215 protein-coding genes, 3 rRNA genes, 8 pseudogenes, 2 riboswitches and 1 other annotated feature (2 of these 229 cut by a window edge) are annotated in these 230686 nt (G+C 38.9%); of the genes and pseudogenes, 63 read left to right on the top strand and 163 right to left on the bottom strand.

All coding sequences use genetic code 11. From position 1 onward, the window contains the following. Positions 1 to 995: the 5' portion of a glycosyl hydrolase family 18 protein gene (locus AC4E8C_RS13100; protein ID WP_490207128.1), read on the bottom strand. It extends 745 nt beyond the left edge of the window; only the first 995 of its 1740 coding nucleotides appear in the window; the start codon lies at positions 993 to 995; its stop codon lies off the left edge, out of view. Positions 996 to 1268: 273 nt separating this feature from the next. On the opposite strand from AC4E8C_RS13100, the gene plsY reads away from it, so the two are divergent. Next, positions 1269 to 1856, top strand: a complete 588-nt coding sequence (plsY, locus tag AC4E8C_RS13095; protein ID WP_490207127.1) for a glycerol-3-phosphate 1-O-acyltransferase PlsY — start codon at positions 1269 to 1271, stop codon at positions 1854 to 1856. A gap of 452 nt (positions 1857 to 2308) precedes the next feature. Beyond that, the gene (locus AC4E8C_RS13090) at positions 2309 to 3466 is read left to right on the top strand and encodes a CapA family protein (protein ID WP_490207126.1); all 1158 of its coding nucleotides are present in this window, start codon (positions 2309 to 2311) and stop codon (positions 3464 to 3466) included. A 59-nt stretch (positions 3467 to 3525) separates the two neighbouring features. On the opposite strand, the gene AC4E8C_RS13085 is transcribed toward AC4E8C_RS13090, so the two are convergent. From AC4E8C_RS13085 to acnA, 9 genes are all read right to left on the bottom strand, one after another. After that, on the bottom strand, positions 3526 to 3843 hold the full coding sequence (locus AC4E8C_RS13085; protein ID WP_490212552.1) for a hypothetical protein: 318 nt from the start codon (positions 3841 to 3843) through the stop codon (positions 3526 to 3528). Positions 3844 to 3891: 48 nt separating this feature from the next. Then, positions 3892 to 4320: an acyl-CoA thioesterase gene (locus tag AC4E8C_RS13080; protein WP_490207125.1), complete on the bottom strand. Its 429-nt coding sequence runs from the start codon at positions 4318 to 4320 to the stop codon at positions 3892 to 3894. A 28-nt stretch (positions 4321 to 4348) separates the two neighbouring features. Next, positions 4349 to 6676, bottom strand: coding sequence for an AAA family ATPase (locus tag AC4E8C_RS13075; RefSeq protein WP_490207124.1), 2328 nt, complete (start codon positions 6674 to 6676; stop codon positions 4349 to 4351). A 199-nt stretch (positions 6677 to 6875) separates the two neighbouring features. After that, on the bottom strand, positions 6876 to 7100 hold the full coding sequence (gene tlp / locus AC4E8C_RS13070; RefSeq protein WP_490207123.1) for a small acid-soluble spore protein Tlp: 225 nt from the start codon (positions 7098 to 7100) through the stop codon (positions 6876 to 6878). Between the two features lie 169 nt (positions 7101 to 7269). Next, a complete protein-coding gene (locus AC4E8C_RS13065) occupies positions 7270 to 7413 on the bottom strand; it encodes an acid-soluble spore protein N (protein ID WP_490207122.1) in 144 nt (47 codons plus the stop codon). Positions 7414 to 7479: 66 nt separating this feature from the next. Beyond that, positions 7480 to 7611 (bottom strand): FbpB family small basic protein, encoded by a 132-nt coding sequence (locus AC4E8C_RS13060; protein WP_490207121.1) that lies wholly within the window; start codon positions 7609 to 7611, stop codon positions 7480 to 7482. A gap of 150 nt (positions 7612 to 7761) precedes the next feature. After that, on the bottom strand, positions 7762 to 8301 hold the full coding sequence (locus tag AC4E8C_RS13055; RefSeq protein WP_490207120.1) for a TlpA disulfide reductase family protein: 540 nt from the start codon (positions 8299 to 8301) through the stop codon (positions 7762 to 7764). A gap of 148 nt (positions 8302 to 8449) precedes the next feature. Beyond that, the gene (gene abc-f, locus AC4E8C_RS13050; RefSeq protein WP_490207119.1) at positions 8450 to 10177 is read right to left on the bottom strand and encodes a ribosomal protection-like ABC-F family protein; all 1728 of its coding nucleotides are present in this window, start codon (positions 10175 to 10177) and stop codon (positions 8450 to 8452) included. Positions 10178 to 10519: 342 nt separating this feature from the next. After that, on the bottom strand, positions 10520 to 13228 hold the full coding sequence (acnA, locus tag AC4E8C_RS13045) for an aconitate hydratase AcnA (RefSeq protein ID WP_490207118.1): 2709 nt from the start codon (positions 13226 to 13228) through the stop codon (positions 10520 to 10522). Between the two features lie 330 nt (positions 13229 to 13558). On the opposite strand from acnA, the gene sspO reads away from it, so the two are divergent. Continuing rightward, positions 13559 to 13711 (top strand): small acid-soluble spore protein SspO, encoded by a 153-nt coding sequence (gene sspO, locus AC4E8C_RS13040; RefSeq protein ID WP_490207117.1) that lies wholly within the window; start codon positions 13559 to 13561, stop codon positions 13709 to 13711. Positions 13712 to 14054: 343 nt separating this feature from the next. Here sspO and AC4E8C_RS13035 read toward each other — a convergent pair whose 3' ends face one another. Then, complete coding sequence (locus tag AC4E8C_RS13035) at positions 14055 to 14324, bottom strand: hypothetical protein (RefSeq protein WP_490207116.1); 270 nt, start codon at positions 14322 to 14324, stop codon at positions 14055 to 14057. Positions 14325 to 14435: 111 nt separating this feature from the next. Here AC4E8C_RS13035 and AC4E8C_RS13030 point away from each other — a divergent pair, with 111 nt between their 5' ends. Next, on the top strand, positions 14436 to 14576 hold the full coding sequence (locus tag AC4E8C_RS13030) for a small acid-soluble spore protein P (RefSeq protein ID WP_490207115.1): 141 nt from the start codon (positions 14436 to 14438) through the stop codon (positions 14574 to 14576). Between the two features lie 15 nt (positions 14577 to 14591). On the opposite strand, the gene selA is transcribed toward AC4E8C_RS13030, so the two are convergent. Then, complete coding sequence (selA, locus tag AC4E8C_RS13025) at positions 14592 to 16007, bottom strand: L-seryl-tRNA(Sec) selenium transferase (RefSeq protein WP_490207114.1); 1416 nt, start codon at positions 16005 to 16007, stop codon at positions 14592 to 14594. A gap of 176 nt (positions 16008 to 16183) precedes the next feature. Here selA and AC4E8C_RS13020 point away from each other — a divergent pair, with 176 nt between their 5' ends. Continuing rightward, positions 16184 to 16579 (top strand): Hsp20/alpha crystallin family protein, encoded by a 396-nt coding sequence (locus AC4E8C_RS13020; RefSeq protein ID WP_490207113.1) that lies wholly within the window; start codon positions 16184 to 16186, stop codon positions 16577 to 16579. A gap of 97 nt (positions 16580 to 16676) precedes the next feature. Here the strand turns inward: AC4E8C_RS13020 and AC4E8C_RS13015 are convergent, their stop codons facing one another. Next, a complete protein-coding gene (locus tag AC4E8C_RS13015) occupies positions 16677 to 16916 on the bottom strand; it encodes an Rdx family protein (protein WP_490207112.1) in 240 nt (79 codons plus the stop codon). 134 nt (positions 16917 to 17050) lie between these two features. Here AC4E8C_RS13015 and selD point away from each other — a divergent pair, with 134 nt between their 5' ends. After that, entirely contained in the window at positions 17051 to 18106 is a 1056-nt protein-coding gene (gene selD, locus AC4E8C_RS13010; RefSeq protein ID WP_490207111.1) for a selenide, water dikinase SelD, read from the top strand. 50 nt (positions 18107 to 18156) lie between these two features. On the opposite strand, the gene AC4E8C_RS13005 is transcribed toward selD, so the two are convergent. Continuing rightward, positions 18157 to 19101, bottom strand: a complete 945-nt coding sequence (locus AC4E8C_RS13005) for an L-threonine 3-dehydrogenase (RefSeq protein ID WP_490207110.1) — start codon at positions 19099 to 19101, stop codon at positions 18157 to 18159. A gap of 92 nt (positions 19102 to 19193) precedes the next feature. Continuing rightward, on the bottom strand, positions 19194 to 20384 hold the full coding sequence (locus AC4E8C_RS13000; protein WP_490207109.1) for a glycine C-acetyltransferase: 1191 nt from the start codon (positions 20382 to 20384) through the stop codon (positions 19194 to 19196). 320 nt (positions 20385 to 20704) lie between these two features. Continuing rightward, a riboswitch (purine riboswitch) is annotated at positions 20705 to 20806 on the top strand. Positions 20807 to 20926: 120 nt separating this feature from the next. On the opposite strand from AC4E8C_RS13000, the gene AC4E8C_RS12995 reads away from it, so the two are divergent. Next, the gene (locus AC4E8C_RS12995) at positions 20927 to 21520 is read left to right on the top strand and encodes a xanthine phosphoribosyltransferase (RefSeq protein ID WP_490207108.1); all 594 of its coding nucleotides are present in this window, start codon (positions 20927 to 20929) and stop codon (positions 21518 to 21520) included. Continuing rightward, positions 21517 to 22827 (top strand): nucleobase:cation symporter-2 family protein, encoded by a 1311-nt coding sequence (locus AC4E8C_RS12990; protein ID WP_490207107.1) that lies wholly within the window; start codon positions 21517 to 21519, stop codon positions 22825 to 22827. Before AC4E8C_RS12995 ends, AC4E8C_RS12990 begins: the two co-directional genes overlap by 4 nt. A gap of 49 nt (positions 22828 to 22876) precedes the next feature. On the opposite strand, the gene AC4E8C_RS12985 is transcribed toward AC4E8C_RS12990, so the two are convergent. Further along, positions 22877 to 23098 (bottom strand): spore germination protein, encoded by a 222-nt coding sequence (locus AC4E8C_RS12985; RefSeq protein WP_490207106.1) that lies wholly within the window; start codon positions 23096 to 23098, stop codon positions 22877 to 22879. Between the two features lie 101 nt (positions 23099 to 23199). Beyond that, on the bottom strand, positions 23200 to 23685 hold the full coding sequence (locus AC4E8C_RS12980) for a hypothetical protein (protein WP_490207105.1): 486 nt from the start codon (positions 23683 to 23685) through the stop codon (positions 23200 to 23202). A 464-nt stretch (positions 23686 to 24149) separates the two neighbouring features. Between AC4E8C_RS12980 and AC4E8C_RS12975 the strand changes: the two genes are divergently transcribed. From AC4E8C_RS12975 to AC4E8C_RS12955, 5 genes are all read left to right on the top strand, one after another. Beyond that, positions 24150 to 25052 (top strand): putative selenate ABC transporter substrate-binding protein, encoded by a 903-nt coding sequence (locus AC4E8C_RS12975; protein ID WP_490207104.1) that lies wholly within the window; start codon positions 24150 to 24152, stop codon positions 25050 to 25052. 14 nt (positions 25053 to 25066) lie between these two features. Next, positions 25067 to 25825 carry a phosphonate ABC transporter ATP-binding protein gene (locus AC4E8C_RS12970; RefSeq protein ID WP_490207103.1) on the top strand — a complete coding sequence of 253 codons (759 nt, stop codon included), beginning with the start codon at positions 25067 to 25069 and terminating at the stop codon, positions 25823 to 25825. Further along, the gene (locus AC4E8C_RS12965) at positions 25822 to 27456 is read left to right on the top strand and encodes a PhnE/PtxC family ABC transporter permease (protein WP_490207102.1); all 1635 of its coding nucleotides are present in this window, start codon (positions 25822 to 25824) and stop codon (positions 27454 to 27456) included. The genes AC4E8C_RS12970 and AC4E8C_RS12965 overlap by 4 nt, the downstream gene beginning before the upstream one ends. 427 nt (positions 27457 to 27883) lie before the next feature. Next, complete coding sequence (locus AC4E8C_RS12960; protein ID WP_490207101.1) at positions 27884 to 29047, top strand: MFS transporter; 1164 nt, start codon at positions 27884 to 27886, stop codon at positions 29045 to 29047. Between the two features lie 68 nt (positions 29048 to 29115). Beyond that, the gene (locus tag AC4E8C_RS12955) at positions 29116 to 29448 is read left to right on the top strand and encodes a hypothetical protein (protein WP_490207100.1); all 333 of its coding nucleotides are present in this window, start codon (positions 29116 to 29118) and stop codon (positions 29446 to 29448) included. Between the two features lie 5 nt (positions 29449 to 29453). On the opposite strand, the gene AC4E8C_RS12950 is transcribed toward AC4E8C_RS12955, so the two are convergent. Then, positions 29454 to 31517 (bottom strand): thioredoxin domain-containing protein, encoded by a 2064-nt coding sequence (locus AC4E8C_RS12950; protein ID WP_490207099.1) that lies wholly within the window; start codon positions 31515 to 31517, stop codon positions 29454 to 29456. A 115-nt stretch (positions 31518 to 31632) separates the two neighbouring features. Between AC4E8C_RS12950 and AC4E8C_RS12945 the strand changes: the two are divergent. Further along, positions 31633 to 31827: pseudogene (locus AC4E8C_RS12945) on the top strand (fructose bisphosphate aldolase); the annotation flags it as partial. A gap of 86 nt (positions 31828 to 31913) precedes the next feature. Here the strand turns inward: AC4E8C_RS12945 and AC4E8C_RS12940 are convergent. From AC4E8C_RS12940 to map, 7 genes and pseudogenes are all read right to left on the bottom strand, one after another. Then, a pseudogene (locus AC4E8C_RS12940) lies at positions 31914 to 32027 on the bottom strand (SDR family oxidoreductase); the annotation flags it as partial. 39 nt (positions 32028 to 32066) lie between these two features. Continuing rightward, positions 32067 to 33155, bottom strand: coding sequence for a PrsW family glutamic-type intramembrane protease (locus AC4E8C_RS12935; protein ID WP_490207098.1), 1089 nt, complete (start codon positions 33153 to 33155; stop codon positions 32067 to 32069). Between the two features lie 202 nt (positions 33156 to 33357). Next, positions 33358 to 34455 (bottom strand): DUF1646 family protein, encoded by a 1098-nt coding sequence (locus AC4E8C_RS12930; protein ID WP_490207097.1) that lies wholly within the window; start codon positions 34453 to 34455, stop codon positions 33358 to 33360. Between the two features lie 311 nt (positions 34456 to 34766). Next, positions 34767 to 35168 (bottom strand): transcriptional regulator SpxA, encoded by a 402-nt coding sequence (gene spxA, locus AC4E8C_RS12925; protein ID WP_490207096.1) that lies wholly within the window; start codon positions 35166 to 35168, stop codon positions 34767 to 34769. Positions 35169 to 35568: 400 nt separating this feature from the next. After that, complete coding sequence (locus AC4E8C_RS12920; protein ID WP_490207095.1) at positions 35569 to 36177, bottom strand: alpha/beta hydrolase; 609 nt, start codon at positions 36175 to 36177, stop codon at positions 35569 to 35571. Positions 36178 to 36214: 37 nt separating this feature from the next. Further along, the gene (locus tag AC4E8C_RS12915) at positions 36215 to 36823 is read right to left on the bottom strand and encodes a flavin reductase family protein (RefSeq protein WP_490207094.1); all 609 of its coding nucleotides are present in this window, start codon (positions 36821 to 36823) and stop codon (positions 36215 to 36217) included. A gap of 398 nt (positions 36824 to 37221) precedes the next feature. Then, positions 37222 to 37962 (bottom strand): type I methionyl aminopeptidase, encoded by a 741-nt coding sequence (gene map / locus AC4E8C_RS12910; RefSeq protein ID WP_490207093.1) that lies wholly within the window; start codon positions 37960 to 37962, stop codon positions 37222 to 37224. Positions 37963 to 38200: 238 nt separating this feature from the next. Between map and dsdA the strand changes: the two genes are divergently transcribed. Beyond that, positions 38201 to 39517, top strand: coding sequence for a D-serine ammonia-lyase (dsdA, locus tag AC4E8C_RS12905; RefSeq protein ID WP_490212551.1), 1317 nt, complete (start codon positions 38201 to 38203; stop codon positions 39515 to 39517). A gap of 70 nt (positions 39518 to 39587) precedes the next feature. On the opposite strand, the gene AC4E8C_RS12900 is transcribed toward dsdA, so the two are convergent. The 3 genes from AC4E8C_RS12900 to AC4E8C_RS12890 form a co-directional block, all read right to left on the bottom strand. Next, positions 39588 to 41090, bottom strand: a complete 1503-nt coding sequence (locus tag AC4E8C_RS12900; RefSeq protein ID WP_490207092.1) for a pyruvate kinase — start codon at positions 41088 to 41090, stop codon at positions 39588 to 39590. A gap of 178 nt (positions 41091 to 41268) precedes the next feature. Beyond that, entirely contained in the window at positions 41269 to 42627 is a 1359-nt protein-coding gene (locus tag AC4E8C_RS12895; protein ID WP_490207091.1) for an arsenic transporter, read from the bottom strand. 309 nt (positions 42628 to 42936) lie between these two features. Continuing rightward, positions 42937 to 43686: a hypothetical protein gene (locus tag AC4E8C_RS12890; RefSeq protein WP_490207090.1), complete on the bottom strand. Its 750-nt coding sequence runs from the start codon at positions 43684 to 43686 to the stop codon at positions 42937 to 42939. A 319-nt stretch (positions 43687 to 44005) separates the two neighbouring features. On the opposite strand from AC4E8C_RS12890, the gene AC4E8C_RS12885 reads away from it, so the two are divergent. From AC4E8C_RS12885 to AC4E8C_RS12870, 4 genes are all read left to right on the top strand, one after another. Beyond that, positions 44006 to 45076: a CotH kinase family protein gene (locus AC4E8C_RS12885; protein WP_490207089.1), complete on the top strand. Its 1071-nt coding sequence runs from the start codon at positions 44006 to 44008 to the stop codon at positions 45074 to 45076. Between the two features lie 155 nt (positions 45077 to 45231). Next, positions 45232 to 45774: a hypothetical protein gene (locus AC4E8C_RS12880; protein WP_490207088.1), complete on the top strand. Its 543-nt coding sequence runs from the start codon at positions 45232 to 45234 to the stop codon at positions 45772 to 45774. A gap of 57 nt (positions 45775 to 45831) precedes the next feature. Then, entirely contained in the window at positions 45832 to 47127 is a 1296-nt protein-coding gene (locus AC4E8C_RS12875) for a hypothetical protein (protein ID WP_490207087.1), read from the top strand. A 187-nt stretch (positions 47128 to 47314) separates the two neighbouring features. Beyond that, positions 47315 to 47983, top strand: coding sequence for a DUF2642 domain-containing protein (locus AC4E8C_RS12870; RefSeq protein ID WP_490207086.1), 669 nt, complete (start codon positions 47315 to 47317; stop codon positions 47981 to 47983). Positions 47984 to 48253: 270 nt separating this feature from the next. Here AC4E8C_RS12870 and AC4E8C_RS12865 read toward each other — a convergent pair whose 3' ends face one another. After that, positions 48254 to 48904 carry a phosphatase PAP2 family protein gene (locus AC4E8C_RS12865; RefSeq protein ID WP_490207085.1) on the bottom strand — a complete coding sequence of 217 codons (651 nt, stop codon included), beginning with the start codon at positions 48902 to 48904 and terminating at the stop codon, positions 48254 to 48256. Positions 48905 to 49173: 269 nt separating this feature from the next. Here AC4E8C_RS12865 and AC4E8C_RS12860 point away from each other — a divergent pair, with 269 nt between their 5' ends. Beyond that, positions 49174 to 49566 (top strand): thiol-disulfide oxidoreductase DCC family protein, encoded by a 393-nt coding sequence (locus AC4E8C_RS12860; protein ID WP_490207084.1) that lies wholly within the window; start codon positions 49174 to 49176, stop codon positions 49564 to 49566. Positions 49567 to 49672: 106 nt separating this feature from the next. Continuing rightward, complete coding sequence (locus AC4E8C_RS12855) at positions 49673 to 50863, top strand: M14 family metallopeptidase (protein WP_490207083.1); 1191 nt, start codon at positions 49673 to 49675, stop codon at positions 50861 to 50863. A gap of 51 nt (positions 50864 to 50914) precedes the next feature. Here AC4E8C_RS12855 and AC4E8C_RS12850 read toward each other — a convergent pair whose 3' ends face one another. Next, the gene (locus AC4E8C_RS12850; RefSeq protein ID WP_490207082.1) at positions 50915 to 51433 is read right to left on the bottom strand and encodes a VOC family protein; all 519 of its coding nucleotides are present in this window, start codon (positions 51431 to 51433) and stop codon (positions 50915 to 50917) included. 526 nt (positions 51434 to 51959) lie between these two features. Between AC4E8C_RS12850 and treP the strand changes: the two genes are divergently transcribed. From treP to AC4E8C_RS12830, 4 genes are all read left to right on the top strand, one after another. Further along, positions 51960 to 53384 carry a PTS system trehalose-specific EIIBC component gene (gene treP / locus AC4E8C_RS12845; RefSeq protein WP_490207081.1) on the top strand — a complete coding sequence of 475 codons (1425 nt, stop codon included), beginning with the start codon at positions 51960 to 51962 and terminating at the stop codon, positions 53382 to 53384. A gap of 81 nt (positions 53385 to 53465) precedes the next feature. Beyond that, a complete protein-coding gene (gene treC, locus AC4E8C_RS12840; protein ID WP_490207080.1) occupies positions 53466 to 55136 on the top strand; it encodes an alpha,alpha-phosphotrehalase in 1671 nt (556 codons plus the stop codon). 14 nt (positions 55137 to 55150) lie between these two features. Beyond that, positions 55151 to 55864 (top strand): trehalose operon repressor, encoded by a 714-nt coding sequence (treR, locus tag AC4E8C_RS12835; protein ID WP_490212550.1) that lies wholly within the window; start codon positions 55151 to 55153, stop codon positions 55862 to 55864. A gap of 131 nt (positions 55865 to 55995) precedes the next feature. Further along, entirely contained in the window at positions 55996 to 56673 is a 678-nt protein-coding gene (locus AC4E8C_RS12830; protein WP_490207079.1) for an SOS response-associated peptidase, read from the top strand. A 154-nt stretch (positions 56674 to 56827) separates the two neighbouring features. On the opposite strand, the gene AC4E8C_RS12825 is transcribed toward AC4E8C_RS12830, so the two are convergent. The 6 genes from AC4E8C_RS12825 to AC4E8C_RS12800 form a co-directional block, all read right to left on the bottom strand. Further along, the gene (locus tag AC4E8C_RS12825; RefSeq protein WP_490207078.1) at positions 56828 to 57073 is read right to left on the bottom strand and encodes a hypothetical protein; all 246 of its coding nucleotides are present in this window, start codon (positions 57071 to 57073) and stop codon (positions 56828 to 56830) included. Between the two features lie 288 nt (positions 57074 to 57361). Beyond that, positions 57362 to 57739, bottom strand: a complete 378-nt coding sequence (locus tag AC4E8C_RS12820; protein WP_490207077.1) for a hypothetical protein — start codon at positions 57737 to 57739, stop codon at positions 57362 to 57364. A 174-nt stretch (positions 57740 to 57913) separates the two neighbouring features. Further along, positions 57914 to 59188 (bottom strand): FtsW/RodA/SpoVE family cell cycle protein, encoded by a 1275-nt coding sequence (locus tag AC4E8C_RS12815; protein WP_490207076.1) that lies wholly within the window; start codon positions 59186 to 59188, stop codon positions 57914 to 57916. 5 nt (positions 59189 to 59193) lie between these two features. Beyond that, the gene (locus tag AC4E8C_RS12810; protein WP_490207075.1) at positions 59194 to 59601 is read right to left on the bottom strand and encodes a PadR family transcriptional regulator; all 408 of its coding nucleotides are present in this window, start codon (positions 59599 to 59601) and stop codon (positions 59194 to 59196) included. A gap of 3 nt (positions 59602 to 59604) precedes the next feature. After that, positions 59605 to 60138, bottom strand: coding sequence for a sigma-70 family RNA polymerase sigma factor (locus AC4E8C_RS12805; protein ID WP_490207074.1), 534 nt, complete (start codon positions 60136 to 60138; stop codon positions 59605 to 59607). Positions 60139 to 60260: 122 nt separating this feature from the next. Beyond that, positions 60261 to 60662 carry an SET domain-containing protein gene (locus AC4E8C_RS12800; RefSeq protein WP_490207073.1) on the bottom strand — a complete coding sequence of 134 codons (402 nt, stop codon included), beginning with the start codon at positions 60660 to 60662 and terminating at the stop codon, positions 60261 to 60263. A 200-nt stretch (positions 60663 to 60862) separates the two neighbouring features. On the opposite strand from AC4E8C_RS12800, the gene AC4E8C_RS12795 reads away from it, so the two are divergent. Together AC4E8C_RS12795 and AC4E8C_RS12790 are read left to right on the top strand one after the other, a co-directional pair. Next, positions 60863 to 61264 carry a hypothetical protein gene (locus tag AC4E8C_RS12795; RefSeq protein ID WP_490207072.1) on the top strand — a complete coding sequence of 134 codons (402 nt, stop codon included), beginning with the start codon at positions 60863 to 60865 and terminating at the stop codon, positions 61262 to 61264. 133 nt (positions 61265 to 61397) lie between these two features. Beyond that, positions 61398 to 62288, top strand: a complete 891-nt coding sequence (locus tag AC4E8C_RS12790; protein ID WP_490207071.1) for an alpha/beta hydrolase — start codon at positions 61398 to 61400, stop codon at positions 62286 to 62288. Between the two features lie 2 nt (positions 62289 to 62290). On the opposite strand, the gene AC4E8C_RS12785 is transcribed toward AC4E8C_RS12790, so the two are convergent. From AC4E8C_RS12785 to ilvA, 4 genes are all read right to left on the bottom strand, one after another. Continuing rightward, positions 62291 to 62689 carry a hypothetical protein gene (locus tag AC4E8C_RS12785; RefSeq protein WP_490207070.1) on the bottom strand — a complete coding sequence of 133 codons (399 nt, stop codon included), beginning with the start codon at positions 62687 to 62689 and terminating at the stop codon, positions 62291 to 62293. Positions 62690 to 62887: 198 nt separating this feature from the next. Continuing rightward, positions 62888 to 63403 carry a YbaK/EbsC family protein gene (locus AC4E8C_RS12780; protein ID WP_490207069.1) on the bottom strand — a complete coding sequence of 172 codons (516 nt, stop codon included), beginning with the start codon at positions 63401 to 63403 and terminating at the stop codon, positions 62888 to 62890. 393 nt (positions 63404 to 63796) lie between these two features. Continuing rightward, the gene (locus tag AC4E8C_RS12775) at positions 63797 to 64522 is read right to left on the bottom strand and encodes a YebC/PmpR family DNA-binding transcriptional regulator (RefSeq protein ID WP_490207068.1); all 726 of its coding nucleotides are present in this window, start codon (positions 64520 to 64522) and stop codon (positions 63797 to 63799) included. A 278-nt stretch (positions 64523 to 64800) separates the two neighbouring features. Continuing rightward, on the bottom strand, positions 64801 to 66066 hold the full coding sequence (ilvA, locus tag AC4E8C_RS12770; RefSeq protein ID WP_490207067.1) for a threonine ammonia-lyase IlvA: 1266 nt from the start codon (positions 66064 to 66066) through the stop codon (positions 64801 to 64803). A gap of 85 nt (positions 66067 to 66151) precedes the next feature. Then, positions 66152 to 66396, bottom strand: a binding site (T-box leader). 266 nt (positions 66397 to 66662) lie between these two features. On the opposite strand from ilvA, the gene AC4E8C_RS12765 reads away from it, so the two are divergent. After that, the gene (locus AC4E8C_RS12765; protein WP_490207066.1) at positions 66663 to 67181 is read left to right on the top strand and encodes a gamma carbonic anhydrase family protein; all 519 of its coding nucleotides are present in this window, start codon (positions 66663 to 66665) and stop codon (positions 67179 to 67181) included. A gap of 94 nt (positions 67182 to 67275) precedes the next feature. On the opposite strand, the gene AC4E8C_RS12760 is transcribed toward AC4E8C_RS12765, so the two are convergent. The 5 genes from AC4E8C_RS12760 to AC4E8C_RS12740 form a co-directional block, all read right to left on the bottom strand. Then, on the bottom strand, positions 67276 to 68604 hold the full coding sequence (locus AC4E8C_RS12760) for an MDR family MFS transporter (protein ID WP_490207065.1): 1329 nt from the start codon (positions 68602 to 68604) through the stop codon (positions 67276 to 67278). Between the two features lie 150 nt (positions 68605 to 68754). After that, a complete protein-coding gene (locus AC4E8C_RS12755; RefSeq protein ID WP_490207064.1) occupies positions 68755 to 70494 on the bottom strand; it encodes a SpoIID/LytB domain-containing protein in 1740 nt (579 codons plus the stop codon). A gap of 104 nt (positions 70495 to 70598) precedes the next feature. Continuing rightward, entirely contained in the window at positions 70599 to 71843 is a 1245-nt protein-coding gene (locus AC4E8C_RS12750) for an ATP-binding protein (protein WP_490207063.1), read from the bottom strand. A 149-nt stretch (positions 71844 to 71992) separates the two neighbouring features. Then, positions 71993 to 72871 (bottom strand): proline iminopeptidase-family hydrolase, encoded by an 879-nt coding sequence (locus AC4E8C_RS12745; RefSeq protein WP_490207062.1) that lies wholly within the window; start codon positions 72869 to 72871, stop codon positions 71993 to 71995. Between the two features lie 168 nt (positions 72872 to 73039). Further along, positions 73040 to 73327 (bottom strand): hypothetical protein, encoded by a 288-nt coding sequence (locus AC4E8C_RS12740; protein ID WP_490207061.1) that lies wholly within the window; start codon positions 73325 to 73327, stop codon positions 73040 to 73042. Positions 73328 to 73507: 180 nt separating this feature from the next. Between AC4E8C_RS12740 and AC4E8C_RS12735 the strand changes: the two genes are divergently transcribed. Then, positions 73508 to 73651 carry a hypothetical protein gene (locus AC4E8C_RS12735; protein WP_490207060.1) on the top strand — a complete coding sequence of 48 codons (144 nt, stop codon included), beginning with the start codon at positions 73508 to 73510 and terminating at the stop codon, positions 73649 to 73651. A gap of 115 nt (positions 73652 to 73766) precedes the next feature. Here AC4E8C_RS12735 and AC4E8C_RS12730 read toward each other — a convergent pair whose 3' ends face one another. The 7 genes from AC4E8C_RS12730 to AC4E8C_RS12700 all read right to left on the bottom strand — a co-directional run bounded on the left by AC4E8C_RS12730 (position 73767) and on the right by AC4E8C_RS12700 (position 83135). Beyond that, positions 73767 to 74888 (bottom strand): NADH-dependent flavin oxidoreductase, encoded by a 1122-nt coding sequence (locus tag AC4E8C_RS12730; protein ID WP_490207059.1) that lies wholly within the window; start codon positions 74886 to 74888, stop codon positions 73767 to 73769. 268 nt (positions 74889 to 75156) lie between these two features. Then, positions 75157 to 75297, bottom strand: coding sequence for a hypothetical protein (locus AC4E8C_RS12725; RefSeq protein ID WP_490207058.1), 141 nt, complete (start codon positions 75295 to 75297; stop codon positions 75157 to 75159). 510 nt (positions 75298 to 75807) lie between these two features. Further along, a 5S ribosomal RNA gene (gene rrf, locus AC4E8C_RS12720) occupies positions 75808 to 75924 on the bottom strand. 216 nt (positions 75925 to 76140) lie between these two features. Continuing rightward, a 23S ribosomal RNA gene (locus AC4E8C_RS12715) occupies positions 76141 to 79078 on the bottom strand. 294 nt (positions 79079 to 79372) lie between these two features. Next, a 16S ribosomal RNA gene (locus tag AC4E8C_RS12710) occupies positions 79373 to 80922 on the bottom strand. Together the 16S, 23S and 5S rRNA genes form the textbook arrangement of a ribosomal RNA operon. 356 nt (positions 80923 to 81278) lie before the next feature. After that, on the bottom strand, positions 81279 to 81911 hold the full coding sequence (locus tag AC4E8C_RS12705) for a LysE family transporter (RefSeq protein WP_490207057.1): 633 nt from the start codon (positions 81909 to 81911) through the stop codon (positions 81279 to 81281). Positions 81912 to 82184: 273 nt separating this feature from the next. Next, positions 82185 to 83135: a transglutaminase domain-containing protein gene (locus tag AC4E8C_RS12700; RefSeq protein WP_490207056.1), complete on the bottom strand. Its 951-nt coding sequence runs from the start codon at positions 83133 to 83135 to the stop codon at positions 82185 to 82187. Positions 83136 to 83302: 167 nt separating this feature from the next. On the opposite strand from AC4E8C_RS12700, the gene AC4E8C_RS12695 reads away from it, so the two are divergent. Next, entirely contained in the window at positions 83303 to 85255 is a 1953-nt protein-coding gene (locus tag AC4E8C_RS12695; RefSeq protein ID WP_490207055.1) for a GTP-binding protein, read from the top strand. Positions 85256 to 85318: 63 nt separating this feature from the next. Here AC4E8C_RS12695 and AC4E8C_RS12690 read toward each other — a convergent pair whose 3' ends face one another. The 3 genes from AC4E8C_RS12690 to AC4E8C_RS12680 all read right to left on the bottom strand — a co-directional run bounded on the left by AC4E8C_RS12690 (position 85319) and on the right by AC4E8C_RS12680 (position 87923). Then, on the bottom strand, positions 85319 to 85492 hold the full coding sequence (locus tag AC4E8C_RS12690; protein ID WP_490207054.1) for an asparagine synthase: 174 nt from the start codon (positions 85490 to 85492) through the stop codon (positions 85319 to 85321). Between the two features lie 100 nt (positions 85493 to 85592). Next, complete coding sequence (locus AC4E8C_RS12685; RefSeq protein WP_490207053.1) at positions 85593 to 86573, bottom strand: aldo/keto reductase; 981 nt, start codon at positions 86571 to 86573, stop codon at positions 85593 to 85595. A 141-nt stretch (positions 86574 to 86714) separates the two neighbouring features. Further along, entirely contained in the window at positions 86715 to 87923 is a 1209-nt protein-coding gene (locus tag AC4E8C_RS12680) for an MFS transporter (protein ID WP_490207052.1), read from the bottom strand. A 274-nt stretch (positions 87924 to 88197) separates the two neighbouring features. Here AC4E8C_RS12680 and AC4E8C_RS12675 point away from each other — a divergent pair, with 274 nt between their 5' ends. Further along, on the top strand, positions 88198 to 88962 hold the full coding sequence (locus tag AC4E8C_RS12675; protein ID WP_490207051.1) for a DUF3891 family protein: 765 nt from the start codon (positions 88198 to 88200) through the stop codon (positions 88960 to 88962). A gap of 41 nt (positions 88963 to 89003) precedes the next feature. Here AC4E8C_RS12675 and AC4E8C_RS12670 read toward each other — a convergent pair whose 3' ends face one another. Beyond that, the gene (locus tag AC4E8C_RS12670; RefSeq protein ID WP_490212549.1) at positions 89004 to 89492 is read right to left on the bottom strand and encodes a GNAT family N-acetyltransferase; all 489 of its coding nucleotides are present in this window, start codon (positions 89490 to 89492) and stop codon (positions 89004 to 89006) included. A 493-nt stretch (positions 89493 to 89985) separates the two neighbouring features. On the opposite strand from AC4E8C_RS12670, the gene AC4E8C_RS12665 reads away from it, so the two are divergent. Next, a complete protein-coding gene (locus AC4E8C_RS12665; protein ID WP_490207050.1) occupies positions 89986 to 90870 on the top strand; it encodes a sulfite exporter TauE/SafE family protein in 885 nt (294 codons plus the stop codon). A 73-nt stretch (positions 90871 to 90943) separates the two neighbouring features. Here the strand turns inward: AC4E8C_RS12665 and AC4E8C_RS12660 are convergent, their stop codons facing one another. The 8 genes from AC4E8C_RS12660 to AC4E8C_RS12625 form a co-directional block, all read right to left on the bottom strand. Next, positions 90944 to 91855, bottom strand: coding sequence for a CPBP family intramembrane glutamic endopeptidase (locus AC4E8C_RS12660; RefSeq protein WP_490207049.1), 912 nt, complete (start codon positions 91853 to 91855; stop codon positions 90944 to 90946). Between the two features lie 192 nt (positions 91856 to 92047). Further along, on the bottom strand, positions 92048 to 92596 hold the full coding sequence (locus AC4E8C_RS12655) for a GNAT family N-acetyltransferase (RefSeq protein WP_490207048.1): 549 nt from the start codon (positions 92594 to 92596) through the stop codon (positions 92048 to 92050). Positions 92597 to 92788: 192 nt separating this feature from the next. Continuing rightward, entirely contained in the window at positions 92789 to 93214 is a 426-nt protein-coding gene (locus AC4E8C_RS12650) for a DUF1801 domain-containing protein (RefSeq protein ID WP_490207047.1), read from the bottom strand. A 188-nt stretch (positions 93215 to 93402) separates the two neighbouring features. Next, complete coding sequence (gene chbG / locus AC4E8C_RS12645; RefSeq protein ID WP_490207046.1) at positions 93403 to 94110, bottom strand: chitin disaccharide deacetylase; 708 nt, start codon at positions 94108 to 94110, stop codon at positions 93403 to 93405. A 27-nt stretch (positions 94111 to 94137) separates the two neighbouring features. Then, positions 94138 to 95451 carry a 6-phospho-beta-glucosidase gene (locus AC4E8C_RS12640; protein WP_490207045.1) on the bottom strand — a complete coding sequence of 438 codons (1314 nt, stop codon included), beginning with the start codon at positions 95449 to 95451 and terminating at the stop codon, positions 94138 to 94140. Positions 95452 to 95472: 21 nt separating this feature from the next. After that, complete coding sequence (locus AC4E8C_RS12635; protein WP_490207044.1) at positions 95473 to 95790, bottom strand: PTS sugar transporter subunit IIA; 318 nt, start codon at positions 95788 to 95790, stop codon at positions 95473 to 95475. A 64-nt stretch (positions 95791 to 95854) separates the two neighbouring features. After that, positions 95855 to 97171, bottom strand: coding sequence for a PTS cellobiose transporter subunit IIC (gene celB / locus AC4E8C_RS12630; RefSeq protein WP_490207043.1), 1317 nt, complete (start codon positions 97169 to 97171; stop codon positions 95855 to 95857). A 22-nt stretch (positions 97172 to 97193) separates the two neighbouring features. Then, entirely contained in the window at positions 97194 to 97499 is a 306-nt protein-coding gene (locus tag AC4E8C_RS12625; protein ID WP_490207042.1) for a PTS sugar transporter subunit IIB, read from the bottom strand. Positions 97500 to 97855: 356 nt separating this feature from the next. Here AC4E8C_RS12625 and AC4E8C_RS12620 point away from each other — a divergent pair, with 356 nt between their 5' ends. Beyond that, the gene (locus AC4E8C_RS12620) at positions 97856 to 98374 is read left to right on the top strand and encodes a DoxX family membrane protein (RefSeq protein WP_490207041.1); all 519 of its coding nucleotides are present in this window, start codon (positions 97856 to 97858) and stop codon (positions 98372 to 98374) included. A gap of 132 nt (positions 98375 to 98506) precedes the next feature. Beyond that, positions 98507 to 99022: a type 1 glutamine amidotransferase domain-containing protein gene (locus AC4E8C_RS12615; RefSeq protein WP_490207040.1), complete on the top strand. Its 516-nt coding sequence runs from the start codon at positions 98507 to 98509 to the stop codon at positions 99020 to 99022. A gap of 47 nt (positions 99023 to 99069) precedes the next feature. Here the strand turns inward: AC4E8C_RS12615 and AC4E8C_RS12610 are convergent, their stop codons facing one another. The 5 genes from AC4E8C_RS12610 to AC4E8C_RS12590 form a co-directional block, all read right to left on the bottom strand. Next, complete coding sequence (locus AC4E8C_RS12610; protein WP_490207039.1) at positions 99070 to 100086, bottom strand: tripartite tricarboxylate transporter substrate binding protein; 1017 nt, start codon at positions 100084 to 100086, stop codon at positions 99070 to 99072. 20 nt (positions 100087 to 100106) lie between these two features. Then, complete coding sequence (locus tag AC4E8C_RS12605) at positions 100107 to 101621, bottom strand: tripartite tricarboxylate transporter permease (RefSeq protein ID WP_490207038.1); 1515 nt, start codon at positions 101619 to 101621, stop codon at positions 100107 to 100109. Between the two features lie 18 nt (positions 101622 to 101639). Continuing rightward, on the bottom strand, positions 101640 to 102101 hold the full coding sequence (locus tag AC4E8C_RS12600; RefSeq protein WP_490207037.1) for a tripartite tricarboxylate transporter TctB family protein: 462 nt from the start codon (positions 102099 to 102101) through the stop codon (positions 101640 to 101642). Between the two features lie 879 nt (positions 102102 to 102980). Beyond that, on the bottom strand, positions 102981 to 103973 hold the full coding sequence (locus AC4E8C_RS12595) for a LysM peptidoglycan-binding domain-containing protein (protein WP_490207036.1): 993 nt from the start codon (positions 103971 to 103973) through the stop codon (positions 102981 to 102983). 48 nt (positions 103974 to 104021) lie between these two features. Then, positions 104022 to 104207: a hypothetical protein gene (locus AC4E8C_RS12590; RefSeq protein WP_490207035.1), complete on the bottom strand. Its 186-nt coding sequence runs from the start codon at positions 104205 to 104207 to the stop codon at positions 104022 to 104024. 145 nt (positions 104208 to 104352) lie between these two features. On the opposite strand from AC4E8C_RS12590, the gene AC4E8C_RS12585 reads away from it, so the two are divergent. Then, entirely contained in the window at positions 104353 to 105057 is a 705-nt protein-coding gene (locus AC4E8C_RS12585) for a hypothetical protein (RefSeq protein WP_490207034.1), read from the top strand. Between the two features lie 83 nt (positions 105058 to 105140). Here the strand turns inward: AC4E8C_RS12585 and AC4E8C_RS12580 are convergent, their stop codons facing one another. The 3 genes from AC4E8C_RS12580 to AC4E8C_RS12570 form a co-directional block, all read right to left on the bottom strand. Continuing rightward, positions 105141 to 106139, bottom strand: coding sequence for an LLM class flavin-dependent oxidoreductase (locus AC4E8C_RS12580; RefSeq protein WP_490207033.1), 999 nt, complete (start codon positions 106137 to 106139; stop codon positions 105141 to 105143). Between the two features lie 150 nt (positions 106140 to 106289). Next, positions 106290 to 107408 carry an alpha/beta hydrolase gene (locus AC4E8C_RS12575; protein WP_490207032.1) on the bottom strand — a complete coding sequence of 373 codons (1119 nt, stop codon included), beginning with the start codon at positions 107406 to 107408 and terminating at the stop codon, positions 106290 to 106292. 483 nt (positions 107409 to 107891) lie between these two features. Continuing rightward, the gene (locus AC4E8C_RS12570; RefSeq protein ID WP_490207031.1) at positions 107892 to 109676 is read right to left on the bottom strand and encodes a DUF4153 domain-containing protein; all 1785 of its coding nucleotides are present in this window, start codon (positions 109674 to 109676) and stop codon (positions 107892 to 107894) included. 343 nt (positions 109677 to 110019) lie between these two features. Between AC4E8C_RS12570 and AC4E8C_RS12565 the strand changes: the two genes are divergently transcribed. From AC4E8C_RS12565 to hpaB, 3 genes are all read left to right on the top strand, one after another. Continuing rightward, entirely contained in the window at positions 110020 to 110247 is a 228-nt protein-coding gene (locus AC4E8C_RS12565) for a DUF1858 domain-containing protein (RefSeq protein WP_490212548.1), read from the top strand. A 12-nt stretch (positions 110248 to 110259) separates the two neighbouring features. Beyond that, the gene (locus tag AC4E8C_RS12560; protein ID WP_490207030.1) at positions 110260 to 111489 is read left to right on the top strand and encodes a DUF438 domain-containing protein; all 1230 of its coding nucleotides are present in this window, start codon (positions 110260 to 110262) and stop codon (positions 111487 to 111489) included. A gap of 1001 nt (positions 111490 to 112490) precedes the next feature. After that, positions 112491 to 113933, top strand: a complete 1443-nt coding sequence (hpaB, locus tag AC4E8C_RS12555) for a 4-hydroxyphenylacetate 3-monooxygenase, oxygenase component (protein ID WP_490212547.1) — start codon at positions 112491 to 112493, stop codon at positions 113931 to 113933. 151 nt (positions 113934 to 114084) lie between these two features. Here the strand turns inward: hpaB and AC4E8C_RS12550 are convergent, their stop codons facing one another. Continuing rightward, positions 114085 to 114558 carry a DUF2975 domain-containing protein gene (locus AC4E8C_RS12550; protein WP_490207029.1) on the bottom strand — a complete coding sequence of 158 codons (474 nt, stop codon included), beginning with the start codon at positions 114556 to 114558 and terminating at the stop codon, positions 114085 to 114087. A gap of 136 nt (positions 114559 to 114694) precedes the next feature. Here AC4E8C_RS12550 and AC4E8C_RS12545 point away from each other — a divergent pair, with 136 nt between their 5' ends. After that, complete coding sequence (locus AC4E8C_RS12545) at positions 114695 to 115285, top strand: CBO0543 family protein (protein WP_490207028.1); 591 nt, start codon at positions 114695 to 114697, stop codon at positions 115283 to 115285. Positions 115286 to 115346: 61 nt separating this feature from the next. Here AC4E8C_RS12545 and AC4E8C_RS12540 read toward each other — a convergent pair whose 3' ends face one another. Beyond that, positions 115347 to 116309, bottom strand: a complete 963-nt coding sequence (locus AC4E8C_RS12540; protein WP_490207027.1) for a S8 family peptidase — start codon at positions 116307 to 116309, stop codon at positions 115347 to 115349. Positions 116310 to 116717: 408 nt separating this feature from the next. On the opposite strand from AC4E8C_RS12540, the gene AC4E8C_RS12535 reads away from it, so the two are divergent. Continuing rightward, positions 116718 to 116900: a hypothetical protein gene (locus tag AC4E8C_RS12535; RefSeq protein ID WP_490207026.1), complete on the top strand. Its 183-nt coding sequence runs from the start codon at positions 116718 to 116720 to the stop codon at positions 116898 to 116900. Positions 116901 to 117027: 127 nt separating this feature from the next. Here the strand turns inward: AC4E8C_RS12535 and AC4E8C_RS12530 are convergent, their stop codons facing one another. Then, the gene (locus AC4E8C_RS12530; protein ID WP_490207025.1) at positions 117028 to 117843 is read right to left on the bottom strand and encodes a hypothetical protein; all 816 of its coding nucleotides are present in this window, start codon (positions 117841 to 117843) and stop codon (positions 117028 to 117030) included. 178 nt (positions 117844 to 118021) lie between these two features. Between AC4E8C_RS12530 and AC4E8C_RS12525 the strand changes: the two genes are divergently transcribed. The 3 genes from AC4E8C_RS12525 to AC4E8C_RS12515 all read left to right on the top strand — a co-directional run bounded on the left by AC4E8C_RS12525 (position 118022) and on the right by AC4E8C_RS12515 (position 120506). Continuing rightward, positions 118022 to 118270 carry a hypothetical protein gene (locus AC4E8C_RS12525; RefSeq protein WP_490207024.1) on the top strand — a complete coding sequence of 83 codons (249 nt, stop codon included), beginning with the start codon at positions 118022 to 118024 and terminating at the stop codon, positions 118268 to 118270. A gap of 152 nt (positions 118271 to 118422) precedes the next feature. Further along, positions 118423 to 118629 carry a hypothetical protein gene (locus AC4E8C_RS12520; RefSeq protein ID WP_490207023.1) on the top strand — a complete coding sequence of 69 codons (207 nt, stop codon included), beginning with the start codon at positions 118423 to 118425 and terminating at the stop codon, positions 118627 to 118629. A 434-nt stretch (positions 118630 to 119063) separates the two neighbouring features. Then, on the top strand, positions 119064 to 120506 hold the full coding sequence (locus AC4E8C_RS12515) for a L,D-transpeptidase (protein WP_490207022.1): 1443 nt from the start codon (positions 119064 to 119066) through the stop codon (positions 120504 to 120506). A gap of 200 nt (positions 120507 to 120706) precedes the next feature. Here the strand turns inward: AC4E8C_RS12515 and AC4E8C_RS12510 are convergent. Next, positions 120707 to 120846 (bottom strand): annotated as a pseudogene (locus tag AC4E8C_RS12510) (sulfite exporter TauE/SafE family protein); the annotation flags it as partial. A 172-nt stretch (positions 120847 to 121018) separates the two neighbouring features. Here AC4E8C_RS12510 and AC4E8C_RS12505 point away from each other — a divergent pair. Beyond that, entirely contained in the window at positions 121019 to 122494 is a 1476-nt protein-coding gene (locus AC4E8C_RS12505; protein WP_490207021.1) for a flavin monoamine oxidase family protein, read from the top strand. A gap of 250 nt (positions 122495 to 122744) precedes the next feature. After that, the gene (locus AC4E8C_RS12500; protein ID WP_490207020.1) at positions 122745 to 123677 is read left to right on the top strand and encodes an LCP family protein; all 933 of its coding nucleotides are present in this window, start codon (positions 122745 to 122747) and stop codon (positions 123675 to 123677) included. A 70-nt stretch (positions 123678 to 123747) separates the two neighbouring features. On the opposite strand, the gene AC4E8C_RS12495 is transcribed toward AC4E8C_RS12500, so the two are convergent. Next, complete coding sequence (locus AC4E8C_RS12495) at positions 123748 to 124284, bottom strand: DUF6241 domain-containing protein (RefSeq protein WP_490207019.1); 537 nt, start codon at positions 124282 to 124284, stop codon at positions 123748 to 123750. Between the two features lie 313 nt (positions 124285 to 124597). Then, positions 124598 to 125587 (bottom strand): NAD(P)H-dependent flavin oxidoreductase, encoded by a 990-nt coding sequence (locus AC4E8C_RS12490; protein WP_490207018.1) that lies wholly within the window; start codon positions 125585 to 125587, stop codon positions 124598 to 124600. A gap of 298 nt (positions 125588 to 125885) precedes the next feature. On the opposite strand from AC4E8C_RS12490, the gene AC4E8C_RS12485 reads away from it, so the two are divergent. After that, entirely contained in the window at positions 125886 to 126890 is a 1005-nt protein-coding gene (locus tag AC4E8C_RS12485) for a DUF3231 family protein (protein ID WP_490207017.1), read from the top strand. Between the two features lie 127 nt (positions 126891 to 127017). Here AC4E8C_RS12485 and AC4E8C_RS12480 read toward each other — a convergent pair whose 3' ends face one another. From AC4E8C_RS12480 to gdhA, 10 genes are all read right to left on the bottom strand, one after another. Continuing rightward, complete coding sequence (locus tag AC4E8C_RS12480) at positions 127018 to 127668, bottom strand: vWA domain-containing protein (RefSeq protein ID WP_490212418.1); 651 nt, start codon at positions 127666 to 127668, stop codon at positions 127018 to 127020. Positions 127669 to 127746: 78 nt separating this feature from the next. Further along, positions 127747 to 128745 carry a macro domain-containing protein gene (locus tag AC4E8C_RS12475; RefSeq protein ID WP_490212417.1) on the bottom strand — a complete coding sequence of 333 codons (999 nt, stop codon included), beginning with the start codon at positions 128743 to 128745 and terminating at the stop codon, positions 127747 to 127749. A 235-nt stretch (positions 128746 to 128980) separates the two neighbouring features. After that, complete coding sequence (locus tag AC4E8C_RS12470) at positions 128981 to 130684, bottom strand: acyl-CoA dehydrogenase FadE (protein WP_490212416.1); 1704 nt, start codon at positions 130682 to 130684, stop codon at positions 128981 to 128983. Positions 130685 to 130747: 63 nt separating this feature from the next. After that, positions 130748 to 131527, bottom strand: coding sequence for an enoyl-CoA hydratase/isomerase family protein (locus AC4E8C_RS12465; RefSeq protein ID WP_490212415.1), 780 nt, complete (start codon positions 131525 to 131527; stop codon positions 130748 to 130750). A gap of 21 nt (positions 131528 to 131548) precedes the next feature. Continuing rightward, positions 131549 to 132403, bottom strand: coding sequence for a 3-hydroxyacyl-CoA dehydrogenase family protein (locus tag AC4E8C_RS12460; protein ID WP_490212414.1), 855 nt, complete (start codon positions 132401 to 132403; stop codon positions 131549 to 131551). 188 nt (positions 132404 to 132591) lie between these two features. After that, entirely contained in the window at positions 132592 to 134799 is a 2208-nt protein-coding gene (locus tag AC4E8C_RS12455; protein WP_490212546.1) for a helix-turn-helix domain-containing protein, read from the bottom strand. Positions 134800 to 134932: 133 nt separating this feature from the next. Beyond that, positions 134933 to 136516, bottom strand: coding sequence for a class I adenylate-forming enzyme family protein (locus tag AC4E8C_RS12450; RefSeq protein ID WP_490212413.1), 1584 nt, complete (start codon positions 136514 to 136516; stop codon positions 134933 to 134935). 28 nt (positions 136517 to 136544) lie between these two features. Next, on the bottom strand, positions 136545 to 137726 hold the full coding sequence (locus tag AC4E8C_RS12445) for an acetyl-CoA C-acetyltransferase (RefSeq protein ID WP_490212412.1): 1182 nt from the start codon (positions 137724 to 137726) through the stop codon (positions 136545 to 136547). Positions 137727 to 137962: 236 nt separating this feature from the next. Next, the gene (locus AC4E8C_RS12440; RefSeq protein ID WP_490212411.1) at positions 137963 to 138559 is read right to left on the bottom strand and encodes a hypothetical protein; all 597 of its coding nucleotides are present in this window, start codon (positions 138557 to 138559) and stop codon (positions 137963 to 137965) included. A gap of 199 nt (positions 138560 to 138758) precedes the next feature. Then, on the bottom strand, positions 138759 to 140135 hold the full coding sequence (gene gdhA, locus AC4E8C_RS12435) for an NADP-specific glutamate dehydrogenase (RefSeq protein WP_490212545.1): 1377 nt from the start codon (positions 140133 to 140135) through the stop codon (positions 138759 to 138761). Positions 140136 to 140285: 150 nt separating this feature from the next. Between gdhA and gltC the strand changes: the two genes are divergently transcribed. Both gltC and AC4E8C_RS12425 read left to right on the top strand, forming a co-directional pair. After that, positions 140286 to 141197, top strand: a complete 912-nt coding sequence (gltC, locus tag AC4E8C_RS12430; RefSeq protein ID WP_490212410.1) for a glutamate biosynthesis transcriptional regulator GltC — start codon at positions 140286 to 140288, stop codon at positions 141195 to 141197. Positions 141198 to 141335: 138 nt separating this feature from the next. Next, positions 141336 to 142568, top strand: a complete 1233-nt coding sequence (locus tag AC4E8C_RS12425; RefSeq protein WP_490212409.1) for a multidrug effflux MFS transporter — start codon at positions 141336 to 141338, stop codon at positions 142566 to 142568. 943 nt (positions 142569 to 143511) lie between these two features. Here the strand turns inward: AC4E8C_RS12425 and AC4E8C_RS12420 are convergent. The 3 genes from AC4E8C_RS12420 to AC4E8C_RS12410 form a co-directional block, all read right to left on the bottom strand. Continuing rightward, on the bottom strand, positions 143512 to 144372 hold the full coding sequence (locus AC4E8C_RS12420) for a GNAT family N-acetyltransferase (RefSeq protein ID WP_490212408.1): 861 nt from the start codon (positions 144370 to 144372) through the stop codon (positions 143512 to 143514). 138 nt (positions 144373 to 144510) lie between these two features. Beyond that, positions 144511 to 145293: an NAD-dependent protein deacylase gene (locus tag AC4E8C_RS12415; RefSeq protein WP_490212407.1), complete on the bottom strand. Its 783-nt coding sequence runs from the start codon at positions 145291 to 145293 to the stop codon at positions 144511 to 144513. Between the two features lie 143 nt (positions 145294 to 145436). Further along, complete coding sequence (locus tag AC4E8C_RS12410; RefSeq protein ID WP_490212406.1) at positions 145437 to 145652, bottom strand: YdbC family protein; 216 nt, start codon at positions 145650 to 145652, stop codon at positions 145437 to 145439. Between the two features lie 469 nt (positions 145653 to 146121). Then, a riboswitch (guanidine-I (ykkC/yxkD leader) is annotated at positions 146122 to 146218 on the top strand. A gap of 59 nt (positions 146219 to 146277) precedes the next feature. Between AC4E8C_RS12410 and AC4E8C_RS12405 the strand changes: the two genes are divergently transcribed. Both AC4E8C_RS12405 and AC4E8C_RS12400 read left to right on the top strand, forming a co-directional pair. After that, a complete protein-coding gene (locus tag AC4E8C_RS12405) occupies positions 146278 to 146619 on the top strand; it encodes a DMT family transporter (protein ID WP_490212405.1) in 342 nt (113 codons plus the stop codon). Beyond that, complete coding sequence (locus AC4E8C_RS12400) at positions 146619 to 146933, top strand: DMT family transporter (RefSeq protein WP_490212404.1); 315 nt, start codon at positions 146619 to 146621, stop codon at positions 146931 to 146933. Before AC4E8C_RS12405 ends, AC4E8C_RS12400 begins: the two co-directional genes overlap by 1 nt. A gap of 146 nt (positions 146934 to 147079) precedes the next feature. On the opposite strand, the gene AC4E8C_RS12395 is transcribed toward AC4E8C_RS12400, so the two are convergent. The 25 genes from AC4E8C_RS12395 to AC4E8C_RS12275 all read right to left on the bottom strand — a co-directional run bounded on the left by AC4E8C_RS12395 (position 147080) and on the right by AC4E8C_RS12275 (position 173824). Further along, positions 147080 to 147691, bottom strand: a complete 612-nt coding sequence (locus tag AC4E8C_RS12395; RefSeq protein ID WP_490212403.1) for an FMN-binding negative transcriptional regulator — start codon at positions 147689 to 147691, stop codon at positions 147080 to 147082. 25 nt (positions 147692 to 147716) lie between these two features. Continuing rightward, positions 147717 to 148232, bottom strand: a complete 516-nt coding sequence (gene paiA / locus AC4E8C_RS12390; RefSeq protein WP_490212402.1) for a spermidine/spermine N(1)-acetyltransferase — start codon at positions 148230 to 148232, stop codon at positions 147717 to 147719. Between the two features lie 23 nt (positions 148233 to 148255). Further along, on the bottom strand, positions 148256 to 148708 hold the full coding sequence (locus tag AC4E8C_RS12385; RefSeq protein ID WP_490212401.1) for a MarR family winged helix-turn-helix transcriptional regulator: 453 nt from the start codon (positions 148706 to 148708) through the stop codon (positions 148256 to 148258). A 557-nt stretch (positions 148709 to 149265) separates the two neighbouring features. Continuing rightward, positions 149266 to 150009 (bottom strand): SDR family NAD(P)-dependent oxidoreductase, encoded by a 744-nt coding sequence (locus AC4E8C_RS12380; RefSeq protein WP_490212400.1) that lies wholly within the window; start codon positions 150007 to 150009, stop codon positions 149266 to 149268. A 47-nt stretch (positions 150010 to 150056) separates the two neighbouring features. Continuing rightward, positions 150057 to 151289: an acyl-CoA dehydrogenase gene (locus AC4E8C_RS12375; RefSeq protein ID WP_490212399.1), complete on the bottom strand. Its 1233-nt coding sequence runs from the start codon at positions 151287 to 151289 to the stop codon at positions 150057 to 150059. Positions 151290 to 151316: 27 nt separating this feature from the next. After that, on the bottom strand, positions 151317 to 152297 hold the full coding sequence (locus tag AC4E8C_RS12370) for an NADPH:quinone oxidoreductase family protein (protein WP_490212398.1): 981 nt from the start codon (positions 152295 to 152297) through the stop codon (positions 151317 to 151319). 39 nt (positions 152298 to 152336) lie between these two features. Then, the gene (locus tag AC4E8C_RS12365; protein WP_490212397.1) at positions 152337 to 153686 is read right to left on the bottom strand and encodes an acetyl-CoA carboxylase biotin carboxylase subunit; all 1350 of its coding nucleotides are present in this window, start codon (positions 153684 to 153686) and stop codon (positions 152337 to 152339) included. Positions 153687 to 153707: 21 nt separating this feature from the next. Then, complete coding sequence (locus tag AC4E8C_RS12360; protein WP_490212396.1) at positions 153708 to 154490, bottom strand: enoyl-CoA hydratase; 783 nt, start codon at positions 154488 to 154490, stop codon at positions 153708 to 153710. Between the two features lie 37 nt (positions 154491 to 154527). Beyond that, positions 154528 to 155703, bottom strand: a complete 1176-nt coding sequence (locus AC4E8C_RS12355) for a thiolase family protein (RefSeq protein WP_490212395.1) — start codon at positions 155701 to 155703, stop codon at positions 154528 to 154530. Positions 155704 to 155749: 46 nt separating this feature from the next. Next, on the bottom strand, positions 155750 to 157312 hold the full coding sequence (locus AC4E8C_RS12350) for an acyl-CoA carboxylase subunit beta (RefSeq protein WP_490212394.1): 1563 nt from the start codon (positions 157310 to 157312) through the stop codon (positions 155750 to 155752). Further along, entirely contained in the window at positions 157309 to 158985 is a 1677-nt protein-coding gene (locus tag AC4E8C_RS12345; RefSeq protein WP_490212393.1) for an AMP-binding protein, read from the bottom strand. Before AC4E8C_RS12345 ends, AC4E8C_RS12350 begins: the two co-directional genes overlap by 4 nt. 76 nt (positions 158986 to 159061) lie before the next feature. Beyond that, positions 159062 to 160786: an AMP-binding protein gene (locus AC4E8C_RS12340; protein WP_490212392.1), complete on the bottom strand. Its 1725-nt coding sequence runs from the start codon at positions 160784 to 160786 to the stop codon at positions 159062 to 159064. Between the two features lie 22 nt (positions 160787 to 160808). Beyond that, positions 160809 to 162365, bottom strand: coding sequence for an acyl-CoA carboxylase subunit beta (locus tag AC4E8C_RS12335; RefSeq protein ID WP_490212391.1), 1557 nt, complete (start codon positions 162363 to 162365; stop codon positions 160809 to 160811). A 33-nt stretch (positions 162366 to 162398) separates the two neighbouring features. After that, a complete protein-coding gene (locus tag AC4E8C_RS12330) occupies positions 162399 to 163367 on the bottom strand; it encodes an ABC transporter ATP-binding protein (protein ID WP_490212390.1) in 969 nt (322 codons plus the stop codon). Next, on the bottom strand, positions 163360 to 164379 hold the full coding sequence (locus AC4E8C_RS12325) for an ABC transporter ATP-binding protein (RefSeq protein ID WP_490212389.1): 1020 nt from the start codon (positions 164377 to 164379) through the stop codon (positions 163360 to 163362). Before AC4E8C_RS12325 ends, AC4E8C_RS12330 begins: the two co-directional genes overlap by 8 nt. A gap of 5 nt (positions 164380 to 164384) precedes the next feature. Further along, positions 164385 to 165227 carry an ABC transporter permease gene (locus tag AC4E8C_RS12320; protein ID WP_490212388.1) on the bottom strand — a complete coding sequence of 281 codons (843 nt, stop codon included), beginning with the start codon at positions 165225 to 165227 and terminating at the stop codon, positions 164385 to 164387. Positions 165228 to 165240: 13 nt separating this feature from the next. Beyond that, entirely contained in the window at positions 165241 to 166188 is a 948-nt protein-coding gene (locus AC4E8C_RS12315) for an ABC transporter permease (protein ID WP_490212387.1), read from the bottom strand. Positions 166189 to 166212: 24 nt separating this feature from the next. Beyond that, positions 166213 to 167778: an ABC transporter substrate-binding protein gene (locus tag AC4E8C_RS12310; RefSeq protein ID WP_490212386.1), complete on the bottom strand. Its 1566-nt coding sequence runs from the start codon at positions 167776 to 167778 to the stop codon at positions 166213 to 166215. 65 nt (positions 167779 to 167843) lie between these two features. Next, complete coding sequence (locus AC4E8C_RS12305) at positions 167844 to 168056, bottom strand: acetyl-CoA carboxylase biotin carboxyl carrier protein subunit (protein WP_490212385.1); 213 nt, start codon at positions 168054 to 168056, stop codon at positions 167844 to 167846. A gap of 131 nt (positions 168057 to 168187) precedes the next feature. Further along, positions 168188 to 169324: an acyl-CoA dehydrogenase family protein gene (locus tag AC4E8C_RS12300; RefSeq protein ID WP_490212383.1), complete on the bottom strand. Its 1137-nt coding sequence runs from the start codon at positions 169322 to 169324 to the stop codon at positions 168188 to 168190. Between the two features lie 148 nt (positions 169325 to 169472). Beyond that, positions 169473 to 170936 (bottom strand): sigma-54 interaction domain-containing protein, encoded by a 1464-nt coding sequence (locus AC4E8C_RS12295; RefSeq protein ID WP_490212382.1) that lies wholly within the window; start codon positions 170934 to 170936, stop codon positions 169473 to 169475. A 390-nt stretch (positions 170937 to 171326) separates the two neighbouring features. Further along, positions 171327 to 171962 (bottom strand): YecA family protein, encoded by a 636-nt coding sequence (locus tag AC4E8C_RS12290; RefSeq protein ID WP_490212381.1) that lies wholly within the window; start codon positions 171960 to 171962, stop codon positions 171327 to 171329. 282 nt (positions 171963 to 172244) lie between these two features. After that, positions 172245 to 173006 (bottom strand): GNAT family N-acetyltransferase, encoded by a 762-nt coding sequence (locus AC4E8C_RS12285; protein ID WP_490212380.1) that lies wholly within the window; start codon positions 173004 to 173006, stop codon positions 172245 to 172247. A gap of 17 nt (positions 173007 to 173023) precedes the next feature. Further along, complete coding sequence (locus AC4E8C_RS12280) at positions 173024 to 173599, bottom strand: RQC-minor-1 family DNA-binding protein (protein ID WP_490212544.1); 576 nt, start codon at positions 173597 to 173599, stop codon at positions 173024 to 173026. 15 nt (positions 173600 to 173614) lie between these two features. Beyond that, positions 173615 to 173824, bottom strand: coding sequence for a hypothetical protein (locus AC4E8C_RS12275; protein WP_490212378.1), 210 nt, complete (start codon positions 173822 to 173824; stop codon positions 173615 to 173617). Positions 173825 to 174031: 207 nt separating this feature from the next. Between AC4E8C_RS12275 and AC4E8C_RS12270 the strand changes: the two genes are divergently transcribed. Further along, positions 174032 to 174415, top strand: a complete 384-nt coding sequence (locus AC4E8C_RS12270) for a DUF1398 family protein (protein ID WP_490212377.1) — start codon at positions 174032 to 174034, stop codon at positions 174413 to 174415. A gap of 95 nt (positions 174416 to 174510) precedes the next feature. Here the strand turns inward: AC4E8C_RS12270 and AC4E8C_RS12265 are convergent, their stop codons facing one another. From AC4E8C_RS12265 to AC4E8C_RS12225, 9 genes are all read right to left on the bottom strand, one after another. Beyond that, complete coding sequence (locus tag AC4E8C_RS12265; RefSeq protein WP_490212375.1) at positions 174511 to 175524, bottom strand: pirin family protein; 1014 nt, start codon at positions 175522 to 175524, stop codon at positions 174511 to 174513. 79 nt (positions 175525 to 175603) lie between these two features. After that, the gene (locus AC4E8C_RS12260) at positions 175604 to 176581 is read right to left on the bottom strand and encodes a ring-cleaving dioxygenase (RefSeq protein ID WP_490212374.1); all 978 of its coding nucleotides are present in this window, start codon (positions 176579 to 176581) and stop codon (positions 175604 to 175606) included. 42 nt (positions 176582 to 176623) lie between these two features. Then, positions 176624 to 177568 carry a ring-cleaving dioxygenase gene (locus tag AC4E8C_RS12255; protein ID WP_490212373.1) on the bottom strand — a complete coding sequence of 315 codons (945 nt, stop codon included), beginning with the start codon at positions 177566 to 177568 and terminating at the stop codon, positions 176624 to 176626. Positions 177569 to 177622: 54 nt separating this feature from the next. Further along, positions 177623 to 178063, bottom strand: a complete 441-nt coding sequence (locus tag AC4E8C_RS12250; RefSeq protein ID WP_490212372.1) for a MarR family winged helix-turn-helix transcriptional regulator — start codon at positions 178061 to 178063, stop codon at positions 177623 to 177625. 292 nt (positions 178064 to 178355) lie between these two features. Continuing rightward, positions 178356 to 178781: a DoxX family protein gene (locus AC4E8C_RS12245; protein ID WP_490212371.1), complete on the bottom strand. Its 426-nt coding sequence runs from the start codon at positions 178779 to 178781 to the stop codon at positions 178356 to 178358. A gap of 95 nt (positions 178782 to 178876) precedes the next feature. Continuing rightward, positions 178877 to 179056, bottom strand: coding sequence for a 2-hydroxymuconate tautomerase (thmT, locus tag AC4E8C_RS12240; protein WP_490212369.1), 180 nt, complete (start codon positions 179054 to 179056; stop codon positions 178877 to 178879). Positions 179057 to 179073: 17 nt separating this feature from the next. Further along, a complete protein-coding gene (locus tag AC4E8C_RS12235) occupies positions 179074 to 179844 on the bottom strand; it encodes a 2-keto-4-pentenoate hydratase (RefSeq protein ID WP_490212367.1) in 771 nt (256 codons plus the stop codon). 25 nt (positions 179845 to 179869) lie between these two features. Beyond that, positions 179870 to 180649, bottom strand: a complete 780-nt coding sequence (locus AC4E8C_RS12230; RefSeq protein WP_490212365.1) for a DODA-type extradiol aromatic ring-opening family dioxygenase — start codon at positions 180647 to 180649, stop codon at positions 179870 to 179872. Positions 180650 to 180683: 34 nt separating this feature from the next. Further along, positions 180684 to 181325 (bottom strand): alpha/beta hydrolase, encoded by a 642-nt coding sequence (locus AC4E8C_RS12225; protein WP_490212363.1) that lies wholly within the window; start codon positions 181323 to 181325, stop codon positions 180684 to 180686. A gap of 178 nt (positions 181326 to 181503) precedes the next feature. Here AC4E8C_RS12225 and AC4E8C_RS12220 point away from each other — a divergent pair, with 178 nt between their 5' ends. Beyond that, entirely contained in the window at positions 181504 to 182040 is a 537-nt protein-coding gene (locus AC4E8C_RS12220) for a helix-turn-helix domain-containing protein (RefSeq protein ID WP_490212362.1), read from the top strand. A gap of 92 nt (positions 182041 to 182132) precedes the next feature. Here the strand turns inward: AC4E8C_RS12220 and AC4E8C_RS12215 are convergent, their stop codons facing one another. Next, positions 182133 to 182888 carry a GTP cyclohydrolase II gene (locus AC4E8C_RS12215; protein ID WP_490212360.1) on the bottom strand — a complete coding sequence of 252 codons (756 nt, stop codon included), beginning with the start codon at positions 182886 to 182888 and terminating at the stop codon, positions 182133 to 182135. A 227-nt stretch (positions 182889 to 183115) separates the two neighbouring features. After that, entirely contained in the window at positions 183116 to 183727 is a 612-nt protein-coding gene (gene wrbA, locus AC4E8C_RS12210; RefSeq protein ID WP_490212359.1) for an NAD(P)H:quinone oxidoreductase, read from the bottom strand. Positions 183728 to 184001: 274 nt separating this feature from the next. Here wrbA and AC4E8C_RS12205 point away from each other — a divergent pair, with 274 nt between their 5' ends. The 3 genes from AC4E8C_RS12205 to AC4E8C_RS12195 all read left to right on the top strand — a co-directional run bounded on the left by AC4E8C_RS12205 (position 184002) and on the right by AC4E8C_RS12195 (position 185409). Beyond that, positions 184002 to 184316, top strand: coding sequence for an ArsR/SmtB family transcription factor (locus AC4E8C_RS12205; protein WP_490212357.1), 315 nt, complete (start codon positions 184002 to 184004; stop codon positions 184314 to 184316). Positions 184317 to 184495: 179 nt separating this feature from the next. Continuing rightward, positions 184496 to 184924 carry a DMT family transporter gene (locus AC4E8C_RS12200; RefSeq protein ID WP_490212356.1) on the top strand — a complete coding sequence of 143 codons (429 nt, stop codon included), beginning with the start codon at positions 184496 to 184498 and terminating at the stop codon, positions 184922 to 184924. 11 nt (positions 184925 to 184935) lie between these two features. Beyond that, the gene (locus AC4E8C_RS12195) at positions 184936 to 185409 is read left to right on the top strand and encodes a DMT family transporter (RefSeq protein ID WP_490212354.1); all 474 of its coding nucleotides are present in this window, start codon (positions 184936 to 184938) and stop codon (positions 185407 to 185409) included. 75 nt (positions 185410 to 185484) lie between these two features. Here the strand turns inward: AC4E8C_RS12195 and AC4E8C_RS12190 are convergent, their stop codons facing one another. Further along, positions 185485 to 186156, bottom strand: a complete 672-nt coding sequence (locus AC4E8C_RS12190; RefSeq protein WP_490212543.1) for a hypothetical protein — start codon at positions 186154 to 186156, stop codon at positions 185485 to 185487. Between the two features lie 22 nt (positions 186157 to 186178). Further along, on the bottom strand, positions 186179 to 186739 hold the full coding sequence (locus AC4E8C_RS12185; RefSeq protein ID WP_490212353.1) for a GNAT family N-acetyltransferase: 561 nt from the start codon (positions 186737 to 186739) through the stop codon (positions 186179 to 186181). Positions 186740 to 187087: 348 nt separating this feature from the next. Between AC4E8C_RS12185 and AC4E8C_RS12180 the strand changes: the two genes are divergently transcribed. After that, complete coding sequence (locus AC4E8C_RS12180; RefSeq protein ID WP_490212351.1) at positions 187088 to 187696, top strand: cell wall hydrolase; 609 nt, start codon at positions 187088 to 187090, stop codon at positions 187694 to 187696. An 87-nt stretch (positions 187697 to 187783) separates the two neighbouring features. Here the strand turns inward: AC4E8C_RS12180 and nadR are convergent, their stop codons facing one another. The 5 genes and pseudogenes from nadR to AC4E8C_RS12155 form a co-directional block, all read right to left on the bottom strand. Further along, the gene (nadR, locus tag AC4E8C_RS12175) at positions 187784 to 188797 is read right to left on the bottom strand and encodes a multifunctional transcriptional regulator/nicotinamide-nucleotide adenylyltransferase/ribosylnicotinamide kinase NadR (protein WP_490212350.1); all 1014 of its coding nucleotides are present in this window, start codon (positions 188795 to 188797) and stop codon (positions 187784 to 187786) included. Further along, positions 188798 to 189493: a nicotinamide riboside transporter PnuC gene (gene pnuC / locus AC4E8C_RS12170; protein WP_490212349.1), complete on the bottom strand. Its 696-nt coding sequence runs from the start codon at positions 189491 to 189493 to the stop codon at positions 188798 to 188800. Positions 189494 to 189514: 21 nt separating this feature from the next. Beyond that, on the bottom strand, positions 189515 to 190279 hold the full coding sequence (locus AC4E8C_RS12165; RefSeq protein WP_490212542.1) for an NUDIX domain-containing protein: 765 nt from the start codon (positions 190277 to 190279) through the stop codon (positions 189515 to 189517). Between the two features lie 216 nt (positions 190280 to 190495). Continuing rightward, a complete protein-coding gene (locus AC4E8C_RS12160) occupies positions 190496 to 190984 on the bottom strand; it encodes a CBO0543 family protein (RefSeq protein ID WP_490212348.1) in 489 nt (162 codons plus the stop codon). Positions 190985 to 191229: 245 nt separating this feature from the next. Then, positions 191230 to 192111: pseudogene (locus AC4E8C_RS12155) on the bottom strand (catalase); the annotation flags it as partial. A gap of 86 nt (positions 192112 to 192197) precedes the next feature. Here AC4E8C_RS12155 and tnpB point away from each other — a divergent pair. Together tnpB and AC4E8C_RS12145 are read left to right on the top strand one after the other, a co-directional pair. Beyond that, positions 192198 to 193373: an IS200/IS605 family element RNA-guided endonuclease TnpB gene (gene tnpB, locus AC4E8C_RS12150; RefSeq protein ID WP_490212347.1), complete on the top strand. Its 1176-nt coding sequence runs from the start codon at positions 192198 to 192200 to the stop codon at positions 193371 to 193373. A 168-nt stretch (positions 193374 to 193541) separates the two neighbouring features. Beyond that, positions 193542 to 194246 carry an SGNH/GDSL hydrolase family protein gene (locus tag AC4E8C_RS12145; RefSeq protein ID WP_490212346.1) on the top strand — a complete coding sequence of 235 codons (705 nt, stop codon included), beginning with the start codon at positions 193542 to 193544 and terminating at the stop codon, positions 194244 to 194246. A gap of 116 nt (positions 194247 to 194362) precedes the next feature. On the opposite strand, the gene AC4E8C_RS12140 is transcribed toward AC4E8C_RS12145, so the two are convergent. The 8 genes from AC4E8C_RS12140 to AC4E8C_RS12105 form a co-directional block, all read right to left on the bottom strand. Further along, positions 194363 to 195334: a sugar phosphate isomerase/epimerase family protein gene (locus AC4E8C_RS12140; RefSeq protein WP_490212345.1), complete on the bottom strand. Its 972-nt coding sequence runs from the start codon at positions 195332 to 195334 to the stop codon at positions 194363 to 194365. Positions 195335 to 195405: 71 nt separating this feature from the next. Continuing rightward, positions 195406 to 196452: an ABC transporter permease gene (locus tag AC4E8C_RS12135; RefSeq protein WP_490212344.1), complete on the bottom strand. Its 1047-nt coding sequence runs from the start codon at positions 196450 to 196452 to the stop codon at positions 195406 to 195408. Continuing rightward, complete coding sequence (locus AC4E8C_RS12130) at positions 196424 to 197962, bottom strand: sugar ABC transporter ATP-binding protein (RefSeq protein WP_490212343.1); 1539 nt, start codon at positions 197960 to 197962, stop codon at positions 196424 to 196426. Before AC4E8C_RS12130 ends, AC4E8C_RS12135 begins: the two co-directional genes overlap by 29 nt. A gap of 503 nt (positions 197963 to 198465) precedes the next feature. Then, a complete protein-coding gene (locus AC4E8C_RS12125) occupies positions 198466 to 199449 on the bottom strand; it encodes an ABC transporter substrate-binding protein (RefSeq protein WP_490212342.1) in 984 nt (327 codons plus the stop codon). A 102-nt stretch (positions 199450 to 199551) separates the two neighbouring features. Next, the gene (locus AC4E8C_RS12120; protein WP_490212341.1) at positions 199552 to 200562 is read right to left on the bottom strand and encodes a Gfo/Idh/MocA family protein; all 1011 of its coding nucleotides are present in this window, start codon (positions 200560 to 200562) and stop codon (positions 199552 to 199554) included. A gap of 21 nt (positions 200563 to 200583) precedes the next feature. Then, positions 200584 to 201390, bottom strand: coding sequence for a sugar phosphate isomerase/epimerase family protein (locus tag AC4E8C_RS12115; protein WP_490212340.1), 807 nt, complete (start codon positions 201388 to 201390; stop codon positions 200584 to 200586). 166 nt (positions 201391 to 201556) lie between these two features. Then, complete coding sequence (locus tag AC4E8C_RS12110; protein ID WP_490212339.1) at positions 201557 to 202567, bottom strand: Gfo/Idh/MocA family protein; 1011 nt, start codon at positions 202565 to 202567, stop codon at positions 201557 to 201559. 37 nt (positions 202568 to 202604) lie between these two features. Beyond that, positions 202605 to 203594, bottom strand: a complete 990-nt coding sequence (locus AC4E8C_RS12105; RefSeq protein ID WP_490212338.1) for a LacI family DNA-binding transcriptional regulator — start codon at positions 203592 to 203594, stop codon at positions 202605 to 202607. A gap of 265 nt (positions 203595 to 203859) precedes the next feature. Between AC4E8C_RS12105 and AC4E8C_RS12100 the strand changes: the two genes are divergently transcribed. From AC4E8C_RS12100 to AC4E8C_RS12090, 3 genes are all read left to right on the top strand, one after another. Beyond that, positions 203860 to 204252 (top strand): GntR family transcriptional regulator, encoded by a 393-nt coding sequence (locus tag AC4E8C_RS12100; RefSeq protein WP_490212337.1) that lies wholly within the window; start codon positions 203860 to 203862, stop codon positions 204250 to 204252. A gap of 15 nt (positions 204253 to 204267) precedes the next feature. Then, positions 204268 to 205359 (top strand): DUF1648 domain-containing protein, encoded by a 1092-nt coding sequence (locus AC4E8C_RS12095; RefSeq protein ID WP_490212336.1) that lies wholly within the window; start codon positions 204268 to 204270, stop codon positions 205357 to 205359. 76 nt (positions 205360 to 205435) lie between these two features. Continuing rightward, entirely contained in the window at positions 205436 to 205807 is a 372-nt protein-coding gene (locus AC4E8C_RS12090) for a MazG nucleotide pyrophosphohydrolase domain-containing protein (RefSeq protein WP_490212541.1), read from the top strand. 621 nt (positions 205808 to 206428) lie between these two features. Here the strand turns inward: AC4E8C_RS12090 and AC4E8C_RS12085 are convergent. The 6 genes and pseudogenes from AC4E8C_RS12085 to AC4E8C_RS12060 all read right to left on the bottom strand — a co-directional run. Continuing rightward, the gene (locus AC4E8C_RS12085) at positions 206429 to 206653 is read right to left on the bottom strand and encodes an SHOCT domain-containing protein (protein WP_490212334.1); all 225 of its coding nucleotides are present in this window, start codon (positions 206651 to 206653) and stop codon (positions 206429 to 206431) included. Positions 206654 to 206845: 192 nt separating this feature from the next. Beyond that, positions 206846 to 208081: a hypothetical protein gene (locus tag AC4E8C_RS12080; RefSeq protein ID WP_490212333.1), complete on the bottom strand. Its 1236-nt coding sequence runs from the start codon at positions 208079 to 208081 to the stop codon at positions 206846 to 206848. 383 nt (positions 208082 to 208464) lie between these two features. Continuing rightward, a complete protein-coding gene (locus tag AC4E8C_RS12075; protein WP_490212332.1) occupies positions 208465 to 209214 on the bottom strand; it encodes a class I SAM-dependent methyltransferase in 750 nt (249 codons plus the stop codon). Next, on the bottom strand, positions 209201 to 209830 hold the full coding sequence (locus AC4E8C_RS12070) for a hypothetical protein (RefSeq protein ID WP_490212331.1): 630 nt from the start codon (positions 209828 to 209830) through the stop codon (positions 209201 to 209203). Before AC4E8C_RS12070 ends, AC4E8C_RS12075 begins: the two co-directional genes overlap by 14 nt. Positions 209831 to 210287: 457 nt before the next feature. After that, positions 210288 to 210482 carry a hypothetical protein gene (locus AC4E8C_RS12065; RefSeq protein WP_490212330.1) on the bottom strand — a complete coding sequence of 65 codons (195 nt, stop codon included), beginning with the start codon at positions 210480 to 210482 and terminating at the stop codon, positions 210288 to 210290. A gap of 852 nt (positions 210483 to 211334) precedes the next feature. Then, positions 211335 to 211442 (bottom strand): annotated as a pseudogene (locus AC4E8C_RS12060) (alpha/beta fold hydrolase); the annotation flags it as partial. 686 nt (positions 211443 to 212128) lie between these two features. Between AC4E8C_RS12060 and AC4E8C_RS12055 the strand changes: the two are divergent. Further along, positions 212129 to 213403 carry an IS110 family RNA-guided transposase gene (locus AC4E8C_RS12055; RefSeq protein WP_490212329.1) on the top strand — a complete coding sequence of 425 codons (1275 nt, stop codon included), beginning with the start codon at positions 212129 to 212131 and terminating at the stop codon, positions 213401 to 213403. A gap of 414 nt (positions 213404 to 213817) precedes the next feature. Here AC4E8C_RS12055 and AC4E8C_RS12050 read toward each other — a convergent pair. The 3 genes and pseudogenes from AC4E8C_RS12050 to AC4E8C_RS12040 all read right to left on the bottom strand — a co-directional run. Continuing rightward, positions 213818 to 214024: pseudogene (locus AC4E8C_RS12050) on the bottom strand (PLP-dependent transferase); the annotation flags it as partial. A 208-nt stretch (positions 214025 to 214232) separates the two neighbouring features. Beyond that, positions 214233 to 214541 (bottom strand): hypothetical protein, encoded by a 309-nt coding sequence (locus AC4E8C_RS12045; protein WP_490212649.1) that lies wholly within the window; start codon positions 214539 to 214541, stop codon positions 214233 to 214235. A gap of 34 nt (positions 214542 to 214575) precedes the next feature. Then, a pseudogene (locus AC4E8C_RS12040) lies at positions 214576 to 214671 on the bottom strand (hypothetical protein); the annotation flags it as partial. A 148-nt stretch (positions 214672 to 214819) separates the two neighbouring features. On the opposite strand from AC4E8C_RS12040, the gene AC4E8C_RS12035 reads away from it, so the two are divergent. Then, entirely contained in the window at positions 214820 to 215758 is a 939-nt protein-coding gene (locus AC4E8C_RS12035) for an RCC1 domain-containing protein (RefSeq protein WP_490212540.1), read from the top strand. Between the two features lie 265 nt (positions 215759 to 216023). Here AC4E8C_RS12035 and AC4E8C_RS12030 read toward each other — a convergent pair. The 12 genes and pseudogenes from AC4E8C_RS12030 to AC4E8C_RS11975 form a co-directional block, all read right to left on the bottom strand. Continuing rightward, a pseudogene (locus tag AC4E8C_RS12030) lies at positions 216024 to 216320 on the bottom strand (polysaccharide deacetylase family protein); the annotation flags it as partial. 102 nt (positions 216321 to 216422) lie between these two features. Beyond that, a complete protein-coding gene (locus AC4E8C_RS12025; protein WP_490212328.1) occupies positions 216423 to 217130 on the bottom strand; it encodes a nucleotidyltransferase domain-containing protein in 708 nt (235 codons plus the stop codon). Positions 217131 to 217272: 142 nt separating this feature from the next. Next, complete coding sequence (locus AC4E8C_RS12020; protein ID WP_490212539.1) at positions 217273 to 218067, bottom strand: alpha/beta fold hydrolase; 795 nt, start codon at positions 218065 to 218067, stop codon at positions 217273 to 217275. A gap of 79 nt (positions 218068 to 218146) precedes the next feature. Next, on the bottom strand, positions 218147 to 221908 hold the full coding sequence (locus AC4E8C_RS12015; protein WP_490212327.1) for an AAA domain-containing protein: 3762 nt from the start codon (positions 221906 to 221908) through the stop codon (positions 218147 to 218149). A 523-nt stretch (positions 221909 to 222431) separates the two neighbouring features. Then, positions 222432 to 223235, bottom strand: a complete 804-nt coding sequence (locus AC4E8C_RS12010; protein ID WP_490212326.1) for an isochorismatase family protein — start codon at positions 223233 to 223235, stop codon at positions 222432 to 222434. 286 nt (positions 223236 to 223521) lie between these two features. Further along, on the bottom strand, positions 223522 to 224217 hold the full coding sequence (locus AC4E8C_RS12005) for an ABC transporter ATP-binding protein (protein ID WP_490212325.1): 696 nt from the start codon (positions 224215 to 224217) through the stop codon (positions 223522 to 223524). Further along, positions 224210 to 225997, bottom strand: coding sequence for a branched-chain amino acid ABC transporter ATP-binding protein/permease (locus AC4E8C_RS12000; protein ID WP_490212324.1), 1788 nt, complete (start codon positions 225995 to 225997; stop codon positions 224210 to 224212). Before AC4E8C_RS12000 ends, AC4E8C_RS12005 begins: the two co-directional genes overlap by 8 nt. Beyond that, positions 225994 to 226869, bottom strand: a complete 876-nt coding sequence (locus tag AC4E8C_RS11995) for a branched-chain amino acid ABC transporter permease (protein WP_490212323.1) — start codon at positions 226867 to 226869, stop codon at positions 225994 to 225996. The genes AC4E8C_RS12000 and AC4E8C_RS11995 overlap by 4 nt, the downstream gene beginning before the upstream one ends. Before the next feature lie 11 nt (positions 226870 to 226880). Continuing rightward, on the bottom strand, positions 226881 to 228035 hold the full coding sequence (locus AC4E8C_RS11990; RefSeq protein WP_490212322.1) for an ABC transporter substrate-binding protein: 1155 nt from the start codon (positions 228033 to 228035) through the stop codon (positions 226881 to 226883). A gap of 159 nt (positions 228036 to 228194) precedes the next feature. Continuing rightward, positions 228195 to 229424 carry an FAD-dependent monooxygenase gene (locus AC4E8C_RS11985; RefSeq protein WP_490212321.1) on the bottom strand — a complete coding sequence of 410 codons (1230 nt, stop codon included), beginning with the start codon at positions 229422 to 229424 and terminating at the stop codon, positions 228195 to 228197. 166 nt (positions 229425 to 229590) lie between these two features. Next, positions 229591 to 230637, bottom strand: coding sequence for a 2,5-dihydroxypyridine 5,6-dioxygenase NicX family protein (locus AC4E8C_RS11980; RefSeq protein WP_490212320.1), 1047 nt, complete (start codon positions 230635 to 230637; stop codon positions 229591 to 229593). Continuing rightward, a protein-coding gene (locus AC4E8C_RS11975; protein ID WP_490212319.1) for an alpha/beta fold hydrolase crosses the window boundary here: on the bottom strand, positions 230634 to 230686 show its final stretch. 790 nt of this gene lie beyond the right edge of the window; 53 of the gene's 843 nt are visible here — the last part of the coding sequence; its start codon lies off the right edge, out of view — the gene reads right to left on this strand; the stop codon is at positions 230634 to 230636. Before AC4E8C_RS11975 ends, AC4E8C_RS11980 begins: the two co-directional genes overlap by 4 nt.

Raw genomic sequence — 230686 nt, 5'->3', positions numbered from 1 at the left:
GCTTCATGTGTTAGGATCGGATCAAAAGCATTGGAAAATACACCCCATACTTGGTAACCCTTAGACTGTGCCCATTTACTGTATTCAAGTGAAGCCAAGTTTTTTATTGAACCATCGTTTGCAGCAAGTGAAAACCAAGTAGGCGACACGACATTCACTCCGGGCATTTCTTGGATTTTAGTAAAATCAGGATTTTTGGTATAAACGGGTTCCCATGTTAGCTGAATAGGGCCGTTGAACTTAGATATCGAGAAGGATTTCCTTTGGAGCGGTACATGTGTGATTACACTATCTTTCTTTTCAACATAATCTTTTTTTATGTATCCACTTATCCCGTTCGTTTTCCTTACAAGATAAAATTCCCCTTTTTCACCTTCAATGGTAACAGCCTCCTTTTTGTTCATTTCAGCTGTATAAGGTGATTTCCAACTAGGCTCTGTCCGTAATCTAATTTTTTCTTTGTTTAGTTCTTTATCTATTAATCTCCCATTCTCATATTTGTCCCCATCTTCCTGCACCCAAATGGCTTCACTCTGTGGTAATTTTTTATATTGAATGGGATATAATGTGAGGATTGGCTCAAGGGCTACAAATATTTCCCCATTCTGTGAGATAATGGGAGACAGTTGCAATTTGATCACCTTTTGATTAACAAAATAAGTTAAAGAATCTGTTGGCATTTGAACAACTTTATCTTTTGTGGTAATAATGATCGACTTTGATTTTTCATCATAAAGGATATCTTTATCAATATTTTCTTTTAAAAATGTAAGTGGAACAAACAGTGTGTTTTGTTTAAATAAGGCATTTCCCCGCTGTTTTCCATTAAATAAAATAGGATTTTCACCATGAAAAAACTCTTCTTGATCAGTCGACGCAAATGGATAGAATAATAGCAAAATGGAAGTAATAATGAGTAGACATGCACCAATCATTCCTCCGATAATCACCCATTTTGGTGCCTTTTTATGATGCTGATATGAAACTCTTACCATTAAACATTTCCTCCTTAGTTCTATCCTAAGGGATTCTTTAGGAATTGAGAAGGTAAATTTCACTCATGTTGAAATTTTCTGCCCCTCTTAATGTAACTTATCTATGAAAGGGATAGTGTTTTTTCACAAATACATGGTAAAATAGAAGAACTGAAACCAGATTGAAAAGTAGTTAGAGGATCTGTTTTATCTGTTGGGATACTCTCAAAGCTTTACATTATAGGATTGCGTGTTATTACGGTAGAAAAGTTAATATTGAAGGAGAAATCGTTAATGATTCAAATTATTTTAGTCTTGGTTCTTGCCTATTTGCTAGGTTCCATACCTTCGGGATTAATTGTTGGAAAGGTATTTTATAAAACGGATATTCGCGAACATGGGAGTGGCAATTTAGGTGGTACGAATACATTTCGAACACTTGGTGTAAAAGCGGGTTTAGCCGTTACATTAGCTGATATACTTAAAGGGACATTAGCAGCAGCACTACCCATTCTCTTCTCTGTTGAAGGAATAAGTCCTTTACTCGCCGGTGTATTTGCGGTAATGGGACATACCTACCCTATTTTTGCAGGATTTCGAGGTGGGAAAGCTGTTGCCACTTCTGGCGGTGTCTTGTTGTTTTGCGCACCATTCATGTTTATCACGGTCTTAGTCATCTTTTTTATCAGCTTATCCATATCAAAATATGTGTCCTTGTCGTCGATGCTTGCCGGTATCTGTGGTGTTATTTATGCCATTATTATTTGGGACATCCCCCTCTTAATTGTGGTAACCTTAATGGCATCGTTTGTTATATACCGTCATCGGGCTAATATTAAGAGAATTATTAATAAAACAGAACCAAAAATAAAATGGCTATAAAGGAACCAGGTGGTTCTTTTATAGCCATTTTTTATATATTTAGCAATTTAAATGAGTAGTTCCCCATTACATCTTGGACATAATCTAATTTGGTATTATTAAAATAAACGCTATCCTTTTCATGGATGAGGATGATCAAATCGTCAAATTCAAAGGTGTGATCTCCAGTAATTTTCTGCTCTTCCAGAGACAGATTCAGCTTTGGGCCCCCTCAGCCAATTCCCATATTAAGTCGTAAGAAAAGCTGCTCTTCAGGTGTTTTCTGTTCAGTCCTTATTATTTCCAGCAATTTTTTGTATGCACTTTCTGTTATCTTAAACATTTTTTTCACTATCCTTACAGTTTTAAATAATATCAACAAAGATTCAATGTTAATTTATCTATTAATATAATATAGTATAACCAAGGAGCATTAAAATATTTTGCTTGGAGACTTTTGACAAGGAGATTCTATGAAAAAAAGACCCATACTCCCCTCTGTTTTCATTATTCTTGCTTCCGGTATAATAGCTAGTGTTCTTTTATTCCAGCAAATGAAAGCGTTTGACAAGAAATCCACTATTAATAGTTTCAAAATACATACTCCACGACAATACCTTCCTGTCAATAATCGAGGACTGACTGAAAAAGTTACCATTGGGGCCATCGGTGATATTCTCATCCATAGTCCTATTTATCTTGATGCCTTTAACGGTGCGGAATATAACTTTGATCCCATCTTTGAAGAGGTGAAACCCTTGTTAGAAAAGCCAGATGTGCTTACAGCCAATCAAGAGAGTATGTTAGGTGGTCTTAAGCTAGGGCTTTCCGGATATCCGATGTTTAACAGTCCGTATGAAGTCGGTGATGCACTGGTCCATACGGGTGTTGATATTGTATCCACTGCCAATAACCATGTCCTCGACCGGGGAGAAAAAGGAATTCAGTCCGAAGCCGAGTATCTAAATCAAATTGGTTTACCTCACGTGGGGAGTTTCCTAAATGAGGAGGATCAACAACAATTGAGAATTATCCATAAGAAGGGCATAGCGATTGCATTTCTTTCTTACACCTATGGAACTAATGGACTTCCTATTCCAAAAGGTAAAAACTTTCTCGTGAACCTAATTAATCGAACTAAAATGAAGGATGAAATTCATCGTGCCAAAAAAGAAGCGGATGTCGTCGTGATGAGTATCCATTGGGGAAATGAGTATAAACGAATTCCATCGAAGGACCAAAGAGAATTAGCCACCTATTTGGCAAACGAAGGTGTGGACATAATTTTTGGATCCCACCCCCATGTTTTACAGCCGATGGAATGGATTAAAACGATGAATGGCAGGAAATCGTTTGTTGTTTATTCCTTAGGGAACTTTATCTCTTCTCAATCTGGTGATTTTAAGGATATTGGTGGTGTCGTGACCATAGATATCCTTAAGAATATTTCAGAAAAAGGTGTCACCATTGAGGTGTCTAATCCCGTTTTTTCTCCAACATTTGTCACTAGCCAAAATTTTCAAAATTACCGTGTTGTACCATTAGAAAAGGCAGATGCGTTAGGTTTATCCAATGCAGCAGCAAAATACCAGGAAATTCAAGAACATATGAACCAGTGGATCCGCCCATAAAAAAGAAAAGAGGAAGCGCCCTGCTCATATATAATATTTAAAAGACCCACATAGAAGAATTATTCTACTAGTAGGTCTTTTCCATTCTCCCATATTTGTTCATGGAGTCCTTCTTTATGTAAAATCTCTTTCTGTTTATCGCCAAGCAAGTCAAAATGAGAATATCCATCTTTGCGGTGATCAATCCATTCTCTTTGTAAACCGTACTTCTTACCCCATGCCGCTAATCTATCAAGATCATGGCAGCCCACCTTGGTTACTGTCTTACAGCCTGGAAAGCGATCATCTAGCCAGTAATGTGTTAAAAAGGCAATTTCTCCGCTATCAATTTTTCTTTTCCATTCGTTAAGTTCATGCCTTTTAATACCAAACGCCATCATGATCACCTCTGTCTGTTTATTGATGGTAGTTATAACGTTTACTACCTATTTTTTCTTAACTTCTTCGTATTTAACATACCATTCTGGAAAGGCCTTTTTAAATGAAGTCGGTCTAAAGTTGTCCTTTTTTACAATAATATGCGTTGATTTACCTTCTGCACATATTTCGTCATGCCCATTTAAGACCGTGTAACCGTAAATAGTCTTAATGCCGTCATTTAACTCCACCCATGTTTTGACAAAGGCCTGATCCCCATATCTTAAAGGCTTTTTATAAGTAATCGAAATATCATAGACAGGTGCAAAATAACCTGATTCCTCCATGCCAAGATAATTGAAACCAAGATCTTCTATAAATCCAGTCCGGCCTAGTTCGAAGTATTTTAAATAATTAGCGTGATAAATGACTCCCATCATATCTGTATCCGCATAGTAAAGCTGAATTTCTCTGGTGGATATAAAGTATTCTTCCACAATTAAACGCCCCTTTCCATATAAAAGATTATGTTAGTTTACTTAAAGCTTTTTTTACATCTTCAACCTCAAGAACCATCGATTTTTCCAAGAGACTATCGTCTTCTTCATCTAGATCCATTAGTCTTAAAGCCTGTGCTTGGATCATCTCATCTACCAAGTTCGTAGCAAAACGTCCATTTCCATTGTAATTTTCCGCATCCATTGTTTCAATTAATAACTTTTTGGACTCCACGGTTAATTGGTATTGAAATTCTTCCGCGTAGGAACACATGATTGCGAGCATTTCTTCAGAATTATAATCAGGGAACAGGAAGAATTTTTTAAATCTTGATCGAAGTCCTGGATTACTTTCAAGTAATTGATTCATCTCGTTAGGATATCCGGCTAACACGACCACCAGATTCTCATTTTGTTTTGTCATTTCATCAACAAGTGTATCGATGACTTCTTTACCAAAGTCACCGGCGGTTTGACTGAGCAATGAATAGGCTTCATCAATGAATAAGACTCCGCCCAAGGCTTCTTTAATTTTTTGTTTTGTTTTCCCCGTTGTTTGGCCCACATATCCAGCCACAAAATCAGCCCTGCTCGCCACAATTAAGTGCCCTCTTTTTAAAATTCCGCATTCTTTTAAAAACTCTGCATAGATTTTGGCTACTGTGGTTTTCCCTGTCCCTGGATTACCCGTGAAGACCGCATGAAGTTGAATGGGTACAGTGGGAAGCCCTCTTTTTCTCCTAAACTGTTGCATTTTTACAAAGGAAATCAAGGTATTTAATTCTTCCTTTAAAGATGTCAGGCCAATTAAACGAGTAAGCTTCTCTTGTGGAGATACAGCCGTTTTCTCTTTTTCTGTTTGAAAATCCTCTTTATTTAGCAGCATAAAGTTAAATAAGTCTTGTTCTGTTGCTTGATTTTCAGCACCTTTTTTGAAAATCGCATCTAAGACAATATTACGAACAGTTCTAGCATTACCGAATGTATCATCCACCCGTTCCATGTCAAGGCGATTGTCTATTTCCACCCTCGATTCTTCTGTTAAAATATAATCGTTTTCAGCAGCAACCAGCTCTGCAATCTTGATTAACTCTTCATTTGTGTAATTAGGTAAATGAATAAAGTTTGACTGTGGAAACCTGCTGCGCAGACCAGGATTTGCATTTAAAAAGGAACGCATCTCATCTGGATAGCCTGCCATAATTACCGCGAATTTTCCTCCGTATTCCTTACTAGTCATAAGTGAAACAAGGGTATCTATTGCTGCTTGTCCATAATCATTCCCGTTTTGCCCCTCGCGTTTTAAACTATAGGCTTCGTCAATAAATAGTACACCGCCAATGGAACGTTCAACAATAGCTCTAACGTTTTCTTCCGTTTGTCCAACAAAAGAACCAACTAACTGGGAGCGGTTGGTTTCGATGACTTCTTCCCGAGGGAGAGCCCCAAGTTCGTGATAAATTTTCGCAAGTAGTCTTGCTAAAGTTGTTTTACCGGTCCCTGGATTACCGGTTAAAATCATATTAAGGCTAAGTTCATCTTTAATTTGGAATCCAAATTCCTTGCGTTGTTTCTGATATTTTAAAAACTGATAAAAATCATGGACCCGTTTTTTCACTGACTCCATTCCAATCATCTTTTGCAGTTCGGCTAGAGGATTTTCCGTCGTTGGGACTGCTTGCTCCTCACCTATGAATTGCTGTAGCCATGCCTGTTTTATTTCTTCCAGCTGTGCCATATGTAATTTTAAATCTTCATAGAAGGTAGCGGTATGGAAAACACCTGTAATGGATTGATCATATTCTTCGGCTGCTTTTAATAAGTTGCCAGTTTCCTCGATGGCAGCGGATAGTAAATCAACCAACTTATGATAGCGTTGAAATAGATCATTTACCACCATTGTTGAAGCAATATCTTCCATTGCTTGTAAATTATGAAGCCGCTCATCTGCCTCTGCTAGGAAATCTTGACATACCTCTATATATTGCTCCGCTGTTTTCTTTTTGGCTGTCCGATTATCTGTTTCCCTCATCGGTGGAAATGTAAGTGGAGAAAGTAAATCCTGCATCTTTTTCCAATCCGTTTGGATCATATATTCTTTTGCTTTTCGGTTATTTGGATTTAATGTTTGTGCCTTGTCTAACCAAATAGCTGCCAATGAATCCTGTTTATTTCTCCCAAGTCTTGACAAAGCCCCTAATGTTAACAGTGTTGACAAGGTAACTGGATTGGACTCCTGCTGAATGGCTTGGATAATTAGGGCTTCATTAGTAATTACACCAGTTTGATGAAGTTCTTTTTCCCATTGCTCAATTTGTTCTTGGGTAGTTGTGCGGTTTAATTCTCGTTGGTTCAAAATAATCACTTCTTATCTATGTTTTCTATTTCGATCTGTTAGCTTGCAGAATTTGGCCCCATTCATTATAGGTTTCGCTATGAATTTGGAAATAGCCATTTAAATTCTTATTTTACCATAAGCTTTTGAGGTATACGACTTCTAAGAGCTAAAAAAAGACCTGCTCTATTAAAGAACAGGACTTAAGCTTAATCTAAGGTTAATTATCATGTGCTTCGTCTTTTATTTCAGAACGGAAAGAATCAATGCTTTCCCGTCTGCGCTCGTTCTTTGCTTGAATTTGTTGCTTTTGTTGCTCACTATCAGTAAAAGCAAGTGATTCTTCAGCAGCCTCCATATTTTCAATTGTATTTTGAATCATCGACTGAAGTTTTTCCACGTTATCACTGCGATCATCTGGATTGGGTTTGTTATTATAAGTCATCTTTTAGTATCCTCCCTATGGTGGTGGTATTGGTACAAAATATAGTTTGTAACGGAACACAAAATTTATCACAAAAGACTTACGAAAATTTATTGGCAAAACTTTTTACCTTTCGATGATCCCTCATATTAAAACAAAAAGACCCACTAACGGGTCTTTATTCTATGTTTTATTCACCTTTAGTTTGGATTACCTGTGCGTGTTTTCCAGACGTATCATTCATTTTTTTCCCATTGTTGCCACTGTACCCAATTGGCTGTGTTCCAAGATGACTGGGTCTATATGGTTGACTATGTTTTTTTGGATTACCCATTTTTAAATCCCCCCTTACTAACATTTTGCCCAAAAGGGTGGGATTCATGATTGGAAAACTTTTGAGTTACTCCGCTTTTCCAAGGCGTTTTTCTTCTAAGCGTTGCTCTATTTTATCCATCGCAGCACGGTCTTTTAAAAGTTGAGATTTATTTTCTGATACAAGTTCTGCGAAAGAACGTTTTCTAGGTTTTCTCATTGGTATCACCTTCCTTATTTCCTATTCTAACAGTTATTATGCCCGGAAACGCTTGCAATTATTACAACTTTTTGAAAATTATATCGATTAATTGATTTTGTATTATAACCAAATAAAAAAGACGCTGGCTTTAATACCAACGTCCCCATTCTATTTTAATTTACTGGTAAAATCTTTCATAACATTCAGCTTCATCGAACCGGAATATTTATTCTGAATAATCCCCTTGCTGTCAATGAAATAAGTCGTTGGAATCGATAATATTTGATAAGCCTGATTTACCTTGTCTTCTGCATCAAGTAGTACAGGGAACGTAATTTTATTTTCATCGACAAACTTTTGTACATCTAACTGTGGATCAATGTTTACGGCCAAAATAATGGTATCATCACCTATTTGCTTAGAGAACTGTTCCATTTCCGGCATTTCAGCTTTACATGGCGGGCACCATGTTGCCCAAAAGTTTAGCATAATTTTTTTCCCTTTTAATTCAGAAATCCTCACCGTATCACCGGTTAATGTTTTTAATTCAAAATCAGGTGCCTTCGCGCCTATGGCAAGCCCCTCATTATTGGCTGAAGCCTGAGTGGTTGTTGTTTCGGGAGCTTCTGTTTTTTTATCCATTGCTTGAACAATTGCAACCGTAAGGAAAGCAACTAATATCACGGCAGCAATTACTTTTTTTATCATCCCCGAATCCTCCTTTTACATCTTCTGCTACATCGATTTTACACTATAATCCTAGTTGAAACAAAACTTGTCTATGCCAAAACTGTGACATTTTGCGTAATTTTTGGAGAATGATAAAAATGTAAGCCCTAAAAATCACAAGTTTATTTTAAAGGTTTTTCTTTTCTTTTAGAAGACGGTTAAATTCATGGTCCAGTTCAAGATATTTAGGATCCTTCTGGTCAAGTAAGGAAAGCTCTCCAAGAATTACGGCAATCCTATTTTCAATAATCATAAGTTCCTCTTTTTTATTATGTGCTTCGGCCTTTTTATCCTTATTTAAGAATTCATCCGGACTCATTTCAATCCGATTAATTTTCTGGTTTTCAAACACTAGCAATTGGTCACATAACTTATTCAGAAAATAATAATCATGGGATACTGTAATGATGGTTCCCGGAAACTCCGATAATGTCTTTTCAAGTTGTTCTCTGCTCGGCAGGTCCAAATGGTTCGTTGGCTCATCCAATATAAGAACATCATATTCCTTCATTAACAGATCAACCAGCTTTACTCTCGTTCGTTCACCAAGACTTAAGGTCCCAATAGGCTTTAAGATATTTTGCTCCTTAAGGCCTAAATTAGCCAGTAAAGTGCGTGCCTTTAGAATGTCTTGTCTATCCACAAATCCAAGTGCATCTAGCACATGCTTTTCCACTGGTAAATCATCCACATCCTGACGAAGATAAGCAATTTTCAAGGAATTGCTTCTCCACAACTCACCATTATAATCGTGGTCCTCACCGAGGATCATTTTAATTAATGTCGTTTTTCCACATCCATTCTGACCCAATAGGCCAATCCTGTCGCCTTGGTTAATATAAAACTGGGAATCCGCAAAAAGAGTCCTGCTCTCAAACGCCTTTGTGAGCTTTTTAGCCTCTATAATCCGTTTACCTCTTTTGCTATCCATATCAAACTGAAATCGAACTGCGGCTTCTTCAATCGGCTTTTCAATCCTTTTTTTGGCGAGTTCACTTTCCAGCCGTTTTACTTTTGATTTTACACGATTATCAATTTTTTTAGCTTTTACCCGATGGTATTCTTTGATACCATTTTGTCTTTTCGATGGGCCGGATCCTTTTTTTGTGGAATCCCTGTGAGCTTTTTCAGACCATGACTTTAATTGTTCCATTTGCGATTCAACTAATTCTATTTGACGCTGTTGGACATTATATTGATGTCTTTGGGTCTCGAGTTTCAATTGTTTATTTTTTTGATAGTCACTGTAGTTTCCGTTGTAAAAATGAAGCTTACCTTGATCTAATTCAAATATCCGACTGACAGTCTGATCTAAAAAATGGCGGTCATGCGATATAATCAACACCGACCCTGGAAACCTTTCTATTTCTGAAATCAACCACTTGATTCCTTGAAAATCTAAATGATTAGTCGGTTCGTCTAGGATTAAAAAGTCGGGTTTAGAGGCCCAGATCATGGAAAGAGAAAGCTTAAGCTTTTCGCCTCCACTTAAATGGGATAAACGGTTTCCTTCCCAGTCATATACCTTAGCGAGACCTAACTTACTAGCGTGTTGAAGCAGGTTATTTTCTTCATTGATGGTTAAAGTGTATTGGAAATCATTAACCTCATAATCAATGGATTGTGATAGATATCCTATTTTAAAATCGTCGGCTTTTTCAATCGTACCTTTATCAGGATTAATTTTTCCAAAAAGGAGATTAGCTAATGTGGTTTTGCCTGTGCCATTAAACCCGACAAGTCCTATTCTATCTCCATTTTTTATATCAAATTGAATATTGTCGAGTACTTTCTGTAATTGAAAGCTTTTGTCTAAACCGGTTACTTTTAAAACCGTCATTTGTTTCGTGCACATAAAAAAACTCCCTTCAATTGAACCTGAAAGAGAGTTTATGTCCTAGCGATCATTAACCATTATAAATGGATGTTCAAATAAACCTAATTAGGTTTATTTAGTATATTAACGATCAGGGCATAAAAAAGGACAGACTAATCCTATTCTTCAGGTTCAGCATTTTCGTAATATTTGAATGCATGGATCTGATAAATAAGATTATATTTTCATCGGCCCTTTGTTCATTCCTTTTCGTTTGATAGTCTTATTTTATGTAAAATTGTTTATGTTTGTCAAACAATTCTTAACAATAATGGCAAAAACACCATGTTCGGTTAGTGAACATGGTGTTTTTATTATTTCTTAGGCTTGTAATTTTTCACGTAGAACCATTTGTAGAATTCCGCCATGACGGTAATAATCGATCTCTACTTCAGAATCGAAACGAACGACTACTTCAAATTCTTTTTTGTTTCCAGCTTCGTCAGTAGCTGTAACTTTTAAGAGGTCATGTGGTTTTACATTTTCGTCTACTTGAACATCGATGGCTTCTTTACCAGTTAAACCAAGTGTTTCAGCACTTTCGCCTGCTCTAAATTGAAGTGGAAGAACACCCATTAACACAAGGTTTGAACGGTGAATACGTTCAAAGCTCTCAGCTAAAACGGTTTTAATTCCTAAAAGATTCGTCCCTTTTGCAGCCCAGTCACGAGAAGAACCCATTCCGTAATCTTTTCCAGCAAGGACGATCAACCCAGTGCCATCTTCTTTATATTTCATGCAAGCATCATAGATTGAAGTTACTTCACCTGTTGGCCAGTAAGTAGTGAAACCACCTTCTGTACCTGGTGCAATTTGATTGCGAATACGGATATTTGCAAATGTACCACGCATCATAACTTCATGGTTACCACGACGTGAACCATAAGAGTTGAAATCACGAGGCTGTACGCCTTTTTCTAATAAATACTTACCAGCTGGAGTGTTTTTACCGATAGCTCCGGCAGGTGAAATATGGTCAGTTGTGACAGAGTCACCAAACTTACCAACAACGCGAAGTCCTGTTAAAGGTTCTACCGTACCTGGTTCAGGTGATAAGCCTTCAAAGAATGGCGGGTTAGCAATATAGGTTGAATCTTCATCCCAAGTATACAATGGCTCATTGCTTGTTTTAATTGCATTCCAACGCTCGTTGTCACCGAACACATTTTCATACTCCCTGCGGAATAGTTCAGGTGTTACCGTACGTTTTACAACATCATTTACTTCGGCAGTAGATGGCCAGATGTCTTTAAAGAAAACATCGTTACCATCTTTATCTTTACCGATTGCCTCAGAAGCAAAATCAATGTTCACGGTCCCAGCTAGAGCATAGGCCACAACGAGTGGTGGTGAAGCAAGATAGTTAGCTTTTACTAGCGGATGGATCCGTCCTTCAAAGTTACGGTTTCCAGACAGTACAGAGGTAACCAATAGGTCGTTTTCTGCAATGGTTTTTTCGATTTCTTCTTTTAATGGACCAGAGTTACCAATACATGTTGTACAACCATAACCAACAAGGTTAAAACCAATTTGCTCTAAATATGGCAGTAAGCCTGAATCACGAAGATAACCTGTTACAACCTTGGAACCTGGTGCCAAAGAAGTTTTTACGAATTTTGGAACTTCCATTCCTAATTCAACAGCTTTCTTTGCAACAAGTCCTGCTCCAACTAAAACATATGGGTTGGATGTGTTGGTACAGCTAGTGATGGATGCAATTGCAACAGCACCAGTTTTAATAATAGCTTCATCGCCATTATTGAACTTAACAGCAGCAGCTTTTTCAAGTTCATCTGCTTGTAAGCCAAATCCTTGGTTTCCTTGCGGAGCGGATACAGCTCTCACGAATTCTTCTTTCATTTTTGAAAGGGGAATTAGATCTTGTGGGCGCTTCGGACCAGAAAGGTTGGCTTCAATTGCGGTAAGATCAATTTCAATAACATCTGTATAAACTGGCTCTAAAGCTGGATCAAAGAACAATCCATTAGCTTTACAATATGCTTCTACGACTTTAACTTGCTGCTCATCACGACCTGTTAAACGCATGTAGGCTAGTGATTCATCGTCAATTGGGAAAAATCCGCATGTTGCTCCATACTCAGGTGCCATGTTTGCAATTGTTGCACGGTCTGCAAGCGGCAATGAAGATACACCAGGTCCGAAATATTCGACGAATTTTCCAACCACACCATGACTCCGAAGAACTTGTGTTACTTTAAGGGCAAGGTCTGTTGCCGTTGCACCGTTAGGCAGTTCGCCAACTAATTTCACTCCGACAACTTCTGGTACTGGGAAATAAGATGGCTGTCCTAGCATGCCTGCTTCTGCTTCAATACCGCCAACGCCCCAGCCAAGTACGCCAAGACCATTGATCATTGTTGTATGGGAGTCAGTTCCTACTAATGTATCAGGATAGGTTTCTAGTTCTCCATCAACCTCTGCAACATGAACAACATCTGCCAAGTATTCAAGGTTTACTTGGTGAACAATCCCTGTTGCTGGTGGAACCGCACGATAATTATTAAATGATTTTTGCGCCCAGCTTAAAAACTGATAGCGTTCAGCATTACGTTCAAATTCATAATCCATATTGATTCGTAAGGAATCAGCAGAGCCATAAGCATCAACTTGAACAGAGTGGTCAATAACTAAATCTACTGTTTTCTCTGGGTTAATTTTGTCTGGGTCGCCACCAAGGTCAGCCATTGCTTTTCTTAGGGATGCAAGGTCAACCACGGCTGGAACACCAGTAAAGTCTTGAAGGATAACACGTGCTGGCTTAAATGGAACGTCTACCTCTTTTAGTTCAGCGGTTCCCCATTTTGCCAAGTTTTCAACATGCTCTTTAGCAATAACACGGCCATCATATTGGCGAAGTACAGATTCTAGTAAAACCTTTACGGAATATGGCAATTTTGATACTTTGCCAATACCTGCTTCTTCCAATGCACTTAAACGGTAGTAGTGATAACGTTTACCGTCTACTTCATAAGAAGAGCGTGAATTAAATACATCATTATTGTTTACCATGTTTAAAATACCCCCTTATTCGTCATAAAATCCAAAAATAAACGAAAAGTCGAAAAGTTTGAATTTTCCCATCCTGCTTCACTTTTCTCACAATTCTAATCTTAATACAACCGATTACATAAGTAAATAACAAGAAAGTTATTGTGATTGATAAGTTTTTCTTATGTTTTTATGTACTTTGTTCAGAATATTTTGTTAAATACCTTTGAAATTAAAGTGAATTTTAAATATTGGGAAAACGAAACCTTTCCCTAATATTATCGCAAAAAACTATTATTTTGTCATTAATTAAGTAAAGAGGGAAATATTATTAGACAGGAGGTGATTGGCATGGTAAAACGAAAGTCTAATCATGTAATTCCAGGGATGAATGCGGCAAAAGGGCAAGGGAAAGGTGCTGGCTTTAATGAAGAGTTGGCAAAAGAACCTGAATTAACGGAAATGGAAAAAAGAAACAATAAAAAACGTAAAAAGAATCAATAAAACGACCACCAAGTTTAGCGAATTTCATAAACGCTCATGAGGACTGAGGAAGCTCATTTCTCTTAGTTCCAGTCCGCATGAAAGCTTCATGAGGACCGAAGTAGCTGGTTTCTCTTGCTTTCAGTCCTCATGAAAGCTCCATGAGGACTGGAGTAGCTGGTTTCTCTTGCTTTCAGTCCACATGAACGATCCATGAGGACTGAGGAAGCTCGTTTTTCTTAGTTCTAGTCCGCATGAAAGCTGCATCAGGACTGAGGAGGCTCGTTTCTCTTGGTTCCAATCCGCATGAACGCTCCAACAGGAAAATTCACAAAAAAGCAGGAGGCGTCCCTCCTGCTTTTTTCTATTCTTCTTGATTAACTTCGGCAACTATACTTTGCAAATCCTGCTGGAAACGCTCTAACTGGGCGCGCTGGTGTTCTGAAGCGACTTCCAGTGCATTTTCAATTTGCTGATAAGCTTCATTTACTTCATCTTTAAGATGCTTTAACTGATGTCCATAATTTGCACTATCACTTACAATCGTTTCAAAAAGTCCCTGGGCATTTTCATATCCTTGTTGTGCGGCTTGAAAAGCATGTTGTTTATCCTTATAGTAAGCATTCTTTTGCATTTTTCACTTTCACTCCTTCATTTTATTACCGTTAAATTGCACAGAACCGCAAAATTTATTCAGCATAAAATGACTTATTGACTGCATCCTAACATATAGGAGGGATGAAAAATGGTGAACAAAAACGATGGAAAAGATATGCGTAAAAATGCACCCAAGCAATCAGGCCAGCCTGAGCCATTAAGCGGATCTAAAAAAGTAAAGAACCGTAATCATTCACGGCAAAACCATAATCCAGGACACGATATGTAAGGTAAAACCCCTCTATTAAGAGGGGTAAACATTTTCTAAGGCTAAGAGCAGCAATTCTTCTTCTTCTGCCGTAACTGTTCTTAAATCTAGGATCAATTCCTCTTTTTGAATCCTTGCTACGATGGCTGGTTTGGATTCAGTTCGTAACTTCCTGCCTAGCTGTTCAACGGTTAAGGAATCATGTTTTAAGGCAATCACCATAGTTGGCAGTAAAACATCCGGCATTGTACCTCCACCCACTTGACTATTGTCTTGTAAAATTTTTGCTTGATAATGGCTTGTTCGTTGTAACAATTTTGTAACAAAAGTATTAGATCGATCGTCTAATTCTTCAATAGTAACTAAAAGGTCACGAATAGCAGGAATATTACGCATCCCGGCTTCTCCGCGAGCATAATCAAGTAATGTCCCTTCCAAGGCTGCTAAGGTCATCTTATCCACCCGGACCACCCGTGCTAATTGATGTTTTTTTAATTGGTCAATAATTTCTTTCTTTCCTGCAATGATCCCTGCCTGTGGACCCCCCAGTAGTTTATCGCCGCTGAAGGTGACAACATCTGCTCCCATTTCAATGACTTCTTTTACAACCGGTTCTTCACCAATCCCATGTTTTCTGAAGTCATACAATGCACCACTGCCTAGATCTTCATAAAAAATAACATTCTCTATTCCACTTGTTAACTGAATGAGATCCTCAGATTCCACCGATTTCGTGAACCCAATCACTTTAAAGTTACTTGTATGAACCTTCATGACGATGGCAGTTTCAGCAGAAATAGCCTTTTCATAATCATAAAGATGGGTTTTATTGGTAGTACCCACCTCTTTGAGTTTAGCGCCGCTTTCCTCCATTATTGAAGAAATACGGAACGAACCGCCAATTTCAACGAGCTGTCCACGTGACACAATTACCTCTTTATCTTTTGCTAGTGCCCTTAAAACTAAATAAACGGCAGAAGCATTATTATTAACGACCATGGCTGCTTCAGCCCCAGTTATTTCCCTAATTAGTGATTCCACATGACTATGTCGTGAACCACGTTCCCCTTCAACTAAATTATATTCGAGATTAGAATAATTTCGAGCAGTTTCAACGACATGATTTATCGCATTTTCACTTAATCGTGCTCTTCCCAAATTAGTATGTAATATGGTACCTGTTGCATTAATAACCTTTTCTATGGTATAGGAAAATTGTTTTTTTACCTGAGTTTCAAGACAGCAAAACAACTCATCAATAAACTGATTTGTACCAGGCAAAGCTCCCTCCCATTTTTCATTTAAGATGGTCTCCCTTATTTGCACTAGTAGATCCTTTAACTTCTTTGTAAGCTGTGAAGGATCAAGTTGACTTTCGTTAACAAGTGTTAAAAATTTACCATGACTTTGCAGCTCATGGACAGCTGGAATTGAACGTAACCATTCTTTCACAATAAAAACTCCTTCATATTCCTACTCTGCCTGATTTAAAAACCATCCTTATATGGATAGTTTCTTTGCCTTAACCGTTGGGCCAATTGGCCTGATAATCTTTATCCTATTATATCATATGTGTTTCACGTTTTAAGTCTGCCTGAATAAAATGATACGAGCAAGGGGGATTTACGATGATGAAAAAGAAATATCCGCCAAATCAAATGGTTGATTTTGAATTGGTGGAAAAGTGGCTGGAAAACTATTTTCTGGATCCGCTAACGTCTTATTATGATCAAACGCAGTTTCAAATCGATCTTTTTGATACAGATCATGAATGGATTGTGGAAGCAATATTACCTGATTTTGAAGCATCAGAAATAAAAGTTTATATAGAAGAGAAAAAATTACGAATCACCGCAGCAAAATTCCCCCATTCAAATCAAAATAATAAGATCCGTTCCATTGAATTCCCTTTTCATGTTACAAGGCAACAAGTTACAGCTTCCTTCACGAATGGAATATTAGAAATCTATATTTCAAAAACTAAATTGGGAATAGGAAAAAACAGATATGTTACCTTACCTTGAATGCTGTTCCGTATTTACTTTTTTTACTCTAGTTTACATAATAATATTCTCGACAACAAAATCCCTCATACAAAATGTATGAGGGTTTTTGTTATTGTTATTTGGAAGAAATAAGTTCAATCATTTCTTCCGTATCAGGAAATATACCGGTTTCTAGCTTGGAATAAATTTTTTCTCCATTAACAGTGACTTCAAAAGCACCGCCAGAACTAGGAATAAGCTCTAATTTTTCTATATTTCGATTAAAATGAGTAAAAAGTTCTTCCGCGAAACTCGCGGCTTTGGGTGCATAGTTTCATTGCATACAAAATTCTACAACAACATGGTAATTTTTCATGATTAACCCCCTGCTATTTTCCTCTACCGCAATAGTAAAAATAGTGTACCCTATCCTTTTTTGTTCTGCAAATGTTCTGAATGAAAAGTGCTTATTTAAACGGAAAGTTGTATACTATGGAAATGGAGGTGGACATGTTGAGTGAACAAGATAAAATTCGCCTAACTTCTTTATCAACAAAAGCTGGTTGAGGATGCAAAATTGGTCCTGAGGACCTGGCGCAAGTTTTGCGCCAATTACCTAAGCAAGAACCTGTCCCTGAATTATTAGTGGGCCTTGATACATCTGATGATGCGGGGATATATAAATTAACAGATTCTATTGCTCTAATCCAAACAGTGGATTATTTTACACCGATTGTGGATGATCCCTATATGTTTGGCCAGATTACAGCTGCTAATGCCTTAAGCGATGTTTATGCCATGGGCGGCACACCAAAAACAGTCATGAATATCGTTGGCTTCCCGATTAAAAAGCTCGGTGCCGATATGTTATCTGACATCCTTCGCGGCGCAGCCGATAAAGTAAAAGAAGCTGGTGCGCTAACTGTGGGCGGTCATTCTATTGATGACCAAGAACCTAAGTTTGGTCTTTCAGTAACTGGTATCGTTCATCCAGATAAGTTCTGGAAAAATGTAGGTTCCAAGCCTGGTGATGTTTTAGTGCTCACGAAACCGATAGGCGTTGGCATTGTGACAACAGGTATCAAGAGAAGCGTAGTCACCGCGGAACAGGAGCAAATCGTAACCGAGACAATGGCCATGCTTAATAAAACAGCATCCGAAATCCTGATGAATTACCAACCGCATAGTGTTACGGATGTAACTGGGTTCGGCTTACTTGGACACGGGAGTGAAATGGCGCGCGGCAGTGATGTGAGCTTTGAGATCTCTTTTAGTCAAGTCCCAATTCTAGAAGGAGCGATTGAATTAGCAAGAAATGGTGTAGTTCCTGGAGGGTCCAAATCGAATCATCAATGGTTACGTGATGACGTCGTTTATGAGGATATCCTTCCTGAAGAACAGCTAGTTCTATGTGATGCCATTACCTCTGGCGGTCTACTCATATCCATGACTGAAGAGGATGCAAGAAGTTATGTAGATCAACTTCACGCCAATGGAGTTATTCAAGCGGCCATTATCGGCCGAGTCTTAGATAAAAGAGATAAACTAATTTATGCGAAAAGATAAACAGCGAAGCTTTAGCGGCTTCGCTGTTTTTTATATTATTGATGGAATGATTATAACTTTTGCCTTAGCTTTTCAATCATATCCTTCGTCATACTGTCTAAATTATATTGATATTTGAAACCCCACTCTTCCATTGCTGCAGACGCATCAATGGAATTTGGCCAGCTCTCAGCAATTCTTTGTCGGTCTGGATCAACATCGTAAGAAATCTCAAAGTTAGGAATATACTTAGCGATACTTGTAGCAATCTCCTCCGGCGCAAAACTCATTGCCGTCACATTGAAGGCATTGCGGTGCTTCAAATGGATCGGGTTAGCTTCCATTAAGTCAACAATCGCTTGTAAGGCATCTGGCATATACATCATATCCATATACGTACCTTTGTCAATGTATGAAGTGAATTTGCCTTTTTTAACAGCTCCGTAATAAATCTCCACTGCATAATCTGTAGTTCCACCACCAGGGAGTGCCACATAAGAGATAAGGCCCGGAAAACGCAATCCACGTGTATCGACACCGAATTTATGAAAATAGTAATCTGCCAGCAGCTCTCCCGCCACTTTATTTACCCCATACATGGTAGTGGGACGCATAATGGTGTCCTGTGGGGTTTTCTCTTTTGGAGTCGATGGCCCAAAAGCACCGATGGAACTAGGGGTGAAAAATTGAGCATTCAGTTCCCGAGCTGTTTCAAGTGCATTCATCAACCCGCCCATATTTAAATTCCATGCAAATACAGGCTTTGCCTCCGCAGTTGCTGATAACAATGCTGCCAAGTGCATTACTGTATCCACTTTATATTTTTTGGCTGTCTCTACCATTTTATTTAAATCAGTCACATCAACCGTCTCAAACGGACCGCTCTCCGCTGCCTCACTATCATTCTTTTTGATATCGGTTGCAATAACATTTTCTGCACCATAGATTTTTCTAAGCTTTAAGGTTAGTTCAGATCCTATTTGTCCTAAGGCACCTGTGATTAATATACGCTTCATCGTCGTTTCTCCGTCCTCTTTACTTATGTTGAATAAATCAGTGTACCCATATAAAATACGTTAAATATATAGGGAAAGTGCCATGGATTCCTCTAAATGACACCCATTTCTTTACCGACTTTTTCATAAATAGAAATGGCTTGGTCCAGCATTTCTGTTGTATGGGCAGCAGTTGGCATATTACGGACACGTCCCGTTCCTTGTGGAACCGTAGGAAACACAATGGCTTTTGCATAAACCCCTTCTTCGATTAAACGTTTGCTAAATTGTTGTGTTAGTGATTCATCGCCAATAATACATGGAGTAATTGGGGTCTCGCTATGACCAATATTAAAGCCTAATTCCTTTAAGCCTTTTTTCAGGTAGTTGCCATTTTCCCATAGTTTCTTATTAAGCTCTGTACTTTCCATTAAAATTTCAATCGATTTCTTACTTGCTGCTACATCGGCTGGTGTCAACGAAGTCGAAAATAAGAATGGCCGGCTGCGCACTTTTAACCAATCAATCAAATTCTTCTTACCAGCAACATAGCCGCCAACCACACCAATTGCCTTTGAAAGCGTGCCAATTTGGAAATCAATTTTATCAGAAAGGCCAAAATGCTTAACTGTCCCTGCGCCCTCACCAAGTACACCTGAACCATGAGCATCATCTACATAAGTGATTAGATCAAATTCTTCGGCAATCTTAACAATTTCAGGCAATAACGCAATATCCCCATCCATTGAAAATACACCATCCGTAATGACCATAATCTTGTTATAAAGACCTGACTCCTTTGCTTGTTTTGCTTTTGCGCGGAGATCTTCCATGTCAGAATGTTTAACACGAATAATCTTTGCCTTGGAGAGCCGGCACCCATCAATAATGGAGGCATGATTTAATTCATCTGAAAGAATGGCATCTTGTGAATCCATCACGGCTGAAATCGCTGCCATATTACAATTAAAGCCTGATTGGTAAGCGATTGCTGCCTGTGTGTGTTTAAATTCTGCTAATTTTTCTTCTAATTCCACGTGAAGTTTGAGTGTGCCATTGATCGTACGAACGGCACCTGCTCCTACACCATATTGTTCAATCGCCTCGGTGGCTGCTTTTTTTAGACGTTCATCTGTTGCAAGACCTAAATAGTTATTAGATGAAAGATTGATCAGCTCTTTCCTATTAATTGTAATAACTGGTCCGTTAGGGCTTTCAAGCGGATCTATCACATTGTATAATCCTTTAGATTTTAGGTCTTCAAGATTTTCATTTAAAAATTTCTCTAAACTATTGCTAGACACTTTACATTCCCCCTTAATTTTTACTCACAGTCTCATTTTTAAAAAGAACATTTGTCCATCCTGAGAGGACAAAAGATTTTTGTGAAACCGTGATATGTAAGGTTTCCTAAACTATACTTTATCATATTTTTTTGCGTTTGTTCACTACAAACGGACAATTTAATTAATTTATTATTGGTATTTATAGGAATTGCGTTTGCAAAAATATTCCAGTAAAAAAGGATGTTAAAATAACGAACTATTATTTATATTTTTAATTCAATGTTCGGAAATTAATAAAAAAGAGATTGATTTCCCCCGTTCTCATGATATAATGTGAATAAATTAATAAAGGTTTCACTCATATAATAGCGGGGATATGGCCCGCAAGTTTCTACCAGGTTGCCTTAAACAATCTGACTATGAGTGGGTAATGAGATTTTGCATTAGGTTAAATGCATTTCTTTTCCTTGTGGACAAAGAGCCCAAAGGTCATTGCCTCACTCATTTACTGATGTGAGCTTCGACCTTTGGGCTTTTATTTTTTAAGGGGGAAAACAAACATGAGATTACTTGAGGAAAAAATCAAAGCAGATGGCAAGGTGCTATCTGACCAAGTATTAAAGGTCGATTCATTTTTAAACCACCAGATTGACCCGGTATTAATGAAAGAAATCGGAAAAGAATTTGCGAATCGTTTTGCAAAAGACGGCATAACCAAAATCGTAACCATTGAATCATCTGGGATTGCACCTGCAGTAATGGCTGGATTATATATGAATGTCCCAGTTGTTTTTGCTCGAAAAAGAAAATCCTTAACACTTAATGGAGATTTACTAACAGCTACTGTTGCTTCGTTTACAAAGAATGAATCGAATGAAATCTCTATATCAAAAACTTACTTAAATGAGACTGACCGAGTCCTTGTGATTGATGACTTCCTTGCCAACGGACAAGCGGCGCTTGGATTAATTAATATTATTCAACAAAGCCGTGCCCAAGTAATGGGAATTGGAATCGTCATTGAGAAGTCCTTCCAGCAAGGGGCACAAAAGCTGCAGGAACAAGGATTTAGGGTCGAGTCCTTAGCAAGGATAGCTTCTCTAAAAAATGGAGAAGTGCAATTTATCAACCAAGTGGAGGAATTACTCAAATGAAACAAAATTCATTAAAAACAGCTTCTTTAGGAATTCAACACGTATTGGCGATGTATGCAGGTGCCATCATAGTTCCGCTCATTATCGGCGGTGCCCTACATTTATCAGGTAAACAATTAGCCTACCTTGTTTCCCTTGATATTCTAACAAGTGGAATCGCAACCCTTTTACAAGTATGGCAGAATCGCTATTTCGGTATTGGTCTTCCGATTGTCCTCGGCTGCACCTTTACAGCAGTAGGCCCAATCATTGCAATTGGCGGTCAATACGGTTTATCCGCTATCTATGGATCTATTTTGGTTTCTGGTGTCATCGTCATGTTAATAGCTAAATTTTTTGGAAAACTGATTCGATTCTTTCCTCCGGTTGTAACAGGTTCAGTGGTAACAATTATTGGTCTCACCCTTATTCCTGTTGCAATGAACAACGTTGCTGGTGGTCAAGGCAGTCCTGATTTCGGTTCATTATCCAATATTGGCCTAGCGTTTGGTACGTTATTATTTATTATTTTACTTTATCGCTTTTCAAAGGGATTCATTCGGGCAATTTCTATTCTATTAGGATTGATGGCTGGAACGATCGTGGCTTTCTTGATGGGAAAAGTAGATTTTACTGCTGTTGCTGAGGCTTCATGGTTCCATATGGTAACGCCTTTACATTTTGCATCCCCTTCATTTGAACTGGCTCCAATTATCACGATGACTTTGGTTGCCATTGTTAGTCTTGTTGAATCTACGGGTGTTTACTTTGCACTAAGTGATATAACTGGTAAAAAACTTTCGGAAAATGATTTGGTAAAAGGATATCGTTCTGAAGGTCTTGCTAGTGTGATTGGTGCTCTATTCAATTCATTCCCTTATACCACCTACTCGCAAAATGTAGGCCTTGTCCAGTTTTCAGGAGTTAAAGATAAAAAGGTGATTTATACAGCGGCTGGTATCTTAATCTTCCTAGGCTTCGTTCCTAAAATTGCAGCGTTAACAACGGTCATCCCTACTGCGGTTCTTGGCGGCGCCATGGTTGCCATGTTTGGAATGGTGATTTCATCTGGGATCAAAATGTTAAGCCAGGTAGATTTTTCATCGCAAGAAAATCTTCTTATTATCGCTTGCTCTGTGGGTGTTGGCTTGGGAGTAACAACGGTTCCGAATTTATTTGACCAGCTTCCAGAGAGTATTAAAATTTTAACCAATAGTGGAATTGTTGCCGGTAGTTTAACTGCAATATTTTTAAACATTGTCTTTAATGTTGCACGACCATTGAAGCAGAGAGAAATAACAAAAACAAACGGACAAAGTGTTGCATAAGTTCAGCCTTTCTTGGACATTTGAAACCATTAAAAAAAATCAGACGGAGCTAAGGTAAACTCCGTCTGATCAAACCTATTAAACCAGAGATACTGTTTTCTGATGATAAATCTAAGTCAGATAATGATGTGGTATTACTGCTCTGATTTCCCTCACCAGCTCCAGAGGTTGTCCTGGTTACCGAGATAGGCGAAATACAATTCGCCCCGCCAAAATTGACAATACCTCCGGAAATAGTACCGATGGTAACGCCCTCGGGATTATTAGCCACTTACATCACTCCCTTTTATTCATTTATATAGCATATGTACAAGCTTAAAACTTGATTGGAGTTTTCATAAATAAAAAGTTTTTTCTATTAAATGTAGCTCTTTATATATTTACTTTTTTCTTCACGTTACCTAAATTTTCTAATTTACCTACCCACTTATAATAACCAATTACTATTAGAAGTAAAATTGGATCCAGTATGGCAGCGTGCCAAAGCCTCCACCATCCATAATGGAAATAACCCCAAGGAGCTGGCAGTAACGTTATCTTTTCATAAATTAAAATCATAATGGTAAAACCAATTAGATAAGTAAATTGTTTGATTTTTTTATATTTAAAAGGAAAATTATTAATAAAAATCATATTTACTGGTGGAACAAGGAAAAAGTGTGGCAGTAGTCCGATTGCATCAATTTCTTTATCAAAATACCAATACCCATGATATTTAAATTCAATAAAAATATCAAAAGTCATTTGAAGGGCAATTGTAAAGGACCAAATATGAACAATTTGGTTCAAAGAGAGTTTTTTATTAAATTTAATGGCGATGAAATTAAATACTATTATGGCGAGTAGAAGTCCAATCATAAATTATTCCTTTTTATTAATAAAATGCCCATGAAGATCGTTAATTTATACATTTCCCAATTAAATTACAATTATTTTCTCTATTTAAAAATCTCGTCGTTTCATCAAAAACTTTGGATGATGTAATAATCTATAATTAAAGCTGTTTCCTTTCGTCTATTAGCAGAAGACCGTGTTGTTCTTGTCTGCCACAAACCGAATTTTTATGAGGATTGGGTCACAAAAGTTGGGAATGTTGAAGAATGGTCACAATTAACAGTTTAAGAAATTCCTTCTTATCTCTGCTAGTGAGCAGAGATTTTTCTTTTGAACATAGGGCTTCCACTGTTATTACCTGTTTTTTACTATTTATAAAAACGATTAATTCCGATAGTATAAATAGATAATATGAATTTATTAGCACTTATTCTTTCTCTATACTAAAAAAGGCAACAATAGTTTAAATATTTTTAAGAGGTGCATATATGAAGAAATTGCTTTCTGTTTTATTATTAGCTATGCTTGTATTTTCCTTAGCTGCATGTGGCAGCCAAAAAGATGATAAGACAAGTGATGAAAAAAAAGAAACAACAACAAAAGAAGTATTCAAAATTGGTGCGATTCCTGACCAAAATGCCGCTGTGCTGGATAAAGGAATGACGGCAATGGCTAAATACTTGAGTGATAAAACGGGGATGAAAGTAGAATTTGTCCCATCAGTTGATTATGCGGCCTTAGTAACAGGCTTTCAACGTGGAGAAATCCATATGGCTTGGTTTGGCGGTTTAACTAGTGTTCAAGCAAGAAATCTTGTTCCAGATGCGGAGTCGATTGTTCAAAGACCACGAGATGCGGAGTTTCATTCGGTATTCATTACTCAATCGTCTGAAAACATTTCAAAGTTAGAAGATTTAAAAGGTAAGTCGTTTACGTTTGGAAGTGAAAGTTCGACTTCTGGGCATTTAATGCCACGTTATTTTTTATCGGAAGCAGGAATTGATCCTAACAAAGACTTTGATGGCAAGCCGAACTTCTCAGGTTCCCATGACACTACTTACAAGCTAATTGAGTCAGGTGCGTTTAAAGCAGGTGCTTTAAATGAAGCTGTTTGGGAAGCAGCTGTTAAAGAAGGAAAAGTGGATACTAATAAAGTAAAAGTATTCTATACGACTCCATCTTATTTTGACTATAACTGGACGATTAATAGCAATGTAGAAGATGTATTTGGTAAAGGTACGAAGGAAAAAGTAAAAGATGCCCTTCTTTCATTTAAAGGAGAACAAAAGGATATTACTGATTTATTCCAATCTGATTCCTTTGTGGAAACAAAAAACGATAACTATAAAAAAATAGAACAGGTTGCAAAAGAACTAGAGATTATTAAGTAGTAGGTGTAGTAGATATGACTTCAAGGACAATAATTGAAGCTAAAAATTTAACAAAACAATTTGAGCGGAAGATAGCTTTATCTTCCCTTTCTTTTACGATTAAACAAGGGGAATTAGTTGCGTTAATCGGACCAAGCGGTGCGGGTAAAACAACATTACTAAACTCCCTTGCTGGGCTTGTCCCTCTTTCAACCGGCTCCCTTCTAATAGATGGGAAGCCTCTTTCTGCTTATAAAAAAGGAAAGACTTTTGCGAAGAAAATGGGTGTGATCCGCCAGCAATTTGATTTAATTGGTCCCCTTGCTGTCATTCACAATGTGTTAGCTGGAAAACTTTCTGATTGGGGTACCATTAAATCTCTCTTTTCGCTGCTCGTCCCTCAGGAAAAAGGACTCGCAATTAATGCATTGGAACGAGTAGGACTTCATGGGAAGGCGTACGAGATTACCTCTTCCTTATCCGGCGGTGAACAACAGCGTGTGGCTATGGCAAGACTGATGGTTCAAAAGCCTGAAATTATTTTAGCCGATGAACCAGTTGCCTCGCTTGACCCTGCAAGAGCGGATGATATTCTCGCAATGCTGACTACTATGGTAAAGGAAGAAAATCAGACATTACTTACAAGTTTGCATTCCGTTGAATACGCCCGAAAATATTTTACCAGAATCATTTCAATGCGAAATGGAGAAATCTTCTTTGACTTGCCGACAGAAGAAGTAACGGATGATCTATTAGCAGAGCTTTACGAACTAAAAAGCGGTGATTTACAATGAAATTAATGTCTGCACTTCGCTTGCATAATCGTTTCGCGCTCACTTTAGTATTAGTGGCAGTATTTGTCTGGAGCCTTTTTTCCATTCACTGGAATGCAGATTTATTCCATTCTGGCGGAATTCCCACTCTCTTGCAGGTTGGTGAGGGTCTCATTCAGCCTGATTTATCGTCAGAAGTTTTATTATTAGGATTTGAATCGGCGTGGATTACCCTTGCCTATGCGATTGCCGGTATGTTTCTTGCGATTATTTATGCCTTTATTGCTGGTACCCTCGCCTCTGGTGTCTTGACTTCCACTAAAACATCCAGAATCCTTTCAAAGGTGTTTTTTAGAGGGATTTTAGGATTTACTCGTTCTATTCATGAACTTATTTGGGCCTGGCTTTTCGTAGCAGCAGTAGGACTGTCTCCCTATGCCGCCATTTTTGCTCTAGCTATTCCTTACGGTGGTATTCTAGGTAGAATTTACGCAGACATGTTAAATGACGTATCTGATGAACCAATTAAAGCGTTAAAATCGGCAGGCGCCACCAAGTTGCAAACCTTGATTTATGGTTATCTCCCTTTAATTTGGGCAGATATGATTAGTTATACGATGTACCGTTTTGAATGTGCGATTCGTTCGTCCGCCATTATGAGCTTTATTGGCCTTGGCGGCTTGGGATACCAAATTCAACTATCCCTTCAAGATTTAAGATATGACCGCGTTTGGGCGTTTGTCTTTTTCTTAATTGCCCTTGTTATTTTTGTAGATATTTGGAGTAACGTTGTCCGCAGAGCTTTAACAGAACGAAAAAGACAGCGTGGAATCGGTTCCGGTTGGCGGTCTGTTATTTTCACTTCTCTGCTGATCATTGCTTCCTGGGCCTATATTAACCTCGGCGAAAACGCTAGATTTTTCGAATTGCTTTCTGATAAAAATATGGAAGCGGCTAAGCGATTTTTTGGCGGACTTATTGGCATTGGAAGTGAACATCCGGCCTTTCTTGATGGGGGGAGCTGGGCAGCGGCATTAAAACTTACGGTAGAAACACTTGAAATGAGTATTATGGCGATTGGATTCGCAACCATCGCTGCTTTTCTAACGGTAGTCCCAGCAGCAAGGAATATCGCCAACGGAAAATTAACTGGTTCTAAGAGGTGGTACAATTGGCCGCTTCATTGGATTGTCCGTATCTTTTATATTTTTTCAAGGTCCGTACCTGAGCTTGTATGGGCAATGATGATTATTTTTATTTTTAAACCAGGTCTGTTACCTGGTGCGATTGCATTAGCGCTTCATAATTTTGGAATTCTCGGCAAGCTTTGGGCTGAGGTAATTGAGGACATGGACTCCCGCCCGATCCGAAATCTTGCAACAGCTGGTGCTTCAAAAATAGAAACCTTTTTTTATGGCATCCTGCCCATTGTTTTACCAAGATTCCTCACCTATATCCTTTACCGTTGGGAAGTAATCATGAGAACGACGATAGTAGTGGGATTTGTCGGTGCAGGCGGGTTAGGAATGGACTTTAAATTGGCGATGAGCTTTTTCAATTACACACAAATCACCCTGCTTTTGATATGTTATATGATTCTCGTGATCATAGCTGATTTTGCTTCAGAAAGTACTAGGAAAACCGTAAAATAAAGGCACATTTCCCAAAGGAGATGTGCCTTTATTTTATCTATTTCAATGCTGTTTAAATAGTAGATATCTGCTATTTCTTTGCTAGCAAATAGATATCCTTTACTAGCTTTATTCTTGCTAGGCTTCTTATCGGTATTTTTAGGTGTTTGTGCTTTTCTTACTACTTACCACCTTCAAAATGGTGTTATCCGTTGTGACAATTTCAACGGCCTCTTCATAGTCAGCAATTCTCCCATTTCCCTATCAAAATGATAATTTTTCCATATTGGGCTAAATAAAGTATAATGACTTTATACTAGCTGATTTGAATAGTGTAAGTTTTTAGAGTATGTAATTAATTACGGCTAAAACTTGTTTTAAAAGGTTCCTTTCCATTATCCTATATAGGAACAAAACTGTATTTACGAAACATCTGGGGAGTGAAAAAATGCAAACAAAAAGGGCTTTGCCAATATTATTTGTTGTTATGTTTTTAGTGATGGTTGGTTTTGGCATTATCATTCCTGTTCTACCCTTCTATGCAGAGAAAATTGGGGCTAATCCCACTGAGCTTGGGTTATTAATGGCTGTTTATTCCCTCATGCAGCTTATATTTGCACCAATTTGGGGGCAAGTTTCTGATCGGATTGGCCGGAAACCAGTGATGATGATTGGAATAGCGGGTCTTGCCATTTCCTTTTTAATTCAAGCCATTTCTACCGAGCTTTGGATGCTATTTGCTGCTCGAATTCTGGGTGGTATGTTATCAGCTGCAAATATGCCTACTGCTATGGCCTACGTTGCAGATATCACGACAGAAGAAAACCGCGGCAAGGGCATGGGGATTATTGGCGCTGCGACGGGATTAGGTTTTGTTTTTGGCCCAGCTATTGGAGGTGTTTTTTCAAAAATAAACTTGAATATGCCCTTTTATTTAGCTAGTGGATCTTCCTTTATAACTTTGTTCCTTGTCCTGCTTTTTTTAAAAGAATCAAAGGAGCATTTACGTCAGTCTGCAAATGAAAAACAATCAATCTGGAAGGCCTTTACGGGTACGGTATCGATTCTCTTTTTCGTCCAGTTTTTGATTTCGTTATCACTTGCTGGTTTAGAAGCGACATTCGCTTATTTTGCTGCGAAAAAAGCAGGTATGACCTCAATCCAGCTAGGCTATATTTTCATGATTATGGGCTTTGGCAGTGCCATTGTACAGGGTGGGCTGGTTGGCAGGTTAACGAAAAAATACGGTGAGAGTGCCGTTATAAAAGGCGGAATGATTGTATCAGCGATAGGATTTGCCTTAATCCTATTGGTCCACAACTTTATAACTGCAGCTATATATTTAACTATTTTTGGCCTAGGAAATGGAGTGATTCGTCCAAGTATATCCTCACTGCTGACGAAGGCTTCCACCGCAGGTCATGGCAGCTCGACAGGTCTATTATCCTCGTTTGACTCATTAGGGAGAATTATTGGTCCACCACTTGGCGGCTGGCTATTCTCATTAACAATGGGCCTCCCTTACATCTCGGGAGTAATTATTACGATCATTGCTTTTGTGCTGTTACTGATCTTTCGTCCACAGTTAAATCCAGTAAAATTAACGAGCTAATAGGCATATGTTAGTTGGACATGCATAAAATGGGTTACGAGGATTCAATTGAGAAGGAGCCCTGGAATATGAAACTAAAAACCTTTATTAGTGTTTCTTTCCTTTTGGTTTTAATAGGCTTTTCCGCCTATCTTGACTCACCGTACTCATTTTTGAATAAAAATTATGCCTTTACAGCGGATCAACCAGTTTTGGTTCAACCTGTTGATGTTGAACCATCAACCGATGTGCCAGAATTGGAGGAGAAACTGGAGAAAACTGAAAGAGTTAGTGGTTATATCGTAGAAACGTATGAGGAATATGAGGTTTACAAAGACAAGGATGGAAACGTTGTAAAAAGTGAACCTACCGGCAATACCAACACTCTAAAATATTGGGATTACAACAATAAAGACCGCTAACAACATCAGCGGTCTTTATTGTTTATTAGTGTTATTGCTTCTTCAATATCTGTAGTGGGTTTACTACAGACAAAATTCTCACAAACATAAACGGTTGTTTTGTCCTTTATCGTGTGGTAGTCCTTGGTAAATGGTGCTGTTTCTGCTAATTTATCATGGCTATCGCTGATAAGAAAGGTAATTTCCGGATGGAATTCTCGTTGCAGTTCTTCCAAAAGTTTACCCGACTCACCAGGTGCAGCTAACACAATTACCTCTTTCATCCCCATTTGTGTTAATAAATAACTTTGCAATAATACAGTATGACCGGCCGGATAACGAGTTAACTCTAGTGCAAAGGTATCGAATATCTGTTGAACCTTTTCTTCTAATTCAAAGTCACCTGTCAGGCGAGCCAGTCTAACCATTTGTAAAGCAGCAATACTGTTCCCTGAAGGAATCGCTCCATCGTAGGCTTCCTTTTGGCGAACCAACAATTCTTCATTATCCACTCCTGTAAAGAAAAAGCCGCCATCCTGTTGATCCCAGAACAAATCAATCATTTCTTTCGTTAATATTTTGGCTTTCTCTAAATACCCCAATTTTAATGTACTTTCATACATTTCGATATACGCCCATAATACAAAGGCATATTCATCAATAAATCCTTTGTTTCTCACTTCACCATCCCGATAACGAACCATCAATCTACCATCTTCGATTAGGTTATTCTCAATAAAGGTAATGGCTTTTTCAGCAACTGCTCGATATTCCTCCTGAGCAAATACCCGCCCAGCCTTTGCAAGGGCTGCGATCATCAGGCCATTCCATGAAGTAAGAATTTTATCATCTTTATAGGGATGAACCCTCATTTCTCTGGAACGAAATAACTTCTGCCTTGCTTCTTCTAACTGGTTTTGCAAATTTTCATATGGAATATTGTTTTTCAGCGCAAAATGCTTTAGGTCTTCCTTAATTAAATTTGGTATGTTCCTTCCCTCAAAGTTCCCATGCTCCGTTATATCATAGGCCTGGCAATATAAACCCCCTAATTCTTCCCCTAACACTTCTTTTACTTCTTGTGGTGTCCAAACATAAAACTTACCTTCTACCCCTTCAGAATCAGCATCTTCTGCACAATAAAAACACCCTTCAGGATGATGCATGTCTCGAAGGACATAAGTAATAATTTGCTCGGCAACCTGTTTAAATTGAACTTGCTTTGTAATCTGGTACGTTTCCGTATAAGCCATGACAAGCAGAGCATTATCATAAAGCATTTTTTCAAAATGCGGAACGAGAAACATTTCATCCGTGGAGTAGCGGGAAAATCCAAAACCAATATGATCATAGATTCCTCCACGGGCAAGGCCGTCGAGAGTTTTTATCACCATATCAAGGGCATGTTCGTCATTACGGTATGCATAATAACGTAAAAGAAACATCAAGGAATGCGGCATTGGAAATTTTGGCTCTTGACCAAATCCTCCATACCTGCCATCAAACGTTTCAACAAAATGATCAAAGCCATCTTCAATTACTTCCCTCGATAACTGGTGTGCTGCCTCTTTACTTGAATGAGGCCTTAGTGCCTCCATTACATTTTCGACTACTTCATTGATATGGTCGGGGTCCTCTTGATATTTGTTCGATAATCCTACAATTAAGTCCTTAAAGCCGGGCTGACCATAACGGGCTTCTTTGGGATAGTATGTTCCAGCATAAAAAGGAACTTTGTCAGGGGTCATAAATACACTCATCGGCCATCCGCCATGTCCCGTCATCATCTGGCACACCTGCATATAGATTGAATCAATATCCGGCCGCTCCTCGCGATCTACCTTAATAGAAATAAACCGTTCATTTAAGAGCTTGGCGACACCTTCATCTTCGAAGCTTTCCCTTTCCATAACATGACACCAATGGCAAGTGCTATAGCCGATACTTACGAAAACTGGCTTGTTTTCCTTTTTAGCTATTGAAAAAGCTTCTTTGGACCAAGGAAACCAGTTAACTGGATTGTATGCATGCTGCAGTAAATATGGAGATTTTTCCTTGGCTAATCTATTGGGTTTACGATTCGTTGACATTTCGAACCACCTCTTGTGTTTGAATATTTTTGTAGATGTATAAAACATAGCTTACCCTTCAGTTAAAAATTGAGCCCTGTCTGCTTCTACTGTGCACCTCACGGGTATTACACATGTTGTAAGGGTGGTTGCGTTATCAGGCGGTTACACGAGAAAAGAAGCCAATGAAAAGCTAGCACGTAATTATGGCTTAATCGCAAGTTTCTCACGTGCCCTATCGCAGGGACTAACTGCCAATCAAACAGACGAAGAATTTAACGCAGTGTTGGCTAAGTCCATTAAAGAGATTTATGAAGCATCCATCAAATAAAAACAAACCAAACTATGATTAGGCTGGTTATTAAAAAAACCCGCATCGATAAAAGTTTAAACTTAATCGATGCGGTTAACTTAACATTAAGCGAGCATTCCACCAGAAACATTCAGTGAAGTACCTGTGATTGCATTTGCTCCTTCTGAAGCTAAAAATACGGCAGTAGCTCCTACTTCTGATGGTTCAAGCAGATGGTAGTCATTGTGCCTTCTTCCTTTATGTTCATTTCCTTTTAACTATGGTGTGCCCTCAGATGGAAAATAGTTTAATTGTAACTTCTTATTGCCTATTTCCTTTAGGCCGATCTTGATGAGCCGGAATACCACAATCCATGAAGTAACCATCAATAGGATTTGCCCATAGGGAAACATTCCTGGTAACGGAGTATCCCAGAGGGCATGCATTAACACAACAAGAATGAAAATACGGATAAACTTAGGCTGTATTAACATACGAAGTTCAAATTTACTGTCCTTCTGTACCAAACAGAAGGCAGCACCTGTTAAAGCAGCCCAGGCTACATGGCCCCCTGGAGCTAAAATACCGCGCCACAGAATCGTGATATAAAGATTGTATGGATTCTCAGAAAGCAGAGCACGTAAAGCATAACCAGCCGTTTCAAACGCCGCAAACCCCGCCCCAACTGCTGCACCAAGGAGAAGGCCATTTAAGATAAATTTATATTTTAGGTTGCGAACGAAATAGATTACGGTTATTACCTTGGCCAACTCCTCCGCAATACCAATCGTAATAGGATTTATGTTGTTTTTTAATATATCAAAAAACACCAATGCTACTAACATGGAGAGGATCCCGCCAATAAACACAACATAAATAATGCGGTAAAAAGCAATATTTTGCGGTGCGTTCATTTCCCAAAAGAAAATCAATGTTGTCATGGGAACGGCAAAGGCTCCCACTATTATTAAACCAGGGATAAAGTTAATATTCCTAAACAAATCCACACCCAAGTACAATCCTAAGAATGCTGTAAGTGAAAAGAGAAAAACTCTCGCAAAAAGCCAAGGCTTTGGCCATGTTTCTTTAACCTCTTGAATTTTCGGAGTGGTGATGGCAGTACCAACAATAAATAGCCGCTCGGCTTCAAGCTCGCTATGCTGCCTAAACACCCGTGAAAATATGTTTTGAAATCTAGGTTCAACCGACCGTTCAACCCTCGGAACCATGTCAACATAATGGGCAAACTCATAAAAAAGGCTGTTTTGTTCCGGTTGAGTATTGTCACGTGGTCTAAAATCTTGGCCGCAATTTAAACATAGTTTTACACCATCCGGATTACTATAAATACACTGTGGGCATTCCATAAACCTTCTCCCCTCTTTTTGTACAAACTCTTTCCAATCATCTTTTGGAGTTACTATTTACTATGCCCTTGAAATAAGCTCAACATTATCCTTTTACAAAAATATGGGATAGGAATCAATATTTTTCTTTTCTATCAGGATCAAAAAAAACCGCCTACCAAGGTAGACGGTTAATAATTTCTGACTTAGCCAGTTAAACTATTCATTCAAAAGCAAGAATAATAATAAAATAGATGACCATGGCAGCTAATCCAATCGGGAAGGCAAATCGAGCATATTCCCCACTGGTAATTTTCAATTTCCCTGCAGCAATGATATTTGGAATGTTACCCGGAATTAACATTCCGCCACTAATCAACAGTCCCATTAGAATATCTTTAATAGTCGCATCATTCATTGCTGGGCTAATTTCCGCTGCAGCGAGTGTCGCATTATCTAATACAGCAGAAACCATATTGATCCAATACATGATGAGTGGGCTTAAATCCAGTAAATAGGCTTCAATAAATGGCTCGAACCCGGCCCCAAGACAAGTTAATGCCATAACAAATAAATAAATTTTTAAACTGCGAATGATGATTTCTCCATATGATTCCTTCACTGAGCTGGTTTCCACAGTTGTTTGGATATCGGTCCATGCGTCATCATGGGTAGAATTCACCAGTTCTTTTCCAGCAGCAATTTCATTTTTCCAAGAGCCTTCATTTGATTTTTGTTTAGATGTAACCATAAATGCAGCTAAGATTCCAAAAATAATGACTCCCGGAATTACGGCATTACCAACTAATTTAAACAAGTAAAAGAAGTCTTCATCTAACTTTCCTACTACGAGTGTTGAAAGAGGCTCACCAATTGGTGTAAGGACAGCCCCCAACCCAATGGCAAAACAGGCTAAAACCACTAAACGAATTTCAGATTTACGATCAAGCCGTAAAACACTAATAACTGCAACAAGGATAATAGCAGCAACAATGGCTGTAATAATGCTGGAAAGGAAACCGAGAACAATGACGAATAAGGCAATAAACAAACGATCGGGCATTTTATTTCTTAACCCAACAATTCCTTTTTCAATTGGACCTTGGAACCAACGAAAAACGAGACCAGCAAACAGTACGGCTAATGCAATGTTAATCGGGTGGATTAACGCTTCTTTTACAAGTTCCAGTGAAAATGCTTGACTCACGGTGACAGCCAAGATTCCCATAATAAATAAAAACACTTCTAAATTTCTCTCTACCAACCTTGTGAACGGTAAAACTAAGACAAGCAAAAGAATGATGGATAATCCAATAATCATAAACATAACTCCCCCTTAAATTTTTTTATATATTTTGTTTTATAAACAGCAAAATAACAAAAGGAGCCTGTCACCAAGGGACATACTAATCCCTTGGTGACAGGCTCCTCCAAAAAAATAATTATAATTTAGTTGTAAGAATACAGTTATATACGACTAATAATATTTAACATTATTATTATAACACATATAGAGTAAATCCTGCAATGGCAGTTTCTTATATACATTGATCTTACTTCCTATGTTAAAAAAGAAAAAAGCTGATAAATACTACTATTGTAGATGGTTTATCAGCTTGGTTTTAAATGTATTTATGCTTGATTGATGAGCCGTTGAGCTTCTCGTAATTGAAATGTACGAATTTTACGTGGTAAGAATCTACGAATTTCATCTTCATTATATCCAACTTGTAATCTCTTTTCATCCAGGATTAAGGGTCTTCTTAATAAACTTGGATTGTCTTGAATAATTTTATATAAATCATGCAGCGGTAGAGATTCCAAATCGACATTCAGTTTTTGATAGGCCAAGGACTTAGTCGAAATAATTTCATCCGTTCCATCTTCTGTCATTCTAAGAATATCTTTAATTTCTTCTAAAGAAAGCTTTTCTGATGAGATGTTTCTTTCCATAAAAGGTATTTGGTGATCATTTAACCAAGCTTTTGCTTTACGGCAAGAAGTACAACTAGGTGTTGAATATAAGGTTACCATTACACATACACTCTCCCTCTATAAAAGAATTAAACCTTACTTTATATGAGATAGGTTCGACATTTTTTGGATGAACATTGACACTTAAATATCTCAATTTCAAGATAAACCCATTATATACCTTAAAGACTATTTGTCAACAGGCTTATCACCCAATTTGAACTAGATGAAAAACCTTCCATATTACCAAAATAGAATTTACTACGAATGTGTAAAGCCAGCTGACTCCTCCTTTATTTACCCAGAAATATACAGGACAAACCACTTTGGATTATTTTTCTAAATATATGAAAAATATTATAAAACTCCAATTGACTTTATAACTTGACCGCTAGCTTGACACAGAAAAAGAGCTTCATCACTTACTGAAGCTCACATGGAGTTACTTTTTCTCATTCCCTTAAAGAAAGGTTCGTTTAAACCACTCTGTTGCTGCATTGACTTCTTCAATCGTCAATTGATGCCCTCTATTTTCCCAGTGGAGTTCAACTGATGCGTTCGCTTTTTCGAGTAACGATTGTAATTCCTTTGATTCCAATGGTGAACAAATAGGATCATTTGTCCCTGCTGCAATAAATACATTCTTCCCTATTAAGTTAGGAAGTTCAATTCCCGCTCTTGGAACCATTGGATGATGCAGGATTGCACCCTTTAAGGCATTTTGATAATGGAATAATAAACTTGCTGCAATGTTGGCTCCATTGGAGTATCCAACAGCCACAATATTGTCTCGGTCAAACTCATATTTTTGGGCTGCTTCATCCAAAAACTGATTTAATTCTTCTGTGCGAAAAACCAGGTCCTCTATATCAAAAACTCCTTCTGCTAATCTTCTAAAGAACCGGGGCATCCCATTTTCCAGCACATTTCCACGGACACTTAAGAAAGAAGCCTCCTCATCAATCATGCCCGCGAGCGGTACCAAATCTAATTCATTTCCCCCTGTTCCATGGAGCAATAGGAATGTTGGCTTTGATGCGTCGGTTCCCTTTTGGAATATATGTTTCATTTCAATCATCCTTTCAAATTAACCAAATAAGAAAATTTTATTTTGGCCTCTCAATCGAAAATAATTCGCCAATTTTAGCATAATCATGGCCGGCCAATCGGCTTACTGCCGCTAATCCTTCAGCATCAATTCTGCCATTTTCATAAAGGTTTTGCTCAATATGGAATTGAACAACTTTACCTATAATGAAGTCACTGCCTGGGAAATTAACTCCCCCTAACTCTAACGAATGTTCTAATACACATTCCATCCGAATTTTTGCTTCTTTTACACCTGGAACAGAAATTTTTATGCTCTCAACCGGAGTTAATTGTGCGGCTTCAATTTCACTTTGATCCGGCGGCAGGCTTGCGGCGGTTTTATTTATCTTTTCAACAATTTGTTCATCGACAATATGAACCACAAATTCCTTTGATTCAATAATGTTTCTCGCTGTATCCTTCTGCCTTCCTTGTGGCCGTTGAATGGATAAAGAAATCATTGGTGGATTGGATGACACGATATTAAAGTAACTAAAAGGTGCACCATTTAAGACACTCTCTTTTGATCTTGTCGTGACGAATGCAATCGGTCTAGGGATAATACTGCCAGTTAGAAATTTATAATTTTCTCTTTCGGTATTAGCCGATGGATCTATCGATAGCAAAGAAATCACCCTTTCGAAAATTTTATCTTACTCGCGAACTTCAAACGGAAATAATCCTCAATGGTGCTCACTGGTCAAGCGTACTATGATGGATACCCAACGTCTTCTTTATCATAATACCCTTCATACCTTTTCATGATAGTATTTACGAAAAAATTGATTAACAAGCTTCCTCCTAGGATGGAACGGCGGTTCCTCGGATTTACGGTCCGCATCGGAAATCCCTTTTGAATTTAAATATCTTGAATATGAGATAAATGTAAAGCAAAATTCATGGACTGTCAATATTAAATCTACAACGCCGCATAGGGAGTGTACAATACCTTCTACTTCCTCCCGTCTATCAAAGAAAAAAGAGAACGTTATTGGAACGTCCTCTTCTAAGTTTGCTTATTTTATTACTTTGTTAAAATGATAGGTCCATTTTTAGTTACAATCATTGTATGCTCATATTGTGCGACGAAGCTTTTCTCCGTCACAAAGGTCCAGCCATCATCAAGTTGAAACACTTCCTCATCATGTGTGGAAATAAATGGTTCAAACGCAATAACCATACCTTCTTTTAACAATCCACTGTCAGAAGTTTCGTTATAGTTGTAAATATACTCCGGCTCTTCGTGGATGGTTCTGCCGATTCCATGACCTGTAAGGTTCATAATTACCGTTAAACCATGCTTCCTTGCAGTTTGGTGGACTACTTTACCCATTCCCGTAATTTTTGCACCAGGTTTTACTTTCTTTAATCCCTCTTCAAATGCCTCTTTAGCAACTTCGCAGATTTTCGTTAATAATTCATCACCTTCGCCGACCACAACAGAAATGCCTGTATCAGCAAAATATCCATTTTTCGAACCAGAAATATCAATATTAACTAAATCTCCTTCTTTAATAACCCGATCACTTGGTATACCGTGTGCTACTTCTTCATTAATACTAATGCAGGCATAGCCTGGAAAATCATATTCACCTTTTGGTGCAGAAATAGCCCCGGCTTTTTCAAAAAGTTCTCCTGCGATGTCATCAAGTTCTTTAGTTGTTACGCCGGGTACAGCTTTTTGAACCAACTCATCTCTAATCGAAGCGACGATCCTGCCAATTTCCTTTAAACTGTTAAAATCCTCTTCTGTTTTTGCAATCATTGGTCTTGCCCCAATCTTCATAAATTAATAGTAAAAATAATCCCTATCTCTAATTTTACCTATCCCAGCTTAAAAAACCAAGTATTGTTGATTGTTCATATTATTTCAAAAATAAGCAATACTCCAGAATGATAATCCCTCTAAAATAAATTTATTAACCCTTAATGGAATGATACACTTAAATAAATACCAGTATGTATTTGGGAGGGAAAATAACTTGAAGAAATTTATACCTACCATGCTACAGGAGCAGAACCTTCCTTTACTCAAACCGCTTAAATCATTGGAAGAAGTTTTTTGGTTGAATCCAAACCTTGAAAACTTTCAAACTGCTGTTACAAAATCACCACTCAAACTAGAAGATGTGAAGGAAGCCGAGGAACGTTTAAATCGTTTTGCTCCCTATTTAGCGAAAGTTTTTCCCGAAACAAAAACGACAAAGGGAATCATTGAATCTCCATTAGTAAAAATCCCTACTATGAAGCTTAAATTAAATGAGGAATTCGATCAGCCCATTTTAGGGGAGTTATTGTTGAAATGTGATAGTCACCTTCCCATTTCAGGATCCATTAAAGCAAGAGGTGGTGTCTATGAAATACTTAAACATGCGGAATCTTTAGCGCAAGAACATCATCTCATTACTGAGGAAGATAATTATTCAATTATGGCTAATGACCAATTTCGAACTTTCTTCTCTCAATACAGCATTGCTGTAGGCTCTACAGGAAATTTAGGTTTAAGCATTGGCATCATTAGTGCAAAATTAGGATTCAAAGTAACTGTTCATATGTCTGCAGACGCGAAACACTGGAAAAAAGACCTGCTTAAAAAGCTTGGCGTTCAAGTAATTGAATATGAGGCCGATTATAGTCATGCTGTCGAAGAGGGCCGACATCAAGCAATGAAAGATCCTGCTTGTTATTTCGTCGATGATGAAAATTCGCCTGATTTATTTTTAGGATACGCAGTTGCAGCTCTTCGTATAAAAAAGCAATTAGATGAGTTAGAGATAACGGTGGATTCCGATCATCCATTATTTGTTTATCTTCCCTGTGGTGTTGGCGGCGGGCCTGGGGGCGTAGCGTTTGGTTTAAAGTTAGTGTTTCAAGACCATGTTCATTGTTTCTTTGCCGAACCCACTCACTCTCCTTGTATGTTACTAGGTTTAATGACGGGCCTGCATAATCAAATTTCCGTCCAAGATATTGGCATTGATAATGTGACAGAAGCCGATGGACTTGCGGTTGGAAGACCCTCTGGTTTTGTTGGAAAACTCATTGAACCATTTTTAGCTGGGTCCTATACCATTAAGGATGAAAAGTTGTTTAGGCTTCTGGTGGATCTTGCTGACACAGAGAATATTAAATTAGAACCTTCTGCTCTAGCAGGCATGATTGGGCCGGTAAAAGTATGTAAAGAAGGTTCAGATTATTTCCGAAAACATCAAATGGTAAAACAAATGCCCCAGGCTACTCATATCGTTTGGGTGACTGGTGGAAGCATGGTTCCTGAAAATATTCTGAATGAATATTATCAAAAGGGACAATTAGTTTAATAAAGAAAAGTCACCTCTGCTACATACAATGGTTGGTGGCAAAGGTGGCTTGATTCTTCTTGAGGTAAAATTAAAAACGTTCAAATACACCATATTGTGCAGTAAAATTCCTTTGGTTGGTATAGGTTTTTGACGAGTAGGCAGTTTCCGCTTTTAGAACATTCACAAGCATTTTTAAAGCATCATTAAGGTACACTCCCTTATTTAGCATAATGCATTCTGCTCGTTTACCGTATGAAGCATCGGTAATCTCGGAACGAGTAGGAATCCCCTTTTTCGTTAGTCTTTCTAAAACGCCTGTAGCCCAAATCACTGGCGTATGACTGGCAGAACAAATGGTTAATATTTCATCTTGTACAAACGAAAGATGTTCTGGTCCTATTTCCACAGCCAAGTCCCCTCTTGCAACCATAATGCCGAATTTTTTAAAATGTAAACCTTCTAAGAGGATTCTTGCTAGATTGTGTACGGCATCCTTTGTTTCAATCTTCGCAACCACTCCCAGATCATTTGCTGCGTACCTTTCTAGTTCTGACCGTAATTTTTTCAAATCCAGCGGGGAGTGCACAAAAGAAATCCCTACTAAGTCTGAATGTTTTGCAACAAATGGTAAATCCTTCCTATCCTTTTCAGTTAAAGCAGGTACATTTAAGCTCAGCAAGGAATCGGGTAAATTTAAGCCCTTCCCTTCTTTAATCTTAATACGATTTTCTAACGGGGTTAATATTACTATATCGATGTATTCATTTGTTACTAGTTGTACGCTTCCAAGAATTTTACCATCATCAACAAGAATTCGATCCTTGATACGGACATTCTGAAAGGCTTTTTTTAATGTCACCGGGACGGCGGCTGGTGTATCGATTGTGGCCGGATGGCCTTGTTTCTCGGAATTAAGGTATAAGCGTAACACATCTCCTTTCTTAACAGTTATTGGGGTGGTTGGCAATTTACCTATTCTTACTTTAGGACCTGCTAAATCCATATATATTTTACAGTTTTTATGATATTTACCTTCATCTTTTAATTTTTTTTCTACACTACGTAAGCATTCAATTACTTGCAACCACATTTCTTGATCATCATGTGCGCAGTTTATTCTGGCAACGTTCATCCCATTTAACAATAATTCTTCCATTTGAAGTATATCGTTCATTATTTTAGAATCGAGTGTAACCATGATTGCTGCTTGGATTCGATCGTCTGTTTTTCCGAATAGAAGTTCTGAGCGTTTTTTTAATATATTTCTGGATTGATTTGGTGTAGGAGTCGCGAGACTCGTAGGTGGCAGTGTGGCGGTTGTAAGCTGATTTAATATTTTCTTAATGGTGTATAAAATGTGAGTGTGTGAATGTTCGAGTGCAGCAAATCCTAAGTCCTCCAATTGATGCTTAAACTCTGTAGGATTAAATTCACGTAGTGCTAAGAAAGCAATTAAATTATCTCGGCTAAGTAGAAATTCTTCAATATAATTAGAACAATCGTTTACTTGTTCAGTAATTCGAATCATTTGCAGATAGAGTGATTCAAATTGTTTTTGAAAGGTTTGTTGCCCTATTGGGGAGTTAACCACGCTATTCCACATCCTTGTAGCCGATTAAGATTACCACTAATCTTTTTATTCAGTTTGGGGAAAAATGTGCACTGATTCATTTAGTGGGAATAAGAAACAGAGAATCTATATATATAAAAAACAAGTTGGTTGCAGTGAAAACATTACTGCTGCCAACTTGTTTTAGAGTATACAGGGATCACTTAACAAAAACGAGTAACAGCCATAGGTACAAACTAATTAAAGTAAAAATTAACGTTGGTGGAATGACAATAAGAGTAACTTTCAAGTATTCCATCCAGGTTATTTTGATTTTATTCTTCTTTAATATATGCATCCAGATTAGTGTGGCAAGAGTCCCAATGGGCAGGATTAATGAGCCAATATCACTTCCGATGATGTTCGCCAGATAAACCGTTTTCATGGTTAATGGATCCAGTCCCATATCGGTTAACGCTAGGGTGGAAATCATCAATGCGGGATGGTTGTTAAATATATTGGATAATAGGGCTGTGATAAGTCCCATTGTTATACTTGCATGAAGCAGACTATCATGGACTAGGGGCTTTAAATGATCTATTAATATAGTCGTTAAGCCGATATTGTGTAACCCAAATATAATGACATACATGCTAAAAGCAAAGATCAAAATATGCCAAGGTATTTTTCTCACTACATCTTTTGGACTTACTTTTAAATAGATCCACCGCCATATTAATAGAATGATTGAACCACATACCGCTACGAGTGATACTGAAATGCCTATAAAGGAAGCGATGAAAAGACTGATCCTTACCATAAATACAAAGAATAACATGTAGATCATAAGTTTCTTTTGCTGATTAAATAAATCCTCTGAATTCTTTTGGAGAGGATGATATGGTCGATTTTTTTGGAGCGGAATGGAATACGAATGAAACCGAATAACTCTCGGTATATTTTTTTTGAAGACGAGGAATAACAAATAGGATAGAAATAGGAGCCCTAATACGCCTGGAACAAACATCATTTCGGTTTGTAAATAAAGATCCATGCCAATAATTTTTAATGCAATAAGATTTACAATATTACTAACACCAATTGGAGCACTTGAAGCCGTAGCGATTAAAGCGCCGCTTAATAGATAGGGAATTTTTTGAGTATTTTTTAACTTTAAATTATTTAAGATTAAAATGAGAATCGGTGTCGTAATTAAGATGCTTCCGTCATTATTAAAAAACAGAGTCATTAAAAAACAAAGCAGTAGTGTATTCCAATATAAGCGAATTCCTGACCCTTTTGATATTTTTAACATCAAAGCTGCCGTCCAGCTGAAAAAACCAAAGCTCTCAAGGACTATTGCCATGACGATTGTGGCAATTATGGTAATCGCGGCACCGGTAACCTTTGAACTAATGTCCAGTAAATCCCCTGTCGAAACACTTCCACTCAGAAAAACGAGGATGGCACCAATAGTGGCAGGTATAGCTTCATTCATATTTTTAGGACGGATAAAAATCATGACCATTGTTAGAATAAAGGCAAAGATAGTGATAATCACCGTCGATTCATGATACATAAAAGTGAATTTACTCCCTTCAAATAATTTCCTTCTTCTTCTTTTTTCCGTTTATTCTCTTCTTGTCCCTTGCTATATAGTACGTCCAATTGTAAGGCTTGTTCTAAACGAATATCTCGGTTTCCTACAAATCAGCATGAATCTAGAAATTTTTAAAAAAAGTAAAATAGCTTCTAGCCTATTTTCTTCTATCTAGGCTGATATCATTTATTGCATTTCCTAGGCATATGTACTCTTATGAGCAGAGTAAAGATTTCTCACTTCTAAGCAGAATAAAACCGATACTTTTTTAAGTACCGGTTTTATAAATTAAATTCGATAATGATAAAATTCAAGGAAACTAAATAAAGCTTCCCTTACTTGATTCTTAATCTTATTTCTTGCCCTTCCCCTTACCTTTACCTTTTCCTTTTCCGCCTTTAGAACCCTTACTTCCTTTGGATCCCTGACTGCCTTTTGAACCTTTACTTCCTTTAGAGCCTTGACTGCCTTTAGAGCCTTTGCTTCCTTTAGAGCCTTTGCTTCCTTTAGAGCCTTTGCTTCCTTTAGAGCCTTGACTGCCTTTTGAACCTTTGCTTCCTTTAGAGCCTTTGCTGCCTTTTGAACCTTTGCTTCCTTTGGATCCCTGACTCCCTTTAGAACCATGACTGCCTTTTGAACCTTGGCTCCCTTTAGAACCATGACTGCCTTTTGAACCTTGGCTCCCTTTGGAACCTTGACTGCCTTTAGTGCCATGGCTGCCTTGTGAGCCGTGGCTGCCATGTGATCTGCAGCTGCCATATGAGCCGTGACTGCCTTGTGAGCCATGACTGCCATGTGAGCCGTGACTGCCTTGTGAGCCATGACTGCCATGTGAGCCGTGGCTGCCTTGTGAGCCATGGCTGCCATGTGAGCCGTGGCTACCTTGTGAACCGTGGCTGCCATGTGAACCGTGGCTGCCATGTGAGCCGTGGCTGCCTTTGGAACCGCCGCTCCCTTTAGAACCGCCGCTCCCTTTAGAACCGCCGCTTCCTTTAGAACCACCGCTGCCTTTTGAACCACTACTGCCTTTTGAACCACTACTGCCTTTACTACCTTTTTTTCCTTTCCCTTTGCCTTTTCCCTTCCCTCCTAATTTAAATTCAACGGGATTATTTACTAAAAACTCCATTACCCCGTTTTCCTGTGCTTGTGATAAAAGTTCTTCCATAGCCATACTCATCCCTATTTTCCACCACTTTCCAAAAATATTATGCTCATGGTTAATTTATGGGAATAAAGTGGGGTTTGATATAGACATTCATTTATTTTTTTTTAATTAGTCTAATGCCTATATACTGCACCATTACTAGTTAAAGAGCATAGTATTCTAAAAATGTGTATATAGAGGGGGTTTGTCATGCAAAAATATGAAATTATTATTAATCCTAAGATGTTAAACCAGCTAAATAATGATATTTGGATGGATGAACATGTACCTGCCATTCTTAAAATAGGAACGAAGCATTATTCCATTGGCGTGGCATATCGGGGAAATGTGATTAGAAAAAAGAAAAAAAAATCATATAATATTATTTTTAAAAAGCCCTTTATTCTTAATGGTGCCCATGAAATTCATTTAAACGCTGAATTTAACGATATTTCCCTAAGCCGGAACAAGCTATCCCTTGATTTCTTTGACAGAATCGGAGTGATATCACCGCATTCCAAACATATCCTTCTCTATATTAATGGATTGTGTAAAGGTATTTATTTAGAGCTGGAGTCCTTCGATCAATATTTGTTGAAAAAAAGAGGTCTTCCGATGGGCCCAATCATATACGCCACCAATTATCACGCGAATTTCTCCTTGTTAAACCCAGAAAAAGAACTAAAGAAAAGGTTATCAGAAGGATACACCATAAAATACGGTAAAAAAAATGACCTTTCAGGTGTAGAAAGTTTAATAACCATGACCAACACCCTCAACAATGATGAATTTATAGGACAAATTTCAGACGTGATAGATGTGGACAAATATTTAACATGGCTTGCAGGGGTTGTTTGTACCCAAAACTTTGATGGTTTTATTCATAATTATGCACTTTTCCTAAATGGTGAAACGGGGAAGTATGAAATTACTCCATGGGATTATGATGGTACCTGGGGCAGAGACTTGCATGGGAAACTCCTTGAACACGACTATATACCTATAACTGGGTATAACACTCTCACGGGTAGATTGCTTTATTTTCCTGACTTTAAAAAGAAATACGGTGAGATTCTTACCGGCATTTTAGATCATGAGTTTACAGTTCATACGCAATCAAGAATTATGAATGAACTATTTAAAACTCTCAAACCTTATTTACATCTTGATCCCTTTATTAAAAGCAGTCCTGAAATTCTAGACAAAGAAATGGAGTATATTTGCGAGTTTATTAATAAAAGGAGCGGCTACTTAAAGCAACAATTGGTGAAGCTTCAATAAAGAAAAACGTATATGGTTAAATATCATATACGTTTTTCTGCCTATTTTTCACCTAAAATAAGAAAAAAAGGCTCCTTTATTAGTACAACATCATCCCGTGATACATATAGATGCAGTGTAAATGTTTATTTAAATTAAAGGAGGAAAATTCTTTTATGGATAGAGAATTGATGAATCAACATGTGGGTAAAACAATCAGGGTTGACCGTGGCGGTCCAGATTCTAGAATTGGTAAATTGTTAGCTGTTTTCGAAGACTATTTTGTCCTATTAACTGAAAAAGACGGTGTGGTTTACTACAAAACAAACCATGTCAGAAGTATTACAGAGAGTTCGAAGGACGCAATGAAATTGGGATTAAAAATTCCAGAAAAATTAGATTTTAAATCCGCTGAAAACTTTCATAAGCTTTTAGAAAGTATTAGATTTCAATGGGTTAAAATTAACCGTGACGGCGGGCCAGAGTCATTGGAAGGCGTACTGAGTGATTCCAATAAACACTATGCTTCCCTTATCGTTAAGGATGAAGTAGTTCGTTTTTCAATGAAACACATTCGAAACATTAGCTACGGCTTGATGGTGGAGAAACACAAAAAGGATGACTCTGGCTCTGACGATTCCAATAAGAACAATAGTGATGATAAAAGTGAAGGTAATGATAACAACAAAAATAATGATAACAACGAAGACAACGAGTAAACTATTTACGTCGCTTCTCCACTGAGGAGCGACCCATTATCTCTAAGGAGGATTAATATGGGTTTAGATAAATTTTCAGCTGCATTGGATTTATTAAAAGGATTTCATGTAAATCTCTTTGTAGGTGAAGACGTATTTAAAGGGAAACTGATTGGCGTCGAAACTGATCATGTCGTTTTGGAAACAGAGAAAAAGTATATATTTTATTATAACATTGACAAAATTCAAGCCATTACTAAAAATACTAAGCAATTTCAGCCTGAGTTATCCACGGCTGATTTTCAAAAAACACAGAGTTTAAAAGAGCTTTTACATTCCTTCCAACATTCCTGGGTTACGATTTTGAGTCTAAACAGACAAAAATTCACGGGTGTATTAAGCGAAATTGATGAGGATTTTGCTACCCTAATTAATGGTGAAGAGCGCATTTTAATTAAATTAACACATATATCTAACATCTTAAAAGGCTTTGTTAAGGAAGAAACCAAATCAGACGAGACCAAGTCAGGAGAGTCAACTAAAGAGAAAAAATCAGACGATACGAAGTCAAAAGATTCAACAAAAGAGAAAAAATCAAATGAATCCAAAGAAGATGGTAAAAATAAGAACGAGTCTAAGGAATCAGAAAAGGAAACAAAAGAAGAAGACACTGTGCTATTTGAAGCGAAAGAATACACAGCAGAAAAAATGCCGGAAGTTTACTCCAAGCCAGTAGTAAAAGCTACTAGCTACAGTTCTGAAAAGAAAGCGAAAACTCAGTCACCGCGTGAAAAGGATGAAAAGGAACCTGAGGTTTGTGAAGCAGTTGAAGAGGTCGATTCAAACCATCAAATGGTTTGGTCACAACCGATTAAATGGGAAGCTGACACTTCAGACACCAAAGTAGAAAATCACTCTTCTAAAGGTAAAAAACATCATTCAGTTGGAGAAACAACCGAAAAACAAATGAATGAAATCAAAAAAACAAATAACGACATAAAACAAAAAGACAAAAAAAATGAAGAACCAACTATAAGCAAACCAAAACAGGTTGATAAAATGAAAGATACAAAAGAAATGAAACAGAGTAAAGATACAACTAAGAATACTACTCCACAAAATAAAGAAGCTAAAGGTTCCAAATTCCATGATACAACAACATCTAAACCAATGGTTTCTCAAAATGCTGCCCCTAAGAAAAATGAAAAAAGCGAAAAGAATTCCAATGATACGAACAGGGTTTGGAAACAAAAAGAGCAGGAAAAAAGAGCCTTCCGATTCACAGGTGAGCCAGCTCCTCGCAATTCAGAACGAACATTCCCATTCGCTGGATGGCCAAACCCCAGCACAAACAAAAGAACATTTAGATTCTAACCAAAGAAACTATTATGAAATGCATATGAATATTATTAGATTCATTGACCAGGTACTTTGGGTGCATCATAAAGTCCTCTTACAAATTAGAGCTGGGCGAGTCTTATCATTTTAATAGTAAATAAGGAATTAGTCCCAAGCCCTTCTCTATTTGTAAATGGAGATTTCAAGGAAAGGATGTGAGTACATGAAAATGAAAGAAAATATCGGGAAGTATATTAAACTAGAAATTTCCGGAAAGAAATTCATTAGCGGATTACTCGTGGATATCGGCAGTGATTTATGGGTCATGTTTAATGGTAATGATTACCTCTATATTCCAACGATCCATTGTCAAAACTGGCAGCTTTTAAAACAATATGAAATTGATGAAATTACATTTAATGATGAACCAACCCCTATTTATAATCATAATGAAGAAATATCGTTACGAAAAACACTTACCGCGGCAAAGGGAATTTTCACCGAAATCTATGTAACTAGTAACCAAGCACTGCATGGATATATTATTAGCATTATGAATAATTACTTTGTTTTTTACTCCCCTATTTATAAAACAATGTTCATCTCCCTTAACCATTTAAAGTGGTTAATCCCATATACCAATAATCAACGGCCATATGGTCTAAGTAATTCCAGTTTACCTGTAAATCCAAGTAATCTAACATTTGCAAGATCCTTTGAGGTGCAGCTAGATAAATTAGTCGGAGAACTAATTGTCTTCAATATTGGTGAAAATGAAAACGTAATTGGTAAAATACAAGGTATTAAAAATAACTTTGTAGAATTAATTGGTGCGAAGGAAGAGCCATTTTATATCAATCTACAACATATTAAAACCGTTCATATGACCTAACTACTGACATTTTTTCGGCTGATTTTTAAACAAGCTTTAAGAAAAGCGGAGGCGTCCTGGTCAGCGGCGTATGGCCTGGAGCTCTCCAACTGAGATAAAGGAAACACGAAGAGCCGGAGGCGATTCGATGTTGACTTATCGTAGGGCGGAGAGCGAAGGACCTAGCCGCTAGGGCGCTGGAGCTAGGCAATTCTCAAAGTAGAAAATTATATTCTTTATTAAAAAAAGAGTGTCACGTGGCACTCTTTTATATATTTGTTCGGTTAAAAGTCACGATTTATTCTTCAAATAAGCCGTCTCCGACTTTCCAACGAGGCGGAGAATTACATAATCAAATGTCATCCCATAGAGAAATGTAACAAGGAACATGGAACCAATCATATCAAAGATGACGTGTTGTTTAACAAAAAGGGTTGAGATGATAATTAATGATCCTAAAAAATGAATCCCTATAAGGTTAATGGCGTGTTTATTTTTGATATGTAATGAACCAAGCATAACCGCAAATGTCGTTAGAACATGTATACTTGGAAAACAGTTATAGGGGCGGTCCTTTGAATAAATCCATAAAACAATTTTATTAACAAAATTATCACCCGTCACTAATGGTCGTGGGACAGTTGTTTGGAAAAAGAAATAAATGACAAAACAAATCAACTCAGCCATGACAATCAACAAGATTGTTTTCAGATAGATCGTGGTATCTTTAAAGCAAAAGTAAATTAAGTAACAAAAGATATAAGCATACCAAAGAATATAGGGAATAATAAAAATCGGTAAAAAAGGTATAGCTTGGTCGACGGATGTAGACAAATTTAAGGCTCCATGTGACCGACTATTTAATAGTTGATAAATCATTCCCAGAACGGGGAACACCAGCAAAAAAAGTAAATAGGGAGTTTTTCTTATTAATTTATACACATCGAATCCTCCCCTAACTCCTCAAATGTAAATATTTCTCAAATTTAATAATACCATAAATATGCTGAAAACACATAAATGGGTGTCAGGCACCATTCAAATTTTTAGTACCCCATATAGTGGTTATGAAAACTTACTTTAGCGAAGCGCGGATGATTGTAACTGGAAATTAAAAATGTGATAATTTTATATACTTATAAAGTGACGATCCTCTCAGTCAAATATTACGGTACAACCATGAATCGGTTAGTAAAAAAGGCGGTGCCCCTATGAATCCTATCATCTTATTTGACGGTGTTTGCAATTTATGTAATAGCAGTGTGCAATTTATTCTAAAAAGAGACGGTCCTGGCCATTTCACCTTTGCCTCCCTCCAGGGGAAAGCAGGACAAGAATTACTTAAACAACATGGAGTTAGCACGGAGTTAAACAGCATTGTATTAATTGAAAATGGTCATGTTTACGACAAGTCAAGTGCAGCCTTACGAGTGTGTAAATACTTGAATGGACCTTGGAAACTTGCGGCTGTGTTCATACTCATTCCTCAAGTCGTCCGAGACTATCTTTATGAAATAATTGCAAAAAACCGTTATAAATGGTTTGGCAAAAAAGAATACTGCATCGTCCCTCAACCTGAATGGAAACATCGATTTCTAGATTGAAAAATAGAATAAAAAACGCTGTCTGCACGAGTGCCTAATTGCAACTAATAATTTATTCCATATCGCATACATTTTAGTAATAAGAAGATTTCAGCAGGAGGCGCATATGGATATTTTTGTTAGACAAGGAGATTCATTATGGCACTACAGCCAGTTATTTGATATGAATTTACAGCTCATTCTTGATTCGAATCATGATATCCAACAGAACAGTCTTTCAGTGGGTCAGCGGGTTCGGATTCCAGGCTTTGTAGCCCAAGAATATCAGATTCGCCAAGGAGATTCCTTATGGAAAATTGCCCAAAGCCGGAACCTCCAGCTTGAATCCCTTCTTTTGGTTAATCCTAATGTAAATCCTAGTAATTTAAAGGTTGGTCAAACGATCCGTGTGCCACTCAGGATCACGTGGAGATTGGTAAATGGAGGACAAAATTACGATTTCAACCTATTAATGAATGATATTAGACGTTTGCTTGGCGTCTACCCCTTTTTACAAACGCCTTCAATTGGAAAAAGTGTTCTTGGAAAGAGTATACCTGAACTCCTGATTGGTAATGGCAGTAAGCGTGTCCATTATAATGCATCTTTCCATGCAAATGAATGGATTACTACATCCGTTATGATGACCTTTCTTAATGATTATCTATTATCACTAACCAATCAAACACTTATCCGCGGTTTAACAACAATTCGATTTTACCAACAAACTATGTTATCGATTGTACCAATGGTAAATCCTGATGGTGTTGACCTGGTTTTACATGGTCCACCTGCCAATGAAACATGGCGCCAGAAAGTGGTAGAATATAATAAGGGAAGTATGGATTTTTCAGGCTGGAAAGCCAATATTCGCGGTGTGGACCTAAATGATCAATTTCCCGCTCGCTGGGAGTTAGAGAAAGCAAGAAATCCTGATAAGCCTGGTCCAAGAGATTACGGGGGCGAAAAGCCATTAACAGAACCTGAAGCCATCGCCATGGCAGAAATGACAAGAAGCCGGGACTTTGCTAGAGTCTTAGCTTTTCATACACAAGGTGAAGTCATTTACTGGGGATTTGAAAATGAAGAGCCGCCAGAATCAGAGGTAATTGTTCAAGAATTTAGCAGAGTTAGTGGGTACGAACCTGTCAAAACAATCGAAAGCTATGCCGGATACAAGGATTGGTTTATACAGGATTGGCGCCGTCCGGGGTTCACGGTTGAGATTGGCAGAGGAATCAATCCCCTTCCGTTATCACAATTTGATGAAATCTATCAAAAAACACTAGGGGTTTTCTTGGCAGGTCTTTATATGTAGCTTAATAAATATTCAAAAAGAGACTGGAAATCCAGTCTCTTTCAATTGTCTTCAGGATTTTGGATAATTCAGATCCCAGATAATGCCAAATTTATCTTTCACTTTTGCATACTTTGCTCCCCAAAAGGTATCCTGTAATTCCATGTGTACGGTCCCTTTTTCTTTTAATGCATCATATACCGTTTGAATCTCTTCTTCACTTTCAAATTCGAGTGTTAAGGAAATATTATTCCCTACTACCACCGAACTTCCTGGGAACGTATCCGAGACCATAATCAACAAATCATCCTTTTTAAATTGGGCATGAATAATTCGATCATGGGCCTCTGGCGGGGTGGGATAATCTGCTTCCCCATAGGTTTTAAGATTAGATATTTCCCCTCCAAAAATACTTCGATAATACTCTAGTGCTTCTCTCGCCTTACCATCAAACATAAAATAGGGTGTTGCTTGTCCTTTCATCAGTCGACACTCCCCTTTTCTTTTAAATTGGAATTCCTTATTTAAAATTCCTTTTATTAACGGCTCCTCCATTTTAATATTTACGAGACTAAAATACCATATCTCCAAAATAAAAACTCCTCCTGATCAAGAATGAACCTCCTAAAGCAGAAAAAAAACCTTTGAGATAAAATCTCAAAGGTTAAAAAGAGAACTTAGTGGTCTAGGCCAAGCCCTCAAAATTAGGAGGTCTAAACTCAGAAGAATTTAAACATCTTTATATTACCATTTTCAAAATATTCATTCAACAATTTATTACTGTAAAGTAAAAAAGTGTTGGTAAATGAAACAAATGACCTATATAACGTTAAGTACAGGATCCCTAAGAATTAGCCAGGAAAATGGAAAGCATACTACTAGTATATCTTGACACTCCCCTTCAAGAAGAAGCTAGATGGACGAAAAAAACTTTAAAAAACCTAAAATTTCCTTGTTGACATACATGTATATACAAGTTAGAATGAAAACGTAAACAAAACTTGTATATACAAGCGTCAGAAATAATTTTGTAAACGCAGACAATGCTTGTTTATATCTAAACAATAATAATAGAAAGAAAATGGTAAGCTAAACCATTTCATTAGGGGGAAAGACAATGACGAAGTATACAGAACCTTCGAAAGAGCTATTGCAACACATTGGAGGTAAAGAAAATATTGCAGCCGTTACCCACTGTGTAACCAGAATGCGATTTGTATTAAATGATCCTTCAAAAGCAGATGTCGAAAAAATTGAAGATATTAAACTAGTAAAAGGTACATTTACACAAGCAGGTCAATTCCAAGTCATCATTGGTAATGAAGTACCTAGCTTTTATAATGAATTTACAAAAATTGCTGGTGTGGATGGTACTTCCAAAGAGGAAGCAAAAATAGCAGCCAAGCAAAATCAAAACTGGCTCCAGCGTATGATGGGCCACCTAGCTGAAATTTTCACACCATTAATTCCCGCTCTTGTAGTCGGTGGATTAATTCTAGGTTTCCGAAATGTAATCGGTGACATTAAATTATTAGATGATGGTACAAAAACAATTATTGAAGTTTCACAATTCTGGGCTGGTGTCCACTCCTTCCTATGGTTGATTGGTGAAGCAATATTCCACTTCCTGCCTGTCGGAATCACTTGGTCTGTTGCCAAGAAAATGGGTGCATCTCAAATCCTAGGGATTGTACTTGGTATTACCTTAGTTTCACCGCAATTATTAAATGCTTATGCTGTGGCAGGTGCAAAGGAAATTCCAACATGGGATTTCGGTTTTGCAAAAATTGAAATGATTGGTTATCAAGCACAAGTCATCCCTGCGATTTTAGCTGGATTAGTATTAGGATTCTTGGAAACTAGATTACGTAAAGTCGTACCAAACTCTATTTCGATGATTGTTGTTCCATTTTTAGCATTAGTTCCAACAGTATTAATTGCACACACAATCTTAGGCCCTATCGGCTGGACGATTGGTTCTGGCATTTCCCATGTTGTTTACTCTAGCTTAACTTCTGCATTTGGCTGGTTATTTGCGGCAATCTTCGGATTCGCTTATGCTCCACTTGTTATTACTGGTTTGCACCACATGACAAATGCGATTGACCTTCAATTAATGAGTGAACTTGGTGGTACGAACCTTTGGCCAATGATTGCATTATCTAATATTGCTCAAGGTTCTGCTGTTCTTGCGATGATCTTTATCAACCGTAAAAATGAAGAAGAAAAGCAAGTTTCAATTCCTGCTGCCATCTCATGTTACTTAGGTGTAACAGAGCCTGCGATGTTCGGTATTAACTTAAAATACGGCTTCCCATTCTTGGCAGCCATGATTGGTTCTATGATTGCTGGTGTTGTATCCGTTGCATCAGGTGTCATGGCTAACTCGATTGGTGTTGGAGGACTTCCTGGTATTCTTTCCATTCAGCCAAAACATATGGTTATGTTCTCCATCTGTATGTTGATTGCGATTGTGGTTCCATTTATTCTAACGAATATCTTTGCAAAAACAGGTGTTAAAAAGTTTTCGGTTAAAAAGTAAATCTACACTCCATTAAGGAGGGAGACCATCTCCCTCCTTTTCCACATTAGAGTACACAAATAAATTAGGCAGGTGTTTACTATGTCAACAGCATGGTGGAAAAAAGCGGTCGTTTATCAAATTTATCCAAAAAGTTTTAATGACACGACTGGTAATGGTACCGGTGATCTTCAGGGTATCATTGAAAAACTAGATTATTTAAAAGAACTTGGAGTGGACGTCCTCTGGCTCACGCCGATCTATCAATCTCCACAACGTGATAATGGTTATGATATCAGTGATTACTACTCCATTCAGGAAGAATTCGGAACGATGGAGGATTTTGACTTGCTTCTTAAGGAAGCACATAAACGCGGCATCAAAATCATTATGGATATCGTCATTAATCATACTTCAACCGAGCATGAATGGTTTAAACAAGCAAAATCCTCTAAGGATAATCCCTATCGTGATTTCTATATCTGGAAAGATGGCAAAAACGGCGAGCCGCCAACCAACTGGGAATCTAAATTCGGCGGATCGGCTTGGGAATATGATGAAACAACTGGACAATACTATCTTCATTTGTTCGATGTCACCCAAGCCGACTTAAATTGGGAAAATGAAAAAGTCCGCGCAGCATTATATGAAATGATGCACTTTTGGTTAAAAAAAGGTGTGGATGGTTTCCGTTTAGATGTCATCAATCTAATTTCGAAGGACCAGAACTTCCCTCAAGATGACAGTGATGGCCGTAAATTTTATACGGACGGACCAAGAATTCATGAATTTTTACATGAAATGAATGAGCAAGTTTTCTCAAAATACGATATCATGACAGTTGGCGAGATGTCGTCCACATCCATTGATAACTGTATTCGATACACGAATCCCGAGCAACAAGAATTGAACATGACCTTTAATTTCCATCACCTAAAAGTGGATTATCCAAACGGGGAAAAATGGACCAAGGCTGACTTCGATTTTCAAGCCTTAAAACAAATATTATCCAAATGGCAAGTGGAAATGAACGAGGGCGGCGGCTGGAATGCCCTTTTCTGGTGTAACCATGACCAGCCTCGAGCAGTTTCCCGTTTTGGTGATGATGTGAACTATCATAAGGAGTCCGCTAAAATGCTGGCTACTACCCTCCATTTGATGCAGGGAACCCCATATATTTTTCAAGGGGAAGAGTTTGGGATGACAAATCCAAAATTTGATTCAATCGATGATTACCGCGATGTAGAGTCATTGAATATGTTTAATATTATGAAAAAGAAAGGCATGGACGAACCGGAAATTATAGAAATTTTGCAGCAAAAATCACGTGATAATTCCCGCACTCCCGTACAGTGGAATGATGAAGGACACGCTGGTTTCACCATTGGAACACCTTGGATCAAAACAGCTGCAAACTATAAAGACATTAACGCGGAAAATGCGGTCCAAGACCAAGATTCGATTTTTTATCATTACCAAAAGCTGATCCAATTAAGAAAAGAGATGGAAGTAATCACCGACGGAGATTTTGAGTTAATTTTGGATCAAGATCAGGATATATTTGCTTTTATTAGGACAAACGGTTCCGAGAAATTGTTCGTGGTGAATAATTTTTATGGAAAAGAAACGAAATTTGTCCTTCCCTCTCAATTAGTTCTTGATGACTATAAGAGTAAAATGGTACTCTCAAACTATACGGACTCGGCGGCACAGCTTAACAAGGAAATTCTATTGCGGCCATATGAGTCGATTGTGTACCATTTGAAAAAATGAACGGAGATGTCATGATGACAAACAAGTACCTAACTATTTATAACGGCATTGTCGAGCAAATTAAAAACGGAGATCTCCCTCCACAAACGCTTCTCCCTTCTGAAAATGACTTAAAGGATCAATACGATACCTCAAGGGAGACGATCAGAAAAGCGTTAAATTTGCTTTCACAAAACGGCTATATTCAAAAAGTTAGAGGAAAAGGCTCGATTGTCATTGACATCAGCAAATTTGACTTCCCTGTTTCTGGACTAGTCAGTTTTAAAGAATTAGCCAGTAAGATGGGAAGTAAACCGAAAACGATTGTAAACGAATTATCATTAATCAAGCCTGATGGCTTTATTCGACAGCAGCTTCAGTTAGGCAGTAAAGACCAAGTTTGGAAGGTTATTCGTACAAGGGAAATGGGCGGAGAGAAAATAATTCTAGATAAAGATTATTTATGCTCTACCTTCGTGCCTATGTTAACAGAAGAAATTTGCGCGGACTCCATTTATCAGTATCTGGAAAACGAATTAAACCTGACCATAAGTTTTGCCAAAAAGGAAATCGTCGTCGTTGAACCAACACAGGAAGATCGCAGCCTGCTAGACCTCGAAGGTTTTTATAATGTGGTCGTGATAAAAAACTATGTCTACTTAGATGATGCCACCCTATTTCAGTATACAGAATCACGGCACCGGCCGGACAAATTCCGTTTTGTCGACTTTGCTAGACGAACACATTAATAGGTAAAGAGGAGTCGCTCCATTCATGACTCCTCTTTTTTGCCTCTTTAACCTTCTCTATAATTCCCTATGGAGTGCTTTTAAAAGGTAAATTTGATAAAATTACCTTACTAATTGGTGAGGTGAAAGATATGTGCGGCCGATTCACATTAACTGCAACAATTGATGAAATCATTGACAGATTCGATGTTCAATCTTTTTTAGAAGAGGAAAATTACTTGCCGAGCTATAATATTGCCCCTTCCCAATCCGTACTGGCGGTAATAAATGACGGAAAATCTAATAGAATGGGGTTTTTAAAATGGGGTCTTGTTCCACCATGGGCAAAAGACACTTCAATTGGATATAAAATGATAAATGCGCGAGCTGAGACGATTACGGAAAAGCCAAGTTTTCGGAAAGCTTTCCAAAAGAAGCGCTGTTTAGTGATCGCTGATAGCTTTTATGAATGGAAGCGTCATAGTGATAAAACCAAAATTCCCATGCGAATTAAGCTGAAGTCCAACGAGTTATTTGCAATGGCGGGAATTTGGGAAGGCTGGCAGGCTCCTGATGGAAAAATACTGCACACCTGTACGGTGATTACCACCACTCCCAATGAATTAATGAAAGATATTCATGACCGAATGCCCGTCATATTAAAACGGGAAGATGAACCGATATGGTTAGACCCCAACATCTCAGAGAAGAATGTGTTAAACCAATTATTGGTCCCCTATGACAATAGTTTGATGGAAACATACGAAGTTTCTTCGTTAGTAAATTCACCTAAAAATAATTCCATTGAGCTTATCCAAAAAATTTGTTAGCGCCCTTTTTATAATAAATTTTTTTAACAGGGACATGTTCACTACATGCACGTACAAGCTTAAACATATGCTGTATTAACCCATAAAAGTTTTCCTTCTTTAGAAAGTGGCAAAGGCCGCTTTCTTTTTTTTGATAATTTTTAATCATGGTAACTTAACACAAACTATTATTTTTCCCTTTTGTATCCCACCACTCACGAACCTCAAAAATACCCACTATTTCATTTTTTGCTTTTTCGAATACTTCCACGGTTTCATTTGTTGTATAAGACAAAATATAATGGCTAGGTGTTTCATTGATGACACGAAAAGAACTAATTTCACCATCTTGCATTTCAATCATGTATACCTTACCAGTCAGAATTCTGTTCGTGAGCGCTAAATTTTCCAATTTGCTCATCCCTCTCCAAAGTCTGGTTTGTTAAAAACACACAATAGTGATAGGCTTCTCTTCCCTATTAAGTTTATTGTATCAATCAAGCTTCTATTCATAAACAAAAAGATTTTCATTGTTATATTGAGTCGTTTCTTTACAACAGAAAAGCCCTGATTATTCAGGGCTTTTCACTTAGGGTCATACCAATTAAGTTTTGTTTTTATATCTTTTTCATTCGTCTGGTTTGTTTTTTAAGTTTCGCAAGCTACCTTTTTTAATATAAGTTTTCAGGTTAATAGCTACAGTGGCACCTTAGTAACCATGCCCGTGGAATCCTCCACCCCAGCCGCCATATCCACCATGTCCAGGGAATCCTCCACCCCAGCCGCCATGCCAACCATGTCCAGGGAATCCTCCACCCCAACCGCCATGCCAACCATGCCCAGGGAATCCTCCACCCCAGCCGCCATAACCGCCATGTCCAGGGAATCCTCCGCCCCAGCCGCCATATCCGCCCATTCCGGGGAATCCTCCCATGCCACCAAAACCGCCCATGCCAGAGTATCCTCCCATACCGCCAAAACCACCCATACCGCCTACGCCGCCAAAACCGCCCATTCCAGGGAATCCTCCCATACCCATGCCGCCTATTCTATCCACACCAACATTAAATTGTCCCATATCGTTCATTAGAGCATCTCTCCTTTTATAGGTTTCAGTCTAGACTATGTTGAAATGACAAAAAGGCATGGGCGAATGTCCATATTTTTCAGAACTAATATAGGTTTTAGCAGATTTTAATGAGCATGGTGGAACGTTGTGCATATTCATATTTCCACGGTGAACGTCTTGAAAGCGTAAGCATCAAATATTACGTGTAGAGATCAAATCTTTACGACGAAAAACACTTAACACGCTCCCAATTAAAAAGGCATTAAACAGGGTTGGCATTAAGCCATAACTAATGAAAGGAAGTGACATCGAAATCATTGGAAATAAACCCAAAATCATTCCGATATTTATTACGAATTGCACCGTATAAAGTGAAATGGCACCGATCAAGAGAAGTTTTCCATATGAATCCTTTACTTTGAAAGTAACGGTTATCATTCGGGCCACAAATAAAGCCAATATAAGAACGAGTGCAATGGCAAAAAGCCAACCGTAATAATAGGTGAAACTGACAAAAACAAAATTAGTATGGGCTTCTGGGATAAATTCCTTTTTTATAGAGGCGCCAAACCAGCCTGCCTTTGACAGTAATTCTCTAACACGCAAAATAATATAACCCTCTTGATCTGCATAGCTTTCTGGGTTAAAAAAGGCCAGCAATCTTACTTTTTGATAATCTTGTAGAATTTGCCATGTGACAAAGCAAATTGCTGCAGATACAAAGGCTGATACGCTCCAAATGGTTACTACAGCCTTTTGAGTGAATTTACTTCCAATCAGCATGACAAATACCATCACCACATAAATTACGGTGGTTGATTTAGTGGGCAACGAGATAAATAAGAGGATTGGAATCGAAAACAAGAGGATAAACTGCCATACCCTTAGTCTCTCATTATCTAACATGGCCGCCCATGCCAGATAAAAGAAAGGTACCGCCATTAAACTTTCAATTGTAAGCATTGAAATTCTTAAAGTAGGAAGGCCATTGATCATTGTATTTGAAAAAAACTGTAACAATAATAAAATGATAATGCCGATTGAATAAAACAGCCACCCTTGTTTCTTCCATTTTCGATAGTCCATTAGCATCAATCCAATGGCGGCTGCACCACCTAATAGTGTAATGATGATTTTATTATAGGCTATAAAATTACCTTCCTCCATATACCCAAGTGAGAACAAAGGTAAAAAACCGATAATCAAAGTCGTTCCTAACAAGGACAGTAACAGCCAATCAATCTTTGGCTTATGAAGCTTATTCATTTGTTTTCCAAGTTGGATTGGACTCCCCATTTGCTCAATCGCTTTTTCCTCAGCTTGCTCTTCTGTTAATCCTTTCTCCAACCACGTCGTCTTTGATTCTTTTAAATGGTAACTTAATTCATCAGCTATGTATTTCTTAGCTTCTTTGGAAGAAATCTGATTAGTTACCTCATTTAAAAAAGTATGGTTATTCTTGGCCACCTAGTTCACCCCATTAGTAATTCTTTTAATATAAATGATCTATTTTTCTTTTGTTTTACTGCTTTTTTCAATAATTTGCTTCCTTTATCCGTTATACGGTAATTTTTAATTTCTGTTTCATTCCAATAGGCTTGGATCCATTGATTTTGTTCCAGCTTGTGTAACAGGATGTAGATGGATCCTTCATTGTCTTCGAATTTTTTTATCCCTCTTGCTCGCAATAAGTTGGCTAACTCAAAACCCGTTTTTTCATGAACAAGAAGATGCAGGATGGCTAAAAGAATATCTTCTTCCTTTTCATCTTGCTTGGATATCTTCTCACGAATCTCCTTTTGATGCTGCTCCGTAAAGTTTAACTGAGAAAAAGTAGTTCGATCCATCGATTTCTTTAGATTCTTTAGACGTTCTTCCATGTACTATCCCTCCAATCGCTCTTTGAGTAATTCTTTTCCGCGCTTCAGCCTAGTTTTTACGGTATTATTTCCCGTATCTGTCACAGTTGCAATTTCTTTAATGGGTAATTCCTCATAATAAAAGAGATAAATGACTTCCCGATATTTAATGGGCAGCTCCATAATCGCTGAAATCAACTCATCATCCGCTTCTTTTTGGATGACTGCCTGCTCAACCATTTCTTTTTGTGTTTTGTTTGCATCCAGTTCTACATCGGACATGACCACATTCCTGTTATACCAACTTTTTAAATAATCTTTACAATGGTTAATAGCAATTCTCCACAACCATGTTCGCAGCTTTGATTTTCCCGTGTATGTATGAAGAGATTTGTAACATTTGATAAAAATATCTTGGGTCAAGTCCTCCGCAATATCTTTATTTTTCACATAAGAATAAACGAGCTGTAAGATATCTTGGCCATAACTTGTCATAATTTCATCGATCAAAGCTTCCCTATCATCTGTTTTTATTGTTTCTATCGTAATATCCCCCACGTCTTTCCCTCCTTGCTATAACTTAGACGAATCAACACATTAGGAAGTTTTTATTTTTTTATATTTCATAAAAAAAAGGACAGTGAAAGCAGAATAACTGCTTCATCTATCCTGTTGGTCATTTAATCATGGTCTGTCTCTGTTTCTTTATCCTTATTAAACCAAAGCGGTTCATTATCATCGACTTCACCATTATAATTGATGAGAATTTCTTCCCCTGCTTTGATATCCCGATAAGCATAGAAGTCAAACGTATGATTAGGAAAATTTATTTCATAAATCGCATTGGGCTGATAGGAGTGATTAAAGAGCATTCCGTATCCCAAAAGCAACGCCGTATGGTTTATTCCATATTCAAATGCATAATCTGCCAAAAGTGTCTTCTCGATATGAACATGCTCCTCATTAGGATAAGGAATAACGGGTGCCTCATGAATGAGTTCCCCTTTTGCAATATCTTGTGTGGCAAATACACCTCTATTTAATTCCCCATCGCTGAGCTTAGAAGTTTTTACTTCAATCATATTAATCACCTATAAATTTCTTTCCAAAGAAGTTTTTATTCATTACTAAGCTTGCCATGATACAGACAAGAAAGCAACCTATTTTCACGAATTGGTGCCTGACACCATTTAGTAGTTATTGGTAGTGTTAATTCCGAACTGGTTATAATTTTTCTTTGGTGAACATAAAATGGAATATACGTTCGTAAGGAGGCGGGGATATGGGTAACAATGAGTCCTTGATAACAGGTGAGATGCTAGTCAGGTATTACGAGCTAAATAAACAGAAGAAAGAAATTGAATGGGAGATGAATCAATTAAAGGATCATTTCCAAACTTATTTTAATAAATTAGTAGGTTCCAATCATAAAGGAGAAATAACGATTAGCGGTTACAAGCTGCAACGGCAAATACGAAAAACAGAAAAATATAATGAGGAGGAAACCATTAAAAGATTGGAAGAAATGAGGATGCATGATCTTATTTTGAAGGTCAAAAAACCGGATGATAGTAAAATTAAAGCTGCACTTGAACTAGGCTTATTAAATCCAAATCAATTAGAAGGCTGTATTACAACCTCTTATTCCCCTGCTATTTCAGTAAAACCCCTAACACCAAGATAGATAAAAGTAGCCCTAACCCACATCGAAACAAAAGATGTGGGTTTATTTTTTAGATGTTGGAGGAGTTTTTAATAATATAGAGAAATAGTATGTTGTAGACGCTTTCATTCTAATTTGAAAGGGGAACTTTAGCATGGCCAGTCAAGAAAGTTTATTTGTAAGAGAGTTTTTAAAAGCAGCAAAAACAAGCCAAACAGCAGATGCAGATATTGAAGCTGCACGTCAAGGATTGGAGGCCCTTTCTGGTTTAACCCCGGTTAATCCGGATATCACCGTTGAAAAAACAAGCATTGCGGGAATTCCAGCGGAATGGGTTTCTGCACCAAATGTAATTGAGGGCCGGGTGCTTCTCTATCTTCATGGCGGTGCCTACATAATGGGGAGCTGCAATACACATCGCTATTTGGCTTCCAAATTATCTCGTTCTACCAAAGCTCGGGTATTAGTCCCTGAATACCGTCTTGCCCCTGAACATCCATATCCGGCCGCAATTGAGGATGCAGTCAAAGTATACCACTGGTTACTTTCTTCCGGATATGCGCCGGAAAATATTGTCATTGGCGGTGATTCAGCAGGAGGCGGTCTAACCTTGGCAACACTGTTAACATTGCGAGATGAAGGTGAGCGCTTGCCTGCACTGGCCGTCCTTCTATCTCCATGGACAGATATGGAAGGTTCAGGAGAATCCGTGGAAACCCGTGCAGATGCCGATCCTTGGTTATCAGCTGAAGCGATGCGCTTTACACCAGCTTTGTATATTCGTGACCTGGATCCTCGTCATCCGCTCGTTTCTCCAATTCATGCCGACTTAACTGGGCTGCCAGCCATGTTAGTTCATGTTGGAAATGATGAGATTTTACTGGATGATTCAGTACGGCTGGTTGAACGGGCCCGTGCCGCAGGAGTCGATGTCAGCTTTAAGGTTTGGGATGACATGTGGCATGTATTCCAAACCTTTGCCATACCTGAGGGACAACTATCAATTGATGAAATTGGAGAATTTGTTGTTAATCGGTTGAAGTAGTTTCATAAAATGGAATCATTGTTGGAGAGCTTGGAAGTACCAAGCTCTTCTTTGTCGTCTTCCCCTAATACATCATTCCGATTTTTTAGAATAAAACAGTTTCCATCTTCTGCAAAATATAAATATTCCCCTTGCTCGACATTAAAATGGACATTTTTTTTATCATAGATTAACTTCTTGACCTTAACAAATTGGTCGACTAATTCATGTGTTGGGTCAAATATGATCTTGTTATTACCATTCGTGGTAACAAAGCCTCTTGGTTCGTTTCTTCGTTTTGGTTTTACTTCAGTTGCCCACGTCCCGTTAAGTAGAACGGTTTCAGCCGTGACCCTCGACTTTCTGGTTTGAATTGACCATGTCTTTCGACAATTACATCGATGTATTTTGAATTTCACCATTTTGATTCCTTCTTTCCCTGATGATCTGGCTTGAAAAATTCAAAATAAGATTATTGTAATTGTATTATCAATTTGACCAAATTATTAGTAGGAGACTACCACTAGAAAGGCAGTTCAATCTCGATAGTGGAGAAAATTTGATGGGATGAAAAAAATGAAGTGGAATCACTCTAAAATGATTCCACTTCATTTTAATATTTACGCCTCAATAGATTGACCTTCATGAACGGGCTCTTCGTCTTCTTTCCAACCTTTACATACATCTACCCATTCTCTAGCAAAAGAGTATTGATATAGTTCTTCTTTCGTTAACTCAATCGCAGAGTTTGTACTGCCGCAGGCTGGGAATAGAGTTTCAAACCGATTCATGGAGACATCAAGATAAACGTCAAGGTCATTTCTCAATCCAAAGGGACAAACACCGCCGATGGCATGCCCTGTTTGTTCTAGCACTTCAACTGGTGAGAGCATCCGTGCCTTGAAGCCGAATTGTTGACGGAACTTTTTGTTGTCAATTTTTGCATCTCCAGCAGCAACAATTAGGATAGCCTTTTCCTCAGCTCCTCTGAAGGATAATGTCTTTGCAATTCGAGCAGGACTAACGCCGATCGTTTCCGCAGCCTGTTCCACCGTTGCACTAGACGTTTCAAACTCCATTACATCTACCTCACGATTCCATTTTTTAAAATGGGCTTTAACACTCTCTATTGACACCTTATTCATCCTTTCATTATGTATAATTATAAATAATAACATACGTTAAAGGGATAAAGCGAAAAGAAGGCTTAAAATGTGATAATCCCTATATTAAACCTAAGGCTTTGTTATTATGAGAATTCATAAGCGGAGAATTTCCGGCTAATGTATGTAGAGAAAGCATAAAAAGCAGATATAAACGGAGATATTCCGATTAACTGCTCAAAATAAGACAAAATCTAAGGATCGGGATAATATAAACGGAAAAACTTCCTTTGTTCTAGCGGAATTGGGGAATTTCCCAAATTAGACGGAATTTTACCGTTTATTTTTCAAACACATTGAATTTAACTTCAGTTATAACAGAGCCTAAACTAAAAAAAGCAGACCATCTCTGGTCTGCCCTTCTTATTATTCTTCTTCCCCAAGATCTACGTTGTGGTAAATTCGTTGCACGTCTTCTAAATCCTCTAGGACATCAATCATTTTTTCAAATTTGGCTAAGGATTCACCATCAAGCGTAATTTCATTTTGTGGAAGCATCGTTAGTTCTGCTACCGTAAATTCTGTAATCCCCGCTTGTTTGAAGGCTTCCTGAACGGCATGGAATTGGTCTGGCTCGGCATACACAATAACCGTTTCATCTTCTTCAATAATATCTCGAACATCCACATCTGCTTCCATTAAGAGTTCAAGGACGTCGTCAGAAGACTTCCCTTCTATGCCGATAACAGCTGTAGCATCAAACATATAAGCAACAGATCCGCTTACCCCCATGTTTCCACCGTTTTTGCCAAACGCAGCACGAACATCTGATGCGGTACGGTTGACGTTATTTGTCAGCGCATCGACAATAACCATGGATCCATTAGGTCCAAAACCTTCATAACGAAGCTCAGTGTAGCTTTCCTCAGATCCACCTTTTGCTTTTTCAATCGCACGGTCAATAATATGTCTTGGGACATTGTATGTTTTTGCACGCTCAAGAACAAATTTTAATGCCTGGTTGGATTCTGGATTTGGATCTCCTTGTTTTGCAGCAACATAAATTTCTACCCCAAATTTAGCGTAAATACGGCTTGTATTGGCATCCTTTGAAGCTTTCTTTTCTTTAATATTGTTCCATTTACGTCCCATTCTGAACACTCTCTTTCCACTTTGAATCTTACCAAAAACATTATGATGAAAAATGGATTCCTTAAATACTTTCTCAATATAACATTTTGGATTCTGTCCGTTTTCTGATAACTAAAGACAGCATAATTAAATAAGCTGTCTTCTGCACAAATATTATTATACATTAAATGTGTCATTTGTTAAGTATTCAAATAGGTAAAAAAGCACGAAGTTGTTCAATTATCCTAATTTTTTCTATAAAAAAGACCATTCCACCTAGCATGGAAGGTCTTTTCACCTTATACAAGCATTTGAAAAAGTGTGCTGTCTTTATTGACTTCCCTGTGTAAAAAGCCCTTGGCCTTGATTCTTTCTATTAATGGATAGTAATCTTCTTTATCCTTTAATTCAATCCCAACCAATGCTGGTCCTGTTTCCCGATTATTCTTTTTCGTATATTCAAAATGGCTGATATCATCATTTGGACCAAGAACATCAAAGAGGAATTCTCGTAACGCTCCTGGGCGCTGTGGGAATTGAACAATGAAATAATGCTGCAGCCCTTCATAAAGCTTAGAGCGCTCTTTAATTTCCTGCATCCGTCCGATATCATTGTTCCCGCCGCTAATGACACAAACGACTGTTTTTCCCTTAATTTCTTCGGCATAGGTATCTAAGGCTGCGACAGAGAGGGCACCAGTTGGCTCAACCACAATCGCATTTTCATTATAAAGGGATAAAAGCGTCGTACAAACCTTTCCTTCAGGAACGACAATAATATCGTCAACAATTTCTTTACAAATAGTAAAAGTTTTCGATCCGACTGTTTTAACAGCAGCCCCATCAACGAATGGATCAATTTCTTGTAAAGAGGTCACTTCCCCTTTTAAAATCGATTCCCTCATGCCAGGTGCTCCCTGCGGTTCAACGCCGATTAAATGCGTTTGTGGTGAGTAGTGGCGCAAATAAGTGCCAACGCCTGCTAAGAGTCCGCCCCCGCCAATCGCAGCGAAGAGGTAATCAATTTTTTCAGGGCAATCATTCAGTAGTTCAACAGCAACTGTTCCTTGGCCGGCAATGACATCGTAATCATCAAAGGGGTGGATAAATGTCCGATTTTCAGCTTGGCAGCATTCCATTGCCTTTTCATAAGCATCATCAAAGGTATCTCCCACAAGAACAATTTCGACACTCTCTTTACCCCAAAATTTAACCTGATTGACTTTTTGCTTTGGTGTTGTACTTGGCATAAAGATCTTTCCATGAATATCAAGGAGATGACAAGAATAGGCAACACCCTGCGCATGATTCCCAGCGCTTGCGCAGATAATACCATTCTTTAGCTCTTCCTCATTCAACTTTTTGATTCGGTTATAAGCCCCGCGAATCTTAAAGGAACGAACGCTTTGTAAATCCTCTCTTTTTAAATAAACACGACAGTCATATCGTTCAGACAATAATTGATTGTACTGCAGTGGAGTTGGTGAAATGACATCTTTTATGGTATGACTGGCAATGATGATATCCTCCACATTAAACGCTTTTTTTTCTACTTGTTGACTCATTTTCACGTTCCTCCCATTTCTCATTTCAATTTTACATTTTTACAATTTTAAAGTTTAATAAACACAAAAAACCCGTCCCTATGGTTATAGGGACGAGTTAACTCGCGATACCACCCTACTTCCGCACCTAAATCACAGCTGCGGCTCTCGATCAACGTACTATATGCTTGTACGTGTTCCATGTTAACGGCGGACTGTCCGGTATAGCTTACTTTAGGTTCAGCCATACATCTCGGAGATGATTTTCAGATCTTCATGTTATCGACTCCCACCAACCGTCGACTCTCTATGAAACAACGAACATCTTACTCTTCTCGTCATCAATTCATATCAATTTTAGATAAGGTTACCACCGAAAAATTTAGCTGTCAATATTTTTTGACTATTTTAACTTTTATGTCAATTTTAAAGCGCTTACATGGTGCCTGACACCATTCTTACTATTTCGACCTACCTTTTCATGTTATTACTTTATGTGGACTTTTTATTCCTACTATTTTCCCAAAATGGATTTTCTATTATTGGCTTCGTAGTTTCTAATGATATAATTATACTAAAATTTAAATTATTCTATTAATAAAAGGAGAGATTTTATTGTGAAGATCCCATACAATGGTAAATCACCGATAGTCCATGAATCTGTTTTCGTTGCCCCGGGTGCCTATTTAATTGGTGATGTCCAAATTGGAGAAGGCTCCTCTGTTTGGTTCAATGCTGTACTGCGTGCAGATGACGGAGCAATTGTGATTGGAGAAAGATGCAGTATTCAAGATAATTCCACCATCCATTTATATGAAGGGTTTCCGGTATTGATTGAAGACGATGTTACCATTGGTCATAATGTTATTTTACATGGATGTAAGGTCGGAAAAGGCTCCATCATCGGAATGGGTTCCACCCTATTAGATAATGTGGAAGTTGGTGAGGATTGCATTGTGGGTGCAAATACACTGCTTGCAGGCGGAATAAAGATTCCCCCACGATCACTTGTATTAGGTTCCCCAGGGAAAGTGGTCCGAGAATTATCAGAAAAAGATATACAAATGCTGAGAATGTCAAGTGAGCACTATGTACAAAAGGGAAAAGAGTTTAAAGAAATACTCAAGACAAATTAACGCACAAATTCAGCCTCCCTTATGGTCAGAGAGGCTGATTCTTTTTATTTTACTGTTTACATAATAAATTTATATTTCAATAAACCATCTCAACCTAATCTTTCTTACCTAATGCTTGTGATTTGGATGGAATTAAAAAGCTTAACACAATCGTAACTAGACTCATGCACAAGGCATAAAGAAATACGTTCCTAATCCCGACACCAATACCTGCTGACACATTAATGAGCAGTCCCATAATGGTCACCCCAATGGAGGTCCCGATATTTCTTAAAAAGATATGCAATGACGTCGACATCCCTTTGATATGAGGCTCAGCAAATTCTTGAGAGGCAATCGTTCCAACCGCAAACAATAAGCCAAAAGCAGCCCCTTGGAGCATTAATATCAGAAACAACCACCAATATGAAATATCGTTAATAAATAAATATAATCCCAACCCTGATATGGTAGTAAGCAAACTGCCGAGGATAAATAAAATTTTATAGCCAAATCGTAGAATCCAATTTCCTGCAGGGATACTTCCAAACATCCAGCCGCCTGCAATACTTAATAGGATCAAGCCACTTTTATAAATACTCATATGATTGCCTTCTTGTAGAAACAACGGAATAAAGTTAGAGGTTCCATAAAACGCTAAACAATAAAATAACATAAATAAATTCGTCATAAGGATACCTTTATTTTTAAACAATGAGACCGGTAGGAATGGCTCCGACTCTTTCCTCTCAACAAAAAGAAATAAAAGTAAACTAAAACAACCAATTAGAATAAACCATAATGGGTGACTGACATTGGTTGATAATAACAAAAGTGTAATAGCTATTCCAAATAAGAAAAATCCTTTGTAATCAATAAACATTTTTCTAAATTGTGTTTTCTCTTGGTAAGGTATCAAGCATAGTACGGTCGCAATACCGATCGGGATATTAATAAAGAAGATCCATCTCCATGTAAGAGCTTCTACAAAAAATGAACCTAAGACAGGACCCACAATGGAAGCAAGGGCCCAGATGGTGCTAAACGCAGCTTGGATTTTGCCGCGTTGTTCAATCGAAAACAAATCTCCTACGATAATCATCGAAAGCGGAATCATCCCGCCGGCCCCTAGACCCTGAATTCCTCTATAAACAATCAGCATCTCCATTGAATTGGCGATTCCACACAGAATCGACCCTGCCGTAAATAAGCCCACCGCGATCATTAATAACTTTTTCCTGCCATACATATCAGATAATTTACCGTATAGTGGCACGGTAACCGTACTGGCTAGCATATAGACTACAAAAATCCAGGCAAACAAATCCATTCCGCCTAGTTGCTTTACAATGGTTGGACTGGCCGTCTGCATAATATTGGCATCCAAGGCTGAAATCAACGTTGTAATGACAAGACCCCAAAATACATATCTATTTTTTTCCATAGTATCCTCCTGATGCTGGCTTCCTTTTTTTAACAGCCTTAATTTCACATAAATACTATTATAGCAAAATATTTTATAAATCTTTATCTTTATTTAAAAATGGGTATTTACTTGAACAAAAAACCCCAACACATTTGTTGGGGTTAATCATTAATGAATCCAATATCCACTTGAATGAAATTGGTACCATTTTCCTTGAATCAATTGCCGATTGGTCAACATTGCACCACTCGATGACAAGTAATACCATTTCCCTTTATCTTGAATCCAGCCTGTTGCCATAGCACCAGATGAGGTTAAGTAGTACCAGCGGCTGCCGTCCTTTAACCAGCCTGTTGCCATAGCACCAGATGAGGTTAAGTAATACCAGCGGCTTCCATCCTTTAACCAGCCTGTTGCCATGACACCATTTGATTTCAAGAAGTACCACTTCCCGCCAACTTTTTGCCAGCCTGTAAGCATGACACCATTCTGGTTTAAGTAATACCATTGATTGGCATCCTTTAGCCAGCCTGTTGCCTTTGAGCCATCAGCTTTAACAAATTCCCACTTCCCATTAACTTGAATCCACCCTTGCTGCTTTACGGTCGGATAAGTAACTGAAACAGATGATTCATACACTTTATCGATAGAAATCCCAGTATAATAAAATTTTAAAATATCCTGATAGCTCTTACCTGCTTTAGCCATGTTTTGAGCACCCCATTGACTCATGCCGACACCATGGCCATCACCAACACCTGTAACACGTATGAGATCATTATCCGTTTTTATTTCATTCACTAAATAACTTAACATAACACGATTCCCGATTATCGTGCGAAGTTTCGCTCCACTAATATCGGATAGGGAAATTCGTTGAGGTACTAGGTTGCCCTCATTGTCTAGGATATCTTTTACTAAAAAATCTATCGTTATGCTTCCTTTGGAAACACGACCGCCAGTGCCTGCATCTTGAAGAGAAAATTGTGGAATGGCTAGGATTTTTAGCTCTTTGTTTGCATAACCGTTCGTATTTACCCACATTTTAATATTAGCAGCAATCGTTGGGTCTGCTTCTTTGACTAATGACCACCATTCAGAAGGATTGGATAAATTCTTGTCAGTTACATCAATTTGTGTTTTATGAAAGGAAAAGCTCCAAACGGGTTTTGGATCATAGGGGTCTTTTTGAATGATCAAATAAGGTACCGGTGCTGAACCCCACGCATTTGCATTACTTTCGGTCAATCCACCGTTGCTCGCAGAATAAAGGGCATCAATTAAACGACCATTGTATCTGGCCACTAAACCACTTGTATCATCTACTGCCTTTGTTGTATTAGGAGTCCAGATATATCCTCCATACACTTGGTAATTTGTCGTATCATCAATCATATCCCGATTCAAATAACTCATTGCATAGGTCCTTGCTGCTACTGCTTGTGTTTTTAAGGCTTCAATATTCCAAGAAGGATACATTTCAATGGGGACAACACCTTTTAAGTAGTCCTCCATTTGTACCAAATTGACTGGACGGATATAATTGTTTTCTACTCTAAACTCAAAGCTTCCTAAATAGGGTCTTTCATTAATAATAAGCTGTCCATTTTTTTGCACCGGTCTAATTGAAAAAACATCAAATGTTCTTAAAAAAATACCATCTTTATATAATGAAAGATTTTTGTTTTCTAATTTTAGTAGATACGTATAATCAGACTGTAAGACTTGTTTAGAATCACTAGTTACAAAATCACCCACTGGTTTGATGGTAATTTCAGATTTATTTCCTAAATAGTTTACTAGTTTCACTTTAACAATTGGCTCTGGCTCCTGTGCATGGCCATACAGAATTGGAAGGTAAGCAATAAATAATAAAATAACCACGGCAGATAGCAGAATTTTTTTCAAGCTAATTCATCCCTCCGAAATCTTTTACTAATGATTCATTACTAAATAATCATATAGTACTAGATCGATAGAGAACAATAGTTTATTATTTCCATATAACAAACTCAATTATAAATTGTTTCTTTTTTTAACAATGGCTGTGTAATGGTTGGTAAAATAATATCAATTTTCGTTCCTTGATTAATAATACTCTTAATCGATAATGTGCCTTTATGGCTTTCAATAATTTTATAACAGGTCATTAGACCTAGTCCTGTACCTTTTTCCTTCGTCGTGTAAAACGGTTCTCCGAGTGTTGAAATCCTTTCTTGGGGGATGCCTACTCCTTGATCAATAATCTGGATGGATATTTCTCCTTCTCCTCTTCTCTTCCCTTTCACATTAATGGTACCGCCTTGAGGCATAGCCTCTATTGCATTTTTAAGAAGATTTAAAAAAACCTGCTTCAATTGGTTTTTTTCACAACTGATACTCGGCAAATCTTGGTCAACGTCTACGACAATTTCAACACTATTTAATATAGACTGTGTGCCCATTAAGGTCACAACATCCCTTAAGAGTTCTTTTACATCCTGTTCCAGAAAAACCACTGCCGTCGGTTTAGATAGGACAAGAAATTCTCCAACAATGGCATTGATCCGCTCAAGCTCCGAAAGAACAATATCAAAGTATTCGTCTTTTTGCTGATTAGCCTTAAATAACTGAATGAATCCTTTAATCGAGGTAAGGGGATTTCGAATTTCATGAGCGATGCCAGCTGCCATTTGACCTAGCATGGCCAGCTTTTCTGACTTTTGTACTAATAATTCTGTTTGTTCTTTTCTAGCTGTAATGTCCTTTCCGATGGACAATACGGCCTCTTTCCCTCCAAAAACGATCGACAAGGAAGAAACTTCAAAAAAGAACGTAGAACCATCTAAACGTTTTGCTTTGTACTCAATCGTATTTACGGGACGCTTCTCTTTTTTTATTTGTCTAAATCGTTCCAGTAATCTTTCCTTATACTCCAGAGCAATAAAATCCAATATATACCTGCCGATTAAACTTTCTTTATTCGTCGAACCAATCATATTAGCAGCCGCATTATTTACATATAGAAACTTATGATTATGTGTAATATAAACCGGTTCAGGAAGTGAGTCTATTAAGACCTTGTAGCTTTCTTCGCTTGCACGTGCTTTTTTTTCATAATATCGAGCTTTATCATATTGCCATCCGACCGCCCAGGCAATGAAAGTAAAGATAAAAAAGTCGATTGTAAAAAATGCTTGATGATGCCCCATAAGCTTTTGATAGCCCGTAAATAAAATTGAAATAAATACTAGAATAATTTGACCCAACCTGTTCATGTCGTTACCTCTTAACTGCTTATTTCAAATTTATAATAAGAAGAATATTCGCCAAAGTTTTACGTAATCCTCTATATTTCTTAATAATCTTTCATTGGTAAATTTAAAAAACAGCTTGACATAATCAAGCTGCTTTTTTTACGAATAACTTACTTAGGGGAATCTACCAAATGAAGGAAATTTCCCATTACAGTTAGATATTCCTCTGGTTCTTCTATATATGCCATATGGGCACTTTTTTCAAACACATAGAATTGTGAATGGGGGGTTACCTCACTATAATACTCTGTCGTCTCCGGTGTTGCTTCGTCAAACCGTCCGCATGTAAATAAGGTGGGACAGCTTATTTCTTTTAATTGGGATGTACAATCAAATTCTCTGAGGTTTCCGAGTACTGTAAATTCGGAAGGACCCCACATGATATTATAGATTTCAGAGTTTCGATACCCTGGAGGCCTTTGTTCCAGCCATTCAGGGTTTTTCTCTAATCTGTTTACAAAATGCTTACTAAATACTTCGATCGCTGCTTGGAATTCTTGAGAATCGGTTGTACCATTTTCCTCACTGTGTTTAATGGTTTCCTGGATATCGTGCGGTAATTTTTTAAGATTTTTCTTTTGGTCCTGCTCCCATAATGGTGCACTGAGGCATGGACTTGAAAAAATGACACTTTTCACACCACTCGGCTTGGTTAAGCAATACGCAGCGGCAAGTGTGGTTCCCCATGAGTGGCCTAGAATATGCACTTCCTCTAACTTTAATGCTTCTCGTATTTGTGCCAGTTCCTCGACGAATCGGTCGATTCTCCATAGTCGGGTGTCCGTTGGCCGCTCAGATCTCCCACATCCCAACTGGTCATATAAAATAACAGGACGATCCTTCGCAAGAGACTTAAGCACTTGTAAAGAATAACAAGAAGAACCCGGACCGCCGTGCAGCACAATAACAGGCGTCCCACCAGCAGCGCTATCATATTTTTGATACCAAACCTTTCCACCTGTTACTTCAATGTATCCCTCTTGAATCATGGCAGTCTCCCCTTTTTTCAAAATAACAATATGTACAAAAGTTGAACAATTAACTTTTAGTAAGGCAATATGTTTTTTATTTTATTAATAATAGTTCGAAAAGTCTATTAAAAAACATACAGATGCTTATCTTAAACAATAAATTTAATATAGTATACTCGTAAAGTTTTAATTAACAGATCGATCCTTTCTTTTCCCGATTAACAAGCCAATAAACCAGCAACCTCCGGCGAACAATGGATACAGAATCATAATGGCAATACCGTTACTACTATCCTTTAGACTGACCATATAAGTTAAAATCCCACTAAGGAGGACACCGGCAAAATGACCAAATCCACCATACATCATAGCGTACCGTTTCTTTCTCCATCCGATTATTCCAAATATAAGACCGATTACAACAAATAACACTACCAACAAAATGTCTTCAACTAAATAAATAAAGTCTTGCATAAAAGTTCCTCACTTACTCTCACAAAATTTCTTTCGTTACCTAGGGTACTTTAACATAGTAGACGGCAGGGTTGTTTAAATAGTTTCATGCAGCAGATTACAAACAATAAAATACCTGGGTTCTATTTTTGGTAATAAATCCTCTACCTTTTACAAAGGATAAGAATGGAGGTGAAGAAAATGAAAAAAGACTTCAACGATAACAATGGGACGAACAATGAGGAAATTATGAATAGGGTAAATCAGACTTTTGATAAGATTGCAGAGGATGTAAAAGACATGATCAATAATAATGATTCTTCGGATCAAGATCAATATTCCTAAAGCAAGCGATGGCTTTTTTTACATATGTTCCGGTCGAAGGATAATACAAGCTGCAAAGAAAAAGTCCTTCATCACATTGATGAAGGACTTTTTCTAATTGACTTAATTGTTTTTACTATTTAATACCTGGAAACCATCCAGGCGTATGAATAATCGCCTGCCATAATGGATCTGGGACCACCAGCTCTTGTTGTTTACTTTTATCGATTTCCGTTACAATTTCAGTTTCTCTTCCATCTGCTACCTTTTGAACCCAATCAGGGTCGATAATAATTTCACGTCCTAAGGCAATGAAGGGTACACCAGTTTGGATTGCTTTAACAGCTTCGTCAGCAGTTTGAATTGACCCGACGCCGATGACTGGAACCCGATCACCAACCTTTTCTTGGATTAATTCAATCCGTGAGCGCGTATCCTCTACACCACGCCTTGGTTTGGACCAAAAATCTTGTAAAGAAGCATGAAGGTAATCAAGATTTTTATCAGCAAGAGCATCAATTAATACTAATGTATCCGCCATTGTAATGCCTGGGGTTTCAGGCTCTTCTGGCGAGAATCGATAGCCAATAATAAATGGATCCTTTGTATGCTCGGCAGCTACCTTTTTAACTTCATCAACTATAGCCAAGGGAAATTTAAGGCGTTTTTCTAAACTACCACCCCATTGGTCTTCGCGTCGGTTGGAATGAGGAGAAAAAAATTGCTGAATGAGGTAGCCGTTTGCCCCATGAATCTCTACCCCATCATAACCTGCTTCAATTGCGCGACGAGTAGTTTCCCCAAAGTCCCGAATAATCGATTTTATTTCTTCCTCTGATAATTCCCTAGGGACTGGTTTTCCTTCGCCTTCAGCAGGTACTGCACTAGCACTAACCACGTCTCCATTGACTAATTCTGGTGGAACTTGACGGCCGCCGTGGAAGATTTGCAATATTGCCTTCGCACCTTGTTCTTTTATTCCTGAAGCAATTTGTCGTAAGCTAGGAATCAACTCATCCCGATCACCGCCAAACTCTCCGTGAAATCCTTTTCCATTCGGAGTGACATATGTACATGCGGTTATAACCATCCCAACTCCAGCAGACCTTCTTGCATAGTATTTCACCTCAGCGTCGGTCACAGTCCCATCCGGATTGGATGAAAAATTGGTCATTGGTGCCATCACCAAGCGGTTCTTTACTTCAACTCCATTTGAAAAATGATATGGTTCGAATAATGGTGCAAATTTTGAATCCATTTTGTTGTATCCCTCCAGCTGTTTTTATATACAAATCTTAAGTACCCTTTTTCTAGGTTTTGACCATCATAAACAGTATGATAAACCAATCATTTCTTTCCTTGCAATCAATACGATTTACTTTTCCGTTGATAACTTGACCCCATTCTTAAAAATCTTCTTTCGGTATCTTTGCAATTGTTGATGCTTACTAACAATCTCGAATCATAAAAAGCAGAATGTCATGTACATGGCATTCTGCTTTTGGTTAAAAGATTATTTTTACAGATTATTGACCTTGAGCACCATTGGGTGTCCCTCTGCGAACATGATCATCTTCAAAACCATTTTTTCTCGCTGTTTCGACCTTATCGTTTAAAAGTTTTTTTTGATCCACCTCTGATGACGGTGTGTGTTTATTTTTTGACATCAAAAATACCTCCTTTAACATCTTCATTTTCTTCCTGTTTTATTTTGCTGTTCTTTTCAAAATGATAATCATGATTTTTTTGGTAAATTTTTTGGCAAATGAGTTATCAGATTGTTTTGTACTATAGACAGGTCTATTGGACAAGTTTGGTTATTTTTCTATGTATTTGTCTAAAAGGATTGGTCTATTGAACACTTTTGGATTTTCTTTCTTTGCGTTTTGCCATATATGAGAGTTCTATCGGACGCTCTTTTGGTTTTTATATTGGGTTTTTTCCAATAGGAGGGCTCTATCGGACACTCTTTGGATTTTAACTTCGGGTTTTGTTCTATAGGAGGGCTCTATAGGACACTCATTAGGTTCTTTCTTTGCTTTTGTCCTTTAGACGAGAGTTCTGTGATTCCACCACCTTGAAATTTCTATTAGGGTAATGACTTTTACCTTTACTTGAGTGAGACTCACATATAGATGAATATAAAAAGACAACCCATTTTAGGTTGTCTTTAGTGTGCCTGGCAACGTCCTACTCTCACAGGGACGCATGTCCCAACTACCATCGGCGCTGAGAAGCTTAACTTCCGTGTTCGGTATGGGAACGGGTGTGACCTTCTCGCCTTAATTACCAGACTATTTAATTAGAGGTTCATTCCCTCAAAACTAGATAATGCAGAAGAAGTTTGTAAAACGAGTAATCATTGTCCAGCTCCAGCGTCCAGCAACTAGTGTCCTTCGGTCTTTTCCCTACGATAAGTCAACATCGAATCGCTATCGCTCTTCGTGTTTCCTTTATCTCAGTCAAAGCCCTCCAGGCCATACGTTGCTAAGCGGACGCTTCCGCTTTTCTTGGTTAAGTCCTCGAACGATTAGTATCAGTCAGCTCCACATGTCGCCATGCTTCCACCTCTGACCTATCAACCTGATCATCTTTCAGGGTTCTTACTAGCTTGACGCTATGGGAAATCTCATCTTGAGGGGGGCTTCATGCTTAGATGCTTTCAGCACTTATCCCGTCCGCACATAGCTACCCAGCGATGCCTTTGGCAAGACAACTGGTACACCAGCGGTGCGTCCATCCCGGTCCTCTCGTACTAAGGACAGCTCCTCTCAAATTTCCTGCGCCCACGACGGATAGGGACCGAACTGTCTCACGACGTTCTGAACCCAGCTCGCGTACCGCTTTAATGGGCGAACAGCCCAACCCTTGGGACCGACTACAGCCCCAGGATGCGATGAGCCGACATCGAGGTGCCAAACCTCCCCGTCGATGTGGACTCTTGGGGGAGATAAGCCTGTTATCCCCGGGGTAGCTTTTATCCGTTGAGCGATGGCCCTTCCATGCGGAACCACCGGATCACTAAGCCCGACTTTCGTCCCTGCTCGACTTGTAGGTCTCGCAGTCAAGCTCCCTTGTGCCTTTACACTCTACGAATGATTTCCAACCATTCTGAGGGAACCTTTGGGCGCCTCCGTTACTCTTTAGGAGGCGACCGCCCCAGTCAAACTGCCCACCTGACACTGTCTCCCACCCCGATAAGGGGTGCGGGTTAGAATTTCAATACAGCCAGGGTAGTATCCCACCGACGCCTCCACCGAAGCTAGCGCTCCGGCTTCTCAGGCTCCTACCTATCCTGTACAAGCTGTACCAAAATTCAATATCAGGCTACAGTAAAGCTCCACGGGGTCTTTCCGTCCTGTCGCGGGTAACCTGCATCTTCACAGGTACTATAATTTCACCGAGTCTCTCGTTGAGACAGTGCCCAGATCGTTACGCCTTTCGTGCGGGTCGGAACTTACCCGACAAGGAATTTCGCTACCTTAGGACCGTTATAGTTACGGCCGCCGTTTACTGGGGCTTCGATTCAGAGCTTCGCTTGCGCTAACCCCTCCTCTTAACCTTCCAGCACCGGGCAGGCGTCAGCCCCTATACTTCGCCTTGCGGCTTCGCAGAGACCTGTGTTTTTGCTAAACAGTCGCCTGGGCCTATTCACTGCGGCTCTTCGAGGCTATGAACCTCAAAGAGCACCCCTTCTCCCGAAGTTACGGGGTCATTTTGCCGAGTTCCTTAACGAGAGTTCTCTCGCTCACCTTAGGATTCTCTCCTCGCCTACCTGTGTCGGTTTGCGGTACGGGCACCTTTTATCTCGCTAGAGGCTTTTCTTGGCAGTGTGGAATCAGGAACTTCGGTACTAAATTTCCCTCGCTGTCACAGCTCAGCCTTCACGGTGAACGGATTTTCCTATTCACCAGCCTAACTGCTTAGACGCGCATATCCAACAGCGCGCTTACCCTATCCTCCTGCGTCCCCCCATCACTCAAACGATAAAGAGGTGGTACAGGAATATCAACCTGTTGTCCATCGCCTACGCCTTTCGGCCTCGGCTTAGGTCCCGACTAACCCTGAGCGGACGAGCCTTCCTCAGGAAACCTTAGGCATTCGGTGGATGAGATTCTCACTCATCTTTCGCTACTCATACCGGCATTCTCACTTCTAAGCGCTCCACCAGTCCTTACGGTCTAGCTTCAACGCCCTTAGAACGCTCTCCTACCACTGACACCTGATGGTGTCAATCCACAGCTTCGGTGATACGTTTAGCCCCGGTACATTTTCGGCGCAGAGTCACTCGACCAGTGAGCTATTACGCACTCTTTAAATGGTGGCTGCTTCTAAGCCAACATCCTGGTTGTCTAAGCAACTCCACATCCTTTTCCACTTAACGTATACTTTGGGACCTTAGCTGGTGGTCTGGGCTGTTTCCCTTTTGACTACGGATCTTATCACTCGCAGTCTGACTCCCACGGATAAGTCTTTGGCATTCGGAGTTTGTCTGAATTCGGTAACCCGATGAGGGCCCCTAGTCCAAACAGTGCTCTACCTCCAAGACTCTTACTACGTGAGGCTAGCCCTAAAGCTATTTCGGAGAGAACCAGCTATCTCCAAGTTCGATTGGAATTTCTCCGCTACCCACACCTCATCCCCGCACTTTTCAACGTGCGTGGGTTCGGGCCTCCATCCAGTGTTACCTGGACTTCACCCTGGACATGGGTAGATCACCTGGTTTCGGGTCTACGACCACATACTCAATTCGCCCTATTCAGACTCGCTTTCGCTGCGGCTCCGTCTTTTCAACTTAACCTTGCATGGGATCGTAACTCGCCGGTTCATTCTACAAAAGGCACGCCATCACCCATGAACGGGCTCTGACTACTTGTAGGCACACGGTTTCAGGAACTATTTCACTCCCCTTCCGGGGTGCTTTTCACCTTTCCCTCACGGTACTGGTTCACTATCGGTCACTAGGGAGTATTTAGCCTTGGGAGATGGTCCTCCCTGCTTCCGACCGGATTTCTCGTGTCCGGCCGTACTCAGGATCCACTCAGGAGGGAACGAAGTTTCAACTACAGGGTTTTTACCTTCTATGACGGACCTTTCCAGATCGCTTCATTTACCCCGTTCCTTTGTAACTCCATGTTGAGTGTCCTACAACCCCAAGAGGCAAGCCTCTTGGTTTGGGCTATGTCCCGTTTCGCTCGCCGCTACTCAGGGAATCGCGTTTGCTTTCTCTTCCTCCGGGTACTTAGATGTTTCAGTTCCCCGGGTATGCCATCAATACCCTATGTATTCAGGTAAAGATACTGCTCCATTACGAGCAGTGGGTTCCCCCATTCGGAAATCTCCGGATCAAAGCTTACTTACAGCTCCCCGAAGCATATCGGTGTTAGTCCCGTCCTTCATCGGCTCCTAGTGCCAAGGCATTCACCGTGCGCCCTTTCTAACTTAACCTAAAAGGTTATTTCTCTTAATTACTTAAGAGAGAAAACTAAAATGGCGATTACTCGATGTTTTCTTGCTTCTTCTTACGATTATCTAGTTTTCAAGGAACAAGGCTACTGACTTCAATCACATCGTGAATGAACTTCAGAGCGTTACTTCATGCTGCCTTGCGACGAGCTGAGGGATTACTTCCTCGAGCTACTGCGGCGCAGGAGCAATTGAATTGAGAGATTGCACTCTCAAAACTAAACAAACAAAAAGCGGTCAACTTTTATCAGTCCACAAGGACTGCATATTCCTTAGAAAGGAGGTGATCCAGCCGCACCTTCCGATACGGCTACCTTGTTACGACTTCACCCCAATCATCTGTCCCACCTTAGGCGGCTGGCTCCTTACGGTTACCCCACCGACTTCGGGTGTTACAAACTCTCGTGGTGTGACGGGCGGTGTGTACAAGGCCCGGGAACGTATTCACCGCGGCATGCTGATCCGCGATTACTAGCGATTCCGGCTTCATGTAGGCGAGTTGCAGCCTACAATCCGAACTGAGAATGGTTTTATGGGATTGGCTAGGCCTCGCGGCTTTGCTGCCCTTTGTACCATCCATTGTAGCACGTGTGTAGCCCAGGTCATAAGGGGCATGATGATTTGACGTCATCCCCACCTTCCTCCGGTTTGTCACCGGCAGTCTCCTTAGAGTGCCCAACTGAATGCTGGCAACTAAGAACAAGGGTTGCGCTCGTTGCGGGACTTAACCCAACATCTCACGACACGAGCTGACGACAACCATGCACCACCTGTCACTCTGTCCCCCGAAGGGGAACGTCCTATCTCTAGGAGTGTCAGAGGATGTCAAGACCTGGTAAGGTTCTTCGCGTTGCTTCGAATTAAACCACATGCTCCACCGCTTGTGCGGGCCCCCGTCAATTCCTTTGAGTTTCAGCCTTGCGGCCGTACTCCCCAGGCGGAGTGCTTAATGCGTTAGCTGCAGCACTAAGGGGCGGAAACCCCCTAACACTTAGCACTCATCGTTTACGGCGTGGACTACCAGGGTATCTAATCCTGTTTGCTCCCCACGCTTTCGCGCCTCAGCGTCAGTTACAGACCAGAAAGCCGCCTTCGCCACTGGTGTTCCTCCACATCTCTACGCATTTCACCGCTACACGTGGAATTCCGCTTTCCTCTTCTGCACTCAAGTCCCCCAGTTTCCAATGACCCTCCACGGTTGAGCCGTGGGCTTTCACATCAGACTTAAAGGACCGCCTGCGCGCGCTTTACGCCCAATAATTCCGGACAACGCTTGCCACCTACGTATTACCGCGGCTGCTGGCACGTAGTTAGCCGTGGCTTTCTGGTTAGGTACCGTCAAGGTACCGGCAGTTACTCCGGTACTTGTTCTTCCCTAACAACAGAGCTTTACGACCCGAAGGCCTTCATCGCTCACGCGGCGTTGCTCCATCAGACTTTCGTCCATTGTGGAAGATTCCCTACTGCTGCCTCCCGTAGGAGTCTGGGCCGTGTCTCAGTCCCAGTGTGGCCGATCACCCTCTCAGGTCGGCTACGCATCGTCGCCTTGGTGAGCCGTTACCTCACCAACTAGCTAATGCGCCGCGGGCCCATCTGTAAGTGTCAGCGTAAACCGACTTTCAGCTTTTCCTCATGAGAGGAAAAGGATTATCCGGTATTAGCATCGGTTTCCCGATGTTATCCCTGTCTTACAGGCAGGTTGCCCACGTGTTACTCACCCGTCCGCCGCTAACTCTCAAAAGCAAGCTTTTGAAAGTCCGCTCGACTTGCATGTATTAGGCACGCCGCCAGCGTTCGTCCTGAGCCAGGATCAAACTCTCCAAGAAAGTTGATTAGCTCATAAATGTTACGTTGGCTTAGTTTCATACGAAACTAATATTATTGTTTGTTGACGTTTTTGTTTGTTTAGTTTTCAAAGAACAAGTTCACTTTCATAGCGACAACAATAAATATTATACCGCTGTATTACTTGTCCATCAATGGTTAATTATTTCCAGCCATCAATAGAATGGTTAGTATTAATCTGCATGTTTTCAACAAGAGGCTGTGTTGTAGGCCTTTCTTTTTGTTGAGAACTTTTATTATCTTACCACCCTAAATATATTGATTCAAGGTGCAATTTTTTTCCATATCAATATAAAGTAATCGAATTACAGGAATCAATAAAAGGAGTTTTCTTTATTCATCGAATAAGAGCGTCAATTCCCTGATAGCTGAAATACAAACCAAATATAATTAAGGAAGCTCCAGAAATGATAGAAATAGCAATTAGACTTTTTACATTTAATAGTTTTCGAAAGCCGGTGGTAAGGGCCGCAACAAATACATCCCAACATGTGAGGCCGAGAAAAATCATGCTGCTGTAAATTAATAGTGACTCCGTCCCGCTGGTTTGGGCTGTTTTTGCTAAGACAGAACCGTAAATGCCTAACCAAAATAAAATAGATAAGGGGCTGGTAATTGACATAATGAAACCGGTCAGAAAGCATCTAAATAGTGATTCCTTATTCCTACTATACGAAAGCGTAATGGTGTTGGAGTTCTTAATACTTTCAAGCCCAGAATAAATCAACACAAATCCCCCAAATAACCAAAGGAATATTTGGACGATAGGAACGCCAAGGAATTGAACCATTCCTAAATACACCATAAGCATAAAGATACCATCTGCAATCATAGAACCAGCTCCGACAATCCACGCATGCCAAAACCCATTTTTAATCCCCTTATCCAATCGAGCGGAATTTACTGGTCCGATTGGAGCTGCTAAGGTAAAGCCCAAAATAATATAACTCACTAAAATACTTATACTCAAAAACACCACTCCACTCCGATGTATCAACTTGTACATTTTATGAAGGTTTTTCAATGTCATGTCCAAAAAATCAAGAAATGTTCAGCGCCTATTAATTGGACATAAAATCAGTTCATAAATTTTGGAGTATGTGTTTTCTTAAAAGGATAGCAAAAACAATTAGGCAAACGCTGAGCGCAATCAATTTGGTTCACTAAAAAGAGATTTTAGATTAAATTTAAGAAAAAAGACCAATTCCATTTTTGGAATTGGTCTCATTTATGACAAATGATTTCACCAAGGATATTCGCCCTCTTTATGTTTATCGGTCTTGGAAAAATAATCTGGCTGGTAGTGGCGAACAAATTGATTTGTATCACCATTAATATAACCAGAACCATAAGTTGGGTCTTCTGATTGCCAAACACCGTTCAACATTACTTCATTCCAAGCGTGATTCTCCCCGTAAGACACTTTTGCCGGAATACCGGCAGCGCGGTGCAGAGCTGCGCTTAAGTCCGCATAACCCGTGCACAAGACGACACGAGATTGATACGTTTGCAAGGCCGAATACAGTGGCGGCTTTTCCGAATTAACCAGCGGAGCATTATAAGCCACATTTTTGGCCACCCATGTAAAGATAGCTTGAGATTTACTGGTATCTGAATTTTTTCCATTCGTAATATTTTTAGCAAGCGCTGTAAGGCCGGGATCGTTACTTTGAACCATATAACTTGGAGCTAAGTACGGATCACTATCTGTCAATGTATATTGGGCATAGCCTAAGACTTTATTCGGATCATTTTCCTTTCCCTTATAATATTCATCCAAATTCAGAATCACATCCCCTACTGGATAAATTAAAGGATAGGCATAATGGACCTTCCCATTTGAAAAAGGAACTTTAATCGTCGTTTTCTTATCAGCCCGCACTTCTTGAATATATAAAATAATTCCATTCGCTTTATTATATTTCCCGTATGGAGTAGGTTCTCCGATCACAACTAATTTACCATCCTCCACTATAACCTGATAGGTTTGAATGTCAGTGGTCTGATATTTCCCATTTGAAACAGGTTTATGTTCAAGTTCTGATGAATGTACAGTTTTTTCATTTGGCAGTGGATTATCAACATCATTTATATTTAGAAAACGTGATACTTCTGCTAGGGATGGAAGCATATTTTTTTGTGATAAGTAGGAAAAGCCCACAATACATAGGAAGAGAACCAATAATTTCTTCAAGAAATTTCACCTCTATTTTTCAAACATTAGTAGATTCATTTTATCATGGTTAACGCCTGTAGCATGTTAGAATGTCAAAATATATTAATTCCCTTTTTTAAATGGGTTCTTTTCTTTCTTTTGTTATACTAATCTTTAAGAATAATAAAGAACCATGAGGTGGCATCATGAAAAAAACAATCGGAATGTTTGCCCATGTGGATGCCGGAAAAACCACATTAGCAGAACAACTTCTCTATCATACAAAAACTATTAAACAACGCGGCCGTGTCGACCATCAAGATACTTTTCTTGATACCCATTCAATTGAAAAACAAAGAGGTATTACGGTTTTCGCTGATTTAGCTATGTTTCCTTTTCATGACTCCACTTACTATTTAATTGATACTCCTGGACATGTAGATTTTTCACCAGAAATGGAACGAGCCATTCAAGTAATGGATTATGCCATTGTTATCATTAGCGCTGTCGAAGGAATCGAAGGACATACCGAAACAGTATGGCGTCTCCTTCAGCAGCATCATATTCCTACATTTTTCTTTATTAATAAAATCGATCGACTGGGTGCGGACGCGGATAAGGTAATGGATGAAATCCGAAGCCAATTAACTGAAGATGTCTGTGATATCACCAACATGTTTGATGATGGAGAAATGAAGGAAAAGCTCGTTGAATTTTTAGCAGAACGTAATGAAAACTTATTAGATAGGTACATGAACGACGGATATCAGATGGATTTATGGCTAAATGCGATGAAAGAAATGATTAGTGAAAATCAACTCTTCCCATGTGCCTATGGCTCTGCCCTACAAGATATTGGCATCAATAGTTTTCTTGAAAAAATTGACCTGTTAACCTCGAGTGAGTATAGCTGCGAAGAACCCTTTTCGGGAAGGGTCTTTAAAATTCATTATGATGAGAAGGGAACAAGAATTACGTTTATCAAAGCCCTAAGCGGTACATTGAAAGTACGTGATGAAATCATCTATGAGACTGACAAAGATCGGCTTTGTGAAAAAGTAACCCACATCCGTCTATATAATGGAACAAAGTTTACGTCAGTGGATCAAGTTTCAGCTGGCGATATTTTCGCTGTAACGGGCTTATCCTCTGCAGTTGCCGGGGCTGGTCTTGGTTCTTTACGAGAAAAAGCCTCTTATGAAATGGTCTCAGCCCTTAAATCGAAAGTAATCTTTGACCCATCGATCAATGTAAAAGAAGTTTTGCGTATTTTTCATATCCTAAATGCCGAAGACCCTGCTTTAAACGTCACATGGGAAGAACGCTCCCAAGAGATTCATATTCACATAATGGGAACGATTCAACTTGAAGTTTTAATCCAAATCATTCAAGAACGATTTAACCTAGCCATAACATTTGCTGAACCAGAAATATTATATAAAGAAACGATTGTTTCGGAAGCCATCGGCTACGGTCATTTTGAACCACTTGGACATTATGCAGAAGTCCATCTTAAACTTGAGCCAGCCGATAGGAATAGCGGCAATACTTTCAAAAGCGCCTGTCATACCGATGATTTATCGATTGGGACGCAAAACGTCATCCGAACTCACCTTTTTGAACGAGACCATCACGGTTTACTCACAGGCTCTCCAATAACAGATGTTAACATTACTTTGTTGACAGGACGAGCTCACAATAAACACACTTCCGGCGGTGATTTTAGGGAGGCTACCTTCCGCGCATTACGGCAAGGCTTAGAAAAAGCAACTAACCTCCTGCTCGAACCATTTTATGAATTTAAGATGAAAATGGAAATTGAGCAGATGGGGAAAGTCCTTACCGATATCCAGCAAGCACATGGCCGCTTCGACCCTCCTGCGACTGTAGGCAGCAAAGCCTTTGTAACCGGAAAAGTACCTGTAGCGACCTTCATGCATTATGGTCCTGAATTTGCTTCCATTACTCAGGGTAAAGGGACCATGAATTTAGTAGTTTCAGGCTATTACCCTTGTCATAATCAAGATGAGGTGATTGATAAAATTCATTATAATAAGGATGCTGATCCAGACTATACTTCTTCCTCCATTTTCTGTTCCAAAGGACAAGGATACACCATTCCATGGCAGGAAGCAGAAGCAAAAATGCATTGTTTATAATAGAAGGTTAAAATCTGGGCACAAAGAGAAGGCAAGCAATTTTTTTGCCCGCCTTCTTTTTATCTAACGACGATGTTCTACAAGGTCGATTACACCTAGTACCACGTGCGCTAAACCAAAGCCAAACACTGTGTTCGCTAACATTTTATTAGACCGGCGGTTTTGTTTTAAGGCATAACCTGTAGCTGTAACAGCTGTGCCTAATGCGGTAGGAATCAATCCTTCACGTATGTTCATGGTAAATCTCCCTTCCCATCATGTTGGTGGTGTGATTACACCATCTTTATTTTTTTCTTATAGGATGGAATTATACTGTTCATCTTTTGGTAGTAAATACTCAATTGAATCCAAGTACAGGGTGTGGGACGTAAGGCTCTTCCAAAAAGGTTATTTCGTCTGGTGTCAGCTTAATCGACAGTGCGGCCACCGCATCTTCCAAATGAGACATTTTCGTCGCCCCAATAATGGGTGCCGATACGGGTTCTTTTTGCAAAACCCATGCAAGCGCTATTTGTGCCCGGGGAACACCACGTTTTTCTGCTACTTCTGCAACTCGGCCAACCACAACGCGATCGGCTTCCGCTGTTTTTGCGTAAAGACCTTTTCCAAATTCATCTGTTTCCGAGCGAGCAGTCGTTTCCTCCCAATCGCGCGTTAATTTTCCTCTTGCAAGGGGACTCCATGGAATGACGCCAATTTTCTCCGCTTTACAAAGAGGCAGCATCTCACGCTCCTCTTCCCGATACAATAGATTTAAATGATTCTGCATGGTCACAAACCTGGTCCAGCCCTTGCGCTCAGAAATATACAGGGCTTTTTGAAATTGCCAAGCATACATAGAAGAGGCGCCGATATATCTTGCCTTCCCTGCTTTAACGACATCATGCAGGGCTTCCATTGTCTCCTCAATTGGCGTTTGGTAATCCCAGCGATGAATCTGGTAAAGATCTACATAATCAGTACCAAGACGTTTAAGGCTGCTGTCAATTTCACTCATAATAGCCTTACGTGAAAGTCCAGCTCCATTAGGCCCCTTATGCATACGGCCGTGAACCTTGGTCGCAATGACGATTTCATCCCTATTAGCATAGTCTTTCAACGCACGACCGACAATTTCTTCGCTGGTTCCGTCGGAATAAACATTGGCGGTATCAAAGAAATTGATGCCAAAATCAAGTGCTTTTTTAATTAGCGGCCGGCTTCTCTCTTCGTCAAGAACCCACTGATGCGGCCCTCTCTCAGGTACGCCAAAGCTCATACAACCCATACAAAGGCGTGATACGTCCATACCGGTATTTCCAAGTTTCACAAATTCCATTTCATATGTACCTGCCCTTCATCTAAAGTATATAAAATAAATGCGTTAGACTACTTTTAATAATACCTTATTTCCCTTACAAAATTAACCATAAAGGTAAAAAAATGTCCACATGATATGGTCATGCGGACAAAAACATCTCTACTTCCCCGGAACTACTTTTCTTCTCAATGTACTATTTAACGCCCCAGCATTCCAATGAACTGTTGCCATGGCCACTAAAAGTAAAATTCCTGTGGCAGCAAATACGATTGAAACAGGAAAAACACCGCCAATGAATCCGCCAATTATAGGACCGGTCATTCCTCCTAGTTGGTTTGCCGTTTGATTCAAACTGAAGGCACGACCGCGGAAGTCATCAGGAGTTGATTTCACAACTAGTCCATTTAATGCAGGATAAACCGCACAGAAAAAAATCCCATAAACAAACCGAATAATCGAAAATCCCCATATTTGGGTGAATAATATTTGAGCTATTGTACCGAGACCCCCACCAAGTAGTCCGATGAATAAAACACGTTGAAATCCGACTTTATCCGCCCACTTTCCCCATAATGGAGCAAATAAGGCACTGGCGATACCGGGAAGTGAGAACACAATTCCTGCCAATAATGACGCATTTTCAGAAGAACCGCCTAATTTTACAATGTACAGTGGGAGGATCGGCTCGATCGTCATGACTGAACAACTGGTGACTAAGGTTAAGATCAAAACCAATAAAAAAGGGCGGTTATTTAGCGCTAATTTAAAATCCTTTTTAACAGAGCCCTTTTCTTTACTTGGTACGAAATTTTCTTCTGTTACCCAAAAAATAATTAGAAGTGTCGACAAGCAAACGATCATTCCTGCACTAGCAAAAGCCCAGCGGTTTCCCACTAAATGAGCAATCCCTCCACCCAACAATGGTCCAATAATCCCTCCGGATGCGGAAGCAGTAGAAATAAGCGACAGCGCATACCCTACTTTATTATTTGGCGTATTAGTACCAATCAAGGCAATGGCACCAGGAATGAATCCACTTAATAAACCTTGTAGTATACGCAATACTAGTATTTGATAAGGGTTTGTGACAAATGCCATTAAAGTGTAAATGACAAAAAGAACAAAACCGGCACGAATAATCATTGGTTTCCTGCCGTATAGGTCTGCCATCCTCCCCCAAAAAGGTGAAGCCACTGCACCCGCAAAAAAGGCAGAACTAAATAAGAGCCCAGACCACATTTCTGTGTGTTGATGTACACCTAATTGAAGTAAAAAAATCGGCAAAAAAGGGATGACCATGGAAAAACTTGCTGCAGTAAAAAACACTCCAATCCAAAGAACACATAAATTCCGTTTCCAAGTTAGCATGCTGTTCCATCTCCCAGTTATTCGAAATTAATATTGATATAGTACCATATTTGTAAATTATTTTCATTCCCGAAATATACGAGTTCAGAAATATTTTCTACTATCTCTTTATAAGGGTCCCATTTTTTTAATTAAAGTGAATAGTAATCGTAAATACTAAAAAACATCAGTTCTTTAAAAGAAAAATTGGGTATATAGGTTGGATAAGTGATGCTCAAAAACTAAGCACGAGTTATCCAAATTGCAGCAGTTGCTAAGAAAGGATTTTCCGAAAATGATTATTGTAGATCGTGAACAAAGTTATTTTATGGTGACGCAGAATGATCATGCCCACATTGCAGGGGAAATTGCCCGAAACTGTAAAGAGGAGTATTTTTTTGGTCCTAAACGAAAGCAGGAGATACTTCTAGCCATCCAAGAACATGATCGAGGCTGGATCGAATTGGATTCATCTCCCATATGGAATGAACAAGGTAAGAAACCATACTCTTTTATCGACTACCCCATCGATCGTAAAGTCTCTTTTTATAAAAAAGGATTAGATGAGGTGGAGGATAAGAGTAAATATGCAGGACTATTATGCAGCTTGCATTATTCTACACTGATACAGGATGCTGAGGAGCCCGCTGTGAGGGAATTTTGGAATGAAGAAAAGCATAGACAGGAGCGGCTTAAAAAGGACTTGCAATTAATGGGAAACAAGAAAAAGGAAGAAACCTTGATGTACCACTTAGATCTAATAAAATTCTGTGATTATCTTTCTCTATTTATTTGTTTAAATGAGCCTGGAGACAATAAAAGGACGCACCCTTTTTTCCGTAACGGTTTTCCTCAATTATTTTCTTTTGTTACCGACAAACCTATCATTGCACATTGGGAAAGCCAAGAAACCGTTTCGCTTTCTTTCTCCCCTCTGAAAAGTGAAACGGAGGTAAAACTTCCATTTAAGGCAGTAATGAAAGATGAAATCGAAGAGCACGGGATCTTACAGGCATATAAAGATACTCCTATTTCTATTAGGAATATAGCATTTAAATAGGTTAAAAGAGTCAAATATAAAAAAGGCTGTCTCGACAGCCTTTACTTTAAATCTTTACTCATGTTATACCAAGTGAAACCGCCATGCTGGGAATTTGAAACCCCTTTATTTCGATATCCATGGTTTTCATAAAAGCCAATTAAGTCCTCTTTACAAGTGAGTGTAATCGTTTCACGTTTTTTTGCTCTCGCATCTTTTTCTAGGTGTTTTAATAAAGCTGATGCCACGCCACGAGTTTGAAAATGGGGAGAAACGGCCAAACCTAAAATACTTTGATGCCCGCCAGTAGCTGGATTAGGTTGGATATCATGAAAGAGATCATCTGTGATAAAGGCTGTATCAATGACTGGTCCATTAACCAATCCAATAATCACACCTCTTTCTTCCGCCACAAAAAAACTATCTGAGATGAAATGAATGCGCTGTTCAAAAGTTTCTCTCGTAGCAGCCTCTTCTTCTGAAAAGCAAAGTTGTTCAATCACTATTAAATTAGGTAAATCTTCCATTCTAACGTTTCGTATATCCAACAGTTCCAGCCTTCCTTCAATCATTAGTAAAGCCCCGAATATGGTATGGTTAAATCCTTTTTCTTATAGAATATCAAATGATGGGGGGAAATGGGCAACATCTTTCTTCTTTCCATTTGAAAACTATAAATTAAAAATTATGAAACTATCTTTTTATTATAAAGGATACAAGGATATTATTAGTATATAATTATTTTTAAACTTTTAAAAATTAAAAAAGGGGAATCCATGAAGCTCATTAATAGGCTTCATGGATTCTCCTTTTTTATCGTTAACTACCCTGCCCCTGTTGATCATAAAGTTATTTTAAACCTAATCACATTTATCTAGGCAAATAACCATTTTCACTTCCTAAAAGAACCCAGAATTTTGTCCGCTCATATCGTAGGTTAGACACATGATTGGATTAGTCGACAATTAAAAAGGGTTTTATAGTCTAGCTTCTAATACCTTTTAACTAGTCTATTCAGGATACTTTTATAAAGGAGAGATTTTTTTGAAAAGGTTAATCATCCTTGCCTTAATCGGCTTGGCAGCCCAGTTAGTCGACGGTTCATTAGGAATGGCCTATGGGGTTACTTCCACCTCATTATTACTGATGTTTGGAATTGCTCCAGCAGTTGCCTCAGCATCAGTTCACATGGCGGAAGTGGTGACAACCGCAGCATCCGGTGTATCACACATTCGCTTTGGTAACGTAGATAAACAAGTAGTTTATAAATTAATTATTCCTGGTTCGATTGGGGCATTTTTGGGTGCTTGTTTTTTAGGAAGCATTCCTGGTGATATTGTTAAACCCTATGTTTCCTTCTTTTTATTAATGTTGGGTGTTTATGTCATTTATCGTTTTATGTTTAAATTTAATCCGACTACGCAGCTTTCAGGAAAGAAATTCGGGAAAAAGCAATTAATTCCGCTAGGTTTTATTGCTGGATTTTTTGATGCGACAGGTGGAGGGGGCTGGGGTCCAATTGCAACACCTGTCCTATTAACGAGTAACAAGATGGAACCGAGAAAAGTAATTGGTTCGGTGGATACAAGTGAGTTTGCCATTGCCATTGCATCCACATTAGGTTTTCTTTTAACTTTAGGATGGACACAAATTAATCTTCAATGGGTCCTCGCCTTAATGATTGGCGGGATTATTGCAGCACCCGTTGCTGCTTGGTTAGTTAAAATTATCCCTACTAACCTTTTAGGAACGCTGGTGGGCGGAATTATTATTATTACAAATATTAGGACCTTATTAGGAGCACTTGATGTATCACAAACAATAAGTTTATTGACTTATTTAGTGCTTGGAATACTTTGGGCGATTGCAGTTGTAAATGTAATTGTAAAAATTAAAAAAGGTAATTATAACAAACAGGTAATGGAATAGAGGAAAAACCATAAAGAGCTTTTCATGCTCTTTATGGTTTTTTTGATTCCGCTAAACTATATGGTAATTTACCTTACCTCATAGAAGTTGTGTTATTCACCCCATATTTTCTAATGGCAAGGTACGTAAAAATAGAAAGAGTAATAATAGTCCAAAGCAACGAAATTTTGGGATTAATATTGGTTACAACGAATAAGGATGGCAGATTTCCGAACACTGAATTATCCATGGTCAGAAACCAGCCAAGAAACATATTATTTGCAGCGTGGGCTCCTATTGTTAATTCTGCGCTGTTTGTTCTCGCTGTAATGTAACACCATAAAATCCCCGAAAGTACATAATCACTACCAACAAAAAAAGGAGAATAGCTCATTTCAGGATTAGTGAAATGCAGTGACCCAAAAATTAAGCCTACAATGATTGATAGTAATAAAACATTATTAAGTTTTTTACCGAACCATTGCATAAGGTATCCCCTGAAAAAGACCTCTTCAGCTGTTGTTTGAATGGGGGTTAGCATCAGGACAAAAATAAATAGTTTAAGATAATTCTGGGCTTTAACGTGATTAACGGAATAATCTCCGGGATTTAATAGAGCATCTATGAGTGTTGTGACAGCAACTAAGCAAAAAAATAGAGCATATCCCCAAAAAATCCGTCTCCAGTTTATCTTTTTATTTGGCGTAATTAAGGTTTTAAATTTTCGTTTATGTATGAGCCTTATAAAAAGAATCAGACCAAAAATCCAAACCACATAGATTAAATTTGAAAAAACAAATTCATAGACGGGGTCAACGTTTATACCAGTCATTTGTTCAAGATCAAAGTATGTTTTTGGATTACCGTCTGCTTCGGCGTATACTGCTAAGACAATAAAATAGAAAATGGAACCAAGAAACATAAAACCAAGAAAGACAAAAAAGGATAATAAATACCTTTTCCAATTGTTTTTCCCTTGATTCATTTTTATAAAATTTCCTTCCAAATCCCTTCCCCCTTAATCTTTAAGTTGATACCCCATCCACACGGAACTTGGCAGCAATGGCATCAAATGTATTAAAATAGAAAATAGTTCTTGGCTTCATACTTTTCTAATAATTTAGAGGTGAGTAATCACCTCTCATAATTTGTTAAGTTTAAGAGTCATAGATAGTCATTTTGCAAGATTTAATACAACTCATAATCCATGAAACCTTCCCATTAAAATCGTATTATAGTATTTCCCATCAGATAGAAATTTGTCTTTTTGAAGGATCCCTTCCACTTCAAAGCCGTATTTTTTATAAAGCATGATGGCCTTCACATTCGTTTCAAGTACATTTAAAGTAATCTTTTTTATACCATTCGCATCTGCCCAATTAATAGATTCCTTTAAAAGGTTTGTTCCAATCCCATAGCCCCAATATTCTTGTAAGACACAAACACCAAATTCTACTTTATGGGCATTTCTTTTTAAATTATTGCCTTGACACCTGGAAAAACCAACAATCCTTCCATTCACTTCAACTACTAAAAAAAGGTTATTATTACTTTCTGTGTCATCCTTAATGAGCTGTTGGAAACCCGTCTCATCAATATAAGCCTCTCCTTTTTCTCTCTCTAAATTTTCTGTTTCGCCATCGATCTGCAATCTCACTTCCGATAAGTTTTTCGCATCTTTCTTAACTGCAGATCTTATTAAATAATGTAAACTATGAATAGTATATTCTTTTTGATTAACAATCATTACGTTTCCCCCCTAAGATATCTAGTTAAGCTGTTTCTATTCAATTCTGTCCCTGTCATTTTTCTTTGCCAGAAAAAGTTTTCGCCACATAAAAAGCCGATTTCGTTAAGATGTAGAAATCGACTTCGTTTCAAAAATTGGTCCTAGCTATCAAGACTTTGCCTTTTCCTAGATTTAACAATCTCTTACTAATTATTCCACAATAGGATACGTTTCTTGCAAAAATCTAACAGATTCCTTAATTAATTTTTTTAATACTTCCACATCGATATCAGCGATCTTGTTAATATATACACAACCCTTTCCAGTTGTATGTTTCCCAAACACCTTTAAAAGCTCTTCTCTTTTGGTCACACCTGGGGTAAAGTACAAACTGATTTTGGCTTTACGCGGTGAGAAACCCACTAGTGGTGCGTCACCTTCGTGGCCGGATGCATATTTATAATGATAGGAGCCAAATCCAATTATACTTGGACCCCACATTTTCGCTTGATAGCCAGTGGTTTCAGTAAAAACATCTAATAATTGATAAGCATCTTCCCGCTTCTTCAGACTATCTACTGCTTCTATAAACTCAATGACACTATTGTCGGTTTCCTTTGTTTTTAATTCATACATATTGAAAATCCCCCTTCCATTCAATTTTTTTCCTAAAAGGAAATAATGATTACTTTTAATAGTACTACATTAATTACTAATTTCCTTCTTTTACCTAGGTGAAAGCTATTCTTCCCTATAAAAAAAAACCTGACAAGGAGTTTGTCAGATCTTATGGTATTCCCCTTTATTTATTAACCTTTTCAGCATTACAATAAAATAATTGAATCTGGTAAGGATACAGTCGTTAAAATGTCTGTTTCTCGCATGCGATCGTTGCAATAGGATGATCCAGATGATAAAGAAACATCAAGGTAGGCTGGATGACACATCACCTCTACGGTTTGACCATCCAGAACGCGGTCTGGAAGTTTATCAAAATAGTCATATGTAGCACCCTCACCATAAAAATCAGACAAGAACACATCTGTAAAGGCTGCCACATCTGTTTTAGCTTTATCCGAGAAACATCTTGCGGTTAGTTGATACTTACTTGCCAAACTTTGAACCACGGGTAAAAATTCCGGAATAGTATGGACATGATGATGGCTGTCAAAATGAGTAGGAATTAATCCCGCTTGGAGGAATCTTTCTATTTGTGCGGTCCATTCCCTCTCTAGTTCCTTAAGAGAAAGGTCTCTGTCCTCCATTAATGTAGAGAGTTTTCTAAAATCTCCATTCTCATCTACAAGTGTAGGAACATCAGATAAGATCGGTTTCCCACAAGTTAAGACCAAATGAATGCCAACTTGAAGTGTGGGATGTTCTTTTGCTAGTTTGATAGCATGATTGACACCCGGCATATTCATCATCATGGTCGTTGAATTGACAATTCCATTTTGATGGGCGTCTAAAATCCCATAATTGACACCTCTTGAATAGCCAAAGTCATCAGCATTGACAATTAATTTAATCAATTTGGACCTTCCCTTTCCTAGAAATTTTCAGTTAAATTGTGGTAAATACTTCTTATGTGCCTCCATCATTTCATCCACAATTTGTTTAGCAATCGTATCCGATGCCACTAATGGGTTGATGGTCAGTGCCAGTACTGCTTTATTATAATCTCCTGTGACAGCTGCTTCACACGCAATCCTTTCAAAAGATTTAATTTGCTGCACAAGACCGCGGACAGGAACCGGCAGATCTCCCATAACAATTGGTTTTGGTCCCTCTTTGGTTATCACACAGCTCACCTCAACAGCGGAATCATTGGGAATGCTGGCGATCGATCCATTATTGATTGTGTTAACCGGCTGGATATCACCTTTATCGTTATAAATAGAAGAAATTAACCGTACGGCAGCATCACTATAATACGCTCCACCGCGTTTTTCGAGCTGCGGCGGCTTAATTGCTAAGTTCGGGTCTTTATACAGCTCAAACAGCTCATCCTCCAACTTCTTGACCACTTCGGCACGTGTCCCAACAGTTGCAGCATTTTTCAAATCTTTTTCCACCATTTCCCGTGTCTTATAGTAATAGTTATGATACGGACAAGGCAGTACACCTAATGCTCGAATAAATTCTGGTTCCCATCCCTGTCCCTGAATATTTTTTACGAAGCTCGAATTCTCAGGGTTGGTTAAAAATTCAATCACTTGATCTTTCACACTAACGCCATCAACATATACATCTAATCCATACACCATATGATTTAAGCCGGCAAAATCAATTCTGACCCGGGAATGGTCAACCTTTAATAGTTTCGCTATCCCCATTTCCATGCCGATGGGAACATTGCACAAGCCGACCACGCGGCGGTGATCACTATACCGAAGGACTGCTTCTGTCACCATTCCTGCTGGATTGGTGAAGTTGACAAGCCATGCTTCTGGGCAGACTTCCTTCATGTCCTTGATGATATCCAGAATAACGGGAATGGTACGAAGACCTTTAAAAAGCCCGCCTGGACCATTGGTTTCTTGACCTAAGACCCCATATTTTAATGGAATCCGTTCGTCTTTTGCCCTGGCGTCTAATAACCCGACACGGAATTGAGTTGTCACAAAATCAGCATCCTTTAGGGCCGCTCTTCGGTCTAGTGTCAAATGAACTTCAACAGGGAGACCTGCTTTTTCAAACATACGTTTTGCCAGATTTCCAACTATCTCGAGCTTTTCTTGGCCCTCCTCGATATCGACGAGCCAGAGTTCCCGTAAAGGCAGTTCATCATACCGCTTAATAAATCCTTCTACCAGTTCCGGTGTATAACTGGAACCCCCACCAATAGTAGCAATTTTAATTGAATTTTTCACTATCAGAAACCCTCCTTATTCTCAATGATTCATTTCTTGACGAAACTCAACGATTTCTTTGGCTAGATCTTTCAATGTCAAGGCAGTCATTAGATGATCTTGGGCATGGACAAGAATGATCGGCAAATCCAATTGTTCTCCAGCTGCTTCTGCTTGAATTAATTGTGTCTGAAAACGGTGGGCCTCAACAAATTCGCTATCTGCCTCTGAAAGTTTTTCGAAGGCACTAGAAAAATTTTTCTCCTTCGCTGCATAAATCGCCTCCATTGCCAGACTCCGGGCATTCCCACTGTGTAAAATTAATTGAAAAGATAGATTGTATAACTCTTCTTTCGTCATTTACTTTATCTCCTCTCATGACAAGGCAAGAGCCTGCCTGGCGGCAAGCTCTTGTATTCTATTTTCAGCTCTTTGCCCCATTTTCTACTTGTAGGTTTTGTTTATCCCACATTCGGAAGAAAGGATAGTAAATGGCGAAGGCCACAACTAAATTAATTACCTGCATTAAAGAGCCTCGGATATTACCTCCAGTTGCTAGGAAACCACCGATAATGGGCGGGGTAGTCCATGGTACAGCAACGCCAGCCGTTTTCGGTGCAAACCCAGTGCTCATACCAATATAAGTGGTGATAACTAGAACTAATGGGGTTAAAATGAAAGGAATGATTAGTAAGGGATTCATCACAATTGGGGCACCAAAGGTGATCGGTTCATTGATATTGAATATACCCGGACCTATTGCCAATCGTCCTAATTGCTTGGACTGCTGGCTCTTAGCCATAAATAACATCATAAAGGCAAAAGAAATGGTCGCACCCGAGCCGCCTAAATAAATAAAAATGTCAAAGAATTGCTGGGAAACAACGTTTGGAAGTTCGTGACCTGCTTGAAAGGCAATACGGTTTGCATCCGTTTGCGATAACCAAATTGGTCCCATTACCCCACCTACAATAGTCGCTCCATGCAAGCCGGTAGACCATAAAAGCTGGATGAGGAATACAGCGACCAGCGCCCCTACGAGCGATCCGCCTAATGCACTAAGCGGCTCTTGTAAAAGCTGACCGACCACATTGTGCAGCGATTCAAAAGAAGTATTTTCGATCAGTAACCGAAGAATCCATACTACTACAATGACTAAAAAGGCAGGAAATAAGGCAACAAACGATTTACTAACACTCGGCGGAACACCATCAGGCATTTTTATGACAATATTTTTTTGAATAACATATCGATAAATTTCGGTAGATAAAATCGCAATAATCATCGCCACAAACAAGCCCTTACTTCCCAGAAACGCCATTGGGAGAACTCCAGTGACTTGGATCGCTTCCGTTGCACCATCTGGAGTAAACATCGTGAAATAAGGTGTAGCCAAAATAAAGGCCGCAACTGAGATAGCACCGGCATTTAATGCATCCACTTTGTAATGCTCGGCCAGCCGATAAGCGATCCCAAAACCGGCAATCAGCGCCATAATATCAAAGGATGCGCTAACAGGATAGAGAAGTTTTGTCATCCATGCATCACCGAAGGTTCGTGCCATAAATTCAGGATAGCCATCTATTGGAATGAACCCTAAAATCAGAAAGATGGATCCGATAATGATCAACGGCATAGTCAAAATAATACCATCACGTAAGGCTTGGAGATGCTTCTGTGCTGCAATCCTGCCGGCAACCGGCATAACTTTTTCCTCTAACATCTGATTAAATTTGCCCACCTGCATTCACCCCTATGTGAAATTATGAACCTACTAAATTTCTGGCAAATTTCAATACTTCAGCCCCATTGCACAATCCATAGTGAACCGGATTAATCGCATCCACTGGAATCCCCTTTTCTAATCCTTTTTTCTTTAATTGCGGCAGCATATAACGGACTTGTGGACCAATAAGCAAAACGTCTGCATCATCCAAGTGATTATTAACATCATTTGCGCTAACCGCCCAAATTTTTGCTTCCATTCCTTCTGCTTTTGCAGCCGCTTCCATCTTTGCCACTAGTAAACTCGTAGACATTCCAGCCGCACAGCAAAGTAAGATATTCATATCTGGCCTCCTCAATGCCTTGTAAGCGTTTACAATATTAGCGAAATAAAAAGTTTACTTTGATTATTAAAAGGTGATACCTCCCTCTGATATTTTTACCCCGCAGTAAAATATATTGTTTCCTGTCGTTTTTAGTACAACTTCTTTTATTTTTTTGATAAAAAAACGGCTTCATGAGGACTTTTCCAGTTAGTTCTTTTAAAGTCATTTTTGTAAGAGCCTCAAGGGCGTTCAAATATCCGTCAAAACATTTCTAACAAACTGTGAACTTATCACTGTAGCCATGTTTTTTAAGTGAAAAAATAATATAGTATAACCATAAAGAACCAAACAAAATATGAAGGGCGGAATCATTTATGTTTAATAAATTTTTAAGAGAAAATAAAATTGCTTCTTATATTCTAACAGTTTTACGTGTCTATCTTGGGTATTCTTGGTTTACAGCAGGCTTAGGGAAATTAACAAGCGGCGGGTTTGATGCTTCTGGATTTTTAAAAGGCGCGATTGCTAACCCAGTCAAAGGTCCAGATGGCGCGATTGTATTTGGATGGTATGTTGACTTCTTAAAACACTTTGCATTACCAAATGTTGACATCTTCAACGTAGTCGTTCCTGTCGGTGAAACATTAATCGGTTTAGGCTTACTTTTAGGATGCTTAACAACTACTGCCATGTTCTTTGGTTTAGTCATGAACTTCAGCTTCTTCTTGGCAGGTACCGTATCTCATAACCCTAGAGACATTTTCTTAGGATTTATCATCTTAACAGCAGGATACAACGCAGGTAAGATTGGTTTAGACCGTTGGGTAGTACCATTCATAAGAAAAACCAGCAAAAAGGAAAACGGAATTGTTAAAGATAAAACGGCCATTTAATTACTCTCATTTTAACAACAAAGCAATGTCATTCGAATCTGAATGGCATTGCTTTTTCTATGTTTCTAAGCGTTTTAAGCTAGTACAAAGAGGGTACTTTAAATGGGAGTCTTATAAAAGGAGTGGATTGCTATGAGCAAGAATATTGCTGTTTTAGTAACTGATCATTTTGAGGATTCCGAATATACTGAGCCTGTTCAGGCGTTTACGGAAAAAGGTCACAAGGTAACCGCAATCGAAATGGAAAAGGGAAAAACAGTAAAGGGAAAGCAAGGAAAGAGTGAGGTTGTAATCGATGAAAGTATCGATGATGTCTCTCCAGAGAACTTTGATGCACTCTTCATTCCTGGTGGTTTTTCACCAGATATCCTACGTGCTGACGAGCGATTTGTAAACTTTGCCAAATCATTCATGGATGCTAAAAAACCAGTTTTAGCTATTTGCCACGGTCCTCAGCTGCTTATCACAGCGGAGACGCTCGAAGGTCGTGATGTGACAGGATATAAATCCATCCAAGTGGATTTAAAGAATGCGGGTGCTAACGTGCAAGACAAAGAAGTGGTCGTTTGTCAAAATCAACTCGTCACCAGCCGACAGCCAGATGACATTCCAGCTTTTGTGCAGGAATCGCTTCGAATATTAGAATAACAAGCAAACAGGCAGAAGGAATTTCCTTCTGCCCATTTTTATAAACATTACTTCCGAATTCCAGTTTGCTCCGCTAGTTTTGTATACCTGCCTGTTTCCTCCTTCACTGCCTTAGTAAACTCATTTGAATTCAAATAAGCAGGTTCGAGTTTAATTTTTTCTAGTTCATCGAGGAATTTTTCATCCTTCTCCATTTTTGCAATGGCTTTATCCCATTTTTTTACAATGCTTGCAGGAGTTCCATCTGCAAAGGATAATCCGGTCCACCATTTTACCGTTAATCCGGATACCCCCTCCTCCTCTACTGTAGGAACATTTGGGAAAAGCGAGCTTCTTTCTGCCGACTGGACGGCAAGGATTTTTATTTTCCCTGCTTCTGCAAGGGAATATAATTCACCCACGGTATGGACAGCTAAAACGACGTGACCGCCGGCGACTTTGGCTGCAGAATCACTGGCTCCTTCAGATGAGACCATACTCGTCTTTTTATAATCCACCCCTATCGCATCGAGCCATTCTGCAACACCAAAGGCAGAAAATCCAGCTGGGCCTACACTGGTCCAGGTAAGTTTTTCTGGATTTTTCTTTACCCAATCTGTAAATTCCTTGAAGCTATCCCACTCTGCATCCGATTTAACAGCATAGGCAAGTGATCCTGCAGCGACACGGGATACAAATATATTATCCTTTGTTGTGATAGTTGGATTGACATTTCCTGCTTCATACATGGTGGTGGATGAATTATTGTTCACCAACACGGTATATCCATCCGCTTTGGCTTCTTTCAGAGCGTACTGGGCACCAATGATTCCCCCGCCTCCAGGCTTGTTGGTCACCACAACAGATTGCCCCCATTCTTTGCTCAAATACTCAGCCACCGCCCTTGCCGCTAAATCCACACCACCGCCGGCAGCAAAGGGAACTACTAATTCAATTTGCCTTGCGGGATAGGCATCCGCCTCTTTTCCCTTTTCCGTAGTTTTATTCGTTTGGTTTGAACATCCAACTAGAACAATCATGAGGAGTAATAATGCAGAAAAGCCGACATGAAGAAATTTTCTCAAATCTCATTCCCCCTAACTAGTTAAAATTCCATATGTTCGCCTGTTTCCTGCAACAGCCGTTTTTTGGTCCGTTTCATTAAAAAAATGGAGATAATAAACAAAACCACTGCCAGGATCAATAGCGTTAAAGATATAGGTCGTTGAAAAAAGATCAAGAGGTTTCCAGATGAAATTTCTAATGATTGAATAAATGAACTTTCCATTTTGGGCCCTAAAACTAAACACAATACAAACGGAATAACCGGCCACTGGAACTTATGAAATAAATAACCAAGCACGCCAAAAATAATGGCAACAATCACATCAAACATACTATTTCGTACAGTGTAAGCACCGATGATGCTTACTACCAAAATGATTGGTCCTAATATCGCAAACGGGACTTCTGTCAGTTTTGCCCATAAGCCAATCAAGGGAAGATTTAAGATGAGGAGAAAGAGATTGCCAATAAACATACTCGCAATCACGGTCCAAACCAACTGGCTGTTTTGTTCAAATAACACTGGTCCTGGTGTTAAGCCATAAATCATTAAAGCCGCTAATAAAATCGCTAGTGGTGGTGATGCCGGTATGCCGAGGGCTAATAATGGAATAAAACCGCCCGAGCTTGTGGCATTATTGGCGGATTCAGGACCTGCTACCCCTTCGATCGCTCCTTTTCCAAATTTCTCTGGATGCTTTGATACCTTTTTTTCCAGATCGTAAGATAGAAATGAGGTGATGGTGGCTGACACTCCGGGAAGTATTCCGAGAAAGAACCCTAACAGTCCCCCTCTTAGCATCGGAAAAAGACTTTGTTTCATATCCTGCTTACTAGGATAGACATTTTTTATTTTTTCGTGTTTAATGGTGACTTGCTTTTCCTCCAGCCCTTTTAACACTTCTGTGATGGCAAATAGCCCGATAATGACACTAACCATCTCAAAACCGCCTGTTAACTCTCCCAAACCGAAATCAAACCGGGGCTTTCCACTTGATACGCCAATCCCGACAAGAGAAATGAGAAAGCCAAACAATCCCATAATCATTGATTTTATAAACGTGAACCCGGTTAAATTAAATAAAATAAATAAGGCAATCAACATTAACGTAAAATACTCGGGCGGACCGAATTTTAACGCTTGGTCGGCCAATATCGGCGCAAATAAAACAAGGCCAATTAACCCAATCGTGCCTGCCAAAAAGGAGCCAATCGCTGCAACACCAAGTGCTGCGCCCCCCTTCCCCATTTTAGCTAATGGATAGCCATCTAAAGTGGTGGGTACGGACGAGGATTCGCCGGGGATATTCATTAAAATAGCTGTTGTTGAACCCCCATACATCGAACCATAGTAAATCCCTGCCATCATCATGATTCCTTGTGTTGGGGCTAGTATAGTCGTCATGGGCAACAGAATGGCAATGGCTGAGGTTGGACCAAGGCCTGGAAGCACACCGACAATCGTTCCAAGCAGTGACCCTAGTAAAACAATTAATAAATTGAAAGGGGTAAGGACTTCACTTAACCCGTTGAACAGAAACATAATAGAGTCCATTTCTTTCCACCCCCTTAACTAAAAAGGTAAATTGATGCTCGGAAACGGTGTTTTGAGTAATACAATGAATAGTAAGTAAAAGGCCGTAGTGAGGACGAGGGCGAGTACAGTAGTGAACAGCCACCGGTAGTCTCCGAATGATTTAAAAAGAAAAATAAATGTGATCACCGTACTAAAGAAGTAACCAATGATGCCGATCAACAAACAATAAATAAATAAACTTAAAATGGAGAATATCATGATACGTGCCGTTTTTCCTATAGGCAGCTCCTCTTTAGGCTGTTCTTGCTGCCGCTTTACAACAAGGATTAACCCTGCAATGATAAGGAGCACTCCAATCAATCCGGGAAAGGTATGATCTCCAGTCAGGAGTTTATTTCCATACGGGAAGAGTTTTATAGCTTCCTTAATGGAGAGGATTCCTAAAAAGATAGATAAAATACCGCCGATTCTATCAGGAGAAAGGTACTTAAATGTCATTAGTTCTCTCCTTCCTGTACCTCAACTTAAACGCTCTTTTATTGTCTTATGGTGTTTTATGGTTATCATCATATATATTTGTGACAATTAGTCCATATTCTCTTCGTTTAAAGTGTTCAGTTATTAAGAAGTGTTCTAAGCGACCGTTTGAGGAAAAAGATTAGGAGTTCAGTCGTATAGGTGTGCTCTATGCGACCGTTTGAGGAAAAAGATTAGGAGTTCAGTCGTTTAGAAGTGCTCTATGCGACCGTATGAGGATAAGGATTAGGTGTTCCGTCGTTTAGAGGTGCTCTATGCGATCGTATGAGGATAAGGATTAGGAGTACAGTCGTTTAGAGGTGCTCTATGCGACCGTATGAGGAAAAAGATTAGGAGTTCAGTCGTTTAGGGGTGTTCTATTCGACCATTTAAGGAAAAAGATTAGGAGTTCAGTCGTTTAGAGGTGCTCTATGCGATCGTATGAGGATAAGGATTAGGTGTTCCGTCGTTTAGAGGTGCTCTATGCGATCGTATGAGGATAAGGATTAGGAGTACAGTCGTTTAGAGGTGCTCTATGCGACCGTATGAGGAAAAAGATTAGGAGTTCAGTCGTTTAGGGGTGTTCTATTCGACCATTTAAGGAAAAAGATTAGGAGTACAGTCGTATAGGTGTGCTCTAAGCGACCGTATGAGGAAAAGGTTTAGGAGTACAGTCGTTTAGGGCTGCTCTATTCGACCGTATGAGGAAAAGGATTAGGAGTTCAGTCGCTTAGAGGGGTTCTAATTACCAATTATTTAAATATTAACTGCAATTATAGTAAATTTGAGAATTTCACTAAAAAATGGTACCTCCCCATCTTCAAGAAAGGTACCTTCCTATTTTTTTCAAAATATTTAATCTCAGTTCATCGCCGACAGTATTTCTTGCATTTTCCGCGATACAAGTGGATAAAAGTATTTGGTTGCACTTGTTGTGGTATTCCCCCCGAAAAAACCGGTTCCTGGACAGGTTTTCGTTATATGATTTTTACTGTTATCTAAGATCCGTTCACCCGTTCTTAAATCCCACCAATGATGATACGTGATACTGTCAATGGACGGGGTTAATCCAAATTTAATACTAAGGACCGCAGCAACATAAACAATCGTTTCCTTTTGCTCGGCCGTCATGACATCATTACCCAAGTCAAAGTTTCCTACATTTTCAATCGCAAGGCCATTGGTATTAGCCAGAGCCCCAATCGAGCCTTCGGGTGCTAGATCAAAGGGTCGTGACACAGCTATTAACCCATCAGGAAAAGTTGTTATATTTTGCGCGATATTCTTCCATTTCCTATAATTCACATGAAATGACTCCATCCCCTTCACAACAGCAAAGTGATTACGACCATTAAATTGTTTGTACGACGGTAACCAGGTGTGGTGTTCCTGGATAAGTGTAATCTTGCGATGAAAACGATTGTTAAACAACCAATGCTTAAAATCTTCTCTTGTCATTAAAATATACTGCCCTTGCATGTTCAGGCTCTTAGGAGCAATCTTTAACATTTGGCCAACATGAATAGAATCAGAGGTGAGACCATTCATTACTTTGATGTGGGGAACAGTAGAATGATAAGTCACTGCAATCTTTTCTAAGGTATCTCCTGGAGATACCTCATACACAAAAGGTACAAACAATTTCTGACCGGCTTGTAAGGAAGTAGATATTAATCCATTGGTTCTTTTTAGTTCATCCTCAGAAATGTTAAATTTAGCAGCTACACTGAGAAAAGTATCCCCGGCCATTACCACATAAATATTGCCTGGTTGCTTTTCTGATGCTTGAACATAAGAAGAATTCATTAGCATGATGAACAACAAACTAAGAATAACGAAATACCATTTCTTCATTTTTTTATTCCTTTCACTCCGAGCTACTTTTCCTCATTCTTCTCTACACTATCCAGCATAATGTTCATTTCCTTCTTCTCCAACAATTGAGACAGCTTGAATATTTGCATTAGTTTGTTGTCTCTGAACCTGAAGTTTGGCGTCTTCCATACTATTTGCCGTTACATTCTTGAAAAAAATGACCCCGTTTAACTCATATTCAACAGAGAAGGTCCTTGCATTTTTCTGATTCATCTTTAGCCCACCTTATTAAATTAATTAAAAACATTCTTGTGTTCATTTTCCCCCATAATTTGTCTCTTTATTTATAAATGAAGTTGTCACATTAGATTGTAACGAACGCGATATTTGCTTCGTCTATAAAAGTAGAGGTGAGAAAATGAAGAAATCCCTAAGTCTGTTTATCCTTCTTATAACAATCTTAGCTGGCTGTCAGTCGAGTCCATTTGGCTCTCATACGATCATTGATTGGGTGGATTTCATTAAGTGGAATGGAATTGAGTATGATGGTATCTATAGCGGGGTCCTAGCTGATGAAACGTACGTTGGTGAAAAAATAGGAGAGGTAAAGTTTAAAGTGGCAGACAATGTCTCAGATCCTGAATATAAAATTAAAAATGGGGATGCCGCCTTTCATGAAAAAGGAACAGACTTTTATGCGGTAAAGGGCTATCCACATCTTCTCGCCGTTAAATCCTCTCGAAATATTAATGGCTATAGTCTTTATTACTCAAGAGACGATGAAACATTCCAATGGCATTTTAATAACATGCCGTTGGATAAAGTGGACCGAGTGGAAGTTTTCCAAGAGCAATCACCTGAAGGTACTAGGAAACTAACAGAGATCACAAATCCTGAGCAAATTAAGAATTTCCTTCAAATTTTACAGAATGGTAAGAAATCACCTGACTTTCAACCGGACACAAATGAAAAAGACCCATTTTACTATCAAATGGTTTTTTATACTGGTGATCCAGTTGCATATATGTTTAACCTGCAATTTGATGGGAAAACATACTATTGGTTTCCAGACGAAACGGCCATCCTATCCAATGAAATTCAAGCGTTTTTCCCAAGTAACTAATAAAAAACTCCTTTTTAAGACTTGGCTAATTCGTTAACTAGCCAGTCCTTCTAAGGAGTTTTTTCTTTTAAAAAAATTATTCATTAATTAATAAGTTCCCGCGCCAGTAAACGATACACGTTTAACCGTTTCTCTTGGGAATGCGGAATACTACAAATCATGGCTTCATCAAAGCCATAATATTCCTGCTCCCGCTGAAGTCTTTCCGCAACCTCTGCAGCTGAACCCACTAAATGCAGTTTCTTACGATTCTCTTGAATCTGCATTCGTTCCATTTCCGTTAATGGATGACTTTGCGCATCTTCCGGTGTAAGCAGCTGACCAAGTTTTCCTTTCATTAAATTCAGCCTAGCGATATCTTGTGGAAGGGCTTCAAACTCCGCTTCTTCCTTTGTTTCCGCAGTGGTTACCAAATACGTAACGGAAATCTGTGGCCGCTCCATAAATGCAGAAGGAGTAAATTGGTCTTTATATAAATCGAGAATTTCTTTTGTCATTTCTCCGTTAAAAAACTGGGCAAATGAATAACCCACACCCCTTCGACCTGCCATCACGGCACTGTTACCAGTGGATCCCAACAGCCAGGCTTCTGGCAGAACCACTTGGGACGGAGTAGCAATGGTTTTGTTATATAAATTATGTTCAGGGACTTCATCTTTCATGAGCTGTAAGGCAATATCGAATTTTTCATACATATTATTCACCATGGGCTGCCGTCCTTCCGACAACGCATAAATGGCATAATTATCGCCACCAGGAGCGCGGCCTACACCAAAATCGACCCGGCCGGGAGCATAGGCACTAAGTGTTTTAAACACTTCAGCAAGTTTTAGTGGCGAATAATGCATCATCATCACGCCGCCTGTTCCAACTCGGATATTCTGGGTTTTAGCAGCCAAATAGGCAATCGAAACTTCCGGAGCCGAACTTGCATAAGACCCTGTGCCATGATGTTCAGCCATCCACATGCGGTGGTAACCTAATTCATCTGCTAAAATAGCTAGCTCCTCTGCTTTTTTTAAGGCACCTGCAGGAGGATTCCCTTTTGTAATTGGCGCTTGATCTAGAACACTTAATTTCATGAATCCTACTTCCCTTCTTTGTTGCTTTTGATTCCACACTTCCCGAAAAATACTATAATAAGTGTTTATTTCAATAGTTATAGAAATAAAATTACTCTTTGTAATTTATATTTGCAAACATAACAAACTGGGATATACCTCAAACTCTTTTTACAATCTTAAATGACTTCCCTCAGTTATAGTAGAAATTTCCTCCAACCTAGAAAAAATCAAATTAAAGTCTGCCTGATTCGGATAGTGTGCGGATTGTTCAAGAGGAATAAATTCTTTACCTTCCAATGCAACAAGACGTTCGGTGAACTCTTTTGTCAGTTTATAATTAGTGAGTTTATCATGTACCCCTTGAAAAATATAAACAGGCATTTTTAACTGACTGATTTCTTCCATGAAATTTACCTGATGAATCTCATTTTGCAGGTCTTTTGCTTTAAATAAACTAAAGCTTGCTCCCGACATCATAGATTTATAGATGTCAGCTAACGTGTAATCCGGAGAAATGAAGGCAGACTTTATCAGCCCTAAAATATTGGCCTTCTCCACCTTTTCATCGCTGTAATTGTCACCGTAGTATTTCGAAATATACTGTGACAGCAATTTATCCTCATCCCCTGTAAAAGGCGGTTCTCCAAGAGACTTAAGATCCCGGAGCATTTTTTCATTTTTTTGATTTTGGCCAATTTCTGTCAACCAATCTATAGAGCGACGTTGGGTTTCCTTGTTATCAACGAACTGTGAAAGGCCAATATATGCTTTTACCTTTTCGGGATAGCTGCTGCAATACTTTGTGCCAATAATCGTACCCCAAGATACACCTGCTAAGACCACTTTGTCTTGTTTAAATCGGTACCTTAAATAATCTACAACAACATCTGTATCCTCAACAAATTGATGGATGTTCATCGAATCTAGCGGAATATGTTTGTTGTAGCTTTTCCCGGAACCACGCTGATCATAATAAACAACAAGATAATGATTGGGAATTTGCGGAAATGCGCCTCTTGCACTAACCCCGAATGGAAAGGGCTGACCGGGTCCGCCGTGCAAAAACAACAGGATCGGTTTCTGTTTATCTTTTCCTTCAATTAATAAATATTGGTTCGTCCCATTCACGTTCAGCTCCACTAATTCACTTATGCCACCATTGGCTACTAGTTTTTTCCCTTTTTTCATAATTAGTGATTGATTAACTGCTCGAATAATAAGTAGTACCAAACCAGAACCTATGATTACAAGCCCTAGGATCCCACTTATCACTTTAAATAACTCCATCGCCCATCCCTCAATTCATTTCTTTAAGTCTATTAACCAAAATAAGAATTCTATAACTGTCCCCCATTTTTTGTAAAACTATTATAGTTGAATATTACCATTTTTCGTTATCAATTTGACTGATTTTGCCTGAAAATTTCTCCGATAACAAATATGCTAAAAACCCAAAATAGATACGTGTATGTAGTGTTATGTGCTAAAAATTCCAACTAAAAAGATCGTCCGAGGACGACCTTTTTGTTTGATTTTAAAAGATAGATTTCTTATTTAGATTTTTTTTGTGCTCTTAAGGCTATTTTCTCAAGTCCATTTTCTCCGGCAAATTCAACATCTCTTTTTGGAAGAACGTTCTTGTTCTTAAATTGGTCATTCTTATTCTTCATTGCTTTCACCACCCTTGCAGGTTTGATTTTTATTCCCACAAGGGTTAGTTTGCTTACTTTTTTTCAGGCTATGCTGATTGATTTTCGCAGACATCAGAACCTATTTAATCTGAACAAATACATAAACCATGGCCGAAGCATTCTGTGTACTGGCATCTTTTTGCATATCTAATGTTTGAACAACAATGGTCATTTTTGCTTGATTATTTTCTTTTGTAAAAGTAGCTTCTTCTGCAGTAATAATATGTTCACCTTGATAGGTGGAAAAGCGATCAAAAATTTCGTCTGTTTTAAAAACAAGCAGATTTTCTTCATTTTCGTTCATTAACTTTATATCAATTTTATTATCATTGATTTCTTTTAATATGACGTATTTACTACCTGCCTTTTCTATTTCGAACTGTTCCTCACCATTATTATAAGGATTAGACAGTCCCATTTGGAAAAAGAAATCATGTCCGGTTATGGAAATCGGCATCGGCTCTTTGACACTAATGTAAGTGGATTGCCCTGAGTTATTCTTAGGATCATTAAACTCGTCAAAGCCAAAGGTAATCTGAAAATCCTCATAGCTATTAAAATTTTTAGGAAGAAAGGAAACCTGTTTGGTATAATTCATCATGCTTAAATAATTGATCGTCTTAGTGATGATCTCTTTATCCTTCTTAGGGATTTTGTCCTTTGGTATAATTTTATTATTTTCTAACATATTATTTTTCACAAGAACGTCTTCAAGTGTCCTAATTTGACTATGTTTGCTAATCGTAAAAGCATCCACAGGGGGAAGAATGGAAATAATCGCAAATACAATAAGGATGGGAGCGATAATTCCATTATTACGGACCGGCAAGTAACTCAAAAGGATACCGGAAATTACGGCATACAGTCCGAACAAAATCACATAATACCTTGTATGGGTAATACCTGTATCTGTCAGAGTTAGAAAGGACGAAATAATTTGGAAGATAACAATCGGAACAAGGATTTTAGGAAACACTTTTCTAAAAAAGATGGTAAACTTGTTGTCTAGTTCGCTTGCTAATATATAAATTAAAATAACTGTGATCGCGTAGGCTACTAGCATGGGTTCAAGTAAGTTATCTATCCAAAAACTTCCGCCGATATTTTTGATAATATAAATGACCAAAATTAAAGTAAATACAGCAAGTAGTGGAATGAAAATATAGGAAATCAAAATGGCTAGGAATTTTGGACAATTAGCTGCCTTTTCTATCCTGTCAATTTGAATCTCATCAACTTCATCCGCCCGATCTCGAGCACTTTCTCTTGGAAAGATTGGAATAAGCGAAAGAAAAAACATCGGGGCAAATAAAATAAAAATAAGGTTTGCTGTGTGGGCAAAAGCTTTCGAGTCAATTGGAAGAATCAACAGATTGATGGCTGCAAGAATAATACTAATACCTGCAAAAATGACACCAGCAAAAAACAGGGAGAGAAAAAAGGATTTAAAGGCAATCATAAAACTTTGATTGAAGGTTATTTTGCTTTTTATTACAGGAATCCAAATAAAGGCAATAAGTAAAGCAAACAGAGACACTACTGTTCTAATCGATATCTCCATACTAAGTTGTGGTACTTGCCTGATAATAAGGTAATATCCCCCTGTTAACAAGACCACGACACCCATGAGCATGAACCGGGCTGATTGTTTAGAAAAAAATCGTTCAATTGCAACCTGGGCCACCGCACTCAAAAACGCGCCAACAATAAAGGTTAACAGCCATTTGTAATTTTCCTGTTCGACACTAATCATATAAGCGTCTGTGATCGCGGCAGCTAAAAGGAATAGCGTAGTCAAAGGAAACCGGGTAATGGCTTCATTTAATCCTGTAAGCCGGTCTTTAAATCTTCTCATCCATTTCATCTTCTACAGACCCCCCTTTTTATATGTTTATTAATGAATAATTCATTGAGAGTTTTTATATCTTATTCGGCAACCCATATATAAAGTATAGCATGGAAAATTAAAACAATTTTGAAAGGTCATATTCATCATTAAAATTTTTTAAGTCATTGTGACTTTTTTTCCACACTATCATCCTCATGAATTAGCAAACAAATTACGCTAACTCGTTCTTTTATCCCCTCATATTTTACTTTTTATCAATAAGTTTTTTATTTGTGATTCGCATCACATATCCAAAATCGCTCCTATGGTATATTCCTAGTGAGAAATATTATCAGTCCCTCTTTAAGGAGCGATAATGATGTCAAAATTATTGAATTTACAATTACCTGTTTTCCATTTATGCAATGAGTTCCCTGAAATCATTCCGATCATGAAGGAACTTGGTTTTGAAAATATCACCAATCCCCAAATGTTGAAAACAGCCGGTCGCGTTATGACCTTACCAAATGGCTGCCGAATGAAAAGAATTTCTTTAGATCATGTCATAAAAACCTTTGAAGAAAATGGATTTACCATTACACAATAAGGAGCAATTACCATGAGCGAAATAATTAATAACCGTGAACAAGAAACCAAAAGTCAATCAGAGCGACAAACCATATTAAAAGAAATCATTAAAGATTTGCATAATGGCAAAAGTGTCGAAGAAGTAAAAGCTCAATTTGAAGAAGCGGCTGGTAATATTACGGTGGCGGAGATTTCTAAACTCGAGCAAGCCCTTATGGAGGAAGAAGGTATTCCTGTTGAGGAAGTACAGCGGTTATGTTCGGTCCATACCGCTATTTTTAAAGGTTCGATTGAGGAGATTCACCGTTCTAATAAGCCTGAGGAGCAACCAGGGCACCCGATCCATACATTTAAATTAGAAAATAAAGAAATTGATCTATTAGTCAATTTCAAGCTTCAACTCCATTATGATCGGTTTGAAAAAGAAGATAACGAAGAAAACATTTATAAACTGTTAGAGGATTTAAATCTATTACTAGATATAGACAAACATTACAGCCGCAAAGAAAATCTATTGTTCCCGTATTTAGAAACCTACGGAATCATGGGCCCTACCCAGGTGATGTGGGGCGTGGATGATAGAATTCGTGATGCCATAAAAGAGGCAAAGGCAAAACTAACACATTATAACGGAGAAAAACAACCCGTTATCGATGCTCTCTACTTTGTGATCCAAGAAGTCAGTGAAATGATATTTAAAGAGGAAAATATTCTATTTCCAATGGCCCTGCAGACTTTAACCGAAGACGAATGGGTCAAAATTGCCCATGAAAGTGATGAAATTGGTTTTTGTTTAACTGGACCGGCAGGCGTTTGGAAACCTGAAAGAAAAGGGATTCAGGAAGAGGCACTTACCGATGGATTTATTAGAATGGAAACTGGGATTTTATCGATTAAACAACTTGATCTTATGTTAAATCATTTGCCAGTCGATATTACGTTTATTGACCAAGATGATGTGGTTCGCTACTTTTCTCATGGCAAAGAAAGAATTTTTGCCCGCACCAAAGCGGTCATTGGCCGGACCGTGCAAAACTGTCATCCCCCAAAAAGTGTCCATGTCGTCGAAGAATTATTGCATGACTTTAAAGCGGGTGTAAAAGACGTTGAAGATTTCTATATAAAATTCAAAGATAAATATATTTACATCCGTTATTTTGCTGTTAGAGATGAAAATGGCCAATATATGGGAACACTGGAGTTCACCCAAAATATTAGCTCCATTCAAGAAATCCAGGGTGAGAAGCGAATTTTAAATTAGTCGTTTTCCGCCTTGTGTCCGAAGTTGTACTGACTTCGGACAGGACTGCTGAAGTTTACCCGCCTTGTGTCCGAAGTTGCTCTGACTTCGGACAGGACTGCTGAAGTTTAGCCGCCTTGTGTCAAAAGTTGCTCTGACTTCGGACAGGATTGCTGAAGTTTACCCGCCTTGTGTCCGAAGTTGCTCTGACTTCAGACAGTATTGCTGCAGTTTAGTCGCCTTGTGTCCGAAGTTGCACTGACTTCGGACAGGGCTGCTGAAGGTTAACCGCCTTGTGTCCAAAGTTGCATTAACTTCGGACAGGGCTGTTGCAGTTTAGCCATTTTGTGTCCGAAGTTGCATTGACTTCGGACAGGGCTGTTGCAGTTTAGCAATCTTGTGTCCGAAGTTGCACCGACTTTGGACAGGACTGTTGAAGTCTAGCCGCCTTGTGTCCGAAGTTGCTCTGACTTCGGACAGGATTGCTGCAGTTTAGCCGCCTTGTGTCCGAAGTTGCTCTGACTTCGGACAGGATTGCTGAAGTTTACCCGCCTTGTGTCTGAAGTTGCACTCACTTCGGACAGGGCTGTTGAAGTTTAGCCGCCTTGTGTCCAAAGTTGCTCTGACTTCGGACAGGATTGCTGAAGTTTACCCGCCTTGTGTCTGAAGTTGCTCTGACTTCGGACAGGACTGCTGAAGTTTAGCCGCCTTGTGTCCAAAGTTGCTCTGACTTCGGACAGGGCTGTTGAAGTTTAGTCGCCTTGTGTCCAAAGTTGCTCTGACTTCGGACAGGGCTGTTATGGTTTAGCCATCTAGTGTCCGAAGTTGCTCTAACTTCGGACACTATTAATATAATTTAGCCTCATTCTGTCCAAAGCCACCCACTTTTCAGAAAGCAAAAGTAATCTTAATCCCCCAAAATAAAACAAGGCTTATCCATTTGGAACAAGCTTGGAGCTAATCCAATATTATGGAACTAGCAGTCCTGTACGGATTATCGAAAATGGAGAGTGGAATGGAATATGGGGATTATTGATGGCCATACATTTTTAGAACGATTAAATCAGAACAAACCGGAAATTTGGTATGATGGAGTAAAAATCGAAGGCAAACTGTCTGAGCATTCCGCATTAAAAGGGATTCTCCAGACAAAGGCCTCTTTGTATGATCTGCAGAATCAAGAAGAACTAAAAGAGAAGATGACGTTTCTATCACCAACAACAGGAAACCCGATTGGGCTCTCCTATTTACAGCCCAAAACGAAAGAGGATTTAAAGCGGAGACGGCAGATGATTGAAATTTGGGCTAGGCAAACACATGGGTTAATGGGCAGAAGTCCGGACTATATGAACAGCGTTATGATGAGCTTTGCCTCCTCCTCTTCTTTCCTGTTAGAAGGAAAGGAAAATTGTTTTCCTGATAATATCCGATCCTTATATGAAAAAGCAAGAGAACATGATCTTTCTTTTACACATACCTTTATTACTCCCCAAGCGAATCGTTCGGAATTTTATATTGAAAATTCCAAGGAACCAATCTCCGCAAAGGTCGTTGAACGAAATGAAAAAGGTATTGTGGTTAAAGGGGCTAGGCTTCTGGCTACCCAAGGCGGATTAACAGACGAAGTGCTAGTTTATACGGCACCAAGGCGATTCTTAGATCCAGAAGAAGCATTTGCTTTTTCCATTCCTTCTAATACGAAGGGAATACGTTTTATTTGCCGTGAATCCTTGGTTGGAGGAGAATCGCACTTTAACCACCCTCTTAGTTCTAGATATGAAGAAATGGATACGATTGTTGTCTTTGACAATGTATTAGTCCCTTGGGATCGTGTCTTTTTCTATGATAATGTTGAAGCCACAACCGACTTTATGCTCCATAGCTCCTTCCATCACTATGCCACCCATCAAGTCATCATTAGACAAATTGTCAAAGCCGAATTTATTTTAGGTTTGGCCGAACTCTTAATTCAAACCATCAATGTAAGCGAATATCAACATATTCAGGAAAAGCTTTCGGAGATTATTATCGGTCTTGAGACCTTGAAAGCACTACTAGATAAATCCGAAACTGATGCAGAATTAGATCAATGGGGGTATATGCGTCCTAACATCTTCCCTCTCCAAGTGGCCAGTAACATTTTTCCACGTATTTATCCCCGTTTTTGCGAAATCATTCAACTTATTGGTGCAAGTGGAATGATCTCGTTGCCCACAGAAAAAGACTTTGAATCGGATATTAAATTAGATCTCAGCCAATATTTGCAAGGGACCAACGTAAATGCCGAAGGACGAGTGAAAATCTTTCGCTTGGCATGGGATATGACAATGAGCTCTTTTGGCACAAGACAAACCCATTATGAGCGATATTTCTTTGGTGATCCGATTCGATTAACAAGCAATTTATATAAAAATTATCCGAAAGATAAGGTTGTAAAAGATATACGTGATTTTTTAAACCTCTAATACATCTCTTGGCATTACTTTATTATGTAAGAACAACGCCAAAGCGATTTCCTTGGCATTGTTTTAAATTCCAGTATTTAAAAGCATTCCATTCTGCCTTGTGTCTTTTACTCTTTAAAATAGTGCAAAAGAACCGTCCCCATGCTGTTCCTCAGACTGTTAATTCGTTCTCTGTTTTTAATGCCAGTGCGCTTCTTAGCTGTTCCTGTAGAACGGCTGAAAAAACGGAAATAACCAGTGAGGCAAATACAATGCCAATACCCATTAGTGCTATTCCAGGATGCAATGCGTTTTGTATAGCAAGAAAAATGATCCCAATCACATATATACCAATAATGGTTACGGCAAAGTTCCTAATCATTCTTAGTGATCGTACCGCTAAGTCTGAAAAGGCATTTTTACGTTCAATTAAACGGACCAGGTTATAAGCTTGAAACATCGCAAGAAAAAATGGGATAGCGGAAACATACAGACCGATAAGAACTGGATACTGCAGATATGAATACTCTGGGTTCATCTCTGCTGCATCTCTAGCCAAATTAGGCAGCCACAAACACAAAGCGAAAATGATCATCCCGATAAATAAAATAGCTAGTTTTAAAAAGTTGGTTTTACTTCTCTTCATGATACACACCTCGTTTTTTATATTTTCTGGCTTAATAATAATTTATTTTTTATCGAATATCAATAAATTCTTATTAGTAATTAATATATTCTTACTCAGAATAATGATAAAGGTATCGGGGAAAATAGAGGAAAACATGAATGGTGAAAAAATGAATAAAGATTTAATAATGGCTTTCATTATGATTTTTGGAATATGCGGCTGTATTTTTTTCATTCGACTGAGTTGGAGACATTATGGTTTAATATTTTTAATTAGTCTTCTATCCGCTAATTTCTTGTGTTATTTATTTACTTTTGTAGGCTTTTATTCATTTCCCAATAATGTCTTACACGATCATCTTTTAATACCATATGGACTAGTTTCAACTGTTTTTCCATTTATTAGTTTGTTCGGAATACGATATAGTCCTGAAAAATGGGTTTGGAAGATCCCTTTTTACTGGACGATCGTTCATCTTGGAGTTTTAAGTGAAGTGATTTTAAAGCATACGACTATTTTCAAGTTCGAAGCAGAGTGGGATTTATGGGACAGTTATACTATCTGGTGGATTTTTTATTTATTACTTGAGGGTTTAGGCAGTAAATTAGTTCCGCCCGATTTAAGAAAACCTATTTCACACAAGTCATTTAGGTATGGCCGGTGGGCCTGGATTGTCCTTCATGTCGTTGTGATTACCACAATCTTTTTAGCAGGAGTTTATGTAGGAGTGACAGTATTTAAATAAAATATTTCTTGCTATATGAGAAGAAAACACTCGCCATTTTTGCAGCGAGTGTTTTTCTTTTTTATACCTTCAGCATTTCTGCTTGAACAACTATATGGAATACTTCCGATAAATAATCAATAACCGTCAAATATAGGATTCCATTTCCTTCTAATTTTGGAGAATTTCCTAACGGAACCGTTCGCTTGATTAATTGGGCATAGAGTTCAGGCTCTGTCAGCTCTCTTTCGAATAATTGATTTGAAAGGGATTTGATCAGAGCTAATGCACCAGAAACATGTGGAGTAGCCATTGAGGTTCCACTAAGCGTAGCATATCTTCCTTTCAGATAGGTAGATAGAATATTTTCACCAGGAGCGACAAGATCCACTTCATTATTTGAATTGCTGAAATCAGAAATATCTCGATCCAAGTTGATAGCTCCTACACTGATTACTTCATTGTAAAAACCAGGATAACCGAATTCATTGGTACCATCCTGACCATCGCCATCATTCCCAGCGGCACAAACGACTAAAATATTTTGTTCCACTGCCTTTTGAATGGCTGCATGTAATTCGGGTACATCTTCCGGACCACCGAGACTCATGGAAATGATGTCCACCTTTTGTTCAATGGCATAGTAGATCCCATTGATGATCCATTCATACTGGCCGGAACCGTTTTTATCAAGGACTTTAACAATTAATAGATTTGCCTCAGGCGCAACACCGACTACCCCTCTTTGGTTAACTGTCGCAGCCATCGTGCCAGCCACATGGGTGCCATGACCATTGTAATCCCGATAGATCTCTTTCCTGCCTTTGTCATCAGTCGTGAAATTCCTTCCACCAATAATTCGTTCCTTCAAGTCGGGATGCGTGAGATCACAGCCGGTATCTAGAATCGCAATCGTGATTCCCTTCCCTTTCGTTTTTTCCCAGACCTTTGGGGCTTGAATCATTTCGACCCCTTTTGGCACCTCGGTTACTTCTTCAACCTCTGTAATCACTTGGTACGGAATCAAGCGTACTTTTCGCTCCATTGTATTCCCTCCTGACAGATTTAATTGAAGTCAACCCATGATGGTAATAATAGTTTAACAATTCTGAATCTATTAAAATAGATTCCTTTGACGTATTTTTGTTTTCATCCTCTCTTATTTTTCTGAGTCAATAGACACCTTTCAACTTTTATTTATAGTTATCACATGAAAAGAGTTAGGTTCAGACAAGACTTTCAAAAAAAGATTTCTACAAATATGAGAAATCAACGTTTGATTGTCGTCTTAATTTGTAAGAAAAAGATGAAATTTTACAATTACTTATAAAATATGGAGATTCCTGTAGATAAGTTTTACAAGGTGGTGGCAGGAAAAATGCTTCCCTTTACAAAATATTAAAGAAAACGGAACAGATGTCTAACGAATAAGTTGAAAGGTGGTCATGATCCCTTGAGCGAGCTAACCCTACAACAAATCGTCGAAGGTCTACCGAAGTCTTTATTAAATGCAACTGATCGGGATTTGGAAGGATTCCAAAAAATTATTGAAGAAACCATAAAATTAAGGGAAGGTCATCGAAACCTGCAAAAGATGGTGAAAAGCTTCTCAACATCTGCCATTCAACGGAGTTAATAGCCATTGTTAATGAGCATGAGGAAGGTGAAATTTACCTTCTTTTTTTATTTCCAATAAGAAAAAGCTGGCGCCTTTGATAAAGCGCCAACTCAGTCTCAAATCGATCCATTCAATTTAATATAGTCTATTTTATCTTTTCACATTCCTCTATTAACTTCTCCGTCTGCTCGATTAAAGTGAACATTTCCTGCCAAGAGTTTTCTGTATTGATAGTTTGTGAATGAGCTAAATTATTACGCAGGTCTTCTAATTTTTTAAAAAACTTCTTCCCTTTACTTTTGTTTTCAAAACCCAAAAGCTCCCTCAGCGGTCCCTCATTGAGAATGATGTCCCGCTTATCACAAATCTGCAAACAATCACTTAATTGAATAGCTTCATTCTTAGATTTTCTAAGAGAGAATAAGTCCTCTGCTATAATAATCCGCCTGGGATTTAAATGATGCTTCCAAGTTTCATTGGGAAAATAATCATGGATAATTCGATACAGGTGCATTTCTAATAAGGAGATCAATCCAAATAATAACATTCGAATCGGCGGCTTTTGAAGATCTGCAAGTGTGACAACTTTTGTGATCCTATTTCCTTCTAGGACAAAAATTCTTTCAGTTTCTTTAAAGATAAAAAGTGTATGTAAAAGTGATGTTGATTCCGAGACAAGTTCAGTAGGACTAAAACTCCGATAAAACTCTTGGCAGCTTCCTTCCTTCAGTTCATCTCTTACCACATAGCCCATGACAATCCCCTTATTCTCCAACCCCAGAACATCATAGTCTTTTATCACCATCATGTTTTTAATACTAGAGGCATCATCAATGTGATTACACGTGACTAATGTTTCAGCAATGCTATTTACAGTAATGTTTTGTTCATATAGGGAACGAAGATTTTGGTACGAGCTCATTTTATCTCTTTGCTGTGCTGGAATGACAGGCATCATCATTACCTCCTTAAAGGTTCTTTCGTCTTCTAATTACAGTGTACCATTTCAAATGAGCTTATATTGTTTTATTTATTAGAGTAGAAGCTACTAAAATAGGTAATTTCTATACGTAAGTAAATGGTTGTTTACGAAACGAGAAATCGTGGTAAAGAATGGAAAAGGAAAGGAAGAATCCAACATGAAATATATCTTGCTAAAAAGTAAAAATAGGAATGGTAAATATAGATACAAAATGGAAGGAACTATAGAAGCGTCTTCCTTGGAGGTTGCAAGTAGTCTTGTATACAAAAAATTCAGAGGAGAAGTCAACAAAGAGAATGGTGAAAGATACATTATCATCCCCTACAACAAGAACATAGATGTTAATCAACATAACCTTCCCCTATTAAATGGTCAACCCTTTAGCATAGTGCATTATCGCGAATAGGGTGAAGATTTATTTCCAAGAAATGTGCCAGCAGCATTTAGATATTTAGGGATGAATTAATACATATGTGTACAAGTCAGCGGTTTAAAAAAGCATGCTCCTATTTGTATGTAAAACATAAAATGATAAAAAAGTAATTGGATGGTGGTAGCATGCCCACAATCATTACGGGTACAAACGGACCCATTTACTTAGGATACCCTTCTCCAATGTTTGGCGCTTGGAATCAGTTATTACACTATCATCCTAATAAAATTCAAATTGGACATAGTATCTATTACTTTACACCAACCCTTTATGGGTATCCTGGTGCCTTTCCATATCTAGGTCCGTTTGTCCCATTTCGATTAATAACTTGACCGGTTTGGCAATGTATGTAAAATAATTAGTTTTTTAAAACAGACGATTAATTTTCGTCTGTTTTTTTATTTGGCTCTGTTAATCTTATTTGTTGATTTCCGCTCCAGGCGCTTCGCTTTCCGCGGGCGTGCCGGGGAGCCTCCTCGTCGCTGCGCTCCTGCGGGGTCTCCCCTGCCCCGTACTCCCGCAGGAGTCTTCGCGCCTTCCGCTCCAATCAACGTGCTTAAAAATCAACATTAATTTTTCACACAGCCTTTCATTTAAAAATAAATTTATGAATACACAAAAACTGACAAGGTTCGACTATGATATTTAGTAGAATAATTGTATAAGTTACAATTTTGCAAAAATACTGTAATCTATGACATAAATACATAATTTTTGAAAATAACATATTAATAGCTTAAATATCATCTGGGTTGGAGGAAACTTAATGGAAAGCACAACAGTAATGAATGAAATGGACAAAAAACGCGGAAATTTAGTAAAGTGGTTCGCAGACTGGAGGATTATTACCGGAAGTCTCCTCTTCATTATCGTGCTCTTAATTGCATCAGTCTGGTACTATCAAGTAAGCCATTTTAATTCACATATCAAGATTAATGGGATAAAAGTCGGTGGAATGACCGCTGATCAGGCACTAAAGAAATTAAAAACAACTATATTGAAAAATACCGTCTATGTCGGAGATCAACAAGTTTTCGATGGAAAAGATACAAAGATGGGATTTATAGAAAGTGACCTGCCCCAAGTCAAAAAAATATTAAAGGGACAGAGGACGTTTTTTCCTTCTTCAAAAGCTAAGAATTATTCTTTAATGCCCAGTAAACAGGATCAATATCGAAACCAGACGTTAAAAAAAATGGTAGAAGAAAAGTTATTAACCATGAATCAAAGTTTAAAAGCCCCACAAGATGCGGTGGTTCGTTTGGAACAAAGCAAAATTGTTGTCACTAACAGCGGTAGCGGAGAACAGTATGATGTCACCAGTATTTTGAAGGACTACGACAAACAAGAATATATTAGTGAAATCCATCTTAACCCAGTATACCTACAGCCCATTAAAGAAGATAGTGAGTACGTAAAAAATCAACAGAAAAGACTGGAAGAATTTCTTATGCAGACCGTTGATTATAAGGTTCAGGATAAGGTTTATACGTTAACAGCGGGCGAATTAATTAAAAATGCATCTATATCAAAAGATTTGCAGATCAAGATTGATGATGAGGGTGATATTAAGAAAAAGATTGTTGAAATTAACAATACCCAATCCACATTAAACAAGGATATCTTATTCCAGACCCATTCTGGATCGGTGGTTTCGGTTAAAGCTAAAGGCTATGGCTGGGCCATAAATGTCGATAAAGAAATACCGCGTATTATGACTGCTTTTGAAAATGGGGAGAAATCGGTTTCCGCTTCTAATATTTATGGAAATGGCTGGAAAGGTGAAGGCTATGGATATGACACTATCGCGAACAATGGTATTGGCGGTACGTATGCTGAAGTCTCCATAGCAGAGCAGCAAATTTGGATATACAAAAATGGGAAATTAATGGTTACAACCAAAGTGGTTACTGGCAATCAAAGTACTCAACATGGTACATCACCCGGAGTGTGGTATATCCTTTATAAGAAAACACCCTCCGTCCTAACGGGCAGAGAAAACGGAAAAATTACGTATCAGACACCTGTTCAATATTGGGTACCTTTTACGAATGACGGACAGGGATTTCACGATGCTAACTGGAGGTCAAATTGGGGTGGTAATATATATCAAACCAATGGATCGCATGGCTGTGTCAACACCCCGCCAAGCGTTATGAAAACGGTGTTTGACAATCTCAGCACCAATGATCCTGTTGTCGTTTATTGATGCATTAGTAAATACTGCCAGAACAGTCCTTGAATAATTTATGGTTCTTTTTTAGATGCTTGCATGAAATCCTATATTAAAAGGAGATACATTCATCGTGTTTCTCCTTTTTTTATTATTAAGGACTCCCTCAATCCACAAGGTTAGCAAATCTTAGTATAAAAAAAAGGGGCAAGCACCCCTAACATAAAATATTTTAATGATGAGAAAAATGACACGTATTTAATAAATTTCCAACCGGCAATAGTCATTCTAGTGGCATCTTTAACACTGTCAGCATAATTGGTACCAATAGGAATGCACCTTCAGCACTAACGATCCTAGCGCCAATCCCAACGAGGGATGTGGATTTTAGTTTGGAGTGAAGGAAAGAGCCTTTCAAACTATTGATTGACTCAAGGAACAGGATTCAACCAGCTTAATCTCTAACCATTCCTCTTCATATAGAAAGTACATAGCGATCTCTTCAAATGAATACAATGGTATAAAACATTTCATTAGGGGGAGATGAGATGCCTGAAACCAATTTTAACAAATTAACGGACCAACAAATGATTAGTATTATTAGAAATGGGCTTTCGAAGACGAGTGTACCTAAGAATATTACAATTGTCGGTGCAGGACTTGCAGGGCTGGTTTCAGCATCATTATTGAAGGAAGCTGGCCACAATGTCATTCTCCTCGAGGCCGCTAACCACGTGGGTGGTCGTACTTATACAATTCGCTCCCCTTTCCACAATGGACTATACCTTAATGCAGGTCCGATGCGTATTCCTGATGCCCATCATTTAACCTTAGAGTATATTAAAAAATTAGGGTTACAATTAAATGTGTTCATTAATCGAACGCCTGTCGATATTCTATATATCAACGGAATTAAAACGCGTCTTACTATTTTTGAACGGTATCCAGATATGCTAAACTTTCCTGTTGCCCCAAATGAAAAAGGGAAAAGCGCAGAGGATCTTTTAAATCTAGCCTTACAGCCCATTATTGATTTTATTAACAAAGATCCAGTAAATAACTGGAATATGATTGAAAAAGAATTTAAGGACTACTCACTGGGTTCTTTCTTAAAATTTTACCATTATCAATATGGAACTACTTTTTCTGAAGGCGCGGTTGATATGATCGGCATACTACTTGATTATGAGGCCTATATGGGAATGTCATTTCTTGAAGTCTTGCGGGAATTGGCCCAGTTTAGAACAGACCGTTACTATGAAATTACAGGTGGAATGGATCTGCTCCCAAAAGCGTTTCTACCACAGTTAAAGGATGTCATTCGGTTCAATCACAGGATGACGAAAATTACCCAATATTACAACCAAGTATCTATTCATTCCTCCCATCCCAACACGGTTGCTCCTTCTTCCACCATAACTAGTGATCTAGCGATTATTACAATCCCCTTCTCCGTTTTACGATTTGTCGAAGTGGAACCCTACCATTCTTTTTCCTACTATAAACGCCGTGCGATTCGAGAATTAAATTATATGGCTGCCACCAAAATCGGTATAGAGTTTAAAAGCAGGTTCTGGGAACGATGGAATCAACGCGGTGGCAAGTCGATTACGGATTTACCCATCCGCTTTACGTATTACCCAAGCCTAGGTATTGGTACAAGTGGACCTGCTGTGGTAGTGGCAAGTTATACATGGGCTGATGAAGCGTTGACATGGGATGGTCTATCAAATGAAGATCGTATTCAATACGCGTTAAAGAATTTAGCTGAAATTTACGGTGACCAAGTCTATTCTGAATTTGTCGTAGGGACATCCTTTAGCTGGGTTGATAATCCATATTCTACAGGAGCGTTAGCCACCTTCGAACCAGGTCAGGAATTCGAGCTGTTCCCCTATGTATCTTTGCCTGAAGGAAGAGTGCACTTTGCCGGTGAACATACAACCCTTACCCACGGGTGGATGCAAGGTGCAATTGAATCAGGTATACGAGTAGCCTTTGAAGTGAATAATCTACCAAAGTAACAAATGAAAGAGAAGTAATGGAGGAAGAGTTGCTCTACTCGAGCAGCTCTTTTATTTTGTGAAAAATAGATGAGTAACAGTTAAAATATGAAAATGTAATCTGATAGTAAAAATGTTGAAAACAAATTATGGGATAATCAATACTTCAGGTGGTTTAATATTGTGAACTCAATCTACTTTTTTCTGTTCAGGAATGAAAAAATAGGGTAAATTTAATTGTTATGTAGATAGTGAACATTCAACTTAGGTGGTGCAAACTTTGACACGGTCGAAAAAGAATAGAATTAGAGTAAGATGGAAGAGAGTGTTTGGTGCCTTTCTTCTCTTAGGAATTTTCATGTTTGGTCTTTATCATCTATTTCAGTACATAGAAGGAACAGTAAATACCATACATAAGCCACTTAAAAAGGTGGAAGCCAAAGAAGCTTTTAAAGGTGATGAACCTAAATTAGGTGCCGTTAATGTCCTCTTATTAGGAAGTGACTCACGGGGAGAAAAACAAGCTCGAACAGATACGATTATGGTTGCCCATTATGACCCAAAAACTCATAAAATAAAACTTATTTCACTTATGCGGGATATGTTGGTCACAGTACCTGGGCATGGTCAGCAGAAATTAAATGCAGCTTATTCGTTTGGCGGCTCTGAATTACTAAGGGAAACAATTAAGGAAAATTTGGATTTAGATATTCATTATTATGCCATGGTAGACTTTAAAGGGTTTGAAAAAGCGGTCGATCTGCTTGTGCCGAAGGGAATTGAAGTTAACGTACCATATGAAATGTCTTATGGAATCGATACGACAATAGAAAAAGGGAAACAAAAACTGCATGGTAAAGAGCTGCTCGGATATGTTCGATTTCGTCATGATCGTCTAAGTGACTTCGGACGAATTCAGAGACAGCAAGAAGTAATATCAAAATTAACAAAAGAAGCCGTAAGTTTACATAGTGTGGTAAAACTCCCTAAATTAGTAGGTCTCTTGAATACATATTTAGAAACAAATATCGATAAGTCGACCCTATTAATGATTGGAAAAGATGTGTTAACAAAGAAAAGTGGAGATGTAGAAACCATCCGCATCCCTGAAGACGGCAGTTTTGAAAATAAACGGGATGAAGAACTTGGTGACGTCTTAGTGGTAGACTTCGAGCAAAATAAAGCAGCTCTCCAAAACTTTTGACACATGGGGACGGTTCTCCTGCATGGTTTTAGTTAGTGCACGAGAACCGTCCCCACGCATCATTTCTCAGCTATTCAAAGTGTTTCTTTCGATACTCTGCCTGCTCTTTTTCACTGAGTAATCTTGTTGCCTTCCCTACTGTACCATCTTGAAGCTTCCAAATTTCATTATGGTCTGAAACAGCATCACTATAATCTCCTGCTTGCCATTTCTTTAGGATGCTGATGTATAAATCATCAAAATCCAATTCATCCTTATTTTGCTCAAGAATCACTAGTAATCTATCAATTCTTTCTTGGGTTGGTTCTAGATGACTCCATTTCTGCTTAGCATAGACTTTAGCATGGCTCATGGAATGGATGGAGTTTTGTATTTTCTCTTCAGATATATCCAGCGGTAATTCTCTCTCCACTTTTGTTCCAGTTTCCATTTGACCTTGGTCATCCACAGCTTCAGCAGTTGTGGTCACTGAATCGGTTCCGGCCTTGTCTTCAACTTTCTCACCCTGTTTGATTTCCTTTGATCCTATCAAACTAGTCGAAACATAATATCCCATTACCAGGACAAGTGCGGCAACTACTATTATGATGATAGATTTATTTTTCATAACAATCCCCCTCAATGGTAGATTTGACCTGACAAACGGACTAAATCTTTCCTAAACTCCGGAGTATTTACCATAACATAAACTTGAAATTTGCTGTTGTATTTTATTTCGCATGCTTGGTGAAAATGGTGTCCAAGGTTGACCAAATTTAAGAAATAATGACTTACACATCTGGATTAATAAAATCAAAAGGAACTTAGTAACTTTCTCCTTTTCCATTCTCTAAAAGAAAGAGGCTGCCCCTGAAGGCAGCCGTTTTATTTTGAATGTACTATGCTAAATTTCTGTTTACATAACATTATTATAGAAACGCCTAATCAAGTTGATTTAGAGCAAGAGAACCGTCCCCACGCATCATTCTCTCTCGTGCAGTGGTATACTCTTGATGAAGTTTGTTTACGTATTCGGCTGTACTTGAAATTTTGTTTATAACTCCAATGCCCTGACCGCTGCCCCAAATATCTTTCCAAGCCTTGGCCTTACCATCACCGCCAAAATTCATTTTGTTTGCATCACTTTCAGGCAGTGCATCGGGGTCTAAGCCAGCAGCTTTGATAGACGGCGCAAGGTAGTTGCCATGGACACCCGTAAATAGATTGCTATAGACAATATCATCAGAAGTAGCTTCCACAATCGCCTGCTTATAATCTTCAGCAGCCCTCGCTTCATGTGTGGCAATAAATGGGGAGCCAATATAAGCAAAATCCGCTCCCATCGCCTGTGCGGCCAAAATCGCGTTTCCGTTAGCTATCGACCCAGATAAAGCGAGCGGGCCATCAAACCACTGCCGAATTTCCTGGACCAAGGCAAATGGACTTTTAACCCCAGCATGACCGCCTGCTCCTGCAGCAACTGCAATCAGCCCATCGGCGCCTTTATCAATCGCCTTATGAGCGAACTTGTTATTAATCACATCGTGAAAAACAACGCCTCCATAACTGTGTGCAGCCATATTAACTTCTTCGCGCGCCCCAAGAGATGAAATAATGATCGGAACTTTATACTTCACACATAATTCCATGTCATGTTCAAGTCGATCATTGCTCTTATGGACAATCTGATTAATGGCAAACGGCGCGGCGGGACGCTCTGGATTACGGGCATTGTAATCTGCAAGCTCTTCAGTTATTTCCGCGAGCCATTCATCAAGCTGCGATGCTGGCCGTGCATTTAGTGCAGGCATTGAACCAACTATCCCTGCCTTACATTGCTCAATAACTAGCTTTGGATTACTAATGATGAAAAGTGGTGCTCCAATCACAGGAATCCTCAAATGATTAAAGATTGACGGAATGTTTGACATATGTATTAACTCCTCCATTCATACTATGGTTCAAGAATACTAGGTTAATAGTGTAAATCTACGCAAAAAACGATATGAAGAAAACGTTTACTTAAAGTAAAATTACCATATTATGTGGTATATCGTCAATTCTATTCAGAAACTTCAGAAAAATTAAAGGTCTTTTTTGTATCAAACTACCATCTGTTTTTCAAAAATTAATGAATAATCTCCCCCACTTTCTATCTAAAAAATTTTTAAATGTATAATTTTAGGAATTGGTGACACTCTACTATTTAGTATTATTTAGGAGGCATTTATGGTGGTTAATCATAAGATTAGATTATCTAGTCCTGAAATTGGCGGCTTATGGGGGTTATATATACAAGAAACAATGTCAGTATGTTTATTAAAATATTTCCTTCATCATTTACAAGATGATGAAATCAAAACCATCCTTCAAAAAGCATTGGAGATTTCACTTGAGCATTTACAACAGATTAGCTCCATCTTTTCTCAAGAAAAAATCCCCTTACCACAAGGGTTTTCCGATGAAGATATTGATTTAACCGCACCGCCACTTTTTCACGATCTATTTGCCCTAAGTTTTGTTTATTCCATGAGTCGAATGGGCATGATCAACCTTTCGTTCATCACATCAAATGTTGCAAGACCTGACGTGCTCAAGTTTTTTACAACTACTTTAAAACAAGCTTCAGAACTTTATACCGATTCCACTACCTTAATGCTATCAAAAGGAATATATGATAGACCGCCAATGATTAATTATCCTAAAAAAGTGGAATTTATCGAAAAACTATCCTATATTGATGGTTTAATGGGTAAAAAAAGACCTATAAATGCAATCGAGCTCATGGAAGTATTTTTCAATATTGAACGAAATTACTTTTCTATCTTGCTTTGTCAAGGTTTACTCCAGGTGGTAAAAGACAAAGAAATAAAAACTTATATAAAGAATGGAAAAGATATATCGGAAAAGCAAATTAAATTTTTTAATGAAATCTTAATAAAAGAAGATCTCCTGGGAACGGTTCCAGTGAGTATGGAAGTAACAGATTCAACCACGTCGCCCTTTTCAGACAAACTCATTGTATCACTCTTTCATTTCTTGAATTCCATTGATATTACCCTTGTTGGTCATGCTTTGTCTTTATCGATGAGAATCGACTTAGCAACGCATTACAGTAAATTTATGACCGAAATTTTACTCTATGCAGAAACCGGATTTAACATCATGGTCAACAGAAAATGGCTCGAACAACCACCACAAGCAACTAATCGAAGCGCTTTAGAGAAAAGATAATCAACAAAACGCTAGCAAAAAAAAGAAGTCATAATAGTCTAAAAGGGCGGGAAACCAGGGACTGTTAACAACAACCTGTCGAGCAACAGCTCCTGATCCCGCTTTTCCTTATGTGGCTCCTTCTAATCTAATTTCTTGAGCGCCGATTATAATCCCTTTCAATTCCTTCTTTCCAGCTTCGATTTAATTTTTTGCCGCTACGGAGGCTGGTGACGGCTTCACTTACTGCTTCATAATTTAATTGTGTTCCGACATTGTCAGCTTGATAATCCACAGCAAAGTCCTCATCAATACCAAATCGTGAAGCAGTGGAAATGGCATCTATATTGGCTCCTAAGAACATAAATTCCCAGCTAAAATTCTCTTTTTGAAACTGGACCATTTTTTTAATTTTATCAGCTGAGTATTCTTGGCTGGCATTCTCCATTCCATCGGTTGTAATAACAAACAATACCTTATCGGCACGTTCTTCCTCACTAGTTCGCTTTTGGACATTGACTATTTTTTGAATGGTTGAACCAATGGCATCTAATAATGCCGTCGTCCCGCCGACTTCGTAATCGTTTTCGGTAATCGGAGAAATCCCCCTTACATTGATTCGGTCGTGTAATAATTCATAACGATGATTAAACAAAACAGTCGTTACCAATGCTTCACCCTCGGCGTTTTGCTGTTTCTTCAGCATCGCATTAAAACCGCCAATCGTATCTGTTTCAAGCCCTGCCATCGAACCACTTTTATCTAAAATAAACACTAATTCCGTTACATTTCTTTTCATCCTTATCATCCTCCAATTATTGATAAACCTAGGATAACAAGATTTGAATAAAAAAAGGTCGCTTAGAAAGCGACATTTTTAAGCACCCAATAAGCTTTGATCAAAAGCGAATAAGGCTTGATTAATTTCATGAATATTATAGTTTGCTTGTTGAATAAAGTACTCAATAATCACATCAAATTTACTGCTTCGTGACAATGTATATCCGGCAGTTGACAATAAATCGTTCGTTTCCTCCAAAGTCAATTGTAAGGAAATCGCAAATGCTATAGCTGTTTTCTTGGTAGGAGTATAGTCGACACTATTACGAATTTTCGAGAATAATTTACGGTCAATATTGGCTTTTTTATACGTCTCTACATCAGACATCCCTTTTTCATCGATGAAGTGCAGCAGCCGCTCAGAAAAAGATTCATCAAGCTGCTCCAATAAATCGACTAAAGACTCCGCTTCTTGATAGAGATCCTCTTGTAATATCTCAGCTTCCTGTCTTTGTTCCCATATAAATTCATCCTCACGGTTACGGGAAAAGGATATTTCAGCTTCCTCGACATAATGCTCATCGACAAATTGATGAATTGATGTAAATACCTTTTGGCTAATCCCAAAGGAACTTTTGTCAAAAACCACCAGATAAACAAGCATGTCATGTTTTAATAAAAAAGAACTAATGGCGGCGACAGCAATTTGTAAAGCTTCTTCTTTTGGATATCCATAAATGCCAGACGAAATCAACGGAAAAGCGATCGACTCACATTGATATTTTCTTGCTAGTTCCATAGAGTTCTCATAAGATGCCCTTAACAGTGCTGCTTCTTGCTGACCCCCGCCCTGCCAACGCGGGCCAGGTGTATGGATGATATATTTAGCATTCAACTGGAAGGCATCGGTTATAACGGCCTCTCCAACCTCACACCCGCCAATTTGATTGCAAGCTTCCTGAAGCTTACTGGCCCCGGCCGCTCGAAAGATGGCTCCACAGACACCGCCTCCCATTTTCAGTGAGGTATTCGCGGCATTTACGATTGCATCTGCCTTGACTTTGGTAATATCTTGGCGGATCATTTCCAATGGCATAACTATTTCCCCTTTTACCTATGAATAGGTCCCTTTTTTCTAAATCTACCACAAAACTTTAATTTTTCAACTCACTGTTCTCAACCAGTTAATCATTAACCTGCAAGGTTTATAGTTTCCATATTTTGATTAATGATAGACTTTATAAATTCTGGTTAACGGAAAAAGCTGCAAACCCTTTTAAAAAGGAATTTGCAGCTTTTACGGTTATTTTCACCTATAATTTCTTCACAAATTAACAATGATAGCGTTCTTTATCAATGATTAGATCAGCAATTCTACGTTTAATCAAAACGATATCTACTGAACTGCTTTTTATTAAAAGACTGGCGCTTCGGGAGAAGTACTCTTCTTCCCCTAAATGGTTAATCAAGTTTAATGCTCTAAGTGCAAGCTGCTGCGACGTTTCATGTGTATATACCTTTGTACAATCCAGCTTCAGTCTATGTGGATCTTCGCCTGTTTTTAGGATTGATTTTTCCGTCCTCAAAATGGAGCTTTCTACTGCATAAATGGCAATAACCAGATCTGACAAGAAAGCGGCAATCTCTTGTTCTATATTAAAATTACTTAACGAGTGCCTTTCTACAGATTGAATGGCAGCATGAAATAGCTTTTTCATAAGTTGAAGGACTTGCTTTTCCCATTGAAGGACTTCATTCTTAACTTCGGCTGCTTCAAGTGAATCCTGATAATTCTTCAACACTGTGGTTGCGATGAGAATTCGGTTGATTTCATTCGTTCCTTCAAAAATACGGTTGATTCGGGAATCACGATAAAGGGTTTCGACTTCATATTCCGCCATGTACCCGTATCCACCGTGAATTTGTACGGCTTCATCTACAATAAAATCCAGGGCTTCAGTGGACAAAACTTTATTAATGGAACATTCTACAGCATAACGCGCTATGGTTTTCCCGTAATCATCTCCGGAAAGTTTCATTTCCTCAAATCCAGCTTGCATTTCAGCTGCAGTCCGATAGACAGTACTTTCATTTGCATACGTTTTAATGACCATATCAGCTATTTTCGTTTTGATTATATTAAAAGAAGAAAGTGATTTTCCAAACTGTTTACGTTCATTTGCATATTTTACGGCAAGCTCGATGGCCCGTTTGGCTGTTCCGAGGGAAGTAACGGCGATTTTATGGCGGCCAATGTTCAAAACATTAAAGGCGATGACATGACCGCGTCCTATTTCGCCGATCAGATTCTCAATGGGCACTCGAACATTTTCTAAAATGAGCGATCGTGTAGAGGAGCCTTTTAACCCCATCTTCTTTTCTTCCGCACCGGTAGAAACCCCATCGTACGATTTTTCTACAATAAAGGCGGAAAACTTCTTACCATCTACCTTTGCATAGACAATAAAAATATCAGCAAAGCCAGAATTCGTAATCCACTGTTTTTCTCCGTTTAGCACAAAATATTTTCCACATTCAGATAAAATGGCAGTCGTTTTGCCACTCAGAGCATCTGTCCCTGCTGAAGGTTCAGTGAGAGCATAAGCCGCTATTCTTTCACCTGACAAAATATCTGGCAAAAACTGTTTCTTTTGATAGTCTGTTCCAAAATAAGCAATTGGTAATGCCCCAATCCCTGTCTGGCCCCCAAATGTCACTGAAAATGAACGGCCAACTGCCATTTTTTCGGCAATTATGGCTGCGCTCACCTTTCCTAACTCAAGACCGCCATCCTCAGAAGGAATATCAGCACCAATCAACCCAAGATCCCCTGCTTTTTTAATCAGTTTTACCGTTTCAGAAAATTGTTGACTTTCAATTGCTTCCAGCTTTGGAAAGACATCATTCATAACAAATTTACCGGCCATCTCTTCCAGCATTTCATGTTCATTATCAAAATCTTCCGGGGTAAACACACGATCAGGAGAAATTTCACTATTTAAAAAGTACTTATTTTCTACCTTATCAATTAGCAAGCCCTATCCCTCCACTGTTTCAACTGACTTTTAAATGGCAAACCCTTGCTTGGCATGGGCTTTTTATCTGCCGGCAAAAACCGGCTTTCTTTTTTCAACAAATGCCTGAAGTCCTTCTTTACGGTCTTCTGTCGCAAAGGCATTGGCAAAACAGGAACTTTCAATGATTAATCCAGACTCCATATCGGTATTCGCCCCCGTATTTACAGCCAACTTAACCATTTGGAGGGCAACAGGTGGCTTTTGAGCTAATTTTTGAGCCCATTCCTTAGCAGTGTCCAGTAATTCAAGAGCCGGGACTACTTTGTTCACAATATGCAAATCCAACGCACGCTGGGCATCAAACATTTCACCGAAATATAACAATTCTTTTGCTACTCCTTGTCCGACAATTCGTTGTAAACGCTGCGTGCCGCCCCCGCCCGGAATAATGCCAAGACCTACTTCTGGAAATGCAAATTTTGCCTTTTCCGAACTAATTCTTAAATCACATGCAAGGGCAAGCTCAAAGCCTCCGCCAAGTGCAAGGCCATTCAATGCTGCAATAACCGGTTTTGTCAAAGTTTCAATCTTTGAAAAAACTTCTCTGGAAGCTTTATTCATTTTATTGATCCCCACAAGGTCAAGAGACGCCATTTCGTTAATATCTGCACCTGCAACAAACGCTTTTTCACCGCTGCCTGTCAGAACAATTGCCCGGACTTCATCATTTGCTTCCAGTTCATCAAATAAAATCCCCAGTTCTCTGAAAACTTTGGTGTTTAAAGGATTGACTGGTGGTCGGTTGATGGTTACTATTGCAACATTCTTATCCAATTCATATAGTAAAAATTCAAAACTCATTGTTTACACCCTCCTACTCTATTATTCGTAATCGTAAAATCCTGCCCCAGATTTCTTACCATTTCTACCCGATCTCATGAGCTGTTTCAATAACAGCGGTGGAGCGAAATAATTGTCATTAAATTCATTTTTAAAATACTCCATTACATGATAGCCGATGTCGGCTCCGGCAAAGTCTTGCAGTTCAAATGGTCCCATTGGATAATTTAGACCGAGTTTTACCGCTTTATCAATATCCTCATAGGAAGCAACCCCCTCTTGTACGAGTTTAATCGCTTCGATAAATTGAGGGATCATAATCCGATTGACAATAAATCCTGGCGAATCTTTTTTAACTTCAACCGGTTCCTTTGATAGTCTTTTAGATACCGCTTTTAATTCTTCTACTGTTTCATCACTTGTTTTGTATCCACGAACGACTTCAACCAGCTTCATTAGCTGTGCCGGATTAAAGAAATGCATCCCTGCTACAAATTCAGGACGTTTGGTTGCAGATGCAATCTCGGTGATCGACATCGAGGAAGTATTTGTGGCCAAGATAACACCTTCCCGAACAATTTGATCTAGTTTTGAAAAGACTTCCTTTTTTAATGCTAAATCTTCTAAAACTGCTTCAATTACAAGATCAGCATCCTTAAAATCTTCCAGATTGGTAGTTGTTCGAATCCGGCCAAGTGCATCTTGTTTTTGCTCTTCTGTCATTTTTCCTCGTGCAACACTTTTATCCATAAAGCTGCTCATACGTTTTAAAGCGTTTTCCAAAAATCGTTCATCAATATCCCGAAGAATAACCGTAAATCCATTTATGGCGGCAAGGTTTGCAATCCCTCCCCCCATCGATCCTGCTCCAACTACACCAATTGTTTGAATAGCCATTATGCCATCTCCTTTATTTTTATTGTTTAAATTTTCTGTAAATAAATTATAACTCTTTCCCTTAACTTATTTGTACCTACAAAATGTCGGAAAAAAATCGTTTTTTTTCATCAAAATTACGGTATGAAAGTAAAAAGACTGATTGACTGTTAAACCTTTAGTAACAGACAATCAGTCTTTAATGACTCTTAGCTTAAACTTACGATTGAATTTCTTTCAATTTCTTTTCCATACATATCATAAAGTTTGAATGCCATCATTAAATTAAATCTCTCTTCAGCATCACTTAATTGCACATTTAAAAGAGATTCAATCTTCTCCAAGCGATAGAGTAACGAGCTTCTGTGAATAAAAAGTGCTTCTGCGGTATTTTTCACATTGCCATTATTCTGCAAAAAGGTATGTAAGGTATTGCATAAATCTGTATTTTTTCCTTCTGAATAGAATAGCAGCGGTCCCAGCTGTTTTTTTACAAACAAATCAACTGTCATAGAATAATTCAAATGATGAAGGATGGCATAGGACCCTAACTCTTCAAACAATGAAAAACCGATATGATGAAGCCGGCTATTCACAACGTTCAGAGCCTGTACCGCCTGTTGGTAACTCACAAAATAGTCATGGAGATCGGTTGTTTTCCCGCCTACACCCATATACACTTGACACGCAACTGAGGTTTCTCCAACCCAACTACTTATTTTTTGATAGAGATTTTGATGAAAATCTTTTGAATGATGGTTTTCCTGGTGAATGGGCACAATCAGAATATATTTCTCGTCATAGTACCCGGTTATAATGGAGTGATTATAGCTCGATAAATTGGATTTTATAAAATCCCAGACTAGATTTTTTTTCGCCTGCTGCTCAAAAAGATTGCTTCCCCTTGTTTCCCTTTCTTTCAGTGTAATGGATAAAACCACGAGCTGATGTCTCTTGAAAGGGTCCCATTCAAACAGGTTGGCATATTGGAGGATTCCATCCCGATCATCAATTTTTTCTGAAATCAGCCTGCCAATAAAGCTGTCTTTTGTCTGATCTTTTGCATCGAGAGAGATTTTTTGCTTAATAAATTGGATGGAGCAGATATTTTTGGCAAGTTCAATCGTCAGGTGATCAATTTCATCCAGTTCTGAACGTAAGCCTTTAATCGCCAAATAACCTAGCAAACTGCCGCCCCCGTTAATTTTCCAAAATGTATAAAAATCGGTGCCATCAGGGGTTTCCTTCGAAAAGACATCCTTATCTGCCAGATAATCAATCTCCTTCTTTCGGAATTTTAACATCTCATTTAGGATGGGTTCGATTCGTTTCCCTTTATCGCTCCCGAACGCTATCGGCCGTAAAAACCGGTCAAATAAAATGACTTGTGTTTGAAACAGACCTGACAGCTTTGCCGTAATTCCTTCAAAAGTATCTTCCTCTATGGTTTCTTTTACTAATGACTGTTGATAGTCTAATAGATATTGAAGGCGGTTTTTTTGTTCTTTTTCATTGTTAAACAGGCGGGCATTCTCCAAAACAGCCGCTACATGATTGGATAACATTCCTAAAAATCGCAGGTCAGAATCGGTAAAAGCATCTTCCCTATTATGTGCAATGTGCAATACTCCAACTGTTTTCAAATCAACGGTTAAAGAAACCGTTAATTGATTCCCGCCTACTTTTTCCAAGAAAGGAAAGTATTTATTCAGCATGTAATCTCCGTCAATCAAGATTCGCTGAGAATATTCCATCATTCCATAGGACGGGGCCTGAAAAACAAAGCAGTTCTCACGCTCATTATAAATATAAATACAGGCAAAATCTGCGTTAGTTCCTTTGCCTGCCTGCAACGTAAGCTCCGCAATCTGTTGTTCTAAGGGGGCATTGAGCGAAAGGGTTTTGTTGATCCATTCCATCCCTTCCAATTTTTTTAACTGGGATTTTTTTTGCCTGGCCAACCCCATCGCCGCTGCAATGTCTTTTCCAAATTCATCAAAAGTTGTCCCCATTTCTAAAAGGGGAACATAGTTAAAAAATCCTACCATACAAAATCCCAGCCGATCATCATGGTTAAACAAAGGTACAGTAAACCACGTTTTCACGCTTGCCTCTTTCAGTATTTTAGATAACAGGCAAACCTCTGGTGAATCTGCTTCTTCATATGGCAAAGATTGAATAAGTAGCTTGGGAGAGCAATGTTCAATAGGGAGTGGGAAAGAATCGGTCACTGAAGGGCATGTACCACTCCATGCTATTGGTACGAACTTCCCATTTTCGATCAAAATAATGCCAACAAAATCACAATATAACTCTGTTCGAAAGGAAGCTGTCAAATATTGGAGGACTTCTTCTTCCGTATCAAATTTAATCAGGTGTCTTGCTGTGGATCGTAAATGCTGCTCTAATTTTTTCATTAATTTGTCCTTGTTCGACACAGCTTTTTCCCCCATTATTGAAGTTATAATTTTATCTTACTAGAAAAGGTTTTATTTGAAAATTAATAATCTTTAAATAACAAAAATAGCCCTGATTTTCCAGGGCTACCTTTTACCGCAATTCCGCTTTTAAGGAATCTTTTAGCAGTGATTGAAGAGATATTTTCTTAATCTTTCCACTTGCGGTCATCGGAAACTCATCCATGATTAACAGCTTATCCGGTACTTTATAATCCGCTACATGCTGCTCAACAAACGTAATTAGTGCATCTGATTCTACAACAGTATTGGGTTTGAGTTTCACACAGGCGCAGGAAATTTCCCCTAATACGGTATCAGGTAAGCCGACAATGGCCACTTCCATTACAGCCGGGTGAGTGTAGAGAACCTCCTCTATTTCACGCGGATAAATATTATACCCTCCGCGAATAATCATTTCCTTCTTTCGGCCGACAATACGGAGATTCCCCAATTCATCTAACGTACCCATATCACCCGTGTAAAACCAGCCTTCCTCATCCAGTGCCTCAGCGGTTTTTTCTGGCATATTAAAATAACCTTTCATAACACCAAAGCTGCGGCATGCAACCTCTCCTACTTCACCTAGCGGTACATTTTCCTTATAATTATTGACAATTTTAACTTCTGCGCCTGGAAGTGCTTTTCCAACTGTTTCGGCACGAATTGTATCATCGTCATCAAAGCTGGTCATAGTCAGTGTTGGGGATGTCTCACTTAATCCATAACATACGACGACATCACAGCCCATTTCTTTACGGATTCGCTTTACCACTTCCACTGGACATGGAGCTGCTGCAATAATCCCTGTTCTTAAAGAGGATAAGTCATACTTAGAAAAATCTTTGTTATTTAACTCTAGTATAAACATGGTTGGTACTCCATGTTTGACCGTTATTCCCTCTGATTGAATCAATTCAAGTGCTGCCAGTGGCTTGTATACTTCCATCAAAACCATCCGTGCCCCGGAAGCAACTGTACTTAAAATACTTGGGACCAGTCCAAATACATGAAACACAGGCACAGCCACGAAAAACACATCGTCTTCGGTACATTTCATTTCTTCAGCGGTAATGATCGCTGTATTGACGACATTGCTGTGTGTTAGCATTGCTCCTTTTGGTGCACCTGTTGACCCAGAAGTATATAGAATGGAAAACACATCGTTTTGCGAATCAATGGGAACAGGTGTGAAACAAACCTCTTCGCTTCTTTCCATTAACTGCTCATAACTCATCAGACCATCAAGTTGACAGCGGACAGTCACTAATTTTTCTAAACTGGAAACATGTTTAATCGCGTTGGAAAATTGTTCATAATGATTCACTCCGCTGAACTCCTCCGTAAAAAAAGCAATCCTGGCTTCGGAGTTGGTTAAAATGTATTCCACTTCGTCCTGTCGATAGCGGGTGTTAAATGGAACAAGTACTGCACCGAGATGTGCAACAGCCATATAAATGACGACAAATTCATTCCAGTTTGGCAAACATACAGCCACCTTATCTCCCTTTTTTAGGCCTATATCTTGAAGGGATGCCGCCAATGTAAGAGACTCTCTCCATAATTGCTTATAGGACAATCTCGTATAACCGTCGTACAAGACCTCATGCTCTGGGTCTCTATCGAAAACGCTTTCAAGTAACTGTGAAACACTTTGTTTACTAAGGACCTTTTTCATAAAAACCCCCTGTTAATCTCACATTTTTTTAAAGCACTTCCCAAATAGCTGCAATTCCCTGTCCGCCCCCAATACATAAGGCAGAAGCACCGAATCGTTTATTTCTTCGTTTCAATTCATACAGTAATGAAAGACTGATTCTTGCCCCGCTAGCTCCAAGCGGATGTCCAAGAGCAACCGCACCGCCGTTTACATTGCCGATTTTCGGATTGAAGCCGAGTTCTTTTTGGCAGGCTAAGTATTGAGCAGCAAATGCTTCATTGATTTCAATCAAATCTAAATCCTCCACCTTCATGCCAGCACGTTCAAGTGCCTGACGAATCGCTGGTGCTGGACCGATGCCCATGTATTTAGGTTCGACACCGACAATTCCCCATGAAACCAGCCTTGCAAGTGGTTTTAGATTACGTCTTTGTGCATAGTCACTGGAGGTGACGACCATTGTAGCAGCCCCGTCATTAATTCCACTGGCATTTCCCGCGGTAACGACGCCATTATCTTTAAACCGTGCTGGAAGTTTGTTCAACACTTCGATTGTGGTATCCCGCGGATGTTCATCCCGATCGATGATTCTTTCTCCTTTGCGATGTTTAATCGTGTAGGGAACAATTTCCTCAGCAAAATACCCTTTTTCAATCGCAGCTAATGCCTTAGCGTGACTGCTTGAAGCAAATTCATCTATTTGGTCTCTGGTCAGTTCATATTTTTCGGCAAGGTTTTCTGCCGTGATGGCCATGGTACATTTACCGTATGGGTCATAAAGAGCCTCCCACAAATAATCCTCCATTGGTGCTTTTCCAAGCGGCAGTCCCCAACGGGCACCGCGAATAACGTGCGGTACTTGACTCATATTCTCCGCACCGCCGGCAATGCTAACCTCTGATTCTCCCAACTTAATAGATTGTGCTGCATTTACAATGGCTTGCAAACCAGATCCGCACAACCGGTTAACCGTTAAGCCCGGGACATGCTCCGGAATGCCTGCTTTTAAGGCGACATGTCTAGCCATATAGATGGCATCCGTACTAGATTGAATGACATTTCCTATCACCACTTGATCGACCTCTTCTGGTTCAATCGACGACCTCTTCATGGCCTCTTTCGTCGTGGCCACAGCCAGGTCAATGGCTGATGCATCCCGAAAAGAACCTCCAAATTCCGTAAAGGCTGTTCTCGCCCCATCAATTATCACGATTTCCTTGTTTCCCATTTCAGTTCACCTCTTATTTTTCGATAAATTGTGGTTTTCTCTTGTCATATTTCTTTGAAAGTTTTTAAAGTGAATATTTAGAATTCTCAATATTATTATAAAATTTTTAGATTTTTTATGACACCTTATTTTTAAGGAAAAACGAACCTCCTTTTCCGCAGAAATAACGAAAAAACACACTTCTCGTCTGTAAGCGTGTTTTTTGGATTAACTATATCTTTGGACTGAGTCAACATCTATTCATGCAAGAAAACTCCATTAGGGTCAACTGCATTTGTAGGAAAGCCTGTTAGGATGGCTTCTTTTATTGTTACTTGGTCGCCAACACTTGTTATGATCGAAGGAACTGACTTTCCAAACAAAAGGGACAGGTCTCGACTTAATCCATCCAGTTTTGTTTCCACTTCTAATTTTTCTATTTTACTATTTTCAGTGAGCGAATCGATTGCGTCCGTGTGGGTTTGCAGTTCGATTCTAAAATGATAGGGAGTGGTAATAAATGTTCTTCGGTCACCACGGTCTAATTCCCAATTAAGTTTTTCTGCATTTTCACAGATGAGCGATTGTTCATCTGCTGAGACTAAAAAGCCAATATGGTCAAACATAACCTTTTTTCCATAACCGAATGTAATATTGACTGCGCCTTTTCTTGCTTCAATAATCCGAAATAGTATCTTTTTGTCACGAAAATCATCCCATGTTAATGGTGGATGAAACGTTTGAAACTCACCTTCGTATTTACCGATCCGCTGCGATATGCGGAAACCGTTTTGAACATAAAATTTCTCCGTTTCTTCAAGAAAAGGAGTCCAAAAATGATAATGAAAAAGCATGAACGCCACCTCTGAATAGTTAATTCAATATGTATGATAAAAACCTTTTAAACATATCCATTATAGATTTTACAAAACCATCCAATAAAAAGCACTAAGAATATTCAAAAATCTTTCGGTGGACTGTTTTTTAGAAAGTAAACATCTACCTTTTAAAAACAGCAAAAAGGCCACCTAACAGTGACCTTTCATTTTTTCATTAGATAACACCTTGTTCAATCATCGCATTCGCCACTTTGACGAATCCGGCGATGTTAGCACCGACAACAAGATTGCCTGGTGCGTCATAATCTTCGGATGCTTTCATACTCTTACTATAGATATCTTTCATAATATCTTGTAATTTCATATCCACTTCTTCAAATGACCAAGCGAGCCTTGCACTATTTTGCGCCATTTCTAATGCAGATACAGCAACACCGCCTGCATTGGCTGCTTTAGCAGGAGCAAATAACACACCATGATCCATAAAGGTATCGATTGCTTCTTGGGTAGAAGGCATATTGGCTCCTTCGCCCACGGCCTTTACTCCATTTGAAACTAACACAGAGGCTGCTTCTTCATTTAACTCATTTTCTGTTGCACACGGTAAGGCAATATCGCATGGCACCGACCAAATGCCTAAACACCCTTCTTGATATTGGGCATCTGGATGCTCATTAACATATTCACTAATTCTTTTACTTTCGACTTCTTTTAATCGTTTCACTGTATCTAAGTTTATTCCATTTTGATCATAAACATAACCGTTGGAGTCGCTGCATGCGACCACTTTGGCACCAAACTGGATCGCTTTCTCCATCGCATAGATGGACACATTCCCTGAACCAGAGACGACAACCGTACTTCCTTGAAAGCTTAATCCCTGACCTTTCAGCATTTCGTCTACAAAATAAACTAATCCATACCCTGTGGCTTCTTTTCGAGCTAAACTCCCGCCATACCCAATGCCTTTCCCAGTAAGGACACCTGCTTCATAGGCACCTTTCATTTTCTTATATTGCCCGAACATATAACCAATTTCTCGAGCTCCTACCCCGATATCTCCAGCCGGCACATCGATATCCGGCCCAATATGTCTGCCAAGCTCTGACATAAAGCTCTGGCAAAAGCGCATAATCTCTAGATCAGATTTACCCTTTGGATCAAAGTCGGAACCGCCTTTTCCACCGCCGATTGGCTGCCCCGTTAAGGAGTTTTTAAGAATCTGCTCAAAGCCAAGAAATTTAATAATACTGGTGTTAACAGATGGGTGAAACCGAAGTCCTCCCTTATAAGGTCCAATGGCACTATTAAACTGAACCCGATAGCCGCGATTCACTTTGACATTCCCTTGGTCATCCACCCATGGAACGCGAAAGGTAATCAGTCGCTCTGGCTCAACCAATCTTTCTAAAATGGATTGTTTAATATAGCTAGGATTTTTCACAAGAACAGGTACTAAAGAATCCAATACTTCTTTAACAGCCTGCTGGAACTCCCATTCATTAGGATTACGCTTTTGAACACTTTCAAATAAACGATTGACGTAATCTTTCACGATTTGTGTCTGATTTTCTTCTACTTTGTCCAGCATTTTCAAATCCTTCAGCCCCTAATCTACTTTAAAGTTAAGAAAATTCTCTTTTCTTTCATGTGTTTTCATTTTATAATTTTATAATTAATAGTTTCAATCTTAATTTCAGATGAAATCAATGCATAAAACGCATTAATGGAGTGACATAAAATGGAGACAAGGCAAATTCAGTATTTTCTAGAAGTGGCAAAAAGAGAACATGTGACAGAGGCAGCAGATTTCTTGCATGTGGCTCAATCTTCCGTTAGCAGGCAAATCTTCAATTTAGAGGATGAATTAGGTGTAAAACTTTTTATCCGAGAAGGAAGAAGCGTCAAGCTTACCCCGATTGGCAGAATTTTTTTTGAACGGATGAAACAAGTGTGGAATTTGATGGAGGATGCGAAAAGGGAAGTAGAAGAAAATTTAAATCCTGAAAAAGGCACAGTTCGAATTGCTTTTCCTATTAGTATGGCCGCTTATACATTACCTTCCATTATTTATGCGTTTCGTATGCGTTATCCTGATGCCAAATTCCAAATGAACAATGCCCTTTATCATGATTTGATTGGAGGGGTCATAAATGGTGAATTCAATTTAGCCATCATCGCCCCCATGCCTAATCTGGCAAAGGAGAAAAAAATAAAAGGAGCGACCCTTTTCATAGAAAAGATTGTTGCCCTCCTCCCACTTCATCATCCATTATCTGATCGTAAATCGATTCGGTTGCGCGACTTAAAAGACAGCCCATTCTGTGTCCTTCCTGAAGGGTTTGTTTTTCGCGAACAGGTAGTACATGCATGTCATGATCTTGGTTTTTCACCACAAATTGCCTTCGAAGGAAAAGATATTGATGCCTTAAAAGGGTTAGTTTCGGCAGGTTTAGGTATTGCCTTGATGCCAGAAATGACATTGGTAGATAACACACCGCGCTCTACTGTCGTGATTCCCTTATCAGATGTGAATCTCACCCGAACAGTCGGGGTCATCTATCCGACGCAACGGAAGCTGCTTCCTACCGAAGAATTGTTTTATGATTTCTTACTGGAAACGTATGAAAGATTAAATGAGTTTAGAAATTAACAAAACCGAATAATAGCTATGGTCGTGATCACGATGGTAAAATTTGATATCTTCATATAAAGATATCTGGTATTATATATATCAATAAAATCTTTCGAGAGACGAAAATGAAATATTAGGGAGGGATCTTGACCATTTATGGGAGATACATTATTCAAGCCAGTGCCTGAACAGGTAGTCCTGACACGCTCAAAACGGTTATGGATGGCATTTATTCTTGGTTCACTCGCAGCCTTTGGCCCATTATCCATCGATATGTATTTACCTGCTCTGCCAAACATTACAAAGGATTTTCATACAACCCCATCGTTTGTACAACTCAGCTTAACGTTTTTCGTACTAGGGCTGGGATCGGGACAGCTGCTGACAGGGCCGATCAGTGACATCATGGGGCGCCGCAAGCCGCTTTTGATTGGCTTACTTATCTATTTTATCGCCTCGCTATTATGCGTATTTAGCCCATCCATTTTTGGATTAATCCTCTTACGCTTTATTCAAGGGTTTGCAGGGTCAGCAGGGGTTGTCATCGCAAGGGCGATTGTAAGAGATTTATATTCAGGCAGCGAATTAACTAAGTTTTTTGCACTGCTTGCTTTGGTCAATGGCCTCGCTCCTATCCTCGCTCCCATTTTAGGAGCACAACTATTGAAGATTGTTCCATGGCAAGGGGTATTTATTGTTTTAAGTGTGATCGGACTTGTCATGTTCTTTTTGGTTCTATTTAGTTTACCTGAAACACTTCAGGAGGAAAACCGATTGGCTGGCGGCATAAAGAATACCTTTCGACCTTTTTCAAAATTAATTCAGGATCGAAGCTTTATGGGCTATGCGATCGCACAAGGACTTATTTTTGCTTGTATGTTTGCCTACATATCAGGTTCGCCATTTGTCATTCAAGATATTTACGGTGCCTCTCCACAAATGTTTAGTCTCATTTTTGCAATTAATGCTATTGGTATTATGATCAATAGTCAAACAACTGGTAGATTAGCAGGGAGAATCTATGAATCAAAACTGTTTACATTTGGATTAGGCATGTCCTTTATAGGTGGTATTATTATGCTCATCCTATTAATTTTACAGGCAAAATTAATCTTCATTTTGATTCCATTGTTCTTCGTCGTTTCCAGTGTTGGGATGGTCAATACAGCAGGATTTTCCCTCGCCATGCAGACACAAGGAAAAAATGCAGGAAGTGCCTCTGCGTTGTTGGGTGTAACCTCCTATGCTTTCGGAGGAATTGTCGCACCGCTAGTTGGAATTGGCGGCGGTCAGACAGCGATACCGATGGGCGTGGTGATTGTATGTGCCGGTAGTGGAGCAGTTTTATCTTATTTGATATTAGTAAAGAAAAAAAGAATAACAAACTAGGAAGACTTTTTAGTTTAAAAAGTAATAAGGCTGCCATTGATCTGGCAGCCTTTATTTTCGTACAATTTCTTACACCGGGTATTAAAGACATTTTCTCCGATTACCTTGCTCGTTTTGTCTTTAAGTCCGCTTATTAAAGACATTTTCTCCAACTGCCTTGTTCGTTTTGTCTTTAAGACCGCTTATTAAAGACTTTTTCTCCGATTAACTTGCTCGTTTTGTCTTTAAGTCCGCTTATTAAAGACACTTTCTCCGACTACCTTGCTCGCTTTGTCTTTAATACGGCTTATTAAAGACATTTTCTCCGATTACCTTGCTCGCTTTGTCTTTAAGTCCGCTTATTAAAGACATTTTCTCCAACTACCTTGTTCGTTTTGTCTTTAAGACCGCTTATTAAAGACATTTTCTCCGATTACCTTGCTCGTTTTGTCTTTAAGACGGCTTATTAAAGACATTTTCTCCGACTACCTTGCTCGTTTTGTCTTTAAGACCGCCTATTAAAGACATTTTCTCCGACTACCTTGCTCGTTTTGTCTTTAAGACCGCTTATTAAAGACACTTTCTCTGACTACCTTGCTCGCTTTGTCTTTAAGACGGCTTATTAAAGACACTTTCTCCGATTACCTTGCTCGTTTTGTCTTTAAGACGGCTTATTAAAGACATTTTCTCCGATTACCTTGCTCGTTTTGTCTTTAAGACCGCTTATTAAAGACATTTTCTCCAACTGCCTTGTTCGTTTTGTCTTTAAGACCGCTTATTAAAGACATTTTCTCCAACTGCCTTGTTCGTTTTGTCTTTAAGACCGCTTATTAAAGACTTTTTCTCCGATTACCTTGCTCGTTTTGTCTTTAAGACCGCTTATTAAAGACATCTTCTCCGACTACCTTGATTGTTGCGTCTTTAAGACGGCTTATTATCTAGAATCCGTTTATTGGGAATGTATCTAAAGAAATAAATACATCTCATATTGTGTAAGATTCCCTTTTTTAAAACCATTTTTCTTCAAAAACCCTTCGAGCAAGCTGTTATTGGGAAATCCTATTGACAGCCTGGAGAGGCTCAACTTTTCGACAGCTGTTTGCAAAAGGTGTGTACCTACGCCTTTCAACCTCTCACCCTTTTCGACCAATACAAAATGGATTGTTCCCGCTTTTGAAATGGCAATACCTCCAATCATGCGGTCTTGTATGTAGGCACCATAATAGGAAGTATCAGTTATTTTTTGAATAAAATCTAGATCATTCTGCCAATTAATATGATAGTCCCACTTACTAGCTGACTGCTTGAAATCTTTGAAATCGATTCGATTAATTAACACATTAGTGCTAGGTTTCGTCAACTTAGTCAAATCCTCAAGGGTGTAATAGACAATATCATATATTTTCTCATACCCCCATTTTTCGTAAAAACGGATCGCCCGATCATTGCCCACAATCACTTCTAAGGACAATTGTTTACAGCCGTGTCTAACAGCCTCTTCTTTGTGGAGTTCAAACAGTTTCTGACTGATTTTCGTTCCCCTGTATTCAGGATGAATCGCTAACGTTCCGCATCTCATCGTTTGGATGCCTTCATAATTTTTCATTCCACCTAGAATAACCCCAACCGGATCATCCTGATGAAAAGCGATAAATGAGTTTTCTCTCTTATTTCCTTCCGGCCCAAAGAACCGGGTGAGAAAGACTTCCTCAGACATATCCATTTTAATGATATAATCTGAAAAGCCCTCATGAAATGCTTGGTAAATAAAACGATCCTCCACCTCTGAACAACGTTCATACTGAATGCCGCTATTTAGTTTCACTTGTTCCTGCTCCCCCTTAAGAAAATGGACTTAAACGTAAACCCTAAAGTATTCATTACTATTTCGATCTTTTTGTTAATATTCCTACCTAATTGGGAGAGCGCCGTTATTATTTTTCACCAAACAATAAGAATGTCCTTAGGCATCTTCCATTTCATTCAAATATTCATCCATTTTGGATAAGGTTTTTCCAATTGAATCATGAATAACATAAGTTCCCGGAGCATGATCGTAAGGTGTGTCTCCTTGATTAATAATGATTAAAGGAGCGCCCTTTTTTCTGTATTGCGGGAAGGTAGAGAATGGTGTTACTTTAAGACTGGTCCCTAAGACTAAAATACAATCGGCTTCATCAATGTGGTTAAGGATGGTATTAAATCCCTCCATTGAAAACCACTCTCCTGCGTCGCCAAACAAAACCACATCGGGTTTGATATAGCGATCTCTTTCTCTATAAGTTTCACACTGTCTGCATATGTAAAAATCCTCGATGGTTTGCATACGTGAAACCATTTCCCCGGCTGAGTAGCTTTTTCCACAATGCAAACAAGAGGCCGTTTTCATCGTTCCATGGAACTCAATGACATGTTGGCTGCCGGCTTTTTGATGAAGGCCATCGATGTTTTGGGTAATAATCTGCTGGACTTTTCCTTGTTGCTCCCACTTTGCCAAAATATCATGACCCTTATTCGGGATGGCATCAGGATGATAAAGCTGCTCCATCGCAAATTGATAGAACTCTACCGGATGCTTATAAAAATAATCAAGGGATAATATGTATTCAGGGGCAAATTGGTAAACACCGGTTTTGGAGCGAAAATCCTTAATTCCTGATTCGGTACTAATACCTGCACCAGACAGCACAACAATGTTTTTGGCCTGCTTGATGTGGTTGAAAGCTGTTTCTATGTTGTAATCCAAACTAAAACACTCCGTTTTCTTTATTTGATAGTAATTTTCTTATTTATATTATTATACATGATTGATCCCAAAAAATTGTAATGGCTGCCAATTGGGACTGGCAGCCATTATTCCTTCTATAGAATCCTTTTTAAAAACAATCTTTAAATAGAGTTGATAACATCCTTCAACTTTTGTAACTCTTCCTCGGATAAGGTAACGCCCTTCCCCATCTTTTCATGGTTTTCGGACCAGTCACGAATATCATACTTCGGTTCCCTGCCATTCCAGCTGATAAGGTTGAGTTCCTTTTTCCATCCTTTTGCTGATTCTGATAGGACTGCGATGGTTTTATGAATTTCATATTTAATATCTGCCATTGTTTACCTCCCTATATTAAGTAACGGCTTAAATTTTTCTCCATTATACTACAATTGGTCGTTTAGTCCTAAAAAATTACCATTTCCTATACGGTATAAGTCTCTTTTTTTACAATATTCTACTAAAATAAACAAAATCCACCAAATGGATTGTTTTTTCAATTTATTCATTTACGGACCAAGACTATTACACTTTAAGTTCTAAGCAGATTGAATACGCTCTTTCATTAATTAATAAAGTTGAACCTGAATATACACTGGTGATTGATCCAACACAATTAACTATAAAAGATTTAAATAGATTAATTGCTTACAATAGATATAAAAATAAAGGTACCCTAGTTAACCTTGTAAAAAAAGGAGTACTGAGAAAAAGGTAAGAAGGTTCGAGCATTCGTAAAAAACATTACCAAGATGTTTATCTTGAACTTTTAATAAATGTGTGTAAAATAAAAGGTAATTTTATAATTTTAATGTTTTCTAGGGTTCCGCAATCTTTAGTTGGTCTGGTCCGAGAGAAAACTCACAGCCTTGCTGTGTCACGGAAGGATAAAAGCCTGGGAGAAACTGTATGACAGTTTTCTCCAGGCTTTTTATTTTGATTAACAAAACGGAGGTTTTCGAAATGAATACAAACTGGATTAAAGTATTTGTTGCAGCGCTATTTGAAGTTTTTTGGGTTATGGGATTGAAACATGCTGATGATTTTTGGACTTGGTCTGGAACAATCATATCCATTATTATAAGCTTCTATGTCATGATTATGGCGGGACGCAAACTTCCCGTAGGAACGGTCTATGCGGTTTTTGTAGGATTGGGCACGGCCGGTACGGTTATTTCTGAAATACTTTTCTTTGGGGAACCATTTAAAATGAGTAAAATTCTTTTAATTTTACTATTACTTGCAGGTGTAATTGGTTTGAAATTAGTGACAAAGGATCACGTTAAGGAAGGAGCTGATTCCTAATGGCCTGGATTTCTTTAGTCTTAGCAGGAATATGTGAAATGTTAGGGGTTACTTTGATCAATAAACTTCATAAGGAACGAAATGCGAAATCCTTAGCTTTATTAGTTCTAGGGTTTGGGGCAAGCTTTCTATTTCTATCGATAGCAATGGAAACACTGCCAATGGGAACAGCTTATGCCATTTGGACGGGTATTGGTGCGTCTGGAGGGGCAATTCTGGGTATGATTTTATACGGAGAATCAAAAGATTGGAAAAGGTTAATCTTTATAGCGATGATTTTAGGAGCAGCAGTAGGACTAAAACTTGTTTCATAAGGAAAATAGAATCTTATAATCTATAAATAGAAAACAGTTAATGACAATATATTGTCCTTTAAAGAAGCCTAATTTTACTCATCCACACTGTAAAATTAGGCTCTTCTACTTATACTGCTCGGTACTGATGTCAGTTGTATAAACGTTTATTTTTGTAGATTTTTCCTCATTAGCGATGCCACTTGTAGGTTATCGTGTTTAGAAGTATGTTCTAGGTTTTTAATAATTAACTCTTGTCGATCCACAGGGTGATTTTGACTTAATTTAGCTTTTGCTTCCATTTTTGTAATGTTTATTCTAAACGCGACAATTCCTTTACTCATTCCTTCCAGATAACTCGGTTCAACATCATCTAAATTGTATGGACTATCTGGACTCTCATATTTATCTACCAAGTCATTTAATGAATCTACTATTTCCTTTTCATCTTCAATAATCTCCATCTTTCCATATAAATGGATGGACACATAATTCCAAGTAGGCACCGCCTTCATTGTTTCATACCAAGAAGGTGAAATATAACAGTGTGGACCTTGGAAAACGACAAGAACTTGTTGGTTATTGGCATCCTTCCATTGTTCGTTTGGCCGTGCAAAATGACCGTATAAAGCATTTTTAGATTTATTTAGCATTAGTGGAAGATGTGTAGCATAGGGTGCTCCGTTATGCATAGAAAATAGAGTAGCAAAGCCATAATTTTCGATGAAGTCATAAATGACTTCTTCATCATCCAGTTTAAACTGTTTAGGAATATACATTGTACCCCTCCTTTTATCGAAGTTATCAAAGTGTTTTGGTCATGATAAAGTCTGTTTGTTGTTCATCACCCATATAGAACGAGTGGGCTCCAGTTTGAACAAACCCCATTTTCTTATAAAAAGCAATCGCATTTTCATTCTTTTCCCATACACCTAGCCAGATTTTCTGTTTATTCCGTTCCACCGCTATTTCGATTGCCTTCTTTAGCAGATATTTACCAAGCCCCTGTTTTTTAAATTGGTTCTTTATATAAATCCTCTCGACTTCAAGTGATTCATCACCCATTTCTTCCGACTGAGCTTCATTGGTATTAACCTTTAAATATCCAGCGACTTCATGATTAACATAAACAAAAAAGAATTGCGAAGAAGGATTGGATAATTCTTTTTCAAGTTGTTTTAAATTAAAGGCCCTTTCCAAATAAGTATTCATATTTTCGGGTGAATTCTGATCCTTGAATGTCTCATTGAATGTTTCATAACTTATTTCTTGAAGTATCCGTGAATCCTCAAGGGTACACTTTTTAATTTGTATAGTCATGGTATATGTCGCTCCTTATGTAATCAATAATCTCTCTTGTTTCCTTTTTTCACAAATTCCCAGTCTTTCTCTATATTTTTTCTGACTCTTTGCAGGAGATTGAAAATGATTTCGCCTTCACTTTCAGAAAATCCTTCTAATGCCACAATGTTGGAATAATCATTTTCTCTTTTTATATAAGGATAAATATTTTTCCCTTTCTCTGTTGGAAAGAGTTTTTTAATTTTTTTGTTATATTCGTCCCCTTTCTTTTCTATAAAGCCATTCAATTCAAGTTTTTGGATAGCACGAGCTGCCGTAGTTCGATCTACTTTTATCATCTCAGCTACCTTTTCTTGAATGATTCCTGGGTTTTCACATATTCGCACAAGGTACAAATACTGCCCTTTTGTCAGCTCATATTCTTTAAATTCTATATTACTTATAGAATCTAGGGCCCTTGCGATCATTCCAATTTCACGAAGAATTTCCTTCATAGTTCACTCCTACGTATAAATTTTTGTTGTAAATGCAATATAAACGAGATAATTTAAATTTACACTGTGTTTGTTGCATTTGCAACAAAAAATAATGTAAATATTTTCATTCATAATCAGAAAAAGGAGCTGCCTCGATGACAGCTCCACTGTTAACTCAAGCCCCAAATATTTGAATATGGTCGTATTCATCTTATTAATAGACGAATTCTAATATAATACTAGGGTTTATTAAAGTATTGACATAATGGTTAGGTAAATACAGAAAGCTGAAAAAACAAGAAATAGTAAAGATATCTTAGTATTTTTCCTGAATTTAATCCCGTACGCACAAAAGAAGATCGCCGCTGCTAATTTGGACCCCCCTCGTAAATAGGGATAATCTGAATAATATGAACTACTTAAAATAATGGAAGCTAGAAAAGTTACAGTGATTAGTATTTTGAACCACAACGGTTCACTTAGAAACACTCTTAACATGAGTTTTATCCCTTTCATGTGGGAATAGCCCCTTCAACAAACAAAATATCTATTCAATCATATGTCAAGATAGAATCCTAAAGATTTAATGTGCCGCCATCAACTACGATAGTTTCTCCTGTTATAAAGGAAGATTCATCGGAAGCAAGGAATAAAATCGTATTAGCAATTTCTGTAGGCTGACCGATTCGATTTAAGGCATTGGCTGTAGATAATACTGGCCATTTTTTAGTCTTTTTCCAATCTTCCACCATATCTGTATCAATAATTCCTGGCGCAATCGCATTCACACGAATATTCTTTTTACCAAATTCCGTTGCAGCGGTCTTTGTAAGAGCGATAACACTGCTCTTAGAGGCTGAATAGGCGGCTACTAGCTTTTGGCCTTTAATCCCTGCAATACTTGCAGTGTTGACGATTGATCCCCCTGCTGCCATCTTTGGAATCGCATACTTCATTCCTAAAAACACACCGGTAGTATTGATATCGAAGACCTCCTGCCACTCTTCAAGCGAAACATCCGGTATTTTTTTCTCATCACTTTTTACACCAGCGTTGTTGATTAAGATGTCAAGTTTACCAAAACGATCAATGGCTTTTTGGACCATGTGCTCTACATCATCTGGTTTGGTCATATCGACACGAACAAAATCTGCTTCGCCGCCAACTTCCTTAATGAAATGAACGGTTTGGATACCTGCCTCTTCTCTAAAATCGGCTACAAGGATTTTAGCACCTTCTTTTGCAAATCTGACAGCAGTTGCTCTGCCTATTCCTCCTCCGCCGCCAGTAATAATCGCTACTTTGTTTTCTAGACGCATTTCATCACCCTTTTTCAATTTTTCTATTAAGCTTTTCCCCTTGATAATTACCGGATTGCAGCTAGATCAGCTGTTTGATATTTTCGTAGCTCTAATTTAGCAATTTGGCGGCGATGGACTTCATCGGGACCATCTGCCAGCCTTAACGTCCGGGCATTCGCCCAATGATAGGCAAGCGTGAAATCGTTACTTACACCTGCGGCACCAAAGGCTTGAATAGCTCTGTCAAGAACACGCAGTGCCATATTTGGTGCAACCACTTTTATCATGGCGATTTCAGTTTTTGCTTCCTTATTTCCAACTGTGTCCATCATATAGGCTGCTTTTAATGTCAATAAACGCGCTTGTTCTATTTCAATTCGGGAATCGGCAATCCACTCTTGAACAACACCTTGCTCTGCTAGTTTTTTACCAAAAGCAGTTCGACTAAGAACACGCTTTGATAAGTCTTCCAATGCACGCTCAGCTAGACCAATTAATCTCATACAGTGATGAATCCGGCCCGGTCCAAGCCGTCCTTGAGCTATTGCGAACCCTTTGCCTTCTTCCCATAGCATATTTTCAGCGGGGACCCGTACATTGTCATAGACGATTTCCGCATGACCATGTGGCGCATCATCATATCCAAACACTGGTAATATACGTTCGATTTTAACTCCCGGTGTATTAAGTGGAACGAGAATCATCGACTGCTGTTCATGCGAAGGGGCGGTTGGATCATTTTTCCCCATCACGATCGCAATCTTGCATCGCGGATCACCAGCACCTGAAGACCACCATTTTCTTCCATTAATGACATATTCGTCGCCATCTCTAATAATACTTGTGTTAATATTGGTTGCATCACTGCTGGCAACATCTGGCTCAGTCATAGAAAAGCATGAACGAATCTCTCCTGCCAGAAGGGGTTCAAGCCATTGTTTTCTTTGCGCTTCTGTCCCATAACGTACAAGCACTTCCATGTTTCCTGTATCTGGTGCATTACAATTAAATACTTCTGGCCCAATCACAGATCTGCCCATGATTTCACAAAGAGGGGCATACTCAAGATTAGTTAAGCCGGCTCCATATTCACTTTCAGGTAAGAACAAGTTCCATAAACCATTCGATTTTGCCTTCTGCTTAAGTTCTTCCATAATTGGCGGAATATCAGACCAGCGTGTTTTCTGTTGATTTAATTGTTCTTGATAAACCTTTTCATTTGGATATACATACTCCTCCATAAAATGAATGACCTTTTTCTGGAGTGTTACTACTTTTTCGGAATAAGAAAAATTCAAACTTTTCATCCCCCCATCAGTATTTTCCTAAGGCAATGCCACTAATTTTCCGTACGTTTGACGATCTGCCAACACCTCTAAGGCAGAAGGCACTTCGTTGAAATCATACTCTCTGTAAATCAATGGCTTAATCGACCCTTGTTCATAGAGTTTCATTAGATGTTCATGGATTTCAATTACCTTATCTGGATTCAATCTGCGGAACAAGCCCCAATGGACTCCGACAATGGAATAGTTTTTAATCAAGGCATGATTTACCGGAGCATCGGGAATGCGGCCTCCTGCAAATCCGATAACCAATAAACGTCCATCAAAAGCAATACATTTTCTTGATTGATCAAAAACATCTCCACCGACAGGATCATAAATGACATCGGCGCCTCGGCCACCCGTTTCTTTTTTCACAATATCAACGAAATTTTCAGTCAGATAATCTATGGCGATATCCGCTCCAAGGTCTTTACATAATTGAACCTTTTCAGGCCCGCCAGCGGTTGCAATGATTTTTGCTCCTCTTGCCTTGCCAAGCTGTATGGCGGCTGAGCCAACTCCACCAGCTCCTGCATGGACTAATAGAACTTCCCCTTTTTGAATATTAGCACGGTGATATAACGCATAGTAAGAGGTTTGATAGGTAATAAACATGGAAGCAGCTTCACTTGGAGACATTGATTCTGAGATGACATAAACGGAATCTTCCGAAACACTTACCCATTCAGCTAAACCGCCGTTAGGTAATGCTGGAGTTGCCACAACACGCTGTCCCACTTGAAATTTACTTCCTTCTTCGACCGCACGGACAATTCCGGAAATCTCAGCACCGGGGGTAAACGGTAACGGCGGCCTCTCCTGATATTTCCCTTGGCAAAGTAAAATATCAAAAAAATTAAGGGAGGAAGCATCGACTTGAATTAATAGTTTCCCCTTTTCAATAGGAGGAACAGGTAACTCCTTTAACTCTAAAACTTCTTTAGGATCTCCCAATTGATTAACCATCCAACTTTTCATCTTTAAACTTCCTCCTAGTGTGAATTTCTGTTTTTCATCTTAGGTTTTTAATTTGAAATTAATTGCTTCCAAGAAATTAGTTGTCGTGTCCCCGGATTGGAAGGCTGAGTGTTCCAATATTTCTTTCAGCAATACTACATTTGTTTTGATCCCCTCGACATGATAAGCCTGTAATGCTGAATGGAGCTTTTCAATTGCTTCTTCACGAGTAGCTGCTGTAACAATTAATTTAGCAATCATAGGATCATAGAAAGGAGTAACGACCGAGTTTTCCTCCACCGCCAGTTCATGTCGAATATCCTTCCCCTGTGGAATACTAAATGTTGTTATCTTTCCCGGTGATGGAAAAAATGTCTTGGGGTCTTCTGCATAGATTCTGACCTCAATGGCATGCCCATTTCTCTTAATCTCTGATTGTTTAAACCCTAATGGTTCTCCGGAAGCAATCCGTATTTGTTTTTCAACGATATCAATCCCCGTAATTTCCTCGGTAACAGGATGCTCCACTTGTAATCTTGTGTTCATTTCAAGAAAATAGAAATTCTTTTCAGCGTCTACTAGAAACTCAATTGTCCCAGCGTTACTGTACCCTAGTGATTGAGCTGCCAGCACTGCAGCTTCTCCCATTTTTCGTCGAGTTACATCATCCAGAAATGGGGACGGTGCTTCTTCAAGAACCTTTTGATGACGGCGCTGAATGGAGCATTCTCTCTCCCATAAGTACACGGTGTTCCCGAGTTTGTCAGCTAATAGTTGGATTTCAATATGTCGTGGGTTTTGAATATACTTTTCAAGGTACATGGCCCCGTCACCGAAAAAATTTTTGGCACGAGTTTGATTGCCTGTGAAGGATTTTCGGAGTTCCTCCTCATTCTGCACCAGCTGCATGCCAATTCCTCCTCCGCCTGCAGATGCTTTCAGCATAACAGGGAAACCCATTTCAGTAGCAACAAGCACTGCCTCTTCTACTTCTTTTAATGGATGCTTGATACCCGGAACAATCGGAACACCAGCTTTTTCCATAGCTTGACGAGATTTGATCTTACTGCCCATTTGCTCGATGACATCTGGATTAGGACCGATAAACGTAATTCCGGCTTGCTCGCATTTACGAGCAAATTGGGCGTTTTCCGATAGCAATCCGTATCCTGGATGAATGGCTTCCGAGTTCGTCATTCGTGCAACTTCAATGATTTTATCCATATTAAGGTAGCTCTCATTTACCCGAGGGCCACCAATCATATGAGCTTCATCCGCCATTTTCACATGCAGTGCCTTGGCATCCGCCTCCGAATATACAGCAACTGTTTGGATTTTCATAGATTGACAGGTACGCATAACACGAACAGCAATTTCGCCGCGATTCGCAATTAATATTTTCTTAAACATGCCAGCCCTCCTTTTGAAAGCCTATTTATGGGCAAAAATGGGCTTTCTTTTTTCAATAAATGCCGAAACCCCTTCTTTCACATCTTCCGTTAAAAAGACTTCTGCAAACAGTTCTGCTTCTCTTTCAATCCCCGCTTGAAATTCCATGTTTGTTCCTTCATCTACCGCTTTCTTTATTCGAGATAGTGCTTGAAGGGAATAACCACTGATTTTCTTTGCCATCGTCAAGGCGGCTTTCATTCCTTCGCCCGTTCCAACTATCTGATTCACTAAGCCCAATTTTTCAGCCTCATGAGCCGTAATGGGGTCTCCGACAAACATAAGCTCCTTTGCTTTCGCTTCGCCTATGATTCTAGGCAGACGCTGAGTTCCGCCGCCGCCCGGAAAGATTCCTAATTTGATTTCCGGCAGTCCTATTTGTACATGTTCTTCTGCGATACGGATATCACAAGTTATGGCAAGTTCACATCCGCCGCCAAAGGTCAGCCCATTTAAGACAGCAATGGTTGGTTTAGGCAAGAAGTCGATTTGATTAAAGACTGTGTGTTGCTTCAATACGGTTTCTTTCATGCCACTTTTTCCAATGGATTGAGGGAATTCTTTAATATCAGCTCCTGCCATAAAAGCCCTGCTGCCGGTACCAGTCAAAATCACCACGACAATTTCGTTATCATGAGCAATCTCATCAAAAACATCGCTTAACTGGTTTTTTACCTGGCTGCTCAACACATTTAAAGGCGGATTATCAATGGTTACAATACCAATACGATCATTTTTTGTCAGCTTTACTAATTGGTTTTCCATATTTATTTCACCCCTGATTCTTTGGAATTATTGTTTCTTATCCTTCTCGTTCAATCAGTGTTGCAATCCCTTGCCCGCCGCCAATGCAGGCCGTAATAATAGCAGTGTGTTTATTGGTCCTTTGTAATTCATAGATCGCTTTCGTCAGTAAGATCGCTCCTGTTGCTCCCAGCGGGTGTCCATGGGCAATGGCTCCGCCATTTACATTCAGTTTTTCTTCCGGGATTTCCAACTCTCGATTACAGGCAATGACTTGAGAGGCAAATGCTTCGTTTAATTCTACAAAGTCAATATCATCCAATCTTAAACCGGAACGTTTTAGTAACTTTCTAGTGGCAGGCACTGGACCAATTCCCATAATGTTTGGATCTACACCACTAACAGCGTAGTCACGGACAACTGCGAGCGGCTTCAAACCTAATTCAGAAGCTTTTTCACGGGACATCAACACTAAAGCACTGGCTGCATCATTAAGTCCTGAACTGCTCCCCGCTGTAACCGTTCCATCTTCCAAAAAAGCGGGTGGCAGTTTTGCTAAACCTTCCAAAGTAGTATTTGGTCTTGGATGCTCATCCACTGTAAATGTAATGGGCGCTCCTTTTCTAACTGAAATATCAATTGGCACAATTTGTTGTTTGAAAAATTCCTGCTCCATTGCTGCTGCCATTCTTTGTTGGCTTCTTAGTGCATATGCATCCTGCTCTTCTCTAGAAATGTGATATTTTTTCACTAGATTTTCGGCGGTGATCCCCATCGGCGGATCGCCTATTTCCTTTGGTGATAGCTGAGCTGAGCGAAATCTGGGCGGCACAGGACTATAAGCTTTTGTTGGGCGGTCCATTAAATAGGGGGCTCGACTCATACTTTCTGTTCCACCTGCTACGTAAATATCTCCCGCTCCGGATTTTATGGCTTGGGCAGCTAAATTCACAGCATTAATACCTGAACCGCATTGGCGATCAATGGTTAAGCCGGGAATTTCAAGCGACAGCCCTGTCTGTAATGCTGTTAATCTAGCAATGTTCCCGCCTCCGCTTAAAACATTTCCAAAAATAACATCCTCCACTTGATTGGCATTTACACCCGCTCGATTTAACGCTTCCTTGATTACCACTGCACCAAATTCATGTGCATTCAAACTAGCCAATGCTCCCCCTTGCCTTCCAATCGGGGTCCTCACCGCTGACACTATGACTGCATCTCTATTAGACATTCTTTTTCCTCCCTCACATTTTTGTTGCTATCCTCATTTCCACCTATTAAAATCCTGTCGGCCAATTTGCTAGTCTCCGTTCACTTTTCGACCCATTTTTCACTAGTGCAAATTCTAGGGTTTTACAAAGGAATTTCCTTGTATCGCGCGGGTCAATCACATCATCAATGAGATGCTTCGCTGCCGCTTTATAAGGGGAACTATCGAATGCCCACTTTTCAAGCAGCTCTTGACGAACTTCTTTGGCATTTTCCAACCCTTGCAGCTGGCGGCCATAAACGACATTGATTCCCACTTCTGGTCCAGTAAAATTAATTTCGGCTGTTGGCCATGCTACTACAAAATCTGCTCCCATGGTCGGACCACACATGTTTCCATATGCAGCTCCCACACTTTTTCGTATCACAACCGAAATTTTAGGAACTGTTGATTGAGCGAGCGCTTGATTCCATACCATAATTTTGGAAGGAATCTTCATTTTTTCAGCTTCATTACTGATCCGGAAACCAGGGGTATCGTGAAGGAAAATCATCGGAATATGATAGGAGTCACATAGACATATAAAATCAGTCGCCTTTTCACATTCCTGTACGCCAGATGCGCCAGCATATTTGATTGGCTGATTGGCAATAACACCAACCGTTCTTCCATTCATTCTGGCAAACACGGTTATGAGGGCCGAACCATAGAGTGCCTTATATTCAAAAAACTGCCGGTTATCAACGATTTCAGTAATGATTTTCTTCATATCATAAGCGCGGTTCATTTTATTTGGCAAAATATCCAATACTCTGTCTACCCTGCGGTATGGGTCGTCTCCAGTTTCTTTATACGGCGGCTCCTCTGTTGCATTTAGCGGCATGTAACTAAAGAAATCCTTCATTTGCGCAATGCATTCTTCCTCCGTATTACCAAACGCATCAACTTGCCCGGTTTGAGAGGCATGGACATTCCAACCGCCCAGCTCTTCGGTAGAGACTTGCTGTCCGGTCGCCATTTCAATCATTCTCGGTCCGGCAACAGCCATGCAGGTCCCTTTTAACTGGGAGACAAAATCAGATGAGACAGCTGTCCAAGTGGGACCTCCAAAGCTATCACCAAGAATACTCGTAATAGAAGGAACCTGCCGGCCATGGGTTAACATTTCATTTGGAAAAAGTTTATCGCTGATTCCATCTGACCCCATTCCATCCGGCATTCTTAGACCGCCCCCTTCATGCAGGTAAAACATAGGAAGCCCGCGTTTAAGTGCATATTGATGGATGGAAACGGCTTTACGCATATGTACAGCGCCTTCCGTTCCAGCAAATACGGTTTTATCACCAGCTTGAACGACAATGGGTCTCCCATCCACTTTTGCAAGCCCGGCAATAAGTCCATCACCGGCGCTTTTCTCTTCTGAGCCAACCATGTCCGAATGATTGTGCATCCCAATCTCTAAAAACGAGTCTGGATCCACTAGCAAGTTAATCCTTTCTCTAGCAGTATAAAAACCAGCCTCATGTTGGCGTTTAATTTTCGCTTCTCCACCATTTAACTTGGCACGTTCTTTTCTTCTCAATAAGTCATCGACTGCTTCTTGAACCAAACTCTTTTCTTGATCAATCACTGTTTCACGTCCTTTTCTAGTGGTTCCTTTAGAAGCCTTCTTAACACTTTACCTGAGCTGGTTGCCGGCAGTGCATCGAGGAATTCTACAAATCTTGGATACTTGTAAGCAGCCATTTTTTCACTTGCCCAACGAATCATTTCATTCTCAGAAATCTTGCCCGCATATTCTGATTTTAAAACAATGAAGGCCTTAACACTTTCACCTCTAATTGGATCCGGGACCCCGATGACAGCACTTTGCCGGATGCCTGGATGTTCATTTAGCAAGGCTTCCACATCTTCTGGAAACACACTATAGCCTGAACTTTTAATCATTTCTTTGATCCGGCCGTGAAAATATAAATAGCCATCCTCATCCAGACTGCCGATATCTCCGGTGTGAACCCAGCCGTCTCGAAGGGTTTCTGCCGTAGCATCAGGTCTGTTAAGATATCCCTTAAACACTCCCGGGTTTTTAAGGACAATTTCGCCCTTTTCACCAGGTCCAACTGGCTTCCCTGTTTCAAAATCTACTATTTTTAACTCTGTATCAAATGATGGAATACCGCAGCTTCCCCATTTGATTTGATGAAGCGGCATAAACGTATCGCATGTATGGGTCTCACTTAAGCCATAGGATGCTTCATGCATAATGCAGCCCTTCGTTAGTTCCTTCCATTGGCTCGCTAATTGCTCAGTAACTGGAATGCCAAAGCTCGTAGAAGAGTTTCTTTTTAAAGAAGATAAATCTTTCTTTTCAATCCCCGGTAAATTTAATATCGCCACATTCATCGGTGCAATACTATACCAATTCGTAATTTGATATTTTTCAATCGCCTCAACAGTTGTAGCAGGGTCGAAACGGGTTAAAATGTAGCAATCTGAGCCAGTATAGACAGGTATATTGACTCCCATGACCATCCCGGCAATATGGCACAGCGGCGCGATGGTCAGGTAACGAGCATGCAAATCGAATTGATTGGCATGGACCGTGGAAGCTGTTTTAAACAGAGCACTGCCGAACGGCAACATGGCTGCTTTAGGTCTGCCTGTAGTACCTGATGTAAAAACCATCAAGCCAATATCATTCCACAAGTCAATTTCTACTTGATTTGCATATGGTTCATGATCATTAAGCACCTGAATGAAATCAAACGTATGCTCCGTATGCTGCTTTATCAATCTAAGTTCGTCCGGAATGGTTAAGGTAGGGTGATCTGGGAGATAATCAGCATAATTAGTTGTCACGACAAATTCGACCGAAGCTGTCTTCGGATGAACCGCTCCAATCAAAGCTTGCAGTTCTTCGCCTGCTACAACAGCTTTTATGTTTGCCTCATTGATTAAATACTCCAGCTCTGATTCTTTATACATCGGGTTTAACGGGACGACTACTCCCCCTAAGCGCTGTATTCCGTAATGAGCGATAATGTATTGAGGACAATTTTGCATAAATAAAGCGATACGGTCTCCTTTTTCTACCCCTTTACTTGCTAAAAATTGGGCAAATCTGCCAATCGAATCATTAAGTTCCTGCCATGACACATCCATGCCATAAAATGAATAGGCAATTTTATTCGGTGTATCAATGGCATTTTGCATGACATATTCATGTAATGGTCTTTCTCCTAAGCGATAGGTGAGTGTTTTATCGACTTCTTTAGGCCAGCTTTTTTGTAAAAGATCTTTCATCGTTCATTTATACCTCCCAAACTTATTAACAGAATACGAAATTAAGTAGGATATCTTCCGTTATGTCCAGGAACACCTATTGGGGAACCTTCAAACGTAACTCAGCCAGTAATTGCTGCCGCAATTTATATTTTTCTACCTTATTTGTTGGTGTACGTGGAATTTCATCTGTAAAACGAACATACTTCGGCCACATGTATTTGGGCATTTTATTTTTAACCCATTCATTTAGTTGTTCTTCATTCAGCAAAGACCCTGTTTTCCTAACAACAAATACTGCTACATCATCCTCATCGCCTACTTCTGCAGGTACTGGAAAGGCTGCGGTAAGATTGATGTCTGGATGACCATTGATAATGTCTTCCAACTGATAAGAAGAAATTTTCTCACCACGGCATCGAATAACCCCACCCAGCCTGTCAACGAAATAGTATTTTCCATCCTCCCCTAGGTAAGCGGCATCTCCTGTGTGGAACCAAAGATTACGAAAAGACTTGACGGTAGATTCGGGTTTATTAAAATATTCAGTTAATATAAGATGCGGTAAATGAGAGCGAAGGACCAATTGACCCACTTCACCAACAGACACCTCTACATCATTGTCATCAAGAATAGCTGCATCAAAGTAATAGGGCGGCGTTCCCATATATCCTTTTTTCGTCACTTGTTTGCCAAGCATCATTGGAATTTTGTTAAGCTTACATTGGTCCATAATTTTTTGGCGGGAAAGGCCTTTATAAAGGGGTGGTGGAGTTCCTTCGCCTTCTTCCGTTTCAACAATAATACTAATTAGCGGATTCCCTGATTCTGTTTGCCCAAAACCGGCCGTCACAATATCAAAACCAAAGCGTTGAGCGACTTCGTGATGATTGAGTGGAAGCGGCTGCATATGAACTTTATTTAAGGTATTATAACGATCGTTTTCACTTGGTTCTGGATTAACAAGCCATGGAATCATCACATCTAACAGTGTAACCATCGTCGCTTTGCACTTATGAATCCGGTTCCAAAACTGATGCGGGCTGAATTTATCCCATAGTGCCACAGTGCAGCCCTCATAGGCTGCCTTTGCTACATTAAAGAAGGCACCACCTACATGGTAAAGGGGCAGGTCGTTATAGATGACATCCTCTGATGACATCATCTGCCTGCTTCCAGCCGTGTATCCATTAATCCAGCGATGTGATTGAACAACCCCTTTTGCCGGTCCAGTGGTTCCGGAAGTATAAATAATATTAGCCGTATCCCAATAGTTTAACTCGATTTTTAATTCAGTCGTATCACCTTGCATGAGATGACTAAGTGGGAGTTCCTGATAATTTGGGTGCAAAGGCAGAGCTGCACCTTCTGCTGAATAATCATGATCTCCTTCTTTTGGGTTATGAATCACCGCGCTGATTCCACCGGTTTCTAAAGCTATTTCATTTAATACAGGCACCTTTGACCTTTCTGTTATTAGCAATTTAGGCTTCGTATCGTTTAACTGATAACTTAATAGTTTGCCGCGGTAATTAAAATTAATGGGACTGAATACTGCTCCGCATTTCCATATGCCGAACATAACCATAATCGTAATATATGGATTATTTAAAAAAACAGATATACGGTCGCCTTTTTGGATGCCTCTGTCCATAAGAGAATGGCCAATGCTATTCGTCAATTGGTGAAATTGTTGATACGAAATGCTTTTCTCATCTTCCCCGTAGTAAAGAAAGGTTTTCTCACCCGCTGTTTGAGCCCAATATTCCAAGCCTTTTGTAACAATTTCTTCTGGAAAGGCCCCTTCCATTAATGGATTCAATCACATTACCTCCTCTTTTGATTTACGGACGCATCCCATGACTGGATGGACCTAGCATTTGCGGAAGAAGTGCATATGCATCCTTCACCCACTCACAAATAAGCGGCCGGGTATCTCGTGGATCAATAATTTCTTCCACGCCGAATGCTTCAGCCGTGCGGAAAGGCGAGCGCACGGATTCCATTCGCTCAAGCAAATCCTTTAATAATTCTTTCGGATTGTCACTTGCTTCTAACTCACGACGATAAGCAACTTGTACACCACCTTCAACAGGAAGTGATCCCCAATCGCCAGATGGCCAAGCATAACGTAGATTTAATCCGTGGCCATTTGTCATTCCAGCACCCCCGACACCAAAAACACGGCGCATGATGATTTCAATCATGGGAATTTTCGCCTGATAAATCGCCGCAATGGCTCGAGCCCCTTTTCGAATCGTTCCCTTTAATTCATTTGGAAGACCAATCACCATCCCTGGCTGGTCGACTAGATTAACCATTGGTAAATGGAAGGTTTGACATAGATCTACAAATCTCTCGATTTTTTCACAACTCTCCGCAGTTAATCCTCCGCCGCTCACGTAAGGGTCTGAAGCTAATACCCCTACCGGATGTCCGTCAAGACGGGCAAAACATGTGAGCGTGCCACCGCCATAATAGCGTCCCATTTCAAAGATAGAATCCTGATCAAAAATAAGCGGCAAAATTTCTCGAATTTTATAGGGTGATCTCCTGTTTCTTGGGATAACAGAAATTAATCGTTCCTCCCTGCGGTTTGAATCGTCTGTAGATATTTGTACAGGAGGAAGCTGCCATACGTTAGAGGGAAGATAAGATAAGAATCTTCGGGTCTGCTCAAAAGCGTCTTCTTCCGAACTGGCGATATTATCAATGGCGCCGCTCGACCGGTGGACTTGAACTCCGCCTAATTCTTCCTTTGTTAAATTCTGGCCCATGCCATATTTCACGACCGGCGGCCCTGCAACAAATAATTGTGCGGTTTCTTCTACCATGACGGAAAAATGGGAAGCGACGACTCTAGCTGCTCCGAGACCTGCTACCGAACCCAGACACAAAGCCACAACAGGAACACGCTCCATATTTGAAACCACAACATTCCAGGCAGGATTTACTGGAACATATGTATGGCCTTCTGTATCCAGAAATTTAACACTTCCACCTCCGCCTGTGCCATCAACGAGACGGATGAGTGGCAGCTGGAGGTCGTGCGCCATCTTCTCCGAATAGATTTGCTTTCCCATGATGGCTCCGTCTGCTGCTCCCCCGCGAATGGTAAAGTCATCACCCCCAACGACAACTTTTCGTCCATTAATCCGCCCCGTTCCCACTAAAAAGTTGGCTGGAGTAAAATCAATTAATTGACCATTTTCATCGTATTTTGCTTTTCCGGCAAGCGCACCCGTTTCATGAAAGCTATCTTCATCTAGCAAACACGCAATACGTTCTCTTACGGTTAATTTACCTTGTGCCTTGTGTTTATTAACACGTTCCTCTCCTCCCATTTGCTGGGCAAGGGATTCACGGCGACCAAGTTCTTTTATTTCTGGCTCCCATGTCATGGCGATTATCTCCTCCTTTATTTCTCATTGGTATTACCCATGGTAAAAGCAGGCAACCCATCTGCCTTCTGACACTTGTTTAAGGGGTGGTTCTTCGTGTTTACAACGATCATCCGCAAGCGGGCACCGTGTCTGAAATCTGCAGCCAACGGGTGGATTAGCCGGACTCGGAAGGTCTCCACTTAGAATAATTCGTTCACGGTTACGCAAGGTTGGATCGGGCTCTGGGACAGCTGATATTAATGCCTCCGTATACGGGTGAAGTGGCTGCTCAAAAAGCTGTTCGGTTTCTGATATTTCCATCACTTTTCCTAAATACATTACGACAATTCGATCACTGATATGCTTGACAGCTTGTAAGCCATGGGCAATAAAAATATAAGAAAGACCCATTTCCTCTTGGATATCCTTTAAAAGGTTTAAAATTTGCGCTTGAATGGATACATCTAATGCTGATACTGGCTCATCACAAACAATCAATCGAGGATTAAGTGCCAACGCTCTGGCAATTCCAATCCTTTGCCGCTGCCCTCCAGAGAATTCTTCTGGATAACGAGAACCATGTGTGGAATTCAACCCTACCTTTTCAAGCAGTTCATCCACCCTTTTTTTCCTCTCACTGCTTGTGCCAATTTTGTGGAGAACTAATGGCTCTTCAATAATGTTGGCAACTGTCATTCTAGGATTAAGAGAAGAATAGGGGTCTTGGAAGACCATTTGAATTTTTTTTCCTAAATCCCGCTTTTTTCTTCCTTTAGATAGAATCGAGTTTCCTTCAAAAATCACTTCACCCACAGTCGGTTCTAGTAATCCAACCACCATTCTGCCCAGAGTGGTTTTCCCGCATCCCGATTCACCGACCAGTCCCAGCGTCTCACCACGATGGACATCCAGACTAACACCATCCACTGCCTTGAGCCATTTGTCTTTTTTACTAAACAAACCGCTTCCAATCGGATAATACTTTTTGACGTCTTTCATCGAAATTAATGGTTCAGGCATGGACAGTCACCTCTTCGAACTGGGAATCGGCAATAAGCCAGCAAGCTGCCTGCCTATCATTTCCTGTCTTGATTAACTTTGGACGTTCGGCCTGACATTTTTCCATTGCATGACTGCACCTAGAATAGAAATTACATCCAATTGGAAGTTCAAGTGGATTCGGTACAGCCCCCGGAATGGTATGGAGATGTTTTTCCGATGGTCCTCTAAGGGTAGGGACACTAGCTAATAAACCCTTTGTATAAGGATGCTGCGGATTTTGGAAAAGAGAGTATACATCCCCTTCCTCCACAATTTCACCACAGTACATGACAAGGACACGATCTGCCATTTCCGCTACAACTCCTAAATCATGAGTAATAAGCAGGATCGAGATGTCGGTTTCTTTTTGCAGCTCTTTCATCACCTTCAGAATTTGAGCTTGAATCGTTACATCAAGTGCCGTGGTCGGCTCATCGGCAATGAGGAGGGAAGGATTGCATGCTAGTGCCATTGCAATCATAATTCGCTGCCTCATCCCTCCTGAAAGCTGGTGCGGGTAATCATTAAGGCGAGTCTCCGGTTCTGGAATTCCTACCTTCGCTAGTAATTGAATGACGGTTTCTTTTGCCCTTTGATAACTGACACCTTGATGAACCATAATAGGCTCGGCGATTTGTTTTCCGATCGGATGAAGTGGGTTTAACGATGACATCGGATCCTGGAATATCATCGATATCTCATTTCCTCTTATCTTTTTCATTTGCTTTTTTTTCATTTTGAGTAAATTTTCACCTTTAAACGAAATGACACTATCATTATAGTATTTGATAGACGGGGAATTCAGACCCATAATGGACATTGCTGTCACACTTTTCCCACTGCCTGATTCCCCAACCAATGCAACGATTTCTCCGGCCCCGATTGAAAAGGAAATATGATTAACCGGTTTTATGACTCCCCTGGATGTGGGGATATAGGAACAAAGATCTTCCACCTCTAATACAGGTTCATTTTGCTCTCTCACATTCATTCCCCCTACATTCTCTTCATTTTAGGATCGATGGCCACTCTTAATCCATCTCCAAAAAAGTTCCCTGCCAAAACAGACAGCAGAATAGCCAGCCCTGGGAAAATCATCATTAATGGGTTAACAAAAATCATACTATAGGCCTGATGCAGCATCCCGCCCCAACTAACTTGCGGGGACTGAGCTCCCATTCCAAGAAAGCTTAAGGAGGCCTCGACTAAAATAGCCAAACTGAAACTAAACGATGCTTGAACAATGATGGGGGAAAGGATATTCGGAAGGATATGCTTCATCATGATCCATAATGGACCTGCACCTGATATTTTTGCTGCTTCTACATACGGCTCTCTCCTTACTTGGAGAGTTTGACCTCTCGCTAGGCGGGCAAATTGTGGAGTGAAAATAATCCCAATGGCAATCATGGCGTTCCATAAACTTACACCTAAAGCCCCAGTAATCCCTAAGGCAAGAAGAATTGCGGGAAAAGATAGGATGGCATCGACAATTCTCATAAATACATCATCGACAATCCCACCTAGATATCCAGAGATAATACCGAGTGGAACACCAATGATAATGGGGATTAAAATGGCAACGAGGCCAGCCTGAATAGCTGCTTGAGCCCCCGCGATTACGCGTGAAAAAGTATCCCGTCCTAATTCATCAGTCCCAAACCAATGGGTGCCGTCTGGCGGAAGCATAACGTTTGATAAATCCTGTTTATTAGGTTCAAACGGAACAATAAAGGAACCAATTAGGGCTAAAACCACTAAAAGCAGTAAATAAACCATGCTGAAAAATGCCAATTTTTCCTGATATAATCGTTGAATGGCGATACGAAGCTGCATCATACCTGCCTCCTTCCTACTTATATTCAATCCTAGGATCCAGTACGCTATAAAGGACATCTGTTACAAAATTGATGACTAATACCAATATAACCATCACTAATACAACACCCTGAAGCATGGGAAAATCTCTCTGTAAAATAGAATTCACGGCCAGCTGCCCCATTCCTGGAATGGCAAATACAGTTTCGATAACCACGGTTGCGCCCAGCATGTTTCCAAACAATAATCCTGTCGTCGTAATTACTGGAAGTAAGGAGTTACGAAGACCGTGTTTCCAGATAATCGGCCAAATTAATAATCCCTTTGAATAGGCAGTGCGAATATAATCAGATTCCAACACTTCAAGCAATGAGGACCTTAATTGTCTGGTGATTTGGGCTGCACCAAAGGCTCCTAAACAAATGGCAGGGAGGATTACACTTTGGATAAATCCTACTGGACTTTCAGAAATACTGATGAAACCGGTTGCCGGCAGCCAGCCCAGATTTACGCTGAAGAGGACGATCAAAAGCATGGCCAGCCAAAAATTAGGGATAGCCGTTCCGAGAGTACCTATAAATCGTGCTAAATAGTCCACCCAGCTATTTGGTTTAATGACGGACGCAATGGCAAAAATCATCCCAAAAACAAAGGAAAAGATAATTGATGCCAGAACCAATTGGAAGGTAACGCCGAGTCTGGAAGAAACAGCCTCACTTACGATTTCTCCTGTAAACAATGATCTGCCTAAGTCACCTTGAATGGCATTAGTAAGCCAATTCCAGTACTGAATCAGAACAGGCTGATCCAGCCCAAGCTGACTTCTTAACAACGCTAATTTTTCTTCTGTAGCGTTGTCGCCAAGCAATGCGAGAGCAGGATCACCCGGAATGATCAGGATTAGGGAAAAGACGATCAATGTTGTTACGACTAGCATGGGAATGACATACATCAAACGCCGCAGCAAAAATTTTAAAAACATAGCTCTCTTCCCCCATCTATAATTCTATTTATCTATCCATAAGAATGAGACTTTCGGCTTTCCAAGCAGCGTGCCTTTAAATCCTTTTACCTCAGGTTTCATAGCTCCAGTTACTGGGGTAAATACAAGTGGTACGGTCATTGCTTCTTCCACCATGGCAATTTCATTAATACGTCCGTAAAGCTTTGCCCGTTCCTTTGTATCATAGGAAGCCGCTGCCTTGGCAATTAATTCTTCTTTCTCTGGAGTAGTCGCTCCGCCTGTATTATAAAAACCGCTTCCACTTAAAAATAAATTAACTGTCTGTTGGGGATCGGGTCTTCCCGTCCAAGCAGTTAAGTTGGCTGGAATTTGTTTTTCATTGAAATAGAGAGCATTCCCTTTATTCATTTCCATCGTTTGGATGTTAATATCAATTCCCGCTTCTTTGGCTTGACCCTTAATGGCTTCACCCATTCTTTGCCACTCAGGGACGGTAGGAACCATTAAATCAAAACTAACTCTATCTAATCCGACACTTTTTAAGAGTTCTTTTGATTTTTTCGGATTATATTCAAGCTTTAAGTCAGGGTTATAGGCCCAATACTCTTTAGGAAACGCTTGAGAAGCCGGTTCCCCTTTTCCAAAGTACAAGGCATTAATGATCGCCTTCCGGTCAATGGCATATTGAAATGCTTGCCGAACCTCTTTCTTATCAAAAGGAGCCAGCTTGGTGTTTAGATAAATATTATGGACAAATACGCGCATTTTGGAGTCTAATACGACATTAGGATCCTTTTCAAGTACTTGAACATTATTAAGTGAGACATTCCAATAGAAATTTAATTGACCTGACTTTAAGGCATTTAACCGTGTATTTTCATCCGGCATAATCTTGGCAGTGATTGTGTTTAAATATGGCAGTCCTTTCTGCCAGTAATTTTCGTTTTTCTTGTATTGGATTTCCCCATTTGGAACCCATTTAACGAATTTGAAGGGTCCAGCTCCGACTGGATTTTGGGCAAAGTCTTTACCCAACTTCTGCACTGCCGTCGGTGAAACCATCATTCCGGAACGGTCAGAAAGTGCGAGAATAATAGAAGAGTCCGGCTGTTTAAGAGTTAATTTCACGGTATATTGGTCTACCGCTTCCACGGAGGCCACGTTCTTGATATCGGAAACGTTTGATCCCTCGGAATTGACCCGTTCCAAGTTGAATTTGACGGCCTCTGCATTAAATTCGGTGCCATCGTGGAAGGTAACTCCTTGCCTTAAATGAAGAATAATCGTTTTGTCGTCAGGTGTTTCCCATGATTCAGCGAGTCCTGGAGCTGCTTCCAATTTATCGTTGTAATTGACTAGAGTGTCATAGATTGGATAAAGTAAGGCATGATCATTCCCTGAGTTTCCTAATATAGGGTCGAAGTTACTAATATCCGTATCGTACCCGAATAACAAATCTCCTCCTTGTTTAGGTTCACCAGAGCTTTGATTTTTCTGAGGATTGGCAGATGATTGTGTATTAGATGCTGAATTTTTTTGTGAGCAGCCTGCAATAGCTAATAGTAGGGCCAAGAAGATAAAACTGATAAACTTATTTAATTTTCTCATAGGTTTCCTCCTTCAAATTTCCTTATCTGTATTACTACTTACGAACTGAACATGAGTATATTTGGTTATTCTAACTCAATTAAAAGATCCCCTTCATTGACAAAATCCCCTTCGCTTGCACGTACTTCTTTGATTATTCCTGCGGATTCAGCCTCTATTGGAATTTCCATTTTCATCGATTCGAGGATCACCACTTCAGTGCCTGCTTCAATTCGATCTCCTGGTTTAACCATAACTTTATAGACATTGCCAGCCATCAACGATAAAATTTGACTCATTTTTCTGCCCCCTTTCGTTCCTGTTCATTTATTCAACCTATTTCAAATTTTTTCTCTAAAACCATTTGTAGGAAGCGTTTACAAAATTTCTGATTCCATTCTACTATTGGTTAACCACCTCCTAAAATGGCTTATAATAAAACTTGTCTAGCAATGACCAGCTTCTGGATTAAACTGGATCCTTCATATAGCTGAGTGATTTTCGCATCCCTCATCATACGTTCAACTGGGTAATCTTCCGTATAGCCAAATCCCTCTAGAATTTGTACAGCGTCAGTCGTCACTTTCATGGCCATGTTGGAGCAGAATAACTTTGCCATTGATGCTGTACCTACCACCTCACTGGAACCTTTGTCGAGCAATTCTCCTCCATAGAAGAGCAGTCTTCTTGCGGCTTCAATTTCGGTTGCCATTTCGGCCAGTACAAGTTGAACATTCTGAAATTGCAAACTCCCTCTAGCGGTGTGTTTCCATTTATGAGCAACTTTTATAACCTCCTCATATGCTCCCTGAGCAATTCCCAATGCCTGTGCGGCTACATTTAATCGGCTGCGGTTGAGGGTTTCTTTTAAAATCTTAAATCCTTTACCCTCTCCTCCGATTAGTTGGGAACAATGAACATAAACATCTTCCAAAACTACTTCTCTGAGCGGAATTCCTTTTACACCCATTTTTTGTACCTCCCTGCCAATGGTAAGACCGGGTGTTCCTTTCTCTACAACAAAATAAGTGGTTCCCGCATTTTTAATAGAGGGATCAATAGTTGCTACAATCACATAAATGTCTGCTTCTCCCGCATTAAAAACACAAATTTTTTTACCGTTTAATTTATAATAATCGCCACTTTTTTCCGCCGTTGTACATAAAGATTCAGTATCTGAGCTAATACCCTCTTCCGTAATACAAAAAGCCCCTAATAATTCACCTACCGCGAGTGGGCGTACATATCTATTTTTTTGCTCATCGGTTCCCCCAATCAGGATAGGATTAATGGCCATTTCTTGACAAGTTAATAGCATGGATGTGGATCCGCAGCAACGAGCTACCTCTTCTATTGCAATCAATTGATTTATAAATGAACTTCCTTCTCCCCCATAACGAGCTGATACACTAGTGCCAAATATTCTATTTTCCTTAAGTATCTGGATGTGTGTTGCCGGTATTCTCTGAAGTTGATCCACATTCTTGGCTGCCGGACGAAAATAATTTTCTGCTAACGACTGAACAAAATGACGAACAATGAGCATTTCTTCCTGAATCACGATCATTACTCCTTCCATTACTTCATTTATTAGTAATGCAAGTTATGTGCCAACTGTAAAAAGCTTGTTTTAATAGGCAAATAGATTGATTTGTTGCAAAAATGCAATGAAAAAATGATGCAAAATTGCAACAGCATGCAATTTTGCATCATTTTTATTCTTCCAACTTCTTATTCTTAAAGTATTTTTGGATTTTTCTAGTTAGAGTGGAAGCATCAACGGCTAAGGCTTTTGCAGCCGTCCGAATACTTGGATAGTCCTTTAATGTACGCTCAATGATTTGTTTTTCATACATAATCATTTGTTCCTTGAGGGGCTTAAGTTTCACTTGATCAACAGTGTCTTCTACGCTTTTTACCGGGGGTTCAAATTCATTTTTTACAATCGTTGTTTTTATTTTCATTTCATTTTTTATGTCCTCAACGGTAATAATCGGCATTTCAACCATGATACATAACCGTTCTACCATATTCTGAAGTTCTCTTACGTTTCCAGGCCAGTGATATTTTTGAAAAATATCCAGCACTTCCTTAGAAAAGATTTTATTTAAACCGTATTTTATTCTTATGTTGTTTAAGAAATGATAAGTTAACGGTACAATGTCATGGTGTCTATCTCTTAGAGGAGGGATATGGATGGGGATAATATTTAGTCGATAATAGAGATCCTCTCGAAACAAGCCTTTTCGTATTAGCTCTTCCAGGTTCTGATTCGTAGCTGCTATGACCCTGGTGCTAATTTTAACCGGATGGATTCCTCCGACCCTAGTCATTTCAAATTCCTGAAGAACTCGTAATAATTTCACCTGTAATTGTAAGGGGATTTCTCCAATCTCATCCAATAAGATAGTTCCTCTAGAAGCTTGCTCGAATAACCCAACCTTCCCTTTTGGATTTGCTCCTGTAAAAGCTCCAGGTTCATAACCAAACAACTCAGATTCTATTAGTTCATTCGGTATGGCTCCGCAATTAACTTTAATAAACGGCTGATCCCTTCTATTACTATTTTCGTGGATTAGTTTAACAATTCCTTCCTTACCAACTCCAGATTCACCATACACCATTACAGTAGAATCATGTTGAGAAACTCGTAAAGCACGCTCAATGACTTTCTTCATATTTATATCATAGGCGACAATTGAATGGATTGCCTTTTTATTGTTTCTTAAATTTTCTAATTGCCTGCTTACTTCGTCATGTTCCATTTCTAGTTGAAAAATTTCATTTTTTAATTTGTTTAGTACCGTTATGTCTAAAATATGACTGACAACCTTAATGATTTGACCATCACTATTTCTAATCGGGATAGCTGTAACTAAAATTTCTTTGCCATTATAAATTTTTTCAACCAGCGTACAAGGCTTTTCATCTTTTAATACTTGTAATTCTGCGGATTGATCGATGATTTCTTCCATTATTAAATTCTTGTGAAAACGACCAATCGTATCATTCGGTTTTAAACCCGTTTGCTCTTCAAAAGCTGGATTTACCTCTACGATCATGCCATCTGTATTTGTAATAACTACACCAGTAAAGGAATGATTGATCATTTGCTGATAGGTAACATATATCTCCTCTAACTTATTCATTTCTTCTCGAGCGTCTTGGTCAAACGTCATTTGGGTGAATTCATTCCAGGTCCCTATGTAATTTCGCCTCCTTACATGTCCATGGAGTTTGATTTTCAATACCACTCAATACTAAAGAGACTTTCAATCCTCCAATAATTCCTTAGGTGAAAATGGAATCATTACTCAACGAGTTGCTTCTGAAAATTCAGAATTATCTTATTAAATAGTATCAATCAAAGAATCGTCCGTCAAGCTTCTCTTATATTCTATTTATCTTATTTCCATTCCCATGCGAAATTTTATATTAAATTAATAGAAATGTCTGTGTGGCAGTGGTAAATGAAAACCTAGATATAGACCAAAAAGGCTGTCAGTGACAGCCTCTGAGTGTTGAGAAAAGGTATTCTTCTCGGCAATTTTTTATTTTATTAACTTCTTTTATCGTCCACAACACTTTTTATATTTCTTCCCGCTACCGCAAGGACATGGTTCATTCCTGCCTATTTTTTTCTTCGATGTAAAGTCAACAACATTCTTCTTATTGAATGGTAATGATAATGATTTCTTCTCATGCACCGATAATTCCTGAGAGTTATTTTCTAGAATGAACGGGCTCTTAACTAACTCCTCAGGCATTCCTACAATCCTTTTTCCTTCATTCGTTCCTGTGAAGATGATCCCGTGGCTGCGTAAATATTCTAATTGATGTGCAGTTAACTGTGGATCTTCGATAAATCCACCATTACGTATAATTTCTTTGATCAAGCTAAAACGTTCTTGATCCATATTGGTAAATACCTTTTCAATGGAGAGCGGAATCTGTTCACTTAATAAGTCTACTAATTCCCCTTTTTTTAAGTGGCTGGCGTTTTTTATCTCTAGGCGTTTTCGAATATCAGTTAATTCATCTTTGGAAAGCCTTATGAGTCCCTCCTTAATTGTAAAAGGAACAGAAATATCACTCCACATTTTTAATTCTTGTTTCAATTGAGTTTGTCGAGTTATTTCTTTTAATCCGTCTAATGCGCCTAGTACTTTTTCATCCGTTTCTTTCTCTATGGTGCTATTATTCATGTTGTTCACCTCAAAAAAATATAAGTATGTAATTGAAAAAAATAGTAGAGAGCTCTAATAAACGATTAATAAGCTCTCTTATCCATTGTTTATTATATCAGAAATATATTAATTTGTTTTTCGAAACGGTTGGACCCAGGTTTTGCCTATTTAATTCACAATGAACAATTTGATTTATAGTGTTCAAAACTCTTAAAAAATTATCCTGATATAATATAAAAAAGCGAAATCACATTGGATTTCGCTTTAAATCATTTTATTACCTGCTGTCAATGGTGCTTATTATAACTCTTTTTCGTAAACCTTTTGTGAAAGATATTTAAAGCCATGATACTTATAGTTTTGTCTTTTGTACATTTCTCTAGGGGTATCTTCCCCATCCGCAACTAATATGATGGTCTTATTATAGAATTTTTCCATTACAAACTTCTGCAACCTGCTACCTATTCCCTTTTTCTGAACGCTTTCATCCACAACTAACCCATCGATTTCAGCAGTATGATTACCGATAATAATATTAACTGATCCCGCAGTAGTCCCTTTATACGTGGCAAGCAGCTGCTTGATATTCTGACTATCAAAATTTCGCTTATTTAATTCTCGGCTTTGAATGGCAAAATCACTGCCATACTTTAAATCTAGCTGATACTGAAATTGAAGATAAGTCTCTAGATTCCGTTCAGTCACAGCCTGAATCTCTATATCTGGATTTTCTTTTACAAAAGGAAATTGATCTGGTTGAATGGAATATAGTTCGTGATAACCAATCTCATAACCTGAATGATTCATATAATCAATAAGTCCATCTCCAGGTTTTTCATTCGCGGGAAAATAAAACTTTACATGGTGTTGACCATTTTTTAAATGAAATTCTCTTAAGTAGCTTTCGGCATTTTTAAATTTACTAAGAGTCGGCATATTTTTAAATTCAATAAAATTACTATCATATCTAGTTAACATTTCTGGATAATGAATATGTTTATATTGATCATCTTCAAATACAACTTTGCCAAGTGTATAAATATTTTTAAATGTTATTTGCATGATTAATCATTTCTCCTTTAGTCAATAACTCTTGCCACGTCATGACCACACTTTTGACATTTCCCTTCCAATACAATTCCAAAAGAAATTTCCTTGACAGTGTACTTCTCAATTTTAACAACATCCAAACAAGAACTGCAAAAAACATTCTTTTCTAATTGTCTTCGGGTCTCTGCAGGAATAGACAACCACTTTTTATTTGCGGAAAAAGAGAGGACTTCTTTATTTGATATTTTTTCGGATGGCTCTTCTACTTTCTCCAACTGATCAATCACTTCTTGAATCTTTGTCCTTACTTTTTTACACTCAATTGATTTCCATGCATCCAGGATAGTGATTAACTCCTTATTGTTGGAATCTGCAATCTTATCTAATAAAAGAAGAATTAAGCCACGGTTTCGGTCTTTTAAGGTTTCAACAAATTCATATTTTCTTTGTTCGGCAGCATCTATAAGTAATTCCAATAATTCATCAGCATAGGTCTCTCGTTCAATTTCCCAGCCTTTTTCTGTATACACAAGTAACGGGAGTCTGCCGTTATACTCAATGGCTAAATAATGATGTAGAATCAACCAGTCTATTTTTGCGAGAATCTCTTTTTGCGATATTCAGTGAAATGCTCCGTAAATAGGACTGTCGTTAAGCTCCAGTTCTAATAACTTTTTATCCTTCGAACCAGCTAGAATTTTGGCAAGCAGTGCCCGGTCGCCGCTCATGATTAGATCGTCCGCCCCACGTAAGATGGTTATAATTTCATTGTCTGGCAATGACTTAATTCCGTTTGGATTAAGCTCATATTCTTGTCTTCTTTTCACCATTCTGATCCCTCATTTACTATAACTCAACTACTTCAAGTATAACCATGGATAGATACATTTTAAAGGATTCGATGTTAAAATATGACTTGTTGATAAGGAACTTATCATAAGGGTAACAATGCTTTTTCCCGTATTTTGCATGCTATAACGTAAGAACTAGTTTTACGGTTAAAATGATGAAATAAATCTCTTACTGGAGGATCAATCATGAATGACAAACTAACCGAGAAAGAGTTACAAGACATAATTGAAAGAAGAAGTACGGGAAAGACAAGCTTTGTTGAATTTCTGGAGGAATTATCAAATATCGGGGTTACTCAGTACATGATTAATGCTGGAACAGGTGAAGCCACATACATGGGCGAACAGGCAGAGTTAAAAACAGACCCCCAAGTAAACTTTGTAATTGCAAATGATTTTAATAGAGATCAGGCATTACAAGCAATTAGGAACATCACCATTCCTTTTTTAGACTTTCTTAGAGAGATCGCTAATGCAGGAATAACAAGTTATACTGTAAACATTACCGATAAAAAAGCCATTTACCATGCGATTAATGGTGAAGAAATAGTGGAACCGCTCCAACTTTAAAATTCCACCTACATAAAAAGTGCAAGGCTCCCTCCGAAATGGATAGAGCCTTGCACTTTTTCATATGGCAAAATAGCCTGTTTTGTAGAATATGGTTACCTTTTTTCCACTCTTCCATCGGCATGGCGTGCGAATCTTCCTGACTCACGCTCATTGACAGGATCTGGACGGTCCCATGGCCAGCCTCCAAATTGTGTATTTCGATAATCCCTGAATGCATCGTGAATCTCCTGCTCACTATTCATAACAAACGGCCCATAGGATACGACAGGTTCTTGGATTGGCTCACCCTCAAGGAGCAGCATATAACTCTCAGATGATCCATTGGTTATCGTGATTTCCTGATTACCAACAAGCTTTACTCGATTGTATGATTCAATCGTGGTTTCGTCGATATTTAGTTGATCTCCCTGATAAAAATATATATTTCTAGTCATAGTTGCTGAAACGGACGGCAGGGTGAAGACAGCTTCCGGCTCCATATGAATGACGGAAATCCCAACATGATGATTTTTATCGTTTGCCCAGGAAGCAGTGTTTGGATCTAAACTGGACTTGTCTTTCACTGTGCCGGCTACCAGTCTTACGGTCGTTTTCCGTCCATTAGCATCAACCGATTCTACTACCGGTATATCCTCCGCCCATAACATTTTATATTCAGGATCAGCAAATTTACTTTTTGCAGGCAGATTCAGCCAGATCTGAAAGAACTCAGTTGGATTGCCTTTGTCCTGATTAACGAGAGGAAACATTTCCGTATGCTGGCAGCCCTTTCCTGCTGTCATCCACTGAACATCCCCATTCCCAAATCTTCCTTTGGACCCATAGGAATCAAAATGATCAATCAAACCTTCAAGAACGACAGTTACTGTTTCAAAACCTCTGTGGGGATGGACAGGAAATCCCGGAACCGTTGTGCCGTGATACATTCTAAAACCATCACGCAGCGTAAAATCTTCGCCAAGGTTTCTGCCTGCCAATGAGACGTTAGGTCCCTGCTGGTCATTTCCGGCAGGATACGCATCTTTATGATGGACGGTCATAAGGAACGGATCTTCTGTCTCCCACGGAAATCCCAATTTTTGTATTTTCATGATTTTGTTATTCATTTTTATTGCTCTCCTTTATAAACCACCTTGTTGTGGATTTATGTGTAATAAACAGTAGCCTATTTAGTTGGCCCAAAATTTATTCTTTTACAAATTCCTTCGTACTTCTCACGGTATCAATAGGGCGAACTAATTTTTCTATTTGTTCACGTTTAGGCTCTAAGAATGGAGGCAATGATAATTTCTCCCCAAGGGTTTCGTAAGGTTCATCCCCCATAAAGCCAGGACCATCCGTAGCAAATTCAAATAAAATTTGTGGTGCCACTCTTGCGTATAAAGACTCAAAAAAGTGACGATTAACATAACCAGATGTATGGAATCCAAAGCTGTCCATCCGTTCAATCCACTCATCTAGAACGGAGCGATCCTCTACTCGGAATGCTGCGTGATGCACGGTTCCGAATCCTTGACGTGCAGATGGTAAAACTACATTTTTCTCTACATAGATTTGTGCACCGTTGCCGCCTTCACCAACCTCAAATAAATGCAACGATCCCTCTTGTGCAATCTCTTTAAATAGGAGAACTTTCTCTAATACTTCCTTGAAGTAATCAAATTGTTCAATTCGTACATGGATTGGTCCTAATCCTGTAATCGCAAATTCAAGTGGTATGGGTCCTTTTTGCCATGGTGTACCCGATGTAATCCCTTTATTATTTTCATCGGAAATCAATTGATATTGTTGATCATCGAAATCGACAAAAGATAGTGTCTTCACACCAAATGTTTCTTTAATTCCCGTATGCTTTACTTCTAGACGTTCAAAGCGTTTTACCCAGTAGTCTAATGCAGCATCTGTTGGAACACGGAAAGATGTTTTGTAAATTTCATTTGTTCCATGCTCTCCCTTTGGAATCCCTGGGAAGTCAAAGAATGTCATGTCAGTGCCGGCGCTGCCTTTATCATCGGCAAAGAATAAATGGTAGGTTTGAATGTCATCTTGATTGACTGTCTTTTTAACTAAACGCATTCCTAAAACATAGGTGAAAAATTCATAGTTCTTTTCTGCACTACTTGTAATAGCCGTTACGTGGTGCATTCCTTTTAATTGGTTCATTTTATTTTCCTCCTAGAAAATTCAAATTTTATGGTTAGCTTACTATTCCTCAATCGGTTTTAGATTTTTTTCAATTTCAACTCTACGGTCTTCTAAAAATGGCGGTAACACTAATTTTTCACCTAGGGTTTCGATATCATCTCCGTCGGCGGTGAAACCTGGTCCATCGGTTGCGATTTCGAATAGAATCCCGTTTGATTCACGGAAATAAAGGCTCTTAAAATAGAAACGGTCCACTATGCCAGATGAATGGAAGCCGCGTGCCCGCACTTGCTCTTCCCAATGAATAAGCTCTTCTTCGTTTTTTACACGAATGGCTAAATGGTGGATACTGCCACGGCCTGGTTTTTCAGATGGACCGTCTAAATATTTTACGACGATTTCTCCAAAAACCTCTCCTTTGATGGATTGAAAAATCGCTTCATCATCTGTTCGGCTTACCTCTGTATAGCCAAACATATTTGTAAGGGTGCTTGCCAGTTTATCAAGTCTGCGTACGGTCATTTCCACAGAGCCCATTCCCTGAATTTGATGCTCTGCAGGGACTTGGGATTTTTCCCAAGTTTGCCAGTGCGCTACTTTCGCACCATTTGAGACAAGAAGGACCAACCGTAAACCTTCAGGATCCTCAAAGTGCAGGGCTGGATGATTGGCATAGGTGGTAATGTCACTTTTGGTTACCCCGTGTTGCTCTAATCGTTCTTTCCAATACAATAAACTAGCTTCAGATGGGACAAGTAAACCAATTTTGGTGATCGCATTTGTACCACGATACGTTCTTCCTACTAGTGGAATTTCAAAAAAGGATAATTCAGTACCTGGGCTGCCTGTTTTATCACCATAAAATAAGTGATACATTGATGGATCATCTTGGTTTACCGTTATTTTCACACGTCGTAAGCCAAGCACATCTCGGTAAAAATGATTATTTTGACTGACGTTTTTGGTAATCATGGAAATGTGATGATGTCCTGGAACTTCATACATAACTGTGTCATCCCCTTTCAATTTACTAGTCAAGTGATATGGTGAAAAAAAGGACTATTCATTTTCAATTTTATTTTCAGTATTCTTTTGTAACTTAGTCATTAATATATAAAGTGTTTTCTGCTCTTCTTCCGTAAGGCACTCATTGACAAGGGACGTTTGGAACGTAAGTTGGTGTTCAAATACTTCATGCATTTTATCTTCCCCTTTTGAAGTAAGGGTAATCCATTTGGTTTTCCAGTCCTGCTTACGCTGTATATAGCCCTCTTGCTCGAGTCGAGTGAGCATACGTGAAATCCCACCCTCCGACACCGTTACTTTAACAGCCAGCTGACTTTGGGTGATCGGCTGATAGGTGGAAACTTGATTTAATACATCAAACTGAGCAGCCGTAATATCAAACTGTTTTAAGAACTCATTCGAAAGCAAATTACTTTGATGGGTAAAACGAGCAATCCGCGTCCAAATGAGCGAACCAAGTGTATTTTTTCTCAATATGACTCACTTCCTTTCGTTACTTTCACTTTACACCTCAACTGATAAATACGCAAATAAAATATCTCGAATTAAAAATATTTTTTTAAATGAAATTATTGGAAATGTCCTTTTTGATCTCAGATGAAGGACTAATTTTCTAAAGAGTCTATTAGAAAAGTCCTTCATATGCTTGATGAAGGACTAATCTTCTATAGAGGCTACAGGAAAAGTCCTTCATACCTTTGATGAAGGACTAATCTTCTAAAATTTCTATTTGAAAGTACTTCAAATCACTGAAGTACGGTTGAATTTAAGCTGCTTTTTTTACTTCATTTGAACCCTTTTGAGAAAATAGTTGATCGATTGATAATAATTTGCTCCCGCTGATTGCAAGATAGAGGGCGATTACTAAAAATGCCAAATCTAATTCATATCCTGCCATTTGGCCATTACCCAATAAACCAACGGAAAGTTTTACTTTTAAGATCGCACCAATCATTAAGAATACATACAACGCAGATACATATCTAGTCGCCAAACCAATAATTAACGCGATACCACCAATGATTTCTATTAATGCAACGGCATATGCCATAAATCCTGGCAATCCCAGACTGCTGAACCAGCCTACGATATTTTCAATGCCACCCTGAAACTTTACAATCCCATGAATTAAAAACAATGCGCCTAATGTTATTCGTAAAATAAATGCCCCGATTTCGTTATTAAATTTCATTATAATTCTCTCCTCTTTTATGGTTTTCTTTTTAAATCTTGAAATTGATTATTAGTAATTCGAGATAACTATTTAAAAAAATAAATTACTTTTACTTAACTCTTTGGCAAACCAGCTACACCCCAATTTTCAGGTGGAACGTCATGTAATAATACTCTGATGGTTTCAGGTGAGTTACCTAATGTCCGGCTAACGGCTGCTGTAATCTCTGAAATCAATTGTTGTTTTACTTCTTTCGACCTGCCCTCCAGCATGTGCACCTGTACAATTGGCATATTATACCTCCCGACTTTTAAAGGACCGTTAAATTAATGTTACCCAGCTCAACAAATTCAACCGCAATCGTATCCCCACAACTTACATGAATGGCTTCCGTTATTCCACCGGTCAGGACAGTCATCCCAGGTTCAATACATAGCCCAGAGGAATGCAACATTTTGATCAATTCAACCACTGAACGGACTGGATTTCCCATAACGTCTGAACCTTTTCCTTCTTGAACTACTTTCCCATTTAAACTCATTCGAACCTTTGCATTTTCCCATTGAAACTTATTTGGACTATATGTTTTTTTAGAAAGAAAAAATTTGGCACTGGAAGCATTGTCAGCAACAACATCAATGAGGTTAAATGAAAAATCTTTATAGCGGCTGTCAATGACCTCTATTGCAGTCATTATGCCTTCAGTAGCGTCCCAAACCTCTTGCTCAGTGACATGATCTCCTTCGAGCTTTTTATTAATGAAGAAAGCAAATTCCGGTTCCACCCGCGGATGAATCAAACCTTCCAAAGAAAGTTTCTGATTGGACATCTCCATTGACTTTAGCAATCTTCCGTAAATGGGCTGATTGACCCCTACCGATTGCTGCTTCGCGATACTAGTTAGCCCCATTTTCCAGCCAACCATTTGATCGCCATTTTGTAATTCTTTTTTCATGTTGATTTCTTGAATGGTATAAGCATCATCGATGGTTATAGAGGGATACCGTGTTGTGAATTTCTCCATTTCTACCGTACTTTTTTGATGATGGGAAATTTCATTCGCTATGACAGTTAGATTCATGTTCACTTCTCCATTTTGCATGACATTATTCAAATTGCCAAACGCTGTGACTAAGATTTCCATATCGGAAACTACGATGAAGTAATGTTGCCTTTTGACTGGCATCTGCTGCACCCATTGCATAAAAGAGTGGAATAAAATGTTCCTTCCCGTATGGAGGTACTGCGAGTGATGCATTAGGAGCAAGTGATTCATAGTTAAATAACGATGGTAAATCCCAGCTGCCGAGTTTGTTTGCCAACCAATCATCAAATTCAAGTGCCCATGAATCAGCCTCTCCATTGTCAACCCACTTTACGGCTCTTAAATTGTGAACTGTTCCCCCGCTGCCGATAATTAAAATATCCTTTTCTCTTAACTCTGATAGAGATTTTCCAATGTTATATTGCTCCTCAGGAGTAAGATTTGGATTCACTGACATGGCAATAACCGGGATATCCGCATTCGGATAAAGCATACGAAGAACGACCCAAGCTCCATGATCTAAACCACGAGTGGTATCATTTTTAAAAGAAATACCATTTTTAGTGAATAGGTCCCCTATTTCCTTTGCAAGGTCATGGTTCCCTGGGGCGGGATACTGAATTGTGTATAAGGATGGTGGAAATCCGCCGAAATCATAAATCGTACTATATTGATCGACATTGCTTATTTGTTGAACCTCGGACTCCCAATGGGCAGAAAACAAAACAATTGCTTTTGGCCGAGGAAGGTCCTGACCTAATTGATTTAAAAATTGTGTATAATCGTTATTCTCAATCGCAAGTAATGGTGCACCGTGAGCTATAAATAATGATGGCATCATTTTGATTTTCCTCCCTATTTTCGTATTTAATTAGTTATCTTTGTAAATCATTTAAAATCCAAGATTGAAAATCCTGAAAATTTTGTTCGGTTACGGTGTGCCCGTCTGGATAGGATTTGAAAGTCACGGGAACCTCAAGCTGAGTGAAATAATCAACATTTTCTTTTCCCCACTCATATGGCAGAACCTGATCAAATTTTCCATGTGATATAAACACTGATAACTGCTTACCCGGGTTAATCGTGTATTCTTCCTTAACAAATTGAGGAATATAACCACTAAGTGCTACTACACCTTTAATCTTTCCAAGAGTGAGTGCTAAAGTCATGGAAACAATGGCACCTTGGCTAAAGCCCATCAAATATAATTGCTCTGGGTCGATTTCATAATTGATTGAAGCATGCTCGATAAAGTTAGCTAACCGTTTGATCCCGTCATCGAATACATCCCGATGTGGTTTTCCATAGCCTTCGATCGTAAAGTAGGCAAATCCCGGTCCTTGAGTCAAATGCCCCCTTACACTAAAAATAAAGAAGGAATCCTCAAGACCATTCACAAGTGATAGCATATTTTGTTCATTGCTTCCAATACCATGCATCACAAACAATGCGGGATACTTTTTCCCGGGAATCATATTCTTAGGACGACGAAGTTCATAAATCATGTCAGTCTCCATTCCCAAACCTCCTAGCAAATAACTTGATTTTAAAAAATAATATATTTTTCTTGATGGAGTTTTCTTATATGAATCTTTGTTCTCTAATAAAATACCAAACCTCCCTATGGATTGTCAACGGATTTTTTGTTAATATGAAGTAAAGTTTACTATTAGAAAACTAATTGAGGTGAAAAACATGGATATCGGTTCTAAAATACGTTCGATTAGAAATAGAAAAAAAATAACCATTGCACAATTGTGTGAGGAAACTGGGCTTTCAAAAGGATTTATAAGCAATGTTGAAAACAATAACACGTCACCATCCATCAGTACCTTACAAACGATCGCAGCTTTCTTAAAAGTCCCTTTACCCTATCTTCTATTAGAAAAAGATGAACACATGACGGTTATTCGTAAAAATGACCGAGAAGTAACAACCACTTCGAAGGAGTCCAATTTTAAGGTAGAGCATTTGGCTTCAAGAGGTGGATTAAGCGTTAGATTGGTGGAATTCCCCCCAGGTGCTTCTACTGAAAAAAAGGCGCATGAAGGGGAAGAATGCCATGTAGTCCTCCAGGGAAAAATACTCGCAGAACAAGGAGAAGACTCCTATATTTTAGAATCGGGAGACACGTTCAGCTGGTGCGCAAGTGTCCCACACTATGTTAAAAACATTGGAGAAGACATCGCCAAAGTTTTAATTGCTGTCAATACTGAAAGCTCGGAGCTTTAGTAAAATTCACACTTTAAGCTAGGATCGTTTATACTCCTGGCTTTTTATTTTGTCATCAATAATCCAAGACTAAGACCAAATTGAATTCGTGACTAGTCATTGCAACAGGGATCATCGTCTCTGATGTGACCCGAACGATTTATTTTTGTTTCAAGATATTTTTCATTATACTCTGATACATCGCCCCATAAAGGTTCCCTGCCTAATACCCTTAAGCCAGCGTTTTTTAAAGCATCTAATTTTTTAGGATTATTGGTTATGAGGGTAACGGGTTTGCTTCTCAATGCTTTTAAAACCTGTATCGCGTCACTATAATTTCTTGAATCATCGACAAAACCAAGCGCTTGATTTGCTTCCACCGTGTCATAGCCATTTTCCTGAAGAATATATGCCATGGCCTTACTGAACAAACCAATCCCTCTTCCTTCATGATTGGCTAAATAAAATAAGGCACCGGTACCATGTTCCACAATCATTTTCATCGATTGTTTTAATTGAAATCCACAATCGCACCTTTTGCTTCCAAATATATCTCCAGTATGACAAATAGAGTGCATACGCATAATCGCATTATCGCCATTTTCAAAGTCGCCATAGGCAAGAACACTTGACTGTTGAAATTCGGCTAAATTAATAGAGGATAATTGATCAATAATTCTTTCAAAATCCTCGGTGACTTCATCACAATTGAGCCAGCAATACCATTTGAATTCAACCGTTTCTCCGTACAAATTTACAGGCAGCCGAATCGGTCCAACTAAATAAATTGCCCCCTTTGTAGTCTTAATGAGTTGAATTTTATCTTCTAAAATTGATAAAACTTTCGAATCAAATTGAGTCTTTGCCATTACATCACTCCTTTTCTTTTTATTTTGTACAATTCTAGGAAAAAAAGAGCTGTGCGAGATTGAATTATTATTCAACCGGACACAACTCTTCTATTATTCCTATAGCAAAAAAATGAGCTAACAGCTGCAACTCGGGTAAATAACTCGAATTTTCGCTTCGAACATCTCATTTATAAGTTGGCATAAAGGAGTCAGCAGAATATAATTTCTGCTGACTCCTTTTTAGATTATTGATTACCCTTTTTTACCCATTCTGCAACTGTAACTGTACGTTTTGCTTGATGCTTAACTGCAGCTTGTACATCATCGATCATTTTTCCATCTTCACCGACCGTCACACTTGTTCCATATGGATTACCACCAGCTCCAAATAAAACTGGATCGGTATATCCAGGAGGTGCAATAATGGCACCCCAGTGCATCATGGAAGTGTACAAGGATAACAGAGTCGCTTCTTGTCCACCGTGTGGATTTTGTGCAGATGTCATGGCACTTACCACTTTATTCACTGTTTTACCGCTAGCCCATAGCCCGCCTTGAATATCAAGGAATTGTTTCATTTGTGATGGCATGTTACCAAATCGAGTTGGGACACTGAAAATAATCGCGTCTGCCCATTCAAGATCATCTCCTGTAGCAACCGGCACGTCTTTCGTTGCTTCAACGGTTGCTTTCCACACATCGTTTCCCTGAATGACTGACTCTGGTGCTAATTCTTGTACCTTTAATACTTTTACCTCAGCTCCAGCTTCCTTCGCACCTTCTTCAGCCCACTTAGCTAATTGAAAGTTAGTACCACCCATACTGTAAAAAACTACTGCTAGTTTTACATTTGTCATTGTTTTAATCTCCTTTTCTGAAGAATTTCCAAAGAGCCTGGATAAAAAGCCCATATTTACACCCTCTTTATGATTTCCCTTTTTTCAATATTTTAATTATGTTTTTTACGTTGTTTTCTTTCAATTATCCTCCTACCAATGTTCTGAACTATCTTATTTTTAACATATTTATACCTCTTTATTCTCGATAACTGTCGACCACTGAACAACAATAGTCTTTCATTTTCAATCTCAAAATTGACATATCGAAAAAAATCGATATATAATATGAAGCATGGAACCAATCGATGTTTTTAAGGCGCTATCAAATGAAACTCGACTTAACATTTTACAATGGCTGAAGGAACCAGAGAAACATTTCCCTAAACAAGGCGCACACCTGCCAAAGGAGGTAAGCTACAAAGGCGGAGTATGTGTAGGGGATATTCAAGAAAAGGCTAAAGCTTCTCAATCTACGGTGTCACACTACTTAAATATGATGCAAAAAGCTGGTCTTCTCGAATCTGTTCGTTATGGTCAGTGGACTTATTACCGAAGAAACGAAGAAGCGATTCGTCAATTTGCTGAATATTTTAAAACGGAAATCTAAGTGGTGATTTCTGTTTTTTATTTTTAGCTACATCGATTTTTCTAGATATATAAATACAAGACTCTTATCTTCTCAAAGAGAGAATCTACAAAGGTCTATTTTGTGTAGGGGATTTTCAAGAAACAAATATCGATTATTCTAGATAAATAAATATAAAGATAATTAGGAGGGTTTATTGAATGCGTTACTTCTCGTATTTACTGGCTTTATTGGCTGGAGCCGCACTTAGTTTTGAAGGTGCAATCTACGGTGAACTAGGGAAAACAATTGGACAATTGGAAACTAGTTTTTATAACTTCTTTATGGGTTCGATCATCATGGGATTATTATGGATATTCTTCGGAAAAGGGAAACTTTCATATACCGTTGAAGCGCCTAAATGGTCGCTGCTTGGTGGTGTCTTAGGGGTTGTTTATTTAACTTCAATCGTGGTGAGTGTTCCCTTTGTCGGTGTTGGAATCACGATGGTTGCCGTCATTATTGGTCAACTGGTCATGAGTATGGTTATTGAACATAATGGCTGGCTGGGCAGCAAAAAGACAAGAATCAATAAAGAGAAAATATTTGCGGTTATTTCCATGATCATAGCACTTATTTTAGTTTATTAGGAGGTCTAAAAATGGGTATATTAATGATTCTATTTACCTTAATTGGGGGTATCACACTAAGTGCACAATCGTCTATCAATGGCACCTTTAGTCGAAAAGCAGGAACAATTGAAACGACACTTTTAACGTTTTTAACAGGAACATTGTTTTTAGCAATTTTTATTGTCTTTTTTGGTCAAGGAAATATACTTGCTATTCTGGAAGCACCCAAATGGCAATTAAGTGCTGCATTTCTAGGCACGATGTACCTACTTCTCACGGTCATCGCTGTACCAAAAATTGGCGTCATAGCAGCCAGTATCGCTGGAATAGCTGGTCAGCTTATAATCGGAATGCTGATAGATCATTTCGGGTGGTTTAATAGTTTAGTCATAGCCCTAGATATGAAACGTGCCTTTGCCTTACTATTTATGTTGATTGCTCTTTATTTTATTTATAAAGGAAATAAACGCTCAAGCGAAGAATCAGTTGTCTCAAAAAGTTAGAAAGATTTATTAGTATGGATTTCGTTTTTTTTGAAAAAAACACTTAAAGGCAATCCTCTGTTAAGAGGGTTGCCTTTAATTTTTGTCAATATGTAACTCATTCAAAATGGAAGTAATTAATGGATTTAAAGGATTAATGATAGGCTTAGATGTCATAAGTTCCACTTCCTGGGATGCATCAACCATAGATAATTGAGCCACGGACATCACTTTATTTTCCTTGTTAATTTTATTTAGATATTTAACAATTTCTTGATTATATTCGTGTTTTAAACCTTTCATCAACATTTCAAAAGTATGATTAATGATATGTACCTCTATATCTAAAGATTTTTGATGATGATAGGCATATTGATTCAGACGCTCCATCGTCCCTTTAACAGTTGCCGGATTTGTAAAAAGGATCATTTGAGGCTGCTGTATTTTACTAATGGATTCAAAGTAGGGTTCATCAATTTTTATAATTGGCACTGATATTGATAATTGTTCTTCTTGTAAAATAGCAATATAGTTTGTGCAAGTAATAAGAATAGCATCAACATGGCATTGGGCAATCCACTCTATTTGCTCTTTTACTTTGTTTTGAGCATCCCCTTCATTAAAATTGTCATCAGAGGTCACTCGAACCATTAGCCCAGGGTCAACAAAATGGATTAATTCTATATCATAAGAGGAAAGTGCGTTTTCAATATACTCAATATTTGAATGATGGGCGTGCAGGCATCCTAATCTTTTAGTCAATTCTATTCCACCTCTACTATATTTCTGATTATCTATCAAGAGTTTTATCCAAATTTCTAATTTTCCCATATAGTAATGCGTTATAATATTTTTCTTCTATAAAAAAGTGGTCTCTTAAATTCCCCTCTAACACGTAACCATTCTTTTCGAGGATCCGAGCAGAGCCAATATTTGCATCAACTACACTAGCATGGAGCCTGTGAAGATTAAGGGAGTCAAAAGCGAAATCACTCATTAGTGTCACGCATTCCGTTCCAAAACCTTTTCCCCAGCGGTCTCTATGAAAAACGTATCCAATTTCTGCATGGTTTGCTTCGTGATCGAAATTGAAAATCATCGCGGTACCAATAATAGCTCGAGTTGATTTTTCTACAATGGAAGCATAAAAATGAGTCCCCGCTTCCTCGCGTTTTATCATTTTTTTGATGTGGTCACTTGTTTCATTCAAGGTGTTCATTAAACTCCAGCCAATAAATCGTGAAACCTCTTTATCTGATGCATAACGATGGATTTCTTGAACATCTGTTATACTTAATGCTTTAAAGGAGATTTTTACACCTTCCAATGTATGAAATAAATTACTACTCATATTCTCTACGCTCCTTAAATTCTGTTACTAATTTCATTTTATATGAGGTATGAAGAAAAAGCTTTCATTATCTGAGTATGTATAGCAAATATAGTTTACATAATAATATTACAATTTACTTAAATGAAAAAATTCTTATAATCGTGACCAATATCTTGGATTTTTATTCCTCCACTACGTTATATTGCCTAGTTTATGTCACTTCCATAGGAAAATTGTCACGAAACCAATTTTTGTGTAATGTTGTTCATCAAAATAAAATGAATTGTAATGTTCTCGTTCTGTATATGAAAAGTTAGCCATGTTAGGGTAATAACATGACAATTTTTACAGGAGGTAGCACACAACATGAAGAATTCTTTGAAATCATTTATTGTAGCTTGTGTAGCTACAATGGCCATTGGAGTACACACTAATACGGCGTTGGCAATTACCAACCCCTTCATTCAAATTAAACCAAACATTCCGATAGAGGAACCACAAAATACGAAAAATCCAAACGTTTCAGCAGAAAAAGCAGTCCAGCCAACAGTAAAACCAAAAGAAGAGGCTGCTCCAGTTGAAGATCCCGCAGAACCTTCGATTTCAATTTCAGATAAAGAAAAAGACCTATTTGCCAGATTAGTTGAAGCAGAGGCAAAAGGTGAACCCTATGAAGGAAAAGTAGCCGTTGCAACCGTCGTATTAAATCGAGTGGAATCCCCTCAGTTTCCAGATACAGTGACAGATGTGATCAATCAAGTAGTCGGTGATGCATATGCCTTTTCACCTGTTCAAAATGGTGAAATTCATAAACCGGCATCAGAAGAGTCAACTCAAGCAGTAGAAGAAGCTCTAAAAAGAGAAGACACTTTAAATGATTCGATTTTTTTCTATAACCCCGACATTGCAACAGATGATTGGATCCGTACACGTCAAACAGTAAAGACAATCGGTAACCATGTATTTGCACTTTAAAAGGATGAAACCTTCATTTCATCCTTTCTCCCTTTATTGAATTCTTCTCCGCGCTCCGTTTTCCTTCGACAGAAAAATATATATCCCTCAATCTCTTAGTACCCTTTCAATCAATTCAATTGCAGCTCGTAATCGATTTTCATAGTTCCCGTTTAAAAGGTGATAGTCAATGTTTTGTTTATCTAATAATGACTTTATGTGCTGATTGTTTTGGATTCTGGCTGTTTCCTCTCCATGAACTCTTAACCCATCATCCACCCATGTGACATCGGGTTCAAGGAATAGCCAAAGATCGTATTCTTGGAGTTTCGCAATTTCATCTAGGACGGGTTGATGTTCATCATTGTATAGGTTGGAGTAAAATTGAGTGACAATCGCTTCGGTATCAATAAAAACAAGTTTATTTGCCTTCTCAATCGCCTTATATTCTTCCATTTTGTGACCGTACGCAATTTTTTGATAATCTTCCTTTATCATTATGCCATCACAGCCGCCTAATTCTTCACAAACGGTCCGACCATATTCTTCTACATAGGAAGTGTTGTAGATTTTAGCGAGGTTTTTCGTAAGAGTTGATTTGCCACAGCTTTCTGTTCCAACAATCACAATTTTTTTAATAAAATAGGGCCTAACAAAGTCAGGAATGAACTCCCAATGATGAAACACCCCTTCTGTCCGAATCGCAGTAGCAGAAATGTTCACATGCGGATCAATCAGTTTGTGCTGTGCATTTGGATATAGCTCTTGAAAAATTTCATTATAGTCTACTTCAGAACTAAAGACGGTATCAATCGGCTTTCCAATCGCCTGTTTAATTAATTGCGCCCCTTCCGCCCAATTGTAGTGGTCATTATCTTGATCATCTTCAATCGCGATGACTTTCACATGGGGCATATCTTTGGTTAATTGGGACAGCCATCGCAGCCGAATGGGCGCCGGGATATAATTCATTTTGCTATTCCGACATAGCTCCCGGTCGCGCAGCTCACTATGTGATAAAACAACATATAACTCGTCGACGATCGAGGAAGCATAAACGATGGCATACACATGACCGAGATGGAGAGGAAGAAATTTTCCACCGATAAAACCGACTGTCATTTACGCCACCTCCAGAAGTTGTTTGCTGTGTAGTTTTCTCCAGTTGATGTATCCATAAATGCTATTCACAAGGAATGCCGTCCACATTACTAACATGGAAATATCATTTCCGCCTTGAGTGATTAAAGCACTTGCCCAGAGAATAATTGATAACACATTGACTGCTATCCAGATGATCCATTGTTCCGTATATCGTTTTAACATTAAAATTTGTGCTGCAATCGATAAGACGTTGGTGGCTGAATCCGTCCAAACAATCTTGCCGCTTAAATATTTCAAGAAAAATCCATAACCAATGATGAGGATCAACATAAGTCCTACTGTATAGAGCCAGCCCGTTTTTGTCAGGCTTTTCACTCTTACATCCTCCCCTTTTACATCATGTTCTGGTTTATTCTTTTTCCATAAATAAATTCCGATAAATTGGACCGGGAAGTAAAAGAGTGCATTTAACATGACTTCGCCGTAGAGACTATAACCGTAAGCAATATAGGCATAGGTTAAAGTTTGGACAATACCGAAATAATAGTTAGCAATTTTCCCCTTTGCTACTAGAACCACACAAAGCATTCCGCTAATTGATGAAATCAGTCCAATCAGTGAGTCTTCCCATGCAATGAATAAATAAATGTTCACGATGGTAAAAATCAACAACCAGATGACTTCAAACCGCGTCCAATTTTTAAAGATCCCCATCTCGATCTCTCCCTTTGTTTTTTAACCTTGTAGTTTATTTCTATACACGGATACAATCGGCTGCACTTCATTAAAACGGTAAAGCTGTGCAGGTGTTTTGGAATAGCGATTGGATTTCTTTGGCTTGCCATTTTCTTGTACTGCTTCAATAAATGGAAGAGTTGGTGCTTTTCTAAAAAAAGCAGCATCTCTTGATATGGACGGGTCATCCAATACTGTTAACAAGACCCCCTGCAGTTCAGAAAGGACAAATTCTTCAGGTAAAAAATGCTTCGCCAATGTGGTTAAAGCCATATCCTTTCGAATAAACCAGATGGCATCATCGATAATTTGACGGTGGTCAAAAGCAAGATTCAGTTTAAGGGCTTCTTCAATCGAAAATAGCTGGATATCAGCAGCATCAATCGTTATTTTTCGATTCCTTAAGGCGTCTTCATTCGCAATCACATAATGAGCGTTTGAAATAATCCAGCCCCGGTCATCTCGGCCAGGAGAATCATAGACACCAAAATGTTTAATCCGTAATCCGCCTACTCCCGTTTCTTCGAAAAGCCTGCGTTCGGCTGCTTGAAAGGCTGTTTCCTCTGGACGAACGAATCCTCCTGGCAGCGCCCACTTACCTGCCTCAATGTTGGTATTGCCTTCATGATCCCGTTCACTTCGTTTAATCAGCATGATTTTCAATGTTTTAAGCGGCGGTTTATATTCCCCATTACTTTCCGATGTGATTGTAAACACAGCAATATCACTTGTATATCCATCAGGTGTAATAAATTGATTGTTTATCTTCACTTCTATCTCTCCTTTAATTAACAATTTGTTAATTGTTAATTATAATATATTCTACTATTGCCTGTTTGGTCAAGAATTATTTGAATCTTTTTATAAAGTTATCTCTAAAGATAAAAATGCCCAGTAACGATGCTTATCATTACTGGGCACAAAATTACCTATTGCTTTTTATATACTTCAAAGTTCTGTTTTTTAATCATACTAAAAACCTTAATGATTGAATATATTTTCATTCTGCTTAAATTGATCTAACCTCTTTATTAAGCCAATAAAACCTCTAATGGTAAATAAGGTGAAATTTACACTTGCAAAGGTATGAAGTGGTGACCATTTATTCCATTTAAATAATCGAGAATTTTTTGCAAAATACCATTGACCTAAACTCATAGGAACACTAAAGATTAAACTTTTTAAGAGCAATTTGCTAAAACGATCGTTATAGGTGATTTTGACCCAGATGACACTTAATAGTGGAAAGAACAATACATCATAAATAATATTTGTTTTAAAGATTTTTGGAAAAGGCCGAACGGGATACTCAATCCGTTTAGTTCCCACAACAAAAGCATCAATCAGCGTGGCAATAACTCCTTTTGAGAAAAAAATAAGTAAATTTTCTCTCATCTTTGAGCCCTTAAACAAAAATGGTAAGGAAACGATGCACAATACATTTAGTAGGTTTAACAATTTTTTCTCCATACGGCACAATCCTTTCAAGCGGAACATTCGATAAATTTACAATTTCCAATACCAAGTAGTATTATCCATTTTCATTTCAAGATTATTTAGGAGAAAGAGGTTATTTTCTTACTTGCCTTTTAAGTATTGCTAGGGGAAGGAATAATGAAAGAGCACCATTACTAATCCTGTAATGGCGCCCTTACTTAGAGAATTAAATCCAATAGCCTTTTAGATATTTTAGTTATTTGGTATCATCCTTAAAATTAATAAGGATCAGCTTCGTGGCTTTTCTTCACAGCCTCTTCTGTTGCTTCGTTGGCAGCTATAGTCCCTTGACCAAATTTCGATTTACCTGCTTCACTGCCTGGAACTTGGTTTTTCATCTTCGTTTCTTGGATTTCTTTCATGACCTTTTCAATGCCGTCCTTCACACGGCGGCCATAGTCTTCATCCGCTTGTGTGAAATGATCAATCATGGCATCCTGAATTCGTTTGTCACAGATCGTCAGCGCTTCTGATAGGTTTTTAATTAATTCATCGCGCTCCCAATCTTCCAAGCTGCGATACGTATGGCCCGCTTGACCGTAATTATTCGGACGATCAATTGGGGCACTCATTGCAGCCGCATTATACATGGGTTGATGCGGTGCACGATCTTCTTTACTTTCTTCCTGATAGCCGCCGAGCATCGATGATTCATAGTTAATATTGTCCTCCGGCCATAGCTTTGTATCATCGAGTGGATCAAAGTCCAGTTCTGGATGGTAAATGTCCTCCATGATTTGCACATAAAGCTCCCATTTTGGATATTCTCCCCGCTCAATCGCTTCATATAAATCCTGTGTCGCATGACCGACGTTCTTCGCTTGAATAGCGTTTGCCTCTTCTTGTGTTAGGTTTCGAATCCCTTGCTTTGGCTCCCAGTGATACTTCACCAACACAGCCTCGCCTTTTTCATTTACCCATTTGTAGGTATTAACACCAGAGCCCTGCATGTGGCGGTATATAGCTGGAATCCCCCATGGAGAGAATAGGAATGTAATCATATGCGTTGCTTCAGGTGAACGGGAAACGAAGTCAAACATCCGCTCTGGATTGGGCACGTTCGAAGCAGGGTCAGCTTTAAACGCATGAATCATAAGGGGGAGATGAATGTCGGTTGGCGATAGCCAAAACACCTCCTCTTATGATAAAATAAGAACATACATTCTCGTTAAGGGGAGTGGGTACAATGATTGTTAATAAGTCATATAAATTTCGTATCTTTCCAAATAAAAAACAAATTGAACTCACCAATAAAACGATTGGTTGTGTGAGATTCACATTCAACTTCTTTCTAAGTAAGCAGAAAAACAAGGACGCTTATTGGTATATCGTTGAAGAAATGGTGCAAAACGGTCAACTCCCAGCGAACAATTGGAAAGGAAAATGTTTGAACAAATATGAAACCGTAAAAGCAATTCCAGAATTAAAGAAACAATATTCCTTTTTGAAAGAAGTGGATAGTATTGCTTTGCAGAAATCGGTTGAAAACTTGGCTGATTCTTTCGAACGATACTACAAAAAACAAAATAAGTATCCACGTTTTAAATCGAAGAAGAATCCTGTGCAATCCTACACAACAAAGCATACGAACGGAAATATTGCTATTGAAGGTAACTATATTAAGCTGCCTAAGCTTGGATTAGTTCGTTTTGCAAAAAGTCGTGAAGTCAATGGCAAGATATTGAATGCTACCATTAGACGCAATCCATCGGGCAAATACTTTGTTTCGATAGGAACGGAGGTTGAAGTTACCGAATTGCCTAAAACAGAATCGGCTATCGGGATTGATGTCGGACTCAAAGATTTCGCTATTCTATCAGATGGAACGACTTACTCCAATCCAAAGTTTTTCCGCACCTTAGAAGAAAAGTTAGCTAAACTACAACGAATCATGAGCAGACGAACCGTTGGCGGTACTAACTGGTATAAAGCCAAACGGAAAGTTGCCTGCATTCATGAGAAAATGACAAACGCAAGAAATGATTACTTGCACAAAATCTCCACTGATATTGTCAAAAACCACGACGTTATCGGAATGGAAGATTTGTCAGTATCAAATATGTTAAAAAATCACAACCTTGCCAAAGCCATTAGTGAAGTATCATGGTCTGAGTTCAAAACCATAATTGAATACAAGGCAAAATGGTATGGAAAACAAGTTGTGACAGTTGCAAAAAATTTTCCATCCAGCCAGCTTTGCTCATGTTGTGGCTACCAAAACAAAAACGTTAAAAATCTTGGCTTGCGTGAATGGGAATGTCCAAAATGCCATACCCATCACCAAAGGGATATTAACGCAGGACAAAATCTTAAAAATGAAGCGTTAAGACTTCTAACCGTCGGTGCGACGGGGATCGCCTAATCAATAACTAGCGGATACGCTGGTGTTCTTAGGAATCTCCCCCCTTCAATCAGACCGCAAGGTCGATAAGGGGTGAGTAGTTCAACAAAAGATGACGAATGTCATTACTTTCCATTTTATAAAGATGGTATATTTAAATAAAAAATCCGCCTAAGAATGGTGATAAAAATGAAAATTATTTGTTTTGGCGATAGTTTAACACGTGGGGTCTCCGTAGTTAAAGGGAGATTGCGAATCCTGAAGGAAAACTATCCAGCTTTCTTACAAGAATTATTTAATCAGCAGGGAGAAAATGATGTTACCGTTATTAACAAAGGAGTTTTTAATGATAACTCTGATTTAATGTTGTCTAGACTAGAAAAGGATGTACTTAGTGAACATCCCGATTTTACGATTATTGAAGTTGGCGGTAACGACTGCAATTTTAACTGGAATGAAATTGTAGAAAAACCCAAGGAGGAACATCAAGCAATCGTTTCACTGCAACGGTATTTAGCGAATATCAGTGAAATTGTAAAAAAAATGAGAGATAGTGGTATTGTACCCATCATCGCTACTTTACCACCATTAGACCCAGTCAGGTATTATCAGACCATTTCCACTCAATATAGCTCTTCGATTGGAAACTGGATCGGTAAATTGGGAGGCATTCAACACTGGCATGGAATGTATAACTACCATTTAAATATATTGGCGGATGAATTAAAGGTACCCAAAATTGATGTTAGAACAGCAATTAAAAAAGCCGGCGACACGATTAATTTAATCAGCGAGGACGGCATCCATTTAACAGCAGAAGGCTATAATGCTTTTAGTATGGCAGTCTTTAATTATATAAATAAGTGGACGGATGATCGGATTCTGACTTCATAATTTTCAAAGTTTCTTCAGAAATCTGGTTTCCAACAAAAAAATATGCCAGGCACCACCCTTTTTTTGGATGGTACCTGCCTAGTTCTTATTTAACGGTGGTGTCATGTACTATACTATTATGCCCACCACATTTCAGTTTGTTCTTCTTTAAAAAGCAGCCCTTGAAGCAAAGCAATGGCTTTATTTAGACCTTCATCTACGGAAGCGAGTAAATCTTCATGTTCAATGGAGAGTACATGGTTATAACCGACGGCCCTAAGGGTGCTAATCATATCGCGCCAAACTTTTTCACTTTGCCCGTAACCAATCGTTCTGAAAGTCCAAGACCGATCAAGTACTTTACTATATGGTTTGGTATCAAGAACTCCGTTGACTTTACTATTGCTCGAATCCATATAAGTATCCTTAGCATGAAAATGAAAGATTGCCTTTTCTCGTCCAAGAACCTTAATGGCCTCAACAGGGTCTATACCTTGCCAAACGAGATGACTTGGATCGTAATTGGCCCCAATCATAGGTCCTACTCTTTCTCGTAATTTAAGGAGCGTTTCAGGATTATACACCACAAACCCTGGATGCATTTCAAACGCAATTTGATTGATTCCATGCGATTTTGCAAACGCAGCTTCTTCCTGCCAATAAGGGATCACCACTTCTTCCCATTGCCAGTCTAAAACCTCCAAATATTCGGACGGCCAGGAACAGGTGACCCAGTTTGGGAATTTTGCGTTAGCATGATCACCAGGACAACCAGAAAAGCCGTTTACGACTGGAACTCCCACTTTTTCAGCCAGTAAAACCGTTTTCCTCCATGCTTCATGAGACTGTTTCGCAAACGATTTGTTGGGGTGAAGTGGATTGCCATGGAAACTTAGCCCACTTATCTCAAGATTTCTGCTTTCTATGGCCTTTTTGAACTGACGAAGTTTAGCTTCATCCCCTACTAATTCATCTGGATTACAATGCTTTTTCCCTGGATAAATCCCAGTTCCAAGTTCTACAGCCTCTAACCCCATACTTGCTACCTTATCTAACATATCTTCAAAAGCTAAATCCTGATATAAAACGGTAAAAACACCTAATTTCAAAATTCCACCTCCGTCATTTTGTTATGGGTTGTACAATTCCTATTTATCTACCCGTACCCTTCACTTAGGTCCTATAAAGTTTTCTCCTTCCTTTGCAAAAGGACGGCGCCAATGACGATCACACCCTTAAATGCCTCTCTTAAGAAAGGTGGCACTCCAAATAAATTTAATAGATTGTTCATGACGGCAATGATCAACATCCCAAAAACAGTTCCGATGATCAATCCCTTTCCGCCCATCATACTCGTTCCACCCACCACTGCAGCAGCAATGGCATCCATTTCCATTCCTCTTCCTGCATTCGAAAAGTCCATTGAACCAATCCGAGAAACTTGAATAATGGCGGCAATCGAAACCAGAAGTCCCATTAGCGCATACACACGAACCTTGACTTTATCTACATGGACACCAGAAAGTTTCGCTGCTCTTTCATTCGATCCTACCGCAATAATCTGTCTTCCAAAGGTCGTTCGCTTCGATACATAGTAAAGAATATAGGCAATGATGGCCCAGTAGATGATGGGCATGATCATATAATTTCCCATTTTGAAACTCGCAATCTGTAAAAATTCCATTGGTACCTTTGGATTATAACCTTGCATGAAGTGCTGGGTAACACTTCTGAAAATCATCATCGCACCCAGAGTCACAATAAAGGGTGGGACCTTTCCCTTCGTAATCGAAACACCGATTAGTGTACCTAACAAATAGCCGAATAACACCACTAAAAGGATGGTCACGACAAACGCAGGAACTCCTGTCATTCCCAAGATTCCTAAGATTCCTTTGGTACTAGTGTCGAGAAGGATCATAGAAAAAGCACCCGTAACAACCAACGTAGAACCGACAGCTAAATCAATCCCTCCCGTCATAATGACAAGCGTCATGCCTAAAGCAATAATCCCGATACTCGCATTATTTCGAAGAATATTGATCCAGTTATTCAACCAGGATTGAAACCAGCTGCCAATCGAATCATAATTAAACCCTAGAACCAAGGTCTGCAGGATGACCATAATCAAGAAGGCGATGGCTGTACTAAACAACGGGACTTCTGTCCATTTTGCACGAAACCATCTAAAAAAGTTTTTATTTGTTTTGACCAATTCCGTTTCCATCACTCACTTCCTCCTCTCTTCCAGTAGTCAACTGTCCACCCGTTGCTAAACTCATGATATTATGCAGATTCATTGCCTCTCCAGCCACTTCGCCTTGAATCACACCATGGTACATGACAAGTGCACGATCACATACGCGGATAATTTCCTGCCCTTCACTCGAAAGCACGACGACCGCAATGTTTTCTTCGGCAAGTTTTAGGATGATATCATAGATATCTTCCTTCGCCCCCACATCCACACCTTGAGTTGGATTGTCTAAAATCAGCAGCTTAGGACCGGCCGCGAGCCACTTGGCTAACACCACTTTTTGCTGATTTCCTCCAGAAAGACTAGTAATGCTGTCTGTCAGCTTTCCCATCTTGATTCTTAGTGCTTGGCGCTGTTTGTCAAAATCCTCCTCGTGCTTTCGCGACTGAATGACACCGCGTTTTGACCATTTAGGCCACGTGACAATCGAGGCATTTTCAATGATATTCATATCCTTGATGATTCCATTTTCTTTCCTATTTCTTGGTAGATAGGCAATCCCATGATGGATTGCTTGTGTTGTACTTTTGATGTTGACTTCTTTTCCATTCAAGAAAGTTTTACCCGCTGATACTTTTTCTGCTCCAAAGATGGCTTGAAAAAGTTCACTACGTCCGTCACCAAGGAGTCCTGTAACACCCAGGATTTCACCCGCTCGGATGGAAAAACTGATATGGCGAAATGCCTGCTTATTGGTAAGTCCCTCTACTCGCAATACTTCCTCTCCGAATTTCTTCTCGCGCAGGAGCGGTTCCGTTCTTACATCATATCCGACCATGAATCGTGCCAGGTCTTCCGTCCTGACATCCTTCACCTGTCCTTCTTCCACGAGTTGTCCATCACGTAGAACGATGAATTTCTCACAAACTTGCAGTATTTCATTTAATTTGTGTGAGATAAAAATAATCCCCACATGGTTGGCCTTTAAAGTTCTCATCATCGTAAATACTCGTTCGATTTCTTGATCAGTTAAGGATGTCGTCGGTTCATCCATAATGATAAATGATGCCTTCATCATCATCGCCCGGCAGATTTCCACAATCTGTTTATAGGAGGCATCAAGGTCACGAACCATTGTTTTAGGATCCAAGTGAACACCCATCATTTTGAACACTTCTTCTGTCTCATGAATCATTTGTTCAAGATCCAGACGTCCCCATTTGTTTTTTAACTCTCTCCCAAGAAACATATTTTCATAGATGGGCAGATCATTAATGAGATTCAATTCTTGATGAATAAAGGCAATTCCCGCTTCCTGTGATTGTGCAGGCGTGTTGAACTGTACCTGATTGCCATCAAGGGTAATCATGCCTTCATCCATTTGATGAACCCCGCCTAGTATGTTCATCAATGTCGACTTTCCGGCACCATTTTCACCCAGCAAGGCACATATTTCGCCGCCTTTTAGGGTGATCGAGACATCTTTAAGAACATGATTGCTTCCAAAAGACTTTCGAATATGGTTCATCTCCATGATCATGACATTACCTCCAGCCCCTTGTTAACGACTAAGTTAATTTGCTGTTTTTAATTGGTTTAGGTTTTGAACTGGTTTTACATTTACTGAAGAAAGCTATTTTTTACCTTTATTGGTAAAAGAATTGGGCTTTCATTTACCCTGGGACATAAAATTTTTGCTTTATGGTAAATGGACTGGGCTTTCATTTACCTTCGAACCTAAGATTTTTGCTTTACGGTAAATGGACAGGGCTTTCATTTACCCTTGAACCTAAGATTTTTGCTTTACGGTAAATGGACTGGGCTTTCATTTACCTTGGGACCTAAGATTTTTGCTTTACGGTAAATGGACAGGGCTCTCATTTACCTTCCAAACTTGTTTTCTGGCCTTACGGTAAATGAAACAATATAATACTAACAAGCTAAAGTGACAATCTCATCAAGGTTCTACTAAGAGCCCCTTGTAGAGAGAGGGGCTATAGCTGCGCCATACCCCCTCTTTTTTAGTTCCTATAGAATAAGAGATTAATACGGGGATTTATCGTCAAGGAAATCTTTATAATTGGATTTATCCACGATGGTTGTCGGAATGATCGTCTCCTCCGGTACCGTTTGACCCTTTAATAACTTTAGTGCAACATCTACTGCATCCTTTACCATGGCTGGACTATAAAGAGCAGACTCGATGAAGATATCATTATTTTCCGGCATCATTTTAAAATATTCCTGCATACCGCCGCCGCCAGTAACGACTTTAATATCTTTTCTTCCTGCTTCTTTGATGGCTTGTAGGGCACCAATCGAAGTTTCATCATCCATAGAGTATACGGCATCAATCTTTGGATTCTTTGTCAAAATATCAGCAAAATCCTTCAACCCATCTTCCCGTGTAAACTGCGTGGCATTCGTAATCAGTTTCATGTCTGGGGCTAACTCCTTCAGGGTATCGACAAATCCTGCTTTTCTCAGCTCTGAAACGGAACCTGAGGAAGGCACCTCGAGAATCGCAACTGTTCCTTCTTTACCAATTTTATCGACAATATATTTTGCTCCCTGGACCCCCATGTCCTTGTTGTCGCCAGCGACCCTGTACACGCCATCCACATCAATCTTGATATCAAAGTTGACTATCTTGATCCCTTCATCCAGTGCCTGCTTGATCGGGACCTCCATACCTTCCCATTGAGGGAAAGCCACAATCGCTTCCGCTCCCCATGTTTTTAAATCATCTAATTGGGAAGTCATTTCTTCGGCATTATTACTAGTCTGAATCTTGTATTCTACCTCTCCGGATAGTTCTTTTGCACGGATTTCTGCGTTGTAGGCAACCGCAGCAACCCATCCATGGGTAACAGCTGGTGCTAGAATTCCAATCTTATGCTTTTTCGACCCACTGTCACCCGTTTTCCCCTCATCATCACTTGCCGTTTCTTTGTTTGAATTACAGGCACTAAGAAGTGGAACCATAATCAATGCCATCAACAACAGTAGAGATAAAGCCTTCTTCATTCAAAAACCCCCTTATTTTTAATCTAGTAAAAATAGAATGAAACCTTTCCTAAACAATCAACCGAAAGAAGCGCTTTCAAAAAATTTAAGGGCTCACTCCGGTCAATTGATCACCTCTACCCGAACTTCTTGTCTTGTTTCTAAAGACTGTTCAATGGCCTTTAGCAACTTTAAGGTATAGAGTACGTCCTCTAAAGGAATCACATCGTTCTCTTGGTTCATGTCTACACATTTCACAAAATAGGCTAGCTCATTTTGAAAGGCATCCGCTTTTTCTATTGCAATCGAAGCTTTCTTCTTGTTCGTGTAATAAGTAAACTGTTGATTGCTTTCATGAATGTTCTCAATATTCTCACCAGCTGCCACCGTAAAATCGACTGTCCCTTGGGCAGCTTGGGCCCTTAAGCTAAAAGAAAATGGAAATCCGCTGGGCATTCGCTGCGATGCTTCTACAAAGGCTTTACTCTGATTCTTACATGTCAGTGTAGTCATCACATGATCCCATGCCCCATCCTTGTTCTTTGTTCCAACTGCATAGACAGTATCAACTTGACCAAGCAAATAAGTAACGAAGTCAATATCATGGATATGGAGATCAAACAGTGCACCGCCGCTTTTTTCAGGGTCCTGAAACCACTGACTCCAGGCAGGGACCTGACCCAATCGCCTCGCATGAACGATTTCAATCTCTTTTAATTTGTTTGATTCACTATACAATTTGATCATCTGATATTCTGGCCAAAATCGCAGCACATGGGCGACAAACAGCTTTACCTTATTTTTCATAATGGCATCAACAATTCGATTAGCTGAATCCAACGTTAAGGTTAACGGTTTTTCACAAATGATATGTTTTCCTGCATTGGCTGCCTTAACTACAAATTCTTCATGTAAATAGGTGGGTAAACAAATATCGATCATGTCGATGTCTGGATGTTTCAGCAATTCTTCATAATCTGTCATAAGGGTTCCTTTGAAATAGCTCGGTATTTGATCGTTTTCCAGCTTATTTCTCGTACAGATGGCTGTCACCTGACAATTTTCAATTTTCCGGTAAGCCTCCAAATGAGTCTTGCCCATAAACCCTAAGCCCACGAGCCCAATATTCTTCATGGCTTCCACTTCCCCCCACGGTTAGCCGATTATTTTGGAAAGATAGCTGAAAGACCTTTTCACACTTTGGTTTACTTCCTCAAGATTCGAAGGACCTGCAGACGTAAATTCAATCTCCACACTAATAGGGCCTTTATAGTTTGCGTCTTTGAGCGTTTCAAAAATTTTAGGAAAATCGAGATCCCCTTCCCCAATCGCCGGAAAATTCCATTCATTAAAAGAACCAAGCTTATCCTTTAAGTGGATAAATTCCACATAATCAACGGAAGCGGCTAAATCCTCATAGGGGAGAGTATTCGCAAAAAAGATGACATTCGCTGTATCGTAATTGATTTTGACCCGGTTATTCAGTGACTGAGCTAATTTTTTTAACGAGGTGCCTGTTGGAAAATTGTTACCATGCGTTTCAAGGACGAGCGTTTTATTCAGTCTTTCACACTTTTCAATAATGGGTTCTAAATTCGCTCTTAATACGGTCTGATCTTCAATGACGTCTGCATCGTTATGGGCATCACCAGTGGAGGTGATGATATAGGGACAATCAAATTCAACCGCTAAGTCAATACTTTTTAATAGATTGGTGATGCCCTCTTCTTTCATAACATTACTATGTGCACCAATCCCGACGCATTTCATTCCGTAATCACGAAGCAATTCTTTCACATGATTTCGCTCTTTCGCCGACATGTCCGGTAAAACATGTGCTGTATGATCTTTCACTGCAGCCAATTCGATTTGCGTAAAGCCTGCATTCCTAGCTCCTTTAACGGCCTCTTCTAACGAATAACCATGGTACGTATTAGAATTGATGGCAAGCTGACCTAACATGACAACCTCCTTTAAATATCAATGGTTAACAAAATAACAGTAGTATTCTTAGAGAGTATGACTTTAGTATGACGGTCTCTTTTCCTATAGTATGAAATCCGTTACATTTATAGTATAAGAAAGTGAATATTCCTTTTATTGATTATTCAATAGAGAAAATAATCCCTTAGATAGAACCAATGATTTTCTCTACCACTTTAAGTGAGACAAGTGCCTGTTCGCCTGTTACATCTGGTTCTCGATTGTGCAGGATCGCATCGATAAAGGAATCAACCACTCCGGTAGAGGTTTGGTTATCATTGGTTTGAATCATCTCGAGTTGATAGTTGACCACTTCTCCATTCTTCTTCTCAATGATCAACTGATTTTCGGGATGTTGGTAGATTTTGATGATCCCTTTTTGACAATAGATGGTGGTTGAGTTATCTTCCGAACCATAATAGGTCCAGGAGAAGGAGGCAGTTCCCAACCGGCCTTTTTTCGTCTTTAGGGCACACACCACATTGTCGCAAACCTCAATCGGTTTTCCCTTTTCATCTACTTTATCAAGTGCCCCGTGGAAGGCATGAACATCACTAATTTCATCGTTCAATAAGTAATGGATTAAATCGATCTTATGAATGCCTAAATCACCAGCTACACCCGAATGTGATCGTTCTTTTTTAAAGAACCAAGTCGCATTCGATTTATCTACTCCCCAGCTTTCAGGTCCTTGGTGGCCAAAAGAAGTCTTGAAGGTTAGCACTTCACCTAACTCTTTTTTATCAATGATTTCTTTTGCTTTTTGATGAGCCTTTGTAAATCGCTGATTATGATCGACCATTAATTTCTTGCCGGATCTCGCTTGAGCTTCTAAAATTTTCTCTGCACAACCCACGTTGATGGCTAAAGGCTTTTCACATAAGACGTGCTTGCCATGTATTAACGCATTCGAAGAATGAATATGATGGGATTCATTGGATGAACAGTCACTAACCGCGATGATCGTCGGATCTGACAATAGTTCTTCCACTGTTTCCACCACCCGACCGCCAAATTCCTTTGCCAGTGCTTTCGCACGTTCAAGATTACGGTCAAAGAAGACAATTTCATCGACATGTGGATTTGCTTTATACTCTGGTGCATGGCGGAATTTTGCAATCGAGCCGCATCCAATGATTCCTACTTTTATGCCCAACTTTCGTACCCCCTTACATTCAATAATCCAAACCCCGTTAGCCCATGGTTGATTCACGAATCACCAATTCGTGTTCCAATACAATGCTATCCACCTGGTTCTCTTTAATTCGATTGATCAGCATGTTGGCTGCTGTACATCCCATTTTATACATCGGCTGGGCAACTGTTGTGAGTGTGGGATTTGTCATATTGGAAAAGCTGATTTTATCAAAACCGACAATGGCGATATCATCCGGGACACGTAATCCTCTGCCATTAATCTCCTTTAATGCACCAATCGCTAATGTATCAGATACGGCAAATACAGCTGTTGGTCTTTCGTTAAATTGCAGCAATCTCCGCATCGCATGAACACCTTGTTCAAAATCTAAATGTTCCGTATGAACAATCCATTCCTTTCGAATGGTCAGTTCAAATTCTTTTAAGGCCTGTTCATATCCCTCTCTACGCTGGCGGGCATAAAGGTACGTTTCATCCGAATTAATGAGGGCGATTTTCTTGTTTCCAATTTTAATCAAATGCTTCACGGCATGGTAAGCGGCCAGTCTATGATCGATGGTGACATAAGGAATAGAACCGCCTTCTTCGTACTCACTACAAAGGATAATGGGATGTTGATCAGCAAGTTCATTGAGTTTTTGTTTATTGATGGTTGGGTCCATCGAAATGATACCATCCGCCATTTTATTTCTTACCATGTTAAAGTAAATGTTTTCGCGCTGTGGGTCAGAGGCGGTTTCACAGAGGAGAATGTTGTAATGGTTGGCAATGGCAATCGTTTCAATCCCTTTGATAATTTCAGAGTAAAAGGGATTCGAAAAACTTGGAATTAGCACTAATAGAAGTCGACTTTCTGAGTTTCGAAGATTTCTTCCTAACATACTTGGTTCATACTTCAGGTCTTTAATCGCATGTTCCACTTTAAGCCTCGTTTTCGCACTCACCGATGCCGTGTTATTAAGAACCCTTGAAACAGTTGCAACGGAAACACCTGCTTTTTCAGCCACTCTTCGGATATTTACCATGATGCTTCCCACTTTCAGAATAAGTTCATAAGATTAGAATGAAATCGATTTCAAATTTACTAAAGTATATTTTTCTTTTCTATAAATATGTCAAAGTCGGCCCAGTTAGTTCATTTCATTTCACGATTTCTTCAAATAGAATGTAATGGATTACATTAAGAGAGATATTGTTTGAAGGGACTTACTAACATGACATTATCTTTGTTATAGATATAGTAGAACAGAAGTGTTATAATATATCTATAACAGATTGGAGGGAACGAACATGATTATTCGAATTGAATCGGAATCCGATATTCCCATTTATCAACAGATCACCAATCAAATTATCGAAGGAATTGCAAAGGGTGCGATTCTGCCAGGTGACTCTCTCCCCTCCGTCAGGTCGTTTTCTGCAGACCTGGGCGTAAATATGCACACTGTTAATAAAAGTTACCATCAATTAGAAGAGAAGGGAATCATCCGAATCGTCCCAAAATCTGGAGCAGTAATTTCGTCTCCACAAGACTTCAATGCAGCGGCACTTTCGCGATTGAAATCTGATTATCAATTACTCATTTCTGAATCGTTTGTTGTGGGAATGACTGAACAACAAATCCACGAATTCTTCACTTCGATCATTAAAGAATTAAAAAACAGCAATAAAAATCTCAGTTAACAAGGAGGAATTAAAATGACGGTTGCCATATTTCTACTAATCGCGATAATTCTAGCTGGAATTCACATCGCTATTCCTTTTTTAGCCAAAAGAACAGTTATATTTGGGATTACCATCCCAGAAAAATACTTAAAAAACCAAAAGCTTGCCTACTTCAAAAAGCAATATACCATATTGGTTTCCCTTCTATCATTAGTGGTATTAGCAAGCTATCTCCTATGGGTCCTTCTCACCGGCCCTGCTGAAGAACAACTGGTCTTAGTTGGAGTGGTCATTCAATTTGGCATCATTCTTTTCAGCCTTTCCCTCTATTTTTATTTTCATGGAAAGACGGATCAATTAAAAAGGGAAAATAATTGGACGGAAAATTTAAAACAAGTGAAAATCACTGATTTATCAGTTCGATCGCAGGATGAAATGCTTCCTTGGTATGTCTATTTATTACCCATCTTCATTACTTTGGGAGTCATCGGATATACGCTCCTTCAGTATGACCTTTTACCAGAACAGATTCCCACTCACTGGGGAATAAACGGCAAAGGTGATGCCTTCACTGAAAAAACTCATCTGTCAGCTATCACCTTGCCACTGATCCTATTAATCATGCAAGTTATGTATTTAGGGATACAAGCAGGAACGAAAAAATCCGGCATTAAATTAAGTGCAACCGGAACCAATGCCTCTCGGACACGCCAACTTACTTTACGCAAATATTCAAGCTGGTTTATGTTTTTCGTTAGCTTTTTGCTCACGGTAATGTTCAGTTTCTTTCAATTGCAAACGATTCATCCAGACTTATTAGCAGGAAATATGATTATGGCCACACCTATCATTTTCCTTGTCGCTATACTTGCTGGAACCGTTGTGTTTGCCATTAAGGTAGGACGTTCAGATAAACGGAACATTGATGAACCCGAAGAGGACCTAACCGATTTCGACGAGGATTCTTATTGGTTTGGTGGTCTCTTTTATGTCAACAGACAGGATCCATCCATCTTTGTTGAAAAAAGATTTGGTGTGGGTTGGACGATTAATTTTGGGAACCCGATGGGCTATTTTATTGTCATAGTTCCAATAGCCGTCATCTTGTTGTTGAGTTTTTTGTAGGGCCTTTGTCAATTGAACTTAGAACTTAGCTAATCTTAGGATAATAAACTTTTAAAGAGGTGCAGCAGTGAAAGAAATGCAGAAATTCGCAAAAAAATATCATGAAGAAATGAAATGGGAAATTAATAAAGATAATTATGAGAGAACCCGTTCTTCCCTTCTCAATAATTACATGCTTTTAACAACAGAAGTAGCTGAAGTGGCAGAAGAACTTCGAAAAGCTTTTAATTTGACTAATAGTCATATATTAGAAGGTAGAGATGAAGTAGAGGCATTTAATTTAGCGAAAGAATCAATCAAAGAGGATCTAGGGAAAGAATTTGCTGATTGCTTAGCCTATATTATTAAAATGGCCAATTACTTTGAAATTGATTTAGAAGAAAGCTTTTATTCAAAAATGGATGAAGTAAAGAACCGAAAAAATAAAGACGTTGGTTTAGTAAGGTGAGGAATAGCTGGAAATATGTAAAAATAGAGTAGCCCAAGCAAAGAGCTACTCTATTTTAAACATGCCGCCAGTGTTTAATATCTAAAACATAGTGTGGAAAAGTGTGGTATATCGAGGTTTTGCTTACTTTTTCTGTAACATATTTAACAAGAAATTATCCATTTCCATTGGATTCCATTAGCAAAATGTTAGCTTTTTGTTATCCTAACAGCCACAAAAATGTATCCATTCTACCATTCTTTTTTCCGGCAATCGCAATAAAATATACCACTTACTTTTAGCGAGATTACCAATAGAGACGTTTTTTAAATAAATAGTGTAATCCTCCCAAATTTTTACGGGGGAATTAGGTTTATAGTTTTCCTTGCCATCACACCTTAATGCTGGATATCATTTTCTATTGAATAGTATCGGTGTACTGTGCAGCAAATAACTTTGTGATATTAGTTTATTCTCATCCATTTTGTTTGTATTATCTGTGATATATCAAAATTCAAAATAGAAGTTGCCACTTTCGACAACTCCTTGGTCAACATATGAGTGGATTTCTGATTGTTTTCAGTCAAACGTAGATTGGGGAGACACGTCAACTAGACACCAATTATTCAAGTAATATCACAATTAAACGTTAATATCATCTGAAAATAAAACTGTTTTTCTTTTTTTAAACTCTTCTTTAGAAATTAGTCCACCATCTCGCAAGGACTTAAGTTTTTTCCACTCTAACTTTCGCTTTTTTCTCTCTAGTTCTTCAACATAAGCCCAATCATTAGCTGTGCCGCCAGATGTCATTGCATCTTCAAGTTCTTTTCCAGTTAAACCCCATAGGAAATCCCATTCACTCATAATACAGATTCTCCAATCTGTTTAGATTATATTTTGATAATTTGCCAACGGTTACGCTAAGCATACTCGTCCTTTTGGGTGATTTAGCTATCTCTTTTTTTATCTATATCCATAGATCCCAATCAAAATCAAAATACTCTTATAATATTACTTTGCTCATTAATTCATAATGTTATATTATAATACTCTTCTTTATTTGTTTTTAATCTCCCCTTTAATATCAAGAGATCCTAAAATCAAATAGTATAGTAATAGGGTTCTATTCCTAACACTTTCAACAGTTTTAACTTTATCAATATTATGCTTATGAAAGTAACCATTTCGTTCTCTTTGAACCCAATCAGAAATAATCTTTATAATTGCTTTTATGGAAGAGAAACTTAAACTTTTTGAGAACACATCTCTATTTTCATATTGCTTTAGAAAAAATATCATATTTCCTAAAGTAGCTTTATAGAAGTCTTCTGATTTAACACTTATACTTTTAAACTTCCCCCCTTTTGCAGGAACACTTATTTTTGATTCTGTTTCAGTTTGAGTTATGCAGTAAATTAAAAGTTGTTCTATCGACTTAAGATAGCCTGCAATAACATATGTTTTGTCCAAGCAATCATCATAAAAATAATTATTGAACATCCACTCAGATGTAAAAAAAGATACTGCAAAATCCTCTAAACTTAACATGGTTTTGACTCTCTTTTTAAGAATAAAATTTTCTTGTAATACTGATCCAGAATCGATAGATATACCACATTCTGAAATTTCTTTTTTATAATCAAAATTTATTAAAATGTTTTCTAGTTGCTTTAGGAATTCCTCTTTGTTTAATGTCGTACAAATATTAGCAAGGTCAAACCATTTATATTTTTTCGCTTCGGTCTCTATATCATTAAGAGTAATGTTTATGTCTTTCCATAATTCTATTCCTAAGTATGAAGTAGTAAACTCTTCAATAGTCACAAATTTGTTTCGAATATTAACATTTGAATTCATTTTGCAAACATAATCCTGTGCAATACTACTATTTTCTATTAAGACAACATATGTATTCCAAATAATTCTATTTTTTTCTTTATTAAACTCTTTATACCACGGGACATTAGGAAATCCAACAAGCTTTTCTTGGGACATAAAGTGAATGTAGCGTTGCTCCTTCTTTATATAAATACATCGTCCATGTCTATCTTGTCCAAAACTACAATCTACTTGCCTTTCTTGCAATAGGTTATAAAAAAGTTTAGCAATTGCTTTATTGAAAATTAAGTCAGTGTGTCTAACATATTTTTGTCCTTTTTTAAGCGCCGTTACATTATTGAAATTAACTATACTTTTAGGAGCATCAGAAACCATATCAATAATCCCTTGATTGTATTCTGTTGATAACCTAGATAAAAAGTTGTCCTTAAAACTAACAACTAATTTATTCATTTATCTATAAACCTCATTTCTCTCACGAATATAAATCCTAAATCATTTCATACATTGGATGTATTTTTTATACATTATTTAGAATTTTGTGTTCTTAATATTAGCATTAAACTACTAATATATTGCTCCACAATATGGATTGATTGTGAAAGTAAGATAGAATATTACCTTACATTCCTTAAGAAAAGACCAAAATTTCACAAAGTAAAGACAAAAGTTACGTAGTATTTAGTCTAACACTAAAAAAGTGATCTTCCCTTATAAGTTGTATTTAGTTACAAGGATATTTGTACTGTGCAGTAAATGACTTTGTTTTATTAGTTGTTCATCTTCAAACTAATTTCCTGAATTTGGAATGAATTTATAAGTAAATTGTTAACTCTCTAAACTAATTTAGTTTTAAATGCTAAAAACCTTGGGTATTTATCTTTTTTTGGAAATAAAGATAAGTTTTCAATGTTCGGTACCGGTTCTACTATTTTTTCAATAATAAAACCTTCCTTACATAGAGCATTAATGTATTTTTCTAGAGGTCTATGTAAGTGAGTAGTTTTTTGACTATTTTCATCTAATGATATTTTAAATTGTGATTCTATAAAAAGCTCCTCCTTGTAGTCAAACCATTCTTCTTTGAAATAATTCCAGTAAAATGGCCAAAAACATGGATGGGTTATTGTAAAGACAAAGTTTCCACCACTTTCAAGAATACCCCTAATTGCTTTTATTACACCTTCTAGGTTTGTAACATCCATTAGAACCATATTAGCCACGACCAAAGAGAAATGAGCCTTGTTATTTCTATTTGAATAATCTTCTATCGAACTATTAATGAAACTTAAATTTTCTATTTTGTTAAAATGTCTAAGAGCAATGTTTATACTAGATGGACTCAAATCAATTCCAACGACCTTGTTAGATCTTTCTGCTAAGTATCTTGTTAGATTTCCTGTACCGCAGCCAAAATCTAAAACACTTTCCTTATTACAAGAGTCAATTAAGTTAAAAATACAAGGCTTGAGAATAAAATTAAAACTCAAATCTTTATTATTATTAATTTGATTAAATCTTGTTTCAGAAATCTCATCCCATTCCATTGCAATTTCTTTATTGGTTTTAGGATTAACTTGTTGCATTTTGGTTAACCTTTCTTTTATTAACTTGATTATTTTTCATTAAGAAATTCACAAGGTCATTTGCTATATGGAATTGGTAACCATCTGCACTTGAAAATTCTTCTATAAAATGTTTACCATCTTGCTCTTTTCCTATAGCAACTTTACTATCAATTCTTCCTGTTCTAACAATTGTAAACCTAGAATTTGGGGTATACCCTAACTCTCCATATGTATATATATTAGCCCCATTTTGTTCTAAGTTCTTAGTCAACCCTTTATTCTTAGCTAATATAATTGTTAGCTCATTTTTTTTAGCCTTTTTAAGTAACATATCCTTAATAACTATATCATCCTCTGCCCAACTCATGTCTCTTGTAAAAATAGTGACTCTTCCACCTTTATTAATCCAACGAAACATATATTCATTAATCTCCTTCTCGTTTTTACAATAAACCCCTTTATTTTTCTGACTTAACCTCATCTCCCACACAATAGCTAAAATAAATAAAATTATTGCTAGACAAATTAAGAACCCCATTAAAAATGCAGAAGGATTTTCATTTCCCTTTATTAAAAAGATAATTCCTATTAATGATCCTAAAGTTCCTAAATGACCAAACCACTTCAAATACATAAAATACCCTCCCATTATTTTCCTTATAAACAATTATAATTTAATATTACAGAACATTCTATAGATTATATTTATATTCTGGAAACAAAAGGATATATGATTATGCCAACCCTGTTTTGTTCTTTCTATACAACCAACCATATCTGCTCCGTTTTCCAGTAAGAAAGATGCAATTTGAACAAAGCCAAAATAACATGCAGTTAACTCCTTCTAGATTTCATCTTCCATTTTTAAGATGACTCGTACTCTACCATCTATAATACGGAAGAAACCGGTAGATATACAATAACTTCGGATGTGAGATTTTCTTGTTTGTACTCTCCTTTTTATTTAGTATTCAGCCTTTAGTAATTTATTATTTTTTCTCGAAGATTAGAAGCAAATGAACGGGAAGTGGTACCACTACAACCATTACACAAAAATCGGCAATTCCTTCGAATAGAGTGTTTAGAAAAAATCAAACTATTTTCCCTGCATCAACACCGGCACGATGCGGACGAAGTGGTACAGGGGACCTGTCTGCGGTAAATAGTATTACCTGCAAAAAGATGGTGTGATGAAGACGGATTGGCTGCTCAACAAAGGTTAATGGTATTTCCTTGATAAAAAAGTTGGCGTAATGAAAATCGATTAGATAAAGGTCAAATGACACCCGGTATTATCTCGACAAAAGAAATATTTATCTGAATCCAAGCAGAGTGATGGCGACCAACCCCCAAATCGATGGCTACACTGTTTTGAAAAGCAGCAAGAATTCAAACTTATACGCTTATTAAACTGATGAAGATCACTCAAGACATTGCGGATCAGCTCAATTTGGGTACAGTGACCATTACGACGAGAATTCGATGTGGTTTATGTACCAAAAAGGATTGTGAAGAGGCGATTGGAATCTTGGACAATAGCTATCTGAAGGAACACCCCCCCTACAAAATCTTGTTTTGGCCTGCGTTCGCATTGGACGTTCCAATGCCCCCTTCGATAAACAAAACCCACTGGGATGAGATAATGGCTCCCTATTATGAACCTTATTACGCTGAAGAAAAAAACGGCCTGTTGAACGATTGCAACATTGGCTAGATGCATATGTACTTGGGAAAATAATTGGGAGGAATAATTATTATTAAAACAATTATAAGCCAGACATCCCACTGGCTTATAATTTTTCAATAAGATCTAGTACGGAAGAACAGATAATACCTCCTTGAGACTAACTTACGTTTGCTTTTATTTCAATATGTTCAATTAAATATTCTTTCAGGATCATTAAAGGTAATTTGTAAGTTACCTCCATTGTTCCATTAACAATTGGCAGACGTGGAAATCCTTCTTGAACCGAATATACGTCTTCCGTTAAAAGCATAAACCGATGGCTAGTTTCTTCAGACGGCTAAAATGGAAAAAAAGAAAAAAATAATAGGAATTGTAGGTATTTTTATTGCTTTAATAGTTTTTATTAACTTAGGTTTTTCTGGTGGTGGTGAATCGAAAAGTCACAAGGGTAATCGAAAAGCGGTTCCATTGCATGCAGCATCACTTGATGGTCTAGTGACCAACCATGCAACATAACAATGGGATATCCTTCTCCTATTTCCTTATGGTTAATGAACACGGTCCTGTTTCCCCCTTCCCTTGTAAAGCGTGCGTTTTTATAAAACAAGTAAATACCAAATAGTAAATCGTCCTCAATTCCCTTATAATTATATAAATAGGTCAGTTTTTGGAACGATTCATGGTGAGTTTTATTCATGAACATTTCCTTTATGCGCATTTACATTCTACCTATCAGTAGGTTGGGTTATTCTTAAAATAATTATGATAATCTTTCACAGGTTCAGAATTTTACAAATACAATTCTACTTTATTTGAAAAATTTTTCCCACAAAAAAGTAATATACCTTCCATTTTGATTAATTTTTCTTTTTAAATGAGAAATTAAATTTGTAGAGTTATTTGTATAGATGACAAAAACAAGAGCTTCCCGTCTCTGAGAAGCTCTTAAAATTATGATCAGTCCCCCTCTACATTAAAGTCTTAGCATAGTGTAAGACTAATGGACTCGCCGATATCTTATTCCTTTTCATCTTCATCATCATTAACAAAAGAGAAGAAAAAAAACTTCGCTAGTTAATTTCACTAGTAAAGGTTCAATACTTATTCCATCTTTACCCTATTTATAAAATGGTTGTTCTAGCATTCCTGTAGGTCGCTATTTTCGACTTTGAAAAAAATAGGGCTCCTCAGTAAGATATGAGTATAGAGACCAATCTAACTCACAACTTTAGGAGGAACCCTACTATGAAGTTTAAAATGCAAAACAAACAAAATCAACTAATAGAAAGAATTTCTGTTAGACATCTTATTATCGGTGTAGATATTGCTCAACAATTTCATGTTGCTCGAGCTGTAAATTTCCGTGGAATTGTGGTCGGAGATCCACTTACTTTCAAAAATAATGAAGAGGGATTTGCTAGTTTACTAAAATGGATTAAAAATCTACAAAGATTAAATAACCTGGATGAAGCTATAGTTGGGATGGAGCCTACAGGACACTACTGGATCAATCTTTCAAAATGGCTTTTTAAACAGAATATTGAAGTAGTAACAGTAAACCCACATCTAGTAAAAAGAAATAAAGAAAACCGTGATAATACTCAATCAAAAAGCGATAAAAAGGATGCTTTAGTTATCGCTGATATGGTGAAGAACGGTTACTACTCTGAAGTTAGGTATACATCAGAATCATTCGAAAAACTTAGGGTCCTTATGTCAAACCGTGATGTAGTAGTAAAACGCCTCGTTAGTTCAATTAATCAATTAAATCGTTGGGTAGATATTGTCTTTCCAGAACTACGACAGGTATTTAAAGATATTAAAGCTAAAGGGGCAATCGCAACCCTTCGTTTATTCCCATCCCCGATGGAATTAGAGAAACTGCAGCCTCACGATGTTATTGCAGGTTGGAAATCAATTATGAAGAGGCAACCTGGACTAAAAAAGGCTATATTACTTCTCCAAGTAGCCAGGAAATCCGTTGGCACAAGACAAGCACTTGATGCGTATAAATTTCACCTTGAGCAATTATTAGAGGAATATGATTTAGCTGTAACGCAACTCGAAAGAGTTGAAAAACAAGTAATAGATGTATTAAATAAGATCCCATTCGCTAAGCAGTTACTTACCATAAAAGGAATAAGTGAAATTTCTTTAGCTGGCATATTAGGTGAGGCTGGAGATTTAAGCAACTTTTCTCATGGTAATTCTCTACTCCGCCATGCAGGATTACACTTAGCCGAAGCAAGTTCAGGTAAGTGGAAAGGACAAATTGTCATTTCAAAGCGTGGAAGGTCGAGACTACGGCGTTTTCTCTTCTTAGCGACTATGAGCTTAGTGGCGAACAACCCAGAATTTAAAGCAATACACAATCATAATGTTAAAGTGAAGAAAATGAAGAAAATGAAATCAATTATGAAGTTGGTAGGCAAGTTAGCTAGGATTTTTGTTGGAATTTCTCGACGAAATGAATCCTATTGTCCTGATAAAGTTCAACCGTTATCACCGCTGGCTGCTTAATCACTTAAGAATCGAAGATTTTTGTCGTCTTTACGATGGTAACTATAATATAGCAAGCGTGTATTTTCCGAATTTTGGCTTATTCGTAGGATTTCAAATATGTACGGAGTACCAGATTTCTTAAACATAAGGGCACAGACCCATCAGTTTAGCATTACTGGCCTCCACCCCTTGGAATAGGCATGACGAAGGAATGAGAGGGCAATTGACCCGTTGAGACATGGGAGGGAAAGCCTCCAGGGGCGGCGTGGAGCATGTACATTATATGGTAAAATATGGAGTTTCGCTTAACTCCTCTATTTAACTATGCCTTCACGAAGCCACAATGAACTAGAATCATTTCTTTTATCCGTTAAACCAATTTAAAGGGATATGAAATCCTGCGAATAAGCGAGTATTCGGGAGAAAATCGTATTAAACTGAGGGAGTTTTAAGAAGATGATTAAACGCTTGTTCTAAGTCGGCTATGAGGTCTTCAACATCCTCTATCCCAACTGAAAGGCGAACCAAACCTTCAGGTATTCCCATAGCAGCTCGTTCCTCAGGGGTACATTCGACGTGGCTTGTTGTCCGAGCTGGGCCATAAGTGGTTTCGACTGCCCCTAAGTTGGCGGCTCTATTATTGTTTTACCTCCACTTTTGTTACTGCTGCTACCTTCATTCGTAGAACTCTTGCTACTGCAACCAAAAAGGGCTAGCGTCAAAACGACAATCAATACCAATATTTTTTTCAACTATGATTCCACCGTTTTCAAATTAAATTTTTTTGAGTTTGGTTTAAAATCTAATTCCAAAACCTTTCTTCAACACCTCCCCATCATTTAAGGAATTACTTCCCTAACAACCCTTTAGGTTTGATTATTAAAATAATAAGTAGAGCTACAGACATGATTACTTGACTAACTCCATACATTTGTGGCAACTGAAATCCAAAGACTTCAATTCCTCGTTCCAATTTATTTAATATTAACTCTGGAACTAACGTAATAAGAATGGCACCAAGGATGGATCCCCTGATACTGCCTAAACCGCCCACAACGAGCATCATCACAAGACCAAAGGTCATGGAGTAAGAAAACATATTGGGATTGATGGCCGAAATTAAATGTCCGTATAACGCTCCCCCCAATAGCTGCAAAAAACGCGCCAATACCAAAGGATAAAAGTTTATGTTTTAAAAGATTCACACCAACTGCTTCTACAGCTAAATCATCCTCACGAATGGCTAACATTCCCCTCCCGTAAGATGAGTTTAATAATCTCCACACGACATAAATCTTAATTGCTGCTACGATGTACACCCACCATATATTGGTATAGGGAGCTAAGCCATTAATTCCACTCTTCCCTCTAGTAAACTCACGTAAGACTTTTGGTTCAAACTGATATACTTAGTAGTGAGGTGAGGAAATGAATATGGATATTCGAAATCCTTATGACAAAAATCTGAAGCAAAAAAGGTTGCCTAAGAATGCCATTGTGGCTGGGCGTCGGCATACCGTTGTTCTTAGATCGGACGGGTCGGTCACGGCTGTCGGTGATAATAAATATGGCCAATGTGATGTAGGCAGCTGGCGCGATATTGTGGCTGTCGCAGCGGGGAATGTTCATATGGCGACGAACACGGGGAATGCTCATACGATCGGTCTTAAATCGGACGGTACGGTTGCGGCTGTTGGTTGGAATAAGCACGAACAATGCAATGTTAGCGACTGGCGCGATATTGTAGCGGTTTCGGCGGGGTGGTGTCGGACCGTTGGTCTTAAATCGGATGGCACGGTGGTGGCTATCGGCCGAAATAATGAAGGTGAATGTAATGTAAACGATTGGGAAGATATTATGGCGATTGCGGCCGGCGACTGGCATACCATTGGTCTTAAATTGGACGGCACGGTGAAGGCTGTTGGGAATAATCGGTATGGACAATGCAATGTAAGCGGCTGGTGCGACATCGTAGCAGTTGCTGCGGGTTACCTTCATACCGTTGGACTTAAATCGGACGGCACCGTGGTGGCCGTAGGTTTTAATAAGCATGACCAATGCGATGTACTCGGCTGGCACGGCATGATAGCGGTTGCGGCGGGTAGTAATCATACCATCGGCCTTAGATTGGACGGCACCGTGGTGGCTGTGGGTTTGAATAAGCATAACCAATGCAATGTGAGTAGCTGGCACGATATAGTAGCGATTGCGGCGGGTTGTGCTCATACTGTCGGCCTTAAATCGGACGGTACCGTGGTGGCTGTCGGTGATAATGAATTCGGTCAATGCGATGTCAGCGGCTGGCACGGCAACCAATTGACCTGCTCTATTAAAAACAACAAGTCAGCGAAATCAATGAACGTGTTAATTTGAATGATACTTAAATAGCCCCAAGCCATAAGCCACGATTATGAAATATTAAGCCTATTTCCCCAATGAAAACATGGAGGGATTAGGCTTTTTATATCTTAATATTGTTTTAGACGTCATTAGTGCTGCAAATGCTAGTCAGTCCCCCAGCACGTTAATTTTAATATACTGGGGGACTGACCCCAAAATCCTCACCTCATTCATGATATGGATTGGTATTTATAAGGTAGCAACGTCTACTATTTCAAAACCCCTCCCTTTTAGTCCTTTATAATCGTCGGAACTGCTTTGCGGTTTCAGTTTTATATGCATGAGGATGATATCTCTTGTTTCTTACATTATCAAAAATATTTTTTTCGATATGTGCATAATCTTTCTGTGACCAATCTAAAGTATCAATGGACCAAATAATCACTTTGTATTGTTGTTCCCGCGCAACATTAATGACCTTGGTATCGGTATCTCCAAATGGTGTTCTTAAAAGAGACGGTGATTTTCCAATGATTCCACGAATAGCCTCAGATGTTTTCATTAAATCTTGTCGGATACCTTCCGCACTTTCTTTTGTTAATTCATTAGATTTTGAATAAGAAAGAGACGATTACTTTTGGGGTAATCGTCTCAAATGGTTGTGTATAGCTAGTATATTTGTACTGTGTTATTTTTTCTAAAAAAAGAAGGCTTTATGACCAACAAACAATTCTCCACCATAATTATTAAGTGTAGATTGAATGAATGAAATCAGTTCAGTTTTATCATTTGTATTCATGTATGTTTTTGTATAATTAGCTAGTTTCCCACACATATCTTTATCATATGATTTAAGGCTTCTGGCAAGCCACTTTCCTTCACCAACCCAATTGCCTTCTGCCCTTAGAACCAGTTCAGCTAACGTATCTATTAACTTATTTAAAATAAATAAACTTTCTTCAAAGTTTTCTGAACTTCTAAAGTCTGACAAAAGATCTGTAATTTGATACCTTGCTTCATTTATTTTGTCCTTATCCCATATCTGCGGACCCTGTTGATAAAGTTTTTTTGCCTCTTGTTGAAAATTTTCCCCAACTCCTTGTTTATCTTCTATAAGTAGACCTTCGGCACACATTATAAGGATGGTGGGTATCCCTGCGTTTCTAGCCATCTGAAATTGAATATCTAGAGCTGAAGCCGTAAAAATAAATGCATCTATTTTCCATCCAAGAAATTGATAACATTCAAGTCTTGTTGTTTCTGTTTCGTCGATTATAATTAAGTCAATATCAGATTCCTTTGTTAAATTTCCATGAACAGAACTCCCACCTATCCAGGCTATATCTGAATTGGGATAATGGGAAACGATAAACTGTTCAGCTAATTGCTTGATCGAGTCCCTCATATGAACCACCTCCCATAAATCAGGATATTCACCTAAATGATTAGTGTTCCAGCTTTAATTCGTTTCACTTCTTTTATATTTCATATTGACTAGTAATCTAATAGTCCAACTGTTGGTAAAAAACGCAAATAGTTTCACCTGGTCAGAAATTTTCCGCTTCCAGTTTGTTTAACCAGTTATGAACTAATGCGTTAAATAGATCCGCTTGTTCGATTTGCAAATTATGACCACCCATATCAAGTACAGCAAAAGTCGCCCTAGGGTAATCTTCCATTAGTAACCAGGCATCTTGGTATCCGACTACATGATCCTGCCGACCTGTTATAATAAGCGTAGGACACTCAAGTTTTGATGAAATATCGAAGGTGAAGCCATATCCATTTTGACGGATTTTGTTTAAAAGCTCATCATTCTTGAGTTTAGAAGGAAGTAATATTTCTTTGTGGAACCTCTCCCATTCCCTTTGACCTTGCATGACCCCGATGGAGCAAAATTCATCCGCGTCCATTGGCGACAAACGTGATATCAGCTCGCTATCTCTTTTTAGAACGGACTTTGGTGGGACTACTCTATTATCGAATTCAGGTATTGTCATGGGTGCGATTAGCATTAAGCCCTGAACTTTGTCATGTCGTGAATGGGCGATCCCTCTGGCAATGTACCCCCCATACGAATAACCGCAAACGATAAACGGGTGACCTGGGATAATCTCGTCGATCAGATGCATCACGGCTTCTAACATATCATCTGAGTTGTTGATTGATGTTTGTGGTTCGGAAAGCCCCATTCCTGGCAGGTCTATGTATATTCTTTTCCAACCGCTTCTTTTCTCGAAAAGTGGTTCCATTGCATGCAGCATCACCTGATGATCTAGTGACCAACCATGCAACATAACAATGGGATATCCTTCTCCAATTACCTTATGGTTAATAAACACGTTTTTGTTTCCCCTCCCCATGCAAATACAAAGCCCGATAACAACAATATTAAGCTGTTATTAGGCATTTTTTACCAACTCATTTCATAACTCGCTCCCGAACAGCATCTTTCTTTAACAATTCCTTAATCTTTTGATCGATTCTTTCTATTTCTGCTGATGAGTTCTTCCACCAATTCCGGCTCCAAATTCGTTCAATCGTCCACCCTCTGCTCTCAAGAAACCGCTGTCGGTAGACATCTCTTTCCTTGGCATTAGCAGAACTATGATACATAGCCCCATCACATTCGATTCCTAGTATATAACGCGATTTGTCGTGTGGGTGGGTGATAGCCAAATCGATGCGGTAACCTGACATGCCCACTTGAGTGGTGACGTCATAGCCAAGCGCTCGCAATTGATGATAAACTTGCTCTTCAAATGGCGAATCAAAATGCAATTCCTTGTGCTGAACTTGTGTATTCACATGTTCGTTCACTTCTTGAACAACGGCGTTGATCTGATCCATTTGAGCATTTGATACCGCTCTTACATATTTTAGATAAGCCTTCAATAATTTTGGGCCCATTTGCGAGGTATTTGCCACATTCAGTTCTTCCGGTTCAATACTGGAGACAACGGTAATACCTTCCTTTGCCCGCGTGACGGCCACATTCAATCGATTTTCTCCGCCTTTTTGATTCAACATGCCAAAGCGGTTATACACCTTGCCTTCTTCGTTTTTAGCATAAGCAATCGAGAAGAGGATAATATCGCGTTCATCCCCTTGCACATTTTCAATATTTTTTACAAAGACACGCTCATCCAGGTCTCTCGTTAACATTTGATTGTATACCGAGCTGAATTCTGCATCTTCACTAACAAGACGATCAATCTGGTCCTGGATTTTCGATTGCTGCTTGGAGTTAAACGTAATAATCCCCACCGTTTTCCCAGGCTGTTTGATTAAAATATCCTTAAGAACATTGACGACCTCAATGGCTTCCACTTCATTAGACTGATTAATCCATCTTCCATTGACCTTTTTCCAGGTAATCGCCGGTGGTTTTTTGAACGGCACCACATTTGGTGCGATTTGTATAGATCCATTATAGAAAGCATGATTGGAATAATTAATTAACTCTTCATATTTGGAGCGATAATGCCATTGAAGTAATTTCTCAGAAAACCTTCTCTTCGCTAAATTTAACAAGCTAACCGACTCGTCTGTATCATATTCTTCTTCTTCATCATCCTCATTAACAAAGGAAGATTGAAACAGATTATAAGGAGGCAGCTGTTTTTCGTCGCCAGCAATAATTACTTGCTTCGCTCGGTACACAGCTGGAATCCCACTTTCGACTGTACATTGGGAGGCTTCATCAAAGATCACTAGGTCGAATAAGCCTTCTTTTAATGGAAAAATAGATGAAACAATTTCCGGAGATGCCAGCCATACGGGCATAATATCAATAAGACCATCTCTTGCAAATTCGTTCACTAATCTCCGTAGCGGCCAAACTTGTCTTTTCTTCCCCACCTGATGCTTCAGCTCTTTAATTTTCCTTGATTGGTTCGTTTGCACAGAATCCACTATTTTGGTTAATTGATGAATTAAATACTGTGTTCCCACTTTTCTTTTTTCTTCTATAAGACCGGCAAAAGAATCCCTTATTCTTGAAAATTCATTGGTTGAGACTTTCTGAACCTGGGGATTGTTCTTTTCCGTTTGGTCAATCCAATGGACATAGGCTGAGTTTTGAAATAAATCCACCCAATACTCTGACAACGTTAATTCGTTATTCGAAGTTTTCTGTTGAAGAAGCTGAATCACTTTCTTTTCCAACCCAGAACAATGATTCCAGAATACATCCATTTGCTTCAATTCTTCAAAATCACGATGAATATATTCCACCATTTTATCCATTTCATCTAACGGAATATCACCTTCGGAAATTCTCGTTTTTAGAGTATTCACCTTTGAATCCTGTAGAAATTTCTTTAACTTCTCGACCTCATCGGCCATGGCTTTTGTCACTTTACCCAACTGATGCATAATGACGAGAGATTTCTTAATCTTCAACCATTCTGAAGAGCTAGTTCCCTTAAATTTCTCTCCCTCTAGCAATTCTTCGATAATGTTCTTACCCGATACCGAAGTCCACCACCAAAGTCTTAGACCTTGCAGAGTTCTCTTTGTTCCGTCCTCTAAATCGGGATAAATCTTATCTAGCTTATTTTCGATTAACCAAGTGTACCCCGGGGTAATGTTTTCATGATCGAGAGAATCAATGTAGGCAACCGCTTGTTTCGCTTTGTCAATCACATCATTCAACAGTTCGATGGCTTCCAGTTTTTCCTTCATATTAAAATCAGCAAATGTTTTACGCTCTTTTAATGGGAAATTTTCATCACCAAACCGATCATACCACTCGGCATAGGTATATACTTTTTCAGAGATATCCATCAAAATATCTTTATTTAAAGCCGGCAGTACCTCATGGAGATCGATAATTTGATTGGTCTCCGCCACAGGCTTTGCTAATCCATATAAATCATATAAGCGTAACCCAAAATCTTGATAACTATATAAAGCACTAGCGATACTATTTAATAACTCTTCTTGAGAAGACAACCTCTTGGACGTAGAAGATAACTGGTGTATGGCATTCTCATAGGAAACTTGATTTTGCACAAGAACGGCCCCTACTTTTGAGTAAAGATTTTTCCTGTCATTTTTTTCATCATGAACAAGCGCAATGTGATTACTTAATCCCAACCCTTCAAGCCGTTGATAAACCACATCAAGGGCAGCACGCTTTTGACAAACAAGCAGTACTTTCTTTTCCTGTTGGAGAGCATCGGTAATCAGATTGACAATGACTTGTGACTTTCCCGTTCCAGGAGGTCCATGAACCACGATCCCTTTTTTGTAACGTGCTTCTTTGATGATTTCTTCCTGTGATCCGTCTGCTTGCAAAAGGGTTAACAGGTCTGTGGCTTTCAGTTGATCCTCTTGTTCGTTTTCAAGTTGATCACCTTCTGTCTCTAATTCCACATCCTGAGGTTCTATTAATTCGCCTGCTAAGGATAAATTACTTTCCTCGGAAAGAATGATGAGGTCCTCGTAATCTTTTACCAAAGATGAGCCACCTTGTGGAAAGTTACCGATGACCGCATACTCCAATAGTGTTAGCCCTGCCACTTCAGGAACTTCTTCTTTTTTATATTCCTTTAATTTGGTAATGCCTTTAGGTGTAAAGGACACATTCATTTCATGACTCTTTAAAAAAGAAAGCCATTCATCGTAGTTGAAAGTGGCAGCTATTTCTGCAGCTTGTTCAAAAAAATCTTCTGTAAAGGAAAGATTGTTTAGTTTTTTAAAAGCTAAAAACAAAGTCCGGTTAATCTGTGGACCGTCTTCATCGATTTTGAGTACCCATTTTTGCGCATTTACATTATTCTTTTCCAGCCTAACTGGATAAAGAAATAATGGGGCTTGAAAAAACGTCCCATCTGACAAGGTACCGGATAAAAAAGGAAAGCCTAAATAGAAATCATGAATCCCTGTTTCATCTTCAATTCCCTTAATATTTCGATATAAATCTGTGAGTTTTTTGGAAAGATTCATGGATAGCTCATTATTAATGGTCGGTTTTAATAAGACGACTTCCTGTTTAGACTGATTAATAACTTGTTCAACAATCGAAACACTTACTTTTTCTTTGGACAACCTGCTCAAGTTGTCCAGCTCTGTTAAATCAAAGCTCCACTTATTATAGAGCTTCAATAACCGAATCGAACGATTACGCCGACTAATATCATTCAGCTTATCCCTCATATGTATTAGCTTGTCTTTCATTTACAAGACCTCTTTCCACAGTACAATATCCAATTGAAATCAACCTCACTGAAAACTCTAAAGGCTGATTATTTACTTCTACTCAAAAGTAGCTTGAGTTATTCTAAAAATATTATGATAGCCATTTCACGGATTCTGATTTTCGTATATATCAGCCGAAAAAAAACAAAATTCTCAACTTTTTGAGACAAAAAAACAATAATAATCCTTTAAAGGCAGGATTTTAACATCTAAACAGGATTTAGTAATAGGTAGATTATACTAGGAGGATTGTACGATGAAAAGGGTTCACTTAATTAATACCAACAAATTGTCTATAGTCTTAATATAAATGCTATGTTAACAACTCGTATCAGAAATTTTTAAGGCGACTTAACAAAACCCTTAATTTAATTAGTATATAACTACGGAGAGGTTTTGCACATGCTCCCTCTCCGTTCTATAGTATTGGTGTAGTAAGTGGGGTTTTTTCTAACATCAAATACCCACCCCTATTGTTACTGGAGCGGGCTATTTTTTTCTACTATAATGGCATTCCATTTGGAAATTTTCTATTATTTATTGATTTCATCCATTTAAGAACTTTATCCAAAGATAAAATGTCTGCATATCTAGCGTTTAAATCCAACAAGGTTGTATTTTGAAGAGTTAAGTTACGCTCACCGACTGCTTCTTTTGGAATGATGACTCTATATCCTCTTTGCAGCGCATCTACCGCAGTAGCCCTGATACTTCCACTTGTCGTAGCTCCAGCCAATATGAGCGTATCAACTTCTTTTGACTGCAGAAATTCGTCAATCTTATTATTATAAAAGGCCGTAATATAGACGGTATGGTTAATAATATCAAAGGGGTATTCCTTTAGGTCTGGGTGTATTTGTACCCATGTGCTTTGACGATCTAAGATCTGTAAAGAAGGGAATTTCTTACACCACAATCTTGATACCTTATTATCTGCTTCATAGACCGTAATACTAAATATGATTGGTATGTTATTATGTAACGCTTCTTCGATAAGTAATTTGGTAGACTCAATTTGATCTTCTAATTTTATAGATAATTGCGAGTGTGTATCCGTAAAAGCCATCGTCAAGTCGCGAATTAGTAGAGCAGGCTTTTCCCCAAAGCCAAGCTGTCCCGAAAAACCTTGATTGGAGTACAGTTGATGGAGTTCATCTAAAACATATCTTCTTTGACCACCAGGAGTATAAATCACTTTCAAACCATACTCCTCAATATCACCATTTTTCTCCATTCGCCTGAGCGTACTGGGCGACACTCCCAGCAACTTGGCTGTTTCAGATATATTTAATAATTTTTCATACATAAGCTCCCTCCTTTCATTAAAGTTATGTTAGTATATTTTATTTTATCTAATCAATATTATAACGTAATTTTATATGGTACCGTATTATTTGGTTTGTAGATTTTGTCAAATTCTTAAGTTGATGTCTAATTATGTATTGCATGGAGAGGAAGCAGATTTACATTTAAAATCAATACAAAAACAAATAACAAAATGTAAGGGAACCCCCGCGGTATCGAAACCATTAGGCAAGTAAATGGAAAATGACTTGAGAATCACCTAGGAAACTCAAGTCACTGAATCTATTTTATCCTAAATAAATAGATTGAATTGTCTCATCGTTTCGTAAATCCTCGCAATCACCGGACAGGACACAACGGCCAAGCTCGATAACATAAGCACGATCGGAAACTTCCAAAGCAAGCTCTGCGTTTTGCTCAATCAAGAGAATGGTCATTCCAGCCTTTCGCAGCGCAACAATCGAGTCAAAGATCATGTCGATAATTTGTGGTGCTAAGCCTAGTGAAGGCTCATCCAGCATAAGAAGCTTGGGTTCTCCAATCATCGCACGTCCAATCGCAAGCATCTGCTGTTCCCCGCCGCTGAGGCTGCCTCCCAGTTGGGTACGCCGCTCTTTCAAACGGGGGAAAATGCTATAGATTTCCTCCAGTCTTGATTTTGAAACTCTTCCCTTAAGAAATCCGCCGACTTTCAAATTTTCCTCTACCGTTAACGTTGGAAAAATCCGTCTTCCTTCCGGTACTTGGATGATTCCTTTGGAAACAATTTTGTGAGCAGGAAGGCGGCTGATATCCTCCCCGTTAAAATGAATGGTTCCTGTTTTTTGCTTTAAAATGCCACTGATCGACATCAAGGTGGTGGATTTGCCTGCTCCATTGTTGCCAATCAGACAAACAATCTCCCCTTCATTCAATGTAAAACTAATATCCTCGAGGGCCTGTGCATTCCCGTAAAAAGCTTGGAGATGTTCAACATTAAGCACGCTTCTTATCTCTCCTTCCCAAATACGCTTGAATGACTTCTGGATCACGCACTACGGCTTGTGGCAAACCATCCGCAATTTTCTTACCAAAGTTAAGAACAGCCATATGGTTACAAATCTTGGATAATAAATTAAGGTCATGCTCGACAATAAAAATGGTGATACCAAAATCGTTTCGTAAGGTAATAATTAAGTCCTTTAAATTTTCTCTTTCCTTTAAATTAAGGCCTGCAGCCGGTTCATCTAAAAAGAGAACCTTAGGCTGGGATGCAAGGGCCCTAGCGATTTCCACCAATCGGCGATGTCCATAGGCAAGATTTCCGCATAATTCAAACGCTTTATCTTCCAATCCGACTAATTTCACTAAGCTCATGGCTAGACTATAGGCTTCCTGTTCTTCATGATGAAACCTCTTATTTTGCAAAAGAGCCAAACCTATATCATTTTTCATTCCCGTAGAGGTTCCTACCATTACATTCTCCACGACTGTCATACTGTTGAAGAGCTTGGTGATTTGAAAGGTTCGCACCATTCCTTTAGCCCCCACATAATGCATCGGCTTTCCGCTAATATCTTCATCCATGAAAGTGACTTTACCAACCGTTGGTTTCTCTAAGCCCGTAATCGTATTGATAAACGTTGTTTTCCCCGCGCCATTTGGACCAATTAAGCCGAACACCTGACCTTGCTTTACTTCTAGATCCACGTCATTGAGCGCCACCACACCGCCAAATTGCTTTGTGACATGATCCATTTTCAATATGGTCTTGTTTGTATTTTTAGGTTGGGATAAATACTTTTTCAGGCTCAGATCAATTTTTGGATACCTAACAAATGCCTTCTTGGTTGGTTTCTTGAACTTATTCACGATTCCATATAATCCATTTGGCCAGTAAATCATCATCACTGCAATAAACAATCCATAAAATATCGGTCGATAAAGTGGGATTTCCTTTAGTATCTCATTTAAGAAGGTAACCCCAAAGCCACCCAGCAATGCACCAACAAAAGATCCGAGTCCGCCTAAAACGACCATAAGGATGACGGTGATCGATTCATGGAAGGAAAAGGGTTCCGGACTGACGAAGGCGTACATATGTACCATAACACTCCCCGCCAGCCCAGCCCAAAAACATCCTACGATGAAACCCTTGACCTTTGTCAAGCCAATGTCGATTCCGAGCGAGGCAGCCGCCATCTGGTTGTCCCGAATTGCCCGAAAGTTGCGGCCGAGCCTGCCTTCGGTTAATCGAATCATAAAAATGTACTGAACTAATAGAACAAGCGAGGCAAGAATGAAAAATTCCTTCTTTGAGTCTACGATCCAACCAAAAATATTCGGACTTGGAAGACCCGGAAGTCCATTCCATCCCCCTGTGAAGCTCCCCCCATTCGCAAAAACGATGGTTAAAATCAGATTGAATGCTAGAGTGGACATGGCAAAATAGATTTCTCCCAGCTTTGCCATTGGTGATAAAATGAGTGAAGCGAGTGCAGCTACAATTCCCGCCATCAAAAAGGCGAGGACAAAATTCCATTCATAGTGATAGGTCAGGATAGCGGAAGTATAGGCGCCAATTCCGAAAAAACCGGCATGGGCCATGCTTACCTGTCCGACATAACCGAAAATTAATTGTAAGGAAACAGCCAGTATGGTATAGATGACAGCCTGTGAGAGTAAAGAAAGCATATAATTCGATTGCACAAAGAAAGCAACAATAAATAAAATTAGGACGGTACCAATCAATGTTCCATATTTTCTCACTACGGATTGGCTCATGCTGTATCCCTCCGTTGCTTAATTCCCAGTAATCCTGTTGGTCGGAATAACATAACGGAAATTAATATTCCATAAAGGATTAAATCACGGAATTGCGAACTAACCATCGTTCCGCCAAATGCTTCAATTAGCCCAAGCAAGATACCGCCGATCACAGCACCCGTTACATTTCCAAAACCTCCTACCACAGCGGCTGCAAATGCTTTAACCCCAATGGTCCCCATATCGTAGGAAGCATAATAGATTGGACCAAGCAACACGCCAGCTACTCCTGTTAAACCTCCGGCAATTAAAAAGATGAAAGCGATGTATTTATGGTTATGAATACCTATCAACTGAGACATAATTCGATCATCTGCAATTGCCCGCATCGCTTGCCCGAGCCTTGTATAGCGGAAGAAGATTTGAAAGACGACCATGACGGCAAAGCTTAATAAAATGACGAGGAAGCTCATACCGGAAATTTTAGTTGCACCAATATCGACTTGACCCTGGGAAATATTGTTTGGAAAGCTTAAAGGCTCAGCCCCCCAGATCAACGCCCCGATTTGCGGCAAACTAATCAAAATTGCAATACTGGCAATCAGGACATGAACGTCCTGACCGCCGCGTTTTTGGATTGGGTGAAAAACCAGCGTATTCGCCAAGTACCCAACAATACCTGCGATTAACATAGCTGCTATAATAGATACATAATAATTCGTTGTCACACTGCTGATAACGGAATAGCCCACTAAGCCGCCAACCATGACAAACTCGCCAGTCCCGATATTTAATACGCCCGAAGATCGAAATATCAAACTATAGGACATCGCAATCAAACTATAAATGCAGCCAACAGCTAGTCCACTTATCAATATATCTAAGTACACGATATCCCCCCTTAATAAGATCCAGGTTCTAGTGTCTTCTCCAATTTTAAAGCTTTATTATCCCACTTAATCATATAGATAGGTTTTGTGGCCGATCCATCAGAATTAAAGCTTGTCACACCGGAAGCTCCCACATAATCTTTGATGTTTAGTAATTGTTTTTGGACCTTCTTTGTATCCAGGCTATCCGCTTTTTCAATTGCCGTTTTTAAAATATAAACCGCATCATATCCATGAACTTGATAAACGTTTGGTTCTAAATTAAACTTGGACTTCCACTTATCTATGAACTTTTTCGTTTCCTCTCCAATGCTTTCGCTAGAAATATAAGCAGAGGACACCAAGGTATTATTAGATGCATCACCGGAAATCTCTAAATACTGAGGATTCGAAATAGGATTGGTCGCAAAGATAGGTTTGTCATAGCCAACCGCTCTTGCCTGTTTCGCAATTAAGCCACTGTCCGCTGCATATCCTGTAGCAAAAATCGCTGCATTTGGAAATTCACTGATTCCCTTGCTAAGGTACGAATTAAAATCTTTTGCATCTACTGGATATTTAAATTCTTTGACAATTTTGCCTCCGTTTTCTTCGTACTTTTCTTTGAAAGCCTTTAATACGCTTGTTCCATACGCATCATCACGAACGAAGACAATCATTTCTTTCACATTCATTTCTTTGGCTGCATAATAAGCAGCGGACCAGCCAAACTGGTTATTGTTAGCTAAATTGACAAAGAAGTGAGGATCTTTTGATACAACCTTTGGGTCTGATGCAATTGGCGATACCGCAATCATGTCATTTTGTTTAACCTTTGCTACCTGAGATAAAGCTACAGCGCTGCTTGATCCACTAATGACATACTTAATATCTTCATTAGCAAACTTGTCAATGGCTTGCTGTCCTTTAAAGGGGTTTCCTTCATCGTCATCTTTCACGAGTTTTACCTTTTTCCCATTAATTCCACCTTTGTCATTAATCTCGTTGATGGCATACTCTACTGCTTCAAAAGTTGGGAGACCAAATGCAGCCGTAGGACCGCTTAACCCGCCAACATATCCTATCTCAATTGTGCCGCCTTCTCCTGAAGTAGATTTACTGCTAGAACACCCCGAAATAATAAACACTAACAAGAGTAAACAGGCCATAATAGACTTTATCTTCAAAATAGAACCGCCCCTTTAATAGATTATTGTTCTAATTTCAACGCCTGAATAATGTTAAACTGGACTTGCCAATTGTAAGTAATAATGGATATTTTCTTATCTCTCCCCAGAAATGGGACACCTTTCTGTCAAACCCTTGATAGACCATAGCTCTTACTTTTAAACAGATGCCTTGGATGTCCCAAAACGCTGACGACAAGTAGTTGCATCATACTCGTATATCCATTCAGCACTAATACCAACAGCATTGGGATTTTCAGACTGTCTTTCCCGCATCGCTTGATCGCGTTTCCGCTGCTCCTCAGGAGATTCCAGATGGTAGGTACGGCCTCTTTCACGTGCTTGTAATTGAACATTTCGCGTTCGATCGCGGCGCTCTGCTTCATATGCCTCTAATGCCAAGGGTACGTTTCCGTCAAAATAAGCAATTGCCTCTGAAAGAACAAAAGCATCTTCTATCGCCATCGCAGCACCTTGTGATAAATAAGGAAGCATAGGATGGGCAGAATCTCCAAGGAGTGTCGCATGACCCTTAGACCACTTCTGCATAGGGTTACGGTCATATAACCCCCACTTGAAAACCTGTAGATCATCTGTTCGTTCAAAAAGATTGATCAAATCAGAATGCCAGCCATCGTAGGCATTTAATAATTCTTTGGCTGAACTAGGCTCGGTCCATGACTCTGTCACCCACTCATCTGTCTCTTTGCAGGCAACAATATTAACGGCCTTACCACCCTTAACGTAGTAGGTAACCACGTGCGCTTTTGGTCCGAACCAGAACGACACAGCCGGCTGAACAAATGGAAGCGGATGCTTGTCAACAGGAACAAGGGCCCGCCAGCACATATGACCAGTAAATGCCGGATCATCCTTCCCCCACAAAGCGTCACGAACCCCTGAACGAATTCCGTCCGCCCCAACTATAAGGTCTGCTTCAAACTCATCTCCATTTTCAAATATAGCAACTGCCTTATCACCATTAAGCTTTACATCTACACATTTCACATTAAAGGTAATGCACTCTTTTGGCAGCCCTTCCGTTAAAATGCTATGGAGGTCAGCACGGTGTACATGGTAGTAAGGTGCACCATAAAGTTCGTCAAATGTATCCTTTAAGGGAGTACGAAATAATTCTTCGCCCTTTTCCCAGCTTCGACCCACCATCGCTTGCGGTAAGAACCCTACTCTATCAATCTCTTTTTCAAGGCCAAGTGAATTCAAAACCTTTACAGCATTAGGTGTCATTTGGATTCCGGCCCCTACTTCTCTAAACTCCGCTGCTTGTTCAAACAATTGGAAGGAGATACCGCTTTGCCACAATGATCGCGCCAAAGCTGCGCCTCCAATCCCACCGCCGATAATACCGACAACAAATGATTTTTCCATCCTTTCACTCACCTCACTATTTTTTTCAGAAGTTCAAACTGAACCACTCTATCATCTTGACACTCGTCTGCTCGATTGGACTTTGTATCGGGTCAATTTTTCAATGGAGCCCTGCATTAATGGCAAGAGGGCTCCTAATAAAAGTTTTACAGATTATTGAAAGACTCTATTTTCTAGCCAATTGTTTATCAACAGGTTTCATTTCTTCGATCACAACGTCTCCATCTTTTACAATCAACTTGCCATCAAGGTATAAAGTACAATTTTTCATTGGTAAATCAAGGTGGCAAGGAGTATCATTATTGCCGCCTAATTCAGAATTTGGTCCTAAGGAGAAAAGAACATTCCCATAGAAGGCACGCCCATCCATACCAAATACTTGATCGTCAAAGGCTAAACTATGCCACTGTGCCCGTTCATTTAATCCCCAGCCAATATGAGAGATCGCATAGGCTCTAGGGTCATTAAAGCTTTCTATATAATCTTTAATGAGCATCGCTTCAAACCCACCCTCGATGCTTGTCACAAGTCCATTTTTGATTGTAAAGGTCACCTTGTCTTGTAAATAACTATTAAATGGGAATAAAATATCACCCTTATCCATCACGACCACACCCTCTACACCGCCATCGTTAGAGGTAGCTGCAGCAAAGCAGCTTGGAAGATGGTCCCATCTGCCTGGTTCATCCGCGAAGGCATACTCCGTTAGAATTGGATATTGACCTAATTGGTACGTAACATCTGTTCCCGAATGACTGGTCACTCTCAATTCTTTTGCATTCTTTAGTAGATCGGTTGCGAATAACACTCTTTCCTTATCGCTTTCCTTTGGAAACATTCTTTTGATTACATCAAATGGTTCAACCACCATTAAAATCCTGACACCTGATTCCTGAAGCTCCAACTGTTCTTTTGAAAATAAGAGAAGAACTAAATCAATGACCAGATCCGCCTTCTTTAGACACTCAACAGCAATTCGATTATCTGTTAGTGGAGTGATTCCAAAAGAACCTTCATTCCCACGATTAACTGGCGGAAGTTTCAACTCGAAGGAGTTCGTTCCGATTTGAGAAGCGGCCGTTAAAAAGGCTTTTGCATAATCGGCCCGAATATCACCGGACGTTAAAACAATCATGGTTTCCGAAGGCTTGAGTTTACAGAGTTCCAACTCCTTTTTAAAAAGATCAACCATTTCATCAAATTCTACTGTCATTTTAAGACCCCTCTTTCATTTAATTTCAAAACTTTCTCAACAAAAGCAG

The organism is Neobacillus sp. SRL179, assembly GCF_984799095.1.
This window is presented reverse-complemented; position numbering and strand designations above follow the sequence as displayed.

Coding starts and splice junctions, on each gene's coding strand:
- plsY (WP_490207127.1), top strand. CDS start 1,269: ATGATTCAAATTATTTTAGTCTTGGTTCTTGCCTATTTGCTAGGTTCC.
- AC4E8C_RS13090 (WP_490207126.1), top strand. CDS start 2,309: ATGAAAAAAAGACCCATACTCCCCTCTGTTTTCATTATTCTTGCTTCC.
- AC4E8C_RS13085 (WP_490212552.1), bottom strand. CDS start 3,843: ATGGCGTTTGGTATTAAAAGGCATGAACTTAACGAATGGAAAAGAAAA.
- tlp (WP_490207123.1), bottom strand. CDS start 7,100: ATGACTTATAATAACAAACCCAATCCAGATGATCGCAGTGATAACGTG.
- AC4E8C_RS13065 (WP_490207122.1), bottom strand. CDS start 7,413: ATGGGTAATCCAAAAAAACATAGTCAACCATATAGACCCAGTCATCTT.
- AC4E8C_RS13060 (WP_490207121.1), bottom strand. CDS start 7,611: ATGAGAAAACCTAGAAAACGTTCTTTCGCAGAACTTGTATCAGAAAAT.
- AC4E8C_RS13055 (WP_490207120.1), bottom strand. CDS start 8,301: ATGATAAAAAAAGTAATTGCTGCCGTGATATTAGTTGCTTTCCTTACG.
- abc-f (WP_490207119.1), bottom strand. CDS start 10,177: ATGTGCACGAAACAAATGACGGTTTTAAAAGTAACCGGTTTAGACAAA.
- acnA (WP_490207118.1), bottom strand. CDS start 13,228: ATGGTAAACAATAATGATGTATTTAATTCACGCTCTTCTTATGAAGTA.
- sspO (WP_490207117.1), top strand. CDS start 13,559: ATGGTAAAACGAAAGTCTAATCATGTAATTCCAGGGATGAATGCGGCA.
- AC4E8C_RS13035 (WP_490207116.1), bottom strand. CDS start 14,324: ATGCAAAAGAATGCTTACTATAAGGATAAACAACATGCTTTTCAAGCC.
- AC4E8C_RS13030 (WP_490207115.1), top strand. CDS start 14,436: ATGGTGAACAAAAACGATGGAAAAGATATGCGTAAAAATGCACCCAAG.
- AC4E8C_RS13020 (WP_490207113.1), top strand. CDS start 16,184: ATGATGAAAAAGAAATATCCGCCAAATCAAATGGTTGATTTTGAATTG.
- AC4E8C_RS13005 (WP_490207110.1), bottom strand. CDS start 19,101: ATGAAGCGTATATTAATCACAGGTGCCTTAGGACAAATAGGATCTGAA.
- AC4E8C_RS12995 (WP_490207108.1), top strand. CDS start 20,927: ATGAGATTACTTGAGGAAAAAATCAAAGCAGATGGCAAGGTGCTATCT.
- AC4E8C_RS12990 (WP_490207107.1), top strand. CDS start 21,517: ATGAAACAAAATTCATTAAAAACAGCTTCTTTAGGAATTCAACACGTA.
- AC4E8C_RS12980 (WP_490207105.1), bottom strand. CDS start 23,685: ATGATTGGACTTCTACTCGCCATAATAGTATTTAATTTCATCGCCATT.
- AC4E8C_RS12975 (WP_490207104.1), top strand. CDS start 24,150: ATGAAGAAATTGCTTTCTGTTTTATTATTAGCTATGCTTGTATTTTCC.
- AC4E8C_RS12970 (WP_490207103.1), top strand. CDS start 25,067: ATGACTTCAAGGACAATAATTGAAGCTAAAAATTTAACAAAACAATTT.
- AC4E8C_RS12965 (WP_490207102.1), top strand. CDS start 25,822: ATGAAATTAATGTCTGCACTTCGCTTGCATAATCGTTTCGCGCTCACT.
- AC4E8C_RS12960 (WP_490207101.1), top strand. CDS start 27,884: ATGCAAACAAAAAGGGCTTTGCCAATATTATTTGTTGTTATGTTTTTA.
- AC4E8C_RS12955 (WP_490207100.1), top strand. CDS start 29,116: ATGAAACTAAAAACCTTTATTAGTGTTTCTTTCCTTTTGGTTTTAATA.
- AC4E8C_RS12950 (WP_490207099.1), bottom strand. CDS start 31,517: ATGTCAACGAATCGTAAACCCAATAGATTAGCCAAGGAAAAATCTCCA.
- AC4E8C_RS12935 (WP_490207098.1), bottom strand. CDS start 33,155: ATGGAATGCCCACAGTGTATTTATAGTAATCCGGATGGTGTAAAACTA.
- AC4E8C_RS12930 (WP_490207097.1), bottom strand. CDS start 34,455: ATGATTATTGGATTATCCATCATTCTTTTGCTTGTCTTAGTTTTACCG.
- spxA (WP_490207096.1), bottom strand. CDS start 35,168: ATGGTAACCTTATATTCAACACCTAGTTGTACTTCTTGCCGTAAAGCA.
- AC4E8C_RS12920 (WP_490207095.1), bottom strand. CDS start 36,177: ATGAAACATATATTCCAAAAGGGAACCGACGCATCAAAGCCAACATTC.
- map (WP_490207093.1), bottom strand. CDS start 37,962: ATGATTGCAAAAACAGAAGAGGATTTTAACAGTTTAAAGGAAATTGGC.
- dsdA (WP_490212551.1), top strand. CDS start 38,201: ATGCTACAGGAGCAGAACCTTCCTTTACTCAAACCGCTTAAATCATTG.
- AC4E8C_RS12895 (WP_490207091.1), bottom strand. CDS start 42,627: ATGTATCATGAATCGACGGTGATTATCACTATCTTTGCCTTTATTCTA.
- AC4E8C_RS12885 (WP_490207089.1), top strand. CDS start 44,006: ATGCAAAAATATGAAATTATTATTAATCCTAAGATGTTAAACCAGCTA.
- AC4E8C_RS12880 (WP_490207088.1), top strand. CDS start 45,232: ATGGATAGAGAATTGATGAATCAACATGTGGGTAAAACAATCAGGGTT.
- AC4E8C_RS12875 (WP_490207087.1), top strand. CDS start 45,832: ATGGGTTTAGATAAATTTTCAGCTGCATTGGATTTATTAAAAGGATTT.
- AC4E8C_RS12870 (WP_490207086.1), top strand. CDS start 47,315: ATGAAAATGAAAGAAAATATCGGGAAGTATATTAAACTAGAAATTTCC.
- AC4E8C_RS12860 (WP_490207084.1), top strand. CDS start 49,174: ATGAATCCTATCATCTTATTTGACGGTGTTTGCAATTTATGTAATAGC.
- AC4E8C_RS12855 (WP_490207083.1), top strand. CDS start 49,673: ATGGATATTTTTGTTAGACAAGGAGATTCATTATGGCACTACAGCCAG.
- treP (WP_490207081.1), top strand. CDS start 51,960: ATGACGAAGTATACAGAACCTTCGAAAGAGCTATTGCAACACATTGGA.
- treC (WP_490207080.1), top strand. CDS start 53,466: ATGTCAACAGCATGGTGGAAAAAAGCGGTCGTTTATCAAATTTATCCA.
- treR (WP_490212550.1), top strand. CDS start 55,151: ATGACAAACAAGTACCTAACTATTTATAACGGCATTGTCGAGCAAATT.
- AC4E8C_RS12830 (WP_490207079.1), top strand. CDS start 55,996: ATGTGCGGCCGATTCACATTAACTGCAACAATTGATGAAATCATTGAC.
- AC4E8C_RS12825 (WP_490207078.1), bottom strand. CDS start 57,073: ATGAGCAAATTGGAAAATTTAGCGCTCACGAACAGAATTCTGACTGGT.
- AC4E8C_RS12820 (WP_490207077.1), bottom strand. CDS start 57,739: ATGAACGATATGGGACAATTTAATGTTGGTGTGGATAGAATAGGCGGC.
- AC4E8C_RS12810 (WP_490207075.1), bottom strand. CDS start 59,601: ATGGAAGAACGTCTAAAGAATCTAAAGAAATCGATGGATCGAACTACT.
- AC4E8C_RS12800 (WP_490207073.1), bottom strand. CDS start 60,662: ATGATTGAAGTAAAAACTTCTAAGCTCAGCGATGGGGAATTAAATAGA.
- AC4E8C_RS12795 (WP_490207072.1), top strand. CDS start 60,863: ATGGGTAACAATGAGTCCTTGATAACAGGTGAGATGCTAGTCAGGTAT.
- AC4E8C_RS12790 (WP_490207071.1), top strand. CDS start 61,398: ATGGCCAGTCAAGAAAGTTTATTTGTAAGAGAGTTTTTAAAAGCAGCA.
- AC4E8C_RS12785 (WP_490207070.1), bottom strand. CDS start 62,689: ATGGTGAAATTCAAAATACATCGATGTAATTGTCGAAAGACATGGTCA.
- AC4E8C_RS12775 (WP_490207068.1), bottom strand. CDS start 64,522: ATGGGACGTAAATGGAACAATATTAAAGAAAAGAAAGCTTCAAAGGAT.
- ilvA (WP_490207067.1), bottom strand. CDS start 66,066: ATGAGTCAACAAGTAGAAAAAAAAGCGTTTAATGTGGAGGATATCATC.
- AC4E8C_RS12760 (WP_490207065.1), bottom strand. CDS start 68,604: ATGGAAAAAAATAGATATGTATTTTGGGGTCTTGTCATTACAACGTTG.
- AC4E8C_RS12750 (WP_490207063.1), bottom strand. CDS start 71,843: ATGAACAGGTTGGGTCAAATTATTCTAGTATTTATTTCAATTTTATTT.
- AC4E8C_RS12745 (WP_490207062.1), bottom strand. CDS start 72,871: ATGATTCAAGAGGGATACATTGAAGTAACAGGTGGAAAGGTTTGGTAT.
- AC4E8C_RS12740 (WP_490207061.1), bottom strand. CDS start 73,327: ATGCAAGACTTTATTTATTTAGTTGAAGACATTTTGTTGGTAGTGTTA.
- AC4E8C_RS12735 (WP_490207060.1), top strand. CDS start 73,508: ATGAAAAAAGACTTCAACGATAACAATGGGACGAACAATGAGGAAATT.
- AC4E8C_RS12730 (WP_490207059.1), bottom strand. CDS start 74,888: ATGGATTCAAAATTTGCACCATTATTCGAACCATATCATTTTTCAAAT.
- AC4E8C_RS12725 (WP_490207058.1), bottom strand. CDS start 75,297: ATGTCAAAAAATAAACACACACCGTCATCAGAGGTGGATCAAAAAAAA.
- AC4E8C_RS12695 (WP_490207055.1), top strand. CDS start 83,303: ATGAAAAAAACAATCGGAATGTTTGCCCATGTGGATGCCGGAAAAACC.
- AC4E8C_RS12690 (WP_490207054.1), bottom strand. CDS start 85,492: ATGAACATACGTGAAGGATTGATTCCTACCGCATTAGGCACAGCTGTT.
- AC4E8C_RS12685 (WP_490207053.1), bottom strand. CDS start 86,573: ATGGAATTTGTGAAACTTGGAAATACCGGTATGGACGTATCACGCCTT.
- AC4E8C_RS12680 (WP_490207052.1), bottom strand. CDS start 87,923: ATGCTAACTTGGAAACGGAATTTATGTGTTCTTTGGATTGGAGTGTTT.
- AC4E8C_RS12675 (WP_490207051.1), top strand. CDS start 88,198: ATGATTATTGTAGATCGTGAACAAAGTTATTTTATGGTGACGCAGAAT.
- AC4E8C_RS12655 (WP_490207048.1), bottom strand. CDS start 92,596: ATGATTGTTAATCAAAAAGAATATACTATTCATAGTTTACATTATTTA.
- AC4E8C_RS12650 (WP_490207047.1), bottom strand. CDS start 93,214: ATGTATGAATTAAAAACAAAGGAAACCGACAATAGTGTCATTGAGTTT.
- AC4E8C_RS12635 (WP_490207044.1), bottom strand. CDS start 95,790: ATGACGAAAGAAGAGTTATACAATCTATCTTTTCAATTAATTTTACAC.
- AC4E8C_RS12625 (WP_490207042.1), bottom strand. CDS start 97,499: ATGAATATCTTACTTTGCTGTGCGGCTGGAATGTCTACGAGTTTACTA.
- AC4E8C_RS12620 (WP_490207041.1), top strand. CDS start 97,856: ATGTTTAATAAATTTTTAAGAGAAAATAAAATTGCTTCTTATATTCTA.
- AC4E8C_RS12615 (WP_490207040.1), top strand. CDS start 98,507: ATGAGCAAGAATATTGCTGTTTTAGTAACTGATCATTTTGAGGATTCC.
- AC4E8C_RS12605 (WP_490207038.1), bottom strand. CDS start 101,621: ATGGACTCTATTATGTTTCTGTTCAACGGGTTAAGTGAAGTCCTTACC.
- AC4E8C_RS12600 (WP_490207037.1), bottom strand. CDS start 102,101: ATGACATTTAAGTACCTTTCTCCTGATAGAATCGGCGGTATTTTATCT.
- AC4E8C_RS12595 (WP_490207036.1), bottom strand. CDS start 103,973: ATGAAGAAATGGTATTTCGTTATTCTTAGTTTGTTGTTCATCATGCTA.
- AC4E8C_RS12590 (WP_490207035.1), bottom strand. CDS start 104,207: ATGAATCAGAAAAATGCAAGGACCTTCTCTGTTGAATATGAGTTAAAC.
- AC4E8C_RS12585 (WP_490207034.1), top strand. CDS start 104,353: ATGAAGAAATCCCTAAGTCTGTTTATCCTTCTTATAACAATCTTAGCT.
- AC4E8C_RS12580 (WP_490207033.1), bottom strand. CDS start 106,139: ATGAAATTAAGTGTTCTAGATCAAGCGCCAATTACAAAAGGGAATCCT.
- AC4E8C_RS12575 (WP_490207032.1), bottom strand. CDS start 107,408: ATGGAGTTATTTAAAGTGATAAGTGGGATCCTAGGGCTTGTAATCATA.
- AC4E8C_RS12570 (WP_490207031.1), bottom strand. CDS start 109,676: ATGAAATGGATGAGAAGATTTAAAGACCGGCTTACAGGATTAAATGAA.
- AC4E8C_RS12565 (WP_490212548.1), top strand. CDS start 110,020: ATGTCAAAATTATTGAATTTACAATTACCTGTTTTCCATTTATGCAAT.
- AC4E8C_RS12560 (WP_490207030.1), top strand. CDS start 110,260: ATGAGCGAAATAATTAATAACCGTGAACAAGAAACCAAAAGTCAATCA.
- hpaB (WP_490212547.1), top strand. CDS start 112,491: ATGGGGATTATTGATGGCCATACATTTTTAGAACGATTAAATCAGAAC.
- AC4E8C_RS12550 (WP_490207029.1), bottom strand. CDS start 114,558: ATGAAGAGAAGTAAAACCAACTTTTTAAAACTAGCTATTTTATTTATC.
- AC4E8C_RS12545 (WP_490207028.1), top strand. CDS start 114,695: ATGAATGGTGAAAAAATGAATAAAGATTTAATAATGGCTTTCATTATG.
- AC4E8C_RS12540 (WP_490207027.1), bottom strand. CDS start 116,309: ATGGAGCGAAAAGTACGCTTGATTCCGTACCAAGTGATTACAGAGGTT.
- AC4E8C_RS12530 (WP_490207025.1), bottom strand. CDS start 117,843: ATGATGATGCCTGTCATTCCAGCACAGCAAAGAGATAAAATGAGCTCG.
- AC4E8C_RS12525 (WP_490207024.1), top strand. CDS start 118,022: ATGAAATATATCTTGCTAAAAAGTAAAAATAGGAATGGTAAATATAGA.
- AC4E8C_RS12520 (WP_490207023.1), top strand. CDS start 118,423: ATGCCCACAATCATTACGGGTACAAACGGACCCATTTACTTAGGATAC.
- AC4E8C_RS12515 (WP_490207022.1), top strand. CDS start 119,064: ATGGAAAGCACAACAGTAATGAATGAAATGGACAAAAAACGCGGAAAT.
- AC4E8C_RS12505 (WP_490207021.1), top strand. CDS start 121,019: ATGCCTGAAACCAATTTTAACAAATTAACGGACCAACAAATGATTAGT.
- AC4E8C_RS12495 (WP_490207019.1), bottom strand. CDS start 124,284: ATGAAAAATAAATCTATCATCATAATAGTAGTTGCCGCACTTGTCCTG.
- AC4E8C_RS12490 (WP_490207018.1), bottom strand. CDS start 125,587: ATGTCAAACATTCCGTCAATCTTTAATCATTTGAGGATTCCTGTGATT.
- AC4E8C_RS12485 (WP_490207017.1), top strand. CDS start 125,886: ATGGTGGTTAATCATAAGATTAGATTATCTAGTCCTGAAATTGGCGGC.
- AC4E8C_RS12480 (WP_490212418.1), bottom strand. CDS start 127,668: ATGAAAAGAAATGTAACGGAATTAGTGTTTATTTTAGATAAAAGTGGT.
- AC4E8C_RS12475 (WP_490212417.1), bottom strand. CDS start 128,745: ATGCCATTGGAAATGATCCGCCAAGATATTACCAAAGTCAAGGCAGAT.
- AC4E8C_RS12465 (WP_490212415.1), bottom strand. CDS start 131,527: ATGAGTTTTGAATTTTTACTATATGAATTGGATAAGAATGTTGCAATA.
- AC4E8C_RS12460 (WP_490212414.1), bottom strand. CDS start 132,403: ATGGCTATTCAAACAATTGGTGTAGTTGGAGCAGGATCGATGGGGGGA.
- AC4E8C_RS12455 (WP_490212546.1), bottom strand. CDS start 134,799: ATGAAAAAATTAGAGCAGCATTTACGATCCACAGCAAGACACCTGATT.
- AC4E8C_RS12450 (WP_490212413.1), bottom strand. CDS start 136,516: ATGAAAAAGGTCCTTAGTAAACAAAGTGTTTCACAGTTACTTGAAAGC.
- AC4E8C_RS12445 (WP_490212412.1), bottom strand. CDS start 137,726: ATGGGAAACAAGGAAATCGTGATAATTGATGGGGCGAGAACAGCCTTT.
- AC4E8C_RS12440 (WP_490212411.1), bottom strand. CDS start 138,559: ATGCTTTTTCATTATCATTTTTGGACTCCTTTTCTTGAAGAAACGGAG.
- gdhA (WP_490212545.1), bottom strand. CDS start 140,135: ATGCTGGACAAAGTAGAAGAAAATCAGACACAAATCGTGAAAGATTAC.
- gltC (WP_490212410.1), top strand. CDS start 140,286: ATGGAGACAAGGCAAATTCAGTATTTTCTAGAAGTGGCAAAAAGAGAA.
- AC4E8C_RS12425 (WP_490212409.1), top strand. CDS start 141,336: ATGGGAGATACATTATTCAAGCCAGTGCCTGAACAGGTAGTCCTGACA.
- AC4E8C_RS12410 (WP_490212406.1), bottom strand. CDS start 145,652: ATGGCAGATATTAAATATGAAATTCATAAAACCATCGCAGTCCTATCA.
- AC4E8C_RS12405 (WP_490212405.1), top strand. CDS start 146,278: ATGAATACAAACTGGATTAAAGTATTTGTTGCAGCGCTATTTGAAGTT.
- AC4E8C_RS12400 (WP_490212404.1), top strand. CDS start 146,619: ATGGCCTGGATTTCTTTAGTCTTAGCAGGAATATGTGAAATGTTAGGG.
- AC4E8C_RS12395 (WP_490212403.1), bottom strand. CDS start 147,691: ATGTATATTCCTAAACAGTTTAAACTGGATGATGAAGAAGTCATTTAT.
- paiA (WP_490212402.1), bottom strand. CDS start 148,232: ATGACTATACAAATTAAAAAGTGTACCCTTGAGGATTCACGGATACTT.
- AC4E8C_RS12385 (WP_490212401.1), bottom strand. CDS start 148,708: ATGAAGGAAATTCTTCGTGAAATTGGAATGATCGCAAGGGCCCTAGAT.
- AC4E8C_RS12380 (WP_490212400.1), bottom strand. CDS start 150,009: ATGCGTCTAGAAAACAAAGTAGCGATTATTACTGGCGGCGGAGGAGGA.
- AC4E8C_RS12370 (WP_490212398.1), bottom strand. CDS start 152,297: ATGAAAAGTTGGATGGTTAATCAATTGGGAGATCCTAAAGAAGTTTTA.
- AC4E8C_RS12365 (WP_490212397.1), bottom strand. CDS start 153,686: ATGTTTAAGAAAATATTAATTGCGAATCGCGGCGAAATTGCTGTTCGT.
- AC4E8C_RS12360 (WP_490212396.1), bottom strand. CDS start 154,490: ATGGAAAACCAATTAGTAAAGCTGACAAAAAATGATCGTATTGGTATT.
- AC4E8C_RS12355 (WP_490212395.1), bottom strand. CDS start 155,703: ATGTCTAATAGAGATGCAGTCATAGTGTCAGCGGTGAGGACCCCGATT.
- AC4E8C_RS12345 (WP_490212393.1), bottom strand. CDS start 158,985: ATGAAAGATCTTTTACAAAAAAGCTGGCCTAAAGAAGTCGATAAAACA.
- AC4E8C_RS12335 (WP_490212391.1), bottom strand. CDS start 162,365: ATGACATGGGAGCCAGAAATAAAAGAACTTGGTCGCCGTGAATCCCTT.
- AC4E8C_RS12330 (WP_490212390.1), bottom strand. CDS start 163,367: ATGCCTGAACCATTAATTTCGATGAAAGACGTCAAAAAGTATTATCCG.
- AC4E8C_RS12325 (WP_490212389.1), bottom strand. CDS start 164,379: ATGAATGTGAGAGAGCAAAATGAACCTGTATTAGAGGTGGAAGATCTT.
- AC4E8C_RS12320 (WP_490212388.1), bottom strand. CDS start 165,227: ATGATGCAGCTTCGTATCGCCATTCAACGATTATATCAGGAAAAATTG.
- AC4E8C_RS12315 (WP_490212387.1), bottom strand. CDS start 166,188: ATGTTTTTAAAATTTTTGCTGCGGCGTTTGATGTATGTCATTCCCATG.
- AC4E8C_RS12310 (WP_490212386.1), bottom strand. CDS start 167,778: ATGAGAAAATTAAATAAGTTTATCAGTTTTATCTTCTTGGCCCTACTA.
- AC4E8C_RS12305 (WP_490212385.1), bottom strand. CDS start 168,056: ATGAGTCAAATTTTATCGTTGATGGCTGGCAATGTCTATAAAGTTATG.
- AC4E8C_RS12300 (WP_490212383.1), bottom strand. CDS start 169,324: ATGATCGTGATTCAGGAAGAAATGCTCATTGTTCGTCATTTTGTTCAG.
- AC4E8C_RS12295 (WP_490212382.1), bottom strand. CDS start 170,936: ATGACGTTTGACCAAGACGCTCGAGAAGAAATGAATAAGTTAGAGGAG.
- AC4E8C_RS12290 (WP_490212381.1), bottom strand. CDS start 171,962: ATGAATAATAGCACCATAGAGAAAGAAACGGATGAAAAAGTACTAGGC.
- AC4E8C_RS12285 (WP_490212380.1), bottom strand. CDS start 173,006: ATGCAAATAACATTTAAAAATATTTATACACTTGGCAAAGTTGTATTT.
- AC4E8C_RS12275 (WP_490212378.1), bottom strand. CDS start 173,824: ATGGTGAAAAGAAGACAAGAATATGAGCTTAATCCAAACGGAATTAAG.
- AC4E8C_RS12270 (WP_490212377.1), top strand. CDS start 174,032: ATGAATGACAAACTAACCGAGAAAGAGTTACAAGACATAATTGAAAGA.
- AC4E8C_RS12265 (WP_490212375.1), bottom strand. CDS start 175,524: ATGAATAACAAAATCATGAAAATACAAAAATTGGGATTTCCGTGGGAG.
- AC4E8C_RS12260 (WP_490212374.1), bottom strand. CDS start 176,581: ATGAACCAATTAAAAGGAATGCACCACGTAACGGCTATTACAAGTAGT.
- AC4E8C_RS12255 (WP_490212373.1), bottom strand. CDS start 177,568: ATGTATGAAGTTCCAGGACATCATCACATTTCCATGATTACCAAAAAC.
- AC4E8C_RS12245 (WP_490212371.1), bottom strand. CDS start 178,781: ATGAAATTTAATAACGAAATCGGGGCATTTATTTTACGAATAACATTA.
- thmT (WP_490212369.1), bottom strand. CDS start 179,056: ATGCCAATTGTACAGGTGCACATGCTGGAGGGCAGGTCGAAAGAAGTA.
- AC4E8C_RS12235 (WP_490212367.1), bottom strand. CDS start 179,844: ATGAATCTAACTGTCATAGCGAATGAAATTTCCCATCATCAAAAAAGT.
- AC4E8C_RS12230 (WP_490212365.1), bottom strand. CDS start 180,649: ATGATGCCATCATTATTTATAGCTCACGGTGCACCATTACTTGCGATT.
- AC4E8C_RS12225 (WP_490212363.1), bottom strand. CDS start 181,325: ATGGAGACTGACATGATTTATGAACTTCGTCGTCCTAAGAATATGATT.
- AC4E8C_RS12220 (WP_490212362.1), top strand. CDS start 181,504: ATGGATATCGGTTCTAAAATACGTTCGATTAGAAATAGAAAAAAAATA.
- AC4E8C_RS12215 (WP_490212360.1), bottom strand. CDS start 182,888: ATGGCAAAGACTCAATTTGATTCGAAAGTTTTATCAATTTTAGAAGAT.
- wrbA (WP_490212359.1), bottom strand. CDS start 183,727: ATGACAAATGTAAAACTAGCAGTAGTTTTTTACAGTATGGGTGGTACT.
- AC4E8C_RS12205 (WP_490212357.1), top strand. CDS start 184,002: ATGGAACCAATCGATGTTTTTAAGGCGCTATCAAATGAAACTCGACTT.
- AC4E8C_RS12200 (WP_490212356.1), top strand. CDS start 184,496: ATGCGTTACTTCTCGTATTTACTGGCTTTATTGGCTGGAGCCGCACTT.
- AC4E8C_RS12195 (WP_490212354.1), top strand. CDS start 184,936: ATGGGTATATTAATGATTCTATTTACCTTAATTGGGGGTATCACACTA.
- AC4E8C_RS12185 (WP_490212353.1), bottom strand. CDS start 186,739: ATGAGTAGTAATTTATTTCATACATTGGAAGGTGTAAAAATCTCCTTT.
- AC4E8C_RS12180 (WP_490212351.1), top strand. CDS start 187,088: ATGAAGAATTCTTTGAAATCATTTATTGTAGCTTGTGTAGCTACAATG.
- nadR (WP_490212350.1), bottom strand. CDS start 188,797: ATGACAGTCGGTTTTATCGGTGGAAAATTTCTTCCTCTCCATCTCGGT.
- pnuC (WP_490212349.1), bottom strand. CDS start 189,493: ATGGGGATCTTTAAAAATTGGACGCGGTTTGAAGTCATCTGGTTGTTG.
- AC4E8C_RS12160 (WP_490212348.1), bottom strand. CDS start 190,984: ATGGAGAAAAAATTGTTAAACCTACTAAATGTATTGTGCATCGTTTCC.
- tnpB (WP_490212347.1), top strand. CDS start 192,198: ATGATTGTTAATAAGTCATATAAATTTCGTATCTTTCCAAATAAAAAA.
- AC4E8C_RS12145 (WP_490212346.1), top strand. CDS start 193,542: ATGAAAATTATTTGTTTTGGCGATAGTTTAACACGTGGGGTCTCCGTA.
- AC4E8C_RS12135 (WP_490212344.1), bottom strand. CDS start 196,452: ATGGAAACGGAATTGGTCAAAACAAATAAAAACTTTTTTAGATGGTTT.
- AC4E8C_RS12130 (WP_490212343.1), bottom strand. CDS start 197,962: ATGATCATGGAGATGAACCATATTCGAAAGTCTTTTGGAAGCAATCAT.
- AC4E8C_RS12125 (WP_490212342.1), bottom strand. CDS start 199,449: ATGAAGAAGGCTTTATCTCTACTGTTGTTGATGGCATTGATTATGGTT.
- AC4E8C_RS12120 (WP_490212341.1), bottom strand. CDS start 200,562: ATGAAGAATATTGGGCTCGTGGGCTTAGGGTTTATGGGCAAGACTCAT.
- AC4E8C_RS12115 (WP_490212340.1), bottom strand. CDS start 201,390: ATGTTAGGTCAGCTTGCCATCAATTCTAATACGTACCATGGTTATTCG.
- AC4E8C_RS12105 (WP_490212338.1), bottom strand. CDS start 203,594: ATGGTAAATATCCGAAGAGTGGCTGAAAAAGCAGGTGTTTCCGTTGCA.
- AC4E8C_RS12100 (WP_490212337.1), top strand. CDS start 203,860: ATGATTATTCGAATTGAATCGGAATCCGATATTCCCATTTATCAACAG.
- AC4E8C_RS12095 (WP_490212336.1), top strand. CDS start 204,268: ATGACGGTTGCCATATTTCTACTAATCGCGATAATTCTAGCTGGAATT.
- AC4E8C_RS12090 (WP_490212541.1), top strand. CDS start 205,436: ATGCAGAAATTCGCAAAAAAATATCATGAAGAAATGAAATGGGAAATT.
- AC4E8C_RS12085 (WP_490212334.1), bottom strand. CDS start 206,653: ATGAGTGAATGGGATTTCCTATGGGGTTTAACTGGAAAAGAACTTGAA.
- AC4E8C_RS12080 (WP_490212333.1), bottom strand. CDS start 208,081: ATGAATAAATTAGTTGTTAGTTTTAAGGACAACTTTTTATCTAGGTTA.
- AC4E8C_RS12075 (WP_490212332.1), bottom strand. CDS start 209,214: ATGCAACAAGTTAATCCTAAAACCAATAAAGAAATTGCAATGGAATGG.
- AC4E8C_RS12070 (WP_490212331.1), bottom strand. CDS start 209,830: ATGTATTTGAAGTGGTTTGGTCATTTAGGAACTTTAGGATCATTAATA.
- AC4E8C_RS12055 (WP_490212329.1), top strand. CDS start 212,129: ATGAAGTTTAAAATGCAAAACAAACAAAATCAACTAATAGAAAGAATT.
- AC4E8C_RS12035 (WP_490212540.1), top strand. CDS start 214,820: ATGGATATTCGAAATCCTTATGACAAAAATCTGAAGCAAAAAAGGTTG.
- AC4E8C_RS12025 (WP_490212328.1), bottom strand. CDS start 217,130: ATGAGGGACTCGATCAAGCAATTAGCTGAACAGTTTATCGTTTCCCAT.
- AC4E8C_RS12015 (WP_490212327.1), bottom strand. CDS start 221,908: ATGAAAGACAAGCTAATACATATGAGGGATAAGCTGAATGATATTAGT.
- AC4E8C_RS12010 (WP_490212326.1), bottom strand. CDS start 223,235: ATGTATGAAAAATTATTAAATATATCTGAAACAGCCAAGTTGCTGGGA.
- AC4E8C_RS12000 (WP_490212324.1), bottom strand. CDS start 225,997: ATGAGCCAATCCGTAGTGAGAAAATATGGAACATTGATTGGTACCGTC.
- AC4E8C_RS11985 (WP_490212321.1), bottom strand. CDS start 229,424: ATGGAAAAATCATTTGTTGTCGGTATTATCGGCGGTGGGATTGGAGGC.
- AC4E8C_RS11980 (WP_490212320.1), bottom strand. CDS start 230,637: ATGACAGTAGAATTTGATGAAATGGTTGATCTTTTTAAAAAGGAGTTG.